This window comes from Dorea longicatena, from assembly GCF_024168045.1.
Lineage (GTDB): Bacteria > Bacillota > Clostridia > Lachnospirales > Lachnospiraceae > Dorea_A.
In genome coordinates this window covers 709,557-940,242 of record NZ_CP100126.1, presented here as the reverse complement: position 1 = coordinate 940,242, position 230,686 = coordinate 709,557, and the positions used below count along the sequence as shown (strand labels likewise).

Sequence of the window (230,686 nt, the reverse complement as noted above, 5' to 3'; positions counted from 1 at the left end):
TGTAATATCGTGCTCTTTGCTTACGGAACGGATATAACTGATACCGGTTCTCGCGGACTCTTTCATGACATCGCCAAGCTGTCCGGTCAGCAGGATTTCTCCTTCTCCCGGCATCATATTCACTTCGATCTGGAGTGTATCACCGCCGACACTAGTCCATGCGAGTCCACGCACAATACCAACTTCATCTTCTTCATTTGCCATCTGATAACTGTAAAGTTCCTTACCCAGATAGTGTTCCATATTCCGCTCTGTCACATGAATGGATTTCTTCTTTTTCTCAAGGATCTCCATTGCTGATTTACGGCAGATATCACCGATCTTACGTTCCAACTGTCTGACCCCTGCTTCTTTTGTGTAATTTCTTGCCATCTTCCAGATCGCATTTTTACTGATGGTCAGCTGATCTGCTTTCAGTCCATGCTTTTCGATCTGCTTTGGAATCAGATGTTCCTGCGCAATATGCAGTTTTTCATTTTCTGTATAACTGGTAACCTCAATGACTTCCATACGGTCAAGAAGCGGCCTTGGAATGGTCTGCAGGCTGTTTGCCGTTGTGATAAATAACACTTCCGACAGATCCATCGGCACTTCCAGATAATGGTCTACGAACTTATTATTCTGTTCGCCATCCAGAACCTCCAGAAGTGCTGAGAATGTATCTCCTTTATAGTCATTGCTGACTTTATCTATCTCATCCAGCAGCATCAGTGGATTCTTGACTCCTGCCTGTTTCATTCCATTTGCGATTCTTCCCGGCATTGCTCCTACATAAGTCTTTCTGTGCCCCCGGATTTCCGCTTCGTCACGGACACCTCCAAGCGAAATTCTCACATACGGCTTCTTCAACGCCCTGGAAAGAGATTTCGCAATCGAAGTTTTACCGGTTCCCGGAGGACCCACAAGACAGATGATCGGTGCTTCGCCTTTTTTCGTAAGCGCCCGTACTGCAAGATATTCAAGTACTCGTTCTTTTACTTTCTCCAGACCGTAATGATCTTCATCCAGTACCTGTCTTGCAAATGCAATATCTTTATGCTCTTTGCAAGTTTTATCCCATGGCATTTCAAGCATTGTTTCGATATAGGTCCGGATAACGCCTGTTTCCGCCGGGGAATTCATGGAATTGCGGAATCTTTTGATTTCTTTGTTCAGCTTTTCTTTTACTTCTTTCGAAGCTTTCAATGCATCTGCCGCCTGCTGGAATTCATCCGCATCCGACATGGTATTGTCATCACCAAGTTCCTCACGGATTACTTTCAGTTCTTCCCGTAGGATGTATTCCCTCTGGTTCTTGTCCACACGTTCTTTCACCTTACTTTGGATCTCTTCTTTTACTTTCTGTGCCTGGATCTCATTCACGATCTTATATACCAGAAGTTCATACCGTCTCATAACGTTCGTCTCTTCCAGCAGTTCCTGCGCATCTTCGAATGAAAACGGCATATTTGCAGCAATCACATCTGTCAGGTATTTCAGATCATGAATGGATTCCACCTGCATGCCAAGTTCTTTTGAAAGCTTTGGATTCTTTAACAGATATTCTTTGAAGACATCCTGTAATCCACGGATCATTGCTTCTCGGTTCATTGGATCGTCTTCTTCCCGCTCTCCGGATACCACTTCATCATCCGGCAGTTCTACTACCGTTGCCTGGAGATATGGTGTCTCACTATCCATTCTTACAAGACTTGCTCTTACTTCTCCGGATACAAGTACACGGCTCATTTTTTTTGGTAATTTTACTACCTGCCTTATGGTAACAACACAGCCAACCAGATAGACATCTTCTGCTCCCGGCTCTTCTATTTCCAGATCCTTCTGAGCGCTGACGAATAACTTCTGGCCGTTTTTTACCGCCTCTTCAATCGCCTGCAGTGATTTTTCCCTGCTTACATCAAAATGTCTGACCTCTTCCGGCAGTATCGTAAGTCCTCTTAAGGCAACCATAGGCAGACTATAAGTTTCTCCTGTCATATATTCACACTCCTGTTCACCGACTGGATTATCTTGGTATAAAATCAGCGGGTACAATTATTCTTCGCACCCGCCGTCTTTCTTTTCATTTATTATGCACTTTCTGAGTCAGGTTCTGCATGTTCACATACAGGCTCTCCTGTTCCTTTTACAACATCTTCTGTGATGTGGCATGATTTTAATGTCTCATCCGATGGTGCTTTATACATGATATCCATCATGATACTTTCCATAATCGCTCTCAGTCCTCTTGCTCCCGTCTTTCTCTTCAGGGAAGTCTCTGCGATTGCTTCCAGTGCTTTATCATCAAATGTAAGCTCTACATCGTCCAGTTCCAACAGCTTCTGATACTGTTTAGTCAATGCATTCTTCGGCTCTGTAAGAATCTTCATTAATGCATCTTTATCCAGCATTTCCAATGCTACTGTTACCGGTACACGGCCTACGATTTCCGGAATCAGACCAAATTTCACAAGATCCTGCGGCAGAATCTGCTGAAGCAGTCTGTCCACATCATCTTCATGCTTTTCTGCAATCTCTGCATTGAATCCGATTGATTTCTGATCGATACGTTTTTCAACGATTTTTTCGATTCCTTCAAAGGCTCCTCCGCAGATGAATAAAATATTCGTGGTATCGATCTGGATCATCTCCTGATGCGGATGCTTTCTTCCTCCCTGTGGAGGTACATTGGCAACTGTTCCTTCAATAATCTTCAGAAGCGCCTGCTGTACACCCTCACCCGATACATCTCTGGTAATCGATGGATTCTCTGATTTTCTTGTAATCTTATCAATCTCATCAATATATATAATTCCATACTCTGCACGTTCAATATCTCCGTCTGCCGCCTGAATGATCTTCAGAAGAATGTTTTCTACATCTTCACCGACATATCCGGCCTCTGTCAATGCTGTTGCATCAGCAATCGCAAACGGTACTCCCAGAATCTTTGCCAGTGTCTGAGCCAAAAGCGTCTTACCACATCCTGTCGGTCCGAGCATGAGAATATTACTTTTACCAAGGTCTACTCCCATATTTCTTCCCGCCATTACACGTTTATAATGATTATAAACAGCTACCGATAATACTTTTTTCGCTTCTTCCTGACCAATGACATATTCATCCAGAAATGCTTTGATCTCTTCCGGTTTTAAAAGATTGATATCCGAGAACGGATTCCATTCTCTTCCGTTCTCGTATTCAAATTCTTCTTCTATAATCTCTGCGCAGACATCCACACACTCATCACAGATATATGCCCCATTCGGACCTGCAATCAGCTTTCTCACCTGATTCTGCGTCTTGTTACAGAACGAGCATCTTACCTGATCATCGTTCTTTCCTGCCATACTTTTCACCTCGTCTGAGGACTGCCCTAACGGTTCTTGATGACTTCGTCAATCAGACCATACGCTTTGGCTTCTTCCGCAGTCATAAAGTTATCTCTTTCTGTATCTGCGTTGATGACCTCTAACGGCTGTCCTGTATTTTCTGCCAGAATCTGATTCAGTTTCTGACGAGTTTTTAAGATGTGATCTGCTGCGATCTGAATCTCTGTTGCCTGTCCCTGAGCTCCGCCAAGCGGCTGATGGATCATGATCTCAGAGTTTGGGAGTGCAAGTCTCTTGCCCTTTGTTCCTCCTGTAAGAAGGAATGAACCCATACTTGCAGCCATACCAATACAGATTGTCTCAATATCGCATTTGATATACTGCATGGTATCATAAATTGCCATTCCGGCTGTTACAGAGCCTCCCGGACTGTTGATGTACAGATGGATATCTTTCTCCGGATCTTCTGCTTCAAGAAACAGAAGCTGTGCAACGATCACACTTGCAGATACATCTGTTACTTCTTCGCCCAAAAATATAATTCTGTCTTTTAATAATCTTGAATAGATGTCGTAAGAACGTTCTCCACGGCTTGTCTGTTCAATGACATAAGGTACTAAACTCATGTATATGCCTCCTGACTATACTATGTTATGATCTGACGTTCTTATTTTTCTACTGCATTCTCAACAAGGAATGTAACAGCTTCCTGAACTGCCAGATCTTCCTTCATCTGTTTCTTCTCGTTCTCACCCATGAATTCTTTCAGTTTCTCAACTTCCATGTTGTAAGATTCAGCCATCTTGGCAAGTTCTTCATCGATCTTCTCATCTGTGATTTCGATATTTTCAGCTTTTGCTACCGCCTCAAGTACAAGACGTGTCTCAATTCTCTTGATTGCCTGTGGTCTCATATCTTCCATCATCTTCTCTGCGGTCAGTCCTGTGAACTGGAAGTACTGCTCAAGAGTGATTCCCTGAGACTGGATTCTCTGTGCAAAATCCTCTACCATCTGAGTTGTCTGTGTCTCGATCATTGGCTGTGGAATCTCGTATTCTGCATTCTTAACAGCCTGCTCTACAGCCTGATCTTCCTGATTTCTCTTTCCGTCTGCTGCTTTCTGCTCTTTGATCTTTGCTTTTACGTCTGCTTTGTATTCTTCTAATGTATCGAATTCAGATACTTCTGCTGCGAACTCATCATCAATTTCCGGCAGTTCTTTTGCTTTGATCTCATGAACTGTGCATTTGAATACAGCTTCTTTTCCTTTTAATTCTTCTGCATGATAATCTTCCGGGAAAGTAACTTTTACTTCAACTTCTTTCTCAGCTTCAGCGCCTACTAACTGCTCTTCAAATCCAGGAATGAACGATCCTGATCCGATAGTCAGTGGATAGTTCTCTCCCTTTCCGCCTTCAAATGCTTCACCATCAACAAATCCTTCAAAGTCGAGAATTACTTCATCACCGTCTGCTACCGCACGGTCTGTAACTACAACTTCTCTTGCATTTTTCTCTGCTTCTTCCTGGATCTTAGCGTCTACTTCTTTCTGAGTTACGCGTGTAGATACTTTATCTACTTCCAGTCCTTTATACTCACCAAGTTTTACTTCCGGCTTTGTTGCAACATCTGCTGTAAAGATGAATGATTTTCCTTTTTCAATCTGAACAACGTTGATCTCCGGTCTTGAAACAATCTCAAGTTCACACTCTTCATATGCTTCAGAATATGCCTTAGGGATCAGTGCATTTGCTGCATCATCGTAGAAGATCTCCGGTCCATACATTTTCTCGATCATCTGACGTGGTACTTTTCCTTTACGGAATCCCGGCATAGCGATCTTGTTCTTCTGCTTCATATATGCACTCTGAAGCGCTTTTTCTAAATCATCGGCCGGAACTTCGATAGTAAGTTTCGCCATGTTGTTTTCTAACTTTTCTACCTGTAAACTCATTTACTATTTCCTCCTGTTTCTAACCCGCCTCATGGGTAGCGGAAAAAAAGCGGGTATACTACAATACATTCACCACAGAAGTATAACACAAACTCTGGTAAATATCTAGTCCCCGTTTTTGCTTAAATCCGGTGTTTTTCCGCTTTTTTCCTCTATTTTTATTAAATTTTATGAAAAACTATTAAAAGACTATGGAATCTGCAATTTCCTTTGCTTTTTCTTCGCCATCCAGAATCTCGATCAATTTCAGTCCAAAATCAATTGCGGTACCGACACCCTGACTTGTGATAATATTCTCATCTACTACAACCGCTGTCTCTGTCAGCACGACATCTTCCATCTCATCTTCCACACTCGGATAACAGGTTGCCCTCCTGCCTTCCAGTACTCCCAGGCTCTTTAATATAGTAGGTGCTGCACAGATCGCTCCCACATATCTTCCTTCTTTTGCATACTGTTTTACCACATATCTGACTCCGTCATGGTTTTTCAGGTTCAGGGTTCCCGGCATTCCGCCCGGAAGCACAACCATATCAAATTCATCAAAATCTACTTCATCAAATAAATCTTCTGTCTGCACATTGATTCCATGTGCTCCATGTACGATGTAATCATCCATGATTGAAATTGTATCTACATATATCTTTGCTCTTCTTAACAGATCAACAACAGTCAGACCTTCGATCTCTTCAAATCCGTCTGCCAATAATACGCATACTTTTTTCATCTTCATTATCCTCCTCATCTCTTATTTATTCTAAATTCTATCACCGTTTACTTTTTCTGTAAACTGTTGTATCATAATTTCACCGCAAATGAAAGGAGACCTTATAATATGGAAATAGAACGAAAATATCTTGTTGCAAAGCTGCCGGATCAGCTGGAAACTTACCCATGCCGCCTTCTCGAGCAGGGGTATCTGAACACCAATCCTGTTGTACGTATCCGTCGTGATAATGAAAAGTACGAACTCACTTACAAGTCTGCCGGACTGATGTCCCGTCAGGAATATAACCTTCCTCTTGACCGGGAATCCTATCATCATCTTCTTGGCAAGATCGATGGACGTCTGATCAAAAAGAAACGGTATGTAATCCCGCTTTCTTCCGGCCTCACCGCAGAGCTTGATATCTTTGAAGGCGATCTTGCTCCTCTTATGCTTGTAGAAGTAGAATTCCAAACCGAAGACGATGCAGATTCTTTCACCGCTCCCGGCTGGTTCGGCGAAGATGTCACTTTTTCCGGAAAATATCATAACAGCTATCTGAGCCGTTTATAAATTGATATTTATCCTCGCGCCACATTTTGTTGCTTTTTTATGTTTTGTCACGTCTTGTTGCATATCATATCTATTTTATGGTCAGATTGTTATACTAACAGCAATATGTAACTTGTGGAGGTTTAACATGGCAAATCTGCAACTGGCCAAAAACTTATTCTATCTCAGAACCATATCTGGTCTAAAGCAGGATGATATTGCTGATATCTTCAATATCAGCCGTCAGGCCTGCAGCAATTATGAAACCAGTACACGTACGCCGGATCTTGGTTATCTGGCTTCTTTTGCTGCACATTTTCACGTTACTATGGATCAGCTTATCCTCTGTGATCTCGAAGCCGAACATTTTATTCCCGGATCAGAATATCCTTCCGGCATGCGCGAGACGGTTACTCCTTATATGCAGGGAATCGAAAAAAATACCGGTAACTACATCTATCTCACCGAAGAAGAAGTGGATCTTGTATTCGCATTCCGTTCTTCTTCCGATGAGAAGCGTAAACTCGCTACCGGTTTTCTTCACTCAGATAAATAATTGTCTTTCCTTTTTTCCCGACTTTTTCTCAGGCTCCCAGTCCAAATCCATCATGAACTGCATTCATTGCTTTTTCAATATCTTCTTCCGGAATCAGTACCGTAATACGGATCTCGGATGTGGAGATCATATTGATATTGACTCTGGAATTGTATAATGATTCAAACATCTTCGCAGCTACTCCCGGATTACTCATCATTCCGGCTCCAACGATGGAAAGCTTTGCAACCTTTTCATTCCATGTGATATCCTGGATCGTAAGTCTTTCTTTATTCGCATTCAGTACTTCAATCGCATGTTGCAGATCCTCAGATGCAACCGTAAAGGAAATGTCTTTTGTTCCTTCTCTTCCGACAGACTGAAGAATGATATCTACGTTAATATTATTTGCAGCCAGTGTATTAAATACAGCAAATGCCGTCCCCGGCTTATCCTCTAATCCGATAACAGAGATTCTGACTGTATCTTTATCTGCAGCCACACCTGTAACCAGTAATTTTTCCATATTTGAACCCTCCTTGACTACGGTACCTTCTGAACGGTTCAGGCTGGACCGCACCACTAATTCCACATTATATTTTTTTGCCATTTCCACAGAACGGTTGTGAAGAACTTTTGCGCCGAGGCTTGCAAGTTCCAGCATCTCATCATAAGTAACCGCATCCAGTTTTTTTGCAGTTTTTACAACTCTCGGGTCTGCGGTGAACACACCGTCTACGTCTGTGTAGATTTCGCATTTATCAGCATGAAGTACCGCCGCCAGTGCAACGGCTGTTGTATCGGAACCGCCTCTTCCGAGTGTTGTGATATCGTCATATTTATTGACTCCCTGGAATCCGGTTACGATCACGATCTTTCTGGAATCCAGTTCATGCATGATGCGTTCGGTGTCTACTCTTTTAAATCTAGCATTCCCGTAACGGGATGTGGAGTGCATCATAACCTGAAAAGCATTCAGGGATACAGCAGGTACATCCAGTGCCTGCATTGCCATAGCCATCAGGGATACCGACACCTGTTCTCCTGTAGTAAGCAGCATATCCAGTTCTCTTTTTTTTGCGTCCGGATTGATCGTATTCGCCAGTGCGATCAGTTCATCTGTAGTATCTCCCATTGCAGAAAGTACAACCACCACGTCATGTCCGGCCCTGTAATCTTCAATGCAGCGTTTTGCAACATTAAATATCCTGTCTTTATTGGCAACAGAACTGCCGCCAAATTTCTTAACTATTAACATGTTTCCTCCTGTGACAGACCAATCTGATTAATCCTGGATACGGATCATATGTACGATCTGCTCTTTGTAAAGTTTTGATCTGGTCTCATAATCACCTTCCATCATAACAGGTGTTACGAATCCAAATTCATCTTCCAGTTCCGGAACGTTTACGACTTCAATCTCTCCGTATGATTCTTTCAGCTGTGGAATCAGTTTTTCTTTATCTCCCTTAATTCTCACAAAGAATCTTCTCTTAGAATCCGCCTTATCTTCCAGTTGGAGCTTTTCTTCTTTCCACATTGTCATAATATTACGGTTCAGATGTTTTGCTTCGTCTACCACATCTGCAACTACGGCGCTTGCAGTCGGAAGTTTTCCTGCCCCGCTTCCATAGAACATCGCATCTCCCAGTACATTTCCATGCACAAAGATTGCATTAAATACATCATTGACATTGTAGAGCGGATGATCCGGATATAACATACATGGTGCTACGATCGCATGCAGTCTGTTGCCCGCATAACGTCTGCTGGACGCCAGCAGCTTGATCGTTGTTCCCATTGCCTTTGCATATTTCATATCTTCTACCGTAATCTCTGTGATTCCCTCACAGTAGATATCTTCAAAATCGACCTGCTGTCCCGAGATCAGGGATGACAGGATTGCGATCTTTCTGCAGGCATCGTAACCTTCTACATCAGCTTCCGGATTTCTTTCCGCATATCCATTTGCCTGTGCTTCTTTCAGGACGGTATCATAATCTGCCCCTTCGTAAAACATCTTTGACAGCATATAATTTGTCGTTCCGTTTAAGATTCCGGTGATCTCCTCGATCTCGTCTGCAGTCAGAGAAGAATTCAGCGGACGGATGATTGGAATACCCCCTCCGACACTTGCCTCAAACAGGAAATTAATATTATGTTCCGCTGCAATGGAAAGCAGCTCTGCTCCGTGCTTTGCCACCAGTGCCTTATTTGATGTTGCCACACTCTTTCCGGCCTGCAGGCAGCGTTTTACAAATGTATACGCCGGTTCGATACCACCCATCACTTCCACAACAATCTGTACCTCTTCATCTGATACGATCGTCTCGAAATCATGTATGATCTTGTCCTGCACCGGATCTCCCGGGAAATCTTTCATGTCCAGCACATATTTGATATTCAGTTCTTCACCGATTCTCTGATTGATACGTGCCCCGTTGGTATTGATGACTTCTACCACTCCGGAACCCACTGTCCCGTAGCCCATTACTGCTATATTGATCATATATTCCCTCCCTTTAGCCGTTCGCAATCTTCTTCAGGTATGCATTGATAAACGAATCAATATCACCATCCATTACGGCATTTACATTACTGTTTTCCTCATTTGTACGATGGTCTTTCACCAGTGTATATGGCTGCATAACATAAGACCTGATCTGATTGCCAAATCCGATATCTTTCACTTCACCCCGGATATCTGATACTTTTTCAGCCTGCTCCTGCTCTTTCATGAGTTGCAGCTTTGCTTTTAACATCTGCATTGCTTTTTCTTTGTTGTGATGCTGTGACCGTTCATTCTGACACTGTACCACAATTCCGGTTGGCAGATGCGTAATACGTATTGCGGAAGACGTCTTATTTACATGCTGTCCTCCGGCACCACTTGCGCGGTATGTATCAATCTTCAGATCATCATCTGCAATCTCAATATCGATATCATCTTTCAGATCCGGCAGTACATCGCACGATGCAAAAGATGTCTGGCGTTTTCCTGCCGCATTAAACGGTGAAATACGCACCAGCCTGTGGACACCTTTTTCTGATTTCAGATAGCCATAGGCATTCTCACCATTCACTTCAAATGTAACTGCTTTAATTCCGGCGATATCTCCGTCCAGGAAATCCAGCACCTGAAGTGTGAATCCCTTTCTCTCTGCCCATCGGCTGTACATACGGTAAAGCATACCTGCCCAGTCACAGGATTCTGTTCCGCCGGCTCCGGCATGTATCGTCATGATCGCATTGCAGGAATCATATTCGCCTGACAACAGTGTCTGGATCTTCAACTTTTCAAACACTTCTTCAAATGTATGGATCTCTTCCTCTAGTTCTTTTACCATCTCCGGATCTTCATCTTCATATCCCATCTCGATCAAAAGACCGATATCTTCATAAGAACTGTAGAGATTATGGATTGTCTCCACAAGTTCTTTCAGATTCTTCAATTCTTTCATCAGTTCCTGTGATTCTTCCGGATTATCCCAGAATCCAGGTTCTTCTATCTTTCGTTCCAGTTCTTCGATTCTCCGCTCTTTCCCTGCAACGTCAAAGTGAATCCCTCATTTCGGCAAGAGGTTCTTCATAAGCGTTCATTATTGTTTTGAACTGATCTAATTCAACCACATTTCCACCTCTTTCTTTTCTTATATTCTTCTTTATCCGGCAGCCGGGTTATCCCTGCCGCCGTCATCTCATATCATATACGTCTGCATTCTGAAATTAATTCTTCCGTCCGCAGCACTGTTTGTATTTCTTTCCGCTTCCGCACGGGCATGGATCGTTTGGATATACTTTCTTTTCGGCACGTTTCTTCGGCTCACGTACTCCTGTATCATCCTTGTTCGTTCCGGTTACTTTTGCAACCTGTTCTCTTTCTACCTTCTGTTCCAGTTTGACATGCAGGATCGTACGTACCGTATCTTCCTCAATGCTTCTTGTCATCTCATCAAACATCTCGTATCCGATCATCTTGTACTCAACCTTTGGATCTCTCTGACCGTAAGCCTGAAGACCGATTCCCTGACGCAACTGATCCATATCATCGATATGATCCATCCATTTTGCGTCGATCACTTTCAGGAGAACGACACGCTCAATCTCACGCATATGCTCCGGCTCCGGAAATTCTGATTCTTTCGCCTCGTAAACCTTTGCCGCACGTTCTTTCAGCATATGCTTCAGTTCCGTCTGACTGATATCTTTGACATCTTCTTCCGTGATCACTTCCATCGGAATCGTATTCCGGATCGTCAGATTCAATTCTGTCAGATTCCACTCATCATAATCCTGATCCGGACTGGTTACCATGTCTACCGCGTTTTCCACATAATCATTCATCATGTGGAAGATAGAATCGCGCATGTTATCTCCATCCAGCACATGGCGTCTTTCTTCGTAAATAATCTCTCTCTGTTCGTTCATTACCTGGTCATATTCCAGCAGATTTTTACGGATTCCGAAGTTGTTGCTCTCGATCTTTTCCTGTGCTTTTTCAATCGCACTGGAAAGCATCTTATGCTCGATCTGCTCGCCGTCTTCCACACCAAGTGTATTGAACACATTCATCAGTCTTTCCGATCCGAACAGTCTCATCAGATCATCTTCCAGGGAAATGTAGAATCTGGATTCTCCCGGATCCCCCTGACGTCCGGAACGTCCACGCAGCTGGTTATCGATACGTCTGGATTCATGCCGCTCGGTTCCGATGATCTTAAGACCTCCGGCCGCCCTTGCTTCATCATCCAGTTTGATATCCGTACCACGGCCTGCCATGTTTGTTGCGATGGTTACCGCATCATGGATACCTGCCTGTGCAACGATTTCAGCTTCCAGTTCATGGAACTTGGCATTCAGTACGTTGTGTTTGATGCCGCGGCGCTTTAACATACCACTTAACAGTTCCGAATTGTCGATCGTGATCGTACCAACCAGTACCGGCTGGTGTTTTGCGTGCGCCTCTTCAATTGCATCGCACACAGCTCTGAACTTTTCTTTCTGTGTCTTATACACTGCATCTTCCAGATCCTGACGCTTTACAGGCACGTTTGTCGGAATCTCAATAACATCCATTCCGTAAATTTCACGAAATTCTTTTTCTTCCGTCAGAGCTGTACCTGTCATACCTGACTTTTTCGTATATTTATTGAACAGATTTTGGAATGTAATAGTTGCCAGTGTCTTGCTTTCCCGCTTAACCTTTACATGTTCTTTTGCTTCGATTGCCTGATGCAGTCCGTCCGAATAACGGCGTCCCGGCATGATACGTCCGGTAAATTCATCCACGATCAGCACTTCATCATCTTTTACTACATAATCCTTGTCACGGAACATCAGATTGTGTGCACGTAATGCAAGAATAATATTGTGCTGGATCTCCAGATTATCCGAATCTGCAAGGTTATCGATATGGAAGAACTTTTCAACTTTCTTTACACCATCTTCGGTAAGGTTGATATTCTTCTCCTTTTCATTAACAATGAAATCTCCTGTTTCTTCAATGTCCTCACCCATGATGGCATTCATCTTGGTGAATTCTCCGCTTGCCTCACCACGTTCCAGCTGACGTGCAAGTATATCACATGCTTCGTAAAGCTTTGTAGATTTCTCGCTCTGTCCGGAAATGATAAGTGGTGTCCTCGCCTCATCAATCAGTACGGAATCGACCTCATCGATCAGTGCATAGTTCAACCCTCTCTGCACAAGCTGTTCTTTATAAATAACCATGTTATCTCTCAGATAATCAAATCCGAGTTCGTTATTTGTCACATATGTGATGTCACAATCATATGCGGCACGTCTCTCATCATTATCCATGCTGTTCAGTACCACACCTACAGTCAGTCCGAGGAATTCATGTACCTGTCCCATCCATTCTGCATCACGTTTTGCCAGATAATCATTGACAGTTACAACATGTACGCCTTTTCCTTCCAGTGCATTCAGATAAGACGGCAGAGTTGCGACCAGTGTCTTACCTTCACCGGTTTTCATCTCTGCAATACGACCCTGATGCAGGATGATTCCACCGATGATCTGTACGCGGTAATGCTTCATTCCCAACACACGGCTTGCCGCTTCTCTCACTACTGCATAAGCCTCCGGGAGAATATCATCTAAAGTCTCGCCATTTTCCAGACGGTCCTTAAATTCTTTTGTCTTTGCTTTCAATTCTTCATCTGAAAGCCGCTGCATATCTTCATCCAGTGCCATAACCGCATCTGCGATCGGATATACTCTTTTCAACTCATTCTGACTGTGAGTTCCAAATATTTTCTGTATAATATTCATTCGATGTATACTCCTTATTTCTCTTTAAGGCCGCGAAACGACCACTTTATCCATTATTTTATCACTATCCATACCTCAATTCAACTGATTTATAAAGTGTTAACACTTTATTTACGACCTGTTTATAGGGGATTACTTTTTGATTCCGCATGGCACATTAATGATATTCTTTTATCACTTCATACGGAATCCTGCCACCAAAGAGATCAAGCGCACTTCCAATCGTAAAATCAACCTTTCCGTTTCCGGTTCTGCGTATCTGTTCCAGATCCTCCATACTTCCGATACCTCCTGCATAAGTCACCGGAATGTCTGCCTGCTTCAGGATCTCTATCAGCTCCTGTTCTATTCCGGAAGCTTTCCCTTCCACATCCACACCATGTACCAGAAATTCGTCGCAATAACCGGACAGTCTGCCAAGGATCTTCGTTCCAAGCTCCACATTGGTAAATGTCTGCCAGCGGTCAGTTACGATATAATATCTTCCGTCCTTCTTCCTGCAGCTCAGATCCAGAACCACATGTTCTTTTCCCACTGCCATACATAATTTTTTCAGATTATCCCAGTAGATTTCACCATTTTTGAATACATAAGAAGTCACAATCACATGGCTTGCTCCTGCCCGGATATATTCCGAAGCATTGTCTGCCGTAATTCCGCCTCCGATCTGTAATCCTCCCGGATACGCATGCAATGCCTTTAATGCCTGTTTTTTTGTCTGTCCGTAATATTCCGACGATGCCGGATTCAGGAGAATGACATGTCCCCCTTTCAGTCCGTCTTTTTTATACATTTCCGCAAAATAATCGGCTCCCTGATCTGCCGCGAAATTCTCTTCCGCCTGGTCTCCCTGATCCCGAAGGCTCCCTCCGACAATCTGTTTTACTTTTCCGTTATGTATATCAATGCATGGTCTGAATTTCATAAATGTTTATCTCCTTTTTGCGTTTTCAACCATTTTACCACACTAAAGTACAGCCGTCCAGTTTGCCGCGAATGCCCCGGACAACAACGAAGGATGCCGGAAGGATATTTTTCCTTCACCCCGGCATCCTTGTTTTGTACTTTTTGTCTTACCTTGCAGCAATCAGGTGTCCCTTTTCCTATCTGGTATTATCCGTATCATTTTTTCCTGTATCATTTTTTCCTGTATCGTTTTTTTCCGTATCGTTTTTTTCCGTATCGTCCGGATCCAGATCATCTACGATGTCATCCACACCGTCTTCTACACCATCTTCCACTTCATTTACTGCGTTATCATCTGTATTATTTGTATTATTTCCACAGCCGGTCAGCCCCAACATTGCTCCTGCACACATTAATATCAGCAGCATTTTTTTCCATTGTTTCATTGTACAATCTTCCTTTCGTATATTTTTCATCTGCCATCAAGTATTACCTGTCATCAGTAATATCTGCATTTTTTGAAAATATATACAAAATCCGTATGCTGCTGATACTGGTATTTTTTTACATTTCTACAGTCTCTCTGCTATCACACCACTTCTGTATGCTGCAAGGAGCACTTCCAAATCTGCGATCTGTTCTTTCAGATGTCTTCCCACATCGGTATCTTCCACTTTTTTACGTTCCAATGTCCGTTTAACTACGGTACTGTCTGAATGTATATCACTTTCCTTCTCAATGGCCGCTTCTGTAGATTCAAACGGCTCATGCGCAGCCAGGATCAGTCCATAAGAATTGTAAATCAATGTATATCCTGCAATACCTGTTTCTTTCTGATACGCTCTCGAAAATCCACCATCGATCACCAGAACTTTTCCGCCGCACTTGATCGGTTTTTCCCCATCTTTGCATTTTACCGGTACATGACCGTTGATAATATGCGCATCTTCATTTTCCAGTCCGAATTCTTTCAGTATATGGCAGATTACCTTTTCATCTTCCAGCAACAGATAATATGGATTTTTCTTCTCTTTATGTGTCTCTTTTTCTGCCAGGAAATAACGTTCGAACGTCGCCATCTTGTCTTTACCGAACAGTGGTGAATTCTCGCTCAGCCAGATATACCACATAATGTCTTTTCCACGTTCTTTTTCCTTAGAATCCATAGCATAGAATCCTTTTCTTACATAACTTTCAAGGACTTCATAGAGACCTTTCCCCTTATATGTATGACCGAAAATCCTCACACTCTTCAGATTGCCATCTTCTTTTAATGGTACACAGCCATGATATAACAGATTTCCATTATACACTTTATATAATCCGCCTTTGTTCAACAGGAAATGCATATGGCTCTGTAATTTTTCACAGTTTTCAAATGCCCTTTCCAAACGCTCCATAATATCCTCTTCTTCTTTGGTAAGTGCATATGGCTTTTTCGGGTCAATTGTCGGGAAATTCGAATCCAGCATTTTATATTCTTTCCCATCCAGTTCAATTGTACCCTTTTCATAGTCAATATGATGCAGGAGATTGCGTTTATCCAGTTTAAATCCCGGATTTTTCTTGATAATCTGCCCTTCTACCTTGAACTGGATCACCGAAATCGCTTTGTGCATCTTCACATCCAGCAGCATCTCACTTGCACTGTAATTCGGACTGCCTTTTAATTTGAAACATTCGCACGGATCATCCCGATATGTATTCATGGCAAATGTTGCCAGCGGAAGCAGATTGATTCCATATCCTTCTTCCAGAATGTCCAGATTTCCATATCTCGCACAGATACGGATCACATTGGCAATACATCCTCTCTGCCCGGCTGCCGCACCCATCCACAGGACATCATGGTTGCCCCACTGGATATCTACCGAATGATAGTCCATCAGCTTGTCCATGATAATATGCGGTCCCGGTCCTCTGTCATAAATATCCCCCACAATATGCAGATGGTCTACCGTCAGCCGTTGGATCAGTTCACTCATGGCAATAATAAATTTCTCTGCCCTTCCGATACGGATGATCGTGCTTACGATTGCATTATAGTAAGACTCTTTATCCGTCATATCCTTTTTCTCCGTGATCAGCTCTTCAATCACATATGCAAAATCTGCGGGCAATGCTTTTCTGACCTTTGATCTGGTATACTTGCTGGCGGTTCTTTTGCAGATTTCGATCAGGCGATATAGTGTGATCTTATACCAGTCTTCCATATTCTTTTCCGTCTTCTTGATCCGGTCCATCTTCTCTTTCGGATAATAAATAAGAGTAGCAAGCGTCTGTTTGTCCCTGCTACTCAAAGTATTACCGAATACATCATCAATTTTACGGCGCACAGAACCAGAGCCATTCTTTAAAACATGTGCGAATGCCTCGTATTCCCCATGAATGTCCGTCAGAAAATGTTCTGTACCCTTTGGCAGATTTAAGATTGCCTGCAGATTGATGATCTCTGTAGAAGCTTTGGCGATGGTCGGATACAGTTGAGAAAGTCTTTCCAGATAACGTTCCTCCAATTGTCTCATAATTACCTCCCGGTCTCCCCTTTATTTTTTTAAGATGCCGGGATTGTGTGAGCACAAAGCACAGAACAATCCACCGGCATCATAGATGGGACTTTAGATTCCAATATCTTATATCATATCACATTTTAGAACTGGATCACATCTGACATATCATATCTTCCGGCCGGTTTTCCTGCCAGGAACTTTGCAGCCTCCACTGCTCCTTTTCCAAATACCGCTTTGGAATACGCTGTATGTTTGAACTCGATCACTTCATCCTGCCCTGCAAAAAGCACCTCATGATCTCCAACGATCGTTCCTCCGCGTACAGCTGAAATTCCGATTTCTTTTCCGTCGCGTTTCTGGCGCACCTGGCTTCTATCATATACATAATGATACTGATTATCCGCTGCTTCATTGATAGAATCAGCCAGTGCAAGTGCAGTACCGCTTGGTGCATCCAGCTTCTGATTATGGTGCTTCTCTACCAGTTCGATATCATATCCTGCCGGTGAAAGTACCTTAGTAGCATCCTGCAAGATCTTCAGAAGCAGGTTGATTCCAAGTGACATATTTGCAGATTTTAAAACTGCAACTTTCTTTGCAGATTCTTCCACCTTTGCAAGCTGCTCTTCTGAAAGTCCTGTTGTACAAAGTACGACCGGCACCTGCTTCTCCACGCAATAACCCAACAATTCATCTGCTGCCGCTGCATTCGAAAAATCAATGATAACGTCCGCTTCCACATCGCACGCACCAATGTTCTCAAATACAGGGTACTCATTTGGCACTTTGGTGTATTTATCAATACCTGCTACAAGTTCAATTCCTTCTGTGTTCTTGATAATATCTGTAATAACACGTCCCATATGTCCGTTACATCCATGCATAATTGCTTTTACCATATTCTTGTCCTCCTCTGTATACATGCTTCTTCCGGGCGTATGCCGGTAAAAACAAAGGATACCATAGACGTATGATATCCTTCTGTCTTTTTATTATACTAACTGAATACCGAAATCTTTCATTGCCTGAGCAAGATTCTTCTCATGTTCAGGGGATATCTCTGTAAGCGGCATGCGAAGCGGGCCACAGTCGATTCCCATCAGCTGCATTGCTTTCTTAACCGGGATTGGATTCACTTCACAGAATAACTGATCGATCAGAGGGAGTGCTTTCAGCTGAAGTTCTGCACTTCCTTTCACATCCCCTTCAAAATACTTCTCACAAATGTCATGTGCTGCATCCGGTGCCACATTCGACAGTACAGAGATCACACCTTTTCCTCCAAGTGATAATACCGGCACGATCTGATCATCATTTCCTGAATAGAGGTCAACATTACCGTCTGTCAGGTTCATGATCTTTGCAACCTGTGAGATATTTCCTGATGCTTCTTTGATGCCCACGATATTATCTACATCTTTTACCAGTCTTGCAACTGTTGCAGGTTCAATATTACAGCCTGTTCTGCTGGCAACACTGTACATAATGATCGGTGCTTTCACTTCTTTTGCTACCGCACTGAAATGTCCGATAAGTCCGTTCTGCGTTGCTTTATTGTAATAAGGTGTAACCAGAAGCAGACCGTCTGCTCCATACTCGGAAGCTTCTTTTGACATGTCTATTGCAGTACGTGTACAATTGGAACCTGTTCCCGCGATAACCGGAACTCTCTTATTCACACGGTCGATTGTGAATTTCACACACTGCATGTGTTCTTCTTCTGTCATGGTAGCAGACTCTCCTGTTGTACCACAGATTACAATGCTGTCTGTTTTATGTGCACAATGAAACTCGATCAACTCATCAAGCCTGTCATAGTTAATACTTCCATCTTCATTAAATGGTGTGACTATTGCCACGCCGGCTCCTGTAAAAATAGCCATAGTGATCCTCCTGACTTTCATATAATCTAATGAAATTCTATCATCAATTAAATATGATGTCAATCCGAACCCTTATCGAAAATTCATCCTTTACACCGGCTCATCCATACATTCCAGCTTGCTGACCGATACCTCGTAGGCAACTCTTTTCTGTGTTTCTGTTTCTGTGATCTTCTTCGTATATTCACGGCTCTGAATTCTTCCAACCACCTGCACGTGCTCCCCAACTTCAAATGCAGAAGCGAATCTGGCATTCCTTCCCCAGCAGATACATGGAATGTAATCGGATTTCCCGTACGGTCTGTTCACTGCCAGCAACAGATCTGCGATTTCCCTTCCCAGCGGTGTTTTTCTATATACCGGCTGTTTACAGATATATCCATCCAGTAAGATTTGATTCGTCTTTGCCCCGTCAAGCTCTTCTTCAATAAAAAAGAGTTCTCTGACAAAAACAGAAAGAATCAATCTGTTTTTCATCTCTTCGTGCCTGTTGTAAGACCGGAATTGTCCGTTTACCATAATAAATTCCCCTGTATAATCTTTCGAAACATCTATCAGACGTTCTGAAATCATCAGCGGTATCCTGTCTTTGGAATTACTGAGTCTTTTCACATCCACTTCTACCATATAAAAGCCTTCTCCGAATACTTCATGGCTGAATAAAAACGGGGATACGATTTCTCCCATCATAGTTACCTGGTTGTTCTCAATCATCTTATCTGACATAATTTTGTAATCTCCCTTCCTCTGGATCGTATTTTAAGTCATTACAAAGTCTATGAATCAAATCAGCATTTTAGAACTAAATACTTGTAAATTTCAAAAAATGTGATAAACTAATGTGGTTGCAGATAATAATAGGTAGAGAAAAGGAAGATTCGTAATGAAGACAAAACGTGAAGATGTACGTAATATCGCGATTATTGCCCATGTTGACCATGGTAAGACAACATTAGTAGATGAATTATTAAAGCAAAGCGGTGTATTCCGTGAAAATCAGGAAGTAGCAGAACGTGTCATGGACTCTAACGATATCGAAAGAGAACGTGGAATCACGATCCTCTCCAAGAATACTGCCGTCACCTATAACGGTGTAAAAATCAATATTATAGATACTCCGGGACATGCTGATTTCGGCGGCGAAGTAGAACGTGTCCTTAAAATGGTTAATGGTGTTATCCTCGTTGTTGATGCGTTCGAGGGTGCTATGCCGCAGACCAAATTTGTACTCCGCAAGGCAATGGAGTTAAAACTTCCGGTCATCGTATGTATCAATAAGATTGACCGTCCGGAAGCAAGAGCCGAAGAAGTTATCGATGAAGTTCTGGAACTGCTCATTGACCTTGGTGCTTCTGATGAACAGTTAGACTGCCCATTCGTATACGCATCCGCTAAGAATGGTGTGGCTGCACTTGAGATTTCGGATGAAATGAAAGACATGAAGCCTCTGTTTGAGACCATTCTGGATTATATTCCTGCACCAGAAGGTGATCCGGAAGCTCCGACTCAGGTTCTGATCAGTACGATCGACTATAATGAATATGTTGGACGTATCGGTGTTGGTAAAGTAGATAACGGTACGATCGCAGTTAACCAGGACATGGTTGTTGTCAACCATCATGATCCTGACAAACAGAAGAAAGTTAAGATCAGTAAATTATATGAATTTGACGGTCTGCAGAAAGTAGAAGTAAAAGAAGCATCTATCGGTGCAATCGTGGCAATTTCAGGTATCTCTGACATTTCCATCGGTGATACACTCTGCTCACCTGAAAATCCGACACCAATTCCGTTCCAGAAGATTTCTGAACCAACAATCTCTATGGATTTCGTTGTAAATGACAGTCCGTTTGCCGGACAGGAAGGAAAATATGTAACTTCCCGTCACTTACGTGATCGTCTGATGCGCGAACTGAACACAGATGTCAGCCTTCGTGTTGAAGATACCGAAAACATGGACGCATTCAAAGTATCCGGACGTGGTGAACTTCACCTTTCCGTTCTAATCGAGAATATGAGACGTGAAGGATATGAATTCGCAGTCAGCAAAGCTGAGGTTCTGTATCACAAAGACGAGAATGGTAAACTTCTTGAGCCAATGGAGATTGCTTACATTGATGTACCTGATGAATACACTGGTGTCGTTATTGATAAACTGAGCCAGAGAAAAGGTGAATTACAGACAATGGGTGCTGCCAATGGTGGATATACACGTCTTGAGTTCCGTATCCCATCCCGTGGTCTGATCGGTTACCGTGGTGATTTCCTGACAGACACAAAGGGAAATGGTATCATGAACACTGCATTCGACGGATACGCTCCATATAAGGGAGATATCCAGTATCGTAAACAGGGATCTCTGATTGCATACGAGACCGGTGAGTCTGTAACTTATGGTCTGTACAGTGCTCAGGAGCGTGGAACACTCTTCATCGGTGCCGGTGAAAAAGTTTATTCCGGTATGGTCATCGGTGAAAATGCAAAAACAGATGATATCGAAGTAAATGTATGTAAGACCAAGCATCTTACCAATACTCGTTCTTCCAGCGCAGATGATGCACTTCGTCTGACACCTCCGACGGTCCTCAGTCTGGAGCAGGCAATCGACTTCATCGATACAGATGAACTTCTGGAGGTTACTCCGGAATCACTCCGTATTCGTAAAAAGATTCTGGATCCTAAGATGAGAAAACGTGTAAATCGCTAATGAATAAACATTTACGGTTATAACTGACCGCACGAAAGCGGCAGAAAATAAAATATATAAAACAGTTTTTGTTCACGAAAACCTGACAATTTATATATTTTATTTTCTGCCGCTTTTTTGTTCTCATCTGCAGCACACATTACTAAAAATTTTTCTTCTCCATTGTTCTTCATTTTGATATGATATCTTTCTTTGGGATATTGGCAAATATCTTTTTTTCACTTATACTGGAATTACAGCGAAAATCTATATAAAAGAAAGGAATCCACGAATGAAAGAACTGATTTCTCACCTTCTCAAACAGGTGGCCGCAATTCTGGAATATGTGATTGCATTTATGCTTGCGATCGGTATCATACTGCTTTGCCTTCGTATGGTATGTTCACTTCAGTATATTCCGAATCTGAACACCTATCCGAATTACGATGATCTTCTCGAGGTTTGTTTTAATCTGATCATCGGTGTCGAATTGATCCGTATGATGTATTCGCACTCTCCGAGTACCGTATTTGAGGTTCTGCTTTTTGCGATTGCAAGACACATCATTATGGACCACACTTCCATCTACAGCAGTCTGATCGGCGTCTGTTCCATCGCAGTCTTATTTGCAACCAGAAAATTCTTATTCTCAGAATTCGACATAGCAGACGAAACGGTATTCCGTGCTTCAACCAAGGCTAAAGTTGTCAACAAGATTCTCAGCGTGAGCATTCCGCATGAAGCAGATGATACCCTTTCCAATGTACTGCTGCGGCATCTCGAAGAACAGAATATCACGCCCCGTGTTGGTGCATGTTATTACTTCCACGATTGCGGTCTGCGGGTTGCCAAACTTCATGATGGAAAAATTTCAAGAATTCAGGTAATTCGTGCTATACATTAGCGGCCAAACATGTTATACTACACATATCAGATAGATTGCCGGTTCGAGTAACAATTGTCAGATTATAATTCATTTATTTGATGATTGTATAACGTGCAATTATTTGAAATTATGTCGCAAAGGAGTTGGGCATCATGAAATTTATTATTATTGGAAAGAACATCGATGTAACACCAGGCTTAAGAGAGGCCGTAGAAAGCAAGTTAGGAAAGTTAGGAAGGTACTTTACTCCGAATACAGAGATTCACGTAACCTTAAGTGTACAGAAAGGACATCAGAAAATTGAAGTAACAATTCCTGTAAAGGGTGGTCTGGTTCGTTCCGAACAGGAAAGTTCTGATATGTATGTATCGATTGATCTTGTAGAAGAAGTCATCGAACGTCAACTTCGTAAATATAAAAATAAACTGGTAGCACGTGAACAGGAAGGCGGTAACTTCAAACAGGAATTCTTTGACGCCGAAGATAATATTGAAGATGACGGCGAGATTAAAATCGTACGTACCAAAAAATTCGGATTTAAACCTATGTATCCGGAAGATGCGTGTGTTCAGATGGAACTTCTCGGACATGATTTTTATGTATTCTGTAACGCAGAGTCTGACGAAGTAAATGTTGTATATAGACGTAAGAACGGAACATTTGGATTGATCGAACCAGAATTTTCTTAAAATTCTATATAAAATGCAACACAATACCTGTAATGCAGGATGCAAAAAAGAGACGGCAGCCTATCATGCCGTCTCTTTTTTATTTCCTGTATGCACCAGAAACCATCAAAGCAATTATTCCAAAACCGTTGGCACACCGTCAATCTCAGCATAATAACACTCTTCTTTCGGTGTCATATCTGCCTGTGCGTTCGTCCCTTCCGTAATTGCATGCATCACCTGTTCCAGTTCCGTCTTCGGGATCAGTACTTCCAATTCTACTTTATCCGTATATACCGTATCCAGTATTTTCAGCTCTCTCTGGGCCAGAATGTACTGGATCTTACCGAATGTTGTATAATCTGTCTCTATATGAAGTTTCACACCCAGAATCTTCGTTATCACGACCGATGCCCGCAGACCGGCTTTCACAGCTTGTGAATAAGCCCGAACCAGCCCTCCTGTCCCAAGCAGTGTACCGCCAAAATAACGTGTCACAACCACAGCCACATTCCTCAGTTCATTTCCAAGCAATACATCCAACATTGGTTTTCCGGCTGTTCCGTTCGGCTCTCCGTCATCACTGCAGCGCTGAAGCTGTCCTCTCTCTCCGATCACATATGCAAAACAGTTATGTCTGGCATCCCAGTATTTCTTTTTTGTCTTTTCTATAAATTCCAGTGCTTCTTCTTCATTCTCCACCGGTATTACAGTTGCGATAAATCTTGATTTTTTTTCTACAATCTCATCTTCTCCGCCCTGATAGATGGTTCTGTATTCTGGTAACATTTTGTCGTCCTTTCGTATAATTTGTAAATTTATACATAATATAATACCTAATTTCTTAAGATTTTCCTAGTCTAATATGAAGTTTTCATTTTTTTCTTTATAAAAGAGTGTACATTTGCTATAATAACCTGGTATAAAGGAGGCCTAAACGCATGAATTATGGAAAGAAAAAGGCTGCGAAAAGGCAGAAAAAAATAACGTCCAAATCTACGATGCAGGGAAAACGTATCGTTGTCCGTTTATTCAAAGCATTACTGATCTGTATTGTTCTTGCAGCAGTAGTCGGAGTAGCCGGCGGCGGTCTTTTTATAAAAAAGATCATTGATGATACTCCTCATGTCTCCGCATCTGACGTTAAACCGAAAGGATTTACCACTTTCGTCTACGCCGATGACGGCAGCACAGAGATTGAACGATTTGTATCTTCCGGTTCTAACAGGGTATACAAATCCGTTGATGAGATACCAAAAGATCTGCAGCATGCTTTTGTTGCGATTGAAGATGAACGTTTTTACAAACACAACGGTATAGATTTGCAGGGTATTGCCCGTGCTGCAGTAGTCGGCATTGCAAGAGGTGGTAATTTCACTGAAGGTGCCAGTACTCTTACACAGCAGCTGATCAAGAACAATGTGTTCCCGAACTTTACCAAAGAAAAAACGTTTTATGACAAATTCCAGCGTAAGATCCAGGAACAGTATCTTGCTTTACAGATTGAAAAGAAAATGGATAAAAGCGAGATCATTGAAAGTTATCTGAATACGATCAATCTTGGGCAGAACTGTCTCGGGGTTCAGGCTGCATCGCAGCGTTATTTCGGAAAAGATGTATCTGATCTGACCTTATCTGAATGTGCAGTCATTGCCGGAATCACACAAAGTCCAAGTACTTATGATCCGATCACTCATCCGGATAACAATAAAGTAAGACGCAATAAAGTATTAAAGAATATGCTGGAACAGGATTATATCAGCCAGAAACAATATGATGAAGCACTTGCCGATGATGTATATGCGCGGATCCAGACAACCAATACTGCTTCTCAGGCAGATAATACCTATAGTTATTTTGTTGATGCACTTGCCCAGCAAGTTATTCAGGATCTGAAAGACCAGCTTGGTTATACTGATACGCAGGCTTATAATGCTGTTTACAGCGGCGGTCTTAGTATTTATTCTACACAGAATCAAACCATGCAGCAGATCTGCGATGAAGAAGCCAATGATGATTCCAATTATCCGGGACTGAAAGAATATGGTCTGGATTATGCACTGACTGTAACCCGTGCCGATGGATCAACGGAAAATTATGGCAGCAATAACATCAAGAATTATGTAAAAGAAACTTACGGAAAAGATCAGGGACTTTTATATTCCAGCGAAGATGCTGCCAGAGCAATGGTCGAAGAATGGAAAGCAACAATTGCCAGGGAGGGAGATACTTATGATGAACGTATCACGATCACTCCGCAGCCACAGTCTTCTATCACGATCATGGATCAGAAGACCGGACAGATCAAAGCAATGGTCGGCGGACGTGGAGAAAAAGCTTCCAGCCTTGGTCTTAACAGAGCCTACCAGGGTTCTAAGAGACAGCCGGGATCTACATTCAAGATTCTTGCGGCTTATGCACCGGCATTAGATTCCTGTGACAAAACTCTTGCAACAACAATTGATGATGAACCATATACACTGAAAAACGGACAGGTTTTAAGAAATGCCAATAAGCAATATGGCGGTACTACAACTCTCCGTGAAGGTATCAAACGTTCCATCAACGTAGTAGCTGTAAAATTAAGTGATGAGATCACTCAGGAATTAGGCTATGAGTATTGTCAGAAATTCGGAATCAGTACTCTTGTAAAAAATAAGACGATCAATGGAAAAGTGTTCGATGACAGCACTTCCCAGACTCTTGCTCTTGGTGGTATCACAGAAGGTGTCTACAATTACGAAATGTGTGCAGCATATGCAACGATTGCCAACGGCGGCGAATATAATAAACCAACGCTTTACAGCAAAGTAGTTGACCATGATGGCAATGTCCTTCTGGATGGTACCGGCGAATCACATACCGTACTCAAAGACAGTACAGCATACCTTCTCACCAGCGCAATGGAAGATGTCGTCAATTCCGGTACCGGTACTGCATGCCAGCTTCCTAATATGCCGGTAGCCGGTAAAACTGGTACCACAACTTCCAACAAAGACTTATGGTTCTGTGGATTTACACCATATTATACCTGTGCCGTATGGGGAGGATATGATGACAACAAGGAATGTGATTATGACACAAGTTTCCGTTTCAGACTCTGGAAAGGTATCATGAGCCGTATTCACGAGAATCTGGAAGAAAAAGATTTCAAAGTTCCTTCTTCCGTTGAACGTAAAAGCATCTGTACAATTACAGGAAAACTCGCAGGAAGCGGATGCCCGTCTATTACAGAATATTTTGCAAAAGACACACTGCCTACCGAAACATGTTCCGGACATGGATATTCATACGGAAGCAAATCGAACTCTTCCACAGAAGACGACAGCAATTCTACTGCTAATACTTCCGGCGATTCCAATAGAGAAAACGGCAGTAATTCAACGGCCGGCAATACAACCGGTAACACAGCAACCGGCGGCGATACAACCGGCGGTACTACAACGGGCGGCTCAACCGGTAGTACTACAACGGGCGGCTCAACCGGTGGTTCAACCGGCGGTTCAACCGGCGGTACTACAGGTGGTTCAACCGGCGGTTCAACCGGCGGTACTACAGGTGGTTCAACCGGCAGCGATACAACCGGTGGCTCAACCGGCGGTACTACACCTCAGTAATATATAGAAAAATGCGGGATAGTTAAAACCATCCCGCATTTTTTATACATATTTTTTTGATTGTAAAATCAATCTCATTTTTTCCAATATCCTTTATGAAAGAATTAATTTAGCAGCTCCACAGATTCCTGCATCATTCCCTAATGTCGCAAGGACAAATTCGGTATCTTTGTTAGCAAAAAAAGCTCTCTCTTTAAAGTTCTTTTCCACATACTCTATCAGTACTTCACCTGCTTTGGATACACCCCCGCCAATCACAATTGCTGACGGATCTACCACTGCTGCCAAATTAGCCATTGCATGTCCGAGATATTTTCCAAATTCTTCTGCAATCTCTTTTGCCACTGCATCTCCGGCTTTCACTGCATCAAATACAGTCTTTGCACTGACTTCCTGCTCTCTTAATACTGACTTGGCATCATCTTTGGCAAGACGGATATTCGCCAGTCTGGTAATTCCTGTGGCTGATGCATATTGCTCCAGACATCCGGTATTACCACATCCGCAATGATCTGTCTCTTCATAATTCACACAGAGATGCCCAATCTCACCACCGGCACCATGCGCTCCTACCAATGGTTTTCCATCAATGATAATTCCACCACCTACACCTGTTCCAAGCGTTACCATAACGATATTTTTGCGTCCTTTGCCGGCTCCCAGCCACATTTCTCCAAGTGCGGCTACATTGGCATCATTACCGATCTCGGCTCTCATACCGGAAAGCTCTTCCATCTCTCTTTTTACTTCTTTATATCCCCATCCGAGGTTTGCAGTGTTCTGTACCACACCTTCTGCATTCACCGGTGCCGGAACTCCGACTCCGATTCCTTCCACCTCATCTCTGCCGATCTTCTTTTCTTCAAGCTTTTCCTTTAACGCCTCTGCGATATCCGGAAGAACTGCCTCTCCCTGATTCTCTGTACGGGTCTTAATCTCCCACTTATCTACAATCTCCCCATCGGTCGTAAACAAACCTAATTTTACTGTTGTTCCCCCGATATCTACACCAAAACAATATTTCATTTTGCTACTCTCCTATTTTTTTGTTAGATTCTGCTGTACACGCTTGTACAGTTCCTGTGCTGCATTATATCCCATCTGTTTCTGTCTGTGGTTAACGGCCGCTGTCTCAACAATAATCGCCAGATTACGTCCAGGACGTATTGGAAGATGATGACACACCACTTTATTTCCAAGGAATTCTGTATACTCTTCTTCCAGTCCGAGACGGTCATATTCTTTGTTCTTATTCCACTCTTCAAGCGTGATAACAAGATCAATATTCTGTGTCTCCCTGACACTCAGTACACCGAACAATGCTTTTACATCTACAATACCGATACCACGCAATTCAATGAAATGTCTTGTGATATCCGGTGCCGATCCAACCAGTGTCTCATCACTGACTCTGCGGATCTCTACGACATCATCACTGACAAGACGGTGTCCACGCTTGATCAGTTCCAGTGCGGCTTCACTCTTACCGATTCCACTTTCACCCATGATCAGCACACCAACACCGTATACATCAACCAGCACACCATGAATAGAAATGCATGGTGCAAGTTCCACATTCAGCCATCGGATAATCTCTGCTGTAAATTCCGATGTCTTCTTCTCTGTCTGGAATACAGGGATATTTGCCTTTTCTGCCATCTCCAGAAGCATCTTTTCCGGTGGAAGATTCCTGCAGAAGATCAGGCAAGGGATCTTATAAGAAAGCAGTGTCTCATAAATCCGCTTTTTCTTATCTTCATCTGTCATCTTCTCCAGAAATGTATATTCTACATAACCAATGATCTGTACACGTTCTGAATCAAAATGTTCAAAAAATCCTGTAAGCTGCAGTGCCGGTCTGTTAATATCTGGTATCTCTACATCTTTATCAGACAAATCTACATCCGGTGTTAAATTTTTAAGATTCATTTTTTCAACAAGTGTTTTTAATTCAACTTTATTCGCCATATTCTTCTACCTCACACGCATTAAAAATCTCTTTAATTATTATACCATACTTAATGATTCTGGTGAAAAAATTTATATACTTCCTGTGCAGATTTTTCATTCATACTTGGCAGTTCTTTTAACTCTTCTACTGTTGTATTACGGATTGCATCAATATTCTCAAAGCACCGCATCAGATCTTTTCTTCTTGCAGGGCCGACTCCCGGAATATCGTCCAGCACAGAATGCACCTGCCCCTTGCTGCGCAATTGTCTGTGAAATGTAATTGCAAAACGGTGCGCTTCGTCCTGTATCCTGGTAATCAGCCGGAAACATTCCGAGTTGCGGTCAATCGGAAGTTCAGTATTATTAAAATACAGTCCTCTCGTTCTGTGATTGTCATCTTTTACCATTCCACACACCGGAATATGCAGATGAAGCTTTTCCAGTACTTCCAGTGCTATATTCACCTGCCCCCGTCCTCCGTCCATCATGATCAGATCCGGAAATATCTGAAAGCCTCCGGTTTCACTTTCTTCCTGCTGTTCACGCAATCCATGCCCGAATCTTCTGGTCAGTACTTCATTCATACTGGCATAATCATCCGGACCCTGCACAGTTTTAATTTTGAATTTGCGGTAATCGTTCCGTTTTGGTTTCCCATGTTCATAGACTACCATCGATCCGACAGAATCGAATCCGTTCGTATTGGAAATATCATATGCCTCCATGCGTATGATGCCTTTTAGTCCCAGTATCTTTTCCAGTTCTTTCACTGCACCGATCGTTCTTCCCTCTTCACGTTTCAGACGTTCTCTGTCATTCTTTAACACCATCTGCGCATTCTTTTGTGCCAGTTCTACCAGTTTTTCCTTCGTTCCCTTCTTCGGAATGCGAAGATGTACTCTGCGTTCTCTCCTTGCCGTCAGCCATTCTTCAATGATATCCTGATCTTCAATCTCTTCCGGCAGCATCAGTTCCGCAGGAATATATGGTGTACCTGCATAGAACTGCTTGATAAAGCTTGACAATATCTCGCCTTCCGTATCATTTTCTGCGCTCTTCAGATAAAAATGATCCCGTCCGATCAGTCTTCCGCTTCGAATAAAGAATACCTGCACAACTGCATCTTCTCCCTCAGAAGCCATTGCAATGATATCTCTGTCATCTCCTGCCGTATCTGTAATTTTCTGCTTCTGAGCAACCTTCTGTACACTTGTAAGCAGTTCTCTGTATTCAATTGCTTTTTCGAACTCCAGACTATCCGATGCTGCCATCATCTTTTCTTCCAGTTCTTTTAACACCAGATCATAATGTCCATTCAGGAAACGTACAACTTCGTCTATGGATTTCCGATACTCTTCCTGAGAAATGTATCCCTGGCATGGTGCCTGGCACTGATGGATATGATAATTCAGACAAGGTCTCTCTTTCCCTATGTCTTTTGGCAGCGAACGGTTACAGCTGCGGATATGATAAAGCTTACGGATCAATTCTATCGTATCTTTCACTGCACCTGCACTGGTATAAGGCCCAAAATATTTTGCCTTGTCCTTCTTCATCTGTCTTGCCAGCATAACCCTCGGAAACGGCTCATTTACTGTAACTTTTATAAACGGATAACTCTTGTCATCCATCAGCATAGTATTATACTTCGGTCTGTGTTCCTTTATCAGATTACACTCCAACACCAGTGCTTCCAATTCAGAATCTGTCACAATGTATTCAAATCTGGAAATATGTGTCACCATCTGTTCTATCTTGGCACCTTTATTCCTGCTGCTCTGAAAATACTGACGGACACGGTTCTTAAGGCTGATTGCCTTTCCGACATAGATGATTGCATCCTTTTCATCGTGCATCAGGTATACACCCGGTTTTCCAGGCAGCTTCTTCAGTTCCTCCTGTATGTTAAAATTCTCCATATACGTCTCCTGTATATTTTCTATTTTCTAATTCTAAACATCTTCTCTGATTTTTTGAATCCTGTTATCGCTCTTTTTCCGACTCTTTTACAATCAATAAAGAATAATAGCCTGCCTGCTCCGGAACATCTTCTATTCTTTCATAGATCCGCTCCTCTGGCATTCCACAGTTTTCTATCATCTTTACATTCACATTTCCGTCTTTTTCTTCCAGAGTCCTCTTTACTTCACTTATTCCGGATGCGGACTTCATCAGAATCTTTGTACCGGAATAGTTTAGTGCCGCTTCCATCCCATAGCTGGATGGGATTACATGAAGTTCTTCTGCCCGGTCAACAAGACTGTCATCCATTCTCGCCGCTGCAGCACAAAAGGACGGAATTCCGCTGATGATCGTTGTCTCATACCCTTTTGCTTTTATTATGCGGTGGATGTACATATAAGTCGAATAGATTGTCGGATCTCCCAGCGTCAGATATGCTACATCCTTCCCTTTTTCCAGTTCTTCTATAATTCTCCCTGCTGCATTTTCATAATTTCGATCCAGAATCTGTCTGTCCTTTGTCATCGGCGTATCCAGATCCAGGAATTCTTTTTCTTCCATGTTCTCTATCATCTCCGCTGCAATCCTGTAGCTGACCGCATGTTTCCTGCCTCTCGCAGGCACTGCGAGCACTTGGCATTCCTTTATGATACGCACTGCTTTATATGTCATAAGTTCCGGATCTCCTGGTCCGACTCCAACTCCGAATAATCTTCCCTTCATACTCTTTCCTCCAGAATACTCTCATCCTGCCTATTATATACCAGGCAGATATAATTGAAAAGAAAAAAGATACAGGGCCTTCTCAAACTTTACCCTGTATCTTTCCTCGTATATCTATTCTCTTTATACTTATTCTTCTTCGCAGACAACTTCCTTTATTGCTTCAACAGGTTCTTCGGCTGTATCATCTGCAGATTTCATAACAAACCCTTCACCTTCTACCGGATTCATACCGATTCTTGCTTCTTCCTTCTTCGGTGCATCCGGATCAATTCCTTCTACTTCATGGAAGATTTCCATAAATTCTTTTCCGGTGATCGTCTCTTTTTCGATCAGGAATGCCGCAATCCTATCCAGTGACTGTCTGTGATCTCTCAGCAGTTGTTTTGCTTCTTCATAGGCATCTTTCAGCATCTTCATGACTTCTTCATCAATCTCGGATGCTGTCTGCTGTCCACAGTTGCTGACCGGACGTCCGTCCAGATAACGGTTCTGAATGGATTCCAGACCGATCAGTCCGAACTTCTCACTCATACCATACTGTGTGATCATGGCTCTTGCAACGCTTGTTGCTTTCTCGATATCATTGGAAGCTCCCGTTGTAACCGTATCAAATACCACTTCTTCTGCGGCACGTCCTGCAAGCAATCCGACTAACATCGCCTGAAGTTCCTTCTTCGTATTCAGGAATTTTTCTTCCTCCGGAGTCTGCATAACATAACCAAGTGCTCCCATCGTACGTGGAACAATCGTAATCTTCTGTACCGGTTCCGCATCTTTCTGCAATGCGCTTACCAGCGCATGTCCGACTTCATGGTAGGAAACGATTCTCCGTTCTTCCTGACTCATAATCCGGTCTTTCTTCTCTTTTCCTACAAGTACTACTTCTACTGCTTCAAATAAGTCTGACTGACACACTGCATTTCTTCCATGTTTTACTGCATTGATTGCTGCCTCATTGATCATATTGGCGAGATCGGAACCAACTGCTCCTGAAGTTGCCAGTGCAATCTCTTCCAGATTAACAGTCTCATCCATCTTTACATCTTTAGAATGTACCTTCAGGACCTCTACACGTCCTTTCAGATCTGGTTTTTCCACGATGATTCGTCTGTCAAAACGTCCTGGTCTCAATAACGCAGGATCCAGGATCTCCGGTCTGTTGGTTGCTGCAAGAAGCACCAGTCCTTTATTGCTTTCAAATCCATCCATCTCCGCAAGAAGCTGGTTCAGTGTCTGTTCACGCTCATCGTTGCCGCCCATCTGATTGTCACGGCTCTTACCGATTGCATCAATCTCATCAATGAAAATGATACATGGTGCCATCTGCTGAGCCTGTTTAAACAGATCACGTACCCTGGATGCTCCTACCCCGACATACATTTCCACAAATGCTGAACCGCTCAGTGAGAAGAATGGTACCTTTGCTTCACCGGCTACTGCTTTCGCCAAAAGTGTCTTACCGGTTCCCGGAGGACCGACTAACAACGCTCCCTTCGGAAGCTTTGCACCGACACTCGTATATTTCCCGGGATTATGCAGAAAATCTACTACTTCCTGTAAGGACTCTTTTGCTTCATCCTGACCGGCCACATCTTTAAATGTCACACCTGTCTGCTTCTCTACATACATCTTGGCATTGCTCTTACCGATTCCCATCATGCCGCCGCCTTTTGACATACGCTTTGTCATCCAGACGATCATTCCGACAAAGAATGCGATTGGCAGGAATGTTAAGATAACGTTCATTGCTACCGCGGATGTGGTATCCGGAATCTCCTGATTAAATTCTACACCGGCTTTTTCCAGACGGTTGGTCAGTTCGTCATCATTCACAACTCCGGTATAATATTCCTGTGAAATTCCACTGTCCTTATCCTTCTTCGTGACAATCATGATCTTATCACTCTGAATCTCTACTTTTTTGACCTTGCCGTCATCTACCATCTTCAGGAATTTATTATAAGTAATCTCTTTTGCAGAGGTCATTCCCTGAAACTGGAACAGTGCAACCACAAGAATCGATGTAATAACTGTGACCAATAAAATAAACGAAATACCTTGTTTATTATTCTTGTTATTCTTATTATTTTGGTTGTCCATTTTAATCCTCCTGTATAACTAATTATTATAAAGACCACTATGTTAGAAATCAATAAAAACATTATGAAAAGATTGTAAACTTCCTATGTGTTGTAGTATACTTGAAATGAAAATGCTTATGCCGATTCCGGCAGATTTTCCACTATAAAAAATCAAATATATTTTAGATGAGGGAATGTACTTATGAAAATTGGATTCGATAATGAAAAATACCTGAAGATGCAGTCTGAACATATCCGTGAACGTATCGGACAATTTGACAACAAACTGTATCTAGAATTCGGAGGCAAACTTTTTGATGATTTCCATGCCTCCAGAGTTCTTCCTGGATTCCAGCCTGACAGCAAACTCCGTATGTTATGCGAGCTGTCCGATCAGGCCGAAATCGTCATCGTCATCAGCGCTGAAGATATTGAAAAGAATAAGATCCGTGGTGACCTTGGTATCACGTATGATTCCGATGTACTCCGCCTGATGCATATCTATCAGGGACTTGGGCTCTATGTCGGAAGTGTCGTTATTACCAAATATAACGCACAGGAAAGTGCCGAATTATTCAAAAATCGTCTGGAAAAGCTTGGCATCAAAGTGTACCGTCACTACCTGATTCCCGGATATCCGACAAATGTACCTTTTATCGTAAGTGACGATGGTTACGGAAAAAATGATTATATAGAAACAAGCCGTCCTCTGGTCGTTGTGACTGCTCCGGGACCTGGAAGTGGAAAGATGGCTGTCTGCCTGTCACAATTATATCATGAACACAAGCACGGAATCAAAGCAGGTTACGCCAAATTTGAGACATTTCCAATCTGGAATATTCCGTTAAAACATCCGGTCAACCTGGCTTACGAGGCAGCTACGGCCGACCTGAATGATATTAATATGATAGATCCGTTCCACCTGGAAGCCTATGGTGAGACAACGATCAACTATAACCGTGATGTAGAGATTTTCCCTGTATTAAATGCCATGTTCCAGCGCATCTACGGAGAAAGTCCTTACAAATCCCCAACAGATATGGGGGTAAATATGGCTGGCAACTGTATCTGCAATGATGACGCGTGTAGAAACGCTTCCTGTCAGGAAATCATCCGCAGATACTATGCGTCCAGGAGAAGACTTCTTCTCGGCGCATGCTCTGAAGAAGAAACTTATAAATTAGAAATGTTAATGAACCAGGCAGATATTACCGTTCATGACCGTCCGGTAGTCGATGCGGCTCTCACCGAATCCGAGCGTACAGGCGGGCCTGCAGCTGCACTGGAACTCCCAGACGGCTCGATCGTGACAGGCAAGACATCGGATCTTCTTGGCGCATGCTCTGCTCTTCTTTTGAATGCATTAAAAGAACTTGCAGGTATCGGACATGAGATCAAGATCATCTCTCCACAGGCGATCGAACCAATCCAGAGTCTGAAAACAAAATATCTGGGAAGCCGCAATCCACGCCTTCATACCGATGAAGTTCTGATTGCCCTTTCTGTAAGTGCTGCTACCAGTGAAGATGCAAAACTTGCGATGGAACAGCTTCCTAAATTAAAAGGCTGTCAGGCTCATGTATCTGTTATGCCGGGGTCTGTAGACATCAAACAATTCAAACTGCTGTCTATTCAGGCAACTTTTGAAGCAAAATATGAAAAAAACTCTGTATTTTTTAATAACAAAGGTGTATAATCTTAAAGTATTTTTTTTGAACACTTTATATAACAGAGAAACTAATTTTGACTTAAGGAGGAAGTTATGGCAGTAAAATACGTATTCGTTACAGGCGGTGTAGTATCTGGATTAGGTAAGGGGATTACAGCCGCATCTCTCGGACGTCTGCTGAAAGCTCGTGGTTACACAGTTACAATGCAGAAATTCGATCCGTACATCAACATTGACCCTGGTACTATGAACCCTGTACAGCATGGTGAAGTATTTGTAACTGATGATGGTGCTGAGACCGACCTTGACCTTGGACATTATGAAAGATTCATCGATGAAAGTCTGAGCAAGAATTCCAACGTAACAACCGGTAAGATTTACTGGTCTGTTCTTCAGAAGGAACGCCGTGGAGATTTTGGCGGAGGAACGGTTCAGGTTATCCCACATATTACAAATGAAATCAAATCCCGTTTTTATCGCAATCCAGCCGCTGAGAATACGGAAATTGCCATTATTGAAGTCGGCGGAACCGTTGGTGACATCGAAAGTCAGCCTTTCCTGGAAGCCATTCGTCAGTTCCAGCATGAAAAAGGACGTGAAAATGTTATCCTGATTCATGTCACACTGATTCCATATCTGAAGGCTTCTCAGGAAATGAAGACAAAACCTACCCAGGCAAGCGTTAAAGATCTTCAGGGAATGGGAATCCAGCCGGATATTCTGGTATGCCGTTCCGAATATCCACTCGGTGTCGGACTGAAAGACAAAATCGCATTATTCTGTAATGTACCGTCTAATCATGTACTGCAGAATCTGGATGTAGAATATCTGTATGAAGCTCCTCTTGCAATGGAAGAAGAGAATCTTGCAGGTGTTGTATGTGAATGTCTCCACCTCGACTGCCCGGAACCGGATTTAAAAGACTGGACAGAAATGGTCGACTACCTTAAGAATCCAACCACCGAAGTCACAGTTGCTTTGGTTGGTAAATATATTCAGCTTCATGATGCTTACATCAGTGTTGTAGAAGCATTAAAACACGGTGGAATCTTCAGCCGTGCTACTGTAAATATCAAATGGATCGATTCAGAAACCGTTACTGCCGATAATGCCGAGGAATTATTTAGTGACGTAAGTGGTATCCTGGTTCCCGGCGGATTCGGTAACCGTGGTATCGAAGGAAAGATCGAGGCGATCAAATATGCACGTACACACAATATACCGTTCTTAGGTCTCTGCCTCGGAATGCAGCTTTCTATCGTAGAATTTGCAAGAGATGTCATCGGTTACAATGATGCTCACAGTGCAGAACTTGATCCAAACACCACTCATCCGGTCATCCATATCATGCCAGAGCAGATTGGCATTGAAGATATCGGCGGAACTTTAAGACTTGGGGCTTATCCTTGTGTACTTGATAAGACATCCAAAGCTTACGAAATGTACGGAACAGATCAGATCAGTGAGCGCCACCGTCATCGTTACGAGGTCAATAATGACTACCGCGAGGCTCTTACTTCTCACGGCATGAAGCTCTCCGGTCTCTCACCGGACGGAAGGATTGTTGAAATGATTGAAATTCCTGAACATCCTTGGTTCATCGCCACACAGGCACATCCGGAATTAAAATCAAGACCGAACAGACCGCATCCATTGTTCAGAGGATTTATCGAAGCTTCTCTGAAATATCAGGAAGAACATAAATAACTATTAAACGAATAAAAACAGGGAAGCTGTTGCTAACGCTTGCGTATCATGCAACACCTTCCCTGTTTTTATCTCTGTATATAACGGATCCGATAACAGATTTTCCGTCCTTATACCGACCAGCTTACAGAACTTCCCTTTTCCGTCTTTTTCACTACAAGCTTATGATCGATCTGTTCTTTCAGTTCATTTACATGTGAAATAATTCCCACCAGTCTGTCTTTATCCGCAAGATCATTCAGTACACGAATTGCCTGATCTCTCGATGCATCATCCAGAGATCCGAACCCTTCATCTATAAACATCGTATCCAGATGGATCGCACCTGCTGTATTCTGCACTATATCAGAAAGTCCCAATGCCATAGACAGCGCTGCCATAAAAGATTCTCCGCCGGATAAGGTTTTGACATCTCTGATCGTATCTGTTGCCATATGATACACATCCAGTTCCAGTCCGGCCTGTCCCTGGCTTCCCAGCTTTTCAACATCTCTGCATTGCAGAATGAATTCGCCGGATGTCATACGGATCAGCCTCTTATTTGCGGCACGTATGATCTGCCGAAAATATTGCCTCTGGATATAAGTCTCGAAGTCCAGTTTTGCACTTCCACTCAGATTTCCATTCGCCGTCTTACTCAGATTACCAATGATTTCATACTGGTTCTGCAGTCCACTGTTCTTCTCAAAATTGCGTCTCAGATTATCCCTGATTTCTCTATTCTTTTCATTGATATTATGAAGCCTCATATATTCCCTGCGGATCTGCTCCAGCACTTCAGATGCTTCTTTCATTTCCTGTTTGATCTGCGCTATATCTTTCCTTTCTTTCCCCTTCAATTGCTGTTCCAGTAATTTTCTGTTTGCTTCCAGTTCCTGAAGTTCTCTCTGATATGCTTCTGTCCACCGTTCTGCTTCTTCCAGTTCCGTCTCCTTCATGCATTTCCTATGATAACTCTCCTCATCCGCAAATCCCTGTGCCTTCATTACCTGCTCATAACGGAGTTTCTTTTTCTCTGCTTCTTTCTGAGATTGTAAAGCAGATGTCTTCACGGTCTTACTACGTCCTTCCAGTTCCTTTTCTTTATTTTGCATTTCTGTCAGACGTCTGGTCACTGTCTCATAATTCTTTCTCAACTGCTCCAAAGCTCCTACTGTCTGTGCCAGATGTTTTTCTGCTTCTTCTATGGTCTCATATGGCAGTTTCTCCTTCGCAGTCTGATATTCAGCCTGTACTTTTGTATATACCAGCTTTGATTCCGTCAGGCATTGGTCCGTTTCCCATTCTTTTCTTTCCAGTTCCACCGACTGCTCCGCAATCTGTTCCTGATTCTTCTTTAATGCTTTGCATTTTTCGGAAATCTGTTCCAGTTGTTTTAATTGTTCTTCTGTTTCTGCAAACGTCTGTCCCAGATTTTGCATAATCTTTTTCCAGTTAGTCTTAACTCCGTCTTCCGGCGCATCTTTTATGTTCATTTGAAGCGTCTGGCAGATTTCCTGTGCTGCCTGGTATCCTGCAAGACATTCCCGGAATGCAGCGACTTTTATATCTCTTGTTTTTTCTTTCCTGTCTCTTTCCTCCTTTGCAGATTCTACTTCTGCCTGTGTCGGTGCTTCGTCACTCAATAATGTAATCTGAGGATGGTCTCTGGAACCACAGACCGGACAAGGCTGTCCTGCTTCCAGTGTCAAAGCCAGTATTCCCGCCTGTTCTTTCAGAAACTTCTGATACTTCATTTCATATTCCGCCCATGCATGTTCATAATTCTTCTGTTCACATTCAGCTTCTTTCTTTGCTCTTTCGCAGTCTTCCTTTAATTGTTCTTTTCTGTTTTCCTGTCTGTCCAGTTCCTTATATTGCCGCATTTTTTCTTCTGTCTGTTGTTTTTTATTTCTGCATTCATTTATGCATATCTCAACATCTTCATGTTGCTTTAGAAATTCAATTATTTCTTCGCTCTTATTCTGCAGGATTTCATTCTTTTCTTTTATTATTCTTGCATGATTTAAATATTTTTTTATTTCTTCTGCAAGTTTATTCAAAGTTTCCTGCTTTTTATTAATACTCTCATATTGCAAAATTGCATCCTGTATCCGCACTTTTTTCTCGGTCAGTACAATCTCTTTTTCTGTCTTTTCTTTCACAGCCTCTTTCTGATCTTCTGTAAGTTCCTGCAACAATTGTCTGCATTCCTGTAATTTCTTTTGAAGACTATGATCCTGTGTTTTTAACTCTGTCAGCCTTTTTTCTTCTTCCAGATATCTCTTTTCCTCTGTTCTGACACGTTCTGCACTCTTACCGGACTGTATCTGCTCCTTCATAAGCTCATATTTTGCCTTTTCCGCTGTTTTTTCTTTCAGATGGCTCAGTACCTGTCCATACGAATCAAAGAGCTGATCTAGAAGTTCTGCTTCCTTCAGAAGACGGTTCTTATCTTCCAGAAGCACCTGTGCCCCGTCTGCTTCTTTTTTGCAGGCCTTTTCCAATCGGCTTCCCTGTCCGATGATTTCTTTTAGTATCTCCGATATTCTGTCTCTGTCCGGAATATCCTGTCCGGATACTTCTTTCCATTTTCTGCTGAGCTCCGTTTCTTTTCCGTTCTCACACACCGGATACTCTGTCCTGGCCATCTCAAGCTTCATTTCCTGCAGATTCTGTTCCAGTTTGACATATAACTGTACTGCCTGTTTCTTCAATTCTTCCTGTATTCTGTAATAAAAGCGTGTCTGAAATATTCTGGAAAATATCTTTTTCCGTTCTTTTGATTCAGCCAGCAGAAGCTTCAGAAATTCTCCCTGTGCAATCATGGAAATCTGGGTAAACTGATCTGCATCCAGCCCTGTAATTTCTACGATCTTCTGATCCGTCTCTCTCTTCTTTCCTTTGAATACACTTCCATCCGGCAGTGTCAGTTCTACCTTTGGGGTCTCCTTCACATATCTCAGTGACCCGTCTGCATATTTTCTTTTTCCCAGGCGCATATATTCCGGATTTCTTAGTATCTTATATTGTTTCTTTTGATATATAAACGTGTACTCAACATAAGTATCCGTTCCTTCATCCGCATACTGGCTCCGCATCATATTTCCATCTCTGGTGCCGCCGCTGGTCCTGTCATACAACGCATATGTGATTGCATCAAAGATCGTAGTCTTACCTGCACCTGTATCTCCTGTGATCAGAAACAGTCCATTGGGAATCTCTGTAAAATCAATCTCTGTTCTGCCGGCATATGATCCGAACGCTGACATAATAAGCTTAACCGGTCTCATCTACTCCACTCCCTTCACATTGTCAAAGATTTCTTTCATGATTGTCTCCTCCTGCGTATTCATCTCTCTTCCCTGCATCTCCTTATAGAATTCACAAAAAGAGGTAAACGGATCCTTCATAACAAGTTCTTCATCCATTTCTTTTAATTTGGTTCTTGTTCTCTGATTATCTACCCGGATCTCTAATATATGGGAAAATACCCGTTCCAGCTGCTCTTTCGGTTTATATGGATCGATCTCATCTGTCAGCGTAATACTGATATAATCCTCTTTTTCTTCTTCACCGGCTTCTTTTATAATTTCTTCCAGCGTTCCTTTTTTCTTCCTGACATCTCTGAGCGGATGCAGCGGATAGCATGCAATTTCCGGCTTCTCCCCTTTTTCTTTTAAAGTCACCACAGTAAGACTTTTGGTCTGCGTGCTCTCACTGACAGAATACTTCAAAAGCGTACCGCAATACCGGATTTTTGGCCTGCTGACGTACTGTGCCCCATGAAGATGTCCAAGCGCCACATAATCAAATTCTTTCACTGCCCCGATATCTACATTATCAATCCCTCCTACGGAAAATACTTCCGAATCACAGGTTTCCGGACTTCCTTCCTTTTCTCCTACATAAAACTGATGGGAAACTAATACATTTCTTTTATTATTATAATCTATCTCTTCTCGTTTAATGATTTCTCTCACAGCATCTGCATATGTCTCTGGGACATTGTTAACAAAAACATTTCTTACATATCCAGGTTTCATAAATGGCAACAGATAAAAATCTACCTCTCCATATGTATCCTGCAATGTTACTTTTTCAATATGCTCTTCCGGCTGCTCCGGAACATTCCCCACAAGATAAATATGATGCCGTCTCAAAATCTCTGAAGCATAATTCAGACGATCAGGTGAATCATGATTTCCGCTGATGATCAGAATCGGAATTGCCGGTGTGATCTCTGAAAGTTCCGTCAGGAACTCATCAAATATAGTCACTGCTTCCGCTGATGGAACTGACTTATCATAAATATCCCCGGCAATCACAATTGCATCCGGACGCAATTCTTTTGCATAGGCAATGACCTCTTTTAAGATCACCTGCTGATCTTCTTTTAAATTATAACGATGAAGCTGCTTTCCGATATGCAGATCCGATAAATGGAAAAATTTCATACCTGTCCACATCCCTTCTATTTTATTTGCATCTTTCTCTATATTACACTATAATCAACTTATCTAACAAGACTATACAAAAAACTATAATCACAGATATGAGGTAATGAGTATGTTAAGAGAGATTAATCTGGATGAAATATCCGATGGGAAATTATACAGCAGCAACGATATGGCCAGGACTGACTGCAAAGGCTGTGACGGTTGCTCCGCCTGCTGTCACGGTATGGGAAGTTCCATCATCCTTGATCCACTGGATGTGTACCGGCTTTCCATCAATCTGTCAAAACCAGTGAATGAACTCCTGGCCGGTCCGCTGGAACTGAATGTGGCAGACGGGATCATTCTTCCGAATCTGAAGATGACCGGAACCAAAGAGGCCTGTTCTTTCCTTGATGCGGACGGACGGTGTACGGTTCATGCATTCCGTCCCGGAATCTGCCGCATGTTCCCTCTGGGACGTTTTTATGAAAACCATTCTTTCCAATATTTCTTACAGGTACATGAATGTCCGAAAACGGATCGTTCTAAAGTAAAGATCAAAAAATGGCTGGATACACCGAATCTGAAAACCTACGAGAAATATATTGCTGACTGGCATTTCTTTCTGAAAGGGCTTCAGAAATACGTTATGAATCTTACTTCTGATTCTTCTTCAAATTCTGATTCAACTGCCAGAACAATCAGTATGCATGTGCTGACACAATTTTATCTGACGCCTTATGGGGAAGATGGGAATTTTTATGAGGAATTTTATGAGAGGCTGGAGAAGTCGCAGCTTTTTACTCAATCGCTTGGGATTTAATTCAGAAAGGCACGACGACCCGGACCTGCATAAAAAGTAGGAAGCCGTTCCTGTTCAGGTTCCGTCGGCGGGAAATACTAAAGCGTCAAAATTATGCTAAAAACGGGCTTCCGAAATTTGCAACTAGCCATTCGGCTCAAACAGGCAAATTTCGAAAACCCAACGCATAATTTTGACGCTTAACTATTTCCAACACCTTCTTCACATTCACTGGAACGGCTTCCTACTTTTTATTCCGTGGGTGTCGAATGCCTTACGAATGAAATGGCAATTGCGTAACGGTTGTGGCTTCCACCGGGTTACACTTCCGGGCATTTTATTTATTAACATTCGCTGCCAGTCACGACTTGAAGGAAACAATAGATAAGGATTATTGTGAATGTGGAATGCCGTTAGAAACAATTAGAGAGTCAGAAGCACCGTTAAAGGAACGAAGCGAACGTGTTTGAGGCGAACGCCGAGTTTGAGCGTAGTTCCTTTGCTTTTAGGTGATTCTGACTCTCTTAATGTTTCTTATGGTATGGAACCTGAACAAGAAGCCTTATCTATTGTTTCCTTCAAGGACTGAGAGGCCGCTTCCCCGTTCATAAATTAAATCCCAATATCCCCTTCCAACTTTGAGGTACAATGTGGACATCTGGTTGCCGTAATTGCAATCTCACTCTTGCAAAACGGGCATTCTTTTGTTGTCTTTTCTTCGACTTCTTCCTCTGTGTGTTTCAGTTTTTCTGCAAATCCGTTCATAACTTTCATCATAATGAATACAATCAAAGCCATGATCAGGAAATTAATGACTGTAGAAATGAATTTGCCATAATTCAGTGTAACTTCTCCCAGAAGATTCACTTTCAACTGATCAAAGTTCATTCCTCCGAACAATCCAAGAATTGGATTAATGATATCATCTACCAGGGATGATACAATACTTGTAAATGCACCTCCGATAATGATACCTACTGCCATGTCCATGACATTACCACGGCTGATAAATTCTTTGAATTCATTCATGAATTTTTTCATAGTGCGCTTTATCCTTTCCTCATTTGTCTCTCATTTTTGATATATCTTCTTTTTTCATCTTACCATCTTTGCAATTCAATGGTCAATGCTTTCTTCTATATCACTTTATTTGTCCAGAATCCGCTGGATTTCTTCCAGATCCTCCGCAAAATATATTCCCTCCTGCTTTTCCGCAGAAGAAAGATCCATCTCGATCATATGCTCCAGAAGCTGCTTCAGACTGTCGTAATATCCGTTCAGATTATAAAGAATACATGGCGCATCCAAATGTTTTAACGATACTTTAGACATCACCTCCGTGATCTCTTCCAGTGTTCCCGTTCCTCCCGGAAATGCAATGAACGCCTCTCCAAGTTCTATCATCTTTGCCTTTCTTTCCGACATATCTTTCGTCGTGATCAGTTCCGTAATCTCGTCATACACAAATCCTGCATCAATAAAAAACTGTGGCTCTACCCCGATCACTTTACCACCGGCCTGTAATACACTTTCTGCAAGTTCTCCCATCAGACCGGATTTTGAACCGCCATATACAAGAGTATTTCCGTTTGTTCCGATCCACGCTCCCAACTCGCGCACTGTTTCTTTTAAAAATGGATCATTTCCTTCATTTGCTCCAAGGTATACTGTAATATTCATTTTATACTTCTCCTTGTAAATCTTCTATTATCTTTCGAATAATGTCTGATGCATATGGATGAAAAGAGGATCACCCGTTCTCTTCCCGGCAACCCTCTTTTCCATTCATTATAATTCTATATAGATTTCTTATTTCATCACAATATTAATGATCTTCTTCGGAACATAGATCTCTTTGATCACATTTCCTGTCAGCTTATCAGCAATTGCTTCTTTACCTGCTGCAAGTGCTTCTTCTTTTGATGCATCTGCTGAGATTTCAATAACTGCTTTTGTCTTTCCGTTGATCTGTACCGGAACTTTGATCTCATCGTCTTTCATGGCGTGCTCATCGTATTTTGGCCATCCGGCTTTGAATACGCTCTCTGTGTGTCCCAGTTCTTCCCACAGTTCTTCCGCAACATGTGGCGCGAATGGAGACAGGAGTACTGCCATTGTAGACAATGTCTCTTTATCGATTCCGCCCTCTTTCTTGGCAATCTCGATCAGTTTGTTATTGTGTTCCATGAATGCTGAGATTACCGTATTCAGGCTGAAGCTTTCCAGACGTGTTGTTACATCGTATATCAGTTTATGACGCTCTTTGATCATCTCTTTTGTAGCTGTAATGTCTGCATCTTTGCTGTCCATAACAAGGTTCCATACACGTTTCAGGAAACGGTTTACTCCGTCGATTCCTCTGTCATCCCACTCAGCATCTAACTCCGGTGGTCCAACGAAGAGTTCATACATTCTTAAAGAGTCACATCCATAGTCTCTTACCAGATCGTCCGGTGATACGACATTTCCTTTTGACTTACTCATCTTGATACCATTCTTACCAGTGATCATTCCCTGATTGAACAGTTTGTGGAATGGCTCATCAAAATCTACTACCCCGATATCATATAAGAACTTGGTGTAGAAACGTGAGTACAGAAGGTGAAGAACTGCATGTTCTACTCCTCCGATATACATATCTACAGGAAGCATCTCATCTGCTTTTTCTCTTGATACCAGTTCTTTATCATTGTGGTTATCTACGTAACGCAGGAAGTACCATGAAGATCCTGCCCACTGCGGCATTGTGTTTGTCTCTCTCTTCGCATCAGCTCCACACTGAGGGCATTTGCAGTTTACCCACTCATCAATTGCAGCAAGCGGGGATTCTCCAGTTCCTGTAGGTTCGTAAGATTCTACTTCCGGCAGACGGAGTGGAAGTTCTTCTTCCGGCACCGGTACATTTCCACATTTCGGACAATGTACGATCGGGATTGGCTCTCCCCAGTATCTCTGACGTGAGAATACCCAGTCACGCAGTTTGAAGTTCACTGTTGCGCGTCCGATTCCACGCTCTTCGATCATATGCGGAGCTTCTTTCTTCAGTACAGAAGATTCCTGTCCATTCCATTCTCCGGAATTGATCATTGTTCCAACAGCGTCTGTGTAAGCCTCTGTCATATTCTCAATCTCTTTTCCGTCTTTTGCAATTACCTGGATGATCGGAATATTGAACTTTGTAGCAAATTCAAAGTCACGGTCATCATGAGCCGGTACACACATAATTGCTCCTGTACCATAGTCAGCAAGTACATAATCAGACAGCCAGATTGGAACTTTCGCCCCGTTGATTGGATTGATTGCATAGCTACCTGTGAATACACCTGTCTTTTCCTTATCCTGCATACGATCTACATTCGACTTCATAGAAGCATCATAAATGTACTGTTCTACTGCTTCTCTTGTCTCGTCATTTGCAAGGCTCTTAGCCAGTTCATGCTCCGGTGCCAGAACCATAAATGTTGCTCCGTATAAAGTATCCGGTCTTGTTGTGTAAACAGTAATCTTCTCGTCTCTTCCTTCTACAGGGAAATCAACCTCTGCTCCGTAAGACTTTCCGATCCAGTCAGCCTGCATCTTCTTAACCTTCTCCGGCCAGTCCAGCTTATCCAGATCATTCAACAGTCTGTCTGCGTATTTTGTAATCTTTAACATCCACTGACGAAGGTTCTTCTTTGTAACCTCAGCACCGCAACGTTCACATTTTCCGCCAACCACTTCTTCGTTAGCAAGTCCTGTCTTACATGAAGGGCACCAGTTGATTGGGAATTCTTTCTCGTATGCAAGTCCTTCTTTGAACATCTTAACGAAGATCCACTGTGTCCATTTGTAGAAGTTCGGATCTGTTGTATTTACTTCTCTGTCCCAGTCGTAGAGAGCTGCGATCTCATTGATCTGACGTTTGATATTCTTAATATTGGCAGCTGTTGAGATCTCCGGGTGAACGCCCATCTTAATTGCGTAGTTCTCAGCCGGAAGTCCGAATGCATCCCATCCCATTGGATGAATGATGTAATAACCCTGCTGTAATTTATAGCGGCTCCATACATCAGAGATTACATATCCTCTCCAGTGACCTACATGAAGTCCATTTCCTGATGGATACGGGAACATATCCAGACAGTAATATTTTTCTTTCTTATTTCCATCTTCATCAAACTGGACGTTTACCGGGTTTTCTTCCCATTTTTCACGCCACTTTTTTTCAATTGCCTTATGATTATAAGGGATCTTTGACATTTTTTTGTCCTCCTGTTTTTATATGGTAACTGATTTTATTACAGGAATACACATCCTATAATAAAAATAAAAAAGCCTGTTCATCTCATTATAAGAGACGAAAAAGGCTTATATTCCGTGGTACCACTCTTCTTCACCCGACATTACCTGCCAGATGCACTCATTTTTCTTCTATAACGGGAAGCACCCGCTTCTGCCTATGTGATCTTCAGTAAATCTGTTCAGCAAAAGGACTCTGAGGTGAGTTGGGAGTCTTCGTCTGCTGTCTCGCACCAACCGACAGTTCTCTTATCAGACACCGGACCCTTAATACTCCTCTTCTGCGTCTTTTCAATATTCTTCATTATTATATGAAGAATGTTAAAATAAGTCAAGACCTGTCTTCAAGAAAGTACAGAAATACCTCGCAGATTCCTCATATTTTTCATCACATGCTTTCAATTATTTTCCTGTCGGAAAGTTAACATTTTAGCCAAAAAAATTGTCAGAAAATTCATTTTTTTAGTTGTTCTCACCAGTTTCTTAGTGTATAATAAGGATAAGTAATTACTACTGATACAGATCAGTAAATATGATACATAAAGGAGAGTGTTTACCATGGTTTATTTATTAGCAGGTCCGAAAGGAACAGGAAAAACACAGCAGATGATCGAGCAGGCCAATGAGGCTGCGAAAAAATGCAATGGAAATGTTGTATTTATCAAAAAAACACACCGCGATACAGCAAGTGTAACATTTGATATCCGCACAATTTGTATGGATGATTTCCCGGCAATCACAAACATTGACGAATATATCGGATTTTTATATGGTATGTACAGTTCTAATCACGATATCGAGTATGTATTTATCGATGGTATCTTAAAACACGCTGATATCTCACTGGATAATATTCCGGCATTTATTGACCGCCTGAAACAGGTTTCCAAAGAATGTGAAGTTGAATTCTATGTCAGCATCAGTGCAAACAAAGAGGAACTTGCTGACGTAAATACAGAAGGATGCAAATATCTGAACTAATCTTTCTTATTGAGACAGAATGATCCGACAGTCCATTTTACAAATGGACTGTCGTTTTATGTCACAATAAGATATAAAAAACAAAAAGGCAGGTCTGACAATCCTGCCATGTACAGGAGAGAAAACGTATGAGCGGAATTAAAGATGCAAAAAAGAAAAGGGCACGCAGAAGGCGCAAGAGACAGATTCAGCGTATCCTGCTGATTATTGCCATGATACTGATCCTGATCGGATTCCTATTCCTGATCCGGGCCGCAGTCCATGCTGTTGTAAACAAATTCACCGGTCCTACTGTCACAACCTCAGCAGACAAAACTGCCGGTTCCCCAAAAAACAAAAAAACGACTGCAAAAAAAAGCAGCAAAAAAAAGAAATCTTCAAAAAAGAACACTCAAAAAAAGAAGTCTTCCGAAAAAAAGTCTTCTGAAAAAGACACCGTAGAATTAAAAACGGTAACACTCAGTAAAAAGGGAAAGAACAATACGGACAAGCTTTCTCTTACCATCAGCTCAACCGGAGACTGTACGCTTGGAACCGATGAAAGTTTCAACTATTCTGCCAGCCTGAATGCGTACTATGAATCACATGGTGCTGATTATTTCTTCCAGCATGTCAGATCCATTTTTAAAAAAGACGACCTGTCCATTGTTAATATGGAAGGAACCCTCACTGACGAGACAGCCCGTGAGGCAAAAACCTTTGCTTTTAAAGCTCCTGCCGAATATGCTTCCATCCTTTCCGGAAGTTCTATTGAAGCAGCCAATCTCGCCAACAACCACAGTCATGATTATGGCGAGAAGAGTTATACCGACACGATTTCCGCACTGGAGGATGCCGGAATTGCTTCCTTCGGTTATAACCGTATCAAGATTTTAAAGATAAAAGGTATAAAAGTCGGTGTCACCGGAATCTATGAACTTGCAGACCATCAAAAACGTGCATCTCAGGTGAAGCAAAATATCAAAGCCCTGAAAAAAGCCGGTGCACAGGTCATCATCGTGAATTTCCACTGGGGAATCGAAAAGCAGTATACACCGGATGAAAACCAGAAGGCTCTCGCACATCTTGCTGTCGATGAAGGTGCGGATCTTGTGATCGGGCACCACCCACATGTACTTGAAGGTATTGAAGAATATAATGGAAAATACATCTGCTATAGTCTTGGTAATTTCTGCTTTGGCGGCAATTCAACACCAAGTGATACGGACAGCATGATCGTGCAGCAGACATTTACTTTTAATAAAAAAGGAAAATTAACGAAAAGCAGTAAATTAAACATTATCCCTTGTTCTATCTCTTCTTCCAGCGGCTATAACGACTACTGCCCTGTTCCGCTTACCGGAGACGCAAAGCAGCGTGTACTTGACAAGATCTCGCAGTATAGTGAAGGATTATAAGATTATAATATCGACAGATTATCAATATAAAAAGCTTCGCAGGAATATGCATTGCACATACTTGCGAAGCTTTTTTTCTGTCTTATTTTATTTTTTATTATCCAATCAACATCTCATAAATCAGGACCATCAAAGGCATCGTAATGATACAGCATATTACTGACATTACATTGATCACACTGGCGTATCTGGAATCTTTTTCATAAATCTGTGCAAGCTGTGTGACCATTGCTGCTGCCGGGGCTGCAGTTGCGATCAGTACGATCATCAGAATATACTCCGCATCCGGATGTAACCCGGTCCGCTCCAGTCCCGCAAAAGCAATTGCCGCAATTAACGGGAACAGGATCAGCCGAATCATACAGATCAGATACGGACGCTTCTGCCGGAACACCCACCTTAGATCTACATCACCAATCACCATTCCGATCACCATCATGCTCGCCGGACTGATCATATCGCCAAACCCGCTGACACAGCTGTCGATCACTGCCGGAAGACGGATCTCCAGCGCAAAAAGTGCAATTCCTATTATCATTGCGATTACATTCGGATTACACAGAATCTTACGAATATTCAGGTTCTTCTCCTGCCCGATCAGATTTACGCCGTGTGTCCACATCAATATCGTCTGCACCAGAATAAATGCCGTCGTATAAAACACCCATTCCTCGCCCAGTACCGCCGATACCAGCGGAATCACCAGATATCCTGCATTTGTATAAATAATGGATGCCTTCTCTATGCTGTTAAAATGAATTATATATGATAATAATTCCGAACCCACGATCAGGATCACATGCACAATTACCGACATCCCAACCGCGATCATAAGCCCTTTTATCTTGTCGTCCGTCAGTTCAATCTGAAATGCATGTACGACTACACATGGATTGCAGATATACACAACCATATTTGAAATGATCCGGCTGTCTTCCGTCTTAAAAAGTCCGGCTCTGACCACTCCGAATCCAACCGCCATTGTCAGAAACATAGCTATGATCTGTTCCGCGAGAAGTATACTAATCTCCATGACTCTCTCATTCCTTATATCTTTTCGGTAAAATGTATCACCAGCTATTATTCCTGTGCATCTGCCTCTTCTTTATCAGAATCTGTTTTTTCTTTTGCATCTTTACCGGTATTTAACTTTGTCACTGTATTGACATCCTTATCCTCTTTATACGTTACCGTCACCTGTTCTCCCAGCTCACATCGAATCACATCTATGATATCTGCTACTGATACATCATAGATCGCGTCAGAATTCTCCAGCATCAGATAATAATGAGAATTTCCATCCAGAACAGCCTGCGCAATCTTCGTGATCTTTCCGGATACCTCTTCTTCCTTCCGCGTATCCTTTTCCTGTTCTTTCACACCATTTTTCAACAGTAATTCATTATAATTCTCCTGACACTGACTGACACTGTCACCAATTGCAACGATCTGATACTTCTGGACATTAACCATTGCATATTTCTTCACCAGACCGGAATCGTCTTTTAATGCGACAAAATAGGTCGGCTCACCGGCAATATTCAATAAGAGCGGGAATGTTGCCTGATATTTCAGGTTCTGAACCTGTCCTTCTGCCGATGACATGGCTGAAGATTCTGTCGCACCTTCTACTTTGTAGTATTTTGTCTCCATTGTGCGTTGATTTGCCAGAACAAATCCAACATTCGACTGATCTCCGTTAACAGATGTAACTCCGGTATACATCCATACATCATCATTTAATGCCAGATAGTTATAACCATCCGTTGTCTCCAGACAGTCTTTCTGACTCAGTACACTGTTAAAGAAGCCATGTTTCAATGTTCCGTAATAATCGAACAGATTCACCAGCAGGTCTGCGGAATATACACGGTCTACCCACTGTGGTACATTTCCGACATCATAGGTCTTCGTCTTTCCTGTCACTGCATTACATATAACAACTTTTCCAACCGTCTCACCACCGAATAATCCGATGTTAAATTTCTTTACCGGAGCGATCCAGTACGGATCACCATTTTCATCAATTTCAAAACTCAATTCACCGTAAATGTATGTCGGATGTGCAAAACGCAGATGGCGGTAAATATTACGGTTAAAATGATCACTTGTTGTATATTTCATACCCTGTTTCAGTTTTACAAGCTCCGTAGACTGATTTGCCATATTGATCCGGATATACGCCGGAATTCCTTCCCCCTGATTCGTAAACCATTTGATCAGATTTGCGTATTTTAACGGGGTAACACGTACCGGATTCCCCTTGTAGTTAATCTGACTGTAAATGTCATCTGCCTCAAACTGGGATACCATATCTACCATACTGCCCATCTTACGGTCACCGAGAAGTGCTGCCGTATCTTTATCCAGAAGCGGGATCTTGTCAAATGACAGTTCCTCTACATCTTTTGCAAATTCCCCTTCTTTGACCGTCATAAGTTTCTGGTATTTCTTTGCATTTACAACCGGTGAAGACAGCAGTGTTCCAAGCAGGTATACCGCTCCAAGAACCACCACTACTCCAAGAAAAACTTTTACTACTTTATTTTCTTTGATCTCGTACCTGTTCATTTTCTTTCTTCCCAGGTACAAAACTGCCAGTATCACCAAAAAGATCATGATGAAAAACCATGTCTCTGATGAATGAATATTGATAGCCGGAATTGCGGCATAGTAATAGATTCCAGCCATGATCACAACAATGGCTGCGATCATCATTTTGTTTTTACCTTTCATACTTCTCTCCTCTCATGCAAAAAAGCCTGCCCTTTACGTTACGGCTTTTCCTGCATCCTTTTATATATAGAAAATCAGACGGCACTAAAAAAGCCGCCTGTTATTCTAGAATTTTCTGCGCCACGCCGGTGCTGTAAACAGTACCAGGAACGGGAATATCTCCAAACGTCCCGCCAGCATGTCAAAGCATAATATTAATTTTGAGAGCGGTGAGAACTCTGCAAAATTCCCCATCGGTCCGACCTGCGCCATACCCGGTCCGACATTTCCAAGTGTAGTAAGTACTGCACTGAACGTTGTCTCAAAATCAAAATTGTCCAGAGAAACCAGCACAACTGATCCGATCAGAATACCTACATATGCAATAAAATAAATATAAATCGTGCGCAGCACATCTGAACTTACCTTTTTCCCGCCAATGCGTATAATACCCACAGACTTCGGATGAGCCAGCTGCACAATCTCTCTCTTTACACACTTGATTCCGACCAGCAGACGTGACACCTTGATTCCACCGCCGGTGGAAGATGCACAGGCTCCTATTACCGTCAGCATCATAAGCACCGCTTTGGAAAACATCGGCCATTGTGCAAAATCAGCCGTCGAATATCCGGTTGTTGTTATAACCGTAACCACCTGAAAAACCGCATAGCGGAAAGATTTTCCAATCGTCGGATATAACGAATGGATATTGAGCATGATCGCTGCCGTAGCACCTGCAATCAGCAAAATGTATGTCCTGAGCTCTTCGTTTTTCAGGATAGATTTAAAATCACCCAATATCATAAAATAGAACAATGCAAAATTGACTCCAAATAATGCGCAGAAAACGGTGATCACACCATCGATATATGCACTGTTAAAATGTGCCACACTGTCCGCATAGTTTGAAAATCCACCGGTTCCGGCAGATCCAAACGAAAATATCATACTGTCAAACAGATTCATTCCTCCGATGACGAGAAATACCATTTCTATCACAGTAAGGGTCAGATACATTCCATATAAAATCCTTGCGGTAGACATTGCTTTCGGTACTAACTTATCTTTCTCAGGTCCCGGCACTTCCGCACGCATCAGATGCATGGAATTCTTTCTGTCCAGAGATGTCACGACAAGCACAAAAACCAGTACTCCCATACCTCCGATCCAGTGGGTAAAGCTCCGCCAGAACAACAGGCAGTGAGGCAATACTTCCACATCCGGGATAATACTTGATCCGGTTGTTGTAAAACCTGAAACTGTTTCAAAAAATGCATCTACATAACTAGGTATATACCCGGAAAGGGTGAATGGCATTGCTCCGAATAAAGACCACAAAATCCATGCCAGAGCAACGATCACCATCCCTTCCTTTCCGTAAATCTGGCCATGTTCCGGTCTTTTTCTTCCGGCCACCAAAAACAGCAGGCATAATATAGCAATTGGTATCAGAAAGACAATTCCACATTTTTCCTGATATATAACTGCAACAAGAACAGGTACAAGCAAAAGAGCCGCCTCTACTCCAAGCATTCTACACAAAATATATCTTACTATTTTTGTATTCATAACTTTTTGTCCGTCTCCTTATTCTGTATATTATTCCAGGATATCGCTGAACTTATCCACATGATCCATTGTAACAACTACTACGCTGTCCCCTACTTCCAGGTGATCTTCACCATTCGGGATAATAATCCGTCTTTTTCTTCCAATACAGGCAATCAGATTATTTTTCTTTGTCCGCAATTCACGGAGCGGTACATTCGTAAAACTGCATTCACATTTCACAATGAACTCAAGTGCTTCTACTTTACCACCCAAAAGCTGATACATGGATTCTACGTTTGCATTACTTGCAGATTCATTTCTTGCTCTTACATAACTTATGATCGCATCTGCGGTCGCACTTTTTGCTGACACAATAGAGTCAATTCCCAGTCCCTCTACCATCTGTGCACGGGAATCTTCATTTACTTTTGCCACAATTTTATTAACACCCTGCAGCTTTGCAAACAATGCCATAATAATATTCTCTTCATCCATTCCGGTCAATGCGATCAATGCATCTGCTTCATTGATCCCTTCTTCTACAAGAAGTTCATGATCTGCAGCATCTCCGTTAATAATCGTTGCTTTGGGAAGAAGCTCACAAAGTTCTTCACATCTCTTTATATTCTGTTCTATGATCTTTACCTGCATGCCGACCTGCAGCAACTGCATTGCCAGATAAAAGCATACATGTCCACCTCCACAGATCAATACTTTTTTTACTTTTGCATTTCGATGACCCAGTGCCCTGAAAAATGACTTCAGATTCTGATGCGCGGCAACGATATGCATCTTATCTCCTTTTTCCAGAACAAAATTTCCATCCGGAATATAGATCTCTTTTCCTCTTTTTACTGCACATACCAGGATTTTAATCTGGAACTTCCGGTATACTTCCGCAAGAGAAAGCCCTGCAAGTGCACTGTTCTCCCTTACGACAAATTCTACCAGTTCTACACGTCCCTTCATGAATGTCTCTACTTTACTTGTCTCCGGGAAAAGCAGTACTCTGGATATCTCATTTGCCGCCGCACGTTCCGGATTAACCGCCATACTCAGATGAAGATCCTCTTTCAACAGATCGATCTGTCGGTAATAGATTGGATTTCTTACACGTGCGATCGTATGTCTGGCACCTAATCGCTTAGCCAGCAGACAGCTCAACATGTTAAGTTCATCTGTGGATGCACAGGCAATCACAAGATCCGCATGCGGTACATCCGCCTGTCTCTGCACCTCTACATCTGCTCCATTTCCTGTAATACAGAAAATATCAAGTTCATTCACTGCTTCTTTTAATTTCCCCTCATTTTGATCAATCAAAACCACATCATAATTTTCTTCGGACAGCTGGGTTGTCAATTTATGACCAACTTTTCCATCCCCAATAATCACAATTTTCATTCCCTGACCTCACAATTATCCACGCATATCTTTTTTGTCATCAAGATACCGGTATTTTAATACAAGAGATTATAGCATCTTTGTTTCAAGAAAAAAAGCCCTTACGGGCTTTTCTTCTATTTTAACATTTTCTTAACTGATTACTCCTCTTTTGCACGCTTAGCAATCTCTGCTTCCTGTACATCTGACGGTGCCTGTTCATAACGTGCAAATTCATAAGAATATACACCTCTTCCACCTGTCATAGATCTTAATACAGTACAGTATCCAAAGAGTCCCGTCATCGGGATATCTGCCACGATTTCCTGCCTTCCACCGGAAACCGGATTCATACCGAGTACACGTCCGCGTCTCTTATTCAGATCGCCCATAACATCTCCGGTATAATCATCCGGAATCGTAACCGTAAGAGACGCAATTGGTTCCAGCAATACCGGAGAAGCTTCCATGAAGCCTTTCTTGAATGCCTGGACTGTTGCTGTCTTGAATGCCATCTCGGATGAATCCACCGGATGATAAGAGCCATCATATAATACGGCTTTCACACCGACTACCGGATATCCTGCAAGAGGACCTTTTACAACTGCTTCCTGCAAGCCTTTTTCAACTGCCGGGAAATAATTCTTCGGAACAGCTCCGCCGACAACTTCTTCTTCGAATACATAAGGCGTCTCCAGATCACCGGACGCTTCGAATCTCATCTTGACATGACCATACTGTCCATGACCTCCGGACTGTTTCTTATATTTGGAATCTACGTCAGATTTCTTCTTGATCGTCTCACGGAAAGCTACCTTTGGTGTCTCCAGTCTGATCTCACATTTATAACGTGCAGCAAGTTTACTTGCCGTAATCTCCAGATGCTGGTCTCCCATTCCATAAAGAAGTGTCTGACGGTTCTCACTGTCATTGACTGTTTTCAGTGTTACATCTTCTGCCATCATCTTCTGTAATGCCTGAGATACTTTATCTTCATCTCCTTTATTGTTGCAGACATATTTCATATATGTATATGGTTTGGAATATTCTGTCTTTCCATACATCACCGGTGTATTTTTAGTAGAAAGCGTATCTCCTGTCTTTGTATTTGCAAGCTTTGCAATTGCTCCGATATCTCCTGCAAACAACTCACTGACCTCGGTCGGTTTATTTCCCACCATTGTATAAATCTTTCCAAGTTTTGCTTCTGCATCGGAATCTCCGTTATACAAAATATCGTCCCCTTTTAATACTCCGGAACATACTTTCACGAACGAATACTTTCCGATAAACGGATCTACCATTGTCTTGAATACATATGCTGATTTTGCTTTTGCAAAGTCATAATTGCCTTCAAAGATCTCATTCGTCTTGCGGTTGATTCCTGCACAGCTTCTGCTGTCCGGACTCGGGAAGAATCTTACGATATCAGAAAGCAAATTGGCAACTCCCTGCGCCTGGATATTAGATCCCATTGCAACCGGTACGATATCTCCGTCCATAACTTCCGTACGCATTGCAGAACGGATCTCTTCTACAGAGAATTCATCTCCTTCAAAATATCTTTCCATAAACGCTTCACTGGTCTCTGCAACTGCCTCCAGTAATTTATCACGGTAGATCTCCAGATTCGGTTTACAATATTCCGGAATCTCACATTCTTCTCTCTGTCCTACGCCTGTATAACGTCTTGCTGCATTCTTAATAACGTTCACATATCCTACCAGTTTTTCATTCTCACGGATCGGCTGGAAGTGTGGTGCGATCACCTTTCCGTAACGTTCCGTCAGATCCTGTACTACCTGACGGAAGCTCGCATCATCCACATCCATCTCTGTTACATATACCATTCTCGGAAGTTTGTACTTATCACAGAGTTCCCATGCCTTCTCTGTTCCGACTTCCACACCTGCCTTGCCTGATACAACGATAACGGCTGCATCGGCAGCACTTACAGCTTCTTCGACTTCTCCCACAAAATCGAAATATCCCGGTGTATCCAGAATATTAATCTTCGCTTTCTCCCATTCGATCGGAACCAAGCTTGTACTGATCGAAAATTCACGTTTTTGCTCTTCTTTATCAAAATCACTGATCGTGTTGCCATCTGCAATCTTTCCCATTCGGCTTGTTGCCCCTGATACATATGCCATGGCCTCTGCAAGACTGGTCTTTCCGCTTCCACCGTGTCCTAAGAGAACCACGTTCCTGATTTCGTCCGTTCTGTAAACTTTCATATAGCTGCCTCCTTATTTTGGTAAAATCTCATGTAAATATTGTACTAAACTTTTGCTTTTTTTACAACACTTTTATACACTTTAACCATATCATTTTTGTATTTATTTTTAAATATATGTAATTTTATACTTATTTCTGAATTTTCTTTACAATTTTATCATACAGTTTGCATCATTTTCCACCGTTTCTGCACATTGCTTTTTCGCTTTAAAGTATTATAGTGTTGACAAATTCATCTGTCGCACGTTACAATAGAAACTAAGTTTTTTGATTATGAATTATTCACACTGTTTATTCGTAATTTTTTATAAATATATTCTAACTTGCCGGAAGGAGAATCTATCATGAAACAAAAAATCGGTTTTATCGGACTCGGACTGATCGGCGGTTCTATCGCAAAAGCCGTCCGCCAGTACTATCCTGATTACGAAATTGTGGCTTTCGATAAAAATAAAGAAGCCCTTGCCCTTGCAACCCAGGAATCTGTCATCGATGTGGCAGCAACCACGATTGACAATAATTTCCATAATTGTAACTATATATTCTTATGCGCACCTGTTGCATCTAATACTGCTTATCTCAAACAACTGACAGAATATCTGGATGATGACTGCATTCTTACAGATGTAGGAAGTGTAAAAGCGAACATCCATGAGGAAGTACAGACACTCGGTATCGGAAAATACTTTATCGGGGGACATCCGATGGCCGGTTCTGAAAAAAGCGGATACAGTAATTCCAAGGCAATGTTGATTGAAAATGCATATTTTATTCTGACACCGACCAACCAGGTCGCCCATGAAAAGGTGGAAGCCTATGAAAAATTTGTAGAAAGCCTGAAAGCACTCCCGGTTATCCTTGATTATCGGGTACATGACCAGATTACCGGAACGATCAGTCATCTGCCTCATATCATTGCATCTACACTCGTCAACTTTGTTAAAACACATGACACCAAAGATGAGATGATGAAGAATCTTGCCGCCGGGGGATTTAAAGATATCACACGTATTGCTTCTTCATCACCGGTCATGTGGCAGAATATCTGTCTGAAGAACAAGGATAATATCGTAAAGATTCTGGATCAGTACATCGACTCCCTCGAAGATTTCAAAGAAGCGGTCGAACGTGAAGATGACCTGGATCTTTATACCCGATTTGAATCGTCCAGGAATTATCGCAATTCCATGCCTTCGTCCTCTGCGGGACCTATCAAAAAATCGTTTGCCGTATACTGTGATATCATTGATGAAGCCGGTGGTATCGCTGCTATTGCAACAATCCTTGCATCTAATAATATCAGCATCAAAAATATTGGAATTGTACACAACAGAGAATTTGAAGAAGGGGTTCTGCGTATTGAATTTTACGACGAAGATTCCAGCAAACGCGCCGTAGGATTACTGCAGAAATTCAGGTATATTGTATATGAACGTTAGAACAATCCGTCCTGTAAAGGGATTAAAGGGAGAAGTAACGATACCGGGAGATAAATCCATCTCTCATCGTTCTATTATGTTAGGTTCCATTGCACTTGGAACCACAGAGATCACACATTTTCTGGAAGGCGCAGACTGTCTGTCTACCATTGACTGCTTCCGCAGGATGGGTGTGGAGATTGAGAAGAAACCATCCTGCATCCTGGTGCATGGTAAAGGATTACGGGGACTTAATGCACCTGCTTCTACTTTAAATGTAGGAAACAGCGGAACAACCACGCGTCTGATCTCCGGAATTCTATCTGGGCAGAACTTTGCAACAACATTATCCGGAGATGCTTCTCTGAATTCCAGACCAATGAAACGTATTATGACACCTTTAAACAGCATGGGGGCTCACATCACCAGTCTGAATGATAACGATTGTGCACCTCTCCGAATCGAACCGGGAGAATTGCACGGTATCCATTATCAGTCTCCGGTTGCATCCGCACAGGTAAAATCAGCCGTCCTTTTGGCCGGTCTTTATGCGGAGGGTCCGACTTCTGTCACAGAGCCAGCTCTTTCGCGCAACCATACAGAACTGATGTTACAGGGATTCGGTGCATGTGTTGCAACAGATCTTCATACAGACGGAACTGCAACTGCTCATGTAGAACCTTGTAAAGAGCTTTTCGGTCAGCAGATCTGCGTACCCGGAGATATCTCTTCTGCTGCTTACTTTATTGCTGCCGCACTTCTGGTTCCTGGCTCGGAGCTTCTGGTCAGAAATGTCGGGACCAACTTCACACGTGCCGGATTCTTAAAGGTCTGCAAAGATATGGGCGCCGACATTGAGACAATCAGCCAGACTTTCGAAGGTGGGGAAGGACGTGCGGATCTTCTTGTACGTCACAGCCGCTTAAAAGGAACTGTGATCGAAGGTGATACCATCCCGACTCTGATCGATGAGATCCCGATGATTGCGGTCATGGCTGCTTTTGCCGAGGGTCAGACAGTGATCAAAGATGCTGCTGAATTAAAGGTGAAAGAAACGAACCGTATCGATACGGTTACTGCCGGATTAAAGGCTATGGGTGCTGATATCACACCGACGGATGATGGTATGATCATTGAGGGAACCGGCCATCTTGGCGGTGCTTCTATCCAGAGTTATCTGGATCACCGAATTGCGATGGCGTTCTCGATTGCCGGGCTCGCTGCTGACGGAGAAACACAGATTATAGACAGTCAGTGTGTGGATGTGTCCTATCCGGAATTTTATGCGACATTAAATTTAATTGGGATTTAATTTATTAACGGGGAAACGGCCTCTCAGTCCTTGAAGGAAACAATAGATAAGGCTTCTTGTTCAGGTTCCATACCATAAGAAACACTAAGAGAGCCAAAATCACCTAAAAGCAAAGGAACTACGCTCAAACTCGGCGTTCGCCTCAAACACGTTCGCTTCGTTCCTTTAACGGTGCTTCTGACTCTCTAATTGTTTCTAACGGCATTCCACATTCACAATAATCCTTATCTATTGTTTCCTTCAAGTCGTGACTGGCAGCGGATGTTAATAAATGAAATGCCCGGAAGTGTAACCCGGTGGAGGCCACTACGGTTACGCATTTGTCATTTCATTCGTAAGGCATTTGATACCCACGGAATAAAAAGTAGGAAGCCGTTCCAGTGAATGTGGAGAAGGTGTTGGAAATAGTTAAGCTTCAAAATTATGCGTTGGGTTTTCAAAATTTGACTGTCTGAGGCGTATGCCGAGTTTCAAATTTTGAAAGCCTGCTTTTAGAAGAATTTTGCCCCTTTAGAATTGACCCGCCGATGGAACCTGAGCAGGAACGCCTTTCCAAGCTTTATTCCGGTTCGGGTATCCACAGCCTTCCTGAATTAAATCCCAATTAAATTAACATCCCTCTCTCTTCCGCAATCTTAAGCAGTTCCTCTGCTTTCTGATTCATCTTTCCGGTTTTGACTCCGGCATTGATCACTTTTTTGCATTGTTCCATCATTTCTAATGCTTTTCGGTAGGTCTCGCAGGATATTGGCTCGTATGGTTCTTCACTGATGATCTCGGATGCGAGCAGTCTTGCGAGCTGATAGTCGCACTCGCCCGGATATAGGATTCCGGCAGCAAATGGGATTCCGGCTTTCTGAAGTTTCCGGTAAACCGGAATTCCGGTTCCACAAGATGAGAGGACGAAAACTTCCGGTTTTCCCACTACCCTTGGAAGTTCCACACTTCCAAAGCATGGATCATAATAACCATTATCAATCCCATACAGCTCCCTTATTTTTTCTTCCGTAAATATTTCTTCCGGGTTTCCAAAGCCTGCAATCCTGTCTCCTTTTACGCAGACTACTTTATCTGAAATTTTCTGTGCCAGATCGATCTCATGCAGGGACATGATCACTGTTATTTCTTTTTCTTTTGCCATCTTTCTTAAGATTTCCAGCAGTTCCAATTTATGCCGGATGTCCAGATAGGATGTCGGCTCATCTAAGATCATGACTTCCGGTTCCTGACAGATGGCTCTTGCCAATAATATACGCTGTCTCTGTCCATCACTGATTTCCAGAAAATTCCGGATTCCTAATTCCTGAGCATGCACAGCCATCAATGCTTCATCCACCTTGTTTTCGTCTTCCCCGGAAAGGACTCCCAATCTTCCGGTATACGGGTAGCGCCCTGTCGCCACTACATCGTGACAGGTCATCAGTTCCGGTTTCATCCGTTCTGTCAGCATTACTGCCACCTTCCTGGCCATACTCTTATAAGAGAGCTTCCGTATCTCATCTGAATCTAGATAGACTTCGCCTCCGATCAGTTTCAACTGTCTGGTAACGCTCTTTAATATGGTAGATTTTCCCGCACCATTTGGTCCGATCAGGGTAACGATCTCCCCCTTTTTTATATCCAGATTGATATCACGGATCAACACCTTTCCCTGATATCCTACAGAAAGGTCTTTCGTCTTTATATAATAATCTTTCATTTCCTACCTGCCTTTCTGTCCGTGTACCATCATAAATATGACTATCGGTGCACCGAATATCGATGTCACCGTACTGATATTCAGTTCCATCGGTGCAAATGCCATCCTTGCAATCAGATCACAGATCATACAAAATACTGCACCTCCGATAAATGTTCCCGGTATCACAACCAACGGTTTCGATGTCTGCAGCGCATGCTTTATCAGGTATGGAACAGCAATTCCCACGAATGAGATCGGACCTGCGAAAGCTGTCACACTGGCAGAAAGCACACTGGACAAAAGAATCAGTGCTACCCTGAAAAATCTGATATTTACTCCCATGCTCTGTGCGTATGCTTCCCCCAGCTGATATGCCCCGATTGGTTTTGACAGAAAAAATGTAAGTACCACCGTCACACCGATTACAGTAGCGGCAACCTCTACATTACTCCAGTTCATTCCCGAAAAGCTTCCCTGTGACCATCCATGCAGATTGACAATATCGGAATCTTCCGCAAAGGTTACAACAAAATCAGTAATTGCCGAGCAGATATATCCAATCATGATTCCACCCACAAGAAGGGTTGCCATATGTGTCATTTTCCTGGACAACAACAGGATAAATCCAGTGGAAATAAGTGCACCCGCAAATGCAGCAATGATCAACGTATAAGAAGATACAAAAGCATATCTCTCCAGGAAAAATATCATTACCAGCGCTACCATCATCTTCGCCCCGGAAGAAATTCCCAGAACAAACGGACCTGCAATCGGATTTGAGAAAAATGTCTGAAGCAGAAACCCGGATAATGACAATGCGCCTCCCAGGATTGCCGCCATCAGTACTCTCGGAAGTCGTATCTTCCATATAATGTTTGCCTCTGTTCCTTCTCCGCCTCTTCGAATCAGTATCTTGCATATTTCTGCTATTGAAATATGGACATTTCCCGTATTAATATTTAAAACTGTTACAACACAGAACGCCGCTGCCAGAACCCCGAATACCAGGATGTATCTGGAACGCCGCCTGAAATTCTCTTTCTCCATCGTTTCTCCTTTTAAAAAATCAGGTGAACACATCCAAACGCCCACCTGATTATTATACTGTATTATTTTACCCGATACAAGAATGTCATACCACTCTCATCTCCATCTGTCAGCATCAGATTGATATCCGTAATCAGATTTCCCACAATGTCCGTTGCCTGATACAGTGATTTTCCGGTGCACCACACATTTCCGCTCTTCACTGCCTTAAAATCTGCGAACAATTCACTCTTTGCTGTCAGATCTGCAATGCTATTGATCGGACTGTCGATCGATGCATTATAGATCAGATAATCTGCATTCTTTGCTTTTGCATAAAACTCTTCCATCGACAGTTCCACAGAAGCACTCTTGCTTTTTGTGTTCTTAAAATCCTGAAAAATGTATTTTCCTCCGGCAATATCGATCATCTTCGGAATATAATCACTACTGCTTCTTACGACCACTGTTCCATCTGTGTTCACAAAGAAATAAGCAACTGTTTTTCCTGTATTCTTAAAATCTTTCAGACTGCCGATCACTTCTGTCTGTGTATCAAAAAATGTATCTGCTGCATCTTCTTTGTTCAGCATTGCTGCATATGCTTTGATCCACTCCGTCCTTCCAAGCGGATGACTTTCATAACTGGAACGGTCAATAAACACCGGAATATCCAGATCTTCGATCATCTCCTGAACCTTTGGTGTATGCAGGATCATCGTGGATTCAATTGCAAGATCACAGTCCTCATCTATCAGCATTTCATAATCCGGTTCGCTGTATTTTCCTGCAAACAGGATCTTACCGTCTTCCATTGCTTTCTTCGCATGATCAATATACCAGTCCGAAGCCTGTGCTCCCGACATCCGGATACTGTCCAGCCCATCCATCGCATCAAACAATGCCATTGCCGATGTTGCTGCGAGATAAATGTGCTCCAATGGCTGTTTTAATACCACTATTTCTTTATCCAGATCTGCCGGTTTCTTCTTACCTTCCGGCACAATCAGATACTGCCTGTCTTCGTGTACGTCCAGTAATTTATATCCTTCTTTATAATAATAGACATCAAAACCCGTAGCATATTTCAGCTTCATTGTTTTCTTATACTCAAGACCGTCTATCTTCGGAGCATGTTTTTCTGCCGCCCCTGCTTCTTCCGTCTGCTGTATTCCGTCACCTTTCGATACACCCGATTTGCCTGAGGTGCTGCACCCGGTCAGTGCTCCTGTTACCAGAAGCACTGTACCTGCAAGTACACACAACAGCCGATATGTTCTCTTTTTCATCCTTTTCTCCACTTTTTCTGATCACAAGAGCATTGTCCACACTCTGCTATCTTACGCAATCTCTATTCTGCACTTTGGCCGTCACATCCCAAAATCACCTGGTAGACCTTTTCCCATTCTTTCTGTGCATCTTTTCCTTTTTCATCTTTTGCACGGTCAACGATCACCGGAATCTGAAGAAGCGTCATCTTTTCTGTCATCTTTCGATAAGCTGTCATCTTTTTCTTTGCCGCTTTTTTGCTGCTTCTTTTTTCCGGCAGCACGCTGGATGAAAGGAGTGCAAGATTACATTTGTTTTTTACAAGTTTCTTATAATTTAATTTGTCGGACGTTCCCGCATAAATGACTTCTTTCTCAGCCATCTTTTCTTTGATAGTTTCATTCTTGCATTTATTTTTCTTCACACCGACTGTTGTCACTTTATCAAGCTGTCCCAGTTCTTCCATCAGGGAAATCGTCTTATTCGATCCTGCATAAACACGGTCTGCCGGCTGTCTTACCACAATGACTTCCTTATCCAGCCCCGCCGGAATCTCTGCATTTTCCGGAACGATCAGATATTTGATCACTTTGTTCAGGTACAGTGCTGCCTGCTCCTGCTCTGCCGGATTCAGTCCGCTTATTTCTGATGCTTCTTTCCATTTCTTACCGGCTGCTTTTCTTCCGGTCTTTTTATTCATATCGATCTCCAACAATGTGATTCCCTGATCATAATGATATATCTTGAAATATTTCGCATACTCGGCTTTTGTTTCAGACTGATACTCCAGGCCGATGATCTCCGGTGCTACCTCGTCCATTTTTTTGTTTGCTGCTGCCGTCTTGCTGCTGTCACTTCCGTTTGCACCGATTACCGTTACTTCTTTTCCGTTGGCTCTCGCTGATGCATTGGCTTTTGCTGCTTCGGCAATGTATACAAAAATCGTATATTTAATCTCATGTGCCGTAGACATCGCCGTTGTCATACCCACAACCGAGTTATTCTTATTCAGTTCTACCGGAATTACAAAGGATGTAGAACTTCCTGTTTTCGCACTCGGATAATATACATTTCCATTCGCTTTTACATACTGGTAATGCGGACTGCTGAATGTGATCGTTGCATATGCCTGACCGCCTGTAACCGTTACCTTGCTGCAAGTGATGCTTACCTTTCCGGTTCCGCCTGACCATGAGAAGCTGTCCGGTGTGTATACACCGTCTTTTAATCCTGTGGTACTGTTGACTCTGGCTGTTGACTTATTCAGATCAGACTCGTATTTTGATTCCTGATCCGGTTTTCCATTGTTTGTCGTATTATTTCCTGTAGTTCCACTGTTTCCATTATTGTTTTCTGCATTTCCCTGGTTATTTCCGTTGGAACCATTTCCCGGATTGTTATTATTTCCGCCCGGTTTCAATGAGCCGTTGCTTCCGTTATTACCATTCGAAGCATTTCCATTATTGCTGTCCGCAATCTTAGTCATGCCTTCTGAATGAAATGTCAGTGTTCTGGTGTCCCACTTATTACTCTTTGTCGTATGAACGGCAATTGTCATTACCTCATCCAGTTTCTCTACCGGAATCTGAAATGTATACTGCTCTGCAAGAAGCGAATCCGGAAGAATCCAGTTCTTTTCATCATCCGATGCGTTATTTACATCGCCCAGATAGATTCTGTTATAACCCTGACCGCTTAATGTAACTGCCGCCGTCATCTGTCCATTCTTTACAGTCATAACACAATCCGTAACACGGAACATCTTTCCGCCGGCTTCAGCATTCACCTGATAGGTTCCGTCTGCTATGATACGTTTTGCAGAGGCAGATGAAAATATAAGTGTACGGTCATACCATTTATCTTTTTTAATGGAATGTGCCGCAACTGCAATTCCTTTATCCAGACTTTCTACCGGAACTTTGTATGTATATTTTCCTGCCTCATCAGCCACATATGAAATGTAGTCTTTTGCTGCAGCTTCTGCCGCATCGGCTGCTGATCCCATATAAAGATAATCATATCCGATTCCGCTTAATGTGATTACAGCATACATCTTACCTTTTTCAGATGTCAGGATACAATTCGTAACTTTGAACATCTTATTTCCAGTATCCACATCTACCTGATAATTTCCATCTGTCAGGGTTTTATTTTCTGTTTCCGATGCTGTTACCGTTACCTTGCATGTGGCTTTAAGCTCTGTTCCTTCCGCATTATTAATAGACACAGTCACCTCAGCAGTCCCTGCTTTCACTGCGGTCAGCTCAGCCTGTGTTCCGGATTTTGCAACGGTTACAATCTTTGGATCAGAAGAAGTCCATGTCATATCCGGTGCTGTCTCAGATGCTGATAATGCCGGTGTGAACTGAGGTGTCAGTTCCTGAACTTCTCCCTCTTTCATGCTGAGTTCAGATCCCTCTTTGAAACTTAATTCCGTAATAACGGTCTGATCCGGTATGGATGGTGTCGACGGGACCGTATCTTCCGGGATTGCAATATTGATCGTATATGCAATATTTTTTCCACTCATGGAACTGGTATGTGCCATAAAAGTCATTGAACTATTTAAATTAACAGGAATCTCAAATGTAACTCCGGCCTCGCCTTCTCTCGGTTTTGCATGATATATGTTCTGGGTTCCATTCACTTTCACCCATACTTTATCATACTTAGAACTGCTAAAATTTATCCAGGCTGTTGCTTTTCCATTCTTTACGATTACTTTTTGACACTCAATCTTCACCTTGCTTGAACCACCCGAAGTCAGTTTTGCCGAAAAATGATCCGCATCAACACCATATTCTCCGTCTTTCAAAGCACCTGCCATACCGCTGATATCAGTAATGTTCTCAAATATTTCGTCTTCGCCGATTGGTTCCGTCTGTGGGGCGGTTCCGTCTTCCTGCGTATTCTGTACCTTTTCGACAGCTACCTGATTTTTCCCGGCTTCTTTTGTGACTTCCTGACTTGTATCTGTCGTCACACTGCTTTCTGTCTGTCCGGCAGCGGCTTCTGTCTCAGTCTGTCCGGCAGCGGCTTCCGACTCTGTCTGTCCGGCAGTGGCTTCCGGCTCTGTCTGTCCAGCTTCATCACTATCCTGTTTATTCTCACTCAATGTATCTCCTACGGCTGCATTCTGATCTTCCGCATACACTCCCGATACCGGTGCAACTGCCATAGACACAGCCATAAATAAGGCCAAAAATTGCTTGGAATTATGTTTCATCTTATACTCTCTCCCTACTACTTTTCTGTCAATCAAAATACCCTTCCACGAAATCATCCGTAAAAGGGTACAAAATGGCCTTGTTAATTCATTATTATTTTCTTCCATTTTTGTACAACCAATTACTCGTGGTCCGGATTTACTTCCATGTACACTACAGGCAGGTCTCCTGACTCACAGATCCATACATCAGAATCTTGTCTTCCCGTTATCCAGTGACTTTTTTCTTTTCTGATATTCCCTGCTCACAGTGACGAGTTCGCACAGGACTTACACCTGTTTCCCTTTTCACCGGCTCTATCAATCTTATCCAGCCGGCACCTGCAGTTTTCATTCTATTTTTCTCATCTTGACTACGATACCATAAGTACCTGTAAAATGCAATTGTTAACCCAGATTCTGCTTCTGTACTGCCTCTTCGGTGCGGAATTTTTCAAATGTATGAACTACCTCTTCCGCATCAGAACCATCTACTACAAAAATCATCTTCTGATTCAGCGTAACTGTCATCATTCCCATAACTGATTTTCCATCAATGATAAGTTTATGTGCTGTATCTTCAATCAAGGTATCAGCCTCTACTTTCTGACACATTCTTGAAAATTCTACAAGCTGTTCCGGTGTTTCAAATTTTACATTCATTTTTATCATAATTAAGTCTCTCCTCTCAGGTGTATCCATCATTTTCATTACAAACACATCTGTTTATAAGAAAAATATAAATCAGTATACTACGTTTTTTTCTACTATGTAATATATTTTTTTATTTCTTAACATTGTCTTTTCACCTAGAATATATTATACTTATCTGGCATCATCCGTATTAAAGATAACTAACTATATATATATATCAATTTTATATATTATTTTGGAGGATATTATGAGTACATACGATTATTACCGTATTTTTTACCATGTTGCACAACATCACAGTTTTACAAAAGCGGCAGAGGTATTACACAATAACCAGCCGAACATTACCCGTTGTATGAATAATCTTGAGACAGAACTTGGCTGTCACCTTTTTGTCCGTTCGAACCGCGGAGTCTCACTGACGCCTGAAGGCCAGAAGCTTTTTAACCACGTTGCGATTGCTTTCGAACAGCTTGAACTCGGAGAAGCCGAGCTCAAGCGTGACCAGAGTCTTACAAGCGGACTCATCTCCATCGGAGTCAGTGAAAATGCACTTCGTATTATGCTTCTGTCCAAATTAGAAGCATTTCACAATCATTATCCACATGTAAGGCTTAAGATATCCAACCATTCCACTCCGCAGGCGATTGCTTCCCTGGAAAGCGGACTGGTGGATTTTGCAATTGTAACAACTCCACTTTCTGTTCAAAAACAGTTTCAGAAAATCTCCCTGGGTTCTTTCCGGGAAATTCTGATCGCCGGCCCGAAATACAAAGAACCGGCTTCCCGCATCTGCTCACTGGAAGAACTTACGGACTACCCTTTCGTCTCGCTGGAAAATAACACCAGCACCAGAGATCTTCATATTCAATACTTTTCTTCTCACGGGCTTCCGTTCCGTCCGGATCTTGAAGTTACATCCACCGACCAGTGCCTGGCTTTGATCCAGCACAATCTTGGTATCGGCTTCTATCCGGAGAAGCTTGCAGAAGAACCGCTCAAGCGTGGAGAAATTCTTCAGATCCATCTGAAAGAATCCCTTCCTGCGAGACAAATCTGTCTTGTACAGAATGCTTCCAGACCACAGAGCATTGCAGCGCAAAAACTAATCGAGACACTGATCCGTATCTGATGACGGATCAATGTCTCTTTTTTGTCCCTTTTTTATCTTTCGTTTCTCCGGGATTCTATATCCAGGAACATCAACAGGAAACTGACGATCAAAAGTCCGCAGGATACCCAGATCATATGGATTCCATAATTGGCTGAAAGATTGCCTCCGATTCCGGCTCCTACCGCAAAAAGAACTATAATTCCAAAATAATACATTGCCTGCCGCAATTGTTCCGGCTTTTTCTCTCTCAGATAGAAGGATAATGCCGCCGTTCCACTCCGTAAGTTTCCGATACACATAGTACTTGCATATGAAAATCCATTTACCTTCCGGAAACTCTGCACCTGCATCGCACAGGCAAAGGATACCAGAACAGTCGCGATCATATTTCCCCGCTGCGGAATAAATCCTACAACAAACAAAATGAGAATCTCTGCTCCCAGTATTCCCTGTCTCCAGTGCAGGCGCCTGGCATATTTGTACTTATTCTGGATCTGCTCCGCAATCAGAACACCTAAAGCAAATGCAAAAAGCGGAAATAAATATTTCAGTCCAGCCTCCCATTTTCCCGTCATGAAATTCTGGCTCATCAGCACCACATTACCTGTCTGTGCATTCGAGAATACTTCATTCCTCGTATTATAGGTATACGCATCCTGAAATCCACCCGACAAGGCCAGAAATGCACTACAGATGAATGCCTCCGACATCTGCTTCCCGGAAAATAAACTTTTCATTACTCCCATGTTTTCATCTCCTTAGAATAAAAACGGAGGATGATTCTCATACGTTCTTACGTTTTCCGATCCATCCCCCTCAGCAGACTATTATACGGAAGAATATCAAAAATGTGAAACGTATATTTGATATATCTTCCATATCTTTTTTATATATTCAATTTTATATTAAACATCCCAGACTTCTTCCGCAACTTCTTTTACAAATGAAACCTTTCTCCACTGCTCTGCTTCTGTCATGATATTACCCTCTTCTGTAGATGAAAATCCACACTGTGGACTTAAGCAAAGCTGATCTTTCGCCACATACTTTTCTGCCTCTTCAATTCTTTTCTTTACATCCTCTTTGTCTTCCAGTTCCGGAAACTTAGAAGTGATCAGTCCCAATACCACCTTCTGATCCTTAATATAGCGAAGCGGCGAGAAGTCTCCCGATCTTTCGGAATCATATTCGAGGAAGAATCCGTCTACGTTACAATGACCGAATAATATCTCTGCAACCGGTTCGTACCCGCCTGATGAGAACCATGTAGATCTGAAATTCCCCCTGCAGATATGCATTGTGACCGTCATATCTTCTGGTTTTGCTTCGAGTGCAAGATTGATCATGTCTACATAAGATCTCGCGATCTCATCCAGATCAAAGCCTCTTTCTTTATATGTCTTTCTCTTTTCCGCATCACAGAATTCTCCCCATGATGTATCGTCTAACTGCAGGTATCTGCATCCCGCATCATAGAATGCACGGATGACCTTCTGATAAGCGATTGCAATGTCATAATATAAATCCTTCATGTCCTGATAACGTTCGATCGGTATATACTCTTCTGCACGTACACAACAGATCAGATGCAGCATAGATGGTGAAGGAATTGTCATTTTGCAGAGAGTATCTCCTGCAACACTTTTCAGATATTTAAAATGCTCCAGAAATGGATGTTCTCCGAAATCAACTTTATCTGCTATCTTAAGTGTTGCCGCTTTCGGCTGATGCCCCTTAAAGTGTACAGACCAGTGATCCGACTTAATCTCCTCTACACCATCCAGATCTGCAAGGAAATCCAGGTGCCAGTATCTTCTTCTGAATTCCCCATCTGTCACAGCCTGAAGTCCGACTTCTTTTTCTTTTTCTACCAGTTCTTTAATTGCTTTATCTTCTGTCTCTTTTAACTGTTCCTCTGTGATCTTTCCTTCTGCAAATTTTGCTCTTGCGTCCTTCAGATACTCTGGACGTAAGAAACTTCCTACCACATCATAACGGAATGGTGCCTGATTACTCATATTTTATATCCTCCTGTACTTTGCTCGTTTTCTCTGTTGAAAAGTATAACCCATCTGTTTTTTTATGTATAATACAAAAAAGCAGCGGTTCTCCATAGTTTTAAACTATAGCACTCCACTGCTTTTCACCAGTATTCTGAATTATTCTTACATCCCGCCTGTGTATTTTTTCAACGCTTCCATATACACCTTTCCATACCGGCTCAGTGCCACATCTTTCCGCACAATCGTTCCGATCCGCATATATTCATCCACCAGAAGCGGCTTCCCGATGATATTCTCACCGTTCAGTTCTTTACTGATCACGCCGGAGCTTACCGTATACCCGTCCAGGCCGACCGCCAGGTTGAAAAGCGTTGCCCGGTCTCTGACTTTGATGTTCTTATTCCGGTCCAGTGTGCTTAATATCTCTTCGGAAAAATAAAAGGAATTATAATCCCCCTGCTCAAATGACAAATACGGATACTCTTCCAGATCTTCCAGTGTCAGTGCTTCCTTATCTGCCAACGGATGCTTTGAACTGATAAATACATGTGGCTTTGCTACGAATAACTCTTCGAATTTCAGATCATTCTGACGGATCAGTTTCATGATGATCGTCTCATTCTGTGAAGAAGTATACAGAATACCTATCTCACTTTTCAGCTTCGCCACATCTTCGATGATCTCATAAGTCTGTGTCTCCCGCAGTGTGAAATCATATTTTCTCGCATCAAATTTACGGATCACGTCTACAAATGCATTGACCGCAAAAGAATAATGCTGGCAGGATACGGAAAATCTCGGGTTCCGTTCATTTACATTCAGATACCTCTCCTGCATGAGGCCGACCTGATCCAGGATCTGTCTTGCATAGGCGAGAAATTCATCTCCCTCTGCGGTGATCGTCACCCCTTTATTCGTCCGGTGAAAAATCGTCACCTGCATCTCCTGCTCCAGTTCCCGGATCGCATTGGTAAGACTCGGCTGGGAAATGAACAGCTCTTTTGCCGCCTCACTTATCGTCCCCTTCTCCGCAACCATGGTAATATACCTTAACTGCTGTAATGTCATAAATTCTTCCTCCCTACAGCATATAGATCAGTGCGTTACAGATACATGCCGCAATATTACTTCCGCCTTTTCTCCCCCTTGCTACAATATACGGGGTATCTTCCAGAGTCAGGATCAGTTCTTTGGACTGTACCACATTTACAAAGCCGACCGGTACACCGATCACGAGCTCCGGACGGATTCTTCCGTCTTTGATCAGTTCATACAGGTGAATTAGTGCTGTCGGTGCATTTCCGATGGCAAAGATCAGCTTTTCATTCCGTTCACACGCTTTTTCCATACTGGCAACGGCTCTTGTTGTTCCATTCTTCTTCGCCGCCTGCGCCACATCTTCATCCGACATAAAGCAGTATACCTGACCGCCATACTGTTCCAGTCTCTTTTTGTTAATTCCGGAACGTCCCATCTGTGTATCGGTTACAATGGAAGCACCGCCTCTGATCGCTTCAAGTGCTTTCTCCACCGCATGCTCGGAGTAGACCAGATTCTTTGCATAATCGAAATCTGCGCTGGTGTGTATGCAACGCTTTGTAATTGGTGCCTGAATCTCTGGAAGGATAATACCTTCCTTCTCCAGTTCTTCCGTAATGATCTCAAAGCTTCGCTTTTCGATCTCTGTCGGAAGGACATTTTCTATCTCTATTTTAGTATGTGCTGCGTGATTATTTTTCTGTATATTCAACGTTTTCTTCCTTTCTCTTCATAGTCCGTCATAGCCCACATCTCATCTTTTCTAACTACAAAACTTGCCATCGGCAACTTCTCTTGCATACTTTGGTATCTACAGCTCCTTACGAATACATAGTAATCCCGAAAAATTATTTCTGCATTCCCATGATCTGATAGATTGCCTTCATGTCCAGATGTTTTCTGAGTGTATCTGCCAGAAGATCATACTGGCTTTCTTTGAATGCTTTCAGGTCTACACCTTCCACTTCTTCCATTGAAAGTCCTTTCTTTTCTGCCAGGGATTTTACGATCTCCGATACAATTTTCTCCTTATCAAAAATGCCGTGGATGTATGTTCCGTATACATTTCCATGCGAGATTCCGTCTGTACTGTTCTCTATTCTGTTTTCCGGCTCCATATCCGGAATCTGTCTGTCCTTTTTCTTCACCGTATCGTGAATCTGATTCATCGGACATCCTTCCAGAAGTTCGGTCTTTCCCATATGGATCTCGTATCCTTCAAACTTCAGATTCTCAAGTGCTTTCAGATTCCCCTCCACATGAAGGAGTGTTCCATTCACCCTTGTTCTGGTCTTTTCTGTGGTAAATGTAGTCGTTACCGGCAAAAGGCCGAGTCCTTTCATACTGCCGCCATCTTCCACGCCTTCCGGATCACTGAGCGACTGCCCCAGCATCTGATAGCCGCCGCAGATTCCCCAGACCACACAGCCGCCGGCATGCGCCTTTAGAATCTTCGCTTCCATTCCGCTCTGTCTTAACCATTTCAGATCTCCCATCGTATTTTTTGTTCCCGGAAGGATAATCATATCAGGATTTTCCAGTTCTCTTGGATTCTTTACATAACGCAGATTCACTCCCGGAGCATTTTCCAACAGCATGAAATCCGTAAAGTTCGAAATTCTCGGTGTCCGGATGACTGCGATATCCACCAGACCGATCCTTTCTTCTGCACCTTTTCCAGCCTTTGTCATGTTAAAACGCTCTGTCAGACTGTCTTCATCTTCAATCTCGACCTGCATATACGGTGTAACTCCGACTACCGGAATGCCGCCTCTTTCTTCCAACATAACAATACCGGGATCCAGGATTGTCTTATCCCCGCGGAATTTGTTGATGACCAGTCCCTTTACACGTTCTTTCTCATCATCTTCCAGGAGCATAAGCGTCCCCAGAAGCTGGGCAAATACTCCTCCGCGGTCAATATCTCCGACCAGAAGCACCGGCGCATCTACCATCTTCGCCAGCCCCATATTTACAATATCATCTTTCTTCAGGTTGATCTCTGCCGGACTTCCCGCTCCTTCGATCACAATGATGTCATTCTCTTCTTCTAATTTGTGAAATGCTTTCATAATGTCCGGTATGAGCTGCTTTTTATAAGCAAAATATTCTCTTGCACTCATATTCTTCAAGACTTCACCATTTACGATCACCTGTGATCCTACATCGTTGGTCGGCTTTAACAGGATCGGATTCATCTCTACCTGCGGCGCCACGCCTGCTGCCTCTGCCTGCACAACCTGTGCACGTCCCATCTCCAGTCCATCCTCTGTAATAAAGGAATTCAGTGCCATATTCTGGGATTTGAACGGAGCCACCCGGTATCCGTCCTGTTTGAATATTCTGCAAAGTCCCGCACACAGAAGACTCTTTCCTGCGTTGGACATTGTCCCCTGTATCATAATTTTTCCAGCCATGTTATCAACCTTTCATTCTCTTCTTCAGATCTTATTGCAATCCGGTAATGCCCTTCTGTCAGTCCTTCATAGTTACTGCAGTCCCGGATCAACAGTCCGCTTTTCAGTGCCTTCTCATACAGCCCTGCTTTTCCTTTAAAAAATATATAGTTTGCTTCCGATCCCCATACATTCAGACCAAGCTTTCTCATCCGCTCTGTCATCCAGAACTTTTCTTTTTTTATATATTCTCTCGTTCTCTTTAAATATGCTTCGCAATCAACAAGTGCTGCCACACCTGCTTCCTGTGCCGTTACCGACACATTCCACGGCTGGAGCATTGCCCTCATTCGTTTCCTAAGAGCTGCATTCTCACACAATGCATATCCAAGTCTTACACCTGGCATACAAAATATTTTCGTAAATGCTTTGATAATGACCACATTCGGATACTGTGTCAGATACCCCCGGCATTCATATCTTTCTGGTTCTTCCAGAAACTCTATAAAACACTCATCCAGGACCAGTATCGTACCGCATTTATTACACCTGTTCATCACACGAATCAGCAGTTCTTTTTCCGTTGTCTGTCCGGTCGGATTATTGGGATTGCACAGAAATATCATATCTGTATCTTCCGTAATCTGTTCCAGTATATCCTCCTGTATCCGGAAATCCTGTTCTTCTTTTAATCTGTAATATTGTACCTCTGCTCCAACTGTGCCAAGTGCCCGCTCATACTCGGAAAAAGCTGGTGCCGTCACCAGTGCTTTTTTCGGTCTCACTGCCATTACGACAGCAAAAAAAAGCTCTGCAGCACCATTGCCGCAGAGTATCTTTTCTTTTTCTATTCTCTCAAAATCACTGATTGACTCCCGAAGTCTGTCGCATCTGACATCCGGATAATACATGATCCTGTCTGCACTTTCCTGTACGCTCTTTCGTACCGCTTCGGGAACTCCCAGCGGGTTACTGTTTACAGAATAATCTGTAACAGATGGATTCCGGTAAATGTCTCCACCGTGAACTGTCTCTTTTGGTTCTGCCAACGTTCCTTCACCTGTGCGGATAAACCGCTCTCTCTGCTATTTTGCTACAACCATCTTACTCACTTTGCAGAAAATAGTCAACCGAAATCTTATACCTGAATTCTTGTTGCCGCATCGCTGCTCATTGCGATCCGCTGCTCACCACTTCTGATGATCAGGTCTCTTCCGGAATTCTGAATGACTGTGATCTCACTGCCTTCATCAATCTTGTATTTTCGGATCTTATCCAGAACTTCCGGGATGCCGAACATCCACTTGATGGTGTAGCTTTTTCCAGCCGCCGCCTTTGACAATGCCTGCATAACTAACACCTTCTTTACCTCTTTTTTATATTGTAAGTTGCACTGACTATGTTAGTCAACAGGAACATTGTTTGCACAATTCTAACTTTTTATTCATAATTTGCAGATAATATTATTTGTTTTTTGATTTTTATTATCAATATCATCTACAGAACCAAAATCCGGAGGATGATTCCAAGTATCAGACCAAGCATTGCCGTCCCATATAACAGCTTATGCGATCTCCGGATATCCAGTAGTTCCATCTCCCGGACCGGATCTCCGATCGTCGGCTTCTTATGCAGCTTTCCAAAATACCATGCATCTCCTGCAAGCTGCACATCCAGTGCCCCCGCCATGACTGCTTCTGTCTGTGCCGAGTTCGGACTTTTATGATTAAAGCGGTCTCTTCGGAAGATACGTGCTGCATTCTTTCCATCCATTCCGGTCAGATATGCAGCCAGGATCATCAACACTGCCGATACCCTTGCCGGAATGAAATTCACCACATCGTCTAACTTCGCTGCTGCCGTTCCAAACCACTGATACTTGTCATTCTTATATCCAACCATCGAATCCATCGTATTGATCGCTTTGTATGTAAATCCCAGAACAGCTCCGCCGATCAGCATATAAAATAACGGTGCGATCACACCATCCGATGTATTCTCTGCCACCGTCTCTACGGCCGCCTTGGTCACACCTTCTTCCGTCAGATTCTGTGTATCTCTTCCGACGATCATGGACACGGCCTTTCTCCCAGCCTCCAGGCCCTTGTCTTTCAGTGCTATGTAGACCCTGTCACTTTCTACTTTCAGGGATTTCGTTGCAAGGATCTGATAACACCAGAAGCTTTCCAGTGCAAGTCCAAGCTGCCAGAAATACTTATATGCAACCGATAAGATCACCGCCGGAACTCCTGTACTGACCGTCACAACCACCAGCACCAGAATCCCTCCACCGATGCGTTCCCCTGTCTTATTCACCGGCAGACAGTTTCTGATAATTCTTTCGGTTCCCGATATCAGATGCCCGATCAGCCTCACCGGATGATACAGCCATCTTGGATCCCCGAAGATCAGATCCAGAACAAAGCCCGCCACGATCGCGATCGTCATATATGTTATTCTCTGAAATTCTAAGTTCATATCCTTCTCCATTCTTTATCTGATAATCATAATAACTTCCTGCTGGTGTCCCGTCTTCCTTTACTGCATACCGTTCCATGATACTCATAATCGTTCCGCCATGTGCCACAACCGCAATCGTCTCCCGGTCATGTGCCTGCGCATCCCGTACGACTTCCCGGAACCCTTCAAGTGTCCGCCGGATGAACGCTTCCCTGCTTTCCCCTTCCGGAAATGGCAGCTTCCCACCACTGTCTATCCATGCCTGATACTCCGGGCAGCCGGAAAGTTCGATATAATTATGATTTTCAAACAGGCCAAAATCACACTCCCGTAACTTTTCATTACAGCTATATGCTCCTGCTTTCATCATCTCCGGATAAATGATCTCTGCCGTCTGCACGCACCGCTTCATCGGACTTACATAGACATATGTAACCTCAGGATACATTCCTTTTCTCTCTTCCAAAAGCTGTATTCCTTCCCGACATAAAGATTCATCCGTCGTTCCGATATAGCGTTTTTCTTTATTTCCTTTCGTCATCGAATGACGTATCAGATAAATCCTCATACTTCCTTTATCACCTGTCCGATTCCGCACATCACACGGTATACTTTCTCCGAATATGCCGCAAGGCGCGTGCACACTCTTCCGGTCTGCTCTCTGTATTCCCGTTCCATCCGGTCAACCGGCACGATCCCGTATCCGATCTCATCTGTGATCAGGATCAGTTCCGGATTCTTCCGAATCAGTTCTTCTGCAAGATCATCTATCGGTTCTCCTTCCTTTATCTTTCTTTCGATATACTGATGGAAATGATATATCCCTTCGCAGCTATATAGTTCTTCTTCCGTACATACCGCACCGTCTGCCCATGTGACATCTGGGTAGATTTTCTTTGCGAATGCAAGTTTTCCCTGATATGCGCCGCCTATTATCATGATCATGACTTCTTTTCCTTCCTCCAATCCTGTATTTTCATCTTTCTGTTATTTTCTACTATTTCTCTGCTGTTTTCTTTCTGCCACTTGTTTTCTTCATTCTTTCCACACTTTTATCCAGCCTGTTCATCATTTGATGATTCCGCTTTTTACTACGATATCCACTACTACCACGACAAGCGCCATCACAAGTTCACATACCTGCAGGAAATATCCACACAGATCCCCGGTCACACCACCGAAATTCTTCATCGCCATCCGGTAATAATATCCAAATACCACGCCTGCCGAGATCACACATCCGATTCCGCAGATCCCTCCGGTCAGTGGAATCAGGAAACACAGTACAATCAGATAAATGCCCAATACCATTCTTGTAATTCTGGTCGATGCACTTTCCGAAAAATCTGCCACCATACCTTTCTTCCTTGCCTGTGGAAATGTAACTACAGACAGTCCACTCAATGTTCTCGATAGCATGAAGCTATATGCGATCACTTCCATACTCCGTACACTCAGACAAGAATACACGCCAATATACATCAGAAAATAGACGGTACATGAAATGATAGCAAATGCTCCTGCGTGGGAATCTTTCAGTATTTCCAGACGACGCTCTTTCGTCTGCCAGGAACTCAGCGCATCCTGTGTATCCAGAAATCCGTCCAGATGAATTCCTCCCGTAATAAATACCGGGATCAGGATCAGAAATATTACAAAAAATAAGGAATAATTTCCTCCTCCATTCCCATCAAACCATTTTGAAAACCGAAACACTCCATAAGACAAAAGTCCGATCACCGCACCGATCCATGGAAAAAAACACATTGCATACGATTTATTTTCATCTGTCCATTCGCTGCGCGGCATCGGAATCCTGCTGTACATGGAAAACGCAATTTTGAAACTATTCCATATTCTTTTTATACTCTTCATACTTCTTTTGCTCCTTACGAATGCATACCGGAATTCCATACACAACTTCCGTTACTATATCTGCAAACTCTGCAATACTTTGATTCACCATTCCGATGCATTCCCGATATTTTTCCGTCTCTTCACTATAGCCGTTTACATCTGCGTTCACTTCATTTGTAACAATTACAAGACGTGTCGTAGAATTGCTCAGTCTGCGTACTCCTGCCAATACTTTTTCTTTTGTTTCTTTTAAATCATTCAATGTACCATCTTCTCTGTAAAGCTCATTGGCCACCAGATTCGATATGCACTCCAGAAGGATTCCCTGATTCTTTGGTATCTCAAGTTCTGATAGATCTGTATATTTTTCCAATGTCCGGAATCCTTTTCCGGCTCTCAGCCTGTGATGTCTTTCAATCTTTTTCATCGTTTCTTCTGTGTATGGCTGCATGGTTGCAATATATATGTAAGTACCATCCTTCTTATTTCTGCCTGTCAGCCAGTTCTCCGCATACTCAGATTTACCGCTTCCGCTTCCGCCTGTCACCAGATGTATCATTCTTTCTCACCTAATTCTTTATAATCTTCGATGTCATTTTCTGAAAATGTACTCATCCGTCCATACACTTCTGCCGCAAGATCCAGCACCGGAAGATATGCCACAGCTCCGGTTCCCTCACCCAGGCACATATCTGCATGCAATGGTGCATCCATGTGTAACTCTTTCAGGATCTTCTGCATTCCAGGTTCTTTCGAGACATGTGACACAATCATCGCATCTTTGACCCACTCACAGATTCTGACGGCCGCAAGTGCCGCAACCGCTGAGATAAATCCATCAACTACAATCGGGATTCGGTATACAGCACCTCCCAGATAGAGTCCGGTGATTCCCGCCAGATCGAATCCGCCTACTTTTGCCAGTACATCCACCGGATCATCCCATTTCGGACGATTGACCGCTATCGCCTTCTCGATCGCGTGTATTTTTCTTTCCAATCCTTCGTTCGTCAGTCCTGCTCCCCGTCCCGTTATCTCTGCCGGTTCGTCTCCCAGAAGTACGGAAGCCACGGCACTGCTGGTCGTCGTATTTCCGATTCCCATCTCTCCGGTAGCAATGATCTTATATCCGGCTTCCTTCTTTTCCTTCACCTGATGAATCCCGGTTAAGATTGCCTGTAACGCCTGCATTCTTGTCATAGCCGGACCTTTGGTCATATTTGCGGTTCCATTTGCCGTTTTATATCTTGGGACTTTTGTATCCGCTGCCATACCGATATCGATAGGAAAGATGTCTACACCGGCTTTTTTACACATGATCGCCGCACTGGTATTGCATGTCAGAAAATTCTCTGCAACAATTGCAGTTACTTCCTGTCCTGTCTGCGTTACACCTTCTTCTACCACTCCGTTATCCGCACACATCACGATCAGCGCCTTCCGGTTCAGATTCACGTCTGTATCGCCGGTCAGTGCCGCAATCTGCATAATATGATCTTCTAGTTTTCCCAGACTGTGTAACGGTTTCGCAATGGAGTTCCACTTTTTCTGCGCATTTCCTTTCGTTACTACATCTGCCGGATGAATGCCAGATACGATCTGATGGAATTCCTGTTCCAGTTGTTCTAAGCTTTGCTCTGCCATGCTTTTTATCCTCTCTGTTCTCTATGTTCTATCTCTTTCCCTGGCTCTTTTCTCTTGTTCCCTGCATCTTCTGCATTGTTCCAGAAAGTTCTCCGGAATCTTTTCATTTCCATAATAATGAATATGCGGATATCCTGCCAGTACCGTATCGGTACTGATCATGCATTTCCACGAACGGTTTGACATTGGTTTTTCCGCCAGAAATGCTTCCCCGCATACTTCTGAATCATAATAATGAAATTCATGTGCCGGGATACCTCCTGCTTCTTTACCGAATATTCTTCCCCCTGTCAGGGTAACATAGCCGAATCGCTTTAAGGAACCTGTCGGATAACTTTTCCCTTCTAAAAATCCAACCATTGGAAATTCTGTGCCGCTTTCATCTCTGATATATTCCTGCAGGTACATGAATCCTCCACACTCCGCGATACATGGCATTCCGCCGTTCAATGCTTTTTTAATACTCGTCTTCATTGACTCATTTTTACTTAGTTCTTCTGCATATAGTTCCGGATAACCGCCATAGAACAAAAGTCCCGACAGATTTTCCGGAATCTGCTTATCGTAAAGAGGAGAAAAAGGAATCAGTTCCGCTCCCATCTCCTGCAGCAGTTCCAGATTATCCTGATAGAAAAAACAGAATGCATCGTCACTTGCAAGCCCGATCCGTACCGTATCTTTTGTTCTAACCGATTCTGTACTATACTGTGCATTTTCTGCCAAATTTTCTACCATTTCTGATGTATATCCTTGCGTTTTCTTTTCCTGCAGCTCCGGTGCATTTTCTGCCAGTTCCAGAAGGCCTGCGATATCTACACTTTTCAGAATCTGTTCTCCCAGTCTTGTGAGTTTGTCTTCCGTATCTTTTCGTTCTTTTGGAAGCTTCAGTCCCAGATAACGGCTCTCCAGTGCACAATCTTTCATAACCGGAACATAGCCGTAGACTTTGATTCCTGTCTGCACCTCGATCATCTCTTTCATTCTTCCATACATCATCGGAGACAAACGGTTCAGAATTACGCCTTTGATACGGCTGTCTTCTTTATAATGCAAAAACCCCTGGATACACGGCACTGCAGACACGCTTAGTCCTTTACAGTCCAAGATCATCACAGCCGGGGTATCGGTAATTCTGGCAATGTCATAAGCACTCGCCTCTGAAGAGATCCCTGCGATCCCATCATAGTATCCCATAACACCTTCCATTACGGAAATATCTGCTCCGGCACCATTTTTTTTCAGGATCTCTCTGACTCCATTTTCTCCACACAAAAAGGAATCCAGATTATAGCTGCTGATGCCGATCACAGTCTTGTGGAACATTGGATCAATGTAATCCGGCCCGCACTTAAAAGACGCAGGATTTATCTCCTGCATCTTCATTGCTTTCAATATTCCGCAGGTCAGCATGGTTTTACCTGCGCCACTTCTCATCGCAGTAATCAGAATTCTAGGAAGTTTCATTACTCAGATTCCTCCATTTCTTCCCGGATTTTCTCCGGTGTCAGATCCCCTACAGAGATCACTTTCGTAATATCCTCCACAATATCTCCGGTCATATCTTCCGGTTCCACCTCGTCCAGATTGATTTCTTCCAGAACGAAATCGTCTTCATTTTCCGGATCTGCTTCCTTTTTTGCCGGTCTGCTCGTAAAGCTGATCACATAGATCGGATTCTGTCCATTCATCATATGATAACTGCCCACTTTTTTCGCACGGCTTACCGCTACCTGAATAACTTCTGCCTCTTCTATCTCATTCTCTTCCGTATATTTTAACACCTGCATCATCGTCTCGAGTGAGATTGCATTGAGCACCACCCGTACAAATGGGTTCTTCTTCCGGATAGCATCCAGGATTTCATACAACTTTCCTTTACTGCCCCCGATAAATACGCAATCAGGTGCCGGCAGTTCTTCCAGTGCCTCCGGCGCCATACCTTCTATCACATGCAGATTATCCACGTGCATCCGCCTTGCATTTTCACGGATCAGTTCCTGCGCCTCCACTTTCTGTTCGATTGCATAGACGTTACCTTGCGTTGCAACCATGGCGGCCTCTACGGAAATAGAGCCTGTTCCTGCTCCGACATCATATACAACTGCATCCTTCTTAATCTTAAGTTTAGCAATCGAAATGCTTCTTACTTCTTCCTTGGTCATCGGTACATCGCCACGTACAAATGTATCATCCGGAATTGCCGGAATCACCGGGCTTTCGCCGCCGGATTCATTTTCAATATAAAGGACCGCCAGATTCTCTCCTTTGTAATGAAGCAGTGATCTTGCTGTTCCTGTCTGAATCTCTTCATTCTTATAAGAAAGTTCTGTCCCGATCCTGACTGTTACTTCGCCCATTCCATATTCCGTCATTTTTGTCAGGATCTGACGGATCTCTTCTGCATTACTTACAAGGGCGAATACCTTTTTATTCTCCTTAATGACCGCCATCAGATTTTCTTTTCTTCCATGCAGGCTTACTAGTGCCGCATCCTCCCATGTTACGCCAAGCTTTGATGCAAAATATATGATGGATGATACTCCAGGCACCACTTTTGTCTCAATCTGTGGGTCATCTTTCGTCAATTCCAGAATCTTCTTCGCACCGCTGTAAAATCCTGTATCACCGGACAACGCAATCGTTACATTTTCATATTCCGGATTTTCTTTGATATAAGAAATGATCTCATCCGGGCGGTATGCTTCATATATGGTCTGTCCGACTTCTGCCACTGCCTCGATCATCCTGCCTGCTCCGATCAGAAGTTCTGCTTCCTGACAGCATCTTTTTGCTTCCAGTGTAACCTGGTCTCTGGCACCTGCACCGATTCCCACCAGTGTAACTTTCCAGTGATTATCCAGTTCCAGTTCTTTCTGAAGGAATTTGGACATTTCCTCAAAATTCATTCCCTCTTCTTCTTCCGGCCTTCCGATCACAACCATTTTCACACCGGCTTCTAGTGCAGCCTGACATTTCTGCGGGTATCCGCCTGCAAGTCCTGATTCTTTCGTTACCATATAAGCAATATCATATTCCTTTAACATGGCACGATTCATTTCCGTAGAAAACGGTCCCTGCATACAGATGAGATGACGTCCGGAGAATCCAAGTTCTTCACAATTAACTGCCACCTGGCCAATAGACAGAACGCGCGCATATACCCGGCTTTCGTAATCCGTCAGTCTTGTATAGGATTCCAGCTCCTTGCTTCCTGTTGTTACCAGAATATTTCCTTCTGTTTTTTCCAGATACTTTATCGCTTCATCCATATTTTCCACACAGATGCTTTCTTTGGTCTCTTCACTTCCCCTGACCAGTCTTAAATACGGAACCTGCATAACCTCACAGGCACTTTTCAAGTTTTTGGTCACTTCTTTGGCATATGGATGCGTTGCATCGATCACATAATCCGGCTCAAACACCCTCATAAACTCGCCCATCTGCCCACTGTCCATCCGGTCGTGTGTCACCGTTATATTCTTCTCTTCCGGAAGCAGACTCTCCCCATAAGCGGTTGCCACACAGACGTGCAGTCTTACGCCTCTTCTTCCGAGATAAGATGCTAATTTTCTTCCTTCTGTTGTCCCTGCATATAATAGAATCTTTTTGTCTTTCATATACGATATCCCCTTGGTGTAACCATTTTTTCCCGAATTACTTTTGTCTGTTTATTTCCGATAAATACAGTAGAGAACATATCTACTGTTGTCTCTTTTAATTCTTTCAGTGTCAGTGTCTGCATTGTTTCTCCCTCGCGGGCAATGTTTTTTACTATTCCGCAGACGGTATCTTCCGCCTTATATTCCAGCATGATCTCACATGCTTTTGCAAGATAGGTACTGCGTTTCCTGCTGGACGGATTATAAAGGCAGATCACAAAATCAGCTTTTGCCGCACAGCGAAGCCTTTCTTCGATCAATTCCCACGGTGTCAGAAGATCACTTAAACTGATCAGACTGACATCATGTCCGACTGCTGCTCCAAGTACCGCAGAACCTCCCAGTGCCGCTGTCACTCCCGGGATTACTTCGATCGCGACTTCCGGATATTCCTCACCGATTTCATACATCAGTCCTGCCATTCCGTATATCCCGGCATCTCCGCTGCATACCATTGCCGTTACAGCTCCTTTTGCTGCCTCTTCGAATGCCATCCTGCACCGTGCTGCCTCCTGTCTCATGGACGTTGTCAGATATCTCTTATCCGGAAAATATTCTTTTAATAATTCGATATATACGGTATATCCGACGATCACATCACATTTTTCCAGCGTCCGGACTGCTTTCACCGTCATCTGTTCATATGCCCCCGGTCCCATTCCTATCACATATACCTTATTCAAACTTCACCCTCCAATTATCCCAGGCAAATGCTGCTGTCACACCATTTTCTGCCTGTTTTCTGATCCGCAGTGTACCACCTGTATATACAGCACTTCTTTCACATACATTATCCACTCCGGTAACCTTTTTTACAAATGTAGAAACACTGAATTCTCCTTCTACTTTTTTTAATTCTTCTGCCGGATAAAATTCCGGCTCTATGTTATATTTGTTGCAAAATGTAAGCAATCCCTCTTCGTCTTTTTTTAGATCAATGCTTGCGATCCTGCCAATACTTTTCTTATTAATATGTGATTCTTTCAGTATCTTATCCACCAGCTGTTCTATCTGCTCTGCGGATGTCCCCCGTCTGCAGCCGATTCCCACCGTGATCCGTTGTGGTATCAGCCTTAATACATGACTGCTTAATTTTCGTTCATATATCCCGATATAGATATCTGGATTCTCATAGGTTTCCGGTACGATCTTCACTTCTTCCGGCACAGTACCCTCTATCGAATCTCTTCCGCTCTCAATCGCGGCCACGACTGTCTTTCCTTCCAGAATCTTTGCCGAAATTTGCTTTGCCTTCTGCATATCTTCTATATAAAGATGATTCTTTCTGGCAAATACATCTATTGCCCATTTTCCCCGGATATCTGTAGCTGTTGTGATCACAGGCAGTGCTCCTGCCATCTCTGCAATTCTTTCAGCCATCTCATTTGCTCCGCCAATGTGCCCGGACAGGATCGGGATACAATATTGTCCTTTCTCATCCAGTACCAGTACCGCCGGATCTGTTGTCTTTGATCCTATAAAAGATGCGATCAAGCGCACGGCAATCTGTACTGCTCCAATAAAGATCAGTACATCCCGCGTCCGGAACTGTTCACCTGTCCATTCTCTGGCACTGCATTTTACCGCATCCTTGTCCGATTCCAGTTCTTTGCATTTTACCGCCTGCAGCACCTGGTGTCCTTCTTTTTCCAGTTCATGTGCTAAAGATCTCTCCAGTCTTCTTCCATTTCCGGTAAAACTGATCATTGCAATCTTCATCTTATTTTACTCCCTGACGGAACTCGGTGGTGAATTCCGGATCATACAGTTTCGAACGTTCATACGCATGATGTGTCACCACATCTCCAACGATGATCAATGCTGTCTTTGTAATTCCATGTGCTTTCGCAGTCTCTGCCAGTGTACTGACAGTACAGATGTAACTTTCTTCCTCCGGCCATGTTGCCTTGTATACAATTGCTGCCGGCGTATCTTCTTTATAACCGCCTTCTATCAACTGACCTTCCAGCTTTTCCAGAAGTCCTGTACTTAAGAAAAGTACCATCGTCGCATTATGACTTGCAAACGCTGCAACCTTTTCCTTCGCCGGAACCGGTGTTCTTCCTTCCATACGTGTGATGACAACACTCTGTGACACCTCCGGAAGTGTATATTCCAGATTCAGTGCCGCTGCTGCCCCGCAGAAGGAACTGACACCCGGGCAGGAATCATACGCAATTCCCAGTTCATCCAGATGATCCATCTGTTCCCGGATTGCACCATACAGACACGGATCACCTGTATGCAGCCGAACCGTCATCTTCTGTTCCCGGTCTGCCTGTTCCATCACTTCCAGAACTTCTTCCAGTGTCATCTTCGCACTGTTATATATCTCGCATGTCTCCTTTGTACTCTTTAACAGCCCCGGATTCACCAGTGATCCCGCATAGATCACCACATCAGCCTGCTCCAGATAACGCTGTCCACGGACCGTGATCAGATCTTCGGCTCCCGGACCTGCTCCCACAAAATGTATCATTTTCCGACTCCTTCCTGTCCTGCAAAGAACCTGCCACCAGCAACTTCTCCTGCATACTCTGGTATCTATTGTATATGTCGTTCTTTTCTGAATCTTTCTATCAGTTCTTCTGCTTTTTCTGTCTTTCCAAGGATTCCGTATACATTGGAAAACGTGACCACTCCCACCTGTATCTCTCCTTTCCCCCGGTAGTTCAGATATTTCTCCATACGCATCATGATTTTTTCCATAATGCGTGTTCGTTCTTCCTCGCTACATTTCTCCAATGCATCATCCGTCGTCACACAGTCAAGAAATTCGACTGCCTTCTCTCCGGCAATTCCCGCTCTCAATGCGGCCGTGGCGAATAAATCCATCCGACAGTCTGCCCATCTGGAATGGGTATTCATGATTCCGCCGGATACCTTGATCAGTTTCCCGATATGTCCGACCAGCAGGACACCTTTACAATCCTGTTCTACCGCCATATCTATGGCCTGACCAATATAGTTACTACATTTTACCACATCATTTTCTTCTATACTATACTGTTCTTTCAGAAAATCCAATCCGTAATTACCCGGTGCAATGATCAGATACCTGTACTTTTCCGCAAGGCATACCTTCATCTCTACTTCAATGGTATCGATCAGCGCCTGTTCACTCATCGGATTCACAATACCGGTTGTCCCAAGTATTGAAAGTCCTCCTTCTATTCCAAGTCTTGGATTAAATGTTTCTTTTGCCAGTCTTGCCCCTTCCGGAATCGAAATCTCTACATCAATTCCACCGGTATAGCCAACCTCTTCACAGGCTTCTTCTACTTCTTTTCTTATCATCTGCCTTGGCACACGGTTAATTGCGGCTTCTCCCACCGGCTGATTCAGTCCGGGCCTGGTCACTCTTCCTACCCCGATCCCGCCATCAATATGAATCTGTCCTGTTTCAGAAAGCCTTACCTGACTGTAAACCAGTACTCCATTCGTGATATCCGGATCATCTCCGCTGTTTTTTTTGACCGCACAGGATACCATATCCGGCAATTCCCTGTCTGTATATTTTCTCTGTATATCCGTGATATCCAACTGCAGCTTTTCTCCCTGCGGCAGTTCTACCGACACCTGCTCTACTTTTTCACCTGTAAAAAGCATCTGCATTGCTGCCCTCGTTGCAGCCTGTGCACAGGTTCCGGTTGTATACCCTTTTGCTAATTCTTTTTTCGGCATATGGACTCCTTTCCATCAGGGAGCGAGGTTTTGGCTTTTTTAATATCCCCTGACGCAAAAATGGAGGACTGCAGTTTTCTACATTCCTCCACCAATTTTAGCGTTTTCATACTTACATGTCAAATTATCTGTATGACGGTTCTCCACTTATTCGTTACCATTTTTGTTCTTACATTCTTGTTCCCATGCTTTGATTTCACCGCATGCAATCTTCATTCCCGAATCTCCGGACGGCTGGGTCTTGAAGTCATCCGGCATCTCATGAAGTACGATTGTCCGGCCGGGTATCAACCGCTTAATGCATTAAATAGCAACTCTACTGAATAAACATCGCATCCCCAAATGAAAAGAACCGGTACCTCTCCTTCACAGCCTCTTCATAAGCCGCAAGCACGTGCTCCCGTCCTGCAAGCGCAGATACCAGCATGATTAATGTAGATTCTGGAAGATGGAAGTTCGTGATCAGACAATCCAGTACTTTGAATTTATAGCCCGGATAGATGAATATCTGTGTCCATCCACTCTTTGCTTCCAGATGTCCATTCTCATCTGCTGCCGATTCTACCGTTCTGCAGCTTGTCGTTCCGACGCAGATAACACGGTGTCCCGTCTCTTTTGCACGATTGATCTTCTCAGCCGCTTCTTCATCGATCATGAAGAATTCCGAATGCATATGATGCTCGGTAATCTCATCCACTTTTACCGGACGGAATGTTCCAAGCCCCACATGAAGTGTAACTCTCGCAATATCCACACCTTTTGCCTTAATCTCTTCCAGAAGTTCCGGTGTAAAATGCAGTCCTGCCGTCGGTGCTGCTGCCGAACCTGTGTGAGTTGCATATACCGTCTGGTAACGGTTCTTATCCTCCAGCTGGTGTGTGATATATGGAGGCAGCGGCATCTGGCCAAGCTGGTCTAAGATTTCTTCAAAAATTCCGTCGAAATCGAATTTGATCAGACGGTTTCCTTCTTCTACCACATCAATGACTTCTCCCATCAGAAGGCCCTCACCGAAACTAATCTTTGCTCCGACTTTTGCTTTCTTACCTGGTTTTACCAACGTCTCCCATACGTTGTTTTCTTTTCTCTTCAATAATAATACTTCGATTTTGGCATTGGTCTCTACTTTGGAACCAATCAGTCTTGCCGGAATAACCTTTGTATCATTGATTACCAGACAGTCTCCCTCATGCAGATACTCTGTGATTTCTTTAAATACATGATGGGAAAAAGCCCCGGTCTCCTTGTCAAGGACAAGAAGTCTGGAGCTCGAACGATCCTCAAGCGGATCCTGTGCAATCAGTTCTTCCGGCAATTCATAATAAAAATCCTGACGTTTCATAATTATGAATTCCTTTCCCTTTTATTCTTTACGTATCTTTTTCTGATATGTTTTCATTTACAGTTGCATTTGAAGCTATTTCTTTTTCTGATTTATTTTCTACCAGACGATAGCCATTATACACTGGTTTTCCCAGTTTCTCAACTACAGAACTCTGTGTATTTTCTGTTTTTTTCAATTCCCGTATCCCAGACTCTTTCATTTGGACATTTTCCTGCGTTTTTGACAGCTCACCCTCTGATGTCTGCGGTTTCTGCTCTTCTACATTTGGCTTTTCACATTCTGGTACAACTGTTCCCGGTTGCGCCATCCATGCTTTTATCTTCTTCTGATAGACCACTCTGGTATCACAAAGCAGGTCATGAAATCCACGTTTTTCCGAATCAATTCCTGCAACAATATAACCGATATTCACCGGAAGGCTACATAAGAATCTTCCAACCGTCTCGCGGTACACCACATTGAACAGTGTCAGCTTCTCTTCCGGATTTTTTGAAACTACCCGGAGATTCATCGCTTTCTTTCCAAGTGTCGTTCCTGTCAGATAGGTAAATGCAATAAAATATAACACTTTCAGAGCATACAGTATGATATCTTTCAACGAATAATGAAACAGGATATCCGTTCCCGTTATCGCACAACCGCCAGCCAGTGAGATACCTGCAAATATCAGCCGCACGATCAGGAGGCCTGCAAATACTACCACACTGTCGATCATATAAGCCGCCATCCGCACCCAGAACCCTGCATACTCCAGATTCCCACTGGCACAGTAACTGTTCTGTCTGGCTAACTTCTCCTGATTATCGTAACTGTTCTGCATAGTACATCGGCACCCCGCTTTCTACACTTTTGGCGGTTTCCGTCAGAACCTGCGCTTCTGACTTCGGAACTAATGATTCTGCTTTGGAAAACAGCGACTGCAAAAGTCCTTCATCTGATTCCATCTCATAAAATGTAGATGTTCCAAGTTTTTTGCTCATTGCATCTTTCATATCTGGATACAGACTGATCTCATCGATCAGACCGTTGTTCTTCGCCTGCTTTGCAGTATAAGTTCTTCCGTCTGCCAGTTTCTTTACATCCTCCACTGACATATCACGGCCATCTGCCACGATATTCACGAATTTCTCATAAGCTTCATTGATCTGATCCTGATAAATAGCAATCTGCTCGTCCGTAAATTTGCTGCTGTCCTTATTCTTTCCGCTCGTGATACTTACATAACGGATTCCAAGCTTTTTATACAGCCCGGACATATCATATCCTGACATGATCACACCGATGGAACCGGTCGTTGTATTCGAATTTGCATAGATTTTATCCGATGCCATAGACACCATATATCCACCGGATGCCGCATAATGTGCCATATAATCCCAGATCGGACGTTTTGTTGTCTCTTTATATTCTTTCAGTTTCTGATACAGTTCTTCGGATTCATAGACAGTTCCTCCCGGAGAATCTACATACAGAAGAATTCCTTTATTGTTAGAATCATCCATCAATTCATCGATATAATTCATCGTTGAATCATGCTGATATCCACTGGATGCCTCCAGTGTACTGCTTCCACTCTGTTCCTGGATCGTACCTTCTACTCTTACGATTGCAATATAATCTTCAGACGGTGGATTAAACTGATACGAACCTCCGAGATTAATTATATCATCTGCACTGTTCTGAAGCAGATTTTTTGAAATTGTATTGGTAAATACGCTGGCAGCACCGACTCCAACGAACAGTGCTGCCGCTACTACCAGACCTATGATCTGTTTTTTCTTCATACGTAATCCTCTTGCTCTTTTTACCGAGCTTTTATCTGATATGAATGAATGTTTTTTTATTTACGAAGTTCGATTCCCATACCCTCGAGTGCCTTTAAGATACGGTCCATAGCTGCAGATACATCTGCATCTTCCAGAGTCTTATCCTTTGCACGGAATACGATAGAATATGCAACAGATTTGAATCCTGTTTTAATCTGAGCACCTTCGTAAATATCGAACAGTGAATAGCTTTCCAGATATTCACCGCCCTTGCTTTCGATCACATCTTCAATCTGTCCTACCAGAATCTCTTTTGGCATTACCATACTGATGTCACGTGTCACTGCAGGGAATTTTGCAATTCCTGTATATTTACGATCAAATGTTGCTCTTGCTACGATCTCTGGCATATCGATTACTGCAATGTAGGCTCTTGTTCCGATTCCATAGTTATCTGCAACTTCCGGATGTACTTCTCCAAGATATCCGACTACTACACCATCATAAATGATGTTTGCCTGACGTCCCGGGTGAAGGAATGATTTTCCTGCATTCGGATCGTATTTTTCTTTCTTATGAAGTCCTACTTTATCGAAGAACTCTTCTACGACACCCTTCATAGTGAAGAAGTCGCCTTCGCCATACATACCAAGTGTGAACTGTACTCTTTCATCCGGCAGTTCTGTAAGTGGAAGTGCCTTTGGGAGATAAATGTTAGCCAGTTCGTATAATTTTACGTCTTTATTTCTTCTGTTATAGTTTGTTGCAAGTGATGTCAGCATACCATTCAAAGAAGATGTACGCATGATACTATAATCTTCTCCCAGTGGGTTCATGATCGGAATAGCCTTACGAAGATCAGAATCTTCCGGAATTAGAAGCTTGTCAAATACCTTCGGGCTTTCGAATGAATATGTCATTCCTTGGCTGAATCCGCAGAACTCAGCGATATCACGTGCAACCTGCTCTACTCTTAACTTGAATGATAATTTTCCTGTTGTAGCTTCTCCACTTGGAAGTGTGGTCGGAATGTTATCATATCCGTAGAATCTTGCAACCTCTTCCGCAAGGTCGGCGATGCGGAATAAGTCATGACGGAAAGTAGGTGCGATGACTTCGCTTGTCTCTTCATCGAATTCCAGATCGATCTTCTTGAAGTATCCGATCATTTCTTCTTTAGAAATGTCTGTTCCAAGCAGCTTGTTGATCTTTTCCGCATCAAATGGTACTCTTACAGGCTCTTTCTTCTTGCTGTATACATCAACCATTCCTCCGACAACTTCACCGGCTCCCATCTCTTCGATCAGCTGGCATGCACGGTCAATGGCTGCCTCTGCATTATTTGGATCCAGACCCTTCTCAAATTTACCGGATGCATCGGTACGAAGTCCGATCTTCTTGCTTGATTTACGGATGTTGGTTCCATCAAAGCAAGCTGCTTCGAATAACATTGTCTGAACATCGTCTGTGATCATAGAGTTTTCTCCACCCATGATACCTGCGATACCGATGGATTTCTTACCGTCACAGATCATCAGTACAGATTCATCCATCTCTCTTTCCTGTCCGTCAAGAGTTGTGAATTTCTCACCTTTTTCTGCAGTACGCACTACAATTTCTTTTCCTTCGATCGTATCAAGGTCATATGCATGCATTGGCTGTCCGTATTCTTCCATTACATAGTTTGTAATATCAACCAGGTTGTTGATCGGGCGGATTCCTACAGAAGCCAGACGTCTCTGCATCCATTTTGGAGATGGTCCGATCTTAATGTTCTTTACGATTCTTGCACAATATCTTGGGCAAAGTTCCGGATTCTTAACGGTTACTTTGATATAATCTGCTGCATTCTCATCATTTCCTGTTGGTGTGACAACAGGTGGATAGAACGCTTTATTAAATGTAGCTGCTGCCTCTCTTGCAATACCTACAACACTGAAGCAATCTACACGGTTAGATGTGATCTCATATTCTACAACGACATCATCGAGGCCAAGTGATTTGATCGCACTCTCACCTACAACGGCATCATCGTCGAAGATATAGATTCCGTATTCCGGAGCTTCCGGATACATCTCTCTGTTTGAACCAAGTTCTTCGATGGAACACATCATACCATCGCTTTCTACGCCGCGGAGCTTTCCTTTTTTAATCTTGATCCCGCCTTCTACGCGCTGTCCAGGTTCATGTCCGCCTGCCACACGTCCGCCTGCTAATACAACCGGTACTTTGTCTCCTTCTTTCACATTCGGAGCACCTGTTACGATCTGAATCGTCTCTGTTCCGATATTTACCTGACAGATGATCAGCTTATCTGCGTCCGGATGTTTCTCAATCTTGTCAATCTGTCCGATCACGATCTTATCAAGATCCGCATCTAATTTTTCAAAACCTTCGACTTTTGTACCAGACAAAGTCATTGCATCTGTATATTCCTGAGCTGTTACATCAAGATCCGGAACATACGCTTTTATCCATGATAATGAAGTATTCATTTATAAATCTCCTTTTCGTATTATTACTTGTGCTCGCTAGAACTGTTTTAAGAATCTGATATCATTTTCGTATAACAGTCTCATATCATCGATCTCGTACTTCAGAAGTGCGATACGTTCCAGTCCTACACCGAATGCGAATCCTGTATATTCTTCCGGATCAATTCCGCACATTTCCAGTACGTGTGGATGTACCATACCACATCCAAGGATCTCGATCCATCCGGATCCTTTACAGAAACGGCATCCTTTTCCACCGCATTTGAAGCAGCTTACATCCATCTCGGCACTTGGCTCTGTGAATGGGAAATGATGTGGTCTGAATTTTGTCTTTGTGTCTTCTCCGAATAATTCTTTTGCAAATACTTCCAGTGTTCCCTTTAAGTCAGCAAATGAAATATTCTTGTCGATGATCAGTCCTTCGATCTGATGGAAAGAAGGTGAATGTGTTGCATCTACTTCGTCTGAACGGAATACACGTCCCGGTGACAGGATACAGATTGGAAGCTTGCCCTGCTCCATAATACGTGCCTGTACAGGAGATGTCTGTGTCCTGAGCACGATGTCTTTATTAATATAGAATGTGTCCTGCTCATCCTTTGCCGGATGTCCGTCCGGGATGTTCAGTTTACGGAAGTTGTACTCATCATACTCGATCTCAGGTCCTTCTACGACTTCGTATCCCATACCTGTAAATACACGCTCTACTTCTTCCAGTGCAATTGTATTCGGATGACGGTGTCCGACACAATTTTTCTTAGCCGGAAGTGTAACATCGATCACTTCTTTTTTCAGCTTTTCTGCACGGATTGCCTTTTCCATCTTTTCTTTATTTTCTTCCAGAACAGCTTCAATTGCCGCCCTTGTCTCGTTTACCATCTGTCCGACCTTCGGTCTGTCCTCCGGTGCAACGTCTTTCATACCTTTTAATACAGCGGTAAGTTCTCCCTTTTTACCAAGGAACTTTACACGCACATCATTCAGTTTTTCCGGCATATCGGCAGCTTCAATTGCCTTCAATGCTTCATCTTTGATGTTCTGCAGTCTTTCTTTCATCATTTTCTTCCTTTCTCCGCATATCTTTATATCAGCGTATGCTTTTTGGTATTAAAAAAGCCTCGCCCCAAAAGGGACGAGACATATAACCCGTGGTACCACCCTGATTCCCGTAAAAACTTTTACGGACACTCATTATTGCGTAACGTGCATCATACGGCGTTCTCTACTGTTATTTCAAGAACACAGCTCACGCGGGAAATTCATTTACCATCTGAACCCAAGGGAACTTTCAGCCTGTTGATTCCCTCTCTCTATCGGAAAATGGCTCACTACTTACACGGTCATTGCCTTTATCTCATAATACCTAATTATTGTATCATATGGCTCAGAGTTGTCAAGTCAGAAATTCTACCCCTGCTCCATATCCCGCAAAATCATATTTACTTCTCCGCCTAGCAGTAAGATATACATACAAAAATACAGCCACAACATGATCAATACAATCGTTGTCAGACTCCCATACATTGATGAAAATCCTTTAAAAATATCCAGATAGACCGAGAAAATCCAGGATACGATCATCCATCCGACTGCTGAAAATGCAGCTCCCATCAGCTGGATTCTCAACTGTACAATGTGGTTCGGCAGGAATTTATAGATCATCATCGTAAATACAAACAGTAATACCGGCGTGATGATTCCGCGAATCCGCATGATCTGATCCACCAAGCGTTCCATCACCGGATAGTGTTCCGTTACAAACAGATTCAACGTATTACCGAACACCGATAATACCAGTAGAAAAATGATCACAATTATAAATGCCACTGTATAAAAGGTTGCACGTATTCGCAAAATAATATAATTACGTGTCTCTTTACAGTCATAGACACAGTTCAAACCTGTCGTCAGTGCCAGCACCCCTTTCCCGGCTGACCAGAGTGCAACAATAATAGTCAGCGAGATGATTCCGCCGGACTGATTATAAACCTGATTAACGATCGATGTGATCAGACTGTCTACGGATTTTGGAAACACCTGAAGAACCGCTGTCATAACATCTGCCTTCGTAACCGGTGTATACTGTACCAATGTGATCAGCAGTAAAATGATCGGAATCATACTGAGCATAAAGAAATACGCTGCCTGTGCAGCATAGGCACCTACATGATCTTTTCCGACCTGTCCGGTTATTTCCATTACTTTATCATATAGAAACTTAACTTTTTTCATTCTTATCTCCCAAAATATTCGTCTCTATATTCTACCCGATTTTCATTTATTTGTCTATTAGAAATTATTCTGTTTCTTGTTATGTTTTTTCAAATACTTTTTCATTGATTATACTTATCATTCAATTGTCGTTCCGGGATAGAACATTTGTAGTATTTGCTGATAATTCTTTCCTTTTTTTGCCATTTCATTTGCTCCGTTCTGACTCATGCCAATACCGTGTCCATATCCACCACCCTTAATCTTGAAGGTGTTTCCTTTCTTTTCTACTTTAAAAAAGGCACTCGGAAGAAGTCTGCTTCCCTTTACAGCTGTCCCGTCCTGTTTCTTTATCTCATATCCGCTTCCCCCCAGTGCTCTGCGGATCTTATTTTCCGTATCAACAACAACTGTTCCCAGATCTCCTGATACTTTTATCTGTAACGCTGCACCGCCCGGTCCGCTTTTCGTCACCTCCAGTGACTGCACAGTTCCTATATTCTTTTTTGTATTCTCTGCGATCATTTTGGACAATGTATTCTGATCTATATCTGCTTCCCACCGGTACCATGGAAGATCTCTCTCATAATCACCTGTCTGATCTTTCACTTCTACAGACTGAAGATATGCATTTTCTGCCTTCTCTTTCGTTCCCCACGCAGCCATCGTTGTTGTCTTTCCGCAGGAAGTCGAATAGTAATAGGCGGTTATAATATTTCCATTATATTTCAATACTTTTCCTGCCGTCTCCTGTACAGCCTCTGTTGCAGCTTGTTGCGATGCCGAATTATTATACACCTGGTAATCCGTACTGTCATTCACATGAGCCTGATATTCCGGATATGCATAATCCATAATCTGCCGGTATGCATAACTTCTTGCGCATATCGCCTGGGCTTTTAATGCTTCCTTCTGATATGATGCGGGCATCTCACTCGGAACCACTTTACATAGATAATTCTCCAGCGAAAGTTCATTTACCATCACAACTCCTTCTGATGTGGCATACAGATCCAACGCACCTGCATAAGACGGATTCCCGTAGCCCCGCCTGATACTGCGAACGGTTATCTCTCCGCCATCAATTGCCTGTATACGGATCTTTCCATTTTGAAATCCCGTATCTTCTTTTGTGATCTTAATTTTTTCATTTCCTGCAGTTTCTTCCAGGCCATCCTTCTTTTCAATTCTTAAGCCTCCCGCTGCACTGATTTCTACCTCTCTATGTACGATCTGCTGATATCCATCTGTCATGATCAATACCCGGATATTTCTCTGAGGATCCGCATCCTTTTCCGGGGTCTTGTCTTTACTTTCACTTTTTTCCTCTCTGTCTTTCGATGATACTGTTTTCCACAATTCTTCCCACCGGCTCTGAATCGATATTCCCGGATAGGACTCCTTCTTTCCGGCTGCATTTTTTTCTAACCCGGATTTCAGCCCTGTAATCAGACACAGCAGCAATAAAATCCATGCAATGTAGATGCTATAATGCCTGTTGTTCCGTTTCCGCACTTTATTTTCCTTTCTTTGACTGTCTTTCTCAGATCCGCTTACCTGAACCTGATGGCGATTTCAAAAAAAGACAGCCGTTAAAACGACTGTCTTTTATCTTTTGTATATTCCCCAAAATGCCGATTCCTGTATTCTGACTCCTAGCACCCGCTAGGTGGGTATCCGCATCTGCTTTTCTGCCTTCCACTGCAAAGTCGATGGCCTGACATATTACAGAGATGTAAGACTCCCGTTTAAAGTATTGTAGGTTCAAAACTACAAGAGTATCGAACATTTCAGGTTTCCACTGCACTTATTATAACCCATTTACATGGATTTTACAACCCTTTACAATTGTCTGATTTTAATCAGATAGATAAGTGTCTCTTATAACTGTGGTCCTGCTGAAACTAAAGCTTTACCAGCTTCATTTCCTTCATATTTAGCAAAGTTCTTGATGAATCTTGCAGCAAGATCTTTTGCTTTTTCATCCCACTCAGCTGCATCGGCATATGTGTCACGAGGATCAAGGATTCCTGTGTCAACACCGGTAAGTTCTGTAGGTACTTCGAAGTTGAAGTATGGAATTGTCTTTGTTGGAGCATTCTTGATGTCTCCGTTCAGGATGGCATCAATGATTCCACGTGTATCCTTGATAGAGATACGTTTTCCTGTTCCGTTCCATCCCGTGTTAACCAAGTATGCTTTTGCACCGCTCTTCTCCATCTTCTTAACAAGTTCCTCTGCATATTTTGTAGGATGCAGTTCCAGGAATGCCTGTCCGAAGCAAGCTGAGAATGTAGGTGTAGGCTCTGTGATTCCACGCTCTGTACCTGCAAGTTTTGCTGTAAATCCTGACAGGAAGTAGTACTGTGTCTGCTCTGGTGTCAGTACAGATACCGGTGGAAGTACTCCGAATGCATCAGCTGACAGGAAGATTACATTTTTAGCAGCAGGTGCTGAAGATACAGGACGCACGATATTTTCAATATGATCGATCGGGTAAGATACACGTGTATTCTCTGTTACAGTCTTATCTGCGAAATCAATCTTTCCATTTTCATCAAGTGTTACGTTCTCAAGAAGTGCGTTACGCTTGATTGCATTGTAGATATCCGGCTCAGACTCTTTGTCAAGGTTAATAACCTTAGCATAGCATCCGCCTTCAAAGTTAAATACTCCGTTGTCATCCCATCCGTGCTCGTCATCACCGATCAGAAGACGCTTAGGATCTGTAGAAAGTGTTGTCTTTCCTGTTCCTGAAAGTCCGAAGAAGATTGCTGTATTCTCTCCGTTCAGATCTGTATTGGCTGAGCAGTGCATAGAAGCCATTCCCTTAAGTGGGAGGAAGTAGTTCATCATAGAGAACATACCTTTCTTCATCTCTCCGCCGTACCATGTATTCACGATAACCTGCTCTTTGCTTGTGATGTTGAACATTACTGCTGTCTCTGAGTTCAGTCCTAATTCTTTGTAATTTTCAACTTTTGCTTTAGAAGCATTGTATACTACGAAGTCTGGCTCAAAGTTTTCAAGCTCTTCTTCTGAAGGTTTGATGAACATATTTGTTACGAAATGAGCCTGCCATGCAACTTCTACGATGAAACGGATTGCCATACGTGTATCTTTGTTTGCTCCGCAGAATGCATCTACAACATAAAGTTTCTTGTTAGAAAGTTCTTTGATTGCAATATCTTTTACTGCGTCCCAAGCTTCCTGTGTTGCAGGATGGTTATCATTCTTATATTCATCAGATGTCCACCATACAGTATCTTTTGAATTCTCATCAACTACGATGAACTTATCTTTAGGAGAACGTCCAGTATAGATACCTGTCATTACATTGACTGCACCAAGTTCACTTTCCTGTCCTTTTTCAAAACCTTCCAGTTCCGGTTTTGTCTCTTCCTCAAATAATAATTCATAAGAAGGATTGTGCACGATTTCCGTCGTTCCTGAAATGCCATACTTACTTAAATCGATTTTAGCCATCTTCATTTAACCTCTTTTCTTTTATTTACTGCTGTATATTTATAAATTCTGGTTTTTCATACTCTTCCACAACAGCATTTGCCTTATTATTGCATTTTTCCGCGCAAAAGTCAACACTTTAACAATCTTTTCAAAGCACTATTTTGCAACTCCTATATCGCAATCCGTTATTTTTTCTGCTTTTATTCTTTTATATAGTTCAAAAATGCAAGATTTTTATAGAAACCTTGCATTTAGTAATTTTTATCGATTATGAATTTTATTTATTTTTAATATAAAGTTTTATACTTCTAAAATATTCTTTACTGTGTCTTTCATCTTATCTGCATCACATTCCAGATCATGCAGGATATTAGCATTCAGAATATCTTTGATTGCCTGTGGCATCTCACGTCCGGATGTTTCTTCCAAAACACTTAGAAGGCTGAATTCATCCTGATCAGCATACTTCGGATCGATTGCGCTCATCACACTCTTCACGAATTTGTACGGACTTGCAGTCGATGCGATCACACATTTCTTATCATCGCCACTGTTCTTCTGATAACAACCGCATACATACGACGCTACACTTGTATGCGTGTCCATAACATATCCTGTCTTATCGTATACTTTTTTAATATTCTCTGCGCACTCTTCTTCTGTTGCGTACCCTGCTGCGAAATCAGCAAGACGCTCCTTCATATCTTCTGTGATCGTATATTTTCCGGCTGATTTTAATGCTTCCATCATATCCTTCGTCTTCTGATCATCATCTCCGCTGATTCTGTAGATCAGACGTTCCAGATTGCTGGAGATCAGAATATCCATGGATGGGGATGTAGTGAGGATAAACTCACGGTTTCTGTCATAATCTCCTGTCTGGAAGAAGTCAAACAATACCTTATTGTCATTTGAAGCACATACCAGCTTATCAATCGGTACTCCCATCTGTTTTGCATAATATGCAGCCAGAATATTTCCAAAGTTACCTGTCGGTACTACCACATTGATCTTTTCACCATCTTCAATCTCTTCATTTTCCAGAAGTTTTGCATATGCATTGACGTAATATACCACCTGTGGAACCAGACGTCCGATATTGATAGAGTTGGCTGATGAAAACTGATAGCCTTTCTTTGCGAGTTCTTCCGCCAGTTCTGTATCTTCGAACATCGCTTTCACACCACTCTGTGCATTATCGAAATTGCCATGGATCGCTACTACGTTTACATTCTCTCCTCTCTGTGTCACCATCTGGAGTTCCTGTACCTTGCTGACACCATTCTTTGGATAGAATACGATGATCCTCGTTTCTTCCACATCCGCAAAGCCTGCAAGTGCGGCTTTTCCTGTATCTCCGGATGTTGCAGTCAGAATCACGATCTCATTTTTAACGTCGTTCTTCTTTGCCGAAGTTGTCATCAGATGCGGCAGGATTGATAATGCCATATCTTTGAATGCGATTGTTGCACCATGGAACAATTCCATGTAATAAGTATCATCTACTTTTACGAGCGGCGCAATTTCTTCTGTGTCAAATTTGCTGTCATATGCTTTATCAATACAGTTTTTCAGTTCCTCTTCTGTAAAATCTGTCAGGAACTGCTTCATTACGAGATATGCGATCTCCTGATATGTCTTTCCTTTCAGATCTGACATTGTTACATCCAGCTTTGGAAGTTCCGATGGTACAAAAAGTCCGCCATCCGGAGCAAGTCCTTTCAGAATTGCCTCTGATGCTGTTACTTTCAGATTAGAATTTCTTGTACTTTTGTAATATAAACCCATGCCAACGCTCTCCTTATTATGATTACTTTCTCTTACTGTTTGTATATTTTACCAGTCCGCCTGCTGCGATCAGTTTCTGCATGAACTCTGGAAACGGCTGTCCCTTGAATTCTGTTCCTTTTGTTCTGTCATAGATCTTACCGCTGTCAAAATCAATCTCTACTTCATCACCTGCTTCAATTGCTTTTGCAGCCTCCGGACACTCAATGATCGGAAGTCCGATGTTGATCGCATTGCGATAGAAAATTCTTGCAAATGTCTCTGCAATAACGCAACTGACACCTGCTGTCTTAAGACATAACGGTGCATGTTCCCTGGAAGAACCACATCCAAAGTTCTTGTTGGCAACAATGATATCTCCAGGCTGTACCTTATTGACGAATTCAGGATCGATATCTGCCATTGCATGGCTCGCAAGCTCCTGTGCATCATAAGAATTCAGATATCTTGCCGGGATGATTACGTCTGTATCTACGTTATCGCCGTATTTAAAAACATGTCCTAAAGCTTTCATTATTTGTCACCTACTTTCTCTGGATTTGCGATGTATCCTGCGATCGCACTTGCTGCTGCTACTTCCGGTGATGCCAGATAAATCAGAGAATCTACATGTCCCATTCTTCCCACAAAGTTACGGTTTGTTGTAGATACACATTTTTCTCCTGCTGCCATAACGCCCATATGTCCACCCATACAAGGTCCGCAGCTTGGTGTATTGACTGCACATCCTGCGTCTACGAAAATTTCCAGAAGACCTTCTCTGATACACTGTTTGTATATCTTCTGTGTAGCCGGAATGACCATAACACGTACATCCGGATGAACCGTATGTCCCTGAAGAATGGCAGCTGCTTTTCTCATATCTTCCATTCTTCCGTTTGTACAGGATCCTATCACAACCTGATCGATTTTGATCGGTTCCATTGCCTCGATCTCGTCAATTGTCTTCGCATTTCCCGGAAGATGTGGAAATGCAACGGTTGGACGGACTTCTGAAAGATCAATCTCTACAATACTTTCGTATTCCGCATCTTCGTCCGCTTCATATACATGATAGTCTTTCTTTGTATGTTCTTTTAAATATTCTTCTGTCTTCTCATCTACCGGGAAGATTCCGTTCTTGGCTCCGGCTTCGATCGCCATATTTGCCATTGTGAATCTGTCTGCCATAGAAAGATTCCTGATTCCGTCTCCGGTAAATTCCATAGATTTATAAAGCGCACCATCTACACCGATCTTGCCGATGATATGAATGATGATATCTTTACCGCTTACATATCTGCCCGGTTTCCCTGTCAGTACGAACTTGATCGCACTCGGAACTTTGAACCACAGTTCTCCCATTGCCATACCTGTTGCAATATCCGTCGTTCCGACACCTGTCGAAAATGCACCAAGTGCACCATATGTGCAAGTATGCGAATCTGCTCCGATGATACATTCACCTGCTGCAACCACTCCTGCTTCCGGAAGAATTGCATGTTCTACTCCTGATTTTCCCTGTTCAAAATACCAGCTGAGCCCCTGATCTTTGGCAAACTCACGGATTGCTTTTGAGTTTTCCGCAGACTTGATGTCTTTGTTCGGTGTAAAATGGTCCGGAACAAGAACTACTTTATCTTTATCAAATACTTTATCTGCCATCTGTCTGAAGATTGGTAATGCCATAGGACCTGTAATATCATTTGCCATGACTACATCTAATTTTGCTTCTATTAACTGACCGGCTGTCACGCTGTCGAGCCCAGCATGTGCTGCCAATATCTTCTGTGTCATCGTCATTCCCATAACGAATCTTTACCTCCTTGATTCTCATAATTTTATACTGTATTTTAGCACAGTAAAAAAGGGCATGCAAGAAATTATAAATTTTAATGCATAATTTTTCAAAAATACATCTTCTTTTTATTTCTGTTTTTTTATATTATGCAGGTATGGAATTTCAATCGGATCAATCGGTGTTGCCGGATTTTCAATCTTTCCTTTCAAAATTCTTTTCCGTTTTTTCAGAAGTGCCCCGCCCTTATTATAGAACCAGAATGAATACGTCAGGATCTTATGCGCTGGTCCCATCTTGTCTTTGGCTGTCTTTCCGTACAACACGCCTCCGGCCTCGATTGCCGCTTTACTCCGTATCAGGGCGATCAGTTCCGTCTCACAGGTCACTCTTTCCGGAAGAATGGTATAGCCTGTCCCTATGCAGTCCGGTCTGTGTGCGTCACTTCCGCCGATTCCCGGCTTTTTGTATTTCTCTGCAAGCTTCCTTGCTCCTTCATTCGATTCTGCTGATTCACATGCATTAAACGCCTCAATGAAATCAAACCTTTTGATCAGTTCCGGTGATTTATAAAACCTTCCCGTATTAGTAAAACTCAGATACTTTTCCCCGCATGGATGTGCCGGTCCGAGGATTCCTCCGTGTCTGTGCACAAAGTCAATCAGAACAGACACCGGGAGTCCCTTTATTTCCAGAAGACGCATCTTTACACCTTCCGGCATAATACAAATGATATGTCCCGCATCCAGAGTATCATACTCGATTCCTTTCAACACAACAAAATCTTCATGTACCTTGCCTTTCATATGATATTTCCAATGACGATAACCATGATACGTATCGTGATCTGTGATCAGCATCCCGTCAAATCCTTTTTCCTTCAGGGTTGTGATGTATTCGTCCAAGCTTACCCTGCTGTCTACTGAGCCTTCCCGCACATGGCAATGCATATCCAATTTCATAAGTAAGCCTCCTTAACTTTATTCTTAGCAACATTATAGCACATCCCTTATAACAAAAATACCCGTTGCAGATCTTAATTTTCTGCAACGGGTATATATTTTTTGCTTTAGTCAATATCATCCGCATGAAGAACTACGACATCCGAATCGTCTGTCTCGAATATCTCGACATCATCTTCATCCAGGAATCCGCCTTCCGGCACATCCGTCATTTTGGCATCTACATTTTCCTCATCATCTGTATCTTCCGGCTCCGGCTTATCATCGTCTATGTCAAATATCTCTGTCACCGTCTCTTCCGGTTCTCCCTGATCTCCCTGATCTCCCTGATCTCCGGCTTCCGTTTCTTCCTCCTGAGATTCTTCCACATCTCCATCATCGAGAAGCATTCTGGCCTTTTCTACTTCCGATTCCATCGAAACCTGTTCTTTGATCTTTTTCGAAAATATTTTTTCCCTCTTTCCGATCTTTCTCGACTGCATCATTGTCTGAACCGTGATGCCAATTACTGCGATCGCTGCACTCATTACATATCCGATCCAGCCAATCTTTGTCATCCCAAGAAGAAACGGAAGTGCCATTCCTGCTTCCACTCCTCCTACAATACCGGTTACAAAGATGACCAGAAATTCCGCAAAGATGACTGTCAGTATTGCGATGACCAGTGCAACCGCTGCGCAGATTCCAAGTACTATAACTGACCGCGCTTCCACAAGGGTAACAAATGTCCCCCATGATCCCAAGAAAGTCATAACAAATATTCCGAATTTTCGTAGTACTGCACACATGATACACAATACCACTCCGCACACGGCAATTGTCGCAACCATCTTTGTCGTATCAAGACCTGCCACTGTTCCGATCACTGCTCCGATCACTGCTCCGGTTCCAAGTCCCATCATCGCCGAAAGTACTCTTACAAGCTTCAGACCAAACAATGAAATAATCACACCCACTACAACAATCGCAATCAGCACACCCATTATCTCCGGTGTCTTCCCTGCAACAAATATACTCGTGGGCCCATCTGCCGAATTAAAAACTGATGTAAAGTTCTCCATATTCATACCCGTTTCTCCTTTGCCCCTTATTATGCTTTAAGAATAGAAAAGACTGTGCCTCCGAAGATTCACAGCCTTTGGTTCCTTATATCCGCCTCTAGAATGCTACTGCTCCTGTCTCTGTTCCATTAATAACATAGTATACTGCAGATTCTTCTGGTTTTATGTATAACTCCATCGTCTTGATATCTCCGATTTTCTTTCCAGAAGATGTCCATGCCTTCTTTACTCTTGCGATCATATCTTTTTCTTCTACCTGTTTTCCAAAGTATTCTACAAACGCACTTACTTTGATTTCTTTTTTTGCTGTTGTTTTTCTCGCAGTTGTCTTCTTTGCTGTCGTCTTCTTTGCTGTCGTCTTCTTTGTGGTCGTCTTCTTTGCTGCTGTCTTTGTCTCAGCTTCAGCTTTCTTGACAGATTCTGTCTTTACAGCTTTGTCTTCAACTTTTTTCTCGGCCTTCTTTGCTTCCGGCTTAGCTGTTTCTTCTTTTGTAGTCGGTTTTACTGGCTCGGTCTTTGGAGCTGCTGTTTTTACCGGCTCCTTCTCTATCTTCTTCGGCTCTGTTGCTGCCACTGCCTTTACTGTCTCTGCTTTCTTCGTTGTCTCTGCTTTTTCTGATGTCTTTGTCACTGGTGCAGTTACTTTTGCAGTTACATCCTTTGTGGTTGCTGTTGTTACTTTTTTTGTAGCCATTTCATTTCCTCCTAAATCTCTCTAAGCCTCATCACCTAGTTGTCAATATTATAACACATTCTTCCAAAAATGCAATTCTATGCCACAGACAGCATTCTACACTCCGGTCAGCTCCAGGATCAGACCTGCGATCACAGCAATCACATACAATACTGCTATAATTTTTATATTTTCCTTCTTATCCGGATTCACTTTGAACAATACTACAAGCCCGATACCGGCTCCCGTGCAAAGTCCCGCAATCACAGAGGAAAAAGAAATTGCTCCACTCAGATACAGCTGTGTCAGAATCACGGACGCCGCACAATTTGGAATCAGGCCGATCAAAGCCGCAATTGCCGGCTGGAACACAGTATCTCCAAGCATCATAGCTGAAATCTTGTCAATTCCAAGTATGTCAATACACAGATTTAAAATAAACGTAAATACAAACAGATACAAAAAAATCTTTCCCGTATGGCGAAGTGCAGGTTTTACTATTCCAGCCGAATGATTGTGACATCCACAGTCATGACAGAGTTCTCCTTCATGATGCGGCACTGCAATTTCTTTTTTAAAGAAAATATCTACCAGATATCCTGCAATAATTGCAATGATCACTTTTGCCAGAAGCAGCACACCGATCTTTCCTGCATGTTCCGGATTTCCCATTATAATAAGTATTGCCTCATCCGATGTGGCTAGAAACACTGCGATCAATGTTCCAACCGTAATGATTCCGCCTGAATACAGATTTGCTGCCATAACCGAAAATCCACACTGAGGGACACATCCTACGATTGCTCCTACAACCGGTCCTGCCTTATCTACTTTCACCATGAGTTTTTTTGTAAAATCACTGGAATAATGCTCCAGTGCCTCTATCAGCAGAAATGCAAGAAACAGGAATGGAAGCATCTTCACACAATCGATTGCCGCATCCAGTAATATATCAATAAACATTTCCATATCTACCGTCTCTCCTTTATTTTTTTCATAACATTTTTATTCTAGATGTTATGGTCGTATTTTTCAAGCAAAATATGTAGTCTTACTTTGTATATTTTTCTCATTTATCCTGTAATTTTCAGTCTTTTTTTCTGTATAATACATTATATATAGACTATTTTTACAGAAAGGATGTGGCCATATGAGTACTTTTGAACGATCCTGTATATTTAACCGTAATATTTTTCATAATATGCCTAACATGCTTATGAAAATACTTCCGGATTGCAAAGAGTATGAGGATATTGTAAAAGTATGCCATACAGAAGGCATGCATCTGAAATTATATTCAGATATTCAGAATACAGAAACGGTACTCGGATTCGAATCATAATATTTAAGGGTAATAAGAAATGAGCGGCCTACACCGCTCATTTCTTATTATATCTTTCATTTCATTGTCCGTTATCTTTTATAGATTCCTTCCAGCACATTAACCGTTCCTTCGATTCCAAGAAGGCTTGCATTCAGTAATATGTCATGAGAACTGATGCTTCCCCATTCCTGTCCTGTATGAGTTTCATAATAATATTTTCGTTCTCTGTCCATACGTTTGATGCGATCCAGAGCTTTCTTCTCAGACACATCGTATCTTTCCGCTATACGTTTGATGCGGTCAGCCCGGTCAGCACAGATGAATACGTTAATGCAGTTTGGATTGTCCTTCAGGATATAGTCTGCACATCTGCCCACGATCACACATGGCCCACGTTCTGCAAGTTTTTTGATGATCTCCGTCTGCAGTTCATACATCTGCTCAGATAACGGCTGCACATATTCTTCCGAATTAATATAGGAAGAATATCCCATCGGTGTGATCAGATAACTGGATACGAAACTGTTAAGAGAAGTCTCATCAATCGCCTTTGCTGTCTCTTCTCTGATATCCATCTTCTCTGCTGCCATTCTGACAAGATTGTTATCATATAACGGAATATCCAGTCTTGTTGCAAGAAGATTGCCAATCTCATGTCCGCCGCTTCCAAATTGTCTGCCTATTGTTATAATCTTATGTGTCGTCATAGGTATCCCTCCTTCGGATGAAAGTATCACGATTTCTTTGTCCCTATTATACCTGTTTCCGTCAGAAAATACCATATGTTTCATTCGATTATTCTGTCAATTTTACACTACCTGTCGTCTTTCCTCTACCAGAAATCCTTTTTTCCTCAGTTCCTGCTCGATCAGATCCAGCGTCTCTTCGCTGTCGGCACTGACCTTATGATAATGATAATTAGATGTGATATTCTTAAGCGGACTTGACTTTCCGCTCCGAATATCTTCCATAAATGCGCCAACCTTTCTTCTGGAATTTAAGACCAGTTCCGCTTCCATTTTTCCATAGACTCTGTGATGGATCATTACATTATCCACACATCCTCCCAGATCAACGATCGTATTCAGTTCTTCTTCCAGTTGTTCATCCGTATGCTGGACTTTAAATATCCGGCACACTGTCGTTGGCTGATTCAATATATAGCCTCGGTTTGTAGATATGATCTCATATCCTGCTGCCCGGATCAGTGCAATATCCTGCACGATCACCTGACGGCTGACATTATAAAAGGAAGCAAGCTTTGTTCCGGATACCGGGGCTTTACTTTCCTGAATCTGTCTGATTATCTGCTCTCTTCTTTCAGATCCATGCATTTCCTGTTGCCACCTCCCATGTTCTTTTTCTAAATGATCTGCCTGTCCATGTATTTTCTCTATACACAGTAACTACATTATAATACCGCATGAAGATGCTTTAAGGAAATGTCTAAAATTGGAGCAGAGTGTGTCAATGCCCCGCTGGAAATATAATCTACACCAAGCGCAGTCAGTCTGCCGATATTCTCTTTTGTTACATTACCGGAACACTCAGTCTCCGCGCGTCCATCGATGATGCGGATTGCCTCCTGCATCTCCTCTGTGGACATATTATCGAGCATGATAATATCTGCCCCCGCTTCTACCGCTTCTTTTACCATATCCAGATTCTCCACTTCTACTTCAATCTTGCGTACAAATGGTGCATATTCTTTAGCCATCTGAATAGCCTTTGCTACACTTCCCGCTGCTCCGATATGATTATCCTTTAACAGAACACCGTCAGACAGATTATAACGGTGATTATATCCGCCGCCTGCTCTGACTGCATATTTTTCAAAAATTCTCATATTCGGAGTTGTCTTTCTGGTATCTAAAAGTTTTGTCTTGCTCTCTCCCAGAAGTGAAACCACCGAACGTGTATAACTTGCAATCCCGCTCATTCTCTGCAGATAATTCAGTGCAACCCGCTCTCCGGAAAGAAGGACACGGATATCTCCTGTTACTTTTCCCATTAACTGCCCGTTCTTTACTTCATCACCGTCTTTGCAGAAAAATTCTACTTTCGTGTCTTTATCTAACAATTCGAAAACTCTCTGAAATACCTGTAACCCTGCAATCACTCCATCCTGCTTGCAGATCAGGTCTACTTCTCCTGTTACAGCTTCATGCATGACCGCATTGGTGGTCACGTCCTCGCTTGAAATATCTTCTCTTAATGCCTCCATGATCAGATGATCTACCTGTAATGTCATTGTTATATTATTCATGTTGTGCTCCTTTACCCTGCTTTGTATTTATCTCTTTCATATCCGTGCATTCACACGCTGCACTCATTATACCATCTTACACTACTTTTCGTTCAGACAAATTTTTCTTAGTTTCTTCCTTTTTGATCTTTGTTGCTGCACGTTTTGCAAATACAAGACTTTCTAAAAGGGAATTACTTGCCAGGCGGTTCGCACCATGAACACCATTGCAGCTTGTCTCTCCAACTGCATACAAATGCTCCATAGACGTCCTGCTATCCGAATCAACCCAGATTCCACCCATGAAATAATGCTGTGCCGGTACGACCGGAATGTATTCCTTTGTTACATCATAGCCTTCTTCCAGACAGTGTTCATAAATGTTCGGGAAATGATTTAAAATAGTTTCTTTCGGTATATGTTCCATAGAAAGCCATACATAATCGGTTCCATCCTTTTTCATCTCTTCTCTAATTGCTTTTGTCACCACGTCTCTCGGCAGCAACTCATCTACAAAACGCTCTTTATTCTTATTATAAAGAACCGCACCTTCTCCACGTACAGACTCTGAGATCAGGAAACGTCTTCCCGGTTTCTTCGAATATAATGTCGTTGGATGAATCTGTACATAATCCAGATGTTCCAGACGAATGTTGTGTTTCTTTGCTATTTCAATCGCATCTCCTGTCAGATGTGGAAAATTTGTCGAATGCTGGTAAGTTCCACCGATTCCGCCGCTTGCAAGGATTGTATTCTCCGCATAGATTTCGTATGTTCCGTTTTCATTCTCTGCTTTGATTCCCACACATTTTCCATTTTCGATGATCACATCCGTCATCTTTGTATATTCATATATTTTTACATTCTCAAGCTTCTTCACCTGTGCAAGCAGTTTGCTAGTGATCTCTTTTCCTGTCACATCTTCATGGAACAGGATTCTCGGTCTGGAATGTGCACCTTCTCTTGTATAGGCAAATTTTCCGTCCTTCTTTTCAAATTCCACACCGTATTTCACAAGATCATTAATAATATCTCTGGAATTACGGATCATAATATCCACAGATTCTTTCCGGTTCTCGTAATGTCCTGCCTTCATCGTGTCTTCGAAATAACTGTCATAGTCTTTTTCATCTCTTAATACACAGATTCCCCCTTGCGCAAGGAAAGAATCACTGCTTTCCAGATCTGATTTGGTAATTAGTATGATTTCCTGTTCTTCAGGTAAATTCAAGGCACTGAAAAGTCCGGCAACCCCACTTCCGACTATTACTACATCTGCATTCAGTTTCATAATACAACATCCTCTTTTCTATACTGCTTTCCGTTTACGGACAGTCCCTCCATATATATTCTTCTGACCGCTTAAACTTTTCACATTATACCACTGTTATTTACATGTGACAAGACAGTTGTTGTATTTATTCTTTACACATACAAGCCGGCTTTGATTTCATGCCTTCTGCTTTTTCCTATTCTACATTCTTCAACGCTTCATCCATCGGAACCTTTTTGATCTTCCGATATTCCAGAAGTGCTACCGCCACATAGGTAATAAATCCAACCAGGAACATTTCCACATATATTTTCGGATCGATCCACAGTGTGATCCAACCTGTCATACTTGACATCATCATTGCACGGAAGATCACATTCATCACTGCCTTTTCAATCGGAAGACTTATAAGCAGTTCTATGATAACCACAAGCATTGTCGACATAATATACAGCCTGCTGATCTCTCCGTTCGTATATCCAAGTATCTTTGTCATAGAGATAGACTGTGCATTTTTCTCGATAATGATCTTTGACAACAGATAGATGACGATCATATAGATCATGACTGCAAATCCATTGACCAGTCCCATCATATTTCCCATAGATACGTCCAGCTGTCTCGAAACCTTCGTCAATGCCTCCAAATCGATCACGGTGCCGATGTATTTCTCATCAATATCCCTGATCTTTGTATTTGAAAAATACCCTGCATAATAATCATTTCCAAGATCAAATGTCCTGTTCAGCTTATCACGACTCATAAATACACTGACAGCTCCGCTGTAATTATAGATTCCGTCTACTTTAAATGTATAACGTTTCCGCTCGTATTTTTCTTTTAACGTGATCTTATCTCCCGGTTCCACCTGATATTTGTCTGCATATGCAGCTGATACATAGACTCCTTTCCCCAGATCTGCCTTGATATATCTGCTGTCCGGTTCTACTCCGTACAGCATCACTTCTTCACTCTTCGCCTGTCCCGGAATTGTATTTAATGTATATGCGCTGAATTTTTCTGCAGTTTTATTCTCTGTCTCTGTCCCGTTGGAATACTGCATCAGCGCCAGTAAACTTTCCAGTTTACTTCCACTCATTGCCTCTGTCGGAACCTCAAGTATATACTGATATTTCGCCAGCATATTTCCCTGAATTTCTTCCTGATAATGATCCAATACGGATGGCAGCAACAATCCGAAGAATAATAACAGATTGGCAAACAGGATTCCTACAAACAGCACCATATAATTACTGATATTCTGGAAAATAACTCTCAGACGGAATCTTCGGAAAATTCCAAGCTTTGTGCTCAAATGTACCGCTCTCTTCTGTTTTCGTGAAGAAAGATCTCTTCTTATAAACTTAAGTGGTGACAGCCTTAATTTGTAATATAAAATACCAGAGTTAATGGTCAGCATAATAATAACCGGCACAACCGTCGTCATCCAGAATGCTTCCGCATTCCAGATCGTTACATATGTCGGAAGGCTGTAACTTCCATAGTACATACCGGCACATACCTGCTTTAATAACGTATATCCAAGAATATTTCCAACCAGCGCACCGATCAGCGTGATCACAACCGGAAGCGACATATAATGTATGATCAGTTCACGTCTTGTATATCCGGATGCACGAAGCGTACCGATAACTCCGGCTTCTTTTCTTATCGTATTACTGATCGTAATTCCAAAGACAAATGCAAGAATTGCCATTACGATATAAAGCAGCATAACCATCATCGCACGGTCACTTCCCATATCATCCCCGGTAAAACAGATCGACTGATTCTGAAATTGCGGCACAAAACTTTCCAGCGTCACAACACCAGTCATGTCTTCCATCAGATCTTCTGCCATTTTCTTTTCTTTCTTCTCTGTTTCCGGTTTTTTATCATAAACCCAGGCGTAATTATACTGTAGTTTCACCTGGTTTAATGCTTCAAAATCTTTGTCTGTAACGATCGCCACTCCAAACTTTACAGAATCAAACATCGTATCATTATTATTCTGAAATAATGCACTGTAATCCGAAAGAGCCACAAGTCCCGTAATCCGAAATGCCCTCTTTCCACTCTTTACCCAGTCTCCGATTTCCAGACTGTTATTCTCTGCATACATACGGTCCACGGCAATCTCACCGGACTTTTCCGGCATCCTTCCTTTCATCAGACATACCTTATCTACATCTTTCCGGTTCTTAAAAAACCGCACAGTGCTTCCGTTCGTCAGCTTTTGTTCTATATAAAAATTCTCATATATTTTTACATCCGATTTTTCGATGTCTTCTTTCTGAGTTGTAGTCAGCTTCTTTTTCGTCCGGAAATACCCATCTTCTATATTATATTTCTGAAAGCTGTCATCGTATGCCCGGATCATACTTCCATCCGCCACCAGAAATCCGGATACAAATGCAATCGTGATTGCCATCATGATAAAGACAACTAAATACTTTCCAAATTCACTTTTTAGTTCCCGCGGTAATCTTTTTCTTAAAGGACTTTTCATTTGTCATGTCCCCCTTACCATTCCAGATCGATTGCCGGAATCTTCACTTCATTTCTGTAATTTTTCCGGATCATTCCATCTCTGAGCTTCACTACTCTGTCGGCCATGTCTTTGATTGCATCATTATGTGTAACCATGATAATCGTATTGCCATATCTCTGATTGACCGTCTCGATCAGTTTCAGAATTTCCTTTGATGTATGATAATCCAGAGCGCCGGTCGGCTCATCACACAACAGAATATCCGGATTCTTGACGATTGCACGTCCGATTGCAGTTCTCTGCTGCTGTCCTCCTGATAACTGATTCGGCAGTTTTCTCTGATGTTCGTAAAGTCCCAGCGTATGTAATAATTCATCCACATCTAATGGCTGCTCCCTTAAATATGCCCCCACTTCAATGTTCTCCCGTACCGTCAGATTCGGTATCAGATTATACATCTGGAATATGTATCCCAGATGCTTTCTTCTATACAGTGAAAGTTTCTTCTCCGTCATATCCTCCAGACGTTCGCCTTCTATCGTAATACTGCCCTCGTCCGCACCATCAATTCCTCCGATGATATTCAGTAATGTTGATTTACCAGACCCCGATGGTCCCAGCAAAACACAAAATTCTCCTTTTTCTATATTCAGATCCAATCCTTTCAACACATTTACACAGCTGTCTCCTGTTCCAAATGATTTTTTGATTCCTCTTATTTCCAGAAACATCGTTCTCCTCCATAGTTATAGTTATATTTATATAACTAATGTTAGTTTAAACTTATTCATTTGTCAACGAAATCATTTTCGAAACTCTTTTACAGGACTTTTCAGAAAAATCGAGTACATATACATATTAAGAAAGGATGGCGTCCTGCGTACGTCATCCTTTCATTCCCTTCTCCGGGATCTAGATTGCTTTTATACATTTTATTATATCGAAACGATTGCTTTGAACTGATCACAGTCAATCTTAATATCAAATTCTCCTCCCAGTGCTTTCGCATAGGTACTTACGATTGCAAGTCCCAGTCCGTTACCCTCACTGGTTCTTGCCTTGTCGCCTCTTGAAAACCGTTCGATGATATCTTCTTTTTCAAAATCCATCTCATATCCGGATGTATTCGTAATCTCTAATACCATTTTCTGATCTGTACCCGCTTCCTTTTTATATGTCTTTATAAATACCCTGGTTCCTTTCGCCGAATACTTCAGCGCATTTTCCACCAAATTCTGGCAGATCCGGTAAAAATATGAATTATCAGAATAAATTGCCGTATCTTCTTCCGTAAGCTGAGTTACAAATTTCAGCCCGCTTTCTTTTATCCGGTCATCCATATCTGCAAATATCTGTTCCATCAGTCGATTAAGCTCAAAAGTTTCTTTGTGAAGTTCTACATTCCCACTGCTCGCTTTTGCAAGCGAAAACAGGCTGTTGATCATCTCACCAAGCTTTCCTGCTCTTGTCGATATCACGTCTACATAGTCCCTCACTACATCACTTAATTCTTCTTTTTTGATCAGTTCCAGATATCCGACGATGGAAGTCAGTGGTGTCTTCAGATCATGCGATACATTTGTGATCAAGTCTACTCTTAACTGGTCACTTCTCGATACCTTTTCCAGACTCTTCCGTTCAATCTCCAGCGCCTGTTCCAGACGCTTCTGAAAGAAGCTCTCCGTCTGCTCCATGATCTGATCCAGCTCATTTCTCCAGTATCTCTGGATCACTTCCCGGCAGCAGATATATTCTATAAACACCGTTGCTACCATCATATATCCGGCCGCATAATTCCATCCCCATCCGCTGCTGTAACTGATAAAGAAAAGATATGCCGCTGCTGCCGACAGTTCTACCGCCAGTATATTCCGAAATCTTTTTTCCGACTGTTTTTCTTTCGCCTTCCAGGTCTGATAATAGATACTGTCTTCTGTATCCTGCAGATAGGTCTCTGCACTCCCTTTCTGACTCCAGTTCCGATATCTCAGTTTCATATACCTGCGTACGAGCAGGCAGATTCCCGGCTGCACCAGGATATTGCCGATCAAGCAGATTCTCCATACGCCCCATGTACTGAAATAATATCTGTTCACTAACACCACAAAGAACAGGAAGCTTCCAATTATAAACAGCAGAAATCCAAATACGCAATCATAATATTCTTTTATAAACTTTTTAATTGCTTTTACCATATTTTTCCATTTTGTATCCAATTCCCCACACCACCTTTACATATCTTGGCTTCTTCGCATCAATCTCCACTTTTTCCCTGATATGACGGATATGTACCATTACAGTATTCTCTACAGTATAATCTGCTGTTTCCTGCCATACATTCTCATAAATCTGCTCTGCCGGAAATACCTGCCCGGGATGCGCCATCAATAGCCCCAGGATCTTATACTCCGTTGCCGTCAGATGCACTTCTTCTCCTTCAACAAAGATCACTCTCTGTTTCTTATCAAGTACCAGTCCGCCATTCACAATCTGATCCGGATCTTTCTTTTTTTCCGCTTCCATGTTACTCCATACACGGTATCTGCGTAAATGTGCTTTCACTCTTGCAATCAATTCTGCCGGATTATATGGCTTTTCGATATAATCATCTGCCCCAAGCGTAAGTCCCGATACCTTATCACTTTCTTCTGTCTTGGCCGACAGGATGATCACCGGGATCCTGCTTTTCTCACGCAGTTTCATCAACGCCGACAGACCATTGAGCCTTGGCATCATCACATCCAGAAGGATCAGGTCTACATTCTCCCGCTCCATGATATCCAGTGCTTCCATACCATCATAAGCTTTCAAAATCTCATAGCCTTCATATTTTAACAGTTCACTGATGGAATAGACGATTTCTTTATTATCATCTACTACTAATATTTTTTCTGCCTCCATTTCTTTCGTCTCTCCCCTCTTTTTCTTTACAGCCATACTATACCGCTCATGATTTAAATATTTCCCGATGCAATTCTTAAAAATTTCTTACAATTCGTCCTCACTGTGCAGGGACGAATAAAATGCAATTCCAAGTATCACCGCTCCTCCGACCAGTTCCCTGACTGTCGGGATCTCTCTTAAGAACAGAAGTGCAAATACGATGCCGTACACCGTCTCCATTCCTGAGATAATTCCCGCTGTCTGTGCTTTCACACCCTTTTGCGCCGTCACATATAAAGAATATGCAATTGCCGTACACAAAAAGCCAATCGTTACAACTCCTGCAAAATCCACCGGACGCCAGTCCGCTTTCACCAATCCCAGTGCCGGAAGCAGTGCAACAGCTGCTGTTCCCTGTTCATATAGACAGATTGTACGTCCTTTGTATCTGTTGGCAAAATACCGGTTCGACAATGTCATCACTGCATATGTAAAGCTCGCAATCATTCCCCAGATGATTCCGACCGTTACTTTATTCTCCACAGAAAACTCCGGAATTGTGATCAATACTCCCAGCAGAAGGATCAGTGCATTCAAAATATTCCTGCCACGAATCTTCTCATGAAATAATAACGGCTCTAAAAACGTCAGAAACAGCGGGAATGTAGAGAATGTAATCGTTCCAATTGCTACAGACGATGTCTGGATGGATTGAAAGAAGCTTGACCAGTGAATTGCCATTACCACACCTGTCATGATCATAAGACCATAATCTTTCTTTGAATCAAGCGTCAGCTTATCCTTGCAGACCAGAGATATTGCCAGCAAAAGCAGTGAAGAACAGATAACTCTTCCCATTGCCACCTGTACTGCCGGTACCTGTACATACTGACCGATCACTCCTGAAAAGCTAAAGCACATAACTGCAATATGCAGCAGGATCACATTTTTTCTTGTATTTTTACTCAACGATTTCTCACTCATAATACCCTCCTGTTAATCTATTTGTTTCTTCTCTTATTTTGTTGCTTCCTTGTTTTTCATAATTACGAACTATGAGAAACACGCTTCGCGAGTTTCTCAAGTTATCGCGGCAGTCGCCAAGGTCTCGTGCAAGCACGGACTTTGGCTCGTTGCTCGCGTAAATAAAAAGAAAAGCCCTAGTTTACCGATTCTTCAGAAACTATGACTTTCCTCTGTGTTCTTAAGTATATAAGAAAACCCGCCCATGACACGTTCTCCGTATTACTTAATATTATAGTGGACCTGGCGGGAGTTGAACCCGCGTCCGAAAGCCCATCCATTCGAGCATCTCCCATCACAGTCATTATATTAACATTCCCTCCATGCGGCACCTAATGACAGGTTCCTCACTTTAGTAGCTTCATAAGTTCTTCCATCTCCTCAAAGCTTTGGAAACGAAGTGCTCCGCCTGTTTGAAGCCGGTGACCCGGACAGCGGATGATCTGGGGCCGACTGCGGCCTAATTAGGCTGCGTACGCTAATTCTGTATTGTCTGCGTTTATATTTAAGTGGAACTTTTAACGTAGTGTCCCGCTACGGATGGCTTCTCCAACTTCCAGACCCCCGTCGAAACCAGTACAAGCCCTAAATCTAAATGCTTTCTTCTGGTCTGCAGACTGTCTTTACGTAAATTTAATTATAATCTCAAGTTGTTTTATTTGTCAAGCCTCTTATGTAATCTAAAAAGAGACGTACATGAAATTATATCATATACATCTCTTTTCGCTGCAAATCAGTATAATACCGTAAACATTCTCCTTACTCTACATCCTTCAATGCTTCATAATCTTCCTCACCGGTACGAACTTTCACAACTTTCTGTACATTGTAAACAAAGATCTTTCCATCTCCGACATGACCAGTGTAAAGTGTTCTCTTCACAGTGTCAATCACTTTCTCTACTGAAATGCTTCCGACGATAACTTCTACCTTAACCTTTGGAAGTACCGTTATATCCATCTCAACTCCACGGTATTTCTCACCTGCACCTTTCTGAACTCCACATCCCATAACCTGGGTAACGGTCATACCTGTTACACCAAGATCATTAAGGGCTGTCTTCAGTTTCTCATATCTTGAAAGTTTTGCAATGATGACTACTTTATGTATACCTGTTGACGGATCTACAGGTGTGGTTACTTTAACAGATGCTGCTCGCTGTACATCTGACGCTTCATCATAATCATTTTCACCAAGCTCTGTATTTTCATTGACACTCATACTTCCTTCTGTGATATCCATCAAGCTGAATCCTGCATATGCAGATGCAAGACCATGCTCTTTTGAATCCAGACCAACAATTTCTTCTTCTTCTGATACCCTCAGTCCAACAGTTTTATCAATTATTTTGAATACAATTGTCATAGTCACAATTGTCCATGCCATAACACTTACAACACCAAGAAGCTGTAATCCAAGCTGATGGAACCCTCCACCGTAGAACAGACCTTTGAGTGTACATTCCGGTGCTGTCTTTGTTGCAAAAAGACCAACTGCGATTGTTCCCCAGATACCGTTTAAACAGTGAACTGCAACTGCACCGACAGGATCGTCCACATGAGCTACATTATCACAGAACCATACTCCAAATACTACCAGCAGTCCTGCTACAACACCGATAATAACGGATCCTGCTGCATCTACAACATCACAAGGTGCTGTAATTGCTACCAGACCTGCAAGCGAAGCATTCAGACACATAGAAACGTCTGGTTTTCCATACTTGACCCATGTAAAGATCATACATACAACCGTTGCTACTGCAGGTGCGATCGTTGTTGCCATAAAAATTGAAGCTAGCTGTGATCCGGTTGTTGCTGCCGCACCATTGAATCCATACCATCCAAACCAGAGAATGAAGCATCCAAGTGCACCGATTACAATATTATGTCCAGGAAATGCATGTACTTTTGTGACTTTTCCTTCTTTATTTCTTGTGAATTTACCAATTCTGGCACCTTCCATTGCAGCTCCGATAAAAGCAGTTGTACCGCCTACCATATGGATCGCACATGAGCCAGCAAAATCATGGAAGCCTAGACTTGCAAGCCATCCGCCTCCCCAGATCCAGTGTGCTTCGATTGGATATACAATAGCTGAAATAACAGCTGAATAAATACAATAAGATAAGAATTTTGTTCGTTCTGCCATTGCTCCGGATACGATTGTTGCCGTTGTTGCACAGAACACTAAGTTAAATACAAAATTAGACCAGTCAAAATTTGCATAATCTGTAAAAATTCCAAGTGTCGGAGTTCCAATAAATCCACCAAGTGCATCTTCACCAAGTAAAATTCCAAATCCAAGCGGGATAAATACACAAGTTCCGATACAGAAATCCATCAGATTCTTCATAATAATATTTCCTGCATTCTTCGCTCTGGTAAATCCTGTCTCTACCATTGCAAATCCTGCCTGCATGAAAAACACCAATGCTGCACCGATCAGAAACCAGATTCCAAATACCTGTGTGCCTACAGCATCCTGTATGGCTGATAATACTTCTTTCGTCATAATAGTTCCTCCTTCATCTTGTCAAAAAAAAAGCGCCTCGAAATATTATTTTCGAAGCGCCCTTGCTTTATGTCCCGTAGTTTAACGCTCAGAACTTTCTTTGTCAAGGAATTTTCTGATATTTTTCTGTTGTTGTATATAATTTCGTTCAATTATCACAACCAGATTTTATTTTTCTCATATTTTTTCCACAATTTCACAATCCAAGGATTTCTCCAAGCACTTCAATGATAATCTCATTGGTACAGGACTTTACAAATCCCATCATATGTAAAGAAATCTCATCCTGTTTCTGGCTCTCTGTCAGTTTCGGATTGCTGTTTGTCTCATTAATGAGCTGTACCAGATGCGGAGTCAGCTCCTCATAAGTCTCCATTGTAGTCTGTGTGACCAGATCTCTTAATTCTTCTTTCTTTGTCGGTACCATTTTGTCCTCTCCTGTCTGTATTCTATCTGAGTTTCATCTTGAAATCGCGTTCTGCTTCACGCTTCTGGTCTTTCTTTGCGATATCCTGACGTTTATCATATAATTTCTTACCTTTTGCCAGACCGATCTCTACTTTTACAAGACTTCCTTTAAAATAGACTTTCAAAGGCACGATCGCCATTCCTTTTTCTTTTGTCTTACCGATCAGTTTGTTGATCTCTGATTTATGAAGAAGTAATTTTCTGACTCTGAGCGGATCTTTATTGAAGATATTTCCTTTTTCATAAGGGCTGATATGCATACCATATATGAATACCTCTCCGTTCTCAATACGGATGAAGGATTCTTTTATGCTACATTTTCCCATACGGAGTGATTTCACTTCTGTCCCGTGCAGAGCAATTCCTGTTTCGATCTTATCCAAAATAAAATAATCATGATATGCCTTTTTATTGTTTGCAATCATCTTGTCATTACTCTTCGCCATCTCCGGCACCTCCCTGATTTACAATCTTAAAATCAATCGTACGCATCAGACGGTCTGCATCCAGCACCCGGACTCTTAGTCCTTCGCCTAGTTTATACACTTTCCGTGTATGCATCCCCATCATCTCATAGCGTTCTTCATTATATTCATAATGATCATCCGTCATATTCGTTACATGAACCAGACCTTCTATCGTATTCGGAAGTTCCACATACATGCCCCATTTTGTTATTCCTGATATCACACCTTCAAATTCTTCTCCTATATGCGCCTGCATATATTCTACTTTCTTTAATTTGACTGTCTCACGTTCTGCTTCATCTGCACGACGCTCCATCTCACTGGAACGCTTTGCCACTTCCGGAAGGATAGGCCGGTAATGTTCCATCTTATCCGCATTCATTCTTCCCCGCAGATTATCTTTGATAATCCGGTGAATCTGAAGATCCGGATATCTACGGATCGGAGAAGTAAAATGTGTATAATAATTAGCTGCCAGTCCAAAATGTCCATCATTCTCCACCGTATATTTTGCCTGCTTCATGGAACGTAATGCCAGTCGGCTGATCATTGCCTCTTCCGGAGTATCTTCTACTTTTGTAAGCAACTTTTGAATTTCTTTTGGTCTGATTTCATTTACTCCTATGTGCATAGAATATCCAAAATTATTGATAAATGTTGCCAACGTACGGATCTTTTCTTCATCCGGTGTTTCATGGGACCGGTATAAAAATGGAAGTTCCTGCCAGTAACCGTCTTCTGCCACCGTCTCATTTGCCAGAAGCATAAAATCTTCAATGATCTTCGTCGCAACATTTCTGTCATATGGTCTGATATCGACCGGCTTTCCGTTCTCATCCAGAATCATCTTGGTCTCCGGAAAATCAAAATCAATCGAGCCTCGTTTCTTTCTTCTGGCTCTTAAAATACCGGAAAGCTCCTGCATCCGTTCAAACATCGGAACCAGTTCCCTGTATTCTTCTGTTTCAGCTTCATCATGATCAGTCAGGATCTTTTTCACACTGGTGTAAGACATCCTGCGGTTCACATGGATTACCGTCTCGGCAATCTCGTGGGCAACCACTTCTCCTGACGGATCTACCGTCATAATGCAGCTCAATGCCAACCGGTCCTCACCTGCATTTAATGAACACATTCCGTTCGAAAGCGTATGTGGAAGCATCGGGATTACACGGTCTACGAGATAAACACTGGTTCCTCTTTCTAAAGCTTCTCTGTCAAGCGCACTATTCTCCTGCACATAATTTGTTACATCTGCAATATGCACACCCAGAATATAATTTTCACCGTCTTTTACCAGTGACACGGCATCATCCAGATCCTTTGCATCTTCCCCATCGATCGTGACCATTTGCCAGTCGCGCAAGTCTTTTCTTCCATTCATATCCGCTTCACTGACCGGCTTTGCTACGCGTTCTGCCTGTCTTAACACTTTATCCGGAAATTCTACCGGAAGATCATACCCCTTTACGATTGACATAATATCCGTCCCAGGGTCATTCAGATGTCCGATGATCTCCACGATCTTTCCTTCCGGTTTTTTCCCATTTTCTCCATAAGAAGTCAGTTCCACTACAACTTTATGTCCGTCCACTGCTCCTCTTGATTTTTCAACCGGTACAAATATATCCTGATCCAGTCTCTGATTATCCGGAATTACAAATCCAAACTTTTTGCCCGGCTTCATACGATACAGTCCGACCACTTTCGAAAGTCCACGCTCCAGGATCTTCACAATCTTTCCTTCACGGCTTCTTCCCTCCGGCTCTTTTGTCAGCACAATCTCGACATGGTCTCCATCGAACGCCCCACAGATATCATCTTCTCCGATAAATACATCTGCCGAATCATCTTCATCCAGTACAACAAAACCGAATCCCTTAAGGCTTGCACGGAATACACCGGTCAGACGCTTTGCATGTCCTTTACAGTACTTTCCTCTCTTGGAAAGATAAATCTTTCCTTCCTGTTCCAGTGATTCCAGTATCTGGCGCAGCTCATCCCTGTCTTCTTTTGCCACACGCAGAAGCATGGCCAGTTCCTTAAATTTCATCGGTGTATATAAATCGTCGCAGATCAGGTCATAGACGACTTTTTTTCTCTTATCAAATTTCTTACTCATATTCATATACTCTCCTGCATCGTTGAAAAAGGGACACCCCCATACAGGAGTGTCCCTTTCATCTTCTAAAAATATGCTCTATCCTATGCAAATACTTTTAAATTCAACACTGCTGCCAGTACAATAAACAAAATCGCAAGGAATTTTGTAGACTTCACCAGTGCACCTTCCATAGAACGTCCCTTGTTCTGTCCCCAGTAAGTATCAGCGATACCACTAATGGCACCAAGCCCTGCTGACTTACCTTCCTGCATTAACACGACTATGGTTAATGCGATACAGTCTATTGCAAATATTATCATTAATACAATCTTTAAAATGTCCACTATTCACACCTCCTGCGGATAAACCACATTTATTTTATCACAGGGTTTCTTATAAGGCAAGTGAATCTTTCAACTCATCCGTCTTTTGTACAAATGGGCTCTGATACTCAGCCACATCTCCCAGTCTTTCTTCAATCCTCAGCAATTGATTATATTTTTCCACCCGTTCTGACCGGCATGGAGCCCCGGTCTTAATCTGCCCTGCCTCTGCCGCTACTGCAATATCTGCAATAAAGGTATCTGCAGTCTCTCCTGACCGGTGTGAAATCACAGTCTTATATCCTGCATTCTGCGCCATCTTCACTGCTTCAAAGCTTTCTGTCAAAGTCCCGATCTGATTTACCTTGATTAGTATCGCATTGGCTGCTTTTCTCCGTATTCCTTTCGCAAGCCTTCGGGTATTCGTCACGAACAGATCATCACCGACTAACTGTACCCGCTCTCCGAGCCTGTCTGTCAGAGTTTTCCATCCTTCCCAGTCATCTTCATCTAACGGATCTTCAATGGATACAACCGGATATTTTTCTATCATTTCCTCATAGTAATCAATCAGTTCTTCTGCTGAACGGACAATCTTGTACCCTTTTTTCTTCGCCTCACCGTCGAAAACATATTTCTTAAAATTCTTATCATACAATTCCGATGCAGCTACATCCAGTGCGATCGCAACTTCTTTTCCCGGCTGGTATCCTGCTTTCTCTACCGCTTTTACCATCAGGCGCAAAACCTCATCCGCATTATGAAGATCCGGTGCAAATCCACCTTCATCTCCCACTGCAGTACTATATTCCAGCTGTTTCAAAAGCTGTTTCAGTTCATGATATACTTCTGCACACATCTGAAGTCCATTCTTAAAATTTCCTGCACCTACAGGCATGATCATAAATTCCTGAATATCGATCGTATTGTCCGCATGTCTACCTCCGTTCATGATATTCATCATCGGAACCGGAAGTTTCTTTACATTCGTACCGCCAAGATACGAATACAGCGGCAGTCCAAGCGCCCCGGCCGCTGCTCTTGCAGTCGCAAGAGACACGCCAAGCATGGCATTGGCTCCGAGATTGGACTTGTTCTTTGTCCCGTCAAGCCTGATCATCGTCTGATCGACTGCCGCCTGATCCAACACGTTCATACCTATCACTTCCGGTGCAATCCTTGCATTAACATGATCTGCTGCCTGTTGTACGCCAAGCCCTCCGTACCGTTCTTCTTTATCCCGTAATTCCAGTGCTTCATACTTTCCGGTCGATGCACCGGATGGCACACTTGCCCGACCGCAGAATTCATCTCCTGCCAGCACTTCCACTTCTATCGTCGGATTTCCTCTTGAATCAAGTATTTCTCTTGCGTATACATCCGTAATGGGTAAATACTTATACATTATTTCTATCCTCCTCTTATGAAGGATAGTATGTTCCGATGCGGAATAAACCATTCAACCTTTAATACAGTTCTTTATAAATCTCTGCCATCTGCTGCCATGTCAGTTTTACATAACTCTGATTCAGAAGTCTCTGCTGTGTCTCTTCTACAGTCTTAGCAAAACTCTCGATCTCTTCTTCCTTCATTCCATATTCATGCAATGGTTTTCTTGCAATGATCTGATCCAAAAGTTTTCCGATCTCCACATATACCAAGTCTGCATCGCACTCTAAAACATTACTTAAGAAACTATTTAATTTCTTGATTCTTCCATCCGGATCTAATTCCTGATATTTTGCAAATACCGCTGTAAGGAACTGGTAATTTGCTTCTCCGTGTGTAACATGATAAACACCACTTAACGGATAAGACATGGCATGTACCGCTCCCGTTCCGGCATTGCCAAATGCAATTCCGGCAAGGTTACTTGCCGTCAGGAAGTCATCCAGCAGATTCATTCGGAATGCTTCTCCATGTTCTGCAATTTTACGGAAGCCTTCCATGATCATCTCCATTGCCTTCATACTGAACATCTGTGTATACAAAGTAGCTTTCGGAGACACATAAGATTCAATCGCATGGATAAATGCATCGATCGCACTCGTTGCAAAAAATGAATATGGAAGTCCTGTCAGCAATTCCGGAATCAATACCGCACGGTCTGCATAAATCTCGTCGACAGCAAGCCCCATCTTGGTATGCAGCTTTGTAAATTCTGCAATTGATACATTCGAGACCTCAGAACCCGCACCACACGTAGTTGGTACTGCGATCAACGTTTTTGCTCTCTTAAGCGGAACCTTTCTTCCAAAGATTTCTTCCGCACTATAATCTCCTGCGAGCACCAGGATCTTAGCCATATCGATAACTGCTCCTCCTCCGATTGCAATAATTCTGTCACAGTCTGTCTTACGGAAATCTGCCAGTAATGCATCGATCATCTCGTCCGTAGGCTCACCTTTTCCATATTTGCTTTTATATTCTACATGTGCCTCTAATCCAAGCGCTGCAAAATACGCCTCATACGTGCTTTTACTTGCAAGAATAAAGTCTTTCTTTCCTATATTATATTCTTCTGCAAAATCTTTTGCGTGCTCAAACTTCTGAACTTCCGCCTTCTGCCAAAAAAGTTTCATTTTTTCTTGTCCTCCCCGTCATTTTTCTGAATATTTTGTCTCTTAATAATATATCACCAATCCGTTGACTTTTCCATATATGAGCGTTACAATCATTGAGGATATAAAAATTTAATAATTACAAAAGGAAAACTGGGGAATTTTCAAATGAAAGAACATTTAAAAAACTTTACATTACTCACTGTCAGTACGTTGATCATGGCAGTGGGTATCTACTTTTTCAAGTTCGCCAACAACTTCACGTTTGGTGGTATCACCGGTTTTGCGGTACTCGTTGCCAAGTTCACTCCTCTTTCGGCCAGTGATTTTTCCTTCATTGCGAATATGCTCCTTCTGATCATAGGGCTTTTCGTTCTCGGAAAAAAATTTGCTGCACAGACTGCATACAGTAGTATCCTACTTTCTGTCACGCTGTCCGGACTGGAACGTATCTATCCAATGAGCCACCCGCTTACCAACGAACCATTGCTGGAACTGATCTTCGCGATTGTACTTCCTGCCATCGGTTCGGCCATTCTGTTCAATATCGGAGCATCCAGCGGGGGCACGGATGTTATTGCCATGATATTGAAGAAATACACCAGCGTTGACATCGGAAAAGGCTTGCTTGCTTCCGATATCTTATTCACAATCGCCGGTTTCTTCGTATTTGACATTAAGACGGGTCTTTATTCACTGCTCGGTCTTACGATGCGTTCGACACTGATCGACAGTCTGATTGAAAGTCTGAACCGCTCGAAGTATTTCCACGTGGTATGCAGCGAGCCGGAACCAATCTGTGAATTTATCAAAAATGACCTGAAACGAGGTGCAACAATCGTACTCGCACAGGGTGCCTTCACAGGCGATGACAAATATATCATCCTGACTGTACTTAGTCCAAATGAAGCAATCAAGCTTCGTAATTTCATAAAAGCTCATACAACTGGTGCATTCTTACTGATATCCAATACCAGCGAGATTATAGGAAAAGGGTTCCACTCTGTGTAGTGAAACCCTTTATTTTTTCTCCGTATTCTCAATGTCCAACAGATCCAGGATTGAATGTGACATCATATACTGATAAAATTCCATTGCATCTCCCGCCGAAATATTTTTGCTTTCCCGGATAAGCCAATATTTCAGTCCATTCACCAATGATATTGCATGAAATTCCAGAAATACCTTTTCGTCGACGTGTGGCATATTACTTAAGTGTTTTAACGGATGATGCTTTACCAAAATTTCTTCCATATTAAAAATCCGTCCATATAACATCTCCTCAAAAGAATTCTGACCGGTCACTTCAAATACTTTTTCGTAATAAGTCTTATCTTCTTCAAATTTCCGGAACAGCAGCTTTAAGGACTCCATTCCACGTTCCTGCTCCATAAGCTTCGAGACTTCTTTAAATACATCTTCCCACAAAAGCCATTCCATCACTTCGTATTTATCTTGAAAATAATTATAAAATGTCGGGCGAATTACCCCTGCTGCATCTGTGATCATCTTGATCGTCAGTTTTTCAAATCCTTTTTTCGCTACCAGTTCTTTAAATTTTTCCCCCAATAGTGCTTTTGTCAATTCACTTTTTCGCTCCATCTCATCACCTAATTTATCTCGGATATTCTGTAATAAATAATTATAGTCCTGTTATCCGACAAAATCTACTGTCAAATTGCTCCATTTTTCACATATAATAATGGAGAATCACATCAAAACTGGCAAGTAAAAGGAGAGCTCCTCCAATCCAGTATGCACGCCTGTTTTCTTTCAATCCCAATCTGTATCCTGCAAATATACCAATCACGGCTTCCAGAACCGTTACCGGAAATAACACCAGTGACTCCTCAATCATCGCTGTATCTAAAAAAACGAGCCCCATTCCGACAAAGAATGCATCCACACTTGTCACCATGGCCAGAAGCGTTGTTTTCTTCCATTCAACCTCATCTTTTCTCCGTTCCAGTACGCTCTTTTTCTTTATTCCTTTGATAATCATATAGATTCCGATTGCAGCAAAGATCAGTACCGTCAGACCTTCCCATCTGTCAGCCGCTGTCTTCGTCCTGGTAATGGACAATAATGGAAGTAATGTGATCAGATTGCCCAAGACCAGTGTTCCTAACTGGATACCGCCAAACAGGATACTCAGAAGAATCAGATTCTTCCATCTGATTTTTGAAAATCCAGCCCCCATATAGACCGCTGCTACAAATACATCAATCGATAATCCAATGGATACGATCAATAATTCTATCACTGACATTGCATCACCTTCTTTCTTTTCTCCTATTTTAGCCTATTTAGAATTATTTTTGAAGAAATAAATGCCGGATAGCTGCCGGAATCCTGCTACATTTTTCTTCATTTGTATAAAAAACGGGAAAGCTACGCTCTTACGTAACCTTCCCGCCTTCTGCGACATATATCATATCAACTTTAGGATGTGTCTCTTATATTATATCCCGATTAGTGATGGAATAAACGGATTCCTGTAAATGACATCACCATACCATATTTATTGCATGTTGCGATTACATTATCATCCCGAACAGATCCTCCCGGCTGCGCAATGTATTTTACACCACTCTTATGCGCACGCTCAATGTTATCCCCAAATGGGAAGAACGCATCTGACCCAAGTGCAACATCGGACAGTTTATCCAGCCATTCTCTCTTTGCTTCTCTTGTAAACACTTCCGGTTTCTCTTTGAAGATTGCCGGCCATGCATCGTCTGCAAGAACATCCATGTAATCTTCTCCGATGTAAAGATCAATCGCATTATCTCTGTCTGCACGTCTGATTCCATCCACGAACGGAAGATTCATAACCTGCGGTGACTGTCTGAGCCACCAGTTATCTGCTTTGCCTCCTGCAAGACGTGTACAATGGATTCTGGACTGCTGTCCTGCACCGATACCGATTGCCTGTCCGTCTTTTACGAAACATACAGAGTTGGACTGTGTATATTTTAATGTAATCATAGAGATTGCGAGATCAATTTTCGCCTGCTCTGTCAGTTTTTTGTTCTCTGTCACGATATTTGAGAAGAAATCATCGTCAATCTTTAATTCATTTCTTCCCTGCTCAAATGTAACACCGAATACCTGCTTGTGTTCGATCGGAGCCGGTACATAATCTGGATCGATCTGGATTACATTGTAGTTTCCTTTTTTCTTTGCTTTTAAGATTTCCAGCGCTTCCGGTTCATATCCAGGAGCGATCACACCATCGGATACTTCACGTTTGATCAGTTTGGCAGTATCCACGTCACATACATCAGACAGAGAAATAAAATCTCCGAAAGAAGACATACGGTCTGCGCCTCTTGCTCTTGCGTATGCAGATGCAAGCGGAGATAATTCTCCGAGATCATCTACCCAGTAGATCTTTGCAAGCGTATCACTCAGTGGAAGTCCGACTGCGGCACCTGCAGGAGATACATGCTTGAATGATGTAGCTGCCGGAAGTCCGGTTGCTTTCTTTAACTCACTTACAAGCTGCCATCCGTTAAATGCATCCAGGAAATTGATATATCCCGGTCTTCCATTCAGAACCTTGATTGGCAGTTCACTTCCGTCTTCCATATAGATTCTGGAAGGTTTCTGGTTCGGATTACATCCATATTTCAGTTCTAATTCGTTCATATCTCTTCTCCTTATCAATTCCTCTTACTGGTTCTTATTGATGATTTTTGTCTCATATGTACCTGTCGCGATATCAATATAGCGTACGAATAATGATACTTTGTTGTCCGCATTCAGGCTGTTCCATAAGCTGTCGGCAAATGCATCCATAGCATCCGGAATTGCGATCAGTTTTGGTTCTCCTTCAAAGCTCGGAAGCGGATTGCCGTCACATTTGTATGTATGGATGAAATGTCCTTCTCCTGCTGCAGGATTCTCATATGCAAATGTATAGCGGTTGCAGCTTTCCGGATTACCATTGTTGCTCTTTAAGATTGACATTGCGTAGTTAAAAGTTCCGTTTTCAATATGCATAACACCTGAAATCCTAGGTGTGTAGTTCGGTCCGTCTGGTTCGAATTCACGGCTTCTGAGTGACTGTTCAAATGTAAGCTGCTTGTCCATGCCCTCGTAGATGGTATCTGTCTGATCTCCGTTGGTTACGATCGTCTTGTTGCCAAGTACACGTACCGGTGCATAGATGATCAGGCTTGGATCTGTCAGCTTTGATGGATCAAATGCCTGTGTGCGGATGCCTTCCCCTTCTTCTACAAACACACGGTTACGGCTATTCTCACTTCTTCCCATAATGAAGTAAGCAGTTACTGCTTTTGTCCCATCTGCACTCTTTCCTATAATAATGCCACGTCCCGGGTAAGAATTGCCCTGCAGTTCCTTCTCGATTGATAACATTTCCATGAATACATCTCCTTTTCGTTTGTGTTTTTGAACGTTTCTATCCTTATTATATATAAAACCGTCTTATTTTTCCACCCCTTTTTATAAGTATAATTAAAAATTATCGTTTTTTTATAAGTACAATTTAAGTTTTGAATCTTTTATCGTTATTTATGATACTTTTTTCCTTTTTTGTCAAAAAAACGACAATATACGATTAATGTCGCATTTGCTTGAATCTGGAAATCAAAAGTTTTAAGATAAGGTAACTGCATAAAAAATATAATGCAGTAAGATGAGGAGGTAACATTATGAATGTTGTAGACACAATCAAAAACGCCGCCTTTGCTTCCGCTATTCAGGCAGCACTTAAGTACATGGATAAAGATCCTGAAACAAATATTCCAAAAGTCATGAGCATTGTTGACAAGGCTGCTCCGGAAGGCTGGTATGCAGGTCAACGTAATGCGATCCGCCAGGGAATCGCCGAAAAGGGAAACTGGTATGAACTTGCTACAAAAGTATGGAAATTGGATCCGGAAGTACGAAAAACTTTCTTTACAAACTTTATCGTTAATGCTTCTTTGAAAGGTTCTGCCCTTCAGAAGGAAACTGAGGAAAAAGAAGACTGTAATGTTCCTTGGGCGATTTTATTAGATCCGACTTCAGCCTGCAATCTGCACTGTACCGGATGCTGGGCCGCTGAATACGGACACAAACTAAATCTTTCTCTTGAAACAATCGATGATATCATAACACAGGGAAAGAAACTTGGTACATATATGTATATCTATACCGGCGGAGAACCTATGGTACGAAAAAAAGATATTATTACGATCTGTGAACGTCATCCTGACTGCGAATTCTTATCTTTCACAAATGGTACATTGATCGATGAAGAGTTCTGTCAGGAAATGTTAAGAGTTAAGAATTTCGTTCCTGCAATCAGTCTGGAAGGATTCGAGACGGCCAATGACGGACGGCGTGGTCCGGGTGTATTTGAAAAAGTAAAGCATGCCATGCAGTTATTAAAGGATCATAATCTTCCATTCGGTATCTCTACCTGCTACACAAGCGCAAACTACAAAGATATCACAAGTGAAGAATTCTATGACATGATCATTGAAGCTGGTGCATTGTTCATCTGGTTCTTCCATTATATGCCTGTTGGAAATGATGCTGCTCCGGAACTCATGCCGAATCCGGAACAACGAAAAGCTGTATACGAACGTATTCGTGCGTTCAGAAGTTCCAAACCAATCTTTAGCCTGGACTTCCAGAACGATGCCGAATATATCGGTGGATGTATCGCAGGCGGTCGCTATTACCTGCATATCAATGCAGCGGGAGATGTAGATCCTTGCGTATTCATTCATTATTCAAATGCAAATATTCATGAAGTCAGTCTTCTGGATGCATTAAAGAGTCCGATCTTCCAGGCATACAGAAAAGGACAGCCATTCAATGACAATATGTTGCGCCCATGTCCAATGCTTGAGAATCCGGAATGCTTACCAAAGATGGTAAAAGAGACCGGTGCCCACTCTACCGATCCACAGTCACCGGAAGATGTACAGCATCTCTGCGATAAATGCAAACCTTATGCCGAAGCCTGGACCAAAATGGCAGATAAGCTTTGGACGGAGAGGCTGGAAGCCAAAAAGTAAATTGGGATTTAATTTATTAACTGGGGAAGCGGCCTCTCAGTCCTTGAAGGAAACAATAGATAAGGCTTCTTGTTCAGGTTCCATACCATAAGAAACACTAAGAGAGTCAGAATCACCTAAAAGCAAAGGAACTACGCTCAAACTCGGCGTTCGCCTCAAACACGTTCGCTTCGTTCCTTTAACGGTGCTTCTGACTCTCTAACTATTTCTAATGGCATTCCACATTCACAATAATCCTTATCTATTGTTTCCTTCAAGTCGTGACTGGCAGCGAATGTTAATAAATAAAATGCCCGGAAGTGTAACCCGGTGGAGGCCACTACGGTTACGCAATTGCCATTTAGTACCATAAAAGTGTAGTTGTTAGAGAGTAATTAACTCTAACATCTACACTTATTTTATTATAATAAGGGAAGTAGTTGGTATGACATATTGCCATTAGGATTTTCACATCCGTGAATGAAACCGTCAGCCATCCCCTTATTATAAACATTCATTTAAGCAGGTTGAAACTCGCAGGAGCTTTCGCGTAACGAACTAAACTGAATCATAATAAGTGTAGATGGGATAAACAACTGCAATTCTATAAAAAGAAAAGGAGTATATTATGATCAGCGTAGGAATTGATGTATCAAAAGGGAAAAGTACAGTATGTATTTTGAAACCATATGGAGAGATTGTTAGTAAGCCTTTCAATATTACCCATACCCAAAAGGATTTAAGCGAATTATCTTCCATGCTTTTCAGACTAAATGATGAAGTCAAAATCGTTATGGAAGCAACCGGAATTTATCATCTTCCAGTTCTTACATATTTACAGGAAAAAGGATTTTTTGTTTCTGTAATTAATCCGTATCTTATGAAAAGTTATCGTAACGAAAGTCTGCGAAAAGCCAAAACCGACAAGATTGATTCCCGTATCATTGCTAATTATGGAATTGATCATTGGTTTAAAATGAAAGAATTTCAAACTTCTGGAGAGATTTATGAAGAGTTGAAGTTGCTTGGACAGCAATATCGGCATTATATGAAGCTTCATCTTTTATCTCTCGCTGAATTGACCCATCTTTTAGATTTGACCATGCCTGGAATAAAGAATCTTCTTGCAAGTTGGAATGAAACAAATCGGAAAGATAAAAGAAGTGATTTTGTGGAACGTTTTTGGCATTATGATGTAATAACATCTATGTCTGAACAGGAATTTACTGAAGAGTATATACTTTGGGCAAAAGAAAAGAAATACGTCCCAAGCCAGGAAAAAGCCAAAGTTATATACACCCTGGCTCAGGAAAGTATTCCCACATTACCTTCAGAAACCTCATCGGTCAAAATACTGGTGACTGAAGCAGTTCGGGTGCTCAAGGAAGTTGATGCAACCCTTGGTCTAATTTTATCACGGATGCAGGAAATAGCCAAGACTTTGCCAGAATATTCGGTTGTAAGAGAAATGGGTGGAGTGGGAAATACATTAGCCCCAAAGTTAATTGCAGAAATAGGAGATGTTCGCAGATTTCGCAACGGGAAGGCATTGGTTGCATTCGCAGGAATTGATCCACCACCGTATGAATCTGGTCAATTTGTAGGTTGTAATAGGAAAATCTCGAAACGTGGTTCAGCATCATTGCGCAAAGTAGGATACGAAACAATGAGAAGTTTAAAAATGCGTTCCAGACCAGAAGATCCGGTTTACCGATATGTTGTAAAAAAGGAATCAGAAGGTAAAAGTAAAAAATCAGCAAAGATAGCCGGATTAAATAAGTTTTTACGCATTTATTATGCTCGAGTAACCGAACTATATAAAAATATATAATCTTATATAAAATAAATAATTTTTTAGACTGCCAATCAGACAGTCTATTTGTGGTACGCAAATATATTTTGTGACAGAAAATAAAAAAGATAAAAATAATTATTGACTTTTCTTAGCAGGTTTCATTCGTAAGGCATTCGACACCCACGGAATAAAAAGTAGAAAGCCGTTCCAGTGAATGTGAAGAAGGTGTTGGAAATAGTTAAGCGTCAAAATTATGCGTTGGGTTTTCGAAATTTGCCTGTTTGAGCCGAATGGCGAGTTGCAAATTTCGGAAGCCCGTTTTTAGCATAATTTTGACGCTTTAGTATTTCCCGCCGACGGAACCTGAACAGGAACGGCTTCCTACTTTTTATGCAGGTCCGGGTCGTCGTGCCTTTCTGAATTAAATCCCAAATCTCCCTCTTATCTCAAACCCATGATCCATCGGTCCGCTTCCTTTCCCCAGATCCAGCATGGCGGCCAGTGCACCGCTGATATACTCTTTCGCACGATGAATGGATTCTTCCAGGGAGTATCCTTTTGCAAGATTGGAGGCGATTGCGCTGGATAAAGTACAGCCTGTTCCATGGGTATTCGGATTATTGATTCTTTTTCCGCGGAACCATGTTGCTTTGCCATTCTGGTATAAGAGATCATTGGCATCGTTCAGACTGTGTCCGCCTTTGCACAAAACTGCACAATGATACATTTCATTAATCTTCTTTGCTGCTTCCACCATATCTTTTTCTGACCGGATCTCCATCTCTGCAAGAACTTCTGCTTCCGGGATATTCGGCGTGATCACGGATGCCATCGGTAACAACTGTGTTTTTAAAGTCTCAATCGCATTTTCACTGATCAATCGGGATCCGCTTGTTGCCACCATAACCGGATCAACTACAATATTTTCCGCATGGTATTCTTTTAGTTTCTTTGATATTGTTTTTATTAACTTTTCAGATGATACCATACCAATCTTTACTGCATCCGGACGGATATCAGTGATGACCGCATCTAACTGATTTTCCAGGAATTCCGGAGATACTTCCATGATCCCGGTAACACCTGTCGTATTCTGTGCAGTCAATGCTGTGATCGCACTCATTGCATAGACTCCGTTTGCCTGCATGGTCTTAATATCTGCCTGAATTCCCGCACCTCCGCTTGAATCGCTTCCGGCAATTGTAAGTGCTGTCTTTTTTTTCATCAGTTCCCTCCATTCTCTGCAATAGCAGTCTGCTTCTCTCTGAATCTCTTCCTGATCATCCTTACTTGCTTCATCATAGATTCCTATAACCTGGAATCCTGCCTTTTTTGCAGTGCGGACTGCATGGATAACATCCTCGAATACCAGCGTCTCTTCCGGTCTGCTTCCAAGATATTCCGCTGCCTGCAGATAAATATCCGGCTTCGTCTTTCCTGCACCTGCTTCTTCACAGGTGAAGATCCGATCAAAATACTTTGCAATTTCCAGACGTTCAAACGCCATCTCTATTTCTTTCTTATTATTGGAAGATGCAATCGTCATTGGAATATTACTGTTACGAAGCTTCTCCAGAAGTTCTACCGCTCCGCTCTTCAGCGGTGCCGTTTCTTTATAATAATCGCTGATAATATCCAAAACGTTCTGTTCGATTTCCTCTATTTCCTGTGACAGATGATAATGCTCTTTTACATATTGCACACCTTCCTGAATACTCATTGTAAATAATATATTTCCAAGATCCGGTTCTGCCTCTATGCCGATGCTGTTCAGATAACGCACCCCTACATCTTTCCATATCCCCATGGAATCCAGCAAAGTTCCGTCTACATCGAATATTGCTCCCTTTATCATGCTTCCACCATTTCCTCTGTTAATTTTTTCAGTTTCTTCGTTGCGTTTTTTATATCTTTTTCTGCAAATATTGCACTGATCACGGCGATTCCGCAGATTCCGGTTCCAGAAAGTTCCGATACATTTTCTTTACTGATCCCTCCGATCGCAATCACAGGAATATCTACTGCTTCAGTAATTGCTTTCAATGTCTCATGACTTATATCAGCTGCATCTGCTTTTGAATCTGTATGAAAGACTGCTCCGACCCCAAGGTAATCTGCCCCTCTTTCCTGTGCGAGCAATGCCTGTCCGACCGTTTGTGCAGATACACCAATGATCTTGTCCGGTCCAAGTTTTGCTCTTACATCTCCGGCTTCCATATCACTCTGTCCGACATGTACTCCGTCAGCATCTATCTCCAATGCAATATCAACATTGTCATTGATCACAAATGGCACATGATATCTGTCGCAGAGTTCCTTAATTTTTTTTGCTTCTTCGAGGAAATGTGCTTCATCCAGTTCTTTTTCTCTCAGCTGCACAAATGTTGTACCACCTTCCAGCGTCTTCTCAACCTGACTGTATAACGTCTCACCATTTAACCAGTGGCGGTCCGTCACGGCATACAGGAGTAAATCTTCTTTCTGCATCTTTTTGCATGTATGTCCTTCCGGCTTTTTTATCTGATCATTCTCAATATTTCTATCTGATCTCATATTTTGCTCCTTTCTCCAATGTTTCTTTATCCATATTGTAGATTGCATCAATAATACGGTTACGGTAAGTGGCATTACCATCACCTTTCTGCATATATCCCCATCCAATCTCTCCTGCCAGTCCCATCGTGCAGACAGCTGCCGCTGCCGCCTCCAGCTTCTGCTCCGGATTCGCTGCCAGGAATGCTGTCATCATTCCGGACAACTGACATCCCGTTCCGGTAATCTTTCCCATCTCCGATCGTCCGTTGCGGATTATATAACAGCTGGCACCATCACTTACCAGATCAATTGCACCTGTAATCGCAACAATACATCCCGCTTTTTTCGCAAATGCTTTCGCAAATGCAATACCTTCTTCCAGATTCTCCTCTGTTACGGCATCTGCTACATCTGCATCCACCCCTTTTGTTGTTCCGCTTCCCTGTGCCAGTGTTTTTACTTCTGAGATATTTCCGCGTATAACATCGAATCGGACTTTCTCCATCAGTTCTACGGCGGTATTCGTCCGCAGTACACTTGCACCTGCTCCGACCGGATCTAATAACGTCACATGTCCCAATTCATTAGCACGCGCTCCGGCTGCAAGCATTCCTTCAATCGTTCTTTTGTTCAAAGTACCAATGTTGATGTTCAGACCTTGACAGATAGATGTAATCTCCTTTACATCTTCTGGTTCATCTGACATAATCGGACTTCCGCCACAGGCTAACAATACATTTGCAACGTCATTTACCGTTACATAATTGGTAATATTATGTACCAGCGGCACACTCTTTCTTACATTTTCAATACAGTTTCCTAACATTATTCTTTCTCCTGTTATCCATATATTTCCGATTTCTTCTATTTAATATTTACGCAATGTATCGTGGCTGTCATCTGTTGTATTGTCAATATTTTTTATCACAACATAATACCCGTCATTTCCGTTTGTCCTGACAAGCACACGGTCTCCGACTTTATGTCCCTGTATTGCTTTTCCGAGCGGCGATTCGATACTGATCAGTCCCTGAAGAGAATTTCCGCGGATACTGGTCACGAGACGATATGTCTCTGTCTCATCATCGTCTTCGAAGTATACTTCCACTGTATTATTAATTCCAACTTCATCTACCTTAGATGTATCAGACACAATCTTCGCATTCTTAAGCATTCGTTCCAGATAGCGGATACGGCTTTCGTTACGGTTCTTATCCTGTTTTGCTGCCTTATATTCAAAGTTCTCGCTTAAATCACCCTGTGCTCTTGCCTCTTTTACTGCTTCCAGTTCTTTCTTACGAACAACAATCTTACGATATTCTATTTCTTCTTTAATTTTCTTAACATCGCTTTCAGTTAACTGTTCACCCATGAAAATGCACTTCCCTTCTTATCTTTGTATATTATAATACTCTGGTCTGTACGCTGCAAATTCTAAATCAACCCATAATGCTCCATTGCTTTATAAAGCCCGTCATTCTCTACCGTATCCGTGATATACTCGGCATACGGCTCCAGAACCGGATCATGATGCCCCATGATCACCCCGTGTCCTGCAGCTTTGATCATATCAAAATCATTGCTGCTGTCTCCGAAGGCATATATCTCATCATCCTGCAGAGCCAATTCTTTCTTTATGTACTCAATTGCAGTTGCCTTAGAATATTCTTTCTGTACACATTCATACACTCCACCCAGACGGTCGATATGTTTGAAAACATCTTCTGTTTCTTTAAAAAACCTTTCTTCGTCTGCAATTTTATCTATATAAATCAGTATCTTATCAAAATCATAACCTGTATCTTCCATTGACTGCTCTCTCCCAAGTCCCAGACCAGCCATATATCTTCTACTGCTTTCCACCGACTCCAGCCTTGAGATACGGTTGGAGTAATAGATATCCTCTGTTCCTTCCAGAAAGCCTTCTACCTTGCAGTCTTTCATAGACTTTATAATCCTGCGTCCTCTTTCATATGGGATAGAATGATGAAATACTATCCGTTCCTCATATACCAAATGTGTTCCACATCCACATAAAAAACCATCGAACGGAATTCTTTTTATCATAGGCGGTACGCTGCATATGGTGCGCCCGGTATTGATAAATGTCTTATGTCCGTTCTCCTGTGCTTTGCGTAATGCCACAAGTGCACTTTCCGGTATCTCATGCGTAATCTCACTTAAAATTGTTCCATCAATATCAAAAAACAATGCTGACATAACTTCCTCCATTTTTATACGAAAAAACTGACATCGTTTATTATAATTAAACGTGCCAGTCTTTTCAATAGATATAGCAATTTCATTTTATAATCTGTACGCAGGAACCCATTCCCGTATCATGATCTTACATTAATTTTCTGAACAGATCTTTCAGATCCTCTACACTGGCATCTTTCGGATTACCAGGTGCGCATGCATCTGCGTGAGCAGATTCTGCAAGGAACGAAAGGTCTTCTTCTTTCAAAGCTTCCAGTTTTGTAGGAATTCCTACGTCTACGGATAATTTACGTACCGCATCTACTGCTGCTTTTCTGTATTCTTCTACAGACATATCATCTACGCCTTCAACGCCCATCGCTTTTGCGATTTCTTTATATTTTTCTCCCGTGCATTCCGCGTTGTATTCCATAACGATTGGAAGCATCATTGCACATGCAACACCATGTGGTGTGTCATAGACAGCTCCAAGTGTATGTGCCATAGAATGTGCGATTCCAAGTCCTACATTAGAGAATCCCATTCCTGCGATATACTGTCCAAGAGCCATTCCCTCGCGTCCTTCTTTTTCATTTGCAACTGCGCTTCTTAAAGATTTGGAAATAAGTTCAATCGCTTTCAAGTGGAACATATCTGTCATTTCCCATGCTGCCTTTGTTGTATATCCTTCAATTGCATGTGTCAGGGCATCCATACCTGTCGAAGCTGTCAGTCCCTTTGGCATAGAAGACATCATCTCCGGATCCACGACTGCGATAACAGGCATGTCGTGCGGATCTACACAGACGAATTTTCTCTTCTTCTCGACATCAGTGATAACATAGTTGATCGTTACCTCTGCTGCTGTTCCTGCTGTTGTAGGCACTGCAATGATCGGAACACATGGATTTTTTGTCGGTGCTGTTCCTTCCAGACTTCTTACATCCTCGAATTCCGGATTTGCTATGATAATACCGATTGCTTTGGATGTATCCATAGAAGATCCACCGCCGATTGCGATGATATAATCAGCTGCGGCTTTTTTAAAGGCCTCAACTCCATGCTGTACATTCTGGATCGTCGGGTTTGGTTTGATATCAGAATATAATTCATATTCCAGTCCTGCATCCTCAAGTACTTTTGTAACTTTCGTTGTTACATTGAATTTGATCAGGTCCGGATCTGAACATACCAAAGCTTTTTTCAATCCTCTTATTTTAACTTCTGCTGCAATCTCATTGATTGCTCCTGCTCCGTGAAATGATGTCTGGTTTAAATTAATTCTGTTTGCCATGATAACTGACACTCCTTCTATACATAATCTTTATTTGTGATGCGAAACATTTTCTTTTCCTCTTTTGTTTCGTATCTTGTTTCTTTATGTCTTAATTTTAACAATCTTTTTCTTTGGATGTAAGTTACAAAGTATATATTTTGTAACATTTGCACGTTACACTTTTGTATTTTTGTAACTTTATATCTTTTATGCACAATATTTCCAAATGTATTGTGTTATTCAAATGACATTCCGCAGATACATATTTTGACATCAAAAAAGAACTCCATCTTACAGGAGTTCTAATTTCTTAAATAATGTTTCCAGTTCTGCCGGCATTGCTTTTACCAGATTTTCTGCCATTTTTTCCGGACGTTTCTTCATATCCCCCAGTACCCACTGGGTTGTCATATACACCGAGCCCTGACAATACATCTCCAACTGGAAATGCAGATTCTCAGGAATTGGCTGTTTTGTTTTTGCCTGAATCTGATTCTCATAAAACCTCAGAATCAGCTGAAAATCATGATCTCTCAGACAATTCTGATCATCATTACGGAACGCTGCTTTGAAAAATAATTTCTCTTCCTCTATATAGTGGAACTTATTGACCAGTCCTTCATAAGCTGTCTTACCCTCTCCCATGTGCTGGAACGATTCTAACAGGATCCGGTCAAAATACCAGTTAATGAGATCGTATTTATCCTGGAAATTTCGGTAAAATGTCTGCCGCGTTGTTCCACATTCTGCCACAATTTCTTTTACTGTAATCTTTTCTACCGGCATCTTCTTCATACAGTTTTTCATGGCTTCCGCCAGACGATATTTCATCTTATCGTGTTTTATTCCTTCCACTTACATCATCCCCAGTTTATTTTTTCTGACTCTCTAGAATACTTTCGTCGTCCATTTGCTCATGTCCCAGACTTCATTTACCACATCCTGATAGAATTCCGGTTCGTGACAGATCAAAAGGATGCTCCCTCTGTATTCCTGCAAGGCTTTTTTCAGCGAATCCTTTGCATCCACATCCAGGTGGTTGGTCGGCTCATCCAGGAGTAAAATATTTGTATCCCGGTTGATCAGTTTACAAAGTCTGACTTTCGCCTGCTCTCCACCACTTAATACTCTGACCTGACTTTCGATATGTTTTGTCGTCAGTCCGCATTTTGCCAGTGCCGAACGTACTTCATACTGTGTAAACGACGGAAATTCCTGCCAGATCTCATCGATACAGGTAGTCTTGTTCTCGCCTTTGACTTCCTGTTCAAAGTAGCCGATCTCCAGATTCTCTCCCAGTTCACAACTTCCGGATAAGGATGGAATCAATCCTAAAATGCTTTTTAATAATGTAGTCTTTCCGATTCCGTTCGTTCCAACCAGTGCTATCTTCTGTCCACGCTCCATACTGAAATTTAATGGTTTTGATAACGGCTCATCATATCCCGTTACCAGATCATCTGTCTCAAATAACATCTTTCCAGGTGTACGGCCATAACGGAAATGAAATTCCGGCTTCGGTTTCTCTGCCGCCAGTTCGATCACATCCATCTTGTCCAGCTTCTTCTGTCTGGACATCGCCATATTTCTGGTAGATACACGTGCCTTATTACGTGCCACGAAATCTTTCAGCTCACTGATCTCCTGCTGCTGTCTTCTGTAAGCAGCTTCCAGCTGCGCTTTCTTCACAGCATAGACTTCCTGGAAGTGATCATAATCTCCCACATAACGGTTCAGTTCCTGATTCTCCATATGATAGATGATATTGACCACTTCGTTTAAGAATGGAATATCATGCGAGATCAGAATAAATGCATTCTCATACTCCAGAAGATAGCGCTTCAACCATGCGATATGTTCCTCATCCAGGTAGTTGGTCGGCTCATCCAGAAGCAGGATATCCGGCTTTTCCAATAACAGTTTTGCAAGAAGGACTTTCGTTCTCTGTCCCCCGCTTAAGTCTGTAACATCACGGTCCAGCCCCAGATCCAGAAGTCCGAGTGCTCTTGCCACTTCCTCTACCTTTGCATCGATCGTATAGAAATCGTGCAGTGTAAGCTCATCCTGAATGGTTCCGAGTTCGTCCATCAGACGGTTCATCTCTTCTTCATCTGCCGTTCCAAGCAGATCACAGATTTCATTCATACGCTGTTCTTTCTGAAGCAGCGGATCGAATGCAGATTTTAACACGTCACGGATGGTCATTCCCTTTTCGAGGACCGCATGCTGATCCAGATATCCTGCATGTACATTCTTAGACCATTCTACTTTTCCTTCATCCGGCACAAGCTTTCCGGTCACAATATTCATAAAGGTAGATTTTCCCTCTCCGTTGGCTCCTACAAGACCGATGTGTTCTCCCTTTAAAAGTCGAAAAGAAACATCTGAGAATATGGCTCTGTCCCCGAAACCATGTGTCAGATGTTCAACATTTAATATACTCATAAATTTCTCCCTGATTATTCACTTTTTTAATTTGAAAAGATGCCAGCAAACTCTCTGCTGACATCTACATTATAACGTTTCAACCAGAACCTTGCAATCATAATATATTCCGGTTTGATTCATACATTCTGTATTACATCTGCATTATATCGCTTTACAGAAAATACTCCTCTTCATCCCGCCATACTTTTCCTTCGTCATCACCTGCTCATACTGTAATTTCAGGAATGTATTCACACTTGCCACATTGTCCGGATGTGCCGTTCCAAGCAGATAATGATATCCCTGTTCTTTCAGAATCTGTTCTGACTCTTCCATCATCTTTCTCTGCAACCCCTGTCCGCGGTATTCTTTTCTTACCATGGCAATCTCCATATGCACCGACTGCTTTCGCTGATCTTCATCAAATTTCAGATCGTATCCGAGATTCTCATCCCCAAGATTCTTCGTCCGTGCGATAAAGACACCTGCCAGTCTGCCATCACACATTGCCTTTAATCCAAAGCCACCGGTCATCATATAGCTTGTTACTTCCTCATCGCTATCCAGACTGAACCATTCCTTATTCGGAAGTTCACTATAGATTTCATGGATCATTCGAAGAATATCCGGTATATCCTGCTCTGTTACAACTGTTATCTCATTCATATATCTTCTCCGTTCATTTTTGCTGTTTACAGTATCATACTGTAAATATGTTCATCTGTAAATAGATGAACTTTTATCGAATATGCAATGCCAAAAACCCCGTGGGACAGCTTCTTCTGCCTCACGGGGTTCTCCTTTTTCCACTAACCGTTCATTCTATCTACAGAATGCATGACGGTTCAAATGTTCCGGTAAACTTCCATGTCATATCTTCTTCTGCCGGAAGATACGTTACATTCGGTCTCCATGTTCCAACTACTACATTTTCCGAATTCACCCACAGACAATATTCTTCTCTGTATGATGTATTCAGAAGTCCCACAGAGAGATACAATGCATCTTCATCAAACGCATAAGATACCGCATGATATCTCTTCGTAAAATCATTCGGATACATATCATTACATTTCCAGTCCTTATATCCTGCAAAAAGAATCTTCTTTTCTCCTGCCACAGTAAGTTCCAGTTTTAATTCCTCTCCTACCGTTGAAATCACTGCCGACTCAATTTGTCTTGGATTCTCTGTAAACACAATTCTTTTATTTAATAGTTTCTTTGTTGCTTCATTTGTGTCTTTTTTGTCACCTTCCGGCTTCGGAAGTGTCAGATGTACCAGTTTCTCTTCCAGTTTTTCCTGTGCCTCTTCCAGATTTTCTTTTTCACACGGGATCTGAACTGCTTCTTTTATGTATTTCAGACAGATATCTGCTGCCAGATATTCCGATGCCCCTGCCGTGATTCCGATTGCAACCGGATAATCACGAAAACAGATCAGATACTGTCCAAATGCTCCTTCTGCCGCAAAAATCTCTTTTCCGGCCTTGATATGATAAGCATAATGCGTCAGTGCTTTCTTCTCATCTTCCGGAATCACAACGCGCATCTTTCCTATCTCTTCGGTCCACCATGCCGGTATCAGCTGCTCTCCATTCCATTCACCTTTTTGAAGCAGAAGCTGTGCCAGTGCAGAGATCTTTCCTGCAGTCAGGTACATTCCCCATCCACCGGTGTTGTGTCCTTCCGGACTGGTCAGCCAGTTGATCTCACCAAATCCCATCTTGTCAAATACACGCTCCTGCATCAGTGCCAGACAGTTTTTTCCCATAACCTTTGTGACAATTCTTGAAAGTGTATAACTACATCCGGAATCATAATGGAATGCTTTTCCGATATCTTCTCTTATCTTCGGCTGTTTTAACCAGTTTGTCTCCCAGTCTCTTGTAAGCTTCGAAAACCATACATTATTGCAGCATTCTTTGGAACCTGCCTGCATGGTAAGCAGATGATAGATCGTCAGATCTTCCAGTGCCGGATCGTATTCTTCCGGAAGTTCATCTCTTACATAATCAAGCAGTTTATCTTCCAGATGAATCTTCCCCTCATCGAGTGCAAATCCCAAACAAATACTTGTTCCGATTTTTGAAAGTGAATGCATCATCTGCGGCTTCTCCAGTGAGAACGGCTCCCATGCACCCTCTAAGATAACTTTTCCATCAAACCGTACTGAGATACTGTGGATTTCCACTGTCTGTTCCAGTTCCGTTAACATCTCTGTCAATTTCTCCGGATTCAGTCCCAGTTCACCTGGTTTTACATAAGTTGCCGCCATCTTACTTTTCCTCCTTTTTTACAGATGGATCCCAGAGTGAAGTCTCGATACGGATACCACCTTTCTTTGTCAAATAGATTCCGATCAGTATCAGTGCAAGCATAACAATAACCGCTGCTACTGCATAAGATACTTTAATACTGAAAATACCCTTTACAAAGATAACTGTATAAATGATGATACTTACAGTACAGAATGTATATAATGCCCCATTTGAAAAATGGAATTTATTCTTTGCCCATGCTTCCGGATATCTTTTTGGAAGTCTTGAAATTGCATATACAACAGTCACATTCATGAAGAATGTAATTACCTGGAAAATGTTTGTGATTGTTACAATGCTCATATCCGTAACGATTGGGATCAGAACAACGATCAGTGTGTATGTATAAATCAGATACGGTGCTCCAAAACGATTCTCTTTTAAAATAAACTTTGGAAGCCATCCGTCTTTTGCAGCCTGTGCAAGAGGATATCTGACATCATTGAATACACCGTTCAGTGTAGTAATGATCGCCATGATTGGTCCGCCGATCATGAAAATCTTATATACTGCACCAGGAAGGATTGCCTGCGCTGCCGGTAAGATTGTCGGTGCTCCTGCAACTTCATCATGCGGAAGCACACCGCCTGTTACCATGGCAAGCCCCACATAAATGAACAGAAGACATGGCACACATGCCATACTTGCAAACGGTACATCCTTTGTCGCTTTCTTTGCATCTTTTCCGTACCAGAGGATATTGTAATATCCATTTGCTGAGTTGATCAGAAGTAATGCAGCAAGCATGAATCCTTTAAAGCCTCCGGTAAACATCTTATCCCCAGAGAACTGGAAGATCGGCTGCTTGATCTGTGTCAGTCCAAAGATAACATAAAGTACCATCGTGATCAACAAGATCGTTGATAAGATCTTACTAACCTTTGCAAAAATATCCATTCCCAGAAGGTTTAATACAAATAAGATGCAGATTCCCACAACCGCAATTGCTTTTACTGTAATTCCCGGAAGAAGATTATTTACATACAAGCCTAATGCCAGTGCAAAAGAGCTGTTCAGGATTGGAGTTACAAGCTTCGTATACGCTACCAGTCCTCCTGCACTTACACCGGATAAATTTGTTACAATCGAGTAAGGTCCCCCTGCCACTCTCATAGTTCCCCCTAGGATAATATACGGAAATACCATAAAAAATCCCATAACGATAGCTGTCAGATATGCCAGCCATACGGAATATCCTGTCATTGCCATCGCCGGTCCGATCAATGTTACCATTCCTGATCCAATTACCATTCCTACCGCAATAGCAAAGAGATCTCCTCGCTCCAATATACCAGGCTTTGGTTCCGGAGTGTTCACGATTAAGTTCTTGTTACTCATTTTTCTCTCTCCTTTGTTTTTACTCTTATCATTTATTTTTTATTATTTATAAATGATAATGTATCCATAATCAAATCATAATTAAAAACGCCAGACTTGTCAATCATTAATCACAAGTTCGACGTTTTACATAATTTTTACCTATTCTTTTTGTGCACTATTACTTCTAAAACTCCGATAATACATCTTCTAAGCTTCGTTCTATATGCTGGTGCATCCTTCTCCATGCCTCCATCGTATCATATTTTTTCATACTTTCAATGATATCTTCATGTTCTTTTATTGACTTTTTTGCATATTCTGCTTCTGTCATCTTAACTCCAAGAGATAATCCGCTCCAGAGTTCAGAAAGCATTTTCTTCAATTTTTCATTACCGGCTGCTGTCCAAATCTCCATATGCAGAGACTGATTGAGCTTCGAATAATTCTCATAATCTTCTTTTTTAATCATCTCTTTTGAGACCGTCAGAACCTGTTCAATCCGGCTCATATCGATGTGATTCCTGCAACACAGCGCACATGCTTCACTTTCCAGTGCTGCCCGGATCTGAAAATGTTCTCTGAGTGTTGTCTCATTGATTCCCAATACCGTTGCACCTTTATTCTGCTTCAGATCGATCAGCCCGTCTCTTTCCAGAATCTGAAAGGCTTCTCTGACCGGTGTGATCGATACGCCAAGTTCCTGAGCCGTATTCTCCAGTGTCAGGACTTCTCCCTCTGTGATCTGTCTTGAAATAATCGCCTTTCTAAGTGCTGCCGCTACTCGTTCCCTTGCTGGCAGCATTTTTATTGGTTTTAAACCAAGCATTTTTATTCTCCTTATCAAAGTTTTTCCATGTACTTATATTTTATATTGTATACATTATTATCTATAATGTAAACCCTTTTCTTTAATAAGTCTTCCTCTGATTTTTACTCATATTCTCGCGTTCTTTCTCTTTTTATGTTATAATTTTCTTAAAAACTTAAGGAGGTTTTACTATGAGCCATATTTCCTATGCCTTTAATCATTCTGACATAGAAGCAACCGCTTATGCTCTTACCGTTCTGCCTCGTCTTGGACTTGCAGAATCAGAAGCCCAGGCAGAAATTAATTATCAACTCTGTTGTTCTGCGGCGAAAAAATTGATTAATCACGCCACAGATATTACACCTGACGAATTTCGTACCATTATTGCAGCACTCCAGGCTGCCAAACTCATCATTCTTGGTGATATCGAAGTCGATGCAAAAACATGCAGCGAATGCAAGAGTTATTTCTTTACGATCAACAAATTATTATCCACCTTTGAAAAGCAATTATTACAGGAATAAGATCAACTGAATTACAGATAAAGCTGCCGATGGCAGCTTTATCTGTAGCTTTGCTATGCAAAGAAAAACCCCGGAAACATTGCATTTCCGGGGCTGCTGTGTACTTCTTTTTGTATATCTCGAATGATTCGTATAAATTATCGTTTTGAGAACTGTGGTGCTCTACGAGCTGCTTTGAGACCGTATTTCTTACGTTCTTTCATACGTGGATCACGTGTAAGGAATCCAGCTTTCTTAAGAACTGGTCTGTAATCAGCATCAGCCTCAAGAAGTGCTCTTGCAACACCGTGACGGATTGCTCCAGCCTGTCCTGTGTATCCACCACCCTTAACATTAACGATTACATCGAATTTTCCTTCTGTGTCTGTTGCAGCTAATGGCTGGCGAACAACAACCTTTAATGTCTCAAGTCCGAAATACTCATCGATATCTCTTTTATTGATAGTAATTTTACCTGTTCCTGGTACTAAATATACTCTAGCAACAGATTTTTTTCTTCTACCTGTTCCGTAAAATTTTGCAGTAGCCATTGTAAAATCCTCCTTTTAACCTTTCTTAGAATTTCAGTTCAACCGGTTTCTGAGCCTGCTGAGCGTGCTCTGGTCCAGCATATACGTGAAGTTTCTTGATCATAGATCTTCCTAAAGGTCCCTTTGGAAGCATTCCTTTAACAGCAAGTTCGATAACTTTCTCTGGTTTCTTAGCCATCATCTCTGCTAATGTAGTCTCTTTCATTCCACCTACATATTCAGAGTGATTGTAATAAATCTTCTGATTCATTTTCTTACCTGTTACATTAATCTTTTCTGCATTAACAACGATTACATAATCGCCTGTATCAACGTGTGGTGTAAACTCCGGTTTGTTCTTTCCTCTTAAAACCTTAGCAACTTCTGATGCTAAACGTCCTAATGTATATTCCGAAGCGTCAACTACATACCATTTTCTTTCAATCTTATCTGGATTAGCCATATAAGTTTTCATTGTGGTTTACCTCCTGTGAATCATTAACATTTTCATGATAATATATCAGAATCAGCAAGATTCCGGGGCTTTGGCCTCTTACTGTTTCTCCTTTTGTCATACTTGTTTATTATATTATACTGTACCGTGTGTGTCAACTGTTTTTTGACATATTTTTCTTATATTTTTACTTATTTTCGTTGATCAAATGTACTTTTCCCGAGAATCTTCCCGTACATTTTTCATACTAAAATTTTAAATACTGTACACTATATGGTTTCAGTTCAAGCTGACCATTCATCGTAACCGTTTCCCCGGTCAGCAGATCTGCTGCCGTTCCATTCAGTTCTCCTGCATTGGCAGTGTATGGATAATCCGCAGCATTGATTGCAACGATCACTCGTTCTTTCTCTGAGCAGCGCTCGAATACCAGCTGATGATTCTGGATCACCACATTCTTATAAGCACCGTTACAAAGCGCATCACTTTCCTGACGTACACGGATCAGTTTCTTAATAAACTCCGTCAGTTCATTCGGCTTCGGCTCATCAAAACAAGGACGAAGCGCATAATCATTATCCGGTGCTTTCTCGCCCGGTTCTGCCCATTCACTTCCATAATACAGGCACGGAATTCCCGGCATACCCATGAGTAGTCCGTATGCCAGTGGAATATGCTTTTTATTGGTCAGGATACTTGCCAGTCTGGTAACATCATGATTATCCACGAATGTCATCAGATGCTTTCCTCTGTAAATACACCACTGGTCGCTTCCGAATTGACGATGCAGGGAATGTGCAATCTCGAACATGTTCATGCAGTTAAAGCTGGAATATAATCCCTTGTAACACTCATAATTCGTACAGCTGTGAAGCATCTCATCATTGACAATGATATTATAATCTCCGAATAATACTTCACCAATCAACGCAAAGTCCGGTTTTAATTCCTGCGTATAAGAGCGGAGCCGTCTCATAAAATTATGATCCAGACTGTACGCTACATCCAGACGCAGACCATCGATATCGAATTCATCGATCCAGTATTTTACACATTCCATCAGGTAATCAACGACTGCCGGATTCTGAAGATTTAATTTGACCAGTTCAAAATGACCTTCCCATCCTTCATACCAGAAACCGTCATCGTAACAGCTGTTTCCGTCAAAACTGATATGGAACCAGTCCTTGTATGGGGAATCCCATTTCTTCTCCTGCACATCCTTAAATGCCCAGAAGCCTCGTCCGACATGATTGAATACACCGTCCAGCACAATCTTTACATTATGTTTATGCAGATCTTCACAGACCTCTTTAAAATCTTCATTTGTACCGAGTCTGCAGTCGATCTTCTTAAAATCTCTTGTATCATATCCATGATTGTCCGATTCAAAGATCGGATTTAACAGAATTGAATCTACTCCTAATGTCTGAAGATACTCAGACCAGTCCATAAGTTTGCGGATGCGAGGAACACACACGCCGTCATTGTGCACCGGTGCCCCACAGAATCCGATTGGATAAATCTGATAAAAAATACTATTATAAGCCCACATTACTCATCCATCCTTTCTGTGTCTGCCATAAACTATGCTTCGGCAGATCACTCACTGTTCTATTATACCACATTTCGTTCTTTAAAGACACAAAAGACACTGCCACTGGCAGTGCCTCTTGCATACTTCCCTATCTGAAAGACCTGCCGCTGGCAGGTTATTTCCTGTTATATATAATTTTCTCTCCCCGCATGAATATGTAGAACCATACAAACAGCAGCACACCTTTCAGAATACTCGAAATCGTAATACTCCACCAGATCCCGTTCAGCGCAAGTGTTGTATGAACCAGTATCAGCGCAAGCGGAATCCTGAGCGTCGTAAATACAATACTGATCACAGATGGCGGCACGGTCTTTCCATACCCCGAAAATGCACCTGCCGTCGTAATCTCAAGACTCATAAAAAGCTGCGATACACCAAGGATCCGAAGATAATCCACTCCAAGCGGAATTACATCTTTTTCTGTAATAAAAATCCGGAATACCGGAGCCGGACAGCATATTAATAATAGCGTACAGAAAATCCCCCATACAAATACTACTTTTAATGCGCTGACATATCCCTGATAGATCCGTCTCTTCTTACCTGCACCATGGTTCTGCGATGTAAATGAATTCACCGCTGCTGCAAAACCATCCGCTGTCATCCACGAAATTGATTCTATCTGTGAACCAACTTTCTGGACAGCCACCGCCGCATCTCCATATCCCGCGACCAGACGTGCAATGATCATCGATATTCCGGTAAACAGCATACTCTGAACAGACGTTGGAAAACCGATTCTGACAATTCCTTTCAGATGATGCAGATCCGGCTTCTTCAGATATCTTACATATTGAAAAAGTACGGTATCCTTCATCGCAAATATAAAAAACATAACTGTAACGATCATCTGCGCGATTACCGTAGCAATTGCTGCACCTGTCACTCGAAGAACCGGAAATGGTCCGATTCCAAAAATCAGAACCGGATCCAGGATGATATTAACAACCAGTCCGGTCGTTGTTGCCAGAAATACCGGCCTGCTGTTACCGATTGCCGTAAATAATCCGGTATACGTCTGATTTAAAAAGGAAAACAAGACAAGACCGCAAGTAATTTCAAGATAATATATGGCATCCCGGATCACCTGTGCCTGATTCAGATGAAAAAAATGAATCAGTGGTTTTGCCCCTAATATACAGACAAGTCCATAAATAATCCCCAAAGTCAACGTAAGCTGTAACGCGTTGGATGCATATTCTGCGGCCTCTTCACTATTAGATGCCCCAAGTGCATGTCCGACATTAACCTGCCCTCCCATTTTTGCAAGCGCGGCAAGTCCGTTGGAAAGCCACATATACATTCCTGCTGCCCCAACAGACGCTACCGCCGAACTTCCGATACGGCCGATCCAGATCATGTCGGTCATATTGTACGCCATCTGGATCAATGACGTCGCCATGATCGGGACAGCCAGTCTGGTAAGAGATGATAATACAGGTCCGTTTACCAAATCAATTTTCTTTTGCATGATTGGCTATACTCTTTTCAATACTTTCACGATCTCGCCCATATACATCGTATGATAATCCTTATCCGGATACCATTTCTCATCATTTTCCTTAACATCGAAACATTCCGGTTTCATATCCTGTGTATACTGAGTCTTGCATACGAAGATCAGATCTGCTTCTTCAACTGCAGTTGTTCCGTCTACCGCATATGGATGAAGGCCTGCTTCTTTCCATTTATCTTCTACGTCTTTTCCTGATACAGATCCGCATACGCTTAATGCTTTTCTGTAATCTTCTGACAGGAAAGAAAGCGTGTACATACCGGTCTCATCCATGAATTTCTTCGTGTATCTCTGTGGGCGGATATATGCAGTTGCGATATTCTTTCCCCACATGATTCCGACACCACCCCAGCTTGCTGTCATGGTGTTACTCTTTTTTTCATCTCCTGCTGTTACCAGCATCCACTCTTTTGAAATCTTTGTGAATGGGTTAAATTCCAGACTTTCAATTGCTACTTCTTTAAATGCCATTTCCATATCCTCCTTATCGTCTTTATGTACTCTCACAAAATTAAGTATGAAACAGTACCAAGAGTACATCTTTGCTTTTAGAATTACAGACAGTGAGTATTCACTGCCTGCAATTTTACTGTATTCTTTTATAATTATACTACTTTACTAACACTTTACGGAAGTTTTTCTTACCCTTTTTCAGGACTACGCCGTCTCCGCTTAATGCTTCTCCTGCAAATGTCTGGAATACATCTGTAACCTTCTCACCATCTACAGATACTCCGCCCTGCTGCACTGCACGGCGTGCTTCTGACTTGGAAGCTGTCAGTCCTGATTTTACTAACATCGTCAGGATATCGATATTACCATCTGTAAGGTCTTCTTCTGTCAGTTCTGTCTTTGGCATATCTGCTGCTGCACCTGTTGAGAATAATGCTTTTGCTGCCTCCTGTGCTTTCTGAGCTTCTTCTTCGCCGTGAACCAGTTTTGTGAGTTCGAATGCAAGAATCTCTTTTGCTGTGTTAAGCTGTGCTCCTTCCCAGCTGTCCATCTTGTCGATCTCTTCTAACGGAAGGAATGTCAGCATACGGATACATTTTAATACATCTGCATCTGCGACATTTCTCCAGTACTGATAGAATTCGAATGGAGATGTCTTGTTCGGATCAAGCCATACAGCACCACTCTGTGTCTTACCCATCTTTTTACCTTCTGAGTTCAGAAGCAGTGTGATCGTCATGGCAGAAGCGTCTTTTCCGAGTTTACGACGGATCAGTTCTGTACCTGCAAGCATGTTGCTCCACTGGTCGTCCCCGCCAAACTCAAGGTTACATCCGTATTTCTGGTATAACTCATAGAAGTCATATGCCTGCATGATCATGTAGTTGAACTCAAGAAAGCTGAGTCCTTTTTCCATTCTTTGCTTGTAGCACTCTGCTGTCAGCATACGGTTAACGGAGAAATGTGCTCCGACTTCACGTAATACTTCGATGTAGTTCAGTCCCATCAGCCAGTCAGCGTTATTAACCATCAATGCTTTTCCATCTGAGAAATCGATAAATCGACTCATCTGTTTCTTAAAGCAGTCACAGTTGTGCTGGATTGTCTCCGGTGTCATCATCTGACGCATATCTGTTCTTCCGGATGGATCACCAATCATAGCTGTTCCTCCACCGATCAGTGCGATTGGTTTGTTTCCTGCTTCCTGCAGACGTTTCATCAGGCACAGTGCCATGAAATGTCCTACGTGAAGGCTGTCTGCTGTCGGGTCAAATCCGATGTAAAATGTAGCCTTTCCATTGTTGACCAAGTCTTTGATCCTGTCTTCGTCTGTTACCTGTGCGATCAGGCCTCTTGCAACGAGTTCTTCATAAATTCCCATTTTAAGATTCTCCTTTTATTTATCATAATTGATTGTTTACAGATTTCTTACACATAATAATACAAAAGTCCTTACCCAACATTACATTGGATAAGGACGATATTAACCGTGGTACCACCTTATTTTACTGATTGCTTACGCTTTCAGCCTCATTCAGTCTGCGTGTTCACAGACCTTTGCACGATAACGTGTGCCTGACGTCACAGCCTACTTCCGGAAATACTTGTGAAATTAATATTCCACATTTTCATCCGTTTCGGTGTGCGGCTCCAAGATGTATTCGTTCTTCACTCTTTCATGCGCCTCTCATCAACCGGCAGCTTTCTGTATGGGTGTGTGGATCACTACTTCTTCTTTTCTAAGCCTTTGTGATATCTGTATATTATTTTTCTGTCTGTGTTAAAGACTAACTGATTTCGAGTATTTTGTCAATATGCTTCCGCTAATTATCTGCCAAAAACCGCATCAACTCTCCGGCAATAATTTCATTCCCACCTTCCGTCAGATGAATACCATCTGTCGTGATATTTTCATATCCGGCTCTTCCTGCTGCCGATATCATAAGATCCTGTAATTCCAGAAATTCCACATGATATCTTTCTGCAATTCTTTTCTCAATTGCTTCTGCCTGTCTGATTCCCGGAATCCAGTTCGCATACTTTCTTGGATAAGGAAAGATAAATGGTGCCATACAGATAATTCTTGCACGGGTTCTCTCCGTAAGTTCTCTTAGAACGGATTCATAGCCTGCTTCAAATTCCTGTTCTTCCAGACTTTTTCCTGTATTCATCATGACTCCGACATCATTACATCCGATCAGCAGGCTCACAATATCCGGCTGTCTTAAAATGCAGTCATGCTCTAACATACGCTTTACACCCTGGATTGTGAAACCGTCATGTCCACAATTCACAATGTCGTACTTTTTCCCTCCGCCGGTACTGTGATTCAGCTTTTTATCCACCATATCCACATAACCGTTCCCCAGTGGATTTTCAGAAAAGCAGTGCTCTGCGTCTGTAATGCTGTCACCTAAAAATATAATTTTCTTCATTTTTCCTATCTATTTTCCGTATTCGATTACATACGTTAATGCAAATCCACGAATTCTATTATAGCTCCCGGCCATCCTTAATTACCATTTTAAGATCCAGATTCCCATCTAATAATACGATATTCGCTTTTTTTCCAGGTGCAATAGAACCATAAGTATCTTCGATTCCAAGACTCTTGGCCGGATTGATGGTTGCACATGCTACAGCCGTCTCAAGCGGGATCTCCATCTTCTTAACTACCGTACGCATACAGTCTGCAAGGTTTGTAACAGATCCTGCAAGTGCTCCATCAGATACCAGTGTTGCATGATTACCGACTACTTTTACATCCAATCCACCAAGTGTATACTGTCCGTCCGGCATTCCGGTCGCACGCATACTGTCGCTGATCAGGATCATACGGTCTGCTCCCATCATCTTGAACGCTGCTCTCACCATCGATGGATGGATATGTACACCGTCACAGATAATCTCTGCCATTACATGTGCACTGTCGGACACTGCTCCTACAACACCCGGTTCACGGTGAGTGAATGCAGGCATCGCATTAAAGAGATGTACGGCATGATTTGCTCCGGCATCGAATGCTGCTTTCGCATGTGCATAATCCGCATTGGTATGTGCAAGCGAAATGTTCACTTTATCTTTCATTGCTTCTACAAATGCAACTGCGTCCTCGCTTTCTTCCGGCGCAAGTCCTACAAACTTCACAAGTCCTTCCGAAGCATCAAGGAATCTCTGACAAATGGCCGTATCACAAGGCATGATATTTCTTTCATCCTGCGCTCCTTTTTTCACCGGGCTGATGAACGGGCCTTCCATGTTCACGCCTACAAGATCCGCTCCTTTCGGATTCTGTTCTTTTTTGTATTCTGCTGCTGTTCTTAAGATATCTTCCAGTTCTTCTACCGGAAGTGTCATCGTTGCCGGTGCGATTGTTGTAACACCCACAGAAGCCTCATATTTTGCAATATTTTCAATAGCCTCTTTACTATTATCACAGAAGTCATCTCCCATACACCCGTGGAAATGCAGATCGATCAGTCCAGGAATTGCGTATGCCCCCTGTCCGTCAATGACTTCTTCCCCCAGCATATCCGGTACGTTTTCTGTCGTGTAAATGCTTTCGATTTTGTCATCGTGAACAACAATGCCGCCTGCTGTAAATTTTTTGTCTTCTGTATAGACAATTACATTTTTGATTATCATTTTATATATCCTCCATTTTATTTTAACATTCTAAAAACTCCTGTGCATCCCTTCTCCTTCTTCCAGTGCACGCAGTGTATTATCATGCAGAACTTCTTTTTCATATTTATCCTGTTCCAAATAGTAAGAATAGATAATATCAAGCATGACCAGAATCGGGAACTGCGGTGAGATTACATTCCCATGATTCAGGTGTCTGAGTGATGGAATCAGAACAACTTCTGTGCAGAACTGCTCGAAGCCACCCCGGTTGTTCGCCGTAAAAAGAATCGTTTTCGCACCTTTCCGATATGCTTCTTTCAGAAGAAACAAGACCTCTTCCTTGGATCCGCTGATACTGATTCCGAATACGAGGCTTCTTCTGTCCTGGAATACCGCCTGCATACGCATCATATCTCTTTCTACCAGCGAATCAATATCCACACCGATTCGCATAAAACGCAGTTCCATCTCTCTTGCTGCCAAACCGGAACTTCCGGTTCCGCACACGAACACTCGCTCCGCCTGATTCAGATATCTGCTGATCCTTGCAATCTGTGCCTCATCCACCAGACTGTAAGTCTTATTCAGAAGTTCCTGATACGCATTCAGGATCATTCGCGTATTACCGGTAATGGATTCCTGCTTTTCTACAAATGTCTCTTCATACTGATAGATGAATTCTCTGTATCCGCGATATCCGCATTTCTTCGCAAATCTGGATAACGACGCTTCTGATACGAAGAGTCTCTCGGAAATGGATTTTGATGAAAAATCCACTTTCTTTCTGTTCTGTATAAAAAAATCTGCGATATTCCGTTCCACTGTCGTAAATTTATCATAATTCGATTCTATGATCGGAACGACTGATTTTACATAATATTCCATATCTTACTATTCCTGCTTCTTTATTTTATAACTCCGGACTATGCATGTCTTCCCTGAAAATGATAGAATGCGCCTAACATACCGGCATTGTTCTGGTTTTTGGCAAATGCGATACTTGTATGCTCCCACATGCTGGACACCAGGTATTTTTCCACTGCTTTTTCAATCTTGTCCTTCAGGAATGCTTCCTGCGCCATGATTCCGCCGCCAAGTACGACAACTTCCGGATTCACTACATAGCAGATATTGGCAATACCTTTCCCAAGTACATCCGTCATCTCATCAATTGCACGGTTACAGATCTTATCACCTTTTTTTGCCTCTTCAAAAATGTGATATCCGCTCCAATTTTCTGCCGGTTCTCCCTTCCATGCAGCAACCTTCTTCGTCAGAATACTGGCTGCTCCGAGTGTCTGGAAATCGCTGTCATCCATATGCATATATCCGACTTCACATGCGCTGTTACTGAATCCGTGGAACACCTCGCCATTCAGCAAAATACAGCCGCCGATTCCGGTTCCGATCGTCAGCATCACAACCGCCTTACTTCCTGCCGCCGCTCCTGCTTTGTACTCAGCAAGTCCCGCACAATTCACATCATTTTCCACTTCACATGGAATTCCGAATCGTTCTTCTACCGTCTTTTTGAATGCCGTTCCGATATAATTCGGGATCAGCGGTGCCGAATAGAAGATTTCCCCTTTCTCAATGTCAACCATACCGGCTGTAGAAATACACACACCTGCGTCTGCCTCTTCTTTTAATGCTTCTACGATACCGATGACTTTATCAAGGATCGCCGGTCCGCCTTTCTGCGCTTCTGTCTTCATTTCTTTCTTTAACAATACTTCTGCATCTTCGCTCACAATACCATATTTGATTGCTGTGCCGCCGATATCAATACTAATATATTTTTTCATCTCTGCTTTGCCTCTTTCACTTTCCTTCATTATACTCGTTCAGCCAGAAAAGGGCAAACCGTTCTTTTATGGTTTGCCCTCGACTTTTTCTGATTAAATCTTTACTTTAAATATTGCCTTTTTAATGGTTTCCGGTTCCTGAACCTGAACCGCTGTTCTGTGTCCGTCACTCGGATAACAGATCAGGAAATCTCCATCTGTCAGGACTACGGAAGAATTCTTTTCCCCATCCATCGGAAGAAAATCATCTTTTTCCACAAAATCTTTTAATTCCATATTCTGAATGAAGTTCAGATCGATCTGTTCATTTCCATGGATCATTACATGGACATCCAGATAGTTCTTATGTGCTTCCCAGAAACGTTCTTCCGGTGTTGTTGTTGTATATTCTACGATATTGACAAACAGTCTGTCACCATCGATTTCATGACTTCCCTTTTCATAAGATGCAAGGTCGTGTGTCTTTGCATATTCAAAGCACTCTTTTACTTGTTCTTCTAAGAATGGGAATTCTGATAAATTATTGATATTTCCAAAAATCACGAAAATCGTCACTCCTTCTTAGTTTTTGTAAATGGTTGTGTTAGGAGCAGGTACGGAATTGTCTCCTTTTGCCTTTCTCCAGATGATACTTGCCGGGATACCAATTACCAGTGATACTACAATTGAGATGATTGAGTATGACCAGATTGATACGTGATCAGCAGGTACGAAGTATTTGATATATACCATTACTGCAGATGCTGCAACGAATGCACATACTGCTCCGAATGTATTTGCAACCTTTGTAAATGCTCCAAGGATAAATGTTCCGATCAGGATACCAAGTACCAGTCCCATAAATCCATTGAACCATTCGTATGCAGATTTTACTCCGCCATTAGCCAGTACCATAGCAACTACGATTGCGAAGATACCGACGATCAGAGATACATACTGTCCGATCTTTGTCTGTTTCTCAAAGCTTAATTCTTTCTTAGAAAGTCTTGCCTGAATATCCAGTGTCCAGCTTGATGCTACAGAGTTCAGACCTGTGGAAAGTGTAGACTGTGCCGCTGCATAGATAGCCGCTAACAGAAGTCCTGTTACACCAACCGGAAGTTCAAATGCAATGTAAGATGCAAAGATCTGATCCTGTGCTGCTGCCGGCGGAAGTGTATTCTGCTGATAGAATACATATAATCCTGTACCGATCAGATAGAATACTGTTGCGATAAAGATAGATAATCCTCCATTTGTAAGCATCATTTTGTTCAGTTTTTTAGTATCTGTTGTAGTTGTAAAACGCTGTACAATATCCTGACTTGATACATAGGATCCCATTGTATTGAATCCGGCACCAACAATCATGATAAATACGCTGTCTTTGAAAATGTTAGGGTTGAAGATCGGCTGATCTACAGCAAGGAATTTATGCTCTGTTGTAAGTGCATGCATGATTGCTCCAAATCCACCGTCTAAGTGTACCAGCAGGAAGATCAGTGCGAAAGTAACACCGATCAGAAGTACAGATCCCTGGATGAAGTCTGTCCAAAGTACGGATTTCAGACCTCCTGTGTATGAGTAAATAATAGCAATGATACCCATGATAATGATCAGTAAGTTTACGCTGATTCCAGTCAGACTTCCAAGTACCATACATGGAAGGTACATGATGATTGACATACGTCCGATCTGGTAAATGATGAACATTACAGCTCCAAGTACACGAAGTCCTTTGCTTCCGAATCTCAGTTCCAGATAATGATATGCTGTATCAATATCCAGTTTGCTGTAGATTGGCAGGAAGAATTTAATCGTGATCGGGATAGCTAACAGCATACCAAGCTGTGCGAACCACATGATCCATGTTCCTGCATATGAGTTTCCTGCTAATGACAGGAATGAAATCGGACTTAACAGTGTTGCGAAAATTGATACGGAAGTTACCCACCACGGTACAGTTCCGTCTCCTTTAAAATACTCTTTTCCTTTCATTTCTTTCTTTGCGAAATGAAGGCCGGCGAACAGTACAGCCGCGAGATAAATTACTAAAATGACTAAATCTACTACGGTAAACCCTTGCATCGTCTCTCTCCTTACAGATATTTTTCTTTCACGTATTTTTTATATAATCTTACAGATATTTAGCTTTTGCGTCGCGAACCATCTTAGCTGCTTCTTCAACGATAGCCATGTCTTCTTCTACTAATGCTGGCAGTGGCTCTCTTACTCCGCCAAGTTCCAGACCTTCGTTGATCTTTAACATAGCTTTGATCACTGCGTACATATTTCCGTGTGCAGAGCACATCTTATAGATAATCTCATCACAAGCATACTGGATTTCTCTTGCTTCTTCCATCTTTCCGGCTCTTACATACTCGTCTAATTTCAGATATAATTCCGGCATAACTCCGTATGTACCACCGATTGCTCCTTCAGCTCCGATGACACGTCCACTCATGAACTGCTCATCTGGTCCGTTGAAGATAATGTAGTCAGGGCCTGCTGCCTGTTTGAACATCTGGATATCCTGTACCGGCATAGAAGAGTTCTTAACACCAATTACGTTAGGATTCTTTCTCATCTCTGCGAAAAGTCCCTGTGTAAGAGCTACTCCTGCAAGCTGTGGAATGTTGTAGATTACGAAGTCTGTGTTTGGTGCTGCTGCACTGATGTCATTCCAGTACTGAGCGATTGCATACTCTGGCAGGTGGAAGTAGATCGGTGGGATTGCTGCGATTGCATCAACTCCAAGGCTTTCTGCATGTCTTGCAAGCTCCTGGCTGTCTTTTGTGTTGTTGCATGCAACGTGTGCGATTACTGTAAGCTTTCCTTCTGCTGCTTTCATAACGTTCTCAAGGATGATCTTACGGTCTTCTACGCTCTGGTAGATACATTCTCCTGATGAACCGTTAACGTATACACCTTTTACACCTTTTTCTACGAAGTACTTTGTCAGTGCCTGTACGCCTTCCGGACTTACATTGCCTTCGTTGTCATAACATGCATAGAATGCTGGGATTACGCCTTTGTACTTTTCAAGATTTCTCATGGTTTCTTTCTCCTTTTCTTTGTCTTTTTATATAAATTTAATTTAATAAGTTCCTTGCGGAATTATCTTTCCATTTCTTCTACAAATGATTTTGTGATCAGCTGTGGTCTTGTGATAATAGACCCTACAACGACGCTGTATGCACCAAGCTCGATCACGTGTCTTGCTTTTTCCGGTGTGTTGATGTTACCTTCTGCAATGACTCTGTGTTTTGCTTTTGCGACAATCTTTCTTAAGATTTCGAAATCATTTGCCTCGATCTTATCGCCTTTACTCTGCTCTGTGTAACCAACCATCGTAGTTCCAATAAAATCAAATCCGAGTTCATCGGCATGCAGTGCTTCTTCTACAGTAGAGCAGTCTGCCATAAATAACTGATCCGGATATTTTGCTTTTACTTCCTTAAAGAACTCATCCAGTGTCTTTCCGCCTGGTCTCTTAGAAATAGTAGCATCCATAGCGATAATCTCCGGTTTTACTTCCATCAGTTCTTCGATTTCTTTCATCGTTGGTGTAATGTAAATATCGCTGTCATCATAATCTCTCTTTACGATTCCGATGACCGGAAGGTCAACCTGTGACCGGATCTCCTTGATATCTTCTTTTGTATTTGCACGAATTCCACTAGCACCTCCCTGCTTTGCAGCCAGTGCCATTCTTCCCATAATGAATGAAGAATGTAATGGTTCATCCGGTAATGCCTGACATGATACAATTAATTTACCCTTCAGATTTTCAACTTTCTGATTCATTTTTTTGTTCCCTCCTTCGTTCTGCAATCAGTATAGTATTGTTCGATTTTATTTTCAAGTACCTTTTCAGTTCTTGAAACTTCTTTCATCCTTTTCAATTCTTCTCTCTGTTTTTTCCTATTTTAAAATCCGTTTTTTATGCAATATGCACAATTCCAGGTAGTTTCTTTCCAGTTTCGAAAGTAGTTTCAGTTCATGCTATTTTACTTGAAAATTCATTTATAATGTATATACTAATATTCAGAAACAAAAAAACAATAGAATAAGGAGAGATTTTATTATGGTAATTTATAAAGCAAAAGACTATCAGGATATGAGCCGTAAGGCCGCAAACATCATTTCTGCACAGATTATTATGAAACCAAACTGTGTACTTGGACTTGCAACCGGATCTTCACCGGTCGGTACATATAAACAGCTGATCGAATGGTATAAGAAAGGGGATCTTGATTTTTCCCAGGTTACAAGTGTAAACCTCGATGAATACAAAGGACTCAGTCCTGAAAATGATCAGAGCTACAGATATTTCATGAATACCAATCTCTTTGATCATGTAAACATCGACAAAACCCGTACTTTCGTTCCGGACGGACTGGAAGCAGATTCCGAGAAAGCCTGCAACGATTATAATGCAGTCATCCGTAAGCAGGGCGGTGTAGACCTCCAGCTTCTCGGTCTTGGACACAACGGACATATCGGATTCAACGAACCAGGTGCCGCTTTTGAGAAAGAGACACACTGCGTAGATCTGACAGAAAGTACAATTGAAGCCAATAAGCGTTTCTTCGAATCTGAAGATGATGTTCCGAGACAGGCTTATACAATGGGAATCAAGAATATCATGCAGGCCAAGAAAATTCTGGTTGTTGTAAGCGGAGAAGATAAGGCGGATATCTTAAAAGAGGTCTTATACGGACCAATTACTCCGGAAGTTCCTGCTTCTATTCTTCAGTTACATAATGATGTTACGATTGTAGCTGATGAAGCAGCACTCAGTAAGATTGATATGTAATATGAATAAAAAATCCCGGTATGTGAATCAGACATTTTTGAGCATCCAGCTCATTGTCATTTCTCATACCGGGATCTTTTTCTGTATTCGATTATGTTTGGAGACTGTAATTAATTCTGTGTAAACTCTAAAAGAGCTATATATCCTCTTGGATTGATGTTAAAATAAATATCAATTCAGGAGGATTTTTTTATGGCACGAAGAAGAAAAATGGATCCAGAACGCAAAGCGTTCATCAACAGCTTGTTGGAACACTATCAACCAAAGGATGCTCAGGATATCCAGGACATGCTGAAAGACCTGTTAGGCGAAACGCTGCAAGGTATGTTAGAAGCTGAAATGGATGATCACCTTGGATATTCCAAGTATGACTACAAGAACAAAGAGACAGACGATAGCCGTAATGGTTATAGCCCTAAAACTGTTACCTCTTCAATGGGAACAATCGATCTGGATATACCACGAGATCGAAAGGGAGATTTTGAACCGCAGATTGAGAAAAAGAATCAGACAGATATCTCAAACATTGAAGATCAGGTACTTTCTATGTATGCAAAAGGAATGACGACAAGAGATATCTCCGCTCATCTCAAAGATGTTTACGGTGTGGATGCATCCGCAGAAATGATATCACATATGACAGATCGAATCCTTCCTATCGCAAAAGAATGGCAAAACCGGCCGCTGGAAAGAAAATATGCCATTGTTTTTATGGATGCGGTACATTTCCATGTTCGGGAGGACAATCGAACGGTAAAAAAGGCAGTTTACGTTGCTATAGGTGTTAAACTGAACGGAAAACGTGAGGTCCTCGGCATGTGGGTAGGAGGAAATGAAAGTGCAAAATACTGGTTGTCCGTCCTCAACGAGATAAAAAACCGAGGTGTAGAGGATATCATGATCGTATCTGTGGATGGATTGACCGGATTCGGGGATGCGATTCATGCAGTATTCCCGCAGGCAGAGATCCAGAGGTGTATTGTACATCAGATCCGTTATTCAACAAAGTTTATTTCTTACAAAGATCTAAGACCATTTATGGCAGATTTAAAGCTGGTTTACAAAGCAGATACAGAGGATCTTGCACTCACAGCCCTGGATGATCTGGAAGAAAAATGGGGTAAAAAGTACCCTGCTTCCATTGGATCCTGGAGAAATAACTGGACACAATTATCCACATATTTTAAATATCCATCTGAGATACGTAAATTAATATATACTACAAATTCCATCGAAAATTTTAATCGCCAGCTACGCAAGGTTACGAAATCCAAGACTATTTTTCCGACGGATGATGCTCTTTTCAAGATACTCTATCTAGCAATGATGGATGTCACAGAAAAATGGACCGGAAAGGCTTGGGACTGGGGTCTGACACTGGATCAGTTATGCATCTATTTTGGGGATCGGATCCAGCCGGTGGATATCGACTAAGCATAGATCCAATCACATATCAAGGGTAAATAAACACCCGATTTTATCGGGTGCCCTTGACATACAATAAAATCCATGCTACTAAATAGACAACGGGCTGAACAGCAAGAGATGCCATTCAGCCCATCACATTATATTTTAGTATTCTATAAACCTACGATTTTATCATCAATCTGAGAGGTTTACACAGAATAATTTACACTACTTATGTTTGCGGCAGCCGGACTATTTTTGTGAAGCTGTTGCTTTTTTTCTTCCTGCAATGATCAGTATAGCGGATATCACTACAATCGCGCCTGCCAACAGCTGAGAGACCGGAAGTCCAACTTTTGGCAGCAACAGCTGATCGGTTCTAAGTCCTTCGATCCAGAGTCTGCCAAGACCATACCCCAAGAGATAGATCAGGAAAACTTCCCCATCGAATTTCTTATGCTTGCGGTACAACAGCATGATGATCAGCACCATCAGACACCACAGGGATTCGTACAGGTAGGTCGGATGAACCTGAATATACATGACTCCTTTGACTGTCTCGGCATGATTCCACATCTTTGTTGTGATGTCCGAACTTCTTACCGCATCCACCGGAAGTCTCATAGCAAACAGTCCATTCGTATATTCCCCAAAGGCTTCTCTGTTGAAGAAGTTCCCCCATCTTCCGATCATCTGTCCGGTGATCAGACCAAATCCGCCGGTGTCAAATAACAGGAACGGTGATAATCCTTTTATTTTTGCAAATATAAATACTACAACAATTGCCGTGATCACACCGCCGTATATGGCAAGACCACCCTCACGGATGTTAATGATACTCTTAATATCGTCTTTATACATATCCCATGAGAAGATCACATAATATGCCCTTGCTCCGATAATTGAAAAGATAACTCCATATATTGCCAGATCATAATAATCTTCTACGTTCTGATGCGTACGCTTTGCTTCCATTACCGCCATCATAAGTCCCGCAAGTATTCCGATTCCTATGACGATTCCATAATATGCGATATCGAATCCAAAGACTGTGATATGATCGCCGACAGATTTTAAATAAATTCCCAGATTAGGGAAATCTATGGTTCTGTGCATTGAAACAGCCCCCCTCTTTTCATCCATCTATTCCTGATTATACATTAAACCGGAACAGCATGATATCTCCGTCTTTTACCACATAGTCTTTACCTTCCAGACGGATCAGACCTTTTTCTTTTGCTGCTGTGTGGCTTCCACACGCGATCAGATCATCGTAAGATACAACTTCTGCACGGATGAACCCACGCTCAAAGTCAGAGTGGATCTTCCCTGCTGCCTGTGGTGCCTTCGTTCCTTCTGTGATTGTCCATGCACGAACTTCCGGCTCACCTGCTGTCAGATAGCTGATCAGTCCAAGCAGCTTATAACTTGCTTTGATCAGTTTTTCCAGACCTGATTCCTTTAATCCAAGATCCTCCAGGAACATTTTCTTTTCATCATCATCCAGTTCTGAAATCTCTGCCTCAATCTCTGCACATACAACGAAAACTTCGCTCTGCTCACCTTTTGCATATTCGCGGACAGCCTGTACACCTTCGTTATTGGCTGCATCATCCGCAAGATCATCTTCAGATACATTTGCCGCATAGATAACCGGTTTGTATGTCAGAAGATTATAGCTTTCCAGCCATGCCTGTTCTTCCTCGTCATCTGCTTCTTCGAATGTCTTTGCAAGCTTTCCATCTTCCAGATGCGCCTTGATCTTGTTCAGAAGTGCAAGCTCTTTTGCTGCAGATTTGTCATTTCTTGCAACTTTGGAAACTTTGGAAATTCTTCTTTCCAGGATCTCAAGGTCAGAAAAGATCAGCTCTAAGTTGATCGTCTCGATATCACGAAGTGGGTTGATGCTTCCGTCTACGTGCACAATATTGCTGTTCTCGAAGCATCTTACTACATGTACAATAGCATCTACTTCACGGATATTGGCAAGGAACTGGTTTCCAAGACCTTCTCCTTTGGAAGCTCCTTTGACAAGTCCGGCAATATCAACGAATTCAATTGCTGCCGGGATGATCTTCTTGGTATGATACATCTCTCCCAGTACATTTAATCTCTCATCCGGTACGGTTACGACTCCTACGTTCGGGTCAATGGTACAGAATGGATAGTTTGCTGATTCTGCGCCTGCCTTTGTAAGTGAGTTGAACAGTGTACTCTTTCCTACATTTGGTAATCCTACGATTCCTAATTTCATTTTTTATTTCCTCCTATAAATTCCTTGATTTCAATGGATTTCAGCATACTTATTTTTGCAAGTGGACCATTTAGTGGGCCATTATTTTCTCTTTCCAAACCAATCTACAAATCTGGCTGAGTATAATCCCGTACTTTCCTGGGTTATTCCCTTGCCAAGTTCTTTGCCTTTTAAATCTTTTCCCATATTTCAGCTTCTCTCGTAAGAAACCCTAATACAGTAACTTGTATTATACCATAGCATCTTATCTTTGTGAATATTCATTTTTATCTCATCTCCTGTTTGTGATAGCTCTTTCCCTTCGTTTCTTTTGCAATAATTTCCATTATTTTAGCCATCGCACTTGTCCAACCTTTTTTATACCAGTCCTTTTTCATTGACTTCATTACAATTTTTGCCTCCTGTTCTCTGCATGCGAAGCGAATATTCACGAACCACTTCGCTAAAATAACTGTCCCGGCAGTTTCTTTTTCTCTTTATTTAAAAACTGCTTATCAAACTCTTCTGCTTCCTGCTCATCTACAAGATAGCCTTCCGGTGTGGCATACTCTCCGGTAATCCCATCAAGATAACCAGGTACAAGTTCTTTACACAAAAAGAATGATGCATCTTCTCCCTCCGGCAATCCATGATAACGGATACCATACTCGCTTGCCTGTCTGAATCCACTCTTACCGTAAAAATCAATATTTCCTTCAAAGCATAATGCTCCACAGCCAAACTCTGCTGCTTTCTCCAATGAATAATCAAGCAGGATTTTACCATATCCTTTCCGCTTATATTCATTCTTGATACAGATTGGTCCCATCGTCATAATTGGAATATATCTTCCATCATCCGATTTAATACTCGTTCTCATAAACATATTCTGACCAATCAGCTTACCCTCTTCATCATTTCCTTTAAGAAGCATCACAAAATCCAGTTCTGGAACAAATGCCAGATCATTTCTGAGCTGATGCAATACATAATGCTCAAGGCATCTCGGACGATACACATTCCAAAAACTTTCTCTTACCAGATTTTCTACTTTCTGATACTCTTCCTTTTTCTCTAAACGAATCATAATATTATTTTTTTCCATTTCTTTTATGTCCTTTCTTAAAAATAAAAACCGATAATCCTGATTTTTCAGTATCAGAATTAACGGCTCTGCGTCTTAAGCGTCTGGCTCTTATTTTACTGTTTCATTTCTTCTACAATTTTGTCCAGCATCTGTTCAAACTGACATTTCACTTTCGCCTTATCTGCTGCTCCATCATATACACTATAATAGATAAACATATTCGCATAAAATTGAACTGCAGTTTCTTCGGGATTTTTTATTTCCATATTTTTGAACAGGTCCTTCACGTATTCTGCCGGTCCGGATACCAGATATTGCTGATATAAATTCTGCATCTCTTCACTGCGAAACTGCTCTATTGTGAGCATCTTCCGAAACGATGATACAAAATCATCCTCTGTCCAGTATTCAAACATAGACTTGCTGTATTCCACCAAATCATCCAGTGATACATTCTCATACTTTTCAGGCATTTTTTCTTTTTCATCTTTCGGCATATCATATTCTGTTGCCTGTTCGCCATCCTGCTGCTCCATACGCCCCACAATACAGTCAAAAATATCTCTTTTGCTTTTGTAATGACGGTACAATGCCCCTTTTGTCATATCAAGCTCTCCTGCTATCTGGCTGACTGAGACAGCCTCGTAACCCTCTCTGGCGAACAGATGCAGTGCCACAATTAATATTTCCTCTTTCCTATTACCCATGCACATTTCCTCCAAAACAAATAAACGACCGTTTACATCTTAATAACAGTAAACGGTCGTTTATTTGTCAAGACTTTTCTTTTTGCTTATATTATCTTGCTTATATTATCTCTTTTTATAAATCAGAAGCTCCGGATTTTCACCATTCTTCTCATATGTACATACCAAAATAAAATCCATGCCTGCCAGAATACCGAAGCACCTGTCTCCTCCAAATTCAGACTCCAGTTGATTCCCCAGATATGTTTTCTGATCATCAAGGAATTTCACTTTTTGTCCATTAGGCAGAGTATATTCCAGATTCACATATTTCCCCACAAGTGCATTTAGTTTGTCTACCCTTGGAAGTCCGTCTATATGCAGATCATTAATTTCATTTATCAATTGCTTTTTAAACTCTTCAAACTGCCCATTGTCACTAAGTTCATCATACCTTTTCCAGTAATCTAACTTTGGAAGCATTTCTTTCAGATAAGAACGTGCCTGTTCTTCGGTAAAGTTTTCATTTACCATATTCTTTACACATACATCAATCAATTCATCCATATCATTATATGTGTATGTTCCATCTGCATAACACCATTTACAATACTCCTCATTTAATGTGCCATCCTTATCACGTCCCAATATGGAATCATCATCAATTGGCATCCCGCAGCACTGACAGATCAGCTTTCTGGGTTCTCCCAAAAGCGTATTGATGGAAACATCAAATTCTTTCGATAAGAGCTTAAGTGTATCAGTATTTGGAACCGTATCTCCATTTTCCCAGCGTGATACTGCCTGCCTTGTTACCATGATTTTATCTGCCAGTTCGTCTTGTGACATTCCTCTTTCTGTACGAAGTTTCAAAATAATATTTTTTGTTTCCATAGTCATCACCTCCATAAGCATATCATATAGATAAATTCATGTTCTGAAAAGCAACTTGCTGTTGCCATACCCTGTCTATATGATTTAATTATCACTCTTTGGTCATGACTTTCCTGCACCAGGTTCTTGTCTTACAGTGAGGACATTTTAAATATCTTAGTAATGTCACAAACGTAATTGTTGATATTACGCCAATAATTCCAGTTGCATAATCATATCATAACCTAAACACCAGTTATTTTTATTATAATACTTACAACTATGAAAAAGAAGCACTCATACAAGCGCTTCTCCTTACCACATTAGAGCTTTGATCAAAAGGTTAATGGACCACAAAGTAGGCCATTTTTTCAAAAACTTACATGAATTTATATAGAGTTTTATCTGTCTTTCGTTTCCATCAGAATCACAATTCCATTCAGGAAGCTGATTGTCACTTCATCCTCCTGGAACTGATTGCTGACGCAAAGGCTGTCATATGGTATCAGTGTATGATTCGTCAATGGATACTTTGCCCCTTTGATACTGAAACCAAATACTTCCTCGCCTAACGGAAACACAGAAAAATACGGTCCGTAAGTTTCTCCTTTTTTCAGATGGGTTTCCCCGCCTCCGATCAGACGGATCTTATTCTGGCGATCCATAATCACAGCATTAATTCCGGCTTTAAACGGGATTGCAAGGCTCTGAACATTTGCCCAGAGGTGATCGATACGACCTCCGGTTGCTCCCAGGATCAGAATCTCACCTGCCCCTAATGTCATAGCCAGTCTGATTGCAATCTCTGTATCAGATGCATCTTTTACCGGATTAAATTCCCTGATCGGAACATCTGTCTCATTACGGTAATAATCTCCAATCTCTTTTTTTACACTGTCAAAATCTCCGACAATATAATTTGGCAGAATCTGATGGCTGTAAAGGAACTCCATACCTTTGTCCACACCGATCACATACTGGTTTTCCTCTTTTTCAAGGATTGATAATACAAATTCTTCTTCCAGCTCCCCACCGCTGATAATCACAATCTTCTTATTCATAACTTTTCAATATCTCCATGAATTTTGCAGTATTTTCCCCGGCATCTCCTCTGAACACAGCAGAACCGGCCACAATTACATTTGCGCCTGCATCCAATACTTCTCTGACATTCTCCACATAGATTCCTCCGTCTACCTGAATATCTGTCTCCAGATTTTTTTCATTCAGCATCGCACGGACCTCACGGATCTTATCCAGTGATTCCGGAATAAATTTCTGTCCGCCAAATCCCGGATGCACGCTCATGATCAGGATCATCTCCACGTCTTCCAGATATGGAACAAGCTCTTTTACATCTGTCTCTGGATTAACAGCCAGTCCTGCCTTCATGCCACATGCATGGATTTTATCCAATGTCGTTTTTACGTCTTCACAGGCCTCCAGATGTACCGTTACATAGTCAGCTCCCGCCTTCTGGAATGCTTCTACATAGCGGATCGGTTCCTGCACCATCAGATGTGCATCCATGAATTGCTCCGTTGCATCATGGATTGATGCCAGAACCGGCATACCAAATGATATACTTGGTACAAACATTCCATCCATAACGTCAAAATGAATATACGCTGCCCCATTTTCCTCTGTCTTCTTCATTTCCTGACCCAAAACTTTGAAATCTGCCGCTAGTATTGACGGTGACAATACATAGTTCATCATCAGTACCTCCTTTTATTCTTCACTTCCTCATACATTTCTATATAATTCTGATAACGGATTTTATGAATTTTATCCTCTTCCAGAGCTGCCTTTACGGCACACCCCGGCTCATGCACATGATCACAACCGTTAAACTTGCACATTCCTTCGTATTTCCGGAATTCCGGAAAGAAGTACTTCAGATCTTCTTTTTCATAATCATTCACATATAACGAACTGAATCCCGGTGTATCCATGATATATGAATTTTCATCAATGGCAAACAATTCCGAATGTCTGGTGGTATGTTTTCCCCGCTCAATCTTCGTACTGATTGCCCCTGTCTCCATATCTGCCTCCGGCTGCAGAATATTAATGATCGAAGATTTTCCCACTCCAGACGGACCTGCGATCGCTGTTGTCTTTCCTTTCAGAAGTTCACGTATATTTTCAATCCCCCGTTCTTCTTTCGCACTGACAAATACCAGCGGATAGCCGCATGATTCATAGATTGATTCCAATTTCTTCACCTGCGGATCTGTCGCAATGTCTTCTTTATTAAAGCATAACACAACCGGAATCTCTTTGCTTTCCATCATAACAAGAAAGCGGTCCAGCAGATTAAAGTGTGGATTCGGCTTCGTGATTGCAAAGACTACCAATGCCTGATCGATATTGGCCACAGCCGGGCGGATCAGCTCATTCTGCCGTGGCAGTATCTTCACTATATTTCCTTTTTTTTCCGATTCATCAAGAATCTCTATCTCTACATTGTCTCCCACCAAAGGCTTGATCTTTTCTTTCCGGAATACACCTTTGGCTTTGCATTCATAAACACCGAATTCTACTACGTGAACGTAGTAGAATCCGGCAATTCCTTTTATAATTTTTCCCTGCATAATCTTTTACTGGCCAGTCGTGGTCCCATCATTTGTATTAGACCCATTCTGGTTATTGTTATCTCCTGTGGTTCCTCCATTTGTCGGCTCCTGTGGTTTCGCCCCGAGGCTCACCACATAACTGATCGTACCTCCCTTGGAAATATTTCCAGAAGAAGGACTCATGGAGATGATACATCCTTTCGCATAACTGCTGCTGTATTGTGAATCCGATACATTTGTATACAGACCATTCTGGGATGCCCAGCTCTTAAGTGCTGACTCCTGCTGTCCTACAAAGCTTTGGATATCAATCTTTTCTTCCGGTTTCGGTCCGTTACTTACCGTGATTGAAATGGTTGTTCCGGCTGCCGCCTTACCTCCAGGTGTTACAGTCTGGCTGATAACCATTCCTTTTTCCACACTGTCACTGTAGTCATATGTTACAGTTCCTACATTGAATCCATAATTCTTGATCGTACTCTGTGCAGTTGCATCTGCCATGCCTCTTACATCCGGCACCGTCTTCTTATCTGTTCCCTGACTTACCAGCATGGTAACTGTAGAACCCTTTTCAGCTTTTGTTCCGGCAGAAGGTGTTGTATTGATGACATTACCGCTTGCTACACTGTCATCATACTGGAAACTTGAAATCACCTTAAATCCTGCATCTTCCAGTTCTTTCTGTGCTTCCGTTTCACTCATACCGCTGACATCCGGTACCTGCTTTTTACTTTTTACCAGTCCCGAACTAATAACAACTTCTATAGTTGTATTTTTCTTTACCTTTTCACCGGCTTCCGGAGTCTGTTTAGAGACCAGTCCGGCTTTATATTTTTTAGATTCTGTTCTCTTAATCGGTTTTATTCCAAGATCTTTCTTTTTCAGTGCAGCCTTTGCCTGCTCCTCTGTCATACCACGGATATCTGGAACTGTAACTTTTCCTGACGTATCTGCATCATCCTCTGTAGTAATTCCGCCAAACGACTTGAAAACCCCCGCTGCCTTTCCCACTGTAAATACAAGGATCAGCACAATGATCGCAATTACCACAATCGTCAGAATCTTCATGAGCTTATGCATATGCGGATTTACTTCATCCGAATCTCTCCCGGATGCATAATCATCGTATTCGTCGTCGCCATCTTCTCTGTCGTTATATCCTTTTCCCGAATACACATCTGTAGTGTCATATTCATCATCATATTCGTCGTCATCATCGTAACCGTTACGGATATCATCCAGATCTTTATCTGTCATAATAACCGTATCGGAATCCCCGCCTGCCGACGCTATTCTTACGAAATCTCCATCCGGATCTACCAGTGAATGCTTCAGATCCTGAATCAGATCTCCTGTACTTGTATATCTTCTCTCAGAACTCTTCTGTGTACATTTCAGAATAATCTGTTCCAGGCTGTAAGGAATATCCGGAACCAGCTCCGACGGCGGTGTGATCTCCTGCTGCAGATGTTTCATTGCAACTTCTACCGTTGTCTCGCCATCAAACGGAACCTGCCCTGTTACCATCTCAAATAAGGTAATACCAATGGAATAGATATCACTTCTCTGATCACTGAATCCGCCTCTCGCCTGCTCCGGTGATGTATAATGCACGGAGCCCATTGCATTCGTACTTACTGTATTCGAAGTTACAGCTTTCGCAATTCCAAAATCTGTAACCTTTACCTTCCCATCCTTGGAAATGATAATATTCTGCGGCTTGATATCACGGTGAATAATTCCTGATGCATGCGCCGCACCGATACCACTGCACATCTGGATTGCAATACTGATCGTCTCTTTGTGAGACAGTCTTCCTTTTCTCTCTATATATTCTTTTAAGGTAATCCCTTCTACAAGCTCCATGACCATATAATTAAGGCCGCGGTCTTCTCCGACATCATATACATTCACGATATTCGGATGCATCAGTCCGGCTGCCGCCTGTGCCTCCGAACGGAATTTTCTTACGAAATTTTCATCTTCTTTATACTGCTTCTTTAATACCTTAATCGCCACATAACGGTTCAGCATCTGGTCCCGGCCTTTATAGACATCCGCCATTCCACCGGCACCGATCTTACTAAGTACAGCATATCTCTTGCCTAGTACGATTCCATCTTTTACCATACACTCACCTCATCAGCAAGTGGCTCTGCCACGATAACCCCTATATTATCTCTCCCGCCATTGCTATTTGCTTTTTCTATCAACATCTGAACAGCTTCTACTACATCCCTGGAACCCTTGACAATATTAAACATATCTTCGTCCTCAACCATATTGCTGAGTCCGTCTGTACACATCAAAATAATATCACCCTTCTTCAGACGATATTCATAAATATCTGGTTCCACATTTTCCTTTACACCGATTGCACGTGTAATAATATTCTTATCCGGATGGTTTCTTGCTTCTTCTGCCTTGATTCCACCGAGTCTTACCATCTCTTCTACCAGCGAGTGATCCTTGGAAAGCTGTCGGATCTTGTCATTGATCAGGTAAAGTCTGCTGTCTCCTACATTGGCAAAGTACAATGTATTGCCAACAACAGTTGCCGCTACCAGTGTTGTTCCCATACCTTCCAGCTTGATATCTCTTGAAGCTGCCTCGATTAATTTATGATTTGCAATACTGACTACGCTTCTGAGAATCTCCTCGGGTTTATCCATCGGTGTCTTCTTCAACTCATCTTTTAATACATTTACCGTATAACTGGACGCAAAATCTCCCGCCTTATGTCCGCCCATTCCATCGGCGACCGTAAGGAGGTTTGGAAATGGTCCTATTGGTCTGTCTGTAACGTATACATAGTCCTGATTGACCTCACGTCTTCTGCCCACATCAGTCATTGCATATATTTTCATCTGTCTCTCCCTCGCTTTTGGCTGCGTGTCTACGGCGCAGCTGTCCACAAGCTCCGTCTATATCAGAGCCTCTTTCCCTTCTTATAGTAACATTAATTCCGTTTTTTTCAAGTTTATTTTTAAATTCCAAGGCATTTTTGCGGTCTGGCTTTTTAAAATCACGCTCTTTGATCGGATTCACCGGGATCAGGTTCAGATGGCAGTTTCTTCGTTTTAAAATCGCCGTCAGTTCTCTGATATCATCCGGCTGGTCATTGACTCCTGCCACCAAACTGTATTCGAAGGTAATTCTTCTTCCTGTCTTATCAAAATAATAGTCACAGGCATCCAGTACATCAGACAATTCATATTTATTTGCTACCGGCATCAGCTTCTTACGTTTTTCCTGGCTGGATCCATGAAGTGACAGAGCCAGTGTGATCTGCAGTCCCTCTTCAGCAAGTCTTCTCATATTCGGGACAATCCCGCAGGTAGATGCTGTAATATTTCTCTGGCTGATATGAAGCCCGTGTTCATCACTCAGCATATGGATAAATTTTATGAAATTATCATAATTGTCCAACGGTTCTCCGGTTCCCATAACCACCACATTGGAAACTCTTTCTTCTGTAATCTTCTGAATATGATAGATCTGACGGAGCATCTCCGATGTCTCCAGACTCCTGACGAGTCCTCCGATCGTTGATGCACAGAACCTGCACCCCATACGGCATCCGGCCTGCGAAGAGATACACACAGAATTGCCGTAATTATATTTCATCAGAACACTTTCTACCATATTACCGTCTTCCAGTTCAAACAGGAACTTCTCAGTCGGATCCACTTTCGATATCTGATGATCGATCATCTTCACTTTCCGGATCTCATAGTTTTCTTTCAACTTCTCACGCAGCCCTTTGGACAGATTTGTCATCTCATCAAAATCATCTGACAGCTTTACATGAAGCCATTCATAGATTTGTTTGCTCCGGAATGCTTTTTCTCCGATTGCAAGCATCTCTTCTTTTAATTCATCATAATTGTAGGAACATATATCTTTCTTATTCATGATTCACCCTTTTTAATATTGCTATGTAGAATCCGTCTCCCGCATCTCTTCCCGGAATCATCTGTTTTTCTTTCACCAGTTCAAACTCCGGATATTCTTTCAGAAACCACTCCACATTCCCCTCATTCTCTTCTCTGTGTATCGTACAGGTACTATATAAAAGCTTTCCACCTGGCTTTACATAATCCTTTACTACCGACAGGATCTTCTTTTGTAACTCCACCAGATCTGCTTCTGTCTTTTCATTCATCTTATAGCGCAGATCCGGCTTCTTTCCAAGTACACCAAGCCCGGAACACGGAAGATCTGCAATTACAATATCGGCCGTTTCTTTCTTATGTGGATCGTATATTGCAGCATCCTGACATACTGCATTAATATTTGTAAGACCGCTTCTTTCAATATTATCCCTGATCAGCGCCACCTTATACTCTGCCAGATCTCTCGCTTCCACATGACCGGTTCCGTTCAGAAGTTCTGCAATATGTATCGCCTTTCCTCCCGGTGCGGCACACACATCCAGCACCTGGTCTCCTGCTTTCACTTCCGACCATAATGCTACCTGCATAGAACTTAAGTCCTGTACCTGGTAAAGTCCCTCACAAAAGCTTGGAAGTGCAGACAGATGATCATATCCGGACAGATACAGTGCACATGGAATCTCTGGCACTTCCCCTGCCGTCACACCTTCTTTTTCCAAAATTGAGATCAGCTCTGCTTTTTTGATCTTATGTTCATCAAACCGGACTGTCAGCGGCTTTTCTTCCAGAAATGCTTTTCCGATCATCTTTACCGTCTCTTCATCATATACTTTCAGCCACTGCTTTACCATCCATTCCGGCAATGAATACTTTATGGAAATGAAGGCCTCTTGATCTTTCTCATCCGGATAACTGATCTTGTTCAGATTTCTGCCGATATTACGAAGTACTCCATTGACAAATCCCTTCAGGTTCACAAACCCTCTTTTTCCCGCAAGTTTTACTGCTTCATTACAGATTGCCGAATCTGGTACGCTGTCCATATATTTCATCTGATACACCGAACTTCTTAAAATCGTGCGGATCACCGGTTTCATCTTATTTACTTTTACTTTGGAAAACTGATTGATGATATAATCGATCTCAATCATACGCTCCAGTGTTCCATTTACTACTCTTGTAATAAATGCGCGTTCCCGTTTGTCCAGATATTGATATTTATCCAGAACATTCTTTATCACGATATGGCTGTACTCACCGTCTCTTGTAATCTGAAGCAGCATGTCCAACACTAATTCTCTTTCATTTACAGACGCCTGCATACGTCCCCTCCTCTTTCCATAGATATACAATCAGGGAAGCGGCTTATATCCCCTTCCCTTTCGTTAATTAATCGTTTCTTCGATTTCCAGTCAGAAGCAGTATACGCAGAAGCTGCAGAATTGCAGATGCTGCTCCGGCTACATAAGTAAGTGCTGCCGCTGTCAGCACCTTTCTGGTATCTCTAACTTCATCCTCATACAACATGCCTGTATTACCAAGGATCTTCAATGCCCTGTGTGACGCATCAAATTCCACCGGTAATGTCACAATCTGGAATAACACTGCAAGCGAAAATGCAAGAATTCCGAGATTGATAAACAGCACAGAGGTTGTACTGCTGTTGAAGAAAAATCCAAGAATGATCAGCGGCCATGCAATAGAACTTCCGAAATTTGCTACCGGTACCAGACTGCTTCTTAACTTCAACGGTACATATCCGGTCGCATGCTGTACCGCGTGTCCGCATTCATGTGCTGCTACTCCAAGTGCAGCTACCGATGTGGAATTATAAGTTGCATCCGAAAGTCTCAATGTCCTGGTTCTCGGGTCATAATGGTCGGTCAGATTACCGGAAATGTGCTCGATCCGCACATCATACAGGCCTTCTCTGTGAAGAATCTGTTCTGCCGCATCCCTTCCTGTCATACCGGAATGATTCCTTACTCTGGAATATCTGCTGAATGTGGAATTCATCTTCGCTGATGCGATCAGGCAGATCACGACACCCATCAGCACTAATATATACGTTGGATCAAAATACATTGGATAATACATCATTATCAGCCTCCTTGCTCTCTATGACCTGCATTATATACGAAAATTTACCCTAATAGCAGCTTTTCATACATTTTTAACAATTCTTAATCATTTGTGAAGAAAGTTCACATCCTGTTTCGATCTGATAACCGCGTAAGAAAGCGTCCGCTTCCATTCTCTTCTTTCCCGGGATTTGAAGTGCAAGAACTTTCAGAAGCCCATCTCCTGTCTGTACGGAGAAACTGTCTTTTTCTACTTTCACGATTGTTCCCGGTTTTGCATCTGTGTTCTCGTCCAGTACCCCAGCTTCCCATATTTTCATAACTTTACCGTTCCAGTCCGTGTAAGCACTCGGCCATGGATTCAATCCACGGATCAGACATTCAATTGACTTTGCAGATCTGCTCCAGTCGATATCTCCCAGCTTCTTATCCAGCATCTTCGCATATGCTGTCGGGCTTTCTCCCTGTACTTCCCACGTTGCTGTCTTATCTTCCAGTGCCTTTAACGTCTCAACGCAGAGTTTTGCGCCAGCCTCTGCCAGCTTGTCATGAAGACTTCCTCCTGTTTCATCTTCCGACAAAGGAACTTCTGTCTTCATGATCATATCTCCGGTATCCAACCCCTCATTCATCTGCATAGTCGTTACACCGGACACTTTATCTCCGTTGATGACCGCCCACTGGATCGGTGCAGCACCACGGTAGCTTGGCAATAAAGATGCGTGTACATTGATACATCCGTAAGGCGTCATATCAAGAATCTCCTTCGGAAGGATCTGTCCAAATGCAATGACTACCATGATATCAGCATTATATTTGCGAAGCTCTTCTACGGCTTCCGGCTCTCTGATCTTCACCGGCTGAAAAACCGGAATTCCATGTGCCACGGCTGCCTCTTTAACCGGTGTATACTGCATCTTGCCGCCACGTCCTTTCGGCTTATCCGGCTGTGTGACTACAAGTACAACTTCATGCCCGGCCCCAATCAGTGCTTCCAGCGTTCCGACCGAAAAATCCGGGGTTCCCATGAATATTACCTTCATGTTACTCTTCCTCCTCATAATTTACGTCATGTACTTCGCCTTCTACCAGTCTGGTATATAATTTACCATCCAGATGATCGATCTCATGACAAAATGCTCTTGCAAGAAGTCCTTCTCCTTCTAAGATTACTTCTTCCATATCTTCATTCAATGCTTTTACCTTTGCGTAATTCGGTCTTGTAACAGTTCCTGCTTTTCCGGGAAGGCTTAAACATCCTTCTTCGCCTGTCTGTTCTCCGGATGTCTCTATGATTTCCGGATTGATCAGGATGATCGGACCTTCTCCGATATCAATAACTACGATGCGCTTCAGGATTCCAACCTGTGGTGCCGCCAGACCTACTCCCATTGCCTCATACATTGTATCCAGCATATCATTGATCAGTACTTTTGTACGGATTGTCATCTTTGTTACTTCTTTGCATTCTTTGTTCAGAACTTCATCACCAAATTCCCTGATTTTTCTAAGTGCCATCTCTTTTGTCTCTCCTTTATCACTATTACTTATCTATTTCTTAATTCATAAAATACTTTTAAAAAATATTCATCGGATTAAAATCAAACTGTATTCTCATGTCCGCAAATCCTCTATTGATCTCTATATAACGTTCCATATGATTTTTGATCCACACAAGTTCCTTATATTCTCTGCTTTTCAGATATAGAACCTTCCGGTATACATCATTCACTTTCCCGACTGACGGACTTGCCGGTCCTATCACCTGTATCTCTTCACCTGTGTTTACCCTGACTGCGTATTTCTTCAGATATTCTGCTGCTGTTGCAAGCCTGACCTCATCAGCTCCTGTCATCAAAACTGCCATCAGTTGTGACGCAGGCGGATATCCCATTAGATCCCGGTAGTTCATTTCTTTTTCATAAAATCCTTCATAATCCTGTCTTGCAGCCATTTGTATACTGTAATGCTCCGGACTGTAAGTCTGTATCACTACTTCCCCGGGACGTCTTCCCCGTCCTGCACGCCCTGCCGCCTGTGTCAGCAGCTGAAACGTACGTTCTCCCGAACGGTAATCATCCGAATACAGAGACATATCTGCTGCCAGGACTCCGACCAAAGTCACATTCGGAAAATCATGCCCTTTTACGATCATCTGTGTTCCGATCATAATGTCTGCTTCTTCATCTGCAAACTTCGACAGAATCTTCTCATGTCCGCCTTTGTTTTTTGTGGTATCCATATCCATCCTAAGAACCCTTGCCTGCGGAAACTTGCGCTTCACTATCTCTTCAATCTGCTGTGTTCCTGCCCTGAAACCACCGATATACGCCGAACCGCAAGATGGGCAATTCTGAACTGTCTGTGTCTCATAACCACAGTAATGACAGACCATCTTACCACCTCTGTGTACCGACAAAGACACATCACAGTGAGGACATTTTACTACATATCCACAGGCTCTGCAAGAAACAAAACCTGCATATCCCCTCCGGTTAAGGAAAAGCATCATCTGCTCCTTCTTATCCAGACGATCCTGCATCAATTCTATCAGCCGGTCACTTAAGATTGACCGGTTCCCGTGCTTTAATTCTTCCCGCATATCTGCCACATATACCTGCGGAAGTTCCTGTTTCCCGGTACGCATCTTAAGCCGTAACATCTGATATCTTCCGCATTCACATGCATAAAATGCTTCCAGCGAGGGAGTTGCCGAACCCAGTACCACACTGGCACCTTCCATCCTTGCCCGCTCGATTGCTGTCTCTCTTGCATGAAATCTCGGTACCTGTTCGCTCTTATAAGTCGGTTCATGTTCCTCATCAATCACGATCAGCCCCAGTTTCTCAAATGGTGTGAAAAGTGCAGATCTCGGACCGATCATGATATCAACCTCACCTTTTTTCACACGTTCCATCTGATCATAGCGTTCTCCCTGGGACATTCTGGAATTCAGAATAGAGACACGTTCTCCGAATCTTGTATAAAACCGCATCACCGTCTGATATGTCAGTGCGATCTCCGGGATCAGTACAATCGCCTGTCTGCCTTCACTTAAGACTTTGGCGATCATCTCCATATATACTTCCGTCTTACCGCTTCCAGTCACACCATATAACAGATAGGTCTTACGAAGTCCCTGTTCATAATCCCTTGAAAATGTCTGGATTGCCGTCCGCTGTTCTTCTGTATAAATGATCTCTTTTTGCTCTTTCTGCTGACAGATTACCGGATTACGGTATACCTGTTCCGATTCCAGTATCAGAACTTTTTGTTCTTCCAATGCTTTTATCACACTTCTTGTCAGATTCAGCTTATGGATCAGAAAATCATAGTCCTGTTCCGGCTGATCCAGAAGTGCCGCCAGAAGTCTCGCACGCGCTCTCTGGTTCTTATGCAGGTACAGTTCCAGCTTTTCTTTTCCTTCTGCCTCCGTCAAAAGCAGCCTTACCTTCTGCTTTTCTTTCGCACGTTCCTTCTTCTTGATAGGAAGGACGGTCTTCAGCGCCTGGATCATTGTTCCGCCATAAGACTCTTTCATCCAGGCTGCCAATGCAACCAGTCTGCTCTCGATCGCTACACTTTCTTCGGCAATCCTTAAGATCTCCTTGATCTTCTCCGGTGCATACTCCGCACGCTCAGAGAATCCTGTCACATAGCCGTTGATTTCTTTATTTCCCTTACCAAACGGAACCACAACTTCTGTTCCAACCTTAAGCATCCCCTCCAGATGAGAGGGGATGCGGTATTGAAAGACTTTATCTAATTTTTCATGCGTAATATCGATGATAATATCAGCGTACATCTATTTCTTTAATTCCTCTAATACTTCCTTAATCAGAACACGTTCATCCATATCATACTTGACACCCTTGATTTCCTGATATGTCTCATGTCCTTTTCCTGCCAGGATGATGACATCTCCCGGCCGGCCATGTTCGATTGCATATTTAATTGCTTCTTTTCTGTCACAGATGGTGATATATTTACCATCTGTCTTTTTCATACCGACTACAATATCATCAATGATTGCCTGCGGCTCTTCAAATCTCGGGTTGTCCGATGTGATGATCGTAAAGTCCGATAATTTACCGGATACTTCGCCCATCTCATATCGTCTTGTCTTAGATCTGTTGCCACCGCAGCCGAATACGGTCACGATTCTTTCCGGATGATAGTCTCTTAATGTATCAAGAAGACTTTCCAGTGCCATTGCATTATGTGCATAGTCGATCATCAATGTGAAGTCGTCAGATACCTTGATCATCTCAATACGGCCTTTAACTCTTGCAACTTTCAATGCCTTCTTGATATCTTCTACCGGCACACCAAAATGTCTGCATACTGCGATTGCTGTCAGTGAGTTATATACGCTGAAATCTCCCGGAATATCAATCTCTACGTCAAAATCCATAAGACCTGCCACATGATACTGTACTCCCAGATATCCTGGTCTGGAGATATGTTTTACATCTGTGGCACGGATATCTGCTTTATCAGAAAATCCGAATGTCTCAACTTCGCATGTCGCATCTTTGAAAATGTCTTTGAACCATTTATCATCCACATTGCCGATTCCGATCTTGCTCTGTTTAAACAACAGGCTCTTGCAATACTTATACTCGTCAAAGTCTTTGTGTTCGTTCGGTCCGATGTGATCTTCGCCAAGGTTCGTAAAGATTCCGATCTCAAACGGAATGCCGGCTGTACGGTCAAGCTTCAGTCCCTGTGAAGACACTTCCATGACAACGCATTCGCATCCTGCTTCTACCATCTCTGCAAAATATTTCTGAATAGTATAAGATTCCGGTGTTGTATTATTCGCCGGAATGCTCTTGTCTCCGATGATTGCCTCGATCGTACCGATCAGTCCGACTCTGATACCGACTTCTTCCAGGATAGATTTGACCATGTATGTTGTTGTTGTCTTGCCTTTGGTTCCTGTGATTCCGATGACTTTCAGTTTTTCTGCCGGATATCCGAAATATGCTGCTGATGTCATTGCCAGCGCATAACGGGTATCCTTTACTTTGATCACTGTCAGTCCTTCCGGTGCTTCTACATCCTTTTCTACAATGACAGCTGCTGCACCTTTTTCTGCAACCTGCTCTATATATGTATGTCCATCAGACACTGCTCCGCTGATACATACAAATACGCTGCCTTCTGATACTTTTCGGGAATCATTGATCAGTTCTGTAACTTCAATCTGATCATCTCCCTGTACTACTTCATATTCTAAACGTTCCAGTAACTGGGTTAATTTCATCTGATTGCCTCCTATTTTCCTACAATATCATAAGTATACCATCATTTTCCCATGCAGCAAAGGAAAAATTATGTTATAGTAGTAGTTAGAATATTTTGAAAATATAGAAAAGGGGAATGTAACTTATGAAAGCTTATGAACGATTACTGAATTATGTTGTTGTCCGCACACCAAGTGACGAAAACAGCGAAACTGTACCATCTTCCGCATGCCAGTTCGATCTTGCAAGACTTCTGGAAGCGGAGATGAAGAAACTGGGACTTACAGATGTTATTCTGGATGACCAGTGCTACCTGTACGGAAAGCTTCCGGCTACCGAAGGCCTGGAAGACAAGCCGGCGATCGGATTCATCGCACACATGGATACCGTATCAGACTTCTGTGACCATGATATCAAACCAATTGTTACTGAAAATTATGACGGTGGTGAACTCAGACTCGGAACAAGTGATACTATTTTAAGTCCTAAGAACTTCCCGCATCTGGCAGATCTGAAAGGACGTACACTGATCACTTCTGACGGCACAACTGTTCTCGGAGCTGATGACAAAGCCGGAATCGCAGAGATCATGACAATGATCGAACGCATTCAGGAAGAAAAGATTCCTCACGGACCTCTGTGCGTAGCATTTACACCGGATGAAGAGATTGGTACTGGTGCTTCTCACTTCAACGTAGAACAGTTCGGTGCTGACTACGGCTATACACTGGACGGTGACACCGAAGGCGAGATCCAGTACGAGAACTTCAACGCATGCAAAGCGGATTTCGTGATCAAAGGATTCAACGTACATCCTGGTTCTTCCAAAGATACTATGATCAACGCAAGTCTGGTTGCTATGGAGATCAATAATGCTCTTCCATCTATGGAGACACCTCGCGGAACAGAGGATTATGAAGGATTCTATCATCTGATGAGCATGTCCGGAGAAGTTGCGGAAGCTGAGCTTCATTATATTGTAAGAGACCATGACAAAGATCTCTTTGAAGCAAAGAAAAAAACTTTGAAATTAATCGAGAAAGATATGAATGAAAAATGGGGCGAAGGCACTGTAGCGCTTACAATTTCCGAGCAGTACCGCAACATGGCAGAGATCATTGCTACCTGTATGCACCTGATCGACAACGCGAAAAAAGCGTGTGAGAATGCAGATGTAGCACCACTTGTACTTCCGATCCGCGGCGGCACAGACGGATGCCAGTTAAGCTTTAAGGGACTGCCTTGCCCGAACCTCGGAACAGGAGGACATGCTTATCACGGCCCTTACGAACATATTACAGTAGAGGGTATGGATAAGAGTGTGGATGTTGTTACAGAACTTGTGAAATTGTATGCAATGTAAAGATTTTCTTTTTAAAGCAAGAAGACCTGCCGGTAATCGGCTGGTCTTCTTACTCTTTTATGTCTCTTCTAATTTTTTACTGTCTTATTTTACAGTTCAATATCCGGAAGTTCTTCCTTGAATCCTTCTCCTACTACTTCGTTCGATTCTACGATAATAGTGAATGCTTTCGGATCGATGGTATGTACCATCTTCTTAATGGTGTACATCTGCTTGTTATTGCAGGCGCACATTACAACATCTTTGTCTTTCTTTGAATAACTTCCAATTCCTTTTAAGATTGTAGATCCTCTTCCTGAGTAAGCGTCGATCTGTTCTGCAATCTCAGCACCTTTGTCGGTTACGATCAGGGTCATCTTACCTTCATCGATACCGTACATGATTCTGTCCATTACCATTGCCATCAGATAAGTAACGACGACACCGTAGATCAGGCCGTCTATATCCTTGAATACCAGTGCTGTTCCAAGAATGATCGTGCAGATATCAAGGACAAATGTTATAATTCCAAGCGTAATATGTGGTTTTACTTTCTTGATCGCCACGCTGATGAAGTCCTGTCCGCCTGTTGAAGAACCTCTCATGAAGATCATGGCATATCCGATTCCGCATAATACGCCCATACACAGAGCTGCCAGCAGTCTGCTTCCGTCATAGACCGGAAACAGTGGTGCTACGTAGTCCATCAGTAATGATGAAATGATCATCGATTTCATGGACTTTAAGAAAAATTCTTTTCCTAAAAATTTATAACAGAAGATTGCAACAGGTACATTCAAGATGATGGTTCCGGCACCGACCGGCAGTCCGAATAAGTGATACAGAATGATCGCGATACCGGAAAATCCAGCTACCGGGAAATCTGCATTCAACGCAAAGTTGTAAATACCAACTGCGATGATCATACCTGCTACGATATCAATGATAATATCTATGAATAATTCTTTCCAATTTACATTTTTCATTTCGATTCCTCCTGAATTTATTTATTTTTTTAATTTATATGAACATACAAAGAAAGCAGCCACAAATTATATGTAAATATAATTCGCAACTGCTCTTATGTTCATAACTGTAACAAAATTTCTTACACCTGTCAAGGGGTTTCCCCTTTACTCTATCTTATATATTTTCTTTAGTTTATCTAATTATTGTTAAATTAAAACATTTTTAAAGACGTAATTTCGGCACACAAATACACTTTTAAGGACATATCAAAATTGTTACCATCCTTTTTTTACAATCCCGTCCCCATATTTTCCTTCTAATTTCTTCAACGCCTCTTTCAGATTCTTCTTTTTCTTCCTCGTCTCTTCGGATTCGAACTTCATATCGAACAGACTCAACTGCTCCGGTTCGCTTTCTTCCGATAATTTAGACGTCCGGATTCCAAGAAGTCTGATAGGTTCTCCGTTCCACAATTCACGGAATAATTCAATAGCGCTCCGGTAAATATCCTGATCCTGGTTCGATGCTTTCTCCATCTGCATCTGATGGGACACCTGATTAAAAGTGTGATACTTGATCTCCACACTGACCATTCCGGCTTTCTGCCTGGCTTTTCGCAATCGTTGACCCACGCTTGCAGCCAAATCTTTTAACACCGGCAATGCCTCTTCCTCTGTTGTCAGATCTTTTGGCAGTGTCGTAGAATTACCGACTCCTTTTGCTTCTGCCCGGACGCTTTCTACTTCCGAATCATCGAGCCCGTTGGCAAATTCCCATAACTTTCTTCCATGACTTTTTAGATGTAATTCCAGAATCGCCGGATCTGTATTCGCCAGATCTCCGATCGTATAGATTTCCAGCTTCTTCATCGTCTCTACACTGGAACGACCTGCCATAAATAACTCTCCGATCGGCAGCGGCCACATTTTCACCGGAACTTCTTCCGGGAACAGCGTGTGCACTTTATTCGGTTTTTCAAAGTCGGATGCCATCTTTGCCAGAACTTTTCTGGAAGATATCCCCACATTTACCGTGAATCCGAACCTTTTATACACCTCATCTTTAATTTCATTCGCACCTTCCACAGGAGATGTGAACCGGTCTGCGATTTCTGTAAAATCCATGTAACATTCATCCACACTGACCTGTTCTATATGTGTCGTGTAGGTACGCAGGAAATCCATAAGTCTCCGGCTGTATTCACGGTACATCTGGTGATCCGGCGAATAACTTTTCAGATTCGGACACTTACGAAAGGCATTCGCAACAGGTTCCCCTGTACGAATGCCATATTTTTTTGCCGGAATGGATTTTGCCAAAACGATACCGTGGCGAGACTTCTGGTCGCCGCCAATGATCGCCGGTATCGTCCGGATATCCACTTTCGCTCCATTCTTTAGTTGTTCTACTGCAGTCCAGCTAAGATAAGCTGAATTGACATCTATGTGAAATATTATTCGCACACGCTCTGACTCCTTGCCACAAGCTTACCGTCTTCCACATCTATGATGATCGTATCCTGTGCGCCTACGTCGCCCTGCAGCATCAGTTTTGCTGCCAGTGTATCGACATGTTTCTGGAGGAATCGCTTCAGTGGTCTTGCACCATAATTCGGATCATATCCTCCGTCTACGACATATTTCTTCGCATCTTCGGTCAGGAAAATAGAAATCTCACGATCAGCCAGACGTTTGTTGACATCCGCTACTAATAAGTCAATAATGTCATAAATGTTATCTTTCGTCAATGGTTTGAACATAATTGTCTCATCCAGACGGTTCAAAAATTCTGGTCTGAAGTGTGCTCTTAAATCTTCCAGTACTGCGCTCTGACTTTCCTGACTGATATTGCCGTTTTCGTCCATTCCATCCAGCAGATACTGTGATCCGATATTAGATGTCATGATCAGTATCGTATTCTTAAAATCTACAGTACGTCCCTGTGAATCGGTGATACGTCCGTCATCTAATACCTGTAACAAGATATTGAATACATCCGGATGTGCCTTTTCTACCTCATCAAACAGTACAACCGAATAAGGTCTTCTTCTGACTGCCTCGGTAAGCTGACCGCCTTCATCATATCCGACATATCCCGGAGGCGCTCCGATCAGACGTGACACAGAATATTTCTCCATATACTCACTCATATCGATACGTACCATGTTATTCTCATCATCAAACAGATTCTCTGCCAGTGCTTTTGCAAGCTCTGTCTTACCTACACCGGTAGGTCCAAGGAACAGGAACGAGCCGATTGGTTTGGTCGGATCTTTGATTCCTGCTTTGGAACGGATGATGGCTTCTGTTACCAGTTCTACCGCTTCATCCTGTCCAATAACTCTCTTATGCAGTTCATCACCCAAATGTAAAGTCTTGCTTCTTTCGCTTTCATTTAATTTTGCAACAGGAATTCCAGTCCAACGGGATACGATTCTTCCGATCTCTTCATCATTGACACTTTCATGTACCAGTGAGAGATCTTCATCTTTTACTTTGGCTTCTTCATCCTCTAACTGTTTCTGGAGTTGTGGCAGTTTACCATACTGAAGTTCTGCAGCCTTTTCCAGATCATAAGAATGCTTTGCCTTTTCTATATCTTTATTAACCTGTTCAATCGCTTCACGGAGTTTCTGAACACGCTCGATACCGACTTTTTCATTATCCCATTGTGCTTTCTTTCCTGCAAATTCATCTCTGAGTTCTGCCAGTTCCTGCTGTAAATGTTCCAGACGTTCTTTACTTAATCTGTCATCTTCTTTCTTCAATGCAGTTTCCTCAATCTCCATCTGCATAATCTTACGATTCAATTCATCCATCTCTGCCGGCATAGAATCCAGTTCTGTTTTAACCAGTGCACATGCCTCATCTACAAGGTCGATGGCCTTATCCGGAAGAAAACGGTCAGAAATGTAACGATCAGATAAGGTTGCAGCTGCTACCAATGCACCGTCTGTAATCTTTACACCATGGAACACTTCATAACGCTCTTTCAGTCCACGAAGGATTGAGATGGTATCTTCAACGGTTGGTTCTTCTACCATAACCGGCTGGAAACGTCTCTCAAGAGCTGCATCTTTTTCAATATACTGACGGTATTCATCCAGTGTCGTTGCGCCAATACAGTGCAATTCTCCTCTTGCCAGCATAGGTTTTAACATATTACCGGCATCCATAGCTCCGTCTGTCTTACCTGCTCCGACAATTGTGTGTAATTCATCAATGAACAGGATGATCCTTCCGTCACTGTTCTTCACTTCTTCCAGTACTGCTTTCAGACGTTCTTCGAATTCACCACGATATTTTGCACCGGCTACCAGTGCTCCCATATCCAGAGAGAAGATCGTCTTCTCTTTCAAGCCTTCCGGTACATCACCGCGCACAACACGCTGTGCAAGCCCTTCGACAACAGCGGTCTTACCTACACCAGGTTCTCCGATGAGGACTGGATTATTCTTTGTCTTACGGGAAAGGATTCTGATCACATTCCGGATCTCGGAATCACGTCCGATGACCGGATCCATTTTCTGTTCCCTTGCTCTTTCTACCAGATCCGTACCATATTTATTCAATGTATCATAGGTATCTTCCGGGTTATCACTGGTCACTTTCTGATTGCCTCTGACGGTTGAAAGTGCCTGTAAGAATCCTTCTCTTGAAATGCCCATCTCACGGAAAAGTGCTTTTACTTCTTTGCCTGCATATTTCATAATAGAAAGAAAGAGATGCTCTACCGATACATATTCATCTCCCATTGCTTTGGCTTCATCTTCACCATGAATCAATGCTTTATTCAGATCCTGTCCGACATACTGCTGTCCGCCCTGAACTTTTGGCCGTTTCTGAATGGCTTCTTCTACTCTGTTAATGATGAGATTCTTATCCAGCCCCATCTTTTCCATCAATTTCGCAATCAAACTGTCATCCTGTGTCAGCAATGCATAGAGCAGATGCTCCTGTGCAATCTCCTGGTTGCCATAGTCCATTGCAATACGTTCACAGTTCTGTACAGCCTGCAGTGATTTTTGTGTAAATTTATTTATATTCATATAGACAACCTCCTTTTTGCTCTTGTTCTATTTGCAATATAACATTACATCTTTTTGTTAGCACTGTCAAGAGGTGAGTGCTAATTATTTGTGAAGAATTTGTGAACGCTACAAGCCATGCAAAATGGTGAAAAAAGACGCCCTGCAAAGGCGTCTTTTTTTGCTATTTTATAGGGCGACAGCCCTACAGCGAGGGAACTCTTTTCCGAGCTGTACATGGCATAACATTCTCTTTCGCACTCGATTTTCTTACCACATTTTACGACAACGACTTCTGGTTTATCTCACAGCAGTCACAGTTTCTGACAGGTTCATTTTAGACATCTGCGCCCCCGCAATCATGCACACAGTATAAATCCTGTTTTTATTTTTCTTTCATATAATCTATACAATTTCTCACATTCCATGCATATCCATCCCGCTTCGCCTGTGTAAAGCGGATATTTTCGATTCTCACAGTATTCTGTTTCATAATTTTCTATTAATTCCACAAGGTTATTGATATCTCCCATCTGCGCGGCAGCCATTCCTGTCATTGCCCACAAAAAGCCATTTCTTTTTTTATTCAGTTTCTGCCATTGAAACTTTTCCGTAAACTGATCATATAATATCTTTTGCTTTTTCTTCTCTTTTACCGGAAATTCATAGATCAGCGGATAAATCTGAACAACACCATCCGGATAAAATTCTGTCTGATCATACAGATCGCTGTTTCCAATAATTCTCCATCTTTGATTCGCATCATCCCAGAATATATTTTCTATCTGCGCCTGTATCTTTTTACGCATTTCACTGATTGCCTGTGTATCTTCCAGTCCTGCAAGTTCCAATTCGTGCAGACCTTTCCATACTTCCAGATTATCCATCAGATAAGCGGTTGTATTTTCTTCCGAGACCTGTGTGATTCCATCCCGCATCAGGCTTTGAATCTTTTTTAATGCAAGACTGATTCCTTTTTTCCAGTATTCCGGCAAATCTGTATTTTCTGTCTTTTCCAGGTATTTTCCCATAAGAAAAAGATACATACCTAGATATCCGTCTTCGGAATCAACCTTTTCTTTATAAATCAGTTTTCCACTCTCTTTCCTGTAGATTCCCATTTTCCCATCTGTTTCCAGCAAAATCCCGGTATGCCAGTCCAGATACCTGCCAACAGCTTTTTTCTCTGTTTCCGTGATGGGACAATTCTTTGTTTCTGCCAAAAGCCCCAGTGCAGCCATACATGCAAAGTATGGATTAACATCTCCAGCTTCACTTCCATTCATATAGATTTCGCCCTCAGAGCCCTGGTTCTCAAGAATCCACCTTTTTTCTCCGATCAGGACTGTTTCCAGCCATTTCTGACGGGCATCTATTTCTTTTCTCAGATTCTGATAATAAGCATACAAAAATACAATCCCCACAGTTATGCAAAATATAACAAGTCCCACCACGTTCTTTCGATTTTTCACTTTTCTTTTGCATTGGTTTTGTTTATGCTCATGCATCTATATCCTCCAGGATTTTTCTGATCTTGATACTTGCAGTTCCATCACCATAAGGATTTCTGGCCTCACTCATCCTTCTGTAAATCTCTCGTTCTGTAAGGAGCTTCCTGCATTCTCTGTATATATCATCCATCTTCGTGCCTGCAAGCTTTAAGGTTCCTGCTTCCACCCCTTCCGGACGTTCTGTTGTATCCCGCATGACCAGTACTGGTTTTCCCAACGCAGGCGCTTCTTTCTGAATTCCTCCACTGTCTGTCATGATCAGATAACTGGCTTTCATCAGGTTATGGAATTCTACCACATCCAGTGGTTCGATCAGGTGTATTCTCTCACATCCACCGAATTCTTCATCTGCGATTTTTCTGACCAGCGGATTTAAATGTACTGGATAAATAACCTTCACATCTGTGAATTCCTCCACGATCCTGTGTATAGCCCGGAACATATCACGCATAGGTTCTCCCAGATTCTCTCTTCTGTGTGCCGTCACAGCAATCAGCCTGCTGTCCTTTGCCCATTCTATCTCCGGGTGATAAAAATCATTTCGCACCGTATAGTGCAGAGCATCAATTCCTGTATTTCCTGTGACAAAAATCTGCTCTGGATCCTTGCCCTCTTTCAGCAGTGCATCCGCTGCTTTCTGAGTCGGTGCAAAATGCAGACTGGCAGTAAGTCCGATGGCCTGCCTGTTAAATTCTTCCGGATAAGGAGATTTCATATTATAAGTTCGAAGTCCCGCTTCCACATGTCCTACCGGAATCTGCTGATAAAATGCAGCCAGCGATGCGGCAAATGCAGTCGATGTATCTCCATGAACCAGTACAATATCCGGTTTTTCCTTTTTCAGGATTTCCCTCATTCCTGTAAGAATAGCCGTTGTCACATCCGTAAGATCCTGCCCTTTTTTCATGATCGCCATATCATAATCCGGAACCACTTTAAAAATATCGAGAACCTGCTTCAACATTTCCCTGTGCTGTCCCGTAACACACACCAGAGTTTTCAGTTTTTCACTTTTTTTCAGTTCAAGAACAAGAGGACACATTTTAATTGCTTCCGGTCTTGTTCCAAAAATCACCAGTACTTTTTTCATTCTCAATTTCCCCCCAGTTCTTTATCCAGATACGCCAGTCTTTCGCGGATAGTATCTGTCAGCTGTTTCATAGCTTCTTCATAGCTTCTGATATCTCTCGACGTGCCCTCCTTAGTAGTTCCGGCCAACAGAGGCTCATTAAAAGAATATCCCCACACTTTAAAGTTTCTGTCCACAGCATCTCCCAGTTCCTCCTGATAAGATGCTATTTTGTCAGCAATATGTTCATCAGATAGTGTGGTTTTACGCAGCTGCACATATCTTTCACAAACATGTTCTCTAAAATTTTCGTCCTGCCACAGCCTGTCAAACCATGAATTTTCCACTGTATAAAGACGATCTGTTTCTGTATGAAACCACTGATAATTATCAAATCCATTGTTAAAATCCCATGCAGCAAGCTGTAGCTTTCCTCCCAGTTCTTTATACACATAAGTAGAAAGATTACCAGCATCATAATTCATGGCAAATTCATTGATAATAAAATAATCTACCCAATTATCCATATCGATGTATTCCTGATAGCCGCTTCTTTTATTCTTGAAATTCTCTCCATATAGAACCTGTTCAAATTCAGAGATATCATTTTTTATATATTCTTTTTGTTTTTCCGTTATTTTATTTTTTGATGGATATCTTATATACAGAGCGTTATAGGTATATCCTTTCGTCTTTCCCCATGTTTCTATTTCTTCAGTTCCCGTATCGATCCTGTCTCTGTTTACCACATATGCAGTTTCTCCCGACAACAGACCAAATTCTGCAAGACGCAATCTGCTTTCTCCGTTTGTTACAGGTTCTACCGCCAGATAAACTCCCTGATACTTTCCATCGACAAACAATTCCACAAACCGAGTGTCCGGAGCCCATCCATTTAATTCTCTTGCCAGATCATATACCAATTTATTTCTGATCAGTGTCTTATCAAGATAAGGACCATTTAACACCCATTCACTGTTTGCTCCCATTCCTGCAAGTGACACTTTTTTTTCATTCTCTTTACTATTTTTGTAAAACTTAATGCGATATTGTTTTTTATCAAATTTACTATAAGAAGAGGCACCTCTGTATTTAATCGTAGCACGATATATAGAATTGGGAACCGCAGAAACAGATTGTGCCTCTTCGTTTCCATCCAACAAAGCAATATTTCCACAGATTACATTTTCCTTCAGGATCTGCTGGCCCTTTGTATTCATATAGATTACCGGAAGTGTAGTAGAGAACTTTCCCAGATCATAATATTTCAGCGTCTCTTCGTCCGGTGCAGCCCACTCCTTCATTTCTTCTTTTGTGATAACAGTTCTCTTTTTTTCCTTTGACTTATTTTCTGACTTCACAACAAAATTTCCCACAATGGATATTCCACAGAGAACTGTTATCATCAGAATACATAAAAGGATACGTCCTATCCTTTTCATAGCAACACCTCTCAGTCAAGCAGCTTTTTTACTGCGAAAGTTCATCCTTCTGGTCAACTATATTTACCCTTTTCACACCATCAATTTTAATCAGTTTCTCTGAAATATCCATCTGATTTTGTTTTGCAGCATTATCCAGAATTCCCTCTCCAATAGAATAGACCAGTTCAAAGCTGTTCTCTGTAACATTTCTCATAGAAATATGTACTTTTCCAGAAAAAAAGCTGTCTACTGCTGCCTCTGTTTTATGTAAGCAGTCAGGTGTTCCCTGAACAACCATCAGTTTATTACAAGATGTGAACCCTTTCCTTGTAATAATAAGAAAAAGAAGTAAAAAAGCTGAACCAATAACAATAAGCGCATACTGAGATACACCACAGCCAATACCTGCTGCGATTGCCCAGAAAATATATGTAGCATCTCTTACATCCTTTACAGCAGTACGAAATCTTATGATAGAAAGAGCACCAACCATACCAAGGGATAATGCAATATTATTACTAATGATACTCATGATCATAGCTGTAATAATTGTAATCGTTCCGATTGAAATATTAAATTTCCTACTGTATGCAGTTCCCACATAAGAAATTTTATATATAAACATAATAAAAAAGGAAACAATCAGTGCGATTATATTATTCATTAAAATCACAGTCACGCTCAGTGCTTCTGTATTTGTTAAATTTTCTACAATAAATTCTCTCATCTCTTTCTCCAATCCCGGCATCCGGTTTATCAACTATTTCCAATCTGCCGTATACAAAACTTACAGCCATCTCATTCTGGCTCTGGAATATTTACTGTGGCTGGTGGACAGCTCATCTGTTTTTTTCAAAATCTCTGCGATCATGTCCGGCAGGAATCCTGTATATTTTACTTCCATCAGTACCTGCTCTGTACTTCCCAGCGCATCTGTTCCCACATTTTCAAACAGACCATATGGATATAAAGCCCCTCTGATATCTGTATCAAAAGTAATCCTTACATCACCTGCCGGATAAGCAAATGCCAGCCTTTGATAATCTATGATCGTCTTCGGACGATAACAGCCCTGTGTAATCCGCAAATACAGTCTCATAGCCAGCTCTGTTTCATATTCCAGAAGAAATGACGCATCTCCCTGTTCCATCCGAAGTGCCTGTTCACGGCTGATGGGTATAGAATATTTCACTCCGTCAAATCCGTTTTTACATTTAAACTCCAGCTTTGCAGATAAATCATTCAGTGAATAAATTCTTAAACGGATCTTCCTTTTTTCATACATTCCATCCAGATTATCCCATAAATCCTGATCGTCTATGGAATCATAGTACTGAGATCTAATAAAGTATCTGCCATTTTCTCCATGAATGTCTCTTTCCATAATGCTATCCAGCTTCTGTTGAAGAATCATGGCTTCTCCGCGGCTGATCAGATATTTGATTTCTTTACGAAAAACCGTTTCCAAATCTTACGCCCCCTCTCTGATTTTCGTTCAAACAGAATTATCTGGAGCAGAAGTCCGCATACTGTCAGCAAAACCACATATCTGACTCCCGTCTCATGAAGAAGGAACATCCCCACTGCAACAGAAGAAAGGATTGCTCCCTCCAGAGGGAAAAACGCCGCTGCAGCTGCAACTCCTACAGCAGAAATAACTGCAACCCACCAGAGCGGATAACACATCCATACAACTGCCGCAGCAGTCATAGCAGACAAGATCATGGAATCTGCCGTGTCCCACTTAAATGCCATATATCCCATCAGACATCCAAGTATTGTAAATGCAGTTACAATCGTTCCCCAATCTGATTTTCCGTTCATAACAGTACATAGAGCAATCGTCACTGCCCAGAACATTATAAAAGAAGCAATCAGACGATACACCTTAGCTCCTGCAAAAACAAGCAGGATCCCAATGATCAGAAATAGTATTCTTTCTGTATTTCCGCTTATGTGAAGCTTGTCAGCACTTCCTGTTTTTTTCATAAACAGGTCAGTTCCCTTAAGGATCAGTTCTGACATCAGACATTCCCCCTTCCTTTAAAAGTGGATTCAATGCCATCATATGGGACATATTTCCTGTTTCAGCAACATCCTGTGCCCATACAATATATTCGATATTATATTTTTCCAGTATTTCATCCAGATTCTGTATCAGATCTGCATCCTCATAAATATTAGACACATAAACCTTTTCAAAAACCTCTGAAAGATAAGAGATCATCATCTTTCCTCTTGTATCTGCAATAAGAAGAAGATTTCCCTTTCGCTGTCCCTTTCCTCTTCCTTCCACTATGCTATGCTCATAATCCGTGCCGATAACTGCCCGATTTCCGCTGCTATTAAACTGTATCATTTGTCTTTTTAATGTCTGCTTCTGTCCTTCTTTATTTTCAAAGGTCAATTCTTCGCAATTGGGATTTAAACCATTGATATAAATATAGAACGGATCCCGTTCCATGTCTGTTATATCTTTCTTTATTTCGTCTGCTGTATACTTTTCTGACGCTTCCAAAAGAAGGTTTCCATCAAAAACTCCAAAAACATATTCCCGGTAAGCATTCAGGTTTTCCTTATCATATCCAAGTTCTCCAAAAATCACCTGCGCCCCGTAAAATGCCCCACGCATTGTCCAGCTATTTTTAGTTCTGAAATAAAGATATTCAGACTGATGTTTCTCCAGTTCAGACAACGGATTTAAAACTACAGAAGGATCTGTAAAAGAGGCTTCCAGTTTCTCTGTAAAATTGTTGTATTTTTCCTTTTCATTTTCATATCCGCTTTCAAATACTGCTCTTTCCGGTATCGGCATAATATAAGCATCTTTTCCACTCTTTTCCTGCAATGCCTTCATAATATCTGCCGCATATGAAATCTGATCCTCAGAAATCTGATTTATATTAAAGATGCGATCCGTATAAATCACTTGATCCTGTGTTTCCAGAATTTTGGTTTTTGAAAGAGACTGGTCATTTTTTAAGCCATAATTATTATACAAATCTCTTGTTTCCGGAACATATACGCTTTGCCGCTTAACATTCTGCAATTTTTCCATTCCATTCTGGAGGATAAAAATTCCCACAGACATTACAGCCAAAATGAATAAAACAAAAAACAGTTCTGCGGTTTTATTCTTTTTCAACTGAATTCACCTCCCTGAACCTGATCCTGGCGTTTGGGCAATTTTTCTCCAATTCTGCAATACCCGGCTGGTTTTTTATTTTCTCTGATACCGAAATCTGTTCAAGAGAACTACAATCTCTGAATGCACTGACTCCCACATATTCCACACTGTCCGGCAGATATACCTCTTTCAGATTTCTACACCCGCGAAAAGCATGATCACCTATTTTCTTTAACAGTGAGGTGTCTGAAAATATCAGTTTATTAACAGACACGCATTCCGCAAATGCAGCTCCTCCAATCACAGTCAGGGAATCCGGAAGACTTACAAATTCCAGTGCATAACAGTTTTCGAAAGCTGATATCCCTACAGATTTCAGCGAAAGCTTTTCTATGCTTTCCCATACTTTCAGCACATGACAGTCAGCAAATGCATAGTCCTCAATAACAGAAACGCTCTCCGGCAGATACACCTTTTCAAGACTTCTGCATTCAAAAAACTGACTCTTCGGAATGACTGATGCACCTTCAGGAATAATCGCTTCTTTTACATATATATCTCCTCGAAATCCCTGAAAATCAACATTTTCATATTCCGACAGATCCCGGAAAGTAATCTTTTCTTCATGAACAGGTTCTTCAGGAAAACAATACTCTCCCAATACCTCTCTGTCCGATTTCAAGATTTTTCCACCACCCTCTGAAACCACATATCCATAAACATAATTACCGCCATAAAATGTTATTGTTCCGCGGGCAACAACTGAAATAATCTTATCCGGCTGACCTGCACTGGCATCTTCTTCAAATATAATGTTACCCTGTGTAAAAATGTTTCCAAGCACTGTTGCATTTTTTTCCAGAAGTATATCATTCTCTGCGAAAATATTTCCAAGCACCGATGCATTTTCCATGATCCTCACAGCTCCATCACTGTGAATATCTCCCTGCAGGATAATGTCCTCTATCACCTTTATATCCCCACGGGAAATAATCGTATAAGGAACTGTCCCACTTTCTGTAACCATGTCATCATCTATGTAATGCCTGTTATATTCATACCTGTTCATTACCGGCATACGAAATATCCTGGGATCACGTTCTTCCATAAACCGGTCAAGTTCCTCCGGACGCTGTCCCAGACGGATCACAGGTGCATACAGACTATGAAAAATATTATCAAAGCCTATCACAAGCTGTTCTCCGCTTGATACCCTTTCACCCAGATCACATTCATCATAAACTGCAACTGCATGTTCTGCGTCCGCCCATCTGAGAAGCCGAATCTTATTTCCGAAAAGCAGTCTTTTTTTGCTGTATACAGCCCGGAGTCGTATGTTCTCTTTCACAAACAACGCATCCTTTTCACTGTAGATTTCTTTTTGGAAATGTAAATCCTCTTGCTGCGGACAGAAGATGGTATTTCTGGCAATGATCAGATCTTCAATCTCAGGCTGCACAAACTCCTGTTTTCCATCTGTTTCCAACACCTTTTCCTGTCTTGAAAGCATGATCATACCATTCTTCATTTCCGGAAGGGCTTTTTCCACCAGAGCAGAAAAGCTTCTTCCAAAATATCTGGCATTTTTCACATAATCCTGCCTTATTTTCAGAATCTGCCCTTTTCTCATCCTGAAATGCAATACTGCAACCAACAGAGGCATAGAGAACATACAGACAAAAATCAAAATCCATACTTTCATTTTTCAGCCTCCTTTTCCGTTTTCTGCACAGTAAACCGCACTGTTTTATCCCATTTCACACCTCTTCCGGTAACAGTATCTACCACTGCATCCCAGAATCCCAGAGAGATATTCCACATATAGAAGAAAAAGTTAAACATCATAAGAGGCAGAAGCAATGCCTCTCCTGGAAGTCCGTCTATGATAAGCGAGGTACCTATCTCAAAAAATGGTGCAAAATTTCCAAGGGAATTATAAATTCCCAAAAACAATATAACCCACCAGCCACTGAATATCTGCATTTCACCCAGGAAAAATAATCCAAGGGAAACTACCCATCCCACCAGCAGAAATACCGGTACCGCATAGATAAAAAGCAGAAACAAGCCATCTATTTTCTGAAACAGTCCCATATAGGGAGTTGTGAGCGTAGGGATCAGATAGCGGAACAATACTTCATTATGACCTCTTGACCAGCGTCTGATCTGTCTGCCTCTCACATTCCAGCTTTCCGGAGACTCTTCATAACATTCCGCCGAGTTAGCGTATACAACCTTCCATCCATTGGTAAAAAGCCGATATGTAAGTTCCGTATCTTCTGCCAGAACCTTTGGATTAAAGCCACCTGTTTCTAACAGAAAATCTTTGCGAAATCCTCCTACTGTCCCGCCATACTGCGGAATTGTTTTCAGGTTATATCTTGCCTGCTGATCTACCTGGTATCCTCCGGACCGTTCCAGATTAATAAGTCTGGTCAGCATATTTGTGTTGGTATTGTACGGTATCACCCGCCCCATGACTGCACCTACCTGCGGATCCTCAAATCCCAGCGCAATCTGTTTCAGCATGTTTCTGGCAGGTCTGTAATCTGCATCAAATACAATGATGATCTCTCCTTTTGCCAGCTTCATTGCATCATTCAGACCCACCGGTTTTCCTCTGTCCGGACAGTCTCTGTGAAGGGGACGTATAAACTCATACTTTCTGTGATATTCATCCAGCATTTCCCTTGTGCGGTCTATAGAATTATCATTAATCGGAATAATTTCAAGTCTGTCCCTGTCATACTCACATTGCAGCAGAGAATCCAGCACGTTGGAAAGCACCTGCTCCTCATTATGCATAGGAATCAGTACGGAAATACTTTTCATCCTGTCTGTAAGAATATCATTGTAATAGAAACGCTGCCTGCCCAGAAGTCTTACAATTGTAAAATAAAAATGTCTGGCTGTGTACAGAAGCATCAGAATAATAACAAAAATAATATAACCTTTCATAATAGCTACGACCATTTCCATACCCCCTTTCCCTTCCTTGAATCGTAAACACCGATCATGCGGTTGACAAACACTGCATAAATCATAACCAGATACAAAAAGTCAAACATAGGACCTATCATAAAATAGAAAAACGCCATATAGATCACAGAAAATCTGTACAACAGCCAGATAAAGATCGCATAGCGAACGGTCCCAAATACAATGGAATACAACATTATCGCAAGAAGTGTCAAAAGCTTATAGATCACTCCCCTGTCTCCTATTATTCCGGTGACCATAACTGTCATAACAAAAAACATCACCCATATGCCAATTTCCTGAAGCATATATAATTTTGAATAAACGGTTAAAGTATACGGAAAATATTTTTCCCCAAACACAAACCATAGACTGTTTATCAGATGAATCGCACTGCACAGAATCAGATATATAGCAAGAGGGCGACCCTTCCATGGAAGTCCCGCCAGCAGAATGATCACTCCAAGAGAAATTCCTGCATTTATAAGGCTTATCTGTATTCCCGGATATACGGTTTCTGCACTGAGATAGCTGATTTTTCCAAACAGAGGATACGTTTCTGAACGGATTCCAACATACATATGCGGTTCATATTTCTTTAAAACACCGGCACATATCTTACAGATCATCCTGGTCAGATCATCGATCTGAGTCCACATAAGCAGAAAACCAAGCAGGAGCAGTATGACAATATACAGAACACATTTCTTTTTATCTGCCTCAATTCTTCGATAGGTTCTGGTATAATCAATTACTTTCTTTTCTTTCATAGCCCCCTCCTTTTTTACATTCAAACCAGATGGAAAGACCTTCTTTTATTTTCTGCTCTTCCACAGGTTTCATAAAAAAATATTCTATCCGAAGCCTGAACGCATGAAGCGAAAAATCAAGGTCACTGCACCAGATAATTCCACATTTCGGATACAGAGAACGAAGGTGTTCTGCTGCATTCAGGCCGGACACACCCGGTAATGCGAGAAACACCACTGTCGGTACTGTTTTCAATGTCTGTGCAAAAAATTGTTCCTGCTTCTGATAAATTTCAATCAGTGGAAAGACATGCTTCTCTGTACAGTAATTCCTGATATATTCCGCACTTTTTTGTCCTTCCTGTTCCTGGTCGGTCAATATGGCAATACAATACATGACAACACTCCCCTTCCTTTCCATTTAAGCTAGTTTCATTTGTTATTCTCATTATAAGAAAGGCAGAAATCATTTCAACAATTCTGTCACGAAGCGACAGAAAATAGCACGAATTGTAACTCCGTGATATTGTTTTGTGATATACTGTTACCAGAGCGTTTTTGAAATAACTACTCCACTTGCCTGTCTGCGGCTATAGATTACACAGATGAAAAAGTCTCAGCAAGCGGAATTTTATAAATATATATAAGGAAGATCTACTATGAAAATTGCAATTGTTGATGATATTTCAGACGAACGGACACTGTTGCGAAACAGACTGGAATCTCAGTTTTCCAGACGCAATGTCCATACAGATATATTTGAATATGAAAATGGAGAAACATTCCTCACTTCAGCGAAAGAATGCCCTTTCACTGTAGTGTTTCTGGATATTTATATGAATGGAGCCAATGGAATTGATATCGCAAAAGAACTTCGCAGATCAGACACAGACTGTCTGCTGATCTTCACAACAACTTCCACTGACCATGCTTTAGAGGGATTTCAGGTCCGGGCTCTGCACTATCTTGTAAAGCCCTACAGTGAAAATGATATTTCCGCGCTGGCAGATGAAATCCTTTCCCGCATCCCGGATTCCGGAAAATACATAGATGTTAAGGTAAACGGCAGTAATATTCAGATTCCTTTCCAGGAAATAATCTACGCAGAGCATTTTTCTCACATGATTCACATCCACACTGCCGGTGAAAGGGAGCTGGTCACCCGCCAGTCCTTTGATTCCTTCATAACCTCCCTGAAAATGGACGCACGTTTCTATCAGTGTAACCGAGGTGTCGTGATCAATCTGGAGCATGCCGTTGATTTTGACGGATCAGGTTTTTGCCTTGATAACGGAAGCAATGTCCCGGTCAGCCGGAAGCTGCTCAAAAACGCCAGACAGACATTTATGGAATTTCTGTTCCAAAGGAGGTCTTGAAATGACTGACATACTTCGCCCTGTACTTGAACTTTCCGTAATCATTCCCGGCATACTGCTGTCATATCTGCCTGTAAAAAGCTATCTGCGACAGACACCGCTTAAGCTGACAGCGTGGCTTTTTCCTCTTCTCCTGGGAATCTGTATTTTCGGAGGAGCAGTTTGCTGTACCTTCCACTTTCCCACCAGATGGATCCTGTTTCCTCTGTTGCCTGTTATTATGCTTATTTATCATAAAACGTTAAAAATCTCTGTCTGGAAATCCGTCAGTATTTTTCTGGCAGTCTTTGCCGTTTTTGCATGTGTCAATAGTCTTTCCCGGGCAGTCAATGCACTTATTACTGCTGACCTGCATATTACAGAAAATGAGCTGTGGTTTCGTACCAGTGCCGGAATTTTCTATAACGTCATCTGCCTGCTGTTTGTTCTGGCAGCCTGGTATCCTGCCCGCCACTGTGTTCAGACAATGATCGCAGACGAAAACTTTGCCCAAACCTGGTATGTATTCTGGATCCTTCCGGTAATCTTCATCGGAGTGAATCTTTTTATGATTCCTAAATACCGCAGCACTTTATATACCGGGCGGGTCCTGCAGTGTTATATTGTTTTAAGTCTTGTACTGCTCATAATCCTGCTCCTGTTTTATGTCATGTTTCTCATGATGGCGGTCAGCCTGAACAGAAATGCCAGACTTCAGCAGGAGAACCATTTTCTTTCCCTTCAGCAGGAAAGATACGAGAATCTCTGTATGGCCATTGAAGAAGCAAAACAGGCGCGTCACGACATCCGTCATCATTTTGTCCAACTGTCCTCTCTGGCAGAGCAGGGTGACATGGAAAAGATTAAAAAATATCTATCCGCTACAACCGAAAAAATTTCTGACTATAACCTCCATTTCTGTGAAAATCAGGCTGTTGACAGTGTTTTCGGATATTATTCCACCCTTGCCCAAAAAGAAAATATTCCTTTTCATGCACTGGTTTCCCTGCCCACTGATCTTTCCATAGATGAGATTAATCTGTGCCTTGTATTTTCCAATCTACTGGAAAATGCCATCCAGGCAAGTGTGAAAACAGAGCCCGCCCGCAGAAAGATTAATGCGGAGGTTTATCCCCACCATAATCACCTGCTTCTGATTCATGTGGAGAATACCTTCGATGGTAAAATACAGCAAGAAAACAATATTTTCCAATCCTCCAAACGCTCCGGAAACGGCATAGGAATCGAATCTGTCCGCCACATTACCGCCAAAAACGGCGGTGCCTGTGACTTTACCTATGAAGATGGTATTTTTTCTGCCAAAATAATGCTCCGGATATAATCAGTTAATGATTATACCCGGGCAAATGCCTGCCAACCAATACCGCCGCAACCGGCATCACCACCACACAGGCAATCGCACCAAATATCATAGATACACAGTTCTGAAATAATATTTTCGAATTTAATAATGTTTCCAGTGTATAATCCTGCATCTTCAGATAAGAAAATAATAATAGTGATTCTCCAAGATACGCAAATAGCAATGTATTCACCGTTGTCCCGATTACTTCTCTTCCAATCCGCATTCCACTTTCTACAAGTTCTGTCAGTTTCATCTCCGGTTTGTGAATACTGACCTCGTAAACGGAAGTTGTAACCGTAAGTGCCATATCTAACACAGCTCCCAACGTACTGAGTATGATCACGGCTGTCGCAACATTTCTCATATTAATGTCCAGATTCATATTATAATATAATACATCATCTTCCGCAGCCTGGATTTCATTCAGTCCTCCTGTCTCACTTCTCCACACCACTATATAGATAAAGAAAAACAGGACCGTCATTGTAATCAATACTGCTGCAAATGCACTCTTCGTCTTTTCATTGGTACCATTTTGATAAAATAATGTTACACATGAAATGATGATTCCCATTCCGATCGTAACCAGAAGTACCGGTGCTCCCGCTGCCATCAGCCAGATAGCCAGGCTAAGCAGCAACATATTTCCAACCAGTGCTATCAATGATATCACACCTCTGTCCCCGCCAATAATCATGATCAAAAATAACAGAATCAATCCCAGTATCATCAACATGTCTTCTTCACCTTCCTTATCGTTAATTTCATCATCACAGATGTGATCAGTATAGATACTGGTATTGCCAGTACAATTCCAATACTCTCTATGAAGAATCTGCATAATTCACACGGAATATGTAATTTTATAATCGTCATAAACCGGACACTGTTATTCATCCTGATCACGCACATCGGAATCAAGCCACAGCCAAACACGAACAATAATACATTGATCATCGTTCCCATAATATCATATCCTATCTCTCTTCCGGATCGGAATAACTCCCGAAATGTAACTTCTGGCCGCTTCGTAACAATTTCACTCAATGCGACAGCAATTGCCACTGCAACATCCATGATTGCTCCAAGTCCTGATAGCAAAATCTCTGCATGAAAAATCTCATCCGGATTATCAATGCTCCCCAAATATTCCATAGTAGAATAATCCAATTCAGCACTATGACTGATCACCACATCAAATATTCCCATGATCATTGCCAATACACATATAGTTGACAATAATGCCGCCCATGTTTTCCTGTGAATTCCATTTAATCCGATCAATGTAGCAATTGCAAAAAAGATTACCATTTTATTACAGATTGCTACAACATCCGCATCATCACCGCTTTTTAGGAATCCTGCTGTAAATATCACAATATTGATTCCCACTGTCACAATTGTAAGCAAGCCTTTCTTTCCCGCAATCATCATCAATACCAATATTAAAAGACCAAGCAAAATAATAAGTTCCGTATCTCTTTTTACACACTGTATACTGGATCCCACATTATTTTCAGACCCGTTCAGCAATACCTTATCCCCTTTGTGATATTTCTGCTTTAACATTCCTGTATAGGTATATTCATTAGAAAAATCAACGATTTTCCCTTTATTCGTTCCATTTAATATCACCCCCCGGATCTTTTGCTTATATTTGATTTCTTGTGTTCCACGGGTACTTTTGCTTTCTCCTGCCACGCTTGTCTCTACTTTTGTCAGCTTTGCAATTGGTGTCTGATACAGCCATGCGTCATTCATGACAAATATGACTGCAATCAAATATATCAGACCAAATACTCCATATAGCTTTGCTCTTTTACTTTTCTTTACATATTCTGTTATTTTCTTTGCAATCTGTTTCATTTTTATCTTCTTTTCTTTTTTTATTTTACCTGCAGCTCCGAATCCACAAGGTGACAGTACAATGTATCGTCTCCCTGTTCCTTCGCTTCATACTATTCCACCTGGAATATAGAAAAAGTTATTTTCCCACTCTCCCTCTGGTCTATCATACATGGCGTTCAAATCTCTGGGAGCCTGCCACTGGCAGCTTTTATTCCGTATTTTTCCAGATTTACCCGGCCGTTTATCACTTCAACTCCATCCGCCCGAAGAAGTTCTGCCTGCACATCCTCTCCACCAAACGCAAATGCCCCGGCCAGTTCTCCTTTCGCATTGACCACACGGAAGCATGGAATATGTTCCGGATCCGGATTCTTATGCAGTGCATTGCCCACGGCTCTTGCCATTCTGGGGTCTCCCGCCATCTCTGCGATCTTCCCATAAGTTGCCACATGCCCTTTTGGAATACGCTTCACTGCTTCGTAAATTCTTTTTGTCGGACTGTCCGTAACCAGATCATAGCTTTCTGCGATCATTCTTTTAATCTCTTTTTCCGGAACAGTCCCATCCAGAATGATCGTATTCCAATGTTCTTTATTCAGATGATACCCGGCCGTCACTGACTCATACGTCGAGCGCCAGAAGTCTCTCCACTCCGGATTCACTTTGACATTCAGATTGATATAGCCTTCCCGTTCATAGATCCACAGAAATGTTTTTTTACTTCCTTTGATCCGCACCAGCTGCCAGTTTGGATCACGGAATGGCTTTTCTTCATATACATTGTCAAAAGACATTCCGTATGCTAATGCTTCTTCTCTTGTCATCATATGATTCCCATCCTTCCTGATTTATACTTTCTTTCATTATCGATAAGTACAACTAATCAATATATGATATTCTCTTTTTTCAGAAGTTCCTCACATATTCCAATATATTTTTCTGTATAAATACTGCCCTTTTCCCAGATAAAATCAAAAGCATGCTGCATTTTAAAATCTGAAAGTCTGATTTCTTTCAATGTTCCATTCTTAAGTTCATCCGCTACTGCAATCTTATACATAAATGAAATTCCACAATCTCTTTTTAAAAGCCCGATAATTGTATGCATATTTTCCACTTCTGTATAATGGAGAAAATCTTTTATCCCCATTCCTCTTGCAAGAAGTAACTCCTCTAAAATATTTCTTGTCCCGGATCCCGGTTCACGTACAATCAGGCGCTCCTTCACCAGTTCCTGCATTGTTTCTGGAAATTTTTCTTTGAATGTGTGCTCTCTGGCACAAACTGCTATATACTCTTCCGTACTGTAATTTTTATGTTCATAATTTTCCTTCGGATAATTGCCCTCTACAAGCGCAAGATTAATCCTTCCTTCATCAAGCAATGTCAACAGCTGCGTTGTATTTCCATAATGTATATGCAGGTTTATCTCCGGATGGCTGATCAGGAAATCTGCTATTTTATCTACAATTGCATATTCTCCAATCGTCATCGTAACTCCTATGGAAAGTGATTCCATCTTATGGGATTCATTTCTTATCTCATTCATAATTGCCAGCTGATCATTTTTCATTGTCATCAGCCGTTTTCTAAGTATCTCTCCTTCCTGAGTCAGATACAACTGTTTATTACAATAAGAAAACAATTTGACATCATATTCCTTTTCAAAGAAATGAATATGTTGCGAAACTGCCGGTTGCGTAATATGTAACCTTCTTGCTGCCTCTGTGAAATTCATTGTATCACATACCGCAAGGAATGTATCTGTTCTAAAATCCAGCATAATCTTTTTCCTTTCATTGTCAATTTGATTTTTTAATAATTTTTTATTATCATTCGATAATATTATATAATTATTTATTATTGTTATCCAGTGTTATAATCTCTAGTGGAAACCCGTATGAACCAATAAAAGAATGAGAAAGAGGAAAAAACATGAATTTTTTTAACAAAAACCTAAACGGTATACTGGTTTGTTTTGTGATTGCGATTCCATCATGGCTTCTTGGAAAGGCTTTCCCGGTTATCGGCGGACCTGTCATCGCGATCCTGGCCGGAATGCTGATTACACTAGTATGGACCAATAAAGGAAAAGCCGAATCAGGTATCAAATGGACTTCTAAGATTATTTTACAGACAGCTGTTGTACTGCTTGGATTTGGAATGAATCTTGGTGTTATTCTACAGACTGGAAAGCAATCCCTTCCGATCATCGTATGTACGATAAGTACTTCTCTGATCATTGCGTGGGTTCTCCGCAAGATCATGAATGTCCCATCGAATACTTCGATTCTCGTAGGGGTCGGCTCGTCCATCTGCGGAGGATCTGCGATCGCTGCCACTGCACCGGTCATCGATGCAGATGATACTGAAGTTGCACAGGCAATCTCTGTAATCTTCTTCTTTAATGTTATCGCTGCCGTACTTTTCCCTGTACTTGGAAGTGCACTTGGCTTTGACACTACAAGTGGAAGCTCCTTCGGATTATTTGCCGGAACCGCTATTAATGATACTTCTTCGGTCACCGCTGCCGCCTCTACCTGGGACAGTATGTGGAAGCTCGGAAGTGAAACACTGAATACAGCCGTGACCGTAAAGCTTACACGTACACTGGCAATTATTCCGATCACACTGGTATTATCCCTGATCCGTGCGAAATCTGCTGCAAAATCCGGAAATGCTGACTCAGCATCAAACAAATTCAGCTTAAAGAGAGCATTTCCTATGTTCATCTTATACTTCATCATTGCAGCTGTGATCACAACTGTATGTATGACTATGGGGGTCAGTGCAGACGTATTTGCTCCGTTAAAAGAATTGTCGAAATTCTTTATCATTATGGCTATGGCTGCGATCGGACTTAACAGCAATGTTGTGAAATTGATTAAATCCGGCGGAAAACCACTTATGCTCGGTGGATGCTGCTGGATCGGAATTACCATCGTAAGTCTCGGAATGCAGCATATCATGGGAATCTGGTAATTATTTCATCCAGACAGACGCTTTGGTGATCTCTTTGAGACTCGTTACCCCGCACATTTTCATCGTGTCTTCCAGCTCTGTTCCAATCTTATCTATATAAGACTTTACGCCTTCTTCCGCACCTCCATAAACGGCAGTCACAAATGGTCTTGCAATGATGACTGCATCTGCTCCGAGTGCCAGGGCCTTGAATACGTCTACACCACTCCGGATTCCGCCATCTACAAATATCTTCATGGAATCCCCTACTGCCCTGGCGATCTCTTCCAGCACCTCTGCTGTCGCCGGGCACTGATCCAGCACACGTCCTCCATGATTCGATACTACAATTGCAGATGCCCCGGCCTCTTTTGCCTTCAGGGCTCCTCTGACTGTCATAACACCTTTTACAATAAATGGTATTCCTGCAATCTTTGCGATCTCTCCAAGTTCCTCCACTGTCTTACTTCCTGCCGGCGGCTCCATGTTCTTAAGAAATGGAAGTCCTGCTGCATCAACATCCATTGCCACTGCAAATGCCTTTGATTCCTGAACCATCTTCATCTTTTCTGCAACGGTATCTATGTTCCATGGTTTCACGGTCGGGATTCCGATTCCGTCTGTTTTCCCGATTGCTTTTGTCGCAGCAACCATCACATTACTGTCGAGACCATCTCCTGTAAATGCGGCAATCCCGTATTTTGCACATGCTGACACAAGAATATCATTATATCTCACATCATCCAGACAGTCGCCGTAATGTAATCCCACTGCACCAACCGGTCCTGCAAAAAATGGATATAAAAACTTCTTTCCGAAGAGCTCCAGGGATGTATCCACCGGTTTGTTTTCTGCAATTGTGTCCATCTGAACACGGATTTCTTTCCATTTATCATAATTACGGATAGCTGTATCTCCGATTCCCTTTGCCCCAGGTCCAGGCATCTGATTCTTGCAGGCGCGTCCATTACACTCCGGACAGGCCTTACAATAATTTCCAATACGTGTTCTTGCATTTTCTATACATTCTGAATAATTCATATTTTTCCTCTTTTCTTTCGCTTTCTAACATCTTCCACAGTTTCTGCAAGGATTACATCTTAATTTTTTCAGTTTTAAATTCCAGTCTTGAATTTCCGGTAACTTTTCCCCGGTTATCCACTTTTTCATCCCATAATGATCTGAAACCGTAACTTTATCCCCATTCCACTCAATCTCCAGTGGATATAGTGTAATATTTTCAGGATTCATACAGTTCTGATGAAGTCTTGGTGAATACACTTCTTCTCCCCAGGATACGGCCTGATCTATTGTCAGAATCCTTATATGCGTCTCACTGATACGTAAAATCTCCGGTTCCACTACACAATGATATCTTTCAGGTATTTCATTCTTGAAAACAGAAATAATTCCTAACGGCGTCCTGATCTTTTCATTCTTTTTCATCTTAATATCCGATTTCCTCCAGAATCCTCTCAACAAGTCTCACATTTTTCAGCGAAAATTCTTCCGTAACCGCCGGAATCTCATTTTCATCGATGCATCTGCCGAATTGTTCTACCTCCAGGCGATAATTCTGTGGAACTTCTACCGTCTTTACTTCTTCCTGCCCCTCATCCGTACGAATCGTATAGCTTAATTCTCCATCACCATTGAATGCAAATTTGGTTCCGGTAATACTTCCCTTCGTTCCATCTATCTCCAGACAGTCCAGTCTCCTGTCCTGATTCGTTGCAAGCGTCATGCCACAGGTAAATGCTGCTTTCTTTCCATCTGCGAATTCCATGACTACAGAAGTCAGCTTATCGATCTTTTCTTCCGAAAAGATTGCGGAAGCCTCGACTTTTTCTGGTTCTTCATTCAGAAGTCCTAACGTCAGGCTTGTGTTATATACTCCAAGATCGTATGTACACCCTCCAAGAGTCTCCCGTCTCATCCGGATATTTTCCTTATTATAATCCGATGTGATAAATGCGGAATCTATATAACAAACTTCTCCTATCGTTCCATCTTCTATCTCTTTCTTAATTGCAGTGATATATGGACTGTGCTGATACGCAAAAGCTTCCATAAGATATACATGATTCTCTTTTGCTGTTTCAAATAATTCTTTTACCTGCTTTTCACACGGTGCAAGCGGCTTTTCACACAGTACATGTTTACCGCTTTTCATAGCTTTCGCGGCCCACTCATAATGTAAAGTATTTGGCAGCGCAATATATACCGCTTCCACTTCCGGATCATCCAACAATTCTTTATAACTTCCATAGGCTTTCTCAAATCCGAATTTTTCTTTAAATTGTTCAGCTTTGTCTATGCTTCTTCCGGCAATTGCATATAATTCGCAGTTGTATGCCTGTATCATTCCCGGAATGGTACAACTTCTGGCAATTCCGGCAGTTCCTATAACGCCCCACTTGATTTTTTTCATTGTTTTACGCCTCGCTTATGTATGATAATTTTATTTTAGCACTTTTGGAAACATTATCCTACAAAAAAAATGTACCTTTTATCCTTATTACTCGGGCACTGAAATTTACTTTTTCAAATCAGCCGTTTTTCATATTTGGGGAATACTTTGTGCTGTACATAACGCCCCATACCCCACTTCCTCATTCGGATACTCGTCAAATCCCGGTACTTTTTTCGCTCCACGTCTCAGATACGCCTTCACCTTTTCCCCATATAGATATGGATCGTTTCCTCTCACAATCCCCCATTCCATCAAAAGCGCTGCACTTCCTGTCACAAATGGCGTGGCAAAGGATGTTCCTGTAAATGCCGCATATCCTCCGCCTACTGTTGTTGTCATAACTTCCACTCCCGGTGCCACAAGATCCGGTTTCACCATATTTGTAAGTCTGGTAAATCCTCTTCCCGAAAAATCCGCATATGCAAATGTCCTTGCGTCATATGCTCCTACGGATATTGCACGGCTGGCAGAAGATGGAATTGTGAGCGTCGTAGCATCTGTTGGAAACAAGAATCCTGTTCCACGGTTCAATACATTGTCGCTTGGAAGCCACATTTCATATTGTCCTGTCACGATCTTCCCGGCACTTAGAACAATTCTCCATATTCCTTCTGTCAGATAACTTTCTACCGGAAGCAGATCTATATAGATTTCCTGGGAAATGCTGTAAGGACTTGGTTCTCCATAATAAAGCAGTATTTCTGTCTGACCAATTCGGAAGCGATGTGGTCCCAATATCTCCGGTACCGGTCCGACCCGCACTCCCGAAGGATTGATGATCGAAATCTCTATTTGATCCGTATATTCTTTCCATATCTGGATACTGATCGATGACTGTCTGCTCTGAATTGCAAGCTGGATTGTCTCTTCTCCTTCTGAAATAATTCTACCGGAAGTATGCCCGGCACTTGCCGCTTCATTTCCGGTTCCGATGCAAAATACACTCTTCCATATATTGGACACATCATCGATATACCGCTCCAGAAGTGTCGTCCCGTCATGTCCGCCGTATGTATTTCCAAAACTGATATTCACAGCTACAGGCATCCGAAGCTCCAGTGCCTTTCTTATTATATAATCGATCCCCATCATTAGCTCTGTCGTTCTTGGGAATCCTTCCTGTATGGGATTACCAAGTTTTACAACGATCAATTCACTCTGCATGGCAACTCCGGCATAACGTCCTCCACTGTTACTTCCATTTCCTGCTGCTACTCCCGCCACTGCCGTACCGTGTCCGGAAATGTCCTGGCTTCTCACAAGCCTTCTCTGTTCTGATACAGTTTGTGCATTTAATGCTTCATCTATTTGTCCTTTCGTATACTCCACACCGATGCTGTATCCAACCGGTGCTGTTTCCCCATCTGCCGGATTCAGAGACTGATCCCACAGATACCGAATCCTCGTGCTTCCGTCCGCATTTCGAAAATCTATATTCGCATAATCGATTCCCGAATCTATGATTGCAACCAATATTCCCTGTCCATACAGAGAAAGGCGTGTATCCTGTACCGCATTGATACAAGACACACGCCTTCCTTCTGCCGCCTGAAAAAACAGCCGTTTTGGTTTTTCTACATATTCAACTTCCGGAATTCCCGATAAGATGTCGATTCGGGATTCTGTAATTCGGATGACTGCATATTCATTTTGAAGTTCTGTTACTTTGGATGCTATCTTCCTGACTCGGTCTAGATTTACGGAATATTTGATGATCAGATCCCATTCCCGGTCAAGCGGATCATATCCAACATTTAAATTCAAGGATTTTTCCCGCTCATCTTCCGCGGAATTCAGTGCAAGATTTAAAAGATTTTCTAGTTTCTGACTGGTCATACATTAACTCCAGATGCTTTTGTTATTAATATATGTGCTTTGTAAGCCATAGGGGACACTGAAAAAGCCACTTTTTCACGTCCCCTATGGCGTCATCACTTCTCCCAGCACTCGCCCCACTGCCCCGGCAAAATCATTAATATTCTGAATCTGTACCAGTTCTCGGTCGAATATCTCTCTTGCTGCCTCTCTGGATTTTGCACTTCCCATGAAGATTCCTATGACCTGAATTCCTTTTTGCTTTAACCTCTGAACTTCCCTTGCTGTATCCTCTATTGCCGGCTGATCAGTATATTCCTTGTTCGTATAAAAAGCTCCCTCACCGATATTCTGGTCGTCCATAGGGTTTGCATCCGTCAGTACAAGTAAAATTCTTTTTGCTTTCTTACTTGCTTCCATCAAATATCCTGCTGCACGCAGAGCCAGTCCGTCCCGGTTATTTCCTGCCGCAACATATCCGAATAATTCATTTCCAACCTTTTCTTCTTCATAATCTTTAAAGATCCGCATCACCGTAAAGCCCCGGATACTGCAATAGGAATATATCTGTGCCGGTATTCCACACTCTTCCAGACTTTCTGCCAGGACATATGCCTGCGCCGCAATCTGTTCCTGCATCTGCTTTCTGGAAGACGATGCATCGATCAGCATATCGACTGAAAATCCCGGAATCTCCACTTCTTCTTTCCGTTCGAATACTCTTGGATTATCCAGATAAACTGCTTTCCATACTTCTCTCGGATTGATCTTCCCGTGCGTTGCCATTTCTGGAAATGTCTCGTCCTGTGTCTCCAGACAGATGCGTAATTTCTCTGTAAGTTTTCTTATACTGTTTCTGTATATTACACGATTCTTCTCATAATACTGTTTATTTCTCTCATATTGTTGGGCAGATTCTTTTTGAAATTCCAGGATTTCCTGTCGTTCTCGTTTTCTTTCTATTTCCGAAAGTTCTTTTAATTTTGTTTCGCTCTTCTGCTTTTCTTTCCATCCTGATCTTCCTCTTGTAAAGAGTACATGACAATTCTTATGTTTATCCACACATATCTCCCGCTCTATTCTTTCCTGCTCAGTCTGCGGGTACATATTCTTGCCAAAGCAGGCTTCTACATATATTCTTGCCTCCCCCGGATCATTTTTTAATGAGAACTGCACCAGATAATGCTTTGACCGCTCTATAACTCCTGTTTTTTCCTCACTGCCAACGTCTTTATCTTCATAATGCTTCGCCCGTACATATGTGGCACTCACTTTTCCAACAGAATGGAATGCTCCGGCAACTTTCTGAAGAAAGTAAACACCTTTTTTTTTTCGCAGCTTTTGACGGACGATAAGAAAAATATTTCCACAGATTCTCTCGTGTCTGTTCCAGAATCTCATCCGTTGTCATCTCTTCCGTATAGGAAAATGCATGCAGCAGTTCTTCCTCCTCTGTAGTTAGTTCGGATGGCTGTCCCAAAATTTCTCTGCAATGTGCATTCCGGATTTGTTCTATCCTTGCATATTCTTTATAATTCCTGTAACGGTTCAGATTATCCAGCGCATACTCCCTTCGCAGTTCTTCCATTACTGATCTTATTTTTCTTTCTTTTTGGTACAATGCATTCTCAAGTCCGATCCAAAGAAGACCTTCATACAGTTCCCGGTCTTTTCCTCCCAGCTGATTAAAAAAATCATCTATTTTCTCCTGATCGTACCATTTGTAAGTCAGACCGATAATCAGATTCAGATACATATCTGCCGTTCCGTTCGATGCAAATGCAAGGAAAAGTGGTTCAAGTTCATAATTTTCTGCCGCCGCCCATATAAAATTGCATGCTCTTTTTGCTTCTCTTAATTCTTGTTCTTCTATTTCCGCCATGCTATAACACACTACTTTCCTGCTACTTCACAAACAAATCTTTCTTCACCGTTTTCTTCGAGATTCTTGTACGGATCGTATCACGAATCAGGGTCTGTTCATAGGTATCAAATGTTTTATTGGTAATTCCCATATCCAGTGCCGTAAATATATCAAGTCCTTTTTCCATCAGACCGACTGCTCCTAAGAGACCACGCAGATCCAGAGCCTTGGAAGATATCTCTCCATTTTCACATTTCTTATGTAATTCCAGAAACATAAATGTCAGTTCTCCTGCTCCTTCTTCCCTGATGTCCGGGTAATGCTTTCTTATTAATTTAATCAGACTTTCCTTTGAAATCATCGGCATCTGGATTACGACAAATCTGGATACCAGTGCTTCATTCAGTTCTTTTGTACCCGCATATCCGTAATTCATCGTTGCAATGAATCTTGTCGCCGGATGTAATTCCATACGTTCGTATCCTGGAACATCAATTGTCCGCCGGAAGTCCAGTGTCGCATGAAGTACTGCCATTGCTTCACTTTTTGCCATGTTGATCTCATCTAATATGGCAAATCCACCGGCTTTTGCCGCTGTATACACCGGCCCCGGTCTGAAAGATACCTCTCCCCCACGGAATGTATCCATACCAATCAATGAAGCTGCATCCATATTCACATGAAACGACACATCCCACCGTGGTCTTGCAAATACTCCCGCCAGATTCTCTGCAAACAGACTCTTTCCCGTTGCTTTCGGACCTGCCAACAGAATATTCTCTCCACACAAAATTGCGGTAATTGCCTGCTCCCAGACTTCTTTTCCATAGTAAAATTGTTCCAGTTTCGGAATTCTTGAACCATATTCTTGTTCTACCGGGTATGTTTCCCTATATTCTGTTATCTCACGGATCAGCTCATCTCTGATTCCAAGTTCTCTTAATTTTTCCAGCAATTTCTAAGGCTCCCTTTCTGAAATGTTGTTATTTATAGATATACACTATCCACTTCTCCATATTTTATTACTTAAAAATACACGAATCAAGGATTTTCCCTTTTTCTTACAAACTGCAGGAATTTCTTCACCGCTACTGAAGCATTCTTCTCATTCTTTACCGCGATCACAATCTCCCGGTGCAGCTCCGGTTTCAGACTTCTTGTTACGATATGATAATCGCATCTTTTCATCACCAGTTCCGACAGTATCCCGATTCCCAGCTCGTTTTCCACCATAGACATCACTGCATAATCGTCCCCGGAATAATAAGAAATGTGCGGTGCGATCTTATTCTTCCTGAAATGCTCTTCAATCTCCTGATTGCCGCCCTCCTGAAGTAATATAACCGACTCGTCTTCAAATGCTTTTAATGGAATCTCTGTTTTTTCTGTCATTGGATGCTTTTCTGGAAGAACGGCCAGCATTTCATCCGTCATAATGTCAATGGTATCATAGTCCGTCCGCACCGGCCGGATCAGGAATCCGAAATCTACCAGCCCCTCAGCAATCCACTGCTCGATTTTGGAATAATCTCCCGTATGCAGTTCAAAATCAATTCCCGGATATAATTTTCGGAATTCTTTCATCACCCCCGGCAGATAGTGACACGCAATACTGCTGAATACCCCGATCCGGATCAGTCCCCGGTCCATTCCTGTGATTTCTCCGGCTTTTTCCCACATTCTTTCTTCTGCCATTGCCAGTTCCCATATATAGGGGATGAGCTGTTCTCCGTCTGAAGTCAGACACACTCCTGCGTGACTTCGTTTTAATAATGTCATCTGAAGTTCCGTTTCCAGAGACTTCACAATCTGTGTGACTGCTGACTGAGAGTATTTATAAAAATCTGCTGTTTTTGAAAAGCTCTCTAATTCCACTACTTTTAAGAAAATTGTATATTTTGAATATCTCATGATTCTACATTCTCCTTATGTCTTTTTTGATTATTTTTCAAAATATTTTGTTTTCTTATTCTCATCATGATAAATATGAATTTTACTTATATTCTATTCTACTATATAATAAAAAACAAGAAAACTATTACATAGGAGGAATCGCCGATTATGTCGACAAAAAAAGCCAATCTGATTCTTACAACCTGCTCTATGGCATGGGGAACTTCTTATATATTTATGAAACTTGGAATTGAGGGACTTTCCCCTCTGATGCTGATGGCTCTGCGTACAGGAATCGCATTTCTGATTCTGGTACTTATATTTTTCAAAAGGTTACTGAAAGTTAATAAAAGACTTTTACTCTACAGTGCCATCACCGGCTTTCTGCTTTTTACAAACCTTACGCCAATCCTTTACGGATTAAATACAATCACTGCTTCTCAGAGTGGATTCATCCTCAGCACCACCGTTGTGCTTGTTCCGGTCATTCATGCAGTTATTTCCCGGAGACTTCCGGAGCATCATGTCAGGCTTGGAATCATTATCGTATTAATCGGAATGGTACTGATCAACGGCGGTGATATATTTGCTGTCAAGCCCGGAACGCTGCTTTGTATGCTTTCGGCTTTCAGTTATTCAATCAATATTGTATTAAACAGCTATTTTACCAGACAGGTAGATCCACTTGCACTCGGAGTCTACCAGCAGGGCTTTACCTGTCTTTATTCCATAATCGGTCTGCTGGTGTTCGGATCCCCGATATTTCCGAGCACCGCGTTGGACTGGATCTCCGTTCTTGGACTTGCTCTTTTGTCCTCAGCTTACGGATTCGTTGTACAAACTGTTGTGCAGCAATATACAACACCGGAGAATACCGGATTCCTGTTCTCCCTGGAACCGATCTTTGCAGCGATTTTTTCCTTCATCTTCCTGCATGAGAAGCTCACGGAGATGGGATATCTCGGAGCCATTTTCATTCTTGCAGGAGTGTTTACCGCTATCGATGCCAAAAGTACGGTAATGGAATTGATCACCGGAAAATCCGTTGCAGAAGTTACATCCAAAAGATAGCAGAAAATCCGTTGTCTTATCCTGATATGTTCCCTTTACCGGAACTCCAGTAAAACAGGACATACCATTGACTGACAACGGATTTTTATCTTTTCTATAAAATCTCTGCTTCTAATTTTCTATAAATCGCATCTGCAAGAATTTTATGACTCTGTCCATCCATATGCTCCTGATCTGCTTCCGACGGACTCGCATAATCTGCTGCCCGCATGAATCGTTTGCCATACTTTCCGGCCACTTTTTCATATACCGGTTCTAATTTCTTTGATACTTCTACAGATTCTAGCGAAAATTCCTGATCATATCCGTCCTGCCATACCTTTTCTCCCAGATAGATCGGAGATATCACAAGAACCTTCATCTTATCTGTATACTGATTGATCTGCTCCAGTAACCTGGCAATTCCTTTTCCGATGATTTCTGCTGACGCTCCGAATATGGTTTTGCAGTCATTCGTTCCAAGCATCAACACGACTGCATCCGGCGTGTGCGTCTCCAATAATGTCGGAAGCAATTCTGTTCCCCGTCTTCCCAGGCGAAGCGGATCTTCAAATATGGTCGTTCTTCCACACAGACCTTCCTCAACAATTCTAATATCTCGGTCCGCCAGTTTTTCCTGTAAGATTCCGGTCCATCGTTCTTCCCACGGAAAACGCTTTCCGGTCTCTCCATCTAATCCCCACGTATTCGAATCCCCAAAGCATAATATCTGTTTCATTACTTCCTGCACCTGCCTTCTGAGCTTTTCTCTCTTTTATCTTTCAATAATTGAAGTTTAACACTGTTTTCCTATTAAGTCAATATGTTTTATATGTTTACTGTGTTTTTGCTTTTCATTATGCTTTCTTTTATGTTATACTATCTTATAGTTTGTTCGTACTGAACGCACAAGGAGGAATTATCATGGACGAAAGATTAAAACAACAACTTGATTTCATTCTCGAAATTGATAAAGAAAAGAATATATTAAGACAAACCCACCTTTCCGGACACGGAAGACGTGAAAACGATGCGGAACATGCCTGGCATATGGCAATTATGGCATACCTGTTAAAAGATTATGCCAATGAACCCGTCGATATCGCAAAAGTTATGATCATGTGCCTGATCCATGACATTGTGGAAATTGACGCCGGAGATACTTATGCCTACGATACAGAAGGATTAAAGACGCAGAAAGCACGTGAAGATGCTGCCAAAGAACGGATTTTCTCACTGTTACCAGAAGATCAGAAAAAAGAACTGACTGCACTCTTTGATGAATTCGAAAATTACCAGACACCAGAATCCAAATTTGCACATTCCCTGGATAACCTGCAGCCATTGCTTCTCAATAACAGTAACGGCGGTGGCGACTGGCGTGAGCATCAGGTTACTTCCGAACAGGTATACGGAAGACAACAGAAAACGCAGCTGGGATCTGAGACTTTATATAAAGTAACAGACCAGATACTCAAAGAAAATATAGAAAAGGGAAATATTAAAGAATCATGAGCAATGTTTTTCTTTCTACAGGACCTGCCACCGGCAGTCCCTGTAGAATGCATAATAAACAAAACATCATATTATTTTTCTATTAATACCTTTTATTCTCTCCTATAATATTAATTTCTTCCTGCTCTCTATTAATTTAAAATAGAAAACGCCATAACCACAATCCCAAGAACCACTAATATCACACCCGTCGCCCGGTTCAATGTCTTCGGTGTTGCCTTATTCGCAAATACTGCCGCAATCCTTGCCCACAACAGTGTGAACACAATACATAAGATCCACACCGCTATATTCGGCATTCCCCCGATTGCAAAATGCGAAACTGCACCGGTAAAGGCAGTAAATGTCATGATGAACACACTCGTTCCTACCGCCGTCTTAAGCTCATAGCCCAGGACAGAGGTCAGGATCAAAAGCATCATCATACCGCCTCCGGCACCGATAAATCCACAGATAAATCCGATCATGACACCACAGATTAACGACTGTACTGCACGTTTCTTCGGCGATACTTTTTCCATAGCTTCTTTTGTTGTCATGACAGGTTTTACGATGAACTTAATGCCGAGCAAGAATGTCATAAATACCGAGAAATTTCCCATCGTTGTAGATGGTACCAGACTGGACACATAACTTCCCACAACGGTAAAGGCAAGTACGCTGACCATCATGATCAGACCATTCTTCACATCCAGATTCTTATTCTTTCCATATGTATAGGCAGATACTGCGCTTGCAAGTACATCTGATGAAAGTGCAATTCCGACTGCCATATATGGATCCATTCCAAGAAATGTGATCAGCATCGGACTGATCACTGCCGCCGCACTCATTCCTGCAAATCCGGTTCCGAGTCCGGCTCCCATCCCCGCGAAAAATGTTACGATAATCATTAATATTGTATTCATCTAGTTCTTTTCCTCCAACATCTTCTCTATATTCGCTTCCATATGCGCCATTCCTTTTTGAAGTGCTTTTCTTGTATCTTCATCCATTCCTTCAAATAGTTTTTCAACGAACGACTGCTGAAGTTTCTGTCCTTCTTGGATAATCTCTTTTGACTTTTCTGTACAGATCAGATTGACTTTTCTTCGGTCACCTTCTACACTTTTCCGCTCCAGATAGCCTTCATTCACAAGTTTATCCACATTTACCGATACAAGATTGGCTTTAATTTTTCGTATTTCTACGATGTCTCTGGCAGTTTTGTATTCTGGGTTGTTCGCCAGGAAAAGTAAGATGTCAAATGCGGTCTGTGGAATATTCAGTTCATGACATAACGGTTTGCAGGTCTCACTGTATGCCTTTGACAGCTTTTCTGCAAATTCGATTCCTGTGTTCATATATGTAGCTCTCCTTTTTATTTCAATTTTGAACTATTCATTTTTGTATTAATATAACACTTAGAAATAATTTTGTAAAGTACTATCTGATATGCACTTATATGCCAGTGCAAAGCAAAAGCCTTCCGAGTACCGACTCAGAAGGCTTTCCTGCTCTTTTAAAAATGAGCTGTTTTATTTCGATTACTATATTTCCATCATTCCGGACATAACACATCCACCAACTGCTCCACATTTTTTCATATCATTCCACTGTTCTTCATCGAACTTTATTCCGCCTATTCCATACACCGGAATGCTGACTTCCCGGCAAACTTCTTTTAAGAATCCCAATCCTCTTGGCGGTAATCCCCTCTTACAATCTGTCGCATAGATATGCCCTGCCGTAAGATAGGAAGCTCCCAATTGCTCTGCTTCTTTCGCTTCTTCTACAGAATGTATAGAAATTCCAATCTTTGTAAATTTTTTCTTTTCTTCATCAGTTATTTTTTGCAAAATTGGAAGTGGCAGATGTACAGATGTACATCCCAGTTCTAGTGCAGTCTTCCAGAAATTATGAAGAATACAAGACACCTGATAACGGCTGCAAATATTCATTACTTCTTTTGCCAATGTCCCATATTCCTCTTCTGTCAGATCTTTTTCTCTTAAGATCACAGCTTCCGGATGTATCTTGCAGACTCTTTCTATCTGCTCTAAAAACGGGCGGTTGCATAATTTCCGATTGCTGACTGCAATGATTTTAAAGTTCTGATTGTTTACAGATTTTATCACTGACAACTCCTTTCAGCTGTATTCGGCATGTTTTTAACACAAGATGCTCCCTGTTACACATAGATATAATCACTCATCACCGGTTGAAGATTGTGTTTCAGAAGTGCCTGATAGACCTCATCCACCGAACGTCCATCCGAGATTTCAAACTGATCGTCACCCTTGTCTTCGATATCTTCTACATGACTTCCGATACCGGTACTTACACCAGCAGATATCTTCGTTGCTGCAATACTTACCAGATTATCGCGGACTCTTTCACACTCTCGTGTCGAAACCGTGATGCTTGCAAATGGCATAAACAGGCGGTATGCACACACTACCTGCAGAAGCTGCGGCTCATGCACATCCATCGGATTGATCCGGTCATTATTGATGATCGGACGAAGTCTCGGACAGGAAAATGCGATCTCTGCATGTGGATATTTTCTCTGTAATAAGTAAGCATGATATCCGGTCGCAAATGCATCTTTTCTGAAATCATCCAACCCCAGAAGTGCACCGAATCCGACTCCGCGCATGCCGCCTTTCAATGCTCTTTCCTGTGCATTGACACGATATGGATAGATTCTCTTATGTCCCGCAAGATGAAGTGTCTCATATTTATCCGAATTGTATGTCTCCTGGAATACCGTTACATAATCTGCCCCACATTCATGCAGATATGCGTATTCGTCTGAATTTACCGGATAAACCTCCAGACCAATAACTTTAAAATATTTTCTGGCGATCTTACATGCTTCACCGATGTATTCTACTGTAGATTTGTTACGGCTTTCTCCTGTCAGAATCAGGATTTCCTGCAGACCTGTCTCAGCGATCGCCGCCATCTCTTTTTCGATCTCTTCCGCATTTAACTGTGCACGGTTGATTTTGTTATGGCAATTAAAACCACAGTAAATGCAATAGTTCTCGCAATAATTTGCGATATAGATTGGTGTGAACATATAGACACTGTTACCAAAATGTTTTCTCGTCTCGATCTGCGCTGCCTGCGCTATTTCCTCCAGAAATGGCAGTGCTGCCGGTGACAATAACGCCTGAAAATCTTCCGGTGTGCGCTCTGCATGTGCCAGTGCACGTTTTACATCTTCTGCTGTATATGTATTATAATCATAAGCCTCCATGGCTGCCACGACCTGGTCGAGTATTTCTGATCCGATATCCTCCATGCCTGGAAGATAGGTCATGTGATCGATCCGGTTCTTCTTCTGGTCTTCCAGAATCGCCTCACTTAGAATGCTTTCATTAATATGTGTATCTTCATGATTTGTTCCCATTTGTCGTGCCTCCTAATCCTGCAGAAATCCGGTCAGCGGTGAAGATGCACTTGCACCACGCTCAATCGTTCTTCCAAGTCCGGAAAGGTACGCACTTCTGCCCGCTTCGATTGCTTTCTTAAATGCTTCTGCCATCGCCGGTACATCTCCCGCAGTCGCAATTGCTGTATTTGCCATAACTGCGGCTGCTCCCATCTCCATTGCCTCGCATGCCTGGGACGGACGTCCGATTCCGGCATCTACGATGATTGGCAGATCGATCTCATCGATCAGGATCTGAATAAAGTCTTTTGTGCTAAGCCCTTTATTTGATCCGATCGGTGCGCCAAGCGGCATGATACATGCTGCACCGGCATTTGCAAGATCTCTTGCAGCATTCAGATCTGGATACATGTACGGCATAACCACGAATCCTTCTTTTGCAAGAATTTCTGTAGCTTTGATCGTCTCATAATTATCCGGAAGGAGATATTTCGAATCTCTTACCACTTCCACTTTGACGAAATTTCCACATCCGACTTCTCTGGAAAGTCTGGCAATACGTACTGCTTCTTCTGCATTTCTGGCTCCTGATGTATTCGGAAGAAGTGTCACATCTTCCGGAATATAATCCAGAATATTTGCCAGACCGCCTTCATTTGCACGACGGAGTGCCAGTGTGATAATCTGTGCCCCTGCTTTTTCCACACATGCTTTCACCAAATCCAGTGAAAATTTTCCTGAACCAAGTATAAAACGGGACGTAAATTCTTTTCCTCCAAGGGTAAATGTATCCGCTTTCTTTATTTCTGTGTTGTCCATAATCCAATCCTTCTTTCTTATTATTTGTCTTTTCTATAATGTTTTTTACACATCTTCTTCCCCAAGAATCAGACGTGTGATCATATTTGCTTCATGCGCTGCACAGATTGCCACTCTCGGTGCCATCAGACCATTTCCATACGTTGGTGCCGTCTCGCGGTCTCCGCACAGGTAAAAGTTCTTCATTAACTTCTGTGTGCGAATCGTATTACTGCTTCCGTATCCTGCCATACCGGTTGCCGATACCAGTTTCTTTTCCGGAAAATGTTCCAGTATTCCATTTACCAGCATTGCTTTCGCTTCTGGATTATCGAATGCTTCACACACAATCAGGTCGTCACAAAATAATTTCGTAAGATTTTCTTCTGTGACTTTTACGCAATCTGTATCGATATCCAGATATGGATTGATCTTTAACAATAATGATTTCAGCGCATCTGTCTTATACATCCCGATATGCTCCATAAAATACTGCTGCCGGTTCAGATTCGTGATATCCACCACATCAAAATCAATCAGATGCAGATGGCCGACTCCGATTCTTGCAAGTGCATATGCCACGTTTGACCCCAATCCGCCAAGCCCGGCAATCGCAACCCTCCCCGCTGACAGAAGTTTCTGTTTCTCCGGAGAATGTCTCTCATTTAGTGCTGCCACAATCGCTTCTTTACTAAGTACTTTTTCTTTCTCTGTATTCTCCGTCATATTTTCTAATCCGGTTTCTTCCATGAATGTTAGCCTCCTCCCACGAATGTCACAACTTCCAGACGGTCGCCGTCTTTTAACATGGTATCGGAATAGCTGTATTTCGGAAGAATATCTCCATTTAACTCTACAGCGATTCTTTTTACCTGATACTGATTCTGTTCCAGATATTCTGCAACAGTCGTATCCTCTGTCAGATTGATTTCTTTTCCATTTACGATAATCATGCGTTCTCCTTTCCCGGATCATACTTTCAAAAGTACTTGTCAGATAAAAAAGAGTTCACGAAGTAAATACACCCGTGGTGGTGCACCCCTTCGTGAACTCTCGTTCACTCTCAACTTATCCGATATTCTATTGTTCCTGATTTACGTCACATAGCAACAAAAAGAGAGATACCAACTAAATGCATCTCTCCTAAAATCTACGTTATACATTCCTACGTTGGCATTATCCAAATCAGGTATATGGGTCGAAGTTCTTAACTTCCTCTCAGCCTGTACACAAGCTCCCCGTGTTTTATCTACATGTTTAAGTATAGAAACACTTGCACGAAATGTCAACTCATTTTTTCTGATTTCTGACTTATCTGTCTGACCAGACTTCGTCGGCAATCTCTTTTACAAGCTTAAGCTTTGCCCACTGTTCTTCTTCTGTCAGCTTATTACCGATCTCGCAGGATGCAAATCCGCACTGCGGACTTAAGTATAAGCGGTCAAGCGGAACATATTTTGCTGCTTCGTGGATTCTTGCGATTACTTTTTCTTTGTCTTCCAGTTCCGGTGTCTTGGTTGTTATAAGTCCAAGTACGACCTTCTTATCGCCGGATACCTTTGCAAGTGGTGCAAATCCGCCGGATCTCTTGTCGTCATATTCCAGATAATATGCATTTACATTTTCTTCTCCGAATAACAAATCCGCTACGGAATCATATGCTCCGGAACTGAAGAATGTAGAATGATAATTTCCACGGCATACATGTGTATTGATCACCAGATCTTCCGGTGCCTGTGCTACTACCTGGTTATTCAGTTCCAGAAGGAGTTTCTTGTAATCTTCCAGTCTCTGTCCTGTTCTTCCGGTCAATGCAACTGCCATCTTCGCATCTACCATTCCGCCCCATACGCAGTCATCAAACTGAAGGTTACGGCAGCCTGCTGCATAGATTTCCTGCACGAATTCACCGTATGCCTTAATCACATCCTCGGCAAATGCTTCTTCCGATCCATAGATTTCTAATGTTGTATTCAGAAGCTGTGCCCCAGTAAAGTATGCATAGAACTGTCCCGGTGACGGGATAGTCTGTTTTGCGACAGTATTTTCATCTTCTAATGCTTTGATGAATTTGAAATGCTCTACGAAAGGATGATTCTTTACTGAAATCTTTCCCGTCATGTATGTATCATCAATCATTGCAGCTTCTGCGTCAAATGTTGTATTCCCCTCTACTGTCTTCTGATGCTCGATACCTTCAAATCCCCACATGAAATCCAGATGCCATGTCGATCTTCTGAATTCTCCGTCCGTGATCACATGATATTCAAGTTCCTTAATCTTTGCCACCAGTTCCAGGATGCATTCATCTTCTACTGCGGTCAGTTTTTCCTGTGAGATTGTCCCTTCTTCGAAATTCTTTCTTGCGTCTTTTAATTTCTGTGGGCGTAAAAAACTTCCTACAAAGTCGTAACGAAATGGTGTGTTCATGATTATTTTCTCCTTGCCGGCAGGGACTTAGGTTTTCTGTCTTTTTTGTTGTCCCTGATGGCTTTCTTTTATATTTTTCATATTCTTGATGATGTTCTCAATCGATGGATTTATTATAATTTGTTTTGATAAACTTGTATAATACAAAAAAATGTGTATTTGTCATAGTTTTAAACTATATCAAATATCCCTTTCAAATCATCAACCGACTATCTACAGAAGCTGCCACCGATAACTTCTCCGGCATACCATAATCATATATCCATTATATCAATTATAGTTTTCACTTATTTTTATCACAGTTGTATAATTTATTCGGATGAAAATATGAAAGGAAGCGCTTTATTATGGAGGAAAAAACACTTTTTCCCAGAGAAGAAAAATCAGAAATCTTATTTAAGAAAATATCCGAAGATAAATGGGCATGTGAAAAACTGATGGAAACATTCTGCAGTTATCTGTTCAGTAATGATGGTGTCGATCTTCCCGATTCTCCGTCTTCTACAGAATTTGCACAGGCTCTTTTTAATTCTTATCGCAATCGGGATTTATCTGCGTTTCTGATGGCTATCTGCCAGAATACAGTCTTTGATCTTTTAAGAAATGCATTCCTGATTCCCTATCGGTTCAATGCGGACGGAAAACAGAATCCGATGATCATGACAGATGAAAACGGAATGTTACTTCCTGAATATAAGAGATCGATTCATGAACGGGAATACCGTCATTTCCATGAGGTATATACAGATCTCGGAGCTCCAAAGAATATTTTTCTGGCACAGGCATACCGTTACAGCCATTCTTATACATCTGACGATATGGAACCGGAACAAAACATTCTGGAAAAGAGTAACGGTGTACTGTTGATCCGTGAATTACCGGATACCGTAAAATTAAAAGAAACCGAAGCAGAAGCTTATTCTGCTATTCTGGATATTGTCATAAAACTTCAGAAAGAGCTTCCTATGTCCTATGTATTCTATGGACAGGATTCTCTTGTTGAAGATAATACCCGTTATGATGAGATCGGAGTTTTCCTTCCGAATTCACATTTCTTAAAAAATCTGGAACGCCACGTTTCCAAAGCAGAGGCGATCATTTATGCAGACAACTAATTCTGACTTTATTGATATTATGGAAAAAAATCATATGGAGATTCCATGGCATGACTACGCCAATGATGACAGTAATGTGTTGATTGCAGAAGCCGGACTGATCGAGAAAGCTTCTGTCATCGGCCGTGTTGGGTTAATCATGCTCTCCTGTGGAACCGGCGCATGGCGTGTACGGACTTCCATGAACCGGCTTTCCAAAGAGCTTGGTGTAACCTGTACGGTAGACGTGGGATTGATGTCCATTGTATTTAACTGTTTCGATGGAAACGATTGTATTTCCCAGTCGTTGAGTATTGCCAATACGGGAGTGAATACCTCCAAGCTTTACCGCATGGAACAGTTTGTAGATCATTTTCCGGAAGAAGAAGCACATATGACCGGTGAAGATATCCATAAACGACTGGATGAAATTGAAGAAATCCATGCTCTTTATTCACCTGCAAAGCTGGGGCTTGCCGCAGCTCTTGCCTGTTGCGGTTTTACTTTTTTACTCGGAGGCGGACCGGTTGAGATGGCTCTTGCTTTTATTGCCGCCGGGATTGGTAATCTGATCCGTACGAAACTGATCAAACACCATTACACACTGTTTTTGAATATAGCAGTCTCTGTTTCAGCAGCATGTTTTACCTATGCAGTCTTTCTGAAACTTGCGGAACTTGTCTTTCACATTCCAGAATTTCATGAAGCTGGTTATATCTGCTCGATGCTGTTCATCATCCCGGGATTTCCATTTATTACAAGCGGGATCGACCTTGCAAAGCTGGATCTGCGTTCGGGACTGGAGCGGCTTACTTATGCAATCATTATCGTTATGGTTGCCACTTTATTTGCATGGATCATGGCTTTACTTCTGCATCTGGAACCGGCCAATTTTACGGCACTGCATCTAAGTGCTGCTGCCCGTCTGATTTTCCGTGTGATTGCAAGCTTTTGCGGAGTATTCGGTTTCTCGATCATGTTCAACAGTTCTCATTCGATGGCTGCAACGGCTGCATTTATTGGTGCCATTGCCAATACACTCCGGCTTGAACTTGTTGATTTCACACATATGCCTCCGGCCGCCGCCGCATTTATCGGGGCTCTGACTGCCGGATTGCTTGCTTCTTTTATTAAAAAGAGTAATGGATATCCAAGAATCTCGCTTACCGTGCCTTCTATCGTGATCATGGTTCCGGGACTTTACCTGTACCGTGCGATTTATAATTTCGGGATTATGTCCCTGACGGATGCGGTTTCATGGTTCACTTCTGCGATTATGATTATTGTGATGTTGCCGCTTGGACTGATATTTGCGAGAATTCTGACCGATCGTACGTTTCGGTATTGTACGTAAAAGCTCTCATTTTAGATAGCTTCTTTCTTTTACTAAAAGCACTCTCCGCCTTATCAAAACTTTACGAGGAATTTCACATTACATTTTCTTATGGAAATATTGTCAAAGACCCGCAAAATCATCATCCGTAGTTTCTACAAAATCAGGCACCGGAAACGAGTTTTCATTTCGCCTCCGATGCCTGATTTTTTTACTTCTGCTCCTTATATTCCATCACAACATTAATAGTCTACGATAGAACTTGTATACATTTTTATTAATTATCTCTTACAACATATGTGCTCTTAACTCTTCCGGCGTCATCTGAGACAACATAGCCGGTGCGATATCGAATACGCTTCTTGCTCCTGATTCACCTTTCTGTGAAAGTCTGTATGCTGCGCGTGCATAAGCCACCAGAACACTTCCTGTGAATTCCGGATTGGAATCCAGTCTCAGAGAATATTCGATCACATGCTTGTTGCCTTCACATCCAGTCTCTCCTGTACGGATCACGAATCCACCGTGAGGCATCTTGCTGTGATTTGCTTTTAACTCTTCTTCTGTGATAAATGTTACGGTTGTGTCATACTCATCGAAGTAGTTTGGCATTGTCTTGATAGCCTCTTCGATGGCTGCTTTGTCTGCACCTTCTTCTGCAACTACATAACACTCTCTTAAATGTTTCTGTCTTGTTGTCAGTTCCGGTTCGCTTCCGCTTCTTACCTGATCAACCGCTGCTTCGATCGGTACCGTATACTGGATGCCGTTCTTTACACCTTCGATACGGCGGATTGCATCAGAATGTCCCTGGCTGACACCTTTGCCCCAGAACGTATAAGTGCTTCCCTGTACCAAAATAGACTCTGCATACAGACGGTTCAGTGAGAACATTCCCGGATCCCAGCCTACTGAGATGATGCTGACATTCTTTCCTTCTTTTGCTGCTTTGTCTACATTTGCAAAATACTCCGTAATCTTTGCGTGTGTGTCAAAGCTGTCGATCGTGTTGAAAGATGCAGCTACCTTAGGTCCGATCACCGGAAGGTCTGTTGCTGATCCGCCGCAGAGAATCATAACATCGATCTCATCTTTCATAGCTTCCATATCGTCAAAGTGCTTTACTTCTGCTCCTTCTGTCTGGATCTTGACACTTGCAGGATCTCTTCTTGTAAATACTGCTTTTAATTCCATATCATCATTACGCTTGATAGACTGCTCTACTCCGCGTCCGATGTTACCATATCCAACGATACCAATTCTGATTTTTCCCATAATTCTACCTCTGTTTCTTATGATTTGCCGCCTTATTCTGTGGCCGTTTTTATTCACTGATATCAATCATTTCTACTGTTCCTTTACAGTTTTGCACTGTCTTTTCTGCCGCTGATATCTTTGTAAATTATATCATATATTCTTTTCACGACAATCTTTTTCTTTTGCAAATTTCTTTATTGATAATTTTTATGTTTCTACTCACAGAGCAGCTTCCGTTTTTCTTATCTTCTGCCTATCCCATCTCATTATAATGCGCATAGATTCCGCCCTGTTTTAACAGTTCTTCATGTGTTCCACGCTCTGCGATTCCATTATCTGCCACTACAAGGATCTCATCCGCATTGCGGATTGTTGATAATCGATGCGCGATCGTAATCGTTGTCCGGTTCTTTGCAAGCTCTTCCAGACTCTTCTGGATCCAGCGTTCGCTCTCATTATCCAGTGCACTTGTCGCCTCATCCAGAATCAGGATTGACGGATTCTTAAGAAATACTCTTGCAATCGAGATTCTCTGTTTCTGTCCGCCGGAAAGTCTTGTTCCACGTTCACCAACAAATGTATCATATCCGTCCGGCAGTTCCATAATAAAATCATGAATGTTCGCTTTCCTTGCTGCGTCTTCAATCTCTTCCATAGATGCTCCTGGCTTCCCATATGCGATATTCTCTTTAATACTTCCACAGAACAGATACACATCCTGCTGTACCAGTCCGATCTGATTACGCAGACTTTCCAGTGTCAGATTCCGGACATCTTTTCCGTCAATCGTAACACGTCCGCCTGTTACATCATAGAATCTCGGAAGCAAAGAGCAGATCGTCGTCTTACCACTTCCCGAAGGTCCGACTAAAGCCACGGATTTTCCTGCCGGAATGTCGAATGTAACATTAGAAAGCACCGGTGTATCATCGTCGCTATAATGAAACGATACATTTTCATAAGAAACGTGTCCGTTTACTTCATCTATTGATTCTGCGTCCGGTGCATTCACGATCTCCGGCTCGGTCTCTACCACATCCAGAAATCTGCGGAATCCGGACAGTCCTTTCTGCATCATCTCAGTAAGCTCGACCAGAATCTGTATCGGGCTGATAAATATCCCAATATAGAGTGCGTACATCGCAAGATCCGCTGCCTCCATCTTCCCATGTGCGATCAGCCATCCTCCGAATACCAGCGTTACCAGATACATCATCCCCTGAAAGAACAGGTTGCCGCTCATAAAGCTTCCCATACATTTATAATTGGCATCCTTAGAACGCAGAAATCCCTGGTTGCTTTTTCGGAACTTCTCCCGTTCAATCTCTTCATTTGCAAAGGACTGTACAACACGGATCCCGGCCAGTGTATCCTGAAGACTCGAATTAACATCCCCGATCTTACGCCGGTTGTCCATGAATGTCGCCTGCATCTTCTTATTCTGCCCGTACGAGAAGAACAACATGAACACTACCAGAACCAGAAGTGGTATTGCCAGTCTCCAGTTGATCAGAAACAGGAATATGAACGAACCGATAATTTTGATCAGCGAAATAAATAAGTTCTCCGGTCCGTGATGTGCAAACTCTGAGATATCAAAAAGGTCCGATACCAGCTTGCTCATCATCTGCCCGGAATTATTCTGGTCATAATATGAGAATGACAGTTTTTCATAGTGATCAAAAAGCTTCTGCCTCATATCACGTTCCATATTGGCTCCCATCATATGTCCCTGATAGCTTACATAATATTTACAAAGCGCCTGTAATATATAAATTGCAAGCAATCCTGCCCCAATCGGAAGCAAGGCATGCAGTATGTGATCTGCTGATTCTGTAAACAACGTCTTCGTAAGCGTACGTAAAATCTGTGGAAATGCGAGATCCACCAGACTTATGACTGCCGCACAGATCAGATCCAGAAAGAATACCGCCTTATACGGGGCATAATACCGAATGAATTTTTTCATTGTATGCATTGTATATTCCTACCTTTTCCTCTAAACTCAATCCTTTATATTATAAGATATCCCAGATGAATTTGAAACCATTAAACACCTTTATAAGAAATTTTCTCTATCTCATCATACTCCAAGTAATTTCAAAAGCTCTGTATGCGGATATTCCTGATTTTTCTGATATACATCCACATAATTCATGGCCGCCCCGCCGTCCATATATGCCGGAAATAAGAATCCACATTCCGGTTCTCCCGGTTCGTAATCTCCACTTACCGGACAGATGGCACAGATTAAGTATTCAAACATTTCTTCAGATTCACCCTGACGGACATGATCTTTCCCTTTTGCCGGAATATCGTATCGGTCATGAAATACGAAAATGGCATAGTCTCCCTCTGACTGATATCGTTCACCAACAATTTCATAAAAAGTCTCCATCAGTGCATCATTTTTCAGACCGCACGCACGCATTCCCATTAACAGTTTCCACATACTGTCGCCTTTCATCTTCTCATCGGAAAATGCATATTCTTTCAGATTTTTATTCGTATCTGCAAATGGAATAAATTTTGCTATCTGTAAATTTTTTTCTTTCTTATCCGAACTCAATTTCAAAAATCCGGTATTAAATGTTCCGTCTATATATCCATCCCGGTCCAGATATCCTCCGGCAATTCTTGTCATGGATGTTCGCTTTACTGTCATTCTTCTGGTCAGTGCCAGCATATCTTCTCTGTTAATCATTTTATTTTCCACCGCAATTAATCATTTAATTCTATTCTTACAAGATCCTGATGTGGATTGGTCTTCGCCAGCCCGATCTCCGATACCGTAACTTCCATCGGTACGAATTGTTCCTGCATAACTGCAAATGCTTCCTGCATCTGCTCTTTTGAAAGCTTCTTTCCCAGTGTGATATGAGGAAGCCACTGCATTGGCTGATAATACCGGCTCATCCTGACTTCCTGAATATTCTTTACCATATCATGTACCTGTTCGATCATATCTTCCAAATACAGATTCAGAACCGGTGTCACATACAGTACATATGGCAATAACACTCCGACAGAGACCAATTGGATCTGCCCTTTGGTCAGGGACCTCTCCAGCTGTTCCATCACCTCTGTCAATTTTTCTTCCTCTCTTGCCTCTACAGACATAATTGTCAGATGAGGTGGAACGTGATTGTCCGTCATAAAAGCATTTCCTGTCTTTTGTGCAATCTTATTGATATAATCAGAAATTATTTTATTACTTTTATCATCAAAATACACCGATACTAGATACATTTTATCTTTCACCTCTTATTTCGAAGTTATTTTTTCATAATATAGTTTACAACGTATATTTTAAAATGTAAAATGCTTATGCTCGATAGTAAGATATAGTTAAAACATATATTCTTAGCTCCATTTGTAACCTTTCCATATTTTCATTTGTATTATAAGTGAAAGGCCTTAAGAAATGAACATCTGTTTTCCCACTAACACCAAAAAGGAGTACTCATGAAACCAGCAACACAAGTTTTAATCGAACGATATCAAAAGCATCTGTATGCGATTGCATTTAATATATGCAGAAACCAACAAGATGCAGAAGATGTCGTTCAGGATACATTTATTCAGTATCACACATATAAAAAAGAGTTTGATACAGAAGAACATATCCGTGCCTGGCTGATCCGGGTTGCGATCAATAAAGCAAAGAATATCACCCGCTCATTCTGGCACAGAAATAAATGCAACTTAGAAGAATATATGGAAACATTAACCTTCGAAACACCGGAATCAGAAACTCTGTTTGACACAGTAATGAAACTTCCTGAAAAATACCGAATTGTCCTGCATCTCTTTTACTATGAAGATTATACAACACAAGAGATCAGTGATATCCTGCATCTTTCTGTCAGCAATGTAAAGACCCGGCTTTCCCGCGGACGTGCTCTTCTCAAAGAAACCTTAAAGGAGGAATGGAACGATGACGAATAAAGAAAAATACAAGCAGGCTTTTGATACACTTTCCGCCTCCGACAATTTTTCCCTGGAGGTAGATAAAATGAGTATCTTAAATAGAAAGCACAAATTAAAAACAATAGCAGCCGCAGTTGCCGCATGCCTGATCGTAACAGCCGGAACCGGAACAGCCTACGCTTCCGATCTTGGCGGAATTCAGCGGAAAGTCCAGCTCTGGATCCACGGAGATCAGACAACTGCCACTTTAAAGATCAGTTCTGATGGTTCTTATAATGGAACTTATGCCGATAAAGATGGCAAACAAAAAGAATTTGGCGGAGGCGGCATTGCAATTAACCAGGATGGCTCCGAACGCAGCCTTACACAAGAAGAAATTATGGAAGAACTAAATGCTCCGGATATAGAATATGAAAAAGATGGTTCCGTCATCCTGTATTACAAAAATCAGTCCATCGATATCACACACAAATTCAACAAAGATAATATCTGCTATGTGAAACTGGTTGATGGTGATGATTCTTTATATGTTACGGTGAAATACAATAATGGATGTGCTTATTCTCCTAATAAATATATTTCTCCGCTGGAGTTCAATTAACTTGCTCTTCCACCTGAAATACTTTATATTAATATACGGATTGCCCTCCGGCTGTCCGTATATTTTTTATATCAAAGTATGCAAGAAAAGCTGCCAATAACAGTTTTTCTGTACCCGTTATTTATATAGAAAGGATTTTGTACATCATGACTGAACATACACATACCGACAAAACTTTACAGGGCAATGACAAGATTGAATCAGCCATTGCAGCTCTTCAACAGGAACCGTCTCAGGAAATGCTGGCTCACGTTCTGACGGTCATCCGCAGACGCATGAATGAACATGGCGAACTGATCATTGCAGTAGATCCCTCTTCCGCTGCCTCCGGCCTCCAGGTACAGGCAATCCAGACCGATGACGGCCGCAAATGGTGGGCGGCATTTACCAGCTTCGATGAAGAACTCAAAGGTTCCGGAAGCGTAATGTCTACATTTCTTACCG

Annotated in this window: 205 protein-coding genes, 2 other RNA genes, 1 pseudogene, 2 riboswitches and 3 other annotated features (2 of these 213 only partly in view); of the genes and pseudogenes, 32 read left to right on the top strand and 176 right to left on the bottom strand. The window is 42.1% G+C overall.

Features of this window, described 5'->3' with window-relative positions; translation table 11 throughout:
• From lon to NKF87_RS04485, 5 genes are all read right to left on the bottom strand, one after another.
• Positions 1 to 1,977, bottom strand: the 5' portion of a protein-coding gene (gene lon / locus NKF87_RS04505) for an endopeptidase La (protein ID WP_117597150.1). Its footprint begins 354 nt before the window's first position; 1,977 of the gene's 2,331 nt are visible here — the first part of the coding sequence; its start codon is at positions 1,975 to 1,977; the stop codon falls past the left edge of the window.
• A 92-nt stretch (positions 1,978 to 2,069) separates the two neighbouring features.
• Entirely contained in the window at positions 2,070 to 3,329 is a 1,260-nt protein-coding gene (gene clpX / locus NKF87_RS04500) for an ATP-dependent Clp protease ATP-binding subunit ClpX (protein ID WP_117597148.1), read from the bottom strand.
• 26 nt (positions 3,330 to 3,355) lie between these two features.
• Positions 3,356 to 3,937 (bottom strand): ATP-dependent Clp endopeptidase proteolytic subunit ClpP, encoded by a 582-nt coding sequence (clpP, locus tag NKF87_RS04495; RefSeq protein ID WP_028088268.1) that lies wholly within the window; start codon positions 3,935 to 3,937, stop codon positions 3,356 to 3,358.
• A gap of 41 nt (positions 3,938 to 3,978) precedes the next feature.
• Complete coding sequence (gene tig, locus NKF87_RS04490; protein ID WP_055281442.1) at positions 3,979 to 5,265, bottom strand: trigger factor; 1,287 nt, start codon at positions 5,263 to 5,265, stop codon at positions 3,979 to 3,981.
• A gap of 181 nt (positions 5,266 to 5,446) precedes the next feature.
• Positions 5,447 to 5,992 carry a DJ-1 family glyoxalase III gene (locus NKF87_RS04485; protein WP_181978310.1) on the bottom strand — a complete coding sequence of 182 codons (546 nt, stop codon included), beginning with the start codon at positions 5,990 to 5,992 and terminating at the stop codon, positions 5,447 to 5,449.
• Positions 5,993 to 6,100: 108 nt separating this feature from the next.
• On the opposite strand from NKF87_RS04485, the gene NKF87_RS04480 reads away from it, so the two are divergent.
• Positions 6,101 to 6,544, top strand: a complete 444-nt coding sequence (locus NKF87_RS04480; protein ID WP_117597144.1) for a CYTH domain-containing protein — start codon at positions 6,101 to 6,103, stop codon at positions 6,542 to 6,544.
• A gap of 127 nt (positions 6,545 to 6,671) precedes the next feature.
• A complete protein-coding gene (locus NKF87_RS04475) occupies positions 6,672 to 7,079 on the top strand; it encodes a helix-turn-helix domain-containing protein (protein ID WP_055281436.1) in 408 nt (135 codons plus the stop codon).
• A gap of 28 nt (positions 7,080 to 7,107) precedes the next feature.
• Here NKF87_RS04475 and NKF87_RS04470 read toward each other — a convergent pair whose 3' ends face one another.
• The 10 genes from NKF87_RS04470 to NKF87_RS04425 form a co-directional block, all read right to left on the bottom strand.
• Complete coding sequence (locus NKF87_RS04470; protein WP_055281434.1) at positions 7,108 to 8,316, bottom strand: aspartate kinase; 1,209 nt, start codon at positions 8,314 to 8,316, stop codon at positions 7,108 to 7,110.
• 27 nt (positions 8,317 to 8,343) lie between these two features.
• Positions 8,344 to 9,567, bottom strand: coding sequence for a homoserine dehydrogenase (locus NKF87_RS04465; RefSeq protein ID WP_055281432.1), 1,224 nt, complete (start codon positions 9,565 to 9,567; stop codon positions 8,344 to 8,346).
• 13 nt (positions 9,568 to 9,580) lie between these two features.
• A protein-coding gene (prfB, locus tag NKF87_RS04460; protein WP_117597141.1) for a peptide chain release factor 2 occupies positions 9,581 to 10,688 on the bottom strand; the annotation gives its coding sequence in 2 pieces (ribosomal slippage) (positions 9,581 to 10,612 and positions 10,614 to 10,688; 1,107 coding nt in all).
• A 96-nt stretch (positions 10,689 to 10,784) separates the two neighbouring features.
• On the bottom strand, positions 10,785 to 13,352 hold the full coding sequence (gene secA / locus NKF87_RS04455) for a preprotein translocase subunit SecA (protein WP_055281428.1): 2,568 nt from the start codon (positions 13,350 to 13,352) through the stop codon (positions 10,785 to 10,787).
• Positions 13,353 to 13,509: 157 nt separating this feature from the next.
• Positions 13,510 to 14,277: a phosphoribosylformimino-5-aminoimidazole carboxamide ribotide isomerase gene (gene hisA / locus NKF87_RS04450; protein ID WP_117597139.1), complete on the bottom strand. Its 768-nt coding sequence runs from the start codon at positions 14,275 to 14,277 to the stop codon at positions 13,510 to 13,512.
• Between the two features lie 178 nt (positions 14,278 to 14,455).
• Complete coding sequence (locus NKF87_RS04445) at positions 14,456 to 14,704, bottom strand: hypothetical protein (RefSeq protein ID WP_253584062.1); 249 nt, start codon at positions 14,702 to 14,704, stop codon at positions 14,456 to 14,458.
• Between the two features lie 126 nt (positions 14,705 to 14,830).
• Positions 14,831 to 16,783, bottom strand: coding sequence for a fructose-1,6-bisphosphatase (locus NKF87_RS04440; protein ID WP_055281422.1), 1,953 nt, complete (start codon positions 16,781 to 16,783; stop codon positions 14,831 to 14,833).
• A gap of 125 nt (positions 16,784 to 16,908) precedes the next feature.
• On the bottom strand, positions 16,909 to 17,667 hold the full coding sequence (gene dapB, locus NKF87_RS04435; RefSeq protein ID WP_055281420.1) for a 4-hydroxy-tetrahydrodipicolinate reductase: 759 nt from the start codon (positions 17,665 to 17,667) through the stop codon (positions 16,909 to 16,911).
• A gap of 93 nt (positions 17,668 to 17,760) precedes the next feature.
• Positions 17,761 to 18,651, bottom strand: a complete 891-nt coding sequence (dapA, locus tag NKF87_RS04430) for a 4-hydroxy-tetrahydrodipicolinate synthase (protein ID WP_117597135.1) — start codon at positions 18,649 to 18,651, stop codon at positions 17,761 to 17,763.
• Between the two features lie 90 nt (positions 18,652 to 18,741).
• Positions 18,742 to 19,377: a single-stranded DNA-binding protein gene (locus NKF87_RS04425; protein ID WP_028088254.1), complete on the bottom strand. Its 636-nt coding sequence runs from the start codon at positions 19,375 to 19,377 to the stop codon at positions 18,742 to 18,744.
• Between the two features lie 157 nt (positions 19,378 to 19,534).
• On the opposite strand from NKF87_RS04425, the gene typA reads away from it, so the two are divergent.
• Entirely contained in the window at positions 19,535 to 21,358 is a 1,824-nt protein-coding gene (gene typA / locus NKF87_RS04420) for a translational GTPase TypA (protein ID WP_006426231.1), read from the top strand.
• A 17-nt stretch (positions 21,359 to 21,375) separates the two neighbouring features.
• On the opposite strand, the gene NKF87_RS04415 is transcribed toward typA, so the two are convergent.
• Complete coding sequence (locus NKF87_RS04415; RefSeq protein WP_161143381.1) at positions 21,376 to 21,531, bottom strand: hypothetical protein; 156 nt, start codon at positions 21,529 to 21,531, stop codon at positions 21,376 to 21,378.
• A gap of 98 nt (positions 21,532 to 21,629) precedes the next feature.
• On the opposite strand from NKF87_RS04415, the gene NKF87_RS04410 reads away from it, so the two are divergent.
• Complete coding sequence (locus NKF87_RS04410) at positions 21,630 to 22,241, top strand: hypothetical protein (RefSeq protein WP_022415036.1); 612 nt, start codon at positions 21,630 to 21,632, stop codon at positions 22,239 to 22,241.
• A gap of 134 nt (positions 22,242 to 22,375) precedes the next feature.
• The gene (gene hpf / locus NKF87_RS04405) at positions 22,376 to 22,912 is read left to right on the top strand and encodes a ribosome hibernation-promoting factor, HPF/YfiA family (RefSeq protein ID WP_006426234.1); all 537 of its coding nucleotides are present in this window, start codon (positions 22,376 to 22,378) and stop codon (positions 22,910 to 22,912) included.
• Positions 22,913 to 23,026: 114 nt separating this feature from the next.
• Here hpf and NKF87_RS04400 read toward each other — a convergent pair whose 3' ends face one another.
• Entirely contained in the window at positions 23,027 to 23,680 is a 654-nt protein-coding gene (locus NKF87_RS04400) for a YigZ family protein (RefSeq protein ID WP_055281416.1), read from the bottom strand.
• 152 nt (positions 23,681 to 23,832) lie between these two features.
• Between NKF87_RS04400 and NKF87_RS04395 the strand changes: the two genes are divergently transcribed.
• Positions 23,833 to 26,508 carry a transglycosylase domain-containing protein gene (locus tag NKF87_RS04395; protein ID WP_253584060.1) on the top strand — a complete coding sequence of 892 codons (2,676 nt, stop codon included), beginning with the start codon at positions 23,833 to 23,835 and terminating at the stop codon, positions 26,506 to 26,508.
• 93 nt (positions 26,509 to 26,601) lie between these two features.
• On the opposite strand, the gene NKF87_RS04390 is transcribed toward NKF87_RS04395, so the two are convergent.
• The 5 genes from NKF87_RS04390 to ftsH all read right to left on the bottom strand — a co-directional run bounded on the left by NKF87_RS04390 (position 26,602) and on the right by ftsH (position 33,249).
• Positions 26,602 to 27,534 (bottom strand): ROK family glucokinase, encoded by a 933-nt coding sequence (locus NKF87_RS04390; RefSeq protein WP_117597129.1) that lies wholly within the window; start codon positions 27,532 to 27,534, stop codon positions 26,602 to 26,604.
• A 12-nt stretch (positions 27,535 to 27,546) separates the two neighbouring features.
• Positions 27,547 to 28,476 (bottom strand): HPr(Ser) kinase/phosphatase, encoded by a 930-nt coding sequence (hprK, locus tag NKF87_RS04385; RefSeq protein WP_055281409.1) that lies wholly within the window; start codon positions 28,474 to 28,476, stop codon positions 27,547 to 27,549.
• A gap of 50 nt (positions 28,477 to 28,526) precedes the next feature.
• Complete coding sequence (uvrC, locus tag NKF87_RS04380) at positions 28,527 to 30,380, bottom strand: excinuclease ABC subunit UvrC (RefSeq protein WP_117597127.1); 1,854 nt, start codon at positions 30,378 to 30,380, stop codon at positions 28,527 to 28,529.
• A gap of 64 nt (positions 30,381 to 30,444) precedes the next feature.
• Positions 30,445 to 31,146 (bottom strand): precorrin-2 C(20)-methyltransferase, encoded by a 702-nt coding sequence (cobI, locus tag NKF87_RS04375; protein ID WP_117597125.1) that lies wholly within the window; start codon positions 31,144 to 31,146, stop codon positions 30,445 to 30,447.
• 129 nt (positions 31,147 to 31,275) lie between these two features.
• The gene (ftsH, locus tag NKF87_RS04370; protein WP_055281402.1) at positions 31,276 to 33,249 is read right to left on the bottom strand and encodes an ATP-dependent zinc metalloprotease FtsH; all 1,974 of its coding nucleotides are present in this window, start codon (positions 33,247 to 33,249) and stop codon (positions 31,276 to 31,278) included.
• Between the two features lie 183 nt (positions 33,250 to 33,432).
• On the opposite strand from ftsH, the gene NKF87_RS04365 reads away from it, so the two are divergent.
• Complete coding sequence (locus NKF87_RS04365; RefSeq protein WP_055281400.1) at positions 33,433 to 34,926, top strand: DUF1846 domain-containing protein; 1,494 nt, start codon at positions 33,433 to 33,435, stop codon at positions 34,924 to 34,926.
• A 66-nt stretch (positions 34,927 to 34,992) separates the two neighbouring features.
• On the top strand, positions 34,993 to 36,606 hold the full coding sequence (locus NKF87_RS04360; protein WP_055281397.1) for a CTP synthase: 1,614 nt from the start codon (positions 34,993 to 34,995) through the stop codon (positions 36,604 to 36,606).
• 110 nt (positions 36,607 to 36,716) lie between these two features.
• Here NKF87_RS04360 and NKF87_RS04355 read toward each other — a convergent pair whose 3' ends face one another.
• A complete protein-coding gene (locus NKF87_RS04355; RefSeq protein ID WP_117597123.1) occupies positions 36,717 to 39,878 on the bottom strand; it encodes an AAA family ATPase in 3,162 nt (1,053 codons plus the stop codon).
• Complete coding sequence (locus tag NKF87_RS04350) at positions 39,879 to 41,042, bottom strand: exonuclease SbcCD subunit D (protein ID WP_117597120.1); 1,164 nt, start codon at positions 41,040 to 41,042, stop codon at positions 39,879 to 39,881. It abuts the gene before it with no gap.
• A 112-nt stretch (positions 41,043 to 41,154) separates the two neighbouring features.
• Here NKF87_RS04350 and NKF87_RS04345 point away from each other — a divergent pair, with 112 nt between their 5' ends.
• Positions 41,155 to 41,847: a YkgJ family cysteine cluster protein gene (locus tag NKF87_RS04345; RefSeq protein WP_117597118.1), complete on the top strand. Its 693-nt coding sequence runs from the start codon at positions 41,155 to 41,157 to the stop codon at positions 41,845 to 41,847.
• A 591-nt stretch (positions 41,848 to 42,438) separates the two neighbouring features.
• Here NKF87_RS04345 and mscL read toward each other — a convergent pair.
• The 3 genes from mscL to leuS form a co-directional block, all read right to left on the bottom strand.
• A complete protein-coding gene (gene mscL / locus NKF87_RS04340) occupies positions 42,439 to 42,867 on the bottom strand; it encodes a large conductance mechanosensitive channel protein MscL (protein WP_117597115.1) in 429 nt (142 codons plus the stop codon).
• 105 nt (positions 42,868 to 42,972) lie between these two features.
• Positions 42,973 to 43,506, bottom strand: coding sequence for a TIGR00730 family Rossman fold protein (locus tag NKF87_RS04335; RefSeq protein ID WP_117597112.1), 534 nt, complete (start codon positions 43,504 to 43,506; stop codon positions 42,973 to 42,975).
• A gap of 129 nt (positions 43,507 to 43,635) precedes the next feature.
• Positions 43,636 to 46,065 (bottom strand): leucine--tRNA ligase, encoded by a 2,430-nt coding sequence (gene leuS, locus NKF87_RS04330; RefSeq protein ID WP_055281387.1) that lies wholly within the window; start codon positions 46,063 to 46,065, stop codon positions 43,636 to 43,638.
• Between the two features lie 90 nt (positions 46,066 to 46,155).
• Positions 46,156 to 46,397, bottom strand: a binding site (T-box leader).
• Positions 46,398 to 46,662: 265 nt separating this feature from the next.
• On the opposite strand from leuS, the gene NKF87_RS04325 reads away from it, so the two are divergent.
• The gene (locus NKF87_RS04325; protein ID WP_028088234.1) at positions 46,663 to 47,085 is read left to right on the top strand and encodes a hypothetical protein; all 423 of its coding nucleotides are present in this window, start codon (positions 46,663 to 46,665) and stop codon (positions 47,083 to 47,085) included.
• Between the two features lie 128 nt (positions 47,086 to 47,213).
• Positions 47,214 to 48,482 (top strand): CapA family protein, encoded by a 1,269-nt coding sequence (locus NKF87_RS04320; RefSeq protein WP_117597107.1) that lies wholly within the window; start codon positions 47,214 to 47,216, stop codon positions 48,480 to 48,482.
• A gap of 97 nt (positions 48,483 to 48,579) precedes the next feature.
• Here NKF87_RS04320 and NKF87_RS04315 read toward each other — a convergent pair whose 3' ends face one another.
• The 5 genes from NKF87_RS04315 to NKF87_RS04295 form a co-directional block, all read right to left on the bottom strand.
• On the bottom strand, positions 48,580 to 49,515 hold the full coding sequence (locus tag NKF87_RS04315; RefSeq protein WP_117597104.1) for an AEC family transporter: 936 nt from the start codon (positions 49,513 to 49,515) through the stop codon (positions 48,580 to 48,582).
• A gap of 47 nt (positions 49,516 to 49,562) precedes the next feature.
• Complete coding sequence (locus tag NKF87_RS04310) at positions 49,563 to 51,218, bottom strand: CvpA family protein (RefSeq protein ID WP_253584058.1); 1,656 nt, start codon at positions 51,216 to 51,218, stop codon at positions 49,563 to 49,565.
• Positions 51,219 to 51,323: 105 nt separating this feature from the next.
• On the bottom strand, positions 51,324 to 52,769 hold the full coding sequence (locus NKF87_RS04305; protein ID WP_253584056.1) for a TrkH family potassium uptake protein: 1,446 nt from the start codon (positions 52,767 to 52,769) through the stop codon (positions 51,324 to 51,326).
• 30 nt (positions 52,770 to 52,799) lie between these two features.
• Positions 52,800 to 54,155, bottom strand: coding sequence for a Trk system potassium transporter TrkA (gene trkA / locus NKF87_RS04300; RefSeq protein WP_118310228.1), 1,356 nt, complete (start codon positions 54,153 to 54,155; stop codon positions 52,800 to 52,802).
• 140 nt (positions 54,156 to 54,295) lie between these two features.
• Positions 54,296 to 56,371, bottom strand: a complete 2,076-nt coding sequence (locus tag NKF87_RS04295) for an elongation factor G (RefSeq protein ID WP_055281375.1) — start codon at positions 56,369 to 56,371, stop codon at positions 54,296 to 54,298.
• A 345-nt stretch (positions 56,372 to 56,716) separates the two neighbouring features.
• Between NKF87_RS04295 and NKF87_RS04290 the strand changes: the two genes are divergently transcribed.
• Positions 56,717 to 57,811, top strand: coding sequence for a prephenate dehydrogenase (locus tag NKF87_RS04290; protein ID WP_118310229.1), 1,095 nt, complete (start codon positions 56,717 to 56,719; stop codon positions 57,809 to 57,811).
• Positions 57,801 to 59,102, top strand: coding sequence for a 3-phosphoshikimate 1-carboxyvinyltransferase (aroA, locus tag NKF87_RS04285; protein ID WP_117597091.1), 1,302 nt, complete (start codon positions 57,801 to 57,803; stop codon positions 59,100 to 59,102). The genes NKF87_RS04290 and aroA overlap by 11 nt, the downstream gene beginning before the upstream one ends.
• 604 nt (positions 59,103 to 59,706) lie before the next feature.
• On the opposite strand, the gene NKF87_RS04280 is transcribed toward aroA, so the two are convergent.
• From NKF87_RS04280 to NKF87_RS04260, 5 genes are all read right to left on the bottom strand, one after another.
• Positions 59,707 to 60,801: an ABC transporter ATP-binding protein gene (locus NKF87_RS04280; RefSeq protein ID WP_117597089.1), complete on the bottom strand. Its 1,095-nt coding sequence runs from the start codon at positions 60,799 to 60,801 to the stop codon at positions 59,707 to 59,709.
• A gap of 3 nt (positions 60,802 to 60,804) precedes the next feature.
• Positions 60,805 to 61,830, bottom strand: coding sequence for a FecCD family ABC transporter permease (locus NKF87_RS04275; RefSeq protein WP_173791062.1), 1,026 nt, complete (start codon positions 61,828 to 61,830; stop codon positions 60,805 to 60,807).
• A 62-nt stretch (positions 61,831 to 61,892) separates the two neighbouring features.
• On the bottom strand, positions 61,893 to 63,098 hold the full coding sequence (locus NKF87_RS04270; RefSeq protein WP_117597086.1) for an ABC transporter substrate-binding protein: 1,206 nt from the start codon (positions 63,096 to 63,098) through the stop codon (positions 61,893 to 61,895).
• A 62-nt stretch (positions 63,099 to 63,160) separates the two neighbouring features.
• Entirely contained in the window at positions 63,161 to 66,304 is a 3,144-nt protein-coding gene (locus NKF87_RS04265; protein WP_117597084.1) for an Ig-like domain-containing protein, read from the bottom strand.
• Between the two features lie 141 nt (positions 66,305 to 66,445).
• A riboswitch (cobalamin riboswitch) is annotated at positions 66,446 to 66,644 on the bottom strand.
• Positions 66,645 to 66,691: 47 nt separating this feature from the next.
• A complete protein-coding gene (locus tag NKF87_RS04260) occupies positions 66,692 to 66,955 on the bottom strand; it encodes an HPr family phosphocarrier protein (RefSeq protein ID WP_055281360.1) in 264 nt (87 codons plus the stop codon).
• 229 nt (positions 66,956 to 67,184) lie between these two features.
• Between NKF87_RS04260 and NKF87_RS04255 the strand changes: the two genes are divergently transcribed.
• Positions 67,185 to 68,069, top strand: a complete 885-nt coding sequence (locus NKF87_RS04255) for a LysR family transcriptional regulator (RefSeq protein WP_055281358.1) — start codon at positions 67,185 to 67,187, stop codon at positions 68,067 to 68,069.
• A 32-nt stretch (positions 68,070 to 68,101) separates the two neighbouring features.
• Here the strand turns inward: NKF87_RS04255 and NKF87_RS04250 are convergent, their stop codons facing one another.
• The 36 genes and pseudogenes from NKF87_RS04250 to NKF87_RS04075 form a co-directional block, all read right to left on the bottom strand.
• Positions 68,102 to 68,797 carry a YoaK family protein gene (locus NKF87_RS04250; RefSeq protein WP_171029260.1) on the bottom strand — a complete coding sequence of 232 codons (696 nt, stop codon included), beginning with the start codon at positions 68,795 to 68,797 and terminating at the stop codon, positions 68,102 to 68,104.
• Positions 68,798 to 68,956: 159 nt separating this feature from the next.
• Complete coding sequence (locus tag NKF87_RS04245; protein WP_117597080.1) at positions 68,957 to 70,069, bottom strand: 5-methyltetrahydropteroyltriglutamate--homocysteine S-methyltransferase; 1,113 nt, start codon at positions 70,067 to 70,069, stop codon at positions 68,957 to 68,959.
• Positions 70,070 to 70,216: 147 nt separating this feature from the next.
• Complete coding sequence (locus tag NKF87_RS04240) at positions 70,217 to 71,122, bottom strand: LysR family transcriptional regulator (RefSeq protein ID WP_006426272.1); 906 nt, start codon at positions 71,120 to 71,122, stop codon at positions 70,217 to 70,219.
• A 13-nt stretch (positions 71,123 to 71,135) separates the two neighbouring features.
• Positions 71,136 to 71,804, bottom strand: coding sequence for a precorrin-8X methylmutase (locus NKF87_RS04235; RefSeq protein WP_242998808.1), 669 nt, complete (start codon positions 71,802 to 71,804; stop codon positions 71,136 to 71,138).
• Positions 71,805 to 71,940: 136 nt separating this feature from the next.
• On the bottom strand, positions 71,941 to 73,509 hold the full coding sequence (locus tag NKF87_RS04230; protein WP_117597077.1) for a cobyric acid synthase: 1,569 nt from the start codon (positions 73,507 to 73,509) through the stop codon (positions 71,941 to 71,943).
• Positions 73,491 to 74,537 (bottom strand): pyridoxal phosphate-dependent aminotransferase, encoded by a 1,047-nt coding sequence (locus tag NKF87_RS04225; protein WP_055281350.1) that lies wholly within the window; start codon positions 74,535 to 74,537, stop codon positions 73,491 to 73,493. The genes NKF87_RS04230 and NKF87_RS04225 overlap by 19 nt, the downstream gene beginning before the upstream one ends.
• An 89-nt stretch (positions 74,538 to 74,626) precedes the next feature.
• A complete protein-coding gene (locus NKF87_RS04220; protein ID WP_117597075.1) occupies positions 74,627 to 74,839 on the bottom strand; it encodes a ferrous iron transport protein A in 213 nt (70 codons plus the stop codon).
• A gap of 146 nt (positions 74,840 to 74,985) precedes the next feature.
• On the bottom strand, positions 74,986 to 75,897 hold the full coding sequence (gene cbiB / locus NKF87_RS04215) for an adenosylcobinamide-phosphate synthase CbiB (protein ID WP_242998822.1): 912 nt from the start codon (positions 75,895 to 75,897) through the stop codon (positions 74,986 to 74,988).
• Positions 75,797 to 76,516, bottom strand: coding sequence for a histidine phosphatase family protein (locus NKF87_RS04210; RefSeq protein WP_242998806.1), 720 nt, complete (start codon positions 76,514 to 76,516; stop codon positions 75,797 to 75,799). The genes cbiB and NKF87_RS04210 overlap by 101 nt, the downstream gene beginning before the upstream one ends.
• Positions 76,513 to 76,893 carry a bifunctional adenosylcobinamide kinase/adenosylcobinamide-phosphate guanylyltransferase gene (locus NKF87_RS04205; RefSeq protein ID WP_006426280.1) on the bottom strand — a complete coding sequence of 127 codons (381 nt, stop codon included), beginning with the start codon at positions 76,891 to 76,893 and terminating at the stop codon, positions 76,513 to 76,515. Before NKF87_RS04205 ends, NKF87_RS04210 begins: the two co-directional genes overlap by 4 nt.
• Before the next feature lie 123 nt (positions 76,894 to 77,016).
• Positions 77,017 to 77,823 (bottom strand): adenosylcobinamide-GDP ribazoletransferase, encoded by an 807-nt coding sequence (locus NKF87_RS04200; protein ID WP_028088215.1) that lies wholly within the window; start codon positions 77,821 to 77,823, stop codon positions 77,017 to 77,019.
• Positions 77,795 to 78,364, bottom strand: a complete 570-nt coding sequence (locus tag NKF87_RS04195) for a bifunctional adenosylcobinamide kinase/adenosylcobinamide-phosphate guanylyltransferase (protein WP_253584054.1) — start codon at positions 78,362 to 78,364, stop codon at positions 77,795 to 77,797. Before NKF87_RS04195 ends, NKF87_RS04200 begins: the two co-directional genes overlap by 29 nt.
• The gene (cobT, locus tag NKF87_RS04190; protein ID WP_006426283.1) at positions 78,361 to 79,449 is read right to left on the bottom strand and encodes a nicotinate-nucleotide--dimethylbenzimidazole phosphoribosyltransferase; all 1,089 of its coding nucleotides are present in this window, start codon (positions 79,447 to 79,449) and stop codon (positions 78,361 to 78,363) included. Before cobT ends, NKF87_RS04195 begins: the two co-directional genes overlap by 4 nt.
• A 21-nt stretch (positions 79,450 to 79,470) precedes the next feature.
• Entirely contained in the window at positions 79,471 to 80,913 is a 1,443-nt protein-coding gene (locus NKF87_RS04185; RefSeq protein WP_006426284.1) for a cobyrinate a,c-diamide synthase, read from the bottom strand.
• Positions 80,913 to 83,066, bottom strand: a complete 2,154-nt coding sequence (gene cobK / locus NKF87_RS04180; protein ID WP_006426285.1) for a precorrin-6A reductase — start codon at positions 83,064 to 83,066, stop codon at positions 80,913 to 80,915. Before cobK ends, NKF87_RS04185 begins: the two co-directional genes overlap by 1 nt.
• Positions 83,063 to 83,791, bottom strand: a complete 729-nt coding sequence (cobJ, locus tag NKF87_RS04175) for a precorrin-3B C(17)-methyltransferase (RefSeq protein WP_022416227.1) — start codon at positions 83,789 to 83,791, stop codon at positions 83,063 to 83,065. Before cobJ ends, cobK begins: the two co-directional genes overlap by 4 nt.
• Positions 83,784 to 84,827: a cobalt-precorrin 5A hydrolase gene (locus NKF87_RS04170; protein WP_055213710.1), complete on the bottom strand. Its 1,044-nt coding sequence runs from the start codon at positions 84,825 to 84,827 to the stop codon at positions 83,784 to 83,786. Before NKF87_RS04170 ends, cobJ begins: the two co-directional genes overlap by 8 nt.
• A 1-nt stretch (position 84,828) precedes the next feature.
• Positions 84,829 to 85,587, bottom strand: a complete 759-nt coding sequence (gene cobM / locus NKF87_RS04165; protein WP_118224899.1) for a precorrin-4 C(11)-methyltransferase — start codon at positions 85,585 to 85,587, stop codon at positions 84,829 to 84,831.
• A 65-nt stretch (positions 85,588 to 85,652) separates the two neighbouring features.
• On the bottom strand, positions 85,653 to 86,792 hold the full coding sequence (gene cbiD / locus NKF87_RS04160; RefSeq protein WP_028088207.1) for a cobalt-precorrin-5B (C(1))-methyltransferase CbiD: 1,140 nt from the start codon (positions 86,790 to 86,792) through the stop codon (positions 85,653 to 85,655).
• Positions 86,793 to 86,939: 147 nt separating this feature from the next.
• Positions 86,940 to 87,074: pseudogene (locus tag NKF87_RS04155) on the bottom strand (superoxide dismutase family protein); the annotation flags it as partial.
• A gap of 34 nt (positions 87,075 to 87,108) precedes the next feature.
• Positions 87,109 to 88,134, bottom strand: a complete 1,026-nt coding sequence (gene queA, locus NKF87_RS04150) for a tRNA preQ1(34) S-adenosylmethionine ribosyltransferase-isomerase QueA (protein WP_253584052.1) — start codon at positions 88,132 to 88,134, stop codon at positions 87,109 to 87,111.
• Positions 88,135 to 88,162: 28 nt separating this feature from the next.
• Positions 88,163 to 88,957: an RDD family protein gene (locus NKF87_RS04145; RefSeq protein ID WP_253584051.1), complete on the bottom strand. Its 795-nt coding sequence runs from the start codon at positions 88,955 to 88,957 to the stop codon at positions 88,163 to 88,165.
• Positions 88,938 to 89,921 carry a signal peptide peptidase SppA gene (sppA, locus tag NKF87_RS04140; RefSeq protein WP_253584049.1) on the bottom strand — a complete coding sequence of 328 codons (984 nt, stop codon included), beginning with the start codon at positions 89,919 to 89,921 and terminating at the stop codon, positions 88,938 to 88,940. Before sppA ends, NKF87_RS04145 begins: the two co-directional genes overlap by 20 nt.
• A 56-nt stretch (positions 89,922 to 89,977) precedes the next feature.
• The gene (gene pheT / locus NKF87_RS04135) at positions 89,978 to 92,398 is read right to left on the bottom strand and encodes a phenylalanine--tRNA ligase subunit beta (protein WP_227079822.1); all 2,421 of its coding nucleotides are present in this window, start codon (positions 92,396 to 92,398) and stop codon (positions 89,978 to 89,980) included.
• Between the two features lie 36 nt (positions 92,399 to 92,434).
• Positions 92,435 to 93,454 (bottom strand): phenylalanine--tRNA ligase subunit alpha, encoded by a 1,020-nt coding sequence (gene pheS, locus NKF87_RS04130; RefSeq protein ID WP_028086877.1) that lies wholly within the window; start codon positions 93,452 to 93,454, stop codon positions 92,435 to 92,437.
• Between the two features lie 69 nt (positions 93,455 to 93,523).
• Positions 93,524 to 93,751, bottom strand: a binding site (T-box leader).
• A 54-nt stretch (positions 93,752 to 93,805) separates the two neighbouring features.
• Entirely contained in the window at positions 93,806 to 94,630 is an 825-nt protein-coding gene (locus NKF87_RS04125; RefSeq protein ID WP_055281327.1) for a YihY/virulence factor BrkB family protein, read from the bottom strand.
• 117 nt (positions 94,631 to 94,747) lie between these two features.
• Positions 94,748 to 96,124, bottom strand: coding sequence for a SpoIID/LytB domain-containing protein (locus NKF87_RS04120; RefSeq protein ID WP_253584047.1), 1,377 nt, complete (start codon positions 96,122 to 96,124; stop codon positions 94,748 to 94,750).
• Between the two features lie 104 nt (positions 96,125 to 96,228).
• Positions 96,229 to 96,409: non-coding RNA, 6S RNA (gene ssrS / locus NKF87_RS04115), on the bottom strand.
• Positions 96,410 to 96,490: 81 nt separating this feature from the next.
• A complete protein-coding gene (gene pckA / locus NKF87_RS04110) occupies positions 96,491 to 98,095 on the bottom strand; it encodes a phosphoenolpyruvate carboxykinase (ATP) (RefSeq protein WP_227097534.1) in 1,605 nt (534 codons plus the stop codon).
• Between the two features lie 282 nt (positions 98,096 to 98,377).
• Positions 98,378 to 99,865, bottom strand: coding sequence for a threonine synthase (thrC, locus tag NKF87_RS04105; protein WP_253584045.1), 1,488 nt, complete (start codon positions 99,863 to 99,865; stop codon positions 98,378 to 98,380).
• A gap of 22 nt (positions 99,866 to 99,887) precedes the next feature.
• A complete protein-coding gene (locus NKF87_RS04100; RefSeq protein ID WP_055281323.1) occupies positions 99,888 to 100,379 on the bottom strand; it encodes a 3-isopropylmalate dehydratase small subunit in 492 nt (163 codons plus the stop codon).
• Positions 100,379 to 101,653, bottom strand: a complete 1,275-nt coding sequence (gene leuC, locus NKF87_RS04095; RefSeq protein WP_055281321.1) for a 3-isopropylmalate dehydratase large subunit — start codon at positions 101,651 to 101,653, stop codon at positions 100,379 to 100,381. Before leuC ends, NKF87_RS04100 begins: the two co-directional genes overlap by 1 nt.
• 117 nt (positions 101,654 to 101,770) lie before the next feature.
• Entirely contained in the window at positions 101,771 to 102,604 is an 834-nt protein-coding gene (locus tag NKF87_RS04090) for a PHP domain-containing protein (protein ID WP_055281319.1), read from the bottom strand.
• Positions 102,605 to 102,711: 107 nt separating this feature from the next.
• Positions 102,712 to 103,671, bottom strand: coding sequence for a TMEM198/TM7SF3 family protein (locus NKF87_RS04085; RefSeq protein WP_117597054.1), 960 nt, complete (start codon positions 103,669 to 103,671; stop codon positions 102,712 to 102,714).
• Between the two features lie 91 nt (positions 103,672 to 103,762).
• Positions 103,763 to 104,359 carry a DUF6465 family protein gene (locus NKF87_RS04080; protein ID WP_195256640.1) on the bottom strand — a complete coding sequence of 199 codons (597 nt, stop codon included), beginning with the start codon at positions 104,357 to 104,359 and terminating at the stop codon, positions 103,763 to 103,765.
• 96 nt (positions 104,360 to 104,455) lie between these two features.
• Positions 104,456 to 105,307, bottom strand: coding sequence for a putative manganese transporter (locus tag NKF87_RS04075; protein WP_055281314.1), 852 nt, complete (start codon positions 105,305 to 105,307; stop codon positions 104,456 to 104,458).
• Positions 105,308 to 105,488: 181 nt separating this feature from the next.
• Here NKF87_RS04075 and NKF87_RS04070 point away from each other — a divergent pair, with 181 nt between their 5' ends.
• The gene (locus NKF87_RS04070) at positions 105,489 to 105,680 is read left to right on the top strand and encodes a hypothetical protein (RefSeq protein WP_055281312.1); all 192 of its coding nucleotides are present in this window, start codon (positions 105,489 to 105,491) and stop codon (positions 105,678 to 105,680) included.
• Positions 105,681 to 105,751: 71 nt separating this feature from the next.
• On the opposite strand, the gene NKF87_RS04065 is transcribed toward NKF87_RS04070, so the two are convergent.
• The 17 genes from NKF87_RS04065 to NKF87_RS03985 form a co-directional block, all read right to left on the bottom strand.
• Positions 105,752 to 106,369 (bottom strand): AAA family ATPase, encoded by a 618-nt coding sequence (locus NKF87_RS04065; RefSeq protein WP_028086866.1) that lies wholly within the window; start codon positions 106,367 to 106,369, stop codon positions 105,752 to 105,754.
• A gap of 102 nt (positions 106,370 to 106,471) precedes the next feature.
• Complete coding sequence (locus tag NKF87_RS04060) at positions 106,472 to 106,996, bottom strand: transcription repressor NadR (protein WP_117597050.1); 525 nt, start codon at positions 106,994 to 106,996, stop codon at positions 106,472 to 106,474.
• 77 nt (positions 106,997 to 107,073) lie between these two features.
• A complete protein-coding gene (nadC, locus tag NKF87_RS04055; RefSeq protein ID WP_028086864.1) occupies positions 107,074 to 107,928 on the bottom strand; it encodes a carboxylating nicotinate-nucleotide diphosphorylase in 855 nt (284 codons plus the stop codon).
• A gap of 76 nt (positions 107,929 to 108,004) precedes the next feature.
• Complete coding sequence (locus NKF87_RS04050) at positions 108,005 to 109,198, bottom strand: L-aspartate oxidase (protein ID WP_117597048.1); 1,194 nt, start codon at positions 109,196 to 109,198, stop codon at positions 108,005 to 108,007.
• 178 nt (positions 109,199 to 109,376) lie between these two features.
• The gene (locus tag NKF87_RS04045; RefSeq protein ID WP_117597046.1) at positions 109,377 to 111,689 is read right to left on the bottom strand and encodes an ABC transporter permease; all 2,313 of its coding nucleotides are present in this window, start codon (positions 111,687 to 111,689) and stop codon (positions 109,377 to 109,379) included.
• A 14-nt stretch (positions 111,690 to 111,703) separates the two neighbouring features.
• Entirely contained in the window at positions 111,704 to 112,402 is a 699-nt protein-coding gene (locus NKF87_RS04040; RefSeq protein WP_117597043.1) for an ABC transporter ATP-binding protein, read from the bottom strand.
• A 204-nt stretch (positions 112,403 to 112,606) separates the two neighbouring features.
• Positions 112,607 to 113,887, bottom strand: coding sequence for a sensor histidine kinase (locus NKF87_RS04035; protein WP_117597041.1), 1,281 nt, complete (start codon positions 113,885 to 113,887; stop codon positions 112,607 to 112,609).
• On the bottom strand, positions 113,850 to 114,572 hold the full coding sequence (locus tag NKF87_RS04030) for a response regulator transcription factor (protein WP_117597252.1): 723 nt from the start codon (positions 114,570 to 114,572) through the stop codon (positions 113,850 to 113,852). The genes NKF87_RS04035 and NKF87_RS04030 overlap by 38 nt, the downstream gene beginning before the upstream one ends.
• An 87-nt stretch (positions 114,573 to 114,659) precedes the next feature.
• A complete protein-coding gene (locus NKF87_RS04025; RefSeq protein WP_117597039.1) occupies positions 114,660 to 115,538 on the bottom strand; it encodes a DMT family transporter in 879 nt (292 codons plus the stop codon).
• A gap of 274 nt (positions 115,539 to 115,812) precedes the next feature.
• Positions 115,813 to 116,163: a transfer-messenger RNA gene (gene ssrA / locus NKF87_RS04020) on the bottom strand.
• A gap of 173 nt (positions 116,164 to 116,336) precedes the next feature.
• On the bottom strand, positions 116,337 to 118,091 hold the full coding sequence (locus NKF87_RS04015; RefSeq protein WP_195256636.1) for an ammonium transporter: 1,755 nt from the start codon (positions 118,089 to 118,091) through the stop codon (positions 116,337 to 116,339).
• Positions 118,092 to 118,287: 196 nt separating this feature from the next.
• Complete coding sequence (locus NKF87_RS04010; protein WP_138375637.1) at positions 118,288 to 118,518, bottom strand: hypothetical protein; 231 nt, start codon at positions 118,516 to 118,518, stop codon at positions 118,288 to 118,290.
• Positions 118,519 to 118,540: 22 nt separating this feature from the next.
• Positions 118,541 to 119,005, bottom strand: coding sequence for an SsrA-binding protein SmpB (gene smpB / locus NKF87_RS04005; RefSeq protein ID WP_055284277.1), 465 nt, complete (start codon positions 119,003 to 119,005; stop codon positions 118,541 to 118,543).
• Entirely contained in the window at positions 118,992 to 121,148 is a 2,157-nt protein-coding gene (gene rnr / locus NKF87_RS04000; RefSeq protein WP_253584043.1) for a ribonuclease R, read from the bottom strand. Before rnr ends, smpB begins: the two co-directional genes overlap by 14 nt.
• 83 nt (positions 121,149 to 121,231) lie before the next feature.
• Complete coding sequence (secG, locus tag NKF87_RS03995; protein WP_028086854.1) at positions 121,232 to 121,474, bottom strand: preprotein translocase subunit SecG; 243 nt, start codon at positions 121,472 to 121,474, stop codon at positions 121,232 to 121,234.
• 49 nt (positions 121,475 to 121,523) lie between these two features.
• Complete coding sequence (eno, locus tag NKF87_RS03990) at positions 121,524 to 122,858, bottom strand: phosphopyruvate hydratase (RefSeq protein ID WP_253584041.1); 1,335 nt, start codon at positions 122,856 to 122,858, stop codon at positions 121,524 to 121,526.
• A gap of 61 nt (positions 122,859 to 122,919) precedes the next feature.
• Positions 122,920 to 124,035, bottom strand: a complete 1,116-nt coding sequence (locus tag NKF87_RS03985; RefSeq protein ID WP_161143658.1) for a 4-hydroxybutyrate dehydrogenase — start codon at positions 124,033 to 124,035, stop codon at positions 122,920 to 122,922.
• A 147-nt stretch (positions 124,036 to 124,182) separates the two neighbouring features.
• Between NKF87_RS03985 and NKF87_RS03980 the strand changes: the two genes are divergently transcribed.
• Positions 124,183 to 125,025, top strand: a complete 843-nt coding sequence (locus NKF87_RS03980) for a YitT family protein (protein WP_028086851.1) — start codon at positions 124,183 to 124,185, stop codon at positions 125,023 to 125,025.
• A gap of 9 nt (positions 125,026 to 125,034) precedes the next feature.
• Here NKF87_RS03980 and NKF87_RS03975 read toward each other — a convergent pair whose 3' ends face one another.
• From NKF87_RS03975 to NKF87_RS03960, 4 genes are all read right to left on the bottom strand, one after another.
• A complete protein-coding gene (locus tag NKF87_RS03975) occupies positions 125,035 to 125,616 on the bottom strand; it encodes a TetR family transcriptional regulator (protein ID WP_161143656.1) in 582 nt (193 codons plus the stop codon).
• 88 nt (positions 125,617 to 125,704) lie between these two features.
• Positions 125,705 to 126,283 (bottom strand): manganese efflux pump MntP family protein, encoded by a 579-nt coding sequence (locus tag NKF87_RS03970; protein ID WP_253584039.1) that lies wholly within the window; start codon positions 126,281 to 126,283, stop codon positions 125,705 to 125,707.
• A 203-nt stretch (positions 126,284 to 126,486) separates the two neighbouring features.
• Positions 126,487 to 127,665: a phosphoribosylaminoimidazolecarboxamide formyltransferase gene (locus NKF87_RS03965; RefSeq protein ID WP_173791036.1), complete on the bottom strand. Its 1,179-nt coding sequence runs from the start codon at positions 127,663 to 127,665 to the stop codon at positions 126,487 to 126,489.
• A 24-nt stretch (positions 127,666 to 127,689) separates the two neighbouring features.
• Complete coding sequence (locus tag NKF87_RS03960) at positions 127,690 to 128,403, bottom strand: IMP cyclohydrolase (protein WP_055284283.1); 714 nt, start codon at positions 128,401 to 128,403, stop codon at positions 127,690 to 127,692.
• A gap of 290 nt (positions 128,404 to 128,693) precedes the next feature.
• On the opposite strand from NKF87_RS03960, the gene NKF87_RS03955 reads away from it, so the two are divergent.
• Positions 128,694 to 130,049: a radical SAM protein gene (locus NKF87_RS03955; protein WP_253584037.1), complete on the top strand. Its 1,356-nt coding sequence runs from the start codon at positions 128,694 to 128,696 to the stop codon at positions 130,047 to 130,049.
• A 607-nt stretch (positions 130,050 to 130,656) separates the two neighbouring features.
• Positions 130,657 to 131,859 carry an IS110 family transposase gene (locus NKF87_RS03950; RefSeq protein WP_195957006.1) on the top strand — a complete coding sequence of 401 codons (1,203 nt, stop codon included), beginning with the start codon at positions 130,657 to 130,659 and terminating at the stop codon, positions 131,857 to 131,859.
• Positions 131,860 to 132,244: 385 nt separating this feature from the next.
• On the opposite strand, the gene thiD is transcribed toward NKF87_RS03950, so the two are convergent.
• The 12 genes from thiD to NKF87_RS03885 all read right to left on the bottom strand — a co-directional run bounded on the left by thiD (position 132,245) and on the right by NKF87_RS03885 (position 144,724).
• Positions 132,245 to 133,678: a bifunctional hydroxymethylpyrimidine kinase/phosphomethylpyrimidine kinase gene (gene thiD, locus NKF87_RS14305; protein WP_330642803.1), complete on the bottom strand. Its 1,434-nt coding sequence runs from the start codon at positions 133,676 to 133,678 to the stop codon at positions 132,245 to 132,247.
• Positions 133,675 to 134,310 carry a thiamine phosphate synthase gene (gene thiE, locus NKF87_RS03935; protein ID WP_028086844.1) on the bottom strand — a complete coding sequence of 212 codons (636 nt, stop codon included), beginning with the start codon at positions 134,308 to 134,310 and terminating at the stop codon, positions 133,675 to 133,677. Before thiE ends, thiD begins: the two co-directional genes overlap by 4 nt.
• Before the next feature lie 52 nt (positions 134,311 to 134,362).
• On the bottom strand, positions 134,363 to 135,184 hold the full coding sequence (gene thiM, locus NKF87_RS03930; RefSeq protein ID WP_253584035.1) for a hydroxyethylthiazole kinase: 822 nt from the start codon (positions 135,182 to 135,184) through the stop codon (positions 134,363 to 134,365).
• Positions 135,185 to 135,226: 42 nt separating this feature from the next.
• Positions 135,227 to 135,730: a transcription elongation factor GreA gene (gene greA / locus NKF87_RS03925; protein ID WP_055284286.1), complete on the bottom strand. Its 504-nt coding sequence runs from the start codon at positions 135,728 to 135,730 to the stop codon at positions 135,227 to 135,229.
• Positions 135,731 to 135,792: 62 nt separating this feature from the next.
• Positions 135,793 to 136,578 carry a Cof-type HAD-IIB family hydrolase gene (locus tag NKF87_RS03920; protein WP_253584033.1) on the bottom strand — a complete coding sequence of 262 codons (786 nt, stop codon included), beginning with the start codon at positions 136,576 to 136,578 and terminating at the stop codon, positions 135,793 to 135,795.
• 127 nt (positions 136,579 to 136,705) lie between these two features.
• The gene (gene fucO / locus NKF87_RS03915) at positions 136,706 to 137,851 is read right to left on the bottom strand and encodes a lactaldehyde reductase (protein WP_117597018.1); all 1,146 of its coding nucleotides are present in this window, start codon (positions 137,849 to 137,851) and stop codon (positions 136,706 to 136,708) included.
• A gap of 273 nt (positions 137,852 to 138,124) precedes the next feature.
• On the bottom strand, positions 138,125 to 138,664 hold the full coding sequence (locus NKF87_RS03910) for a TetR/AcrR family transcriptional regulator C-terminal domain-containing protein (RefSeq protein WP_055284316.1): 540 nt from the start codon (positions 138,662 to 138,664) through the stop codon (positions 138,125 to 138,127).
• Positions 138,665 to 138,721: 57 nt separating this feature from the next.
• Positions 138,722 to 140,278: an ABC-F family ATP-binding cassette domain-containing protein gene (locus NKF87_RS03905; RefSeq protein ID WP_253584031.1), complete on the bottom strand. Its 1,557-nt coding sequence runs from the start codon at positions 140,276 to 140,278 to the stop codon at positions 138,722 to 138,724.
• A gap of 144 nt (positions 140,279 to 140,422) precedes the next feature.
• Complete coding sequence (locus tag NKF87_RS03900) at positions 140,423 to 140,926, bottom strand: GNAT family N-acetyltransferase (RefSeq protein ID WP_253584029.1); 504 nt, start codon at positions 140,924 to 140,926, stop codon at positions 140,423 to 140,425.
• 160 nt (positions 140,927 to 141,086) lie between these two features.
• On the bottom strand, positions 141,087 to 142,535 hold the full coding sequence (locus NKF87_RS03895) for a serine hydrolase domain-containing protein (RefSeq protein ID WP_006427802.1): 1,449 nt from the start codon (positions 142,533 to 142,535) through the stop codon (positions 141,087 to 141,089).
• 1 nt (position 142,536) lies between these two features.
• Positions 142,537 to 143,916, bottom strand: coding sequence for an APC family permease (locus tag NKF87_RS03890; protein ID WP_044920131.1), 1,380 nt, complete (start codon positions 143,914 to 143,916; stop codon positions 142,537 to 142,539).
• 166 nt (positions 143,917 to 144,082) lie between these two features.
• Positions 144,083 to 144,724, bottom strand: a complete 642-nt coding sequence (locus NKF87_RS03885; RefSeq protein WP_022416371.1) for a GntR family transcriptional regulator — start codon at positions 144,722 to 144,724, stop codon at positions 144,083 to 144,085.
• Between the two features lie 173 nt (positions 144,725 to 144,897).
• Between NKF87_RS03885 and NKF87_RS03880 the strand changes: the two genes are divergently transcribed.
• Positions 144,898 to 145,230, top strand: a complete 333-nt coding sequence (locus NKF87_RS03880) for a hypothetical protein (RefSeq protein WP_006427799.1) — start codon at positions 144,898 to 144,900, stop codon at positions 145,228 to 145,230.
• A 137-nt stretch (positions 145,231 to 145,367) separates the two neighbouring features.
• Here NKF87_RS03880 and rpsI read toward each other — a convergent pair whose 3' ends face one another.
• The 14 genes from rpsI to NKF87_RS03810 form a co-directional block, all read right to left on the bottom strand.
• Positions 145,368 to 145,760 carry a 30S ribosomal protein S9 gene (gene rpsI / locus NKF87_RS03875; protein ID WP_006427798.1) on the bottom strand — a complete coding sequence of 131 codons (393 nt, stop codon included), beginning with the start codon at positions 145,758 to 145,760 and terminating at the stop codon, positions 145,368 to 145,370.
• Between the two features lie 25 nt (positions 145,761 to 145,785).
• Positions 145,786 to 146,214: a 50S ribosomal protein L13 gene (gene rplM / locus NKF87_RS03870; protein WP_253584027.1), complete on the bottom strand. Its 429-nt coding sequence runs from the start codon at positions 146,212 to 146,214 to the stop codon at positions 145,786 to 145,788.
• Positions 146,215 to 146,440: 226 nt separating this feature from the next.
• A complete protein-coding gene (locus NKF87_RS03865) occupies positions 146,441 to 147,748 on the bottom strand; it encodes an alpha-amylase family glycosyl hydrolase (protein WP_138375446.1) in 1,308 nt (435 codons plus the stop codon).
• Between the two features lie 157 nt (positions 147,749 to 147,905).
• Positions 147,906 to 149,264: an MATE family efflux transporter gene (locus NKF87_RS03860; protein WP_161159138.1), complete on the bottom strand. Its 1,359-nt coding sequence runs from the start codon at positions 149,262 to 149,264 to the stop codon at positions 147,906 to 147,908.
• A 6-nt stretch (positions 149,265 to 149,270) separates the two neighbouring features.
• Positions 149,271 to 149,780 carry a flavin reductase family protein gene (locus tag NKF87_RS03855; RefSeq protein ID WP_022416374.1) on the bottom strand — a complete coding sequence of 170 codons (510 nt, stop codon included), beginning with the start codon at positions 149,778 to 149,780 and terminating at the stop codon, positions 149,271 to 149,273.
• A 139-nt stretch (positions 149,781 to 149,919) separates the two neighbouring features.
• Positions 149,920 to 151,143 carry a tyrosine--tRNA ligase gene (gene tyrS / locus NKF87_RS03850; protein WP_117596930.1) on the bottom strand — a complete coding sequence of 408 codons (1,224 nt, stop codon included), beginning with the start codon at positions 151,141 to 151,143 and terminating at the stop codon, positions 149,920 to 149,922.
• A gap of 89 nt (positions 151,144 to 151,232) precedes the next feature.
• Positions 151,233 to 151,513 (bottom strand) — a binding site (T-box leader).
• A 72-nt stretch (positions 151,514 to 151,585) separates the two neighbouring features.
• Complete coding sequence (locus NKF87_RS03845; RefSeq protein WP_161143298.1) at positions 151,586 to 152,197, bottom strand: SGNH/GDSL hydrolase family protein; 612 nt, start codon at positions 152,195 to 152,197, stop codon at positions 151,586 to 151,588.
• Between the two features lie 58 nt (positions 152,198 to 152,255).
• On the bottom strand, positions 152,256 to 153,407 hold the full coding sequence (gene nagA / locus NKF87_RS03840; RefSeq protein ID WP_055284297.1) for an N-acetylglucosamine-6-phosphate deacetylase: 1,152 nt from the start codon (positions 153,405 to 153,407) through the stop codon (positions 152,256 to 152,258).
• A 30-nt stretch (positions 153,408 to 153,437) separates the two neighbouring features.
• Complete coding sequence (locus NKF87_RS03835) at positions 153,438 to 154,274, bottom strand: MurR/RpiR family transcriptional regulator (protein ID WP_055171847.1); 837 nt, start codon at positions 154,272 to 154,274, stop codon at positions 153,438 to 153,440.
• Between the two features lie 38 nt (positions 154,275 to 154,312).
• Positions 154,313 to 155,194 carry an ROK family protein gene (locus NKF87_RS03830; RefSeq protein WP_253584025.1) on the bottom strand — a complete coding sequence of 294 codons (882 nt, stop codon included), beginning with the start codon at positions 155,192 to 155,194 and terminating at the stop codon, positions 154,313 to 154,315.
• A 93-nt stretch (positions 155,195 to 155,287) separates the two neighbouring features.
• Positions 155,288 to 155,737: a YhcH/YjgK/YiaL family protein gene (locus tag NKF87_RS03825; RefSeq protein ID WP_055284298.1), complete on the bottom strand. Its 450-nt coding sequence runs from the start codon at positions 155,735 to 155,737 to the stop codon at positions 155,288 to 155,290.
• 18 nt (positions 155,738 to 155,755) lie between these two features.
• A complete protein-coding gene (locus NKF87_RS03820; protein ID WP_055284299.1) occupies positions 155,756 to 157,261 on the bottom strand; it encodes a sodium:solute symporter in 1,506 nt (501 codons plus the stop codon).
• A gap of 49 nt (positions 157,262 to 157,310) precedes the next feature.
• Positions 157,311 to 158,228 carry a dihydrodipicolinate synthase family protein gene (locus tag NKF87_RS03815; protein ID WP_006427785.1) on the bottom strand — a complete coding sequence of 306 codons (918 nt, stop codon included), beginning with the start codon at positions 158,226 to 158,228 and terminating at the stop codon, positions 157,311 to 157,313.
• 62 nt (positions 158,229 to 158,290) lie between these two features.
• Positions 158,291 to 158,980: an N-acetylmannosamine-6-phosphate 2-epimerase gene (locus NKF87_RS03810; RefSeq protein WP_173791031.1), complete on the bottom strand. Its 690-nt coding sequence runs from the start codon at positions 158,978 to 158,980 to the stop codon at positions 158,291 to 158,293.
• A 280-nt stretch (positions 158,981 to 159,260) separates the two neighbouring features.
• Between NKF87_RS03810 and nagB the strand changes: the two genes are divergently transcribed.
• Positions 159,261 to 159,992 carry a glucosamine-6-phosphate deaminase gene (nagB, locus tag NKF87_RS03805; protein ID WP_055284301.1) on the top strand — a complete coding sequence of 244 codons (732 nt, stop codon included), beginning with the start codon at positions 159,261 to 159,263 and terminating at the stop codon, positions 159,990 to 159,992.
• Between the two features lie 210 nt (positions 159,993 to 160,202).
• Complete coding sequence (locus NKF87_RS03800; RefSeq protein WP_420315296.1) at positions 160,203 to 161,426, top strand: IS256 family transposase; 1,224 nt, start codon at positions 160,203 to 160,205, stop codon at positions 161,424 to 161,426.
• Between the two features lie 225 nt (positions 161,427 to 161,651).
• Here NKF87_RS03800 and lgt read toward each other — a convergent pair whose 3' ends face one another.
• From lgt to NKF87_RS03715, 17 genes are all read right to left on the bottom strand, one after another.
• Positions 161,652 to 162,515 (bottom strand): prolipoprotein diacylglyceryl transferase, encoded by an 864-nt coding sequence (gene lgt, locus NKF87_RS03795; RefSeq protein WP_253584021.1) that lies wholly within the window; start codon positions 162,513 to 162,515, stop codon positions 161,652 to 161,654.
• 37 nt (positions 162,516 to 162,552) lie between these two features.
• Positions 162,553 to 163,653, bottom strand: a complete 1,101-nt coding sequence (gene ychF, locus NKF87_RS03790; protein ID WP_055284303.1) for a redox-regulated ATPase YchF — start codon at positions 163,651 to 163,653, stop codon at positions 162,553 to 162,555.
• A 442-nt stretch (positions 163,654 to 164,095) separates the two neighbouring features.
• On the bottom strand, positions 164,096 to 164,737 hold the full coding sequence (locus NKF87_RS03785; RefSeq protein WP_253584019.1) for a GNAT family N-acetyltransferase: 642 nt from the start codon (positions 164,735 to 164,737) through the stop codon (positions 164,096 to 164,098).
• A gap of 95 nt (positions 164,738 to 164,832) precedes the next feature.
• Entirely contained in the window at positions 164,833 to 165,426 is a 594-nt protein-coding gene (locus NKF87_RS03780) for a TetR/AcrR family transcriptional regulator (protein ID WP_253584017.1), read from the bottom strand.
• Between the two features lie 105 nt (positions 165,427 to 165,531).
• The gene (locus NKF87_RS03775) at positions 165,532 to 166,299 is read right to left on the bottom strand and encodes a zinc ribbon domain-containing protein (RefSeq protein ID WP_161143305.1); all 768 of its coding nucleotides are present in this window, start codon (positions 166,297 to 166,299) and stop codon (positions 165,532 to 165,534) included.
• 380 nt (positions 166,300 to 166,679) lie between these two features.
• Positions 166,680 to 167,339, bottom strand: coding sequence for a thiamine diphosphokinase (locus NKF87_RS03770; protein ID WP_028087178.1), 660 nt, complete (start codon positions 167,337 to 167,339; stop codon positions 166,680 to 166,682).
• Positions 167,332 to 167,994 carry a ribulose-phosphate 3-epimerase gene (rpe, locus tag NKF87_RS03765; protein ID WP_055284308.1) on the bottom strand — a complete coding sequence of 221 codons (663 nt, stop codon included), beginning with the start codon at positions 167,992 to 167,994 and terminating at the stop codon, positions 167,332 to 167,334. Before rpe ends, NKF87_RS03770 begins: the two co-directional genes overlap by 8 nt.
• Positions 167,995 to 167,996: 2 nt before the next feature.
• A complete protein-coding gene (gene rsgA, locus NKF87_RS03760; protein ID WP_253584015.1) occupies positions 167,997 to 168,875 on the bottom strand; it encodes a ribosome small subunit-dependent GTPase A in 879 nt (292 codons plus the stop codon).
• A gap of 6 nt (positions 168,876 to 168,881) precedes the next feature.
• Positions 168,882 to 170,987, bottom strand: a complete 2,106-nt coding sequence (gene pknB, locus NKF87_RS03755; RefSeq protein WP_055284310.1) for a Stk1 family PASTA domain-containing Ser/Thr kinase — start codon at positions 170,985 to 170,987, stop codon at positions 168,882 to 168,884.
• Positions 170,981 to 171,724, bottom strand: coding sequence for a Stp1/IreP family PP2C-type Ser/Thr phosphatase (locus NKF87_RS03750; protein ID WP_028087174.1), 744 nt, complete (start codon positions 171,722 to 171,724; stop codon positions 170,981 to 170,983). Before NKF87_RS03750 ends, pknB begins: the two co-directional genes overlap by 7 nt.
• Complete coding sequence (rlmN, locus tag NKF87_RS03745; RefSeq protein ID WP_253584013.1) at positions 171,702 to 172,772, bottom strand: 23S rRNA (adenine(2503)-C(2))-methyltransferase RlmN; 1,071 nt, start codon at positions 172,770 to 172,772, stop codon at positions 171,702 to 171,704. The genes NKF87_RS03750 and rlmN overlap by 23 nt, the downstream gene beginning before the upstream one ends.
• Positions 172,765 to 174,075: a 16S rRNA (cytosine(967)-C(5))-methyltransferase RsmB gene (gene rsmB, locus NKF87_RS03740; protein WP_253584011.1), complete on the bottom strand. Its 1,311-nt coding sequence runs from the start codon at positions 174,073 to 174,075 to the stop codon at positions 172,765 to 172,767. Before rsmB ends, rlmN begins: the two co-directional genes overlap by 8 nt.
• 67 nt (positions 174,076 to 174,142) lie before the next feature.
• Positions 174,143 to 174,850, bottom strand: a complete 708-nt coding sequence (locus tag NKF87_RS03735; RefSeq protein WP_138375495.1) for a zinc metallopeptidase — start codon at positions 174,848 to 174,850, stop codon at positions 174,143 to 174,145.
• Between the two features lie 76 nt (positions 174,851 to 174,926).
• Complete coding sequence (gene fmt, locus NKF87_RS03730) at positions 174,927 to 175,877, bottom strand: methionyl-tRNA formyltransferase (RefSeq protein ID WP_117596905.1); 951 nt, start codon at positions 175,875 to 175,877, stop codon at positions 174,927 to 174,929.
• 1 nt (position 175,878) lies between these two features.
• On the bottom strand, positions 175,879 to 176,352 hold the full coding sequence (gene def, locus NKF87_RS03725; RefSeq protein ID WP_028087169.1) for a peptide deformylase: 474 nt from the start codon (positions 176,350 to 176,352) through the stop codon (positions 175,879 to 175,881).
• 58 nt (positions 176,353 to 176,410) lie between these two features.
• A complete protein-coding gene (priA, locus tag NKF87_RS03720) occupies positions 176,411 to 178,639 on the bottom strand; it encodes a replication restart helicase PriA (protein ID WP_117596903.1) in 2,229 nt (742 codons plus the stop codon).
• On the bottom strand, positions 178,640 to 180,103 hold the full coding sequence (locus tag NKF87_RS03715) for a UDP-N-acetylmuramoyl-L-alanyl-D-glutamate--2,6-diaminopimelate ligase (protein ID WP_028087167.1): 1,464 nt from the start codon (positions 180,101 to 180,103) through the stop codon (positions 178,640 to 178,642).
• 125 nt (positions 180,104 to 180,228) lie between these two features.
• Between NKF87_RS03715 and pepT the strand changes: the two genes are divergently transcribed.
• Positions 180,229 to 181,446: a peptidase T gene (pepT, locus tag NKF87_RS03710; RefSeq protein WP_253584009.1), complete on the top strand. Its 1,218-nt coding sequence runs from the start codon at positions 180,229 to 180,231 to the stop codon at positions 181,444 to 181,446.
• An 89-nt stretch (positions 181,447 to 181,535) separates the two neighbouring features.
• Here pepT and NKF87_RS03705 read toward each other — a convergent pair whose 3' ends face one another.
• From NKF87_RS03705 to NKF87_RS03640, 14 genes are all read right to left on the bottom strand, one after another.
• A complete protein-coding gene (locus NKF87_RS03705) occupies positions 181,536 to 182,411 on the bottom strand; it encodes a YitT family protein (protein ID WP_117596899.1) in 876 nt (291 codons plus the stop codon).
• Positions 182,412 to 182,669: 258 nt separating this feature from the next.
• Positions 182,670 to 183,857 (bottom strand): DNA polymerase Y family protein, encoded by a 1,188-nt coding sequence (locus NKF87_RS03700; RefSeq protein ID WP_253584007.1) that lies wholly within the window; start codon positions 183,855 to 183,857, stop codon positions 182,670 to 182,672.
• Positions 183,848 to 186,442, bottom strand: coding sequence for an ATP-dependent chaperone ClpB (gene clpB, locus NKF87_RS03695; protein ID WP_253584005.1), 2,595 nt, complete (start codon positions 186,440 to 186,442; stop codon positions 183,848 to 183,850). The genes NKF87_RS03700 and clpB overlap by 10 nt, the downstream gene beginning before the upstream one ends.
• A gap of 338 nt (positions 186,443 to 186,780) precedes the next feature.
• A complete protein-coding gene (locus tag NKF87_RS03690; RefSeq protein ID WP_253584003.1) occupies positions 186,781 to 187,929 on the bottom strand; it encodes a hypothetical protein in 1,149 nt (382 codons plus the stop codon).
• Positions 187,922 to 189,022, bottom strand: a complete 1,101-nt coding sequence (gene wecB / locus NKF87_RS03685) for a non-hydrolyzing UDP-N-acetylglucosamine 2-epimerase (protein ID WP_253584001.1) — start codon at positions 189,020 to 189,022, stop codon at positions 187,922 to 187,924. The genes NKF87_RS03690 and wecB overlap by 8 nt, the downstream gene beginning before the upstream one ends.
• A 2-nt stretch (positions 189,023 to 189,024) precedes the next feature.
• On the bottom strand, positions 189,025 to 190,443 hold the full coding sequence (locus NKF87_RS03680) for a CotH kinase family protein (protein WP_253583999.1): 1,419 nt from the start codon (positions 190,441 to 190,443) through the stop codon (positions 189,025 to 189,027).
• 28 nt (positions 190,444 to 190,471) lie between these two features.
• Positions 190,472 to 191,152 (bottom strand): DUF4956 domain-containing protein, encoded by a 681-nt coding sequence (locus tag NKF87_RS03675; RefSeq protein ID WP_070099616.1) that lies wholly within the window; start codon positions 191,150 to 191,152, stop codon positions 190,472 to 190,474.
• Positions 191,153 to 191,212: 60 nt separating this feature from the next.
• Positions 191,213 to 191,893 carry a polyphosphate polymerase domain-containing protein gene (locus tag NKF87_RS03670; protein WP_055282446.1) on the bottom strand — a complete coding sequence of 227 codons (681 nt, stop codon included), beginning with the start codon at positions 191,891 to 191,893 and terminating at the stop codon, positions 191,213 to 191,215.
• Positions 191,857 to 192,450, bottom strand: coding sequence for a hypothetical protein (locus NKF87_RS03665; protein WP_253583997.1), 594 nt, complete (start codon positions 192,448 to 192,450; stop codon positions 191,857 to 191,859). Before NKF87_RS03665 ends, NKF87_RS03670 begins: the two co-directional genes overlap by 37 nt.
• The gene (locus NKF87_RS03660; protein WP_253583995.1) at positions 192,431 to 193,570 is read right to left on the bottom strand and encodes a DHHW family protein; all 1,140 of its coding nucleotides are present in this window, start codon (positions 193,568 to 193,570) and stop codon (positions 192,431 to 192,433) included. Before NKF87_RS03660 ends, NKF87_RS03665 begins: the two co-directional genes overlap by 20 nt.
• Positions 193,557 to 195,254, bottom strand: coding sequence for a leucine-rich repeat protein (locus NKF87_RS03655; RefSeq protein ID WP_253583993.1), 1,698 nt, complete (start codon positions 195,252 to 195,254; stop codon positions 193,557 to 193,559). The genes NKF87_RS03660 and NKF87_RS03655 overlap by 14 nt, the downstream gene beginning before the upstream one ends.
• On the bottom strand, positions 195,251 to 196,525 hold the full coding sequence (locus tag NKF87_RS03650; protein ID WP_253583991.1) for a glycosyltransferase: 1,275 nt from the start codon (positions 196,523 to 196,525) through the stop codon (positions 195,251 to 195,253). Before NKF87_RS03650 ends, NKF87_RS03655 begins: the two co-directional genes overlap by 4 nt.
• Positions 196,516 to 197,301 carry a hypothetical protein gene (locus tag NKF87_RS03645; protein WP_253583989.1) on the bottom strand — a complete coding sequence of 262 codons (786 nt, stop codon included), beginning with the start codon at positions 197,299 to 197,301 and terminating at the stop codon, positions 196,516 to 196,518. Before NKF87_RS03645 ends, NKF87_RS03650 begins: the two co-directional genes overlap by 10 nt.
• Positions 197,279 to 197,677: a response regulator gene (locus NKF87_RS03640; RefSeq protein WP_117596879.1), complete on the bottom strand. Its 399-nt coding sequence runs from the start codon at positions 197,675 to 197,677 to the stop codon at positions 197,279 to 197,281. Before NKF87_RS03640 ends, NKF87_RS03645 begins: the two co-directional genes overlap by 23 nt.
• Before the next feature lie 262 nt (positions 197,678 to 197,939).
• Between NKF87_RS03640 and NKF87_RS03635 the strand changes: the two genes are divergently transcribed.
• Both NKF87_RS03635 and NKF87_RS03630 read left to right on the top strand, forming a co-directional pair.
• The gene (locus NKF87_RS03635; RefSeq protein WP_117596877.1) at positions 197,940 to 198,656 is read left to right on the top strand and encodes a LytR/AlgR family response regulator transcription factor; all 717 of its coding nucleotides are present in this window, start codon (positions 197,940 to 197,942) and stop codon (positions 198,654 to 198,656) included.
• A gap of 466 nt (positions 198,657 to 199,122) precedes the next feature.
• The gene (locus tag NKF87_RS03630; RefSeq protein ID WP_253583987.1) at positions 199,123 to 199,977 is read left to right on the top strand and encodes an ATP-binding protein; all 855 of its coding nucleotides are present in this window, start codon (positions 199,123 to 199,125) and stop codon (positions 199,975 to 199,977) included.
• Positions 199,978 to 199,981: 4 nt separating this feature from the next.
• Here the strand turns inward: NKF87_RS03630 and NKF87_RS03625 are convergent, their stop codons facing one another.
• From NKF87_RS03625 to NKF87_RS03610, 4 genes are all read right to left on the bottom strand, one after another.
• On the bottom strand, positions 199,982 to 200,737 hold the full coding sequence (locus tag NKF87_RS03625; protein WP_253583985.1) for a YibE/F family protein: 756 nt from the start codon (positions 200,735 to 200,737) through the stop codon (positions 199,982 to 199,984).
• Positions 200,731 to 201,867 carry a YibE/F family protein gene (locus NKF87_RS03620; RefSeq protein WP_081021008.1) on the bottom strand — a complete coding sequence of 379 codons (1,137 nt, stop codon included), beginning with the start codon at positions 201,865 to 201,867 and terminating at the stop codon, positions 200,731 to 200,733. The genes NKF87_RS03625 and NKF87_RS03620 overlap by 7 nt, the downstream gene beginning before the upstream one ends.
• Before the next feature lie 158 nt (positions 201,868 to 202,025).
• The gene (locus tag NKF87_RS03615) at positions 202,026 to 202,676 is read right to left on the bottom strand and encodes a methylated-DNA--[protein]-cysteine S-methyltransferase (RefSeq protein ID WP_055282427.1); all 651 of its coding nucleotides are present in this window, start codon (positions 202,674 to 202,676) and stop codon (positions 202,026 to 202,028) included.
• Between the two features lie 56 nt (positions 202,677 to 202,732).
• Positions 202,733 to 203,632 (bottom strand): LysR family transcriptional regulator, encoded by a 900-nt coding sequence (locus tag NKF87_RS03610; RefSeq protein ID WP_253583983.1) that lies wholly within the window; start codon positions 203,630 to 203,632, stop codon positions 202,733 to 202,735.
• A 152-nt stretch (positions 203,633 to 203,784) separates the two neighbouring features.
• Between NKF87_RS03610 and NKF87_RS03605 the strand changes: the two genes are divergently transcribed.
• The gene (locus NKF87_RS03605) at positions 203,785 to 204,831 is read left to right on the top strand and encodes a YeiH family protein (protein WP_117596865.1); all 1,047 of its coding nucleotides are present in this window, start codon (positions 203,785 to 203,787) and stop codon (positions 204,829 to 204,831) included.
• On the opposite strand, the gene NKF87_RS03600 is transcribed toward NKF87_RS03605, so the two are convergent.
• The 8 genes from NKF87_RS03600 to NKF87_RS03565 all read right to left on the bottom strand — a co-directional run bounded on the left by NKF87_RS03600 (position 204,832) and on the right by NKF87_RS03565 (position 212,873).
• A complete protein-coding gene (locus tag NKF87_RS03600; RefSeq protein WP_117596862.1) occupies positions 204,832 to 205,851 on the bottom strand; it encodes an alpha-hydroxy-acid oxidizing protein in 1,020 nt (339 codons plus the stop codon). It lies immediately after the preceding gene.
• A 24-nt stretch (positions 205,852 to 205,875) separates the two neighbouring features.
• Positions 205,876 to 206,256, bottom strand: a complete 381-nt coding sequence (locus NKF87_RS03595; protein WP_118309229.1) for a hypothetical protein — start codon at positions 206,254 to 206,256, stop codon at positions 205,876 to 205,878.
• A gap of 1 nt (position 206,257) precedes the next feature.
• Positions 206,258 to 207,241 (bottom strand): Gfo/Idh/MocA family protein, encoded by a 984-nt coding sequence (locus tag NKF87_RS03590; RefSeq protein WP_253583982.1) that lies wholly within the window; start codon positions 207,239 to 207,241, stop codon positions 206,258 to 206,260.
• 129 nt (positions 207,242 to 207,370) lie between these two features.
• Complete coding sequence (locus tag NKF87_RS03585) at positions 207,371 to 209,119, bottom strand: S8 family peptidase (protein WP_195257119.1); 1,749 nt, start codon at positions 209,117 to 209,119, stop codon at positions 207,371 to 207,373.
• 84 nt (positions 209,120 to 209,203) lie between these two features.
• Positions 209,204 to 210,370, bottom strand: a complete 1,167-nt coding sequence (locus NKF87_RS03580) for a hypothetical protein (RefSeq protein WP_253583981.1) — start codon at positions 210,368 to 210,370, stop codon at positions 209,204 to 209,206.
• Positions 210,336 to 210,980: a hypothetical protein gene (locus tag NKF87_RS03575; protein WP_253583979.1), complete on the bottom strand. Its 645-nt coding sequence runs from the start codon at positions 210,978 to 210,980 to the stop codon at positions 210,336 to 210,338. Before NKF87_RS03575 ends, NKF87_RS03580 begins: the two co-directional genes overlap by 35 nt.
• Before the next feature lie 22 nt (positions 210,981 to 211,002).
• Positions 211,003 to 211,917, bottom strand: coding sequence for an AAA family ATPase (locus NKF87_RS03570; protein WP_022414970.1), 915 nt, complete (start codon positions 211,915 to 211,917; stop codon positions 211,003 to 211,005).
• Between the two features lie 86 nt (positions 211,918 to 212,003).
• Positions 212,004 to 212,873, bottom strand: a complete 870-nt coding sequence (locus NKF87_RS03565; protein ID WP_117596853.1) for a LysR family transcriptional regulator — start codon at positions 212,871 to 212,873, stop codon at positions 212,004 to 212,006.
• A gap of 150 nt (positions 212,874 to 213,023) precedes the next feature.
• On the opposite strand from NKF87_RS03565, the gene NKF87_RS03560 reads away from it, so the two are divergent.
• Positions 213,024 to 213,926, top strand: coding sequence for a DMT family transporter (locus tag NKF87_RS03560; RefSeq protein ID WP_055282371.1), 903 nt, complete (start codon positions 213,024 to 213,026; stop codon positions 213,924 to 213,926).
• 94 nt (positions 213,927 to 214,020) lie between these two features.
• On the opposite strand, the gene NKF87_RS03555 is transcribed toward NKF87_RS03560, so the two are convergent.
• Positions 214,021 to 214,644 (bottom strand): GDSL-type esterase/lipase family protein, encoded by a 624-nt coding sequence (locus NKF87_RS03555; protein WP_117596850.1) that lies wholly within the window; start codon positions 214,642 to 214,644, stop codon positions 214,021 to 214,023.
• A gap of 185 nt (positions 214,645 to 214,829) precedes the next feature.
• Here NKF87_RS03555 and NKF87_RS03550 point away from each other — a divergent pair, with 185 nt between their 5' ends.
• Positions 214,830 to 215,420, top strand: coding sequence for an HD domain-containing protein (locus tag NKF87_RS03550; RefSeq protein WP_117596848.1), 591 nt, complete (start codon positions 214,830 to 214,832; stop codon positions 215,418 to 215,420).
• Positions 215,421 to 215,551: 131 nt separating this feature from the next.
• Here NKF87_RS03550 and NKF87_RS03545 read toward each other — a convergent pair whose 3' ends face one another.
• The 8 genes from NKF87_RS03545 to NKF87_RS03510 form a co-directional block, all read right to left on the bottom strand.
• Positions 215,552 to 216,328 (bottom strand): sulfite exporter TauE/SafE family protein, encoded by a 777-nt coding sequence (locus tag NKF87_RS03545; RefSeq protein ID WP_055181668.1) that lies wholly within the window; start codon positions 216,326 to 216,328, stop codon positions 215,552 to 215,554.
• Positions 216,329 to 216,763, bottom strand: a complete 435-nt coding sequence (locus NKF87_RS03540) for a MarR family winged helix-turn-helix transcriptional regulator (RefSeq protein WP_006426432.1) — start codon at positions 216,761 to 216,763, stop codon at positions 216,329 to 216,331.
• Between the two features lie 186 nt (positions 216,764 to 216,949).
• Complete coding sequence (locus NKF87_RS03535; RefSeq protein ID WP_237998311.1) at positions 216,950 to 217,537, bottom strand: thiamine phosphate synthase; 588 nt, start codon at positions 217,535 to 217,537, stop codon at positions 216,950 to 216,952.
• 53 nt (positions 217,538 to 217,590) lie between these two features.
• Entirely contained in the window at positions 217,591 to 218,817 is a 1,227-nt protein-coding gene (gene thiH, locus NKF87_RS03530) for a 2-iminoacetate synthase ThiH (protein ID WP_117596845.1), read from the bottom strand.
• 12 nt (positions 218,818 to 218,829) lie between these two features.
• Complete coding sequence (locus NKF87_RS03525) at positions 218,830 to 219,618, bottom strand: thiazole synthase (protein ID WP_044924315.1); 789 nt, start codon at positions 219,616 to 219,618, stop codon at positions 218,830 to 218,832.
• A 45-nt stretch (positions 219,619 to 219,663) separates the two neighbouring features.
• On the bottom strand, positions 219,664 to 220,347 hold the full coding sequence (gene thiF, locus NKF87_RS03520; RefSeq protein WP_081019671.1) for a sulfur carrier protein ThiS adenylyltransferase ThiF: 684 nt from the start codon (positions 220,345 to 220,347) through the stop codon (positions 219,664 to 219,666).
• A 5-nt stretch (positions 220,348 to 220,352) separates the two neighbouring features.
• On the bottom strand, positions 220,353 to 220,550 hold the full coding sequence (thiS, locus tag NKF87_RS03515; protein WP_006426437.1) for a sulfur carrier protein ThiS: 198 nt from the start codon (positions 220,548 to 220,550) through the stop codon (positions 220,353 to 220,355).
• A 192-nt stretch (positions 220,551 to 220,742) separates the two neighbouring features.
• A riboswitch (TPP riboswitch) is annotated at positions 220,743 to 220,848 on the bottom strand.
• Positions 220,849 to 220,908: 60 nt separating this feature from the next.
• Positions 220,909 to 222,027, bottom strand: a complete 1,119-nt coding sequence (locus tag NKF87_RS03510; RefSeq protein WP_226853126.1) for a 5-methyltetrahydropteroyltriglutamate--homocysteine S-methyltransferase — start codon at positions 222,025 to 222,027, stop codon at positions 220,909 to 220,911.
• Positions 222,028 to 222,374: 347 nt separating this feature from the next.
• On the opposite strand from NKF87_RS03510, the gene NKF87_RS03505 reads away from it, so the two are divergent.
• A complete protein-coding gene (locus tag NKF87_RS03505) occupies positions 222,375 to 223,142 on the top strand; it encodes a DUF4866 domain-containing protein (RefSeq protein ID WP_118224190.1) in 768 nt (255 codons plus the stop codon).
• Positions 223,129 to 224,475, top strand: a complete 1,347-nt coding sequence (locus tag NKF87_RS03500) for a threonine/serine ThrE exporter family protein (protein ID WP_118224191.1) — start codon at positions 223,129 to 223,131, stop codon at positions 224,473 to 224,475. The genes NKF87_RS03505 and NKF87_RS03500 overlap by 14 nt, the downstream gene beginning before the upstream one ends.
• Before the next feature lie 267 nt (positions 224,476 to 224,742).
• On the opposite strand, the gene NKF87_RS03495 is transcribed toward NKF87_RS03500, so the two are convergent.
• From NKF87_RS03495 to NKF87_RS03480, 4 genes are all read right to left on the bottom strand, one after another.
• Positions 224,743 to 225,729 carry a diaminopimelate dehydrogenase gene (locus NKF87_RS03495; RefSeq protein WP_253583978.1) on the bottom strand — a complete coding sequence of 329 codons (987 nt, stop codon included), beginning with the start codon at positions 225,727 to 225,729 and terminating at the stop codon, positions 224,743 to 224,745.
• Positions 225,730 to 225,964: 235 nt separating this feature from the next.
• Positions 225,965 to 227,689, bottom strand: a complete 1,725-nt coding sequence (locus NKF87_RS03490; RefSeq protein WP_253583977.1) for an ABC transporter ATP-binding protein — start codon at positions 227,687 to 227,689, stop codon at positions 225,965 to 225,967.
• Between the two features lie 105 nt (positions 227,690 to 227,794).
• A complete protein-coding gene (locus NKF87_RS03485) occupies positions 227,795 to 228,415 on the bottom strand; it encodes a DUF4317 family protein (protein ID WP_253583976.1) in 621 nt (206 codons plus the stop codon).
• A 17-nt stretch (positions 228,416 to 228,432) separates the two neighbouring features.
• Positions 228,433 to 228,960 (bottom strand): 2'-5' RNA ligase family protein, encoded by a 528-nt coding sequence (locus tag NKF87_RS03480; protein ID WP_253583975.1) that lies wholly within the window; start codon positions 228,958 to 228,960, stop codon positions 228,433 to 228,435.
• A gap of 216 nt (positions 228,961 to 229,176) precedes the next feature.
• Between NKF87_RS03480 and NKF87_RS03475 the strand changes: the two genes are divergently transcribed.
• The 3 genes from NKF87_RS03475 to NKF87_RS03465 form a co-directional block, all read left to right on the top strand.
• Entirely contained in the window at positions 229,177 to 229,659 is a 483-nt protein-coding gene (locus NKF87_RS03475; protein WP_028086125.1) for an RNA polymerase sigma factor, read from the top strand.
• Positions 229,649 to 230,242 (top strand): hypothetical protein, encoded by a 594-nt coding sequence (locus NKF87_RS03470; RefSeq protein ID WP_253583973.1) that lies wholly within the window; start codon positions 229,649 to 229,651, stop codon positions 230,240 to 230,242. Before NKF87_RS03475 ends, NKF87_RS03470 begins: the two co-directional genes overlap by 11 nt.
• A gap of 146 nt (positions 230,243 to 230,388) precedes the next feature.
• Positions 230,389 to 230,686: the 5' portion of an SseB family protein gene (locus NKF87_RS03465; RefSeq protein ID WP_253583972.1), read on the top strand. 131 nt of this gene lie beyond the right edge of the window; 298 of the gene's 429 nt are visible here — the first part of the coding sequence; its start codon is at positions 230,389 to 230,391; its stop codon lies beyond the right edge, outside the window.

What these genes read in the sequence shown, in the direction of transcription:
- clpX (WP_117597148.1), bottom strand. Translation starts at nt 3,329, where the DNA reads ATGGCAGGAAAGAACGATGATCAGGTAAGATGCTCGTTCTGTAACAAG.
- clpP (WP_028088268.1), bottom strand. Translation starts at nt 3,937, where the DNA reads ATGAGTTTAGTACCTTATGTCATTGAACAGACAAGCCGTGGAGAACGT.
- tig (WP_055281442.1), bottom strand. Translation starts at nt 5,265, where the DNA reads ATGAGTTTACAGGTAGAAAAGTTAGAAAACAACATGGCGAAACTTACT.
- NKF87_RS04485 (WP_181978310.1), bottom strand. Translation starts at nt 5,992, where the DNA reads ATGAAAAAAGTATGCGTATTATTGGCAGACGGATTTGAAGAGATCGAA.
- NKF87_RS04480 (WP_117597144.1), top strand. Translation starts at nt 6,101, where the DNA reads ATGGAAATAGAACGAAAATATCTTGTTGCAAAGCTGCCGGATCAGCTG.
- NKF87_RS04475 (WP_055281436.1), top strand. Translation starts at nt 6,672, where the DNA reads ATGGCAAATCTGCAACTGGCCAAAAACTTATTCTATCTCAGAACCATA.
- NKF87_RS04470 (WP_055281434.1), bottom strand. Translation starts at nt 8,316, where the DNA reads ATGTTAATAGTTAAGAAATTTGGCGGCAGTTCTGTTGCCAATAAAGAC.
- NKF87_RS04465 (WP_055281432.1), bottom strand. Translation starts at nt 9,567, where the DNA reads ATGATCAATATAGCAGTAATGGGCTACGGGACAGTGGGTTCCGGAGTG.
- secA (WP_055281428.1), bottom strand. Translation starts at nt 13,352, where the DNA reads ATGAATATTATACAGAAAATATTTGGAACTCACAGTCAGAATGAGTTG.
- hisA (WP_117597139.1), bottom strand. Translation starts at nt 14,277, where the DNA reads ATGAAATTCAGACCATGCATTGATATACATAACGGAAAAGTAAAACAG.
- NKF87_RS04445 (WP_253584062.1), bottom strand. Translation starts at nt 14,704, where the DNA reads ATGAAACAATGGAAAAAAATGCTGCTGATATTAATGTGTGCAGGAGCA.
- NKF87_RS04440 (WP_055281422.1), bottom strand. Translation starts at nt 16,783, where the DNA reads ATGAGACAATTGGAGGAACGTTATCTGGAAAGACTTTCTCAACTGTAT.
- dapB (WP_055281420.1), bottom strand. Translation starts at nt 17,667, where the DNA reads ATGGTAAAAGCAATTATGCATGGATGTAACGGACATATGGGACGTGTT.
- dapA (WP_117597135.1), bottom strand. Translation starts at nt 18,651, where the DNA reads ATGGCTATTTTTACAGGAGCCGGCGTGGCAATAGTCACACCATTTAAT.
- NKF87_RS04425 (WP_028088254.1), bottom strand. Translation starts at nt 19,377, where the DNA reads ATGTCAGATAAGATGATTGAGAACAACCAGGTAACTATGATGGGAGAA.
- typA (WP_006426231.1), top strand. Translation starts at nt 19,535, where the DNA reads ATGAAGACAAAACGTGAAGATGTACGTAATATCGCGATTATTGCCCAT.
- NKF87_RS04415 (WP_161143381.1), bottom strand. Translation starts at nt 21,531, where the DNA reads ATGAAGAACAATGGAGAAGAAAAATTTTTAGTAATGTGTGCTGCAGAT.
- NKF87_RS04410 (WP_022415036.1), top strand. Translation starts at nt 21,630, where the DNA reads ATGAAAGAACTGATTTCTCACCTTCTCAAACAGGTGGCCGCAATTCTG.
- hpf (WP_006426234.1), top strand. Translation starts at nt 22,376, where the DNA reads ATGAAATTTATTATTATTGGAAAGAACATCGATGTAACACCAGGCTTA.
- NKF87_RS04400 (WP_055281416.1), bottom strand. Translation starts at nt 23,680, where the DNA reads ATGTTACCAGAATACAGAACCATCTATCAGGGCGGAGAAGATGAGATT.
- NKF87_RS04395 (WP_253584060.1), top strand. Translation starts at nt 23,833, where the DNA reads ATGAATTATGGAAAGAAAAAGGCTGCGAAAAGGCAGAAAAAAATAACG.
- NKF87_RS04390 (WP_117597129.1), bottom strand. Translation starts at nt 27,534, where the DNA reads ATGAAATATTGTTTTGGTGTAGATATCGGGGGAACAACAGTAAAATTA.
- hprK (WP_055281409.1), bottom strand. Translation starts at nt 28,476, where the DNA reads ATGGCGAATAAAGTTGAATTAAAAACACTTGTTGAAAAAATGAATCTT.
- uvrC (WP_117597127.1), bottom strand. Translation starts at nt 30,380, where the DNA reads ATGGAGAATTTTAACATACAGGAGGAACTGAAGAAGCTGCCTGGAAAA.
- cobI (WP_117597125.1), bottom strand. Translation starts at nt 31,146, where the DNA reads ATGAAGGGAAGATTATTCGGAGTTGGAGTCGGACCAGGAGATCCGGAA.
- ftsH (WP_055281402.1), bottom strand. Translation starts at nt 33,249, where the DNA reads ATGGACAACCAAAATAATAAGAATAACAAGAATAATAAACAAGGTATT.
- NKF87_RS04365 (WP_055281400.1), top strand. Translation starts at nt 33,433, where the DNA reads ATGAAAATTGGATTCGATAATGAAAAATACCTGAAGATGCAGTCTGAA.
- NKF87_RS04360 (WP_055281397.1), top strand. Translation starts at nt 34,993, where the DNA reads ATGGCAGTAAAATACGTATTCGTTACAGGCGGTGTAGTATCTGGATTA.
- NKF87_RS04355 (WP_117597123.1), bottom strand. Translation starts at nt 39,878, where the DNA reads ATGAGACCGGTTAAGCTTATTATGTCAGCGTTCGGATCATATGCCGGC.
- NKF87_RS04350 (WP_117597120.1), bottom strand. Translation starts at nt 41,042, where the DNA reads ATGAAATTTTTCCATTTATCGGATCTGCATATCGGAAAGCAGCTTCAT.
- NKF87_RS04345 (WP_117597118.1), top strand. Translation starts at nt 41,155, where the DNA reads ATGTTAAGAGAGATTAATCTGGATGAAATATCCGATGGGAAATTATAC.
- mscL (WP_117597115.1), bottom strand. Translation starts at nt 42,867, where the DNA reads ATGAAAAAATTCATGAATGAATTCAAAGAATTTATCAGCCGTGGTAAT.
- NKF87_RS04335 (WP_117597112.1), bottom strand. Translation starts at nt 43,506, where the DNA reads ATGAATATTACAGTATACCTTGGAGCAAATGAAGGAAATGATCCATTT.
- leuS (WP_055281387.1), bottom strand. Translation starts at nt 46,065, where the DNA reads ATGTCAAAGATCCCTTATAATCATAAGGCAATTGAAAAAAAGTGGCGT.
- NKF87_RS04325 (WP_028088234.1), top strand. Translation starts at nt 46,663, where the DNA reads ATGGTTTATTTATTAGCAGGTCCGAAAGGAACAGGAAAAACACAGCAG.
- NKF87_RS04320 (WP_117597107.1), top strand. Translation starts at nt 47,214, where the DNA reads ATGAGCGGAATTAAAGATGCAAAAAAGAAAAGGGCACGCAGAAGGCGC.
- NKF87_RS04315 (WP_117597104.1), bottom strand. Translation starts at nt 49,515, where the DNA reads ATGGAGATTAGTATACTTCTCGCGGAACAGATCATAGCTATGTTTCTG.
- NKF87_RS04310 (WP_253584058.1), bottom strand. Translation starts at nt 51,218, where the DNA reads ATGAAAGGTAAAAACAAAATGATGATCGCAGCCATTGTTGTGATCATG.
- NKF87_RS04305 (WP_253584056.1), bottom strand. Translation starts at nt 52,769, where the DNA reads ATGAATACAAAAATAGTAAGATATATTTTGTGTAGAATGCTTGGAGTA.
- trkA (WP_118310228.1), bottom strand. Translation starts at nt 54,155, where the DNA reads ATGAAAATTGTGATTATTGGGGATGGAAAAGTTGGTCATAAATTGACA.
- NKF87_RS04295 (WP_055281375.1), bottom strand. Translation starts at nt 56,371, where the DNA reads ATGAAAGTTTACAGAACGGACGAAATCAGGAACGTGGTTCTCTTAGGA.
- NKF87_RS04290 (WP_118310229.1), top strand. Translation starts at nt 56,717, where the DNA reads ATGAAACAAAAAATCGGTTTTATCGGACTCGGACTGATCGGCGGTTCT.
- aroA (WP_117597091.1), top strand. Translation starts at nt 57,801, where the DNA reads ATGAACGTTAGAACAATCCGTCCTGTAAAGGGATTAAAGGGAGAAGTA.
- NKF87_RS04280 (WP_117597089.1), bottom strand. Translation starts at nt 60,801, where the DNA reads ATGAAAGATTATTATATAAAGACGAAAGACCTTTCTGTAGGATATCAG.
- NKF87_RS04275 (WP_173791062.1), bottom strand. Translation starts at nt 61,830, where the DNA reads ATGGAGAAAGAGAATTTCAGGCGGCGTTCCAGATACATCCTGGTATTC.
- NKF87_RS04270 (WP_117597086.1), bottom strand. Translation starts at nt 63,098, where the DNA reads ATGAAAAAGAGAACATATCGGCTGTTGTGTGTACTTGCAGGTACAGTG.
- NKF87_RS04265 (WP_117597084.1), bottom strand. Translation starts at nt 66,304, where the DNA reads ATGAAACATAATTCCAAGCAATTTTTGGCCTTATTTATGGCTGTGTCT.
- NKF87_RS04260 (WP_055281360.1), bottom strand. Translation starts at nt 66,955, where the DNA reads ATGATAAAAATGAATGTAAAATTTGAAACACCGGAACAGCTTGTAGAA.
- NKF87_RS04255 (WP_055281358.1), top strand. Translation starts at nt 67,185, where the DNA reads ATGAGTACATACGATTATTACCGTATTTTTTACCATGTTGCACAACAT.
- NKF87_RS04250 (WP_171029260.1), bottom strand. Translation starts at nt 68,797, where the DNA reads ATGGGAGTAATGAAAAGTTTATTTTCCGGGAAGCAGATGTCGGAGGCA.
- NKF87_RS04245 (WP_117597080.1), bottom strand. Translation starts at nt 70,069, where the DNA reads ATGAGTAATCAGGCACCATTCCGTTATGATGTGGTAGGAAGTTTCTTA.
- NKF87_RS04240 (WP_006426272.1), bottom strand. Translation starts at nt 71,122, where the DNA reads ATGACATTACAGCAGTTAAGGTATATTACCATGGTTGCGGAGAAGGGG.
- NKF87_RS04230 (WP_117597077.1), bottom strand. Translation starts at nt 73,509, where the DNA reads ATGGCTGGAAAAATTATGATACAGGGGACAATGTCCAACGCAGGAAAG.
- NKF87_RS04220 (WP_117597075.1), bottom strand. Translation starts at nt 74,839, where the DNA reads ATGCAGGCATTGTCAAAGGCGGCGGCTGGAAAAAGCTACACCATCAAG.
- NKF87_RS04210 (WP_242998806.1), bottom strand. Translation starts at nt 76,516, where the DNA reads ATGAGGATTTATCTGATACGTCATTCGATGACGAAAGGAAATAAAGAA.
- NKF87_RS04205 (WP_006426280.1), bottom strand. Translation starts at nt 76,893, where the DNA reads ATGATCATGATAATAGGCGGCGCATATCAGGGAAAACTTGCATTCGCA.
- NKF87_RS04200 (WP_028088215.1), bottom strand. Translation starts at nt 77,823, where the DNA reads ATGAAGAGTATAAAAAGAATATGGAATAGTTTCAAAATTGCGTTTTCC.
- NKF87_RS04195 (WP_253584054.1), bottom strand. Translation starts at nt 78,364, where the DNA reads ATGATACATCTGGTGACAGGCGGAAGCGGAAGCGGTAAATCTGAGTAT.
- cobT (WP_006426283.1), bottom strand. Translation starts at nt 79,449, where the DNA reads ATGGCAGAGCAAAGCTTAGAACAACTGGAACAGGAATTCCATCAGATC.
- NKF87_RS04185 (WP_006426284.1), bottom strand. Translation starts at nt 80,913, where the DNA reads ATGAAACTTCCTAGAATTCTGATTACTGCGATGAGAAGTGGCGCAGGT.
- cobK (WP_006426285.1), bottom strand. Translation starts at nt 83,066, where the DNA reads ATGAAAGACAAAAAGATTCTATTATATGCAGGGACAACAGAAGGAAGA.
- NKF87_RS04170 (WP_055213710.1), bottom strand. Translation starts at nt 84,827, where the DNA reads ATGAAGATTGCAATGATCAGTTTTACCGGAAATGGAAGAAGACTGGAG.
- cobM (WP_118224899.1), bottom strand. Translation starts at nt 85,587, where the DNA reads ATGATACATTTTGTGGGAGCAGGTCCGGGAGCCGAAGATCTGATCACG.
- cbiD (WP_028088207.1), bottom strand. Translation starts at nt 86,792, where the DNA reads ATGCCGAAAAAAGAATTAGCAAAAGGGTATACAACCGGAACCTGTGCA.
- queA (WP_253584052.1), bottom strand. Translation starts at nt 88,134, where the DNA reads ATGAAACGTCAGGATTTTTATTATGAATTGCCGGAAGAACTGATTGCA.
- NKF87_RS04145 (WP_253584051.1), bottom strand. Translation starts at nt 88,957, where the DNA reads ATGCAGAACAGTTACGATAATCAGGAGAAGTTAGCCAGACAGAACAGT.
- sppA (WP_253584049.1), bottom strand. Translation starts at nt 89,921, where the DNA reads ATGAAGAAAAAACAGATCATAGGTCTGGTAGTAGCGGCAGCACTGTTC.
- pheT (WP_227079822.1), bottom strand. Translation starts at nt 92,398, where the DNA reads ATGAATACTTCATTATCATGGATAAAAGCGTATGTTCCGGATCTTGAT.
- pheS (WP_028086877.1), bottom strand. Translation starts at nt 93,454, where the DNA reads ATGAAAGAAAGACTGCAGAACATCAAAGATGAAGCATTGAAGGCAATT.
- NKF87_RS04125 (WP_055281327.1), bottom strand. Translation starts at nt 94,630, where the DNA reads ATGAAAAAAGTTAAGTTTCTATATGATAAAGTAATGGAAATAACCGGA.
- pckA (WP_227097534.1), bottom strand. Translation starts at nt 98,095, where the DNA reads ATGGCTAAAATCGATTTAAGTAAGTATGGCATTTCAGGAACGACGGAA.
- thrC (WP_253584045.1), bottom strand. Translation starts at nt 99,865, where the DNA reads ATGGGTTTATATTACAAAAGTACAAGAAATTCTAATCTGAAAGTAACA.
- NKF87_RS04100 (WP_055281323.1), bottom strand. Translation starts at nt 100,379, where the DNA reads ATGAAAGCTTTAGGACATGTTTTTAAATACGGCGATAACGTAGATACA.
- leuC (WP_055281321.1), bottom strand. Translation starts at nt 101,653, where the DNA reads ATGGGAATGACGATGACACAGAAGATATTGGCAGCACATGCTGGGCTC.
- NKF87_RS04090 (WP_055281319.1), bottom strand. Translation starts at nt 102,604, where the DNA reads ATGAAATTGGATATGCATTGCCATGTGCGGGAAGGCTCAGTAGACAGC.
- NKF87_RS04085 (WP_117597054.1), bottom strand. Translation starts at nt 103,671, where the DNA reads ATGAATATGGAGAACTTTACATCAGTTTTTAATTCGGCAGATGGGCCC.
- NKF87_RS04080 (WP_195256640.1), bottom strand. Translation starts at nt 104,359, where the DNA reads ATGGCTACAAAAAAAGTAACAACAGCAACCACAAAGGATGTAACTGCA.
- NKF87_RS04075 (WP_055281314.1), bottom strand. Translation starts at nt 105,307, where the DNA reads ATGGAAATGTTTATTGATATATTACTGGATGCGGCAATCGATTGTGTG.
- NKF87_RS04070 (WP_055281312.1), top strand. Translation starts at nt 105,489, where the DNA reads ATGAGTACTTTTGAACGATCCTGTATATTTAACCGTAATATTTTTCAT.
- NKF87_RS04065 (WP_028086866.1), bottom strand. Translation starts at nt 106,369, where the DNA reads ATGACGACACATAAGATTATAACAATAGGCAGACAATTTGGAAGCGGC.
- NKF87_RS04060 (WP_117597050.1), bottom strand. Translation starts at nt 106,996, where the DNA reads ATGCATGGATCTGAAAGAAGAGAGCAGATAATCAGACAGATTCAGGAA.
- nadC (WP_028086864.1), bottom strand. Translation starts at nt 107,928, where the DNA reads ATGAATAATATAACAATGACATTACAGGTAGATCATCTGATCATGGAG.
- NKF87_RS04050 (WP_117597048.1), bottom strand. Translation starts at nt 109,198, where the DNA reads ATGAAACTGAATGCAGATGTAGTAATAGTCGGAAGTGGGGTTGCCGGA.
- NKF87_RS04045 (WP_117597046.1), bottom strand. Translation starts at nt 111,689, where the DNA reads ATGAAAAGTCCTTTAAGAAAAAGATTACCGCGGGAACTAAAAAGTGAA.
- NKF87_RS04040 (WP_117597043.1), bottom strand. Translation starts at nt 112,402, where the DNA reads ATGTTTCTGGAAATAAGAGGAATCAAAAAATCATTTGGAACAGGAGAC.
- NKF87_RS04030 (WP_117597252.1), bottom strand. Translation starts at nt 114,572, where the DNA reads ATGGAGGCAGAAAAAATATTAGTAGTAGATGATAATAAAGAAATCGTC.
- NKF87_RS04025 (WP_117597039.1), bottom strand. Translation starts at nt 115,538, where the DNA reads ATGAGTGAGAAATCGTTGAGTAAAAATACAAGAAAAAATGTGATCCTG.
- NKF87_RS04015 (WP_195256636.1), bottom strand. Translation starts at nt 118,091, where the DNA reads ATGACGAAAGAAGTATTATCAGCCATACAGGATGCTGTAGGCACACAG.
- NKF87_RS04010 (WP_138375637.1), bottom strand. Translation starts at nt 118,518, where the DNA reads ATGGTACCGACAAAGAAAGAAGAATTAAGAGATCTGGTCACACAGACT.
- smpB (WP_055284277.1), bottom strand. Translation starts at nt 119,005, where the DNA reads ATGGCGAAGAGTAATGACAAGATGATTGCAAACAATAAAAAGGCATAT.
- rnr (WP_253584043.1), bottom strand. Translation starts at nt 121,148, where the DNA reads ATGAGTAAGAAATTTGATAAGAGAAAAAAAGTCGTCTATGACCTGATC.
- eno (WP_253584041.1), bottom strand. Translation starts at nt 122,858, where the DNA reads ATGTATAAGTATTTACCCATTACGGATGTATACGCAAGAGAAATACTT.
- NKF87_RS03985 (WP_161143658.1), bottom strand. Translation starts at nt 124,035, where the DNA reads ATGAAACTTTTTTGGCAGAAGGCGGAAGTTCAGAAGTTTGAGCACGCA.
- NKF87_RS03980 (WP_028086851.1), top strand. Translation starts at nt 124,183, where the DNA reads ATGAAAGAACATTTAAAAAACTTTACATTACTCACTGTCAGTACGTTG.
- NKF87_RS03975 (WP_161143656.1), bottom strand. Translation starts at nt 125,616, where the DNA reads ATGGAGCGAAAAAGTGAATTGACAAAAGCACTATTGGGGGAAAAATTT.
- NKF87_RS03970 (WP_253584039.1), bottom strand. Translation starts at nt 126,283, where the DNA reads ATGTCAGTGATAGAATTATTGATCGTATCCATTGGATTATCGATTGAT.
- NKF87_RS03965 (WP_173791036.1), bottom strand. Translation starts at nt 127,665, where the DNA reads ATGAACGAATTAGAACTGAAATATGGATGTAATCCGAACCAGAAACCT.
- NKF87_RS03960 (WP_055284283.1), bottom strand. Translation starts at nt 128,403, where the DNA reads ATGGAAATGTTATCAATCGAGAAGGAACTGCAGGGCAATTCTTACCCG.
- NKF87_RS03955 (WP_253584037.1), top strand. Translation starts at nt 128,694, where the DNA reads ATGAATGTTGTAGACACAATCAAAAACGCCGCCTTTGCTTCCGCTATT.
- NKF87_RS03950 (WP_195957006.1), top strand. Translation starts at nt 130,657, where the DNA reads ATGATCAGCGTAGGAATTGATGTATCAAAAGGGAAAAGTACAGTATGT.
- thiD (WP_330642803.1), bottom strand. Translation starts at nt 133,678, where the DNA reads ATGATAAAGGGAGCAATATTCGATGTAGACGGAACTTTGCTGGATTCC.
- thiE (WP_028086844.1), bottom strand. Translation starts at nt 134,310, where the DNA reads ATGCAGAAAGAAGATTTACTCCTGTATGCCGTGACGGACCGCCACTGG.
- thiM (WP_253584035.1), bottom strand. Translation starts at nt 135,184, where the DNA reads ATGTTAGGAAACTGTATTGAAAATGTAAGAAAGAGTGTGCCGCTGGTA.
- greA (WP_055284286.1), bottom strand. Translation starts at nt 135,730, where the DNA reads ATGGGTGAACAGTTAACTGAAAGCGATGTTAAGAAAATTAAAGAAGAA.
- NKF87_RS03920 (WP_253584033.1), bottom strand. Translation starts at nt 136,578, where the DNA reads ATGTCAGCATTGTTTTTTGATATTGATGGAACAATTTTAAGTGAGATT.
- fucO (WP_117597018.1), bottom strand. Translation starts at nt 137,851, where the DNA reads ATGGCAAACAGAATTAATTTAAACCAGACATCATTTCACGGAGCAGGA.
- NKF87_RS03910 (WP_055284316.1), bottom strand. Translation starts at nt 138,664, where the DNA reads ATGAAATATCGTCTGGCGGAAGCCATGAAAAACTGTATGAAGAAGATG.
- NKF87_RS03905 (WP_253584031.1), bottom strand. Translation starts at nt 140,278, where the DNA reads ATGAGTATATTAAATGTTGAACATCTGACACATGGTTTCGGGGACAGA.
- NKF87_RS03900 (WP_253584029.1), bottom strand. Translation starts at nt 140,926, where the DNA reads ATGAATGAGATAACAGTTGTAACAGAGCAGGATATACCGGATATTCTT.
- NKF87_RS03895 (WP_006427802.1), bottom strand. Translation starts at nt 142,535, where the DNA reads ATGGCGGCAACTTATGTAAAACCAGGTGAACTGGGACTGAATCCGGAG.
- NKF87_RS03890 (WP_044920131.1), bottom strand. Translation starts at nt 143,916, where the DNA reads ATGAGTAACAAGAACTTAATCGTGAACACTCCGGAACCAAAGCCTGGT.
- NKF87_RS03885 (WP_022416371.1), bottom strand. Translation starts at nt 144,724, where the DNA reads ATGCTTGGTTTAAAACCAATAAAAATGCTGCCAGCAAGGGAACGAGTA.
- NKF87_RS03880 (WP_006427799.1), top strand. Translation starts at nt 144,898, where the DNA reads ATGAGCCATATTTCCTATGCCTTTAATCATTCTGACATAGAAGCAACC.
- rpsI (WP_006427798.1), bottom strand. Translation starts at nt 145,760, where the DNA reads ATGGCTACTGCAAAATTTTACGGAACAGGTAGAAGAAAAAAATCTGTT.
- rplM (WP_253584027.1), bottom strand. Translation starts at nt 146,214, where the DNA reads ATGAAAACTTATATGGCTAATCCAGATAAGATTGAAAGAAAATGGTAT.
- NKF87_RS03865 (WP_138375446.1), bottom strand. Translation starts at nt 147,748, where the DNA reads ATGTGGGCTTATAATAGTATTTTTTATCAGATTTATCCAATCGGATTC.
- NKF87_RS03860 (WP_161159138.1), bottom strand. Translation starts at nt 149,264, where the DNA reads ATGCAAAAGAAAATTGATTTGGTAAACGGACCTGTATTATCATCTCTT.
- NKF87_RS03855 (WP_022416374.1), bottom strand. Translation starts at nt 149,780, where the DNA reads ATGGCATTTAAAGAAGTAGCAATTGAAAGTCTGGAATTTAACCCATTC.
- tyrS (WP_117596930.1), bottom strand. Translation starts at nt 151,143, where the DNA reads ATGGGAATTTATGAAGAACTCGTTGCAAGAGGCCTGATCGCACAGGTA.
- NKF87_RS03845 (WP_161143298.1), bottom strand. Translation starts at nt 152,197, where the DNA reads ATGAAGAAAATTATATTTTTAGGTGACAGCATTACAGACGCAGAGCAC.
- nagA (WP_055284297.1), bottom strand. Translation starts at nt 153,407, where the DNA reads ATGATAATCAAAAATGTAATTGTCTATACAGAAGACAAAAAATTTACA.
- NKF87_RS03835 (WP_055171847.1), bottom strand. Translation starts at nt 154,274, where the DNA reads ATGGAATATTATGTAAAATCAGTCGTTCCGATCATAGAATCGAATTAT.
- NKF87_RS03830 (WP_253584025.1), bottom strand. Translation starts at nt 155,194, where the DNA reads ATGAAAAAATATATTAGTATTGATATCGGCGGCACAGCAATCAAATAT.
- NKF87_RS03820 (WP_055284299.1), bottom strand. Translation starts at nt 157,261, where the DNA reads ATGCAAGGGTTTACCGTAGTAGATTTAGTCATTTTAGTAATTTATCTC.
- NKF87_RS03815 (WP_006427785.1), bottom strand. Translation starts at nt 158,228, where the DNA reads ATGAGAAATCTTGAAAAGTACAAAGGCGTAATCCCAGCATTCTATGCA.
- NKF87_RS03810 (WP_173791031.1), bottom strand. Translation starts at nt 158,980, where the DNA reads ATGAATCAGAAAGTTGAAAATCTGAAGGGTAAATTAATTGTATCATGT.
- nagB (WP_055284301.1), top strand. Translation starts at nt 159,261, where the DNA reads ATGGTAATTTATAAAGCAAAAGACTATCAGGATATGAGCCGTAAGGCC.
- NKF87_RS03800 (WP_420315296.1), top strand. Translation starts at nt 160,203, where the DNA reads ATGGATCCAGAACGCAAAGCGTTCATCAACAGCTTGTTGGAACACTAT.
- lgt (WP_253584021.1), bottom strand. Translation starts at nt 162,515, where the DNA reads ATGCACAGAACCATAGATTTCCCTAATCTGGGAATTTATTTAAAATCT.
- ychF (WP_055284303.1), bottom strand. Translation starts at nt 163,653, where the DNA reads ATGAAATTAGGAATCGTAGGATTACCAAATGTAGGAAAGAGTACACTG.
- NKF87_RS03785 (WP_253584019.1), bottom strand. Translation starts at nt 164,737, where the DNA reads ATGGAAAAAAATAATATTATGATTCGTTTAGAGAAAAAGGAAGAGTAT.
- NKF87_RS03780 (WP_253584017.1), bottom strand. Translation starts at nt 165,426, where the DNA reads ATGGGTAATAGGAAAGAGGAAATATTAATTGTGGCACTGCATCTGTTC.
- NKF87_RS03775 (WP_161143305.1), bottom strand. Translation starts at nt 166,299, where the DNA reads ATGGAAACAAAAAATATTATTTTGAAACTTCGTACAGAAAGAGGAATG.
- NKF87_RS03770 (WP_028087178.1), bottom strand. Translation starts at nt 167,339, where the DNA reads ATGAATAAGAAGATTGTGATTATCAGCGGTGGGGAGCTGGAAGAAGAA.
- rpe (WP_055284308.1), bottom strand. Translation starts at nt 167,994, where the DNA reads ATGAACTATGTATTGTCACCGTCAATACTAGCGGCAGATTTCAAAGTT.
- rsgA (WP_253584015.1), bottom strand. Translation starts at nt 168,875, where the DNA reads ATGCAGGGAAAAATTATAAAAGGAATTGCCGGATTCTACTACGTTCAC.
- pknB (WP_055284310.1), bottom strand. Translation starts at nt 170,987, where the DNA reads ATGGTAAAAGATGGAATCGTACTAGGCAAGAGATATGCTGTACTTAGT.
- NKF87_RS03750 (WP_028087174.1), bottom strand. Translation starts at nt 171,724, where the DNA reads ATGAAAATATATGCAATGACTGATGTGGGCAGAAGACGTGAGGTCAAT.
- rlmN (WP_253584013.1), bottom strand. Translation starts at nt 172,772, where the DNA reads ATGAATAAGAAAGATATATGTTCCTACAATTATGATGAATTAAAAGAA.
- rsmB (WP_253584011.1), bottom strand. Translation starts at nt 174,075, where the DNA reads ATGCAGGCGTCTGTAAATGAAAGAGAATTAGTGTTGGACATGCTGCTT.
- NKF87_RS03735 (WP_138375495.1), bottom strand. Translation starts at nt 174,850, where the DNA reads ATGTATTATCCAATGTATTTTGATCCAACGTATATATTAGTGCTGATG.
- fmt (WP_117596905.1), bottom strand. Translation starts at nt 175,877, where the DNA reads ATGAAGGTAATATTCATGGGAACCCCGGATTTTTCGGTCGGAACGCTG.
- def (WP_028087169.1), bottom strand. Translation starts at nt 176,352, where the DNA reads ATGGCACTTAGAAAAATCAGGGAATTTGGTGATGAAGTTCTGAACAAA.
- priA (WP_117596903.1), bottom strand. Translation starts at nt 178,639, where the DNA reads ATGTACGCTGATATTATCATCGATATTACGCATGAAAAATTAGATAAA.
- NKF87_RS03715 (WP_028087167.1), bottom strand. Translation starts at nt 180,103, where the DNA reads ATGAAATTAACCCAGTTACTGGAACGTTTAGAATATGAAGTAGTACAG.
- pepT (WP_253584009.1), top strand. Translation starts at nt 180,229, where the DNA reads ATGAAAGCTTATGAACGATTACTGAATTATGTTGTTGTCCGCACACCA.
- NKF87_RS03705 (WP_117596899.1), bottom strand. Translation starts at nt 182,411, where the DNA reads ATGAAAAATGTAAATTGGAAAGAATTATTCATAGATATTATCATTGAT.
- clpB (WP_253584005.1), bottom strand. Translation starts at nt 186,442, where the DNA reads ATGAATATAAATAAATTTACACAAAAATCACTGCAGGCTGTACAGAAC.
- NKF87_RS03690 (WP_253584003.1), bottom strand. Translation starts at nt 187,929, where the DNA reads ATGCATGAGCATAAACAAAACCAATGCAAAAGAAAAGTGAAAAATCGA.
- wecB (WP_253584001.1), bottom strand. Translation starts at nt 189,022, where the DNA reads ATGAAAAAAGTACTGGTGATTTTTGGAACAAGACCGGAAGCAATTAAA.
- NKF87_RS03680 (WP_253583999.1), bottom strand. Translation starts at nt 190,443, where the DNA reads ATGAAAAGGATAGGACGTATCCTTTTATGTATTCTGATGATAACAGTT.
- NKF87_RS03675 (WP_070099616.1), bottom strand. Translation starts at nt 191,152, where the DNA reads ATGAGAGAATTTATTGTAGAAAATTTAACAAATACAGAAGCACTGAGC.
- NKF87_RS03665 (WP_253583997.1), bottom strand. Translation starts at nt 192,450, where the DNA reads ATGTCAGAACTGATCCTTAAGGGAACTGACCTGTTTATGAAAAAAACA.
- NKF87_RS03655 (WP_253583993.1), bottom strand. Translation starts at nt 195,254, where the DNA reads ATGAAAGTATGGATTTTGATTTTTGTCTGTATGTTCTCTATGCCTCTG.
- NKF87_RS03650 (WP_253583991.1), bottom strand. Translation starts at nt 196,525, where the DNA reads ATGGTCGTAGCTATTATGAAAGGTTATATTATTTTTGTTATTATTCTG.
- NKF87_RS03645 (WP_253583989.1), bottom strand. Translation starts at nt 197,301, where the DNA reads ATGAAAGAAAAGAAAGTAATTGATTATACCAGAACCTATCGAAGAATT.
- NKF87_RS03640 (WP_117596879.1), bottom strand. Translation starts at nt 197,677, where the DNA reads ATGTATTGTATTGCCATATTGACCGACCAGGAACAGGAAGGACAAAAA.
- NKF87_RS03635 (WP_117596877.1), top strand. Translation starts at nt 197,940, where the DNA reads ATGAAAATTGCAATTGTTGATGATATTTCAGACGAACGGACACTGTTG.
- NKF87_RS03630 (WP_253583987.1), top strand. Translation starts at nt 199,123, where the DNA reads ATGATCGCAGACGAAAACTTTGCCCAAACCTGGTATGTATTCTGGATC.
- NKF87_RS03625 (WP_253583985.1), bottom strand. Translation starts at nt 200,737, where the DNA reads ATGTTGATGATACTGGGATTGATTCTGTTATTTTTGATCATGATTATT.
- NKF87_RS03620 (WP_081021008.1), bottom strand. Translation starts at nt 201,867, where the DNA reads ATGAAACAGATTGCAAAGAAAATAACAGAATATGTAAAGAAAAGTAAA.
- NKF87_RS03615 (WP_055282427.1), bottom strand. Translation starts at nt 202,676, where the DNA reads ATGATGACAAGAGAAGAAGCATTAGCATACGGAATGTCTTTTGACAAT.
- NKF87_RS03610 (WP_253583983.1), bottom strand. Translation starts at nt 203,632, where the DNA reads ATGCTGGATTTTAGAACAGATACATTCCTTGCGGTATGTGATACAATG.
- NKF87_RS03605 (WP_117596865.1), top strand. Translation starts at nt 203,785, where the DNA reads ATGAATTTTTTTAACAAAAACCTAAACGGTATACTGGTTTGTTTTGTG.
- NKF87_RS03600 (WP_117596862.1), bottom strand. Translation starts at nt 205,851, where the DNA reads ATGAATTATTCAGAATGTATAGAAAATGCAAGAACACGTATTGGAAAT.
- NKF87_RS03595 (WP_118309229.1), bottom strand. Translation starts at nt 206,256, where the DNA reads ATGAAAAAGAATGAAAAGATCAGGACGCCGTTAGGAATTATTTCTGTT.
- NKF87_RS03590 (WP_253583982.1), bottom strand. Translation starts at nt 207,241, where the DNA reads ATGAAAAAAATCAAGTGGGGCGTTATAGGAACTGCCGGAATTGCCAGA.
- NKF87_RS03585 (WP_195257119.1), bottom strand. Translation starts at nt 209,119, where the DNA reads ATGACCAGTCAGAAACTAGAAAATCTTTTAAATCTTGCACTGAATTCC.
- NKF87_RS03575 (WP_253583979.1), bottom strand. Translation starts at nt 210,980, where the DNA reads ATGGCGGAAATAGAAGAACAAGAATTAAGAGAAGCAAAAAGAGCATGC.
- NKF87_RS03565 (WP_117596853.1), bottom strand. Translation starts at nt 212,873, where the DNA reads ATGAGATATTCAAAATATACAATTTTCTTAAAAGTAGTGGAATTAGAG.
- NKF87_RS03560 (WP_055282371.1), top strand. Translation starts at nt 213,024, where the DNA reads ATGTCGACAAAAAAAGCCAATCTGATTCTTACAACCTGCTCTATGGCA.
- NKF87_RS03555 (WP_117596850.1), bottom strand. Translation starts at nt 214,644, where the DNA reads ATGAAACAGATATTATGCTTTGGGGATTCGAATACGTGGGGATTAGAT.
- NKF87_RS03550 (WP_117596848.1), top strand. Translation starts at nt 214,830, where the DNA reads ATGGACGAAAGATTAAAACAACAACTTGATTTCATTCTCGAAATTGAT.
- NKF87_RS03545 (WP_055181668.1), bottom strand. Translation starts at nt 216,328, where the DNA reads ATGAATACAATATTAATGATTATCGTAACATTTTTCGCGGGGATGGGA.
- NKF87_RS03540 (WP_006426432.1), bottom strand. Translation starts at nt 216,763, where the DNA reads ATGAACACAGGAATCGAATTTGCAGAAAAGCTGTCAAAGGCATACAGT.
- thiH (WP_117596845.1), bottom strand. Translation starts at nt 218,817, where the DNA reads ATGGGAACAAATCATGAAGATACACATATTAATGAAAGCATTCTAAGT.
- NKF87_RS03525 (WP_044924315.1), bottom strand. Translation starts at nt 219,618, where the DNA reads ATGGACAACACAGAAATAAAGAAAGCGGATACATTTACCCTTGGAGGA.
- thiF (WP_081019671.1), bottom strand. Translation starts at nt 220,347, where the DNA reads ATGGAAGAAACCGGATTAGAAAATATGACGGAGAATACAGAGAAAGAA.
- thiS (WP_006426437.1), bottom strand. Translation starts at nt 220,550, where the DNA reads ATGATTATCGTAAATGGAAAAGAAATCAATCTGACAGAGGATACGACT.
- NKF87_RS03510 (WP_226853126.1), bottom strand. Translation starts at nt 222,027, where the DNA reads ATGAACACACCATTTCGTTACGACTTTGTAGGAAGTTTTTTACGCCCA.
- NKF87_RS03505 (WP_118224190.1), top strand. Translation starts at nt 222,375, where the DNA reads ATGGAGGAAAAAACACTTTTTCCCAGAGAAGAAAAATCAGAAATCTTA.
- NKF87_RS03500 (WP_118224191.1), top strand. Translation starts at nt 223,129, where the DNA reads ATGCAGACAACTAATTCTGACTTTATTGATATTATGGAAAAAAATCAT.
- NKF87_RS03495 (WP_253583978.1), bottom strand. Translation starts at nt 225,729, where the DNA reads ATGGGAAAAATCAGAATTGGTATCGTTGGATATGGTAACATCGGACGC.
- NKF87_RS03490 (WP_253583977.1), bottom strand. Translation starts at nt 227,689, where the DNA reads ATGCATACAATGAAAAAATTCATTCGGTATTATGCCCCGTATAAGGCG.
- NKF87_RS03485 (WP_253583976.1), bottom strand. Translation starts at nt 228,415, where the DNA reads ATGATTAACAGAGAAGATATGCTGGCACTGACCAGAAGAATGACAGTA.
- NKF87_RS03480 (WP_253583975.1), bottom strand. Translation starts at nt 228,960, where the DNA reads ATGTATCTAGTATCGGTGTATTTTGATGATAAAAGTAATAAAATAATT.
- NKF87_RS03475 (WP_028086125.1), top strand. Translation starts at nt 229,177, where the DNA reads ATGAAACCAGCAACACAAGTTTTAATCGAACGATATCAAAAGCATCTG.
- NKF87_RS03470 (WP_253583973.1), top strand. Translation starts at nt 229,649, where the DNA reads ATGACGAATAAAGAAAAATACAAGCAGGCTTTTGATACACTTTCCGCC.